Source organism: Acidovorax sp. DMC1, from assembly GCF_056314325.1.
Genome location: NZ_JBQUYO010000004.1, coordinates 225,297 through 420,682, shown reverse-complemented (window position 1 = coordinate 420,682; position 195,386 = coordinate 225,297). Strand labels below are relative to the sequence as shown.

The window sequence follows — 195,386 nt, the reverse complement described above, 5'->3', positions numbered from 1 at the left end:
GTGTGAAAGTAGGTCATCGTCAGGCTCTTACAGCCCAGAAAACCCCAGTCTCATAAAGACTGGGGTTTTTTGCTTTGCAGACATCGAAAATGCGTCAACGGCAACAGGCGCTAATCAGCACCAAGGGGGATACGATCTAGTCGGTCGGCCTCTACCTAATTAGGCCGACTGAAGAGCCCAAACATGTCAAGCTACCCGGGGGGGGAAGCTCTGGATCATTTGGTTTGGGCTACCTCGCGTTGTCCATTGAATTAGGGCAGGTCTTTCAATCAGCGCTGATCCGAATTGAAGGTCCTGCCCCTGCCTCTATCCGACACTCGACGAACGCATGCGACGCGCTTGTAGCGATATTTGTTTCTAACTGGGCGCGCGAAATCTTTGAACACTACCCGGGTCGAGAAAACGCTCCAACTTCCCCTCCATCCACAGATAGTGCAGATGCGCCAAAGCCTCTCCCATGGCAAAAGTCATTTGATGGGTGTCTAACTTGCGCTTAAAGAGAATCGGCAAAGTATCCGCAGCACTCAGGGCGTGGTCACCTGCCGCCTGCAGGATTTCCTCAAGCCGCTCTCGGTGATGGTCTTGGAGTTGTGTGATGCGGGTGGCCAGCCCTGTGAATGGCTTGCCGTGCGATGGCAGTACCAAGGTGCTCTCCGGAAGGTCCAGGTACCGCATTAGGGAATCTAAAAACAACCGCAAAGGGTTGGCTTCGGGCTCGCTGGCATGGACACTGACATTGGTCGATATGCGCGGCAACACCATGTCTCCGCTGATCAGTGTAGTGAGCTCAGCGCAAAACAATGCCATGTGCTCAGGTGCGTGGCCATAGCCGCTGATGCAGCGCCAGGCGCGACCACCGATATTGAGGATGTCTCCATCCATGAGTCGGTAAAAACGGGCCGGCAATGCGGGGACCAAGGTTGGAAAATACGATGCACGACCGCGTACATGGGCCAGAAAAGACGGGTCTTGCGCACCGTGCAACGCATAAAAATCCGCCCCCGCTTCCCCGCCAAACCCCTGTGGGTCATAGACAGCAACGCGTGCCACGTTGTAGTCGGTGGCACTGATCCACAAGCGCACATTCCAGCGCTCGCACAGCCAGTGCGCCAGCCCGATATGGTCTGGATGCATGTGGGTCACGATGACGCGCAGGATGGGTAGCCCCTCCAGGCAGTTCGCAAAGACTTGCTCCCACTGGGCGCGGGTTGCAGCGCTGTCGATGCAGCAATCCACGATGGTCCACCCGTCTACCGGCGTGCCGCCAGCATCTGGCTGACGATCGCGCAACAGCCACAGATTGATGTGATCCAGTGCAAAGGGTAGGCCCATGCGGACCCAGCGCACTCCAGGTGCGACTTCCAGGGTGGCGCCCTCGGCGGGGAGCGCGTCGCCGAGCGGGTAGTGGATCTGGTGTTCGAGTGGATTCATGGAGGCAGTGTGATGGGTTAGCATTGACGTTAACGTAAACGTCATGCACTCGATGCATTGTAGAGAGCAGCCGCCATACGACTGTCTCCTGTGCGAACCCGATACCGCTGCGTGCAGCACCCACCATGGCCAATACATACACCATCAGTGACCTCGCCAAAGAGTTTGATCTCACCACCCGGGCGATCCGTTTTTATGAAGACATGGGCTTGTTGCAGCCGGAGCGCACCGGCGCCGCAGGCCGCAACCGGGTTTACAGCGCACGCGACCGCACGCGGTTGCGCTTGACGTTGCGGGCTAAGCGCCTGGGTCTGTCTCTCACCGAGGCCAAGGAGATCATCGATCTCTATGACAGCCCCCGTGACACCGGCGTACAGCTCCGCAAGTTCCTGGACGTGCTGGTGGTCCATCGCAAACAGCTTGAAGAGCAAATGGCCGATCTGCAGGCCAATCTGGAGGAGGTGCGGGAGCACGAAGAAGAGGCGCGCTCGCTGTTGGCCAAGGTAGAAAAGCAAAATTGATTCATAATTGACGTTTACGTAAACGTAAATCAGGAGACTGCAGTGAGCACGCCCCCCTTTGAGCCGCGTTGCATCGACTTTGCCGACCGCGTGCGCGATAGCTTCGCGCGGCAGGGGGCCATGCATACGCTTGGCGCGTCGCTGGGGTTGGTGGTGCCAGGTGCTGTGGACATTGAGCTTCCCTGGGCTCCCGCGCTGACACAGCAGCATGGTTTTCTCCATGCGGGCATGGTGTCCACTGCGCTGGATTCGGCCTGCGGATATGCCGGGTTCACTCTCATGGCCGCCGATGCCGCTGTGCTCACCATCGAATTCAAGATCAATCTGCTGGCCCCAGCCAAAGGCGAGCGGTTCCGCATGGAAGGGCGGGTGCTGAAGCCCGGCCGCACCATCACCGTCTGTGAGGGCCGCGCCTTTGCCATCGACGGCAACCAAGAAAAGCTGATCGCCACCATGGGCTGCACCCTGATGGCGGTGACCGGACGCGACAACATCCAGGGCTGAGCCCTGCCCATTCCCCAACTTCTACGAGGAGACAAACCCCATGAGCATTCCTGCCAACCTTCCCGGCCTCAACTTCCAGCTGGGCGAAGACATTGACGCCCTGCGCGACGCCGTGCGCGACTTTGCACAGGCCGAAATCGCGCCCCGCGCGGCCGAGATTGACCGCAACGACCAGTTTCCCATGGACCTGTGGCGCAAGATGGGCGACCTGGGTGTACTGGGCATCACGGTGCCCGAGCAATATGGCGGCGCCGCCATGGGCTACCTGGCGCACATGGTGGCCATGGAGGAAATCTCTCGCGCCAGCGCCTCGGTGGGCCTGTCCTATGGTGCACACAGCAACCTGTGTGTGAACCAGATCAACCGCAACGGCAACGAGGCCCAAAAGGTCAAGTACCTGCCCAAGCTCATCAGCGGCGAGCATGTAGGCGCGCTGGCCATGAGCGAGCCCGGCGCAGGCTCCGACGTGATCAGCATGAAGCTCAAGGCCGAGGACAAGGGCGGCTACTACCTGCTCAACGGCAGCAAGATGTGGATTACCAACGGCCCCGACGCAGACACGCTGGTGGTCTACGCCAAGACCGAGCCTGAAATGGGCGCACGCGGCGTCACGGCGTTCCTGATCGAGAAGGGCATGAAGGGCTTCTCCATCGCCCAAAAGCTCGACAAGCTGGGCATGCGCGGCAGCCACACGGGCGAGCTGGTGTTCCAGGACGTAGAAGTGCCCGCAGAGAACGTGCTGGGCGGCGTGAACAACGGTGCCAAAGTGCTGATGAGTGGCCTGGACTACGAACGCGCGGTGCTGACCGGCGGCCCCCTGGGCATCATGCAGTCGGTCATGGACAACGTGATCCCTTACATTCACGACCGCAAGCAGTTCGGCCAAAGCATTGGCGAATTCCAGCTCATCCAGGGCAAGGTGGCCGATATGTACACCGTGCTGCAGGCGGGGCGCTCGTTTGCCTACACTGTGGCCAAAAATCTCGACATGCTCGGCACTGACCACGTGCGCCAGGTCCGCAAGGACTGCGCCAGTGTGATTCTGTGGTGTGCCGAAAAGGCCACCTGGATGGCGGGCGAAGGCGTGCAGATCTATGGTGGCAATGGCTACATCAACGAGTACCCGCTGGGCCGCCTCTGGCGCGATGCCAAGCTGTACGAGATTGGCGCGGGCACCAGCGAGATCCGCCGCATGCTGATCGGCCGCGAGCTGTTTGCCGAAACCTGCTGACCTCTCCGTAACGCCAACCTTTCACTGCAAGGACCCCATGCCCTCCTCCATCGACGACCTGTTTGTTCACAACCGCGCCTGGGCGGCCCAGATGGAGCGGGAGCGGCCAGGCTTCTTCACCAGTCTATTGGCGCAGCAGAAGCCCAAGTACATGTGGATCGGCTGCTCCGACAGCCGCGTGCCCGCCAACCAGATCACCGGGCTGGAGCCGGGCGAAGTGTTCGTGCACCGCAATGTGGCCAACGTGGTGGTGCCCACCGACCTCAACTGCCTGTCCACCATCCAGTACGCGGTGGATCAGTTGCAGGTGGAGCACCTGATGGTGGTGGGCCACTACGGCTGCGGCGGCGTGCTCGCCGCGCTGCAGGGCACGCGCGTGGGCCTGGCAGACAACTGGATTCGCCACGTGACCGATGTGCGCGACCGCCACCGCGATCTGATCGCCGCCACCGCCCCCGAATGGCGCCATGACGTGCTGTGCGAGCTGAACGCCATCGAGCAGGTGGTCAACATCGCGCAGACCACCGTCATGCTGGACGCCTGGGGCCGCGGCCAGAAGGTGACCTTGCATGGCTGGTGCTACGGGCTCAAGGACGGGCTGATCAACAATCTGCACATGTCGGTGGACAGCACCGAAGGCCTGGAATCGCTGTACAAGGCAGCGATTGCCGGCGTGGCTGCTACCCGGCGTCAGTAAGCCGGGCGCCCCCGCCACGCATGCGACAGTTGCGCTGACAAGGATGCCTGCCACCATGTTCCCGCAACGCCTGGATGCCCCCCAGGCCTATGGCATTGCTAAGGCCATGATGGACGGCTTCAACCGCCACTACCGGCTGTTTCGCACCGAGTCCGCGCGGGCCAAGCACCGCTTTGAAACCGCCGACTGGCATGGCCAGCAGCGGGCGCAGCGCGAGCGCATCGAGTTCTACGACCTGCGGGTGAAGGAATGCGTGCGCCGCCTGGAGAAAGAGTTCGAGGCCGGCGCGCAGCCCATGGATGTGTGGCACCAGGTCAAGCTGCATTACATCGGCTTGCTGGTCAACCACCACCAGCCCGAACTGGCCGAGACCTTCTTCAACTCGGTCACCACCAAGATCCTGCACCGCACGCATTTCCACAACGACTTCATCTTTGTGCGGCCTGCGGTCAGCACCGAATACATCGAGAACGACGAGCCCGCCGCGCGGCCCACCTACCGCGCCTACTACCCCACACGCGAGACGCTGGGCGACACCTTCCAGGCTATCGTCGAGAACTTCCAACTCCAGCGCGAGTTTGCCGACCTCCCACGCGACACGGCCTGTGTGGTGGCCGCCATGCGCGGCCGGCTCGACAAGGTGCGGCTGCGCACCAATTTCCAGATCCAGGTGCTCACCAGCCTGTTCTTCCGCAACAAGGGCGCGTATGTGGTGGGTAAGATCATCAACGGCTTCCACGAGGTGCCGTTTGCGCTGCCCATCCTGCATGACGACAGCGGCAGGTTGTACATCGACGCCGCCCTGTTTGGCGAAGACGACATGCAGATGCTGTTCAGCTTTGCACGTGCCTACTTCATGGTGGACATGGAGGTGCCCAGCGCCTACGTGCAGTTTTTGCGCAGCCTCATGCCGCGCAAGCCGCGCGCCGAGATCTACAACGCCCTGGGCCTGGCCAAGCAGGGCAAGACGCTGTTCTACCGCGACTTTCTGTACCACCTCAAGCATTCCAGCGACCAGTTCCGCATTGCGCCGGGCATCAAGGGCATGGTGATGCTGGTGTTCGACCTGCCGAGCTTTCCGTTTGTCTTCAAGCTCATCAAGGACTACTTTCCGCACCAGAAGGAAACCACGCGCGAGCAGATCAAGGCCAAGTACCTGCTGGTCAAGCAGCACGACCGCGTGGGCCGCATGGCCGACACGCTGGAGTACAGCGAGGTGGCCTTTCCGCGCGATCGGTTCGACGACGCGCTGATTGCCGAGATCGAGAAGTTTGCCCCCAGCCAGCTTGAAATCAGCGACCGCGATGGCGACGGCCAGACCGAGGTGATCATCAAGCACCTGTACATCGAGCGGCGCATGATCCCGCTCAACATCTACCTGCAGGAAGCGTTCGACACCGGCCTCTCAGACCCCCGCGCGCGCCAGCAGATGGAGCACAGCGTCATCGAATACGGCAACGCCATCAAAGACCTCGTGGCCGCCAACATCTTCCCCGGCGACATGCTCTGGAAGAACTTTGGCGTCACGCGCAACGGCAAGGTCGTGTTCTACGACTACGACGAGATCGAATACCTCACCGACTGCAACTTCCGCCGCGTGCCCACGCCGCGCAACGAGGAAGAAGAGATGAGCGGCGAGGTCTGGTACAGCGTGGGCCCGCGCGATGTGTTCCCCGAAACCTTTGGCCCCTTCCTGCTCGGCAACGATGCGGTGCGCGAGGTCTTCATGCAGCACCACGCCGACCTGCTCGACGCTGCGTTCTGGCAGTCGCACAAGGAGCGCATCCAGGCGGGTCATATGTTTGATGTTTTCCCCTACGACACGGAGCGGCGCTTTGCGCACGGCGCTGCGGCCCGCTGAGCGCCCGCCAAAACCCCGATTTTCCCCTCCCACTTTTCCTCAGACCCTTACCCAGGAGACCTTCACCATGTCCATCCAAGACCCCATCGTCATCGTTGGCGCTGCACGCACCCCCATGGGCTCGTTGCAGGGCGACTTCTCCAGCCTGGCCGCGCACGACCTGGGTGGCGCCGCCATCAAGGCCGCCATCGAGCGTGCCGGTGTCTCGCCCGACGCCGTGGGCGAAGTGCTGTTTGGCAACTGCCTGATGGCCGGCCAGGGCCAGGCACCCGCGCGCCAGGCGGCGTTCAAAGGCGGCCTGCCCAAGGGCGCGGGCGCCGTCACGCTCAGCAAGATGTGCGGCTCCGGCATGAAGGCCGCGATGATGGCGCACGACATGCTTCTGGCGGGCACGCACGATGTGATGGTGGCGGGCGGCATGGAGAGCATGACCAACGCCCCCTACCTGCTGCAAAAAGGCCGAGGCGGCTACCGCCTGGGCCACGACCGCATCTTCGACCACATGATGCTCGACGGCCTGGAAGACGCCTACGAGGCCGGCCGCAGTATGGGCACCTTTGGCGAAGACTGCGCTGCAAAGTACCAGTTCACCCGCGAGCAGCAAGACGCGTTTGCCACCGCCAGCGTGCAGCGCGCCAAGGCGGCCACTGAGTCGGGCGCCTTCGCGGCCGAGATCGTGCCTGTGACGGTGAAGGACCGCAGTGGCGAGCGCGTGGTGTTGGTGGATGAAGGCCCCGGCAAGGTCAAGCTCGAAAAGATCGCCACGCTCAAGCCCGCGTTCAAGAAAGACGGCACCATCACTGCGGCGTCGAGCTCCAGCATCAACGACGGCGCGGCCGCGCTGGTGATGATGCGCGAGTCCACCGCCAAGAAGCTGGGCGCCAAGCCCCTGGCCCGTATCGTGAGCCACGCCACCCACGCGCAAGAACCCGAGTGGTTTGCTACTGCCCCGCTGGGCGCCACGCAAAAGGCGCTGGCCAAGGCCGGCTGGCAGGTGGGCGACGTGCAGCTGTGGGAGATCAACGAAGCCTTTGCCGTGGTGCCCATGGCGCTGATGAAGGAGCTGGATCTGCCCCACGACAAGGTCAACGTGAACGGCGGCGCCTGCGCGCTGGGCCACCCCATCGGGGCCAGCGGCGCGCGCATCATGGTCACGCTGATCCACGCCCTCAAGGCGCGCGGCCTGACCAAGGGCCTGGCCACGTTGTGCATCGGCGGTGGCGAGGCCACGGCCGTGGCGCTGGAACTCGTCTGAGGCCACAGGCTGGAGATGGGATGATCCCCGACTTTGTACAAGGACCGCGATGACCACTCCCTCTCCCGCCATCGGCGCCTTTTGGCGCGCGTTTTCGGATGCCCAGGCATCGCTCCAGGCCCTGCCGCTGCGCGAGCGCGTGGGGGCGGCCAATGCGCTGATCGATCAGCACCTGGAAGGCCTGGCGCTGGAGATGTCCGGTGACGATGCTGATGCGGTGGTGGACCTCATTGTCACGGCCCACGGCAGCATCGAACGGTTTCCGCTGGTGGCGCAGGTGGTGGCGGCCGCACCCGCGCTGCCGCACTACCGCGTGCGTGCGTTCCGCGAGCGCACCACGCAGCCGGACTTTCCCATCGGCATGGAAGGCTTCGAGCTGTCCACCGCCGAAGTGCTGGTGGCGCTGGAACAGGACGGCGGGCAGGCGGCGCTGGAGATCCGCTTTGGCCGCGAGATTCCCAGCGACTACCAGGACCACGCGCGCAACATGGCGTTCATCATGCTCGACCACGTGCTGGGCGAATATGACTTTGCCGTGAAGGTGGGCGCGGTGGACTTTGTGGGCGAGCCGGACGATGCCCACACCCCCTGGGTGCCGTTGAGCCAGCTGCCCCCGGTGTTCGACCGCTACTGGACCGAGACCCTGGGCCACACCGGCCACTTCCCCACGGGCGAGGCCGAGTGGGACGGGCTGGAGCTGCAGTTTGACTGCCCCATCGACGAGGATGGCAACGAACTGCCACCCGACGACATCGACAGCGAAGGCGCGCCCGAGACCGGCGTGGTCATGGTCAACACCAGCGCCAACGCGGTGGCCATGCGCGCCGACCTGGCCTACGCCCTGACCGTGGACCTGGCGGTGTCCGACAGCGACACCCTGACCGCCGTGCAAGACCTGCAGGACCAGGCCGCTACCGTGCTGCAGGTGCCGCAACTGGGCATTCTGGTGCTGACGCTGATCCGCGCGGGGCGCCGGCAGGCGCTGTACTACGTGAGCGACGAACAGCTGGCCAAGCAGGCGCTGGCACCCCTGCTGCTGCGCGACGAGGCAGCATCGCTGGAGCTGAAGGTGGCGTACGACCCCGCGTGGTCGGGCTATTTCGAGTACGCCGGCTACCTGTCTGCCTGAGCGTGCGATGTTGCCTTGATTACTCCTGAATTGATAGCTGCTAACGAATGATGTACTAGCGCTTGCGGCACATTGGGCTTGAAAATGAACACCATACTCGTGATCGGCGCGTCCCGGGGCATCGGCCTGGAGCTGGTGCGCCAGTACACTGACGCCGGGCGCCGCGTGATCGCCACCGTGCGCGACGATGCCGGCCGTGAACGCGTGCTGGCGCTGGGCGCCGAGGCGCTCACCGTCGATGTGGCCAACCCCGCCAGCGTGAGCGGCCTGGCCTGGCAGCTCGACGGCGAAAAGCTGGACATGGCGCTCTATGTGGCCGGCGTCATCCGCCGCCCCAACGCGCTCACCCCGCCCACGCAGCAAGACTTTGATGCCGTCATGCACACCAACGTGCTGGGCGCCATGCAGGCCATTCCGCAGGTGGCGCCCCTGGTGGCGGATGCGGGCGGCGTGTTTGCTTTTCTGTCGTCCTCCATGTCGCAGATCGGCAGCGTGCCGAACAGCGGCTCGTGGCTGTACCGCACCAGCAAGGCTGCGCTGAACATGGCTGTGGCCGCCGCGCAGCACGACTACCCCGGCGCCACGCTGGTCACCATCGACCCCGGCTGGGTACAGACCGACATGGGCGGTGGCGGTGCCCCGCTGACGGTGGAAGACAGCGTGCGCGGCCTGCGCAGCACCCTGACCAGCGTGACCGCTGCCGACAAGGGCCGCCTGCTGCACCACGATGGCCGCCGCGCTGCCCATTGGTGAGCTTTTTGAATTTCTGAACAACGACTCTGGAGACACTCCCATGCTGCTGACCCAAGACCAGGAAATGATCCGCGACGCAGTGCGCGACTTTGCTCAGACCGAGCTGTGGCCGCACGCCGCGCGCTGGGACAAGGAACACCACTTCCCCAAGGAGGCCCACCAGGGCCTCGCCGCGCTGGGTGCCTACGGCATCTGCGTGCCCGAAGAGTTTGGCGGCGCCAATTTGGACTACGTGACGTTGGCCCTGGTGCTGGAAGAAATCGCGGCCGGTGATGGCGGCACCAGCACCGCCATCAGCGTGACCAACTGCCCGGTCAACGCCATCCTCATGCGCTACGGCAACGCGCAGCAAAAACGCGACTGGCTCACGCCGCTGGCGCGTGGCGAGATGCTGGGCGCGTTCTGCCTGACCGAGCCGCATGTGGGCTCCGACGCCTCTGCCCTGCGCACCACGGCGGTGAAGCAGGGCGACGAATACGTGATCAACGGCGTCAAGCAGTTCATCACCAGCGGTAAGAACGGCCAGGTCGCCATCGTGATCGCCGTCACCGACAAGGGCGCGGGAAAGAAGGGCATGAGTGCCTTCCTGGTGCCGACCAGCAACCCTGGCTATGTGGTGGCGCGGCTGGAAGACAAGCTGGGCCAGCACAGCAGCGATACGGCGCAGATCAACTTTGACAACTGCCGCATCCCAGCCGAGAACCTCATTGGCGCCGAGGGCGAAGGCTACAAGATCGCGCTGGGCGCGCTCGAAGGCGGGCGCATTGGCATCGCCGCCCAAAGTGTGGGCATGGCGCGCAGCGCGTTTGATGCAGCGCTGGCGTATTCCAAGGACCGCGAGAGCTTCGGCACCGCCATCTTTAACCACCAGGCCGTGGGCTTTCGCCTGGCCGACTGCGCCACGCAGATCGAGGCCGCGCGCCAGCTCATCTGGCACGCCGCTGCGTTGCGCGATGCGGGTAAGCCCTGCCTGAAGGAAGCCGCCATGGCCAAGCTGTTTGCCAGCGAGATGGCCGAGCGCGTGTGCAGCGCCGCCATCCAGACGCTGGGCGGCTATGGCGTGGTCAACGACTTTCCGGTGGAGCGCATCTACCGCGACGTGCGCGTGTGCCAGATCTACGAAGGCACGAGCGACGTGCAGAAGATCATCATCCAGCGCGCGCTGGCCTGAGAGGCTGAGAGTCTTTGATCCATGTCCGCCTTGCACGCCAAAACGCCCCGGCTCTTCGTTGCAAATGCTCGCCATAGCCCGAGGTATGGCTGCGCTTTGCGCCTCGATCCGAGGCGTTTTGGCGCGCCTTTCGGGCTTGGCTCAAAAACTCTCAGCCTCTGAGCCTGCGCGCCACGGTGCCCGGCCCGCAGTGTGCTGGCCTTTCGGACGTGCCCCAAGACGCTCAGCCCCTGAGGCGTAGCTCGCGCTCCAGCAGCGCGAGCCGCTCGGGCTCAGCGTGGTGCCGGGCCACCGGCTGCACGCTGGTAAACACAGTGCGCCCCATTTCCACGCGCCCGCTCCAGGCCAGGGCCAGTGCGTAGTCGCAGGTGCACACGGCCAGCGAGGGCCAGGCGCCCGGAGCCTTGCGCACCAGCCCTAGAAACTGCTCACACGCCTTGCCCAGGTGGCTGGCTGCCTCGCCCGCGCGGGCCGGGTCGCGCAGCGCAATCATGCCCCGCACCCAGTCGATGAATGCTTGCCCGTGGGGTGGCAGCATGGCGGGCTGCAGCGTGTCCACGAGGCGCTGCGCCTCGTCGGTGTGGCCCGCGCGGGCCTCGCCCAGGGCCAGGTCCAGCTGCAAAGTGGGCTCTCCCGGCCGCTGCGCCATGAGGTCGCGCAGGCGGGCGGTGAAGCCCGCATGGTCGCCTGTGGCCAGGGGCAGGGTATAGGTGCGGGCCAAGAATTCGTTGTCGTCCGCCGGGCGCATGGGGTGGACACGCAAGCGCAGGATGGCGGCGTCCACCCCTTCGGCGCGCGCCTCGAACCAGGCCATGCGCACGGCGGCGTCCCAGGCGGGCTGCCGCAAGAACGCATGCCGGTCGGCCGCACGGGCCAGCCGCTGGGCCAGCACGTCCAGGCGTGGCAGGTCGCCCGTGGCGTGCGCGTGCAGCATCTGCTGGTACATGCGCTGAAACTGGTGCATGTAGGCAAACACCCCCAGCGGCGCCAGCATGGCCAGTACCAATATCCCCTGCACCCATGGGCTCCACTGGCGCCACACGGCCAGCGCCACCAGGGCTGCGCACACCAGCAGCCAGGTGCGGTTGTTGCGCAGCAGCTGCCGCAGCGTGGTCCAGAGGCCGGGGTTCTCCTGGGCTTCGATCTGGTCGCGCGCCAGCTGGCGCAGCGCCTTTACGTCCAGGGGGCCCAGCGCGTCGTCCGCCATTTCGGTGATCGCACGGGCATACAGCCCGGAGGTGTGCAGCTGCACCTGGGTCAGCGGGGGCTGCTGCAGCGCCGCAATGGCCTGCATGGCTTCTTCGGCCGTCTGGGCATGCACGAAGCCCTCGGTGGGGCGGCCTTGCGCGTCCTGCGCCTGGTACAGCCAGCGGGGCTGGCCGGGCGGTGGGGTGGTCCCGGTGGTGGTCATGGTGTGGCTCCCTCCTCATGTGACTTGCCAGCGTGTCGGTGTCGCCGGTCGATGGCTGCGGATGGTAGGGGGGTTGGGGATTGCTGCGTGCAGCGGGCAGACGGGCGGTGCACCGCTGGCGGACGGCCGGTGCTGTGGAAGGGCTTATTGGAAAGGCACGGGGTGCTGTTCCCGCTGGCTTTTGCCATGAGCCAGCCACTGCATCAGCACCGCATGCAGCTCTGCAGGGTTCACAGGCTTGCGCAGCACCAGGTAGCCTTCGTCCTCGGCATCCCGCAAGGCGGGCGCGTCGAATTCGCCGCTGACCATCGCGCCCCGGGCGGAAGGGCAGCGTGCCAGCAGCGTGCGCAGGATGTCAAAGCCGCTCTCGCCCGAGCGCAGCCGCTGGTCGCAGAAGATGGCATCTGGCACCAGCCCTTCGTCGAGAAGGCCATGGGCTTCGACCCCGGTGGTGGCATAGGCTGCCGCCACGCCCCAGGCTTCGAGCATGGCGCGCCAGGCCTTGAGCACCTGGGGGTCATCGTCCAGCACCAGGCATTGGCCCTGCAGCGGTCGGCTCGCCACAGCCTGGTGGTGCGTTGCGGCAGAGGTGGTGGGCGCGCCTGCATCGGTGGCCACATGGGCTGGCAGCCGCAGCCAGAAGCGCGAACCCCGCCCCGCCAGCGAGTGCACACCGTAGGCCGCCCCCAACTGCTCGGCACAGCGCGCCACCACGGCCAAACCCAGGCCGTGCCCCGCGTCGTCCATCTGGTCGGCCCGCGATCCCCGGTAGTAGGGGCTGAACACCCGGGCCTGATCGGCCGGGGCAATGCCAATGCCCGTGTCCCGCACCTCCACCAGCCAGCCGCCGCCGCGTGCGCGGGCACTCACCAGCACCTTGCCCTGCGGCGTGTAGCGGATGGCGTTCTGCACCAGGTTCGCCAACGCCTGGCGCAGCAGCACCGGCTCGGCCCAGACGGTGGCGCCACGGCGCGGCAGCCGCAGCCGCAGGGTCAGGCCGCCCAGGCTGGCCTGCTCGCGGAACAGCCGCACCACATCTGCCAGCAGCGCGCCGAGGTCCACGGCGGTTTTGTGGCCCAGTGGCTGCCCCGACTCCAGGCGCGACAGGTCCAGCAGCGCATTGAACAGCTGGCTCATGGCCTGCATGCTGGCGCGCAGATCGGCCACCAGCGGACGCAGGACCGGGTCGGTATTGCGCAGGCTGATCGCCTCCACCATGAGGGACATGGCGTGCACGGGCTGGCGCAGGTCATGGCTGGCGGTGGCGAGGAACATGTTTTTCTCAGTCAGGGCGCTTTCTGCCTGGCGCCGTGCTGCGGCCAGGGCCTCGTTGGCCGTGCGCGTGCGCCGGTACAGCCAGAAGCTGGCGCCCGCGGCGAGCAGTGCCAGGGCCACCGCCGCCGCCAGTCCTATCTGCTGCATGCGGCGCACGCGCAGCTCGGCATCCTGCACCCGGTTGGCCTGCGCCAGCTGATCGATCTGGCGCTGGCGCTCAGAGCTGTCAAAGCGCTCCTGCAAGGTCGCCACCGCCTGGTCGCGCTCGGTATGGAACAGCTCCTTGGCCAGCGCCTGCTGCTTGCGGGTGGTGGCCATGGCTTCACGGTACAGGCCCGCTTGTTCATACATGCGCGACAGCTCGCCCAGCAGCTGTTCTTCCATGGGCAGGGAGCCCGCTTCGTGCACAAACCGGATGCCCGCCTCCACCTCGTGTACACCGGCCGCAATGCGGCCCTGCCCCATGAGCGCAAAGCCCAGGTTGGCCTGCGCCAGTGCGGCACCATTCAATTCGTGTGCGTCGCGGTAGGCGGCCAGCGCCTCGCGCATCACAGGCTCCGCCTGCGCATACGCCTTGCGCTGCAGCAGGACGTCGCCCAGGTTGTTCAGCGCCGTGGCCTGGAGCCCGGCCAGCCCTCCCGCGCGCGCAATCTGCAGCGCTTGGCGGTATGCCGCTATGGCCGTGTCGAGGTCGCCCTGCACGTTTTCGACATTACCCCGGTGCAGGTGCAGCCAGCCCAGTGCTTGCCGTGCATCCAGCTTCTCGGCCAGGGGCAGCGCCTCGCGGATGGTTTGCAGCGCCCGTTCCGGGTTCTTCATGTCGAAATGCAGCAGCTCCAGATGCGTGCGCGACCGCAGCTCTGCCGTGGCCGCCTGGCGAGGCAGCGTGCGCGACAGCTCCAGGCTGCGCAGCAGCTGGGCCAGTGCCTCTTCAAACTGCCCGTTGCCGCTGTGCAGCGCGCCCAGTGTCAGGTGGTACAGCCAGCGCACCCAGGGGTCGCCTACGGTCTCGGCCCCGGCCGCGACTTGCGCCAGCGCCTCCAGCCCTGCACGTGTCTTGCCCGCCACGGCCAGTTGCCGGGCCTCAAAGGCGGCGGCCAGCACCTGCGAGGACATGTCGTTCGACGTGGACGCCAGCGCCTTCAGTTGCGCGATGGCCTCCGTCACCACAGGGGCCTGCCCGGTCTCGAAGGCGGCGTCTGCCAGCGCGGCAAAGTAGGTGCGCCGGGTATCGGCATGCGCCGCGCGGGTAAAGCGCGGGGCTGCCGCCTGCAGGGCCTGCACGGTCTCGGCGCTGTTGCGCTGCGACAGGGTCTGCAGGCGGTCCAGCTCGGCCAGGTCCTGGGACGGTGTCTGCGCGCCTGCGGACAGCGTTCCGAGCAGGCCCAGCGCAGCGGCCAGCACCCAGGGCCGCAAAAGGCGCATCAGGACAGCTCCAGCCGCCGCCCACGCAGCAGGGTGATGGCCTCCACCCGTGTGCGCACGCGCAGCCGCTCCAGGATGCCCGTCACGTGCTCCTTCACGGTGCTCTCTGCAATGTCGAGCTGGGACGCAATGCGCTTGTTGGGCAGGCCTTGCAGCACCAGCGCAAGGATCTGTCCCTGGCGTGCAGACAGGCCCAGCTCTGCCGGTGTCACCGGCAGGTCGCGGCTGCGCGGCGGCTGGCTGCCGATCTGGCCGGGCTCAAACCACACCAGGCCGCCCAGCAAGGCTTCCACCGCCAGGCCAAAGGTGTCGGGTGCGGCCTGCTTGTGGATGAAGCCCTGGGCGCCCGCCTGCCGGGCCTGCGCCATCACCGCAGGGTCATCGTCGCCGCTGATCACTGCAATGGGGGTGCCAGGGCAGTGCGCGCGCACCTGCGCGATCAGGCCCAGCGCCGAGCCCTCGGCCAGCCAGAAATCAACCAGCACGATGGCCGGTGTGCCCCGCGTGCCCACCCAGCGAAGCAGGTCGTCCGCGCCGGAGGCCACCACCACGTCCATCTGCGGCATGCGGGCACGCAGGAATTCGGCCATGCCGTGTGCCACCAGCGGATGGTCGTCGAGGATGAGCGCGTAAGGAGAGGGAGGGGACATGCGGGGGGGAGGGAGGCAGCCCGGCGGGCAGCCAATACCGAAAGGTATGCCTGCGGGCAAATTCTGCCAAGTGTTCAGCAGGATGGACGGCGCGCAAACCCTACCAGCGTAGGGTTTCGCATGGGAGGGGGTGCTGCACAGAATCCGCGCTCCACTCACCATCACGAGGTTTCTGTTCATGACACGACAAGCCAGCGCAACGGGTGCCGGGCGCACCTGGCACCCCGCACGACCTATCTTCCGCTGGGCCCCCCTGGGCCTGGCTGCCGCCTTGCTGGCAGGCTGCGGCGGAGGTGATGACAACAACGGCACGTCGCCGCCCAGCGCTGGTGCATTCAGCATCGGTGGCGCGGTCAGTGGTCTGGGCGCTGGCAAGACAGTGACGTTGCAGAACGCCGGCAAGGACGACCTGACGGTGAACGCCAATGGCAACTTCGTGTTCGCCACGCGCCTGGATAACGGCATTGCCTATGCCGTCACCGTCAAGACCCAGCCCAGCGGTCAGCGCTGCACCGTGACGGAAGGCACTGGCACGGCCACCGCCAATGTGAGCATCGTGCAGGTGCGCTGCGAGAACCTGGCGGCGGCCACCTATACCGTGGGCGGCTCGGTCAGCGGCCTGGCGGGCGGCACCGTGGTGCTGCAGAACAACGGGCGCGACGACCTGTCGGTTGCCAGCAACGGCGGCTTCACCTTCGGCACGGCGCTGGCGGGGGGCACGGCCTACGCCATCACGGTGCGCACGCAGCCTTCGGGCCAGAGCTGCACGGTGCGCAACGGTACGGGCACGGTGGGATCGGCCAACGTGAGTACGGTGGACGTGAGCTGCGCGACCGCTGCGCAGGGGCTGCCGGAGGGCGACTGGAAGCAGGGCCAGTGTTCCGTGGTGCGGCCTGGTGTGTGGGGGCGCGTGCTTTGGCGCATTGCCCGACAAAGCGATACCCGGGCAACGGCCGCACAGGGCGTCATGACCTACGCGACGGCCGACTGCTCGGGCCAGGGCACGATAGCGGGGCCGCTCACCGATCTGGGCGTGTTCAACTTCGACCGCAGCGGAAGCACGGCAAGCGCCACAGCTTTCTGGAGCACCTGGGTGACGCCGTCGGGCATCACGTCGCGCTCTGTGTGGACTCGCAAGGGTGCCTATCTGTGCGTTTTCGGTGACAGTACCCCCACGGTGTTTCCCACGGCAGCCAGTGCAGAGGCTTACGCAGACCTCATCATTGCCAACAAGGCCTGCTACACGCAGAACTGAGGGTGCTTGGGCGCTTCCTGGCAAGGGGGCTGCCCTATCGCCCATCGCGTTCGATGTCTCCGCCGTGTGTGGAAACGAGAGGCCGCCATGGATTGCCATGGCGGCCTTTTTCAATACTGAACCGAACGGTTACTTTGACAGCTCCACCATCGTGGCCGCGTCCAGTCTGCCCGACTGCGCGATGCCCCGGTCTTTCTGGAACGCGCGCAGTGCAGATGCGGTCTTGCCGCCCATGGCGCCATCGGGCGTGCCCGCGTTGTAGCCCAGCTCATTCAGGCGAGCCTGCGCGTCGCGCAGCGAAAGCCCGGCGGTGGCTCCATTGCTTTGCGCGGCAGCACGTGCGGCCGATGTCTGCGAGGGCGGTGCGGCGCCGTCCACACTCAGCCGCCCGCCGCCACCCAGGCCCTGGCCTTTCACCGTCTGGGCGCGGTAGTTGCGCAGCGACTGCACCATCTGGTTGAAAGCATCCATGAAGGCGGCCGCAATCACCTTGCCTTCGGCCGTGTTGGAGTAGCCGCCCATGCGCGCGCCGCCCGAGCCGCCCAGCAGCTGCCCCATGGCGCCAAAGTCGGTCTTGGCGGCGCTGCCTTCCGAGGCCGCCACCTGCACGCCCGAGCGGTTGTCGATGAGCGTGAGCAGCGCGCTGGCCTCCTTGGTGTTCATGCTGCCGCCAATGGCTGCCAGCAAGCCGCCTGCGCGGCCGCCGACCAGGCCGCCCAGCGATGCGGAGGCACCACCCGCGTTGTTGTTCTGGAATACGATTTCGGGGGACAGGCCATAGTCCGAGGCCACCATCTGGCCCTGGCCAAACTGGCTGCCCTGCCGCATTTCGCCCGACTGCATCAGCGCGCGCTCGCGCGTCATCGCGTTCATGCCGGCCGCGCCGCGCTCCACCACCACAAAGCAGTTGGACTGCTGCACCAGCAGGCGCAGCAGGTTGGCCGTGGGCGGCAGGCGGTACTGGTCGCGCAGGATGGTGTACCAGCCGGCCTGCTGGTTTTCGATCAGCGAGACGGTGCCCAGCGGGCTTTCGCAGCGCTCGAGCGAGTCGCTGGCACCGGTGGAGGCACCGCCCGCAGCGCTGCCGGTGGCCACGGTCTTGGCATCGGCGCTGCCCATGCGCATGTTGGTGGTTTCGCAGCCGCTCAGCAGGGCAGCAGCGGCCACGGCTGCGCTGACCGCGCACAGGCGCAGCGGGGTGGAGGAACGGGACAGGTTGGCAGCGGCACGCGCGCGCCGCAGCGGGGCAGAAAGGGTGGTGGTCATGGTGACGGATGTGGCCGCATGTGCAGCGAAAGGGAGGAACACAAAGTCCTGATCTTTCGCCGTGCGGCCAGCCACCGGCAACCCGACAGAAGTAGGGTGGCAGCAGCGTCACACCCGGCCCGGGTTGCGCTGCGGCCCGTGGCTGCTGGGTCAGCGGCTGGACAGCGCCGCGCTCTGCAACTGCGCCAGCGTCACGAACTCCAGGGCACGCGCATGGGTGCACTCCAGGATCACCGGCGGTGCCACACCAGCCTCGTAGGCCTCCTTCCAGCGCAGGGCGCACAGGCACCAGCGGTTGTTGGGCTTGAGGCCTGCAAACCGGTACTCGGGGCGGGGGGTGATGAGGTCGTTGCCCCGCGACAGCGAGAAGTCCAGAAACGCCTGCGTCATGCGTGCGCAGATCACGTGGGTGCCGTGGTCGTGCTCGTCGGTGTTGCAGCAGCCGTCACGGTAAAAGCCAGTCAGCGGGTCGTAGGAGCAGGGCATCAGCATGGTGCCCAGTACATTCAGTGCAGTCATATCGGATGGTGTGGTTGGGGCGGTAGCAGATGCTGGGCGCGACGGGTCAGCTCTCATCGCCACGGCGGCGCAGCACCACGGTGATCTGGCCGTTGGTCTCGATGGTCGCACGCTCTACCTCGTGCGCGTGCAGGCAGCCGCCAGCACGCAGCGCGGCCTCCACGTCGTCGCGGGTCAGCAGCTCCTTGCGCATCAGGGACTGGTTCAACTGGCCTTTGTCGATCAGCACCTGCGCCTGGCCGTCCACCCAGCGCCCGATGCGCGGAAAGTGAAACGCCAGCCGGGCCAGGGCCACGTGGCACAGCATCAGCGTGCTGGCGGAGATGAGCCCACCCACCAGCGAGTTGTCGCCCGCGTTCATCGAGTTTTGCACCGCGTTCGACAGGATCAGCAGCAGGATCAGGTCAAACGGCTCGTACTGGCCGGTCTGCCGCTTGCCCGACAGGCGCATGAACACCAGCAAGAACAGATACACCACCACGCCGCGCACGACAAATTCCCACCACGGCACGCTCATTTCCCACATTGCAAGGTTCCTTGTTGGATGCTTGGGTGCTGGCAGTCTACGGCCTGCCGCGCCCCTTCGATGCGGTGAGCGAAAATCCCGCACTCACCGTCTCTGCGCGCTCCCCTGGCTTCCCATCGGGAGCCGCCCGCGCTCCTTCTGAAAGAACCGATCCATGCAACGCCGCCAATTCACCCAGGCCAGCCTCGCCGGGGCTCTGCTGTGCGCCACCGCGCAACAGGCCTGGGCCCTGTCGCTGGGCAATCTGACCAATGCCGATGCCGCCAGCGGGCTCAAGGCTGCGCTGACCCAGGGCGCGCAGGCGGCGGTGTCGCTGCTGGGCCGCAATGACGGTTTTCTGTGCAACCCCAAGGTGCGTATCGGCCTGCCGGGCTACCTGGACGACGCCGCCAAGGTCATGAAGTCCCTGGGCCAGGGCAAGCGCATTGATGAGCTGGTGGTGTCCATCAACCGCGCCGCCGAAGCGGCCGTGCCCATGGGCAAGGACCTGCTGGTGGGCGCGGTGCAGAACATGACGGTGACCGACGCCAAGAACATCCTCGCCGGGGGTGACAACTCGGTGACCGCCTTCTTTGCCGAGAAGACGCGTACACCACTGGGCCAGCGTTTTCTGCCCGTGGTGAACCAGGCCACCGAGAAGGTCGGCCTCACGCAGAAGTACAACGCCTTCGCCGGCAAGGCCGCGAGTTTTGGCCTGCTGAAGGCCGAAGACGCCAACCTGGCGCAGTACGTCACCGGCAAGACGCTGGACGGCCTGTACCTCATGATCGGCGAAGAAGAGCGCAAGATCCGCCAGGACCCGGCCGCCGCCGGCAGCGCCATCGCCCGCAAAGTGTTTGGTGCCTTGCGCTGAGGGGCGTCACGATGTCTTTGCCGCAGCCTAACGACCCCTGCCCTTGCGGCCGCCTGGCGCCCGCGGGCCCGGGTGGCAACAAGGGCAAAGGTGCGACCCCCTTGCCCTTCGCCAGCTGTTGCGGCCGCTACCTGGCCGCCCCCGGGTTGGAGGCCATGGCTGCTCCCGATGCCGAAAGCCTCATGCGGTCGCGCTACATCGCCTTTGTGTGTGAGCGGGCCGACTACCTGCAGGCCACCTGGCACGCCAGCACCCGCCCGGCCACGCTCGACTTTGATGCGGGCGCCAAATGGCTCGGGCTGGACGTGCGCCGATACGCCACCACCGATGCCGACCACGCCGTGGTCGAGTTTGTGGCCCGCTACCGTGTCGCCGGGCGCGCCGTGCGCCTGCACGAGATCAGCCGTTTTGTGCGCGAGGGCGGGCGCTGGTTTTATGTCGATGGAGACCTGCATGGCTGAAGTTCAAGCCAAAACCACCCCAGGCGCTAGTACAACGTGCCTTGATAGCTATGAAATTTGAAGCAATCCTGTTTGACTGCGACGGTGTGCTGGTAGACAGCGAGCCCATCACCAATGGCGTGCTGCGCGACATGCTGGCCGAGGCCGGGTGGGTGCTGACGCCCGAAGAGTGCATGCGCCTCTTCATCGGCAAGATGGTGCGCAGCGAGGCGGCGCGCATTGAGCACCACACCGGCAGCCCGCTGACCGACGAATGGATGTCGGCCTTCTACGCACGCCGCAACGCCGCACTGGAGGCGCAGCTCACCGCCATCGAGCACATCCACGGCACTGTCGAGCGCGTGCACGCCCACCACGACGGGCGCATTGCCTGTGCCTCGGGGGCCGACCGCTTCAAGGTCGAGATGCAGCTGGCCAAGGTGGGCCTGGCGCCGTACTTTGCGGGCCGCATTTTCAGTGGCCACGAGATGCCCGCCACCAAGCCCGCACCCGACGTGTACCTGGCCGCCGCCGCAGCGCTGCAGGCCGTGCCCACGCGCTGCGCGGTGGTCGAGGACACGGTGACAGGGGTGACCGCTGGCGTGGCGGCCGGGGCCACCGTGTTTGCCTACGCCCCGCTGGACGACGGTGCCGCGCTGCGGGCTGCGGGCGCGCAGCACGTGTTTCGCAGCATGGCGGAGTTGCCAGAGCTGCTGGGCTGCTGACCGTCGGCCCGACTTGCGGGCCCCCGCGAGATCGCAAAAAGACTTTGAACAGGTTCTCAGGGCTGCGTATCGGGTGCGGGCGTGGTGGGCACACCTTGCTCTTCAGCGGCACGCACCTGTGCCACCATCGCCCGCTGGTAACCCGGCCGTTGCTGCAGCCGCTGCCAGTAGGCCTGCGTGGCCGGGCCAAATTGCGCACTCAGCCCCAGGTGCTGCGCCAGCAGCAGCGCATAACCCACCGCCACATCCGCCGCCGTGAAGCGGCCTGCACACAGGTAGTCGCTGGCGCCGTGGGTCAGCGCGGTCTCCACGGCGCGCAGCCGTGCCAGAAACCAGCGGCTGTAGTCCTCCACCACCTGCGGTTGCTTGCGCTCTGCCGGTTCAAACCCCCCATAGCGCAGCACCAGCGTCTGCGGAAAGGTCAGCGTGGCATCGCTCATGTGCAGCCAGTTCAGGTACGCGCCATACGCCGGGTGTGTGTGCGCCACATCCAGCCCCGCGTCGGGGTGCGTGGCAGCGAGGTACTGGCACATCGCCGCCGATTCGGTCATGCGCACCTCGTTCGGTGCGGCGCCCTGCACCAGCAGCGGCACCGTGCCCAGCGGGTTCTCGTCCAGAAACCACCGCGCCTTGGCGCGTGGCGGGAAGGGCAGCATGTGGAGCTGGTAGGGCAGTTGCAGCTCTTCGAGCATCCACAGGGGGCGGAAGGAGCGGGCGCTGACGCAGTGGTGGAGGTGGAGCATGGCAAGCAGGTCGAAGTCAAGGGCCAGTGTAGTGAGGCTGCAATGCCGTGGCGTGACGCCACCTGTCACGTTGGGTGCAAATCATGCCGTGTGTGTCTGGCGGCGAAATTCGGCGGGCGACTGCCCGGTCCACCCGCGAAACGCCCGGATAAAACTCTTCTCGTTCTCAAACCCTGCCGCCTCCGCCACCTGCTTGATGGGCCGCTGCGTGCGGTGCAGCAGCTCCACCGCGCGGGTGCGGCGCACCTCGTCTTTCAGGCCCTGAAGCGTGGCATCTTCTTCCTTCAACTGCCGGTGCAGCGTGCGCGGCGATACGTGCAGCAGCGCGGCCAGGGATTCGGCGCTGTGCTGGGGCAGGGCGTGGGCGGGCTGGCCCGGCAGGGGGGCGGCCAGCAGTTGGCGCACGCGTTGCACCAGCAGGCGGTCGCGGCGGTAGTGCAGCACGGTCAGGGGCAGGGCGTGCTGCAGCATCTGGCGCAGGGCCTGCTCGTCGCGGCGCAGGGGCAGGTGCAGGTAGCGGGCGTCGAAGTGGATGGCCGTGCTCGGCGCGTGGAAGGTGACGGGGCCCCGGAACAGCACGGCATACGCATCGGCGTGCGGCGGGGCATCAAACGCAAATTCGGCAGCGATGAGGGGGATGCGCGAGTCCACCATCCAGCAGGCCAGGCCGTGGGCATTGCGCAGCACCGACACCAGGCAGAACTCGCGCAGCGCGCCCAGGTCGCGCGCCTCGGTGATGGCCAGGGTGGCAGTGTCGCCGGTGGTGGTGAGGTGCAGCGCAATGTCGTCCGTCAGCAGGCCGTGGTGGCGGCACCAGCGGGCCAGGGCCACCTGCAGCGTGGGTGAGCTGATGGATGCTCGCGCCAGCATGCCGTAGCTGCCCCAGGGCAGGCGGCGGCTGAACCAGCCCAGGGCCTCGTCGTCCAGCTCCTGCATGGCGGCGTCGGAGATCTGTTCCATCTGCCAGGCGGTGATGCGCGCGCTGTCGTCCTGCAGCAGCTGCGGCGCAATCTGTGCCTGGGCCAGGGCGCGTTCGGGGCTCATGCCGCGCCGTTCGTAGGCCAGAACAATGGCGCGCACGAAGGCGATGGGCGTGGCCGCCGGTGCGATGGGCGTAGCGGCGGGGGCTGTGGCGGAAGCAGGCAGGCGGTGGGCGGGTGGGGCAGGTGGTTTCACGTTACAGAGTGTGCCAGCCGTGGCACGATTTGCAACCATTGTGGCAACCCGGCCGGGCCGTGGGCTTCTATGCTTGCCTATGCTTTCGAATGGCTCGCCCTGCGCGCTCTGCCCGCGCTGGCCGGATGACCGAGGAGACAAACCCGTGACGACTGCAGCCGCAAAACAATCCGCACCGCTGGTAGACAGCTACGCTCGTGGCGCTACCGATGTTCCCCTGATCGAGCAGACCATCGGCGCCTTCTTTGCCGACATGGTGGCCCGCCAGCCCGAGCGCGAGGCGCTGGTCAGCGTGCACCAGGGCCGCCGCTACACTTACGCCCAGTTGCAGACCGAAGCCCACCGCCTGGCCAGCGCGCTGCTGGGCCTGGGGCTCACCCCCGGCGACCGCGTGGGCATCTGGTCGCACAACAACGCCGAATGGGTGCTGATGCAGCTGGCCACCGCGCAGGTGGGCCTGGTGCTGGTCAACATCAACCCGGCCTACCGCACGTCTGAGGTGGAATACGCGCTGAACAAGGTGGGCTGCAAGCTGCTGGTGACCATGGCCCGCTTCAAGACCAGCGACTACCTGGGCATGCTGCGCGAGCTGGCGCCCGAATGGCACCACCAGCAGCCGGGCCAGCTGGGCTCCGTGAAGCTGCCCCACCTGAACACGGTGGTGTGGATCGATGAGGCGGGGCAGAGCGCCGACGAGCCGGGCCTGATGCGCTTTACCGACCTGCTGGCACGCGGCAACGCGGCCGACCCGCGCCTGGCGCAGGTCGCGGCGGGCCTCCAGGCCACCGACCCCATCAACATCCAGTTCACCAGTGGCACCACCGGCTTTCCCAAGGGCGCCACGCTAACGCACCGCAACATCCTGAACAACGGCTTCTTCATTGGCGAGTGCATGAAGCTCGCGCCCGAAGACCGCCTGTGCATCCCCGTGCCGCTGTACCACTGCTTTGGCATGGTGCTGGGCAACCTGGCGTGCTTTACCCACGGCGCCACCATCGTGTACCCCAACGACGGGTTTGACCCGCTCACCGTGCTGCAGACGGTGCAGGACGAGCGCTGCACCGGCCTGCATGGCGTGCCCACCATGTTCATCGCCGAGCTGGACCACCCGCGTTTTGCCGAGTTCAACCTCAGCACCCTGCGCACCGGCATCATGGCGGGATCGCCGTGCCCCACCGAGGTGATGAAGCGCGTGGTGGAGCAGATGAACTTGCGCGAAATTACCATCGCCTACGGCATGACCGAGACCAGCCCCGTGAGCTGCCAGAGCAGCACCGACACGCCGCTGGACAAGCGCGTATCGACCGTGGGCCAGGTGCAGCCGCACCTGGAGGTGAAGATCGTGGACCCGGACACTGGTGCCGTGGTGCCCGTCGGCCAGCGCGGCGAGTTCTGCACCAAGGGCTATTCGGTGATGCACGGCTACTGGGGCGACGAAGCCAAGACCCGCGAGGCGATTGACGAAGGTGGCTGGATGCACACCGGCGACCTGGCCACCATGGACGCCGAGGGCTATGTGAACATCGTGGGCCGCATCAAGGACATGGTGATCCGTGGCGGCGAGAACATCTACCCGCGCGAGATCGAAGAATTTTTGTACCGCCACCCCCAGGTGCAGGACGTGCAGGTGGTGGGCGTGCCCGACCAGAAGTACGGTGAAGAACTCTGCGCCTGGATCATCGCCAAGCCCGGAACGAAGCCGACCGAAGACGACATCCGCGCCTTCTGCAAGGGCCAGATCGCGCACTACAAGGTGCCCCGCTACATCCGCTTTGTCACCAGTTTTCCGATGACGGTGACGGGCAAGATCCAGAAGTTCAAGATCCGCGACGAGATGAAGGATCTACTGAACCTGCAAGAACAAAAGACCGCTTGAAGAGCACCACAGCATGACCATTCTCGACACCCAACTCAACGCCCGCTCGGCGGACTTTCTGGCCAATGCCGCCGCCATGCGTACGCTGGTGGATGACCTGCGCGCCCAGCTCGACAAAGTAGCCCAGGGCGGCGGCGAAGCGGCCCGAGCCAAGCACACGGCACGCGGCAAGCTGCTGCCGCGCGAGCGCGTGCAGATGTTGCTGGACCCCGGCACGCCGTTCCTCGAACTCGCCCCGCTGGCCGCGCTGAACATGTACAACAACGACGCGCCCTGCGCGGGCCTTATCGCGGGCATTGGCCGCGTGAGCGGCGTGGACTGCATGATCGTGTGCAACGACGCCACAGTGAAGGGCGGCACCTACTACCCGCTCACCGTGAAGAAGCACCTGCGTGCGCAAGAAGTGGCGCAGCAGAACCACCTGCCCTGCATCTACCTGGTGGACTCGGGCGGCGCTAACCTGCCGAATCAGGACGAGGTCTTCCCCGACCGCGACCATTTCGGCCGCATCTTCTTCAACCAGGCCAACATGAGTGCCATGGGCATCAGCCAGATCGCCGTGGTCATGGGCTCGTGCACGGCAGGCGGCGCGTATGTGCCCGCGATGAGCGATGAATCCATCATCGTCAAGAACCAGGGCACCATCTTTTTGGGCGGTCCGCCGCTGGTCAAAGCCGCCACGGGCGAGGTGGTGAGCGCCGAAGACCTGGGCGGCGGCGATGTCCACACCCGCCTGTCGGGCGTGGCAGACCACCTGGCGCAGAACGACCTGCACGCGCTGCAGCTGGCACGCAATGCGGTGCGCAATTTGAATAAAAACAAGCCGCAGGCGCCCGCAGATCATGTGCCAACAGCTCCTAAATTTGCAGCAGAAGAGCTGTATGGTGTGATCCCGGTGGACACGCGCAAGCCCTTCGATGTGCGCGAGATCATTGCGCGCATCGTGGACGGCAGCGAGTTCGACGAGTTCAAGGCACGCTACGGCACCACGCTGGTCTGCGGCTTTGCGCGCATTGAAGGGATGGCTGTGGGCATCATCGCCAACAACGGCATCCTGTTCAGCGAGTCGGCTCTGAAAGGCGCGCACTTTATCGAGCTGTGCTGCCAGCGCAAGATCCCGCTGGTGTTCCTGCAGAACATCACCGGCTTCATGGTGGGCCGCAAGTACGAGAACGAAGGCATCGCCCGCAACGGCGCGAAGATGGTCACGGCCGTGGCCACGGCGAGCGTGCCCAAGTTCACCATCATCATTGGCGGCAGCTTTGGCGCGGGCAACTACGGCATGTGCGGCCGCGCGTACAGCCCCCGCTTCTTGTGGATGTGGCCCAACGCGCGTATCAGCGTGATGGGCGGTGAGCAGGCAGCAGGCGTGCTGGCCACGGTGAAGCGCGACGGCATCGAGGCCAAAGGCGGGCAGTGGAGCATGGAGGAAGAAGAAGCCTTCAAAGCCCCCATCCGCCGCCAGTACGAAGACCAGGGCCACCCCTACTACGCCACCGCGCGCCTGTGGGACGACGGCGTGATCGACCCCGCCGACACCCGCCGCGTGCTGGCGCTGGGCCTGGCGGCCACGCGCAATGCGCCGATTGAAGACACCAAGTTCGGCCTGTTCCGGATGTAACCCCGCCAGAGCCAGAACCTGGAGCTGTCATGGACGCTGTTGCCCACTTCACCCAGCTCGCGCGCTACAACGTGTGGGCCACGGCGCGCGTGCTCGATGCCGTGCGGGCGCTGCCGGACGGTGACTACCGGCGCGATGTGGGCCTGTTCTTCAAAAGCATTCACGGCACGCTCAACCACCTGCTGGTGGGTGAGCACCATCTGTGGTTTGTGCGCTTTGCCGAAGGCATCTCGCCCAAGGTGGCCCTGGACGCCGAGCTGGAGAGTGACCGCGCGCAGCTCGATGCCCGGCTGCGCGAAGGTGCGGCCCGCTGGGCGCCGCTGATTGCGTCGTTCTCGCCCGAGCGCTGGACCGGCACGCTCGACTACACCACCATGCGCGGCACGGCGGCATCGCTGCCGTTTGCCGCCACGCTGGCGCATGTGTTCAACCACGGCACACACCACCGGGGTCAGATCACTGCCGCATTGACCGCGCTGGGCCAGCCTTGCCCAGAGCTGGACTTCGTCTACTTCCTTCAAAACCCGACCAAGCCATGAGCAGTCAGAACCTTTCCATCACCCAGGCCGGCGCAGTGGCGCGCATCACGCTCACGCAGCCGGAGATTCGCAACGCCTTCAGCGACGAAGTGATTGCCGAGATAACGGCCGCCTTTGTGGACGTGGGCAGCCGCGCCGATGTGCGCGCGGTGGTGCTGGCGGCCGAAGGCCCCGCATTCTGTGCCGGTGCCAACCTGAACTGGATGCGCCGCATGGCCGACTACACGCGCGATGAAAACATCGCCGACGCTGGCAAGCTGGCCGAGATGCTGCGCGTGATTTACGAATGCCCCAAGCCAACAATAACCCGCGTGCAGGGCGATGTGTACGCCGGCGGCATGGGCCTGGTGGCCGCGTGCGACATGGCCGTGGCGGTGGACACAGCGGGCTTTTGCCTCAGCGAGGTGAAGCTGGGGCTCATCCCCGCCACCATCAGTCCCTATGTGATCCGTGCCATGGGGGCACGCGCTGCGCACCGCTACTTCCTCACGGCCGAGCGTTTTGGCGCGGACGAAGCCTTGCGCATTGGGTTTGTGCACGAGGTGGTAGCGGCTGACCAGCTCGATGCCAAGGTGGACGAACTGCTCAAGGCCCTGACCACCGCCAGCCCCAACGCCGTGCGCGTGTGCAAGAAGCTGGTGATGGATGTGGCCGAGCGCGAGATCAACGCCGGACTGATTGCCGCCACCGTGCAGGGCATCGCCGACATCCGCGCCAGCGAAGAAGGCAAGGAGGGCGTGCAGTCGTTCCTGAACAAGCGCAAGCCCAACTGGTTGATATGAAACACCCCCTGAGTCGCTGCGCGCCTTCCCCCTCTCTCGCTTCGCGGGAGGGGGACGATGCCCTCGCTGCGGGGCGGCCCTTGCTCGGCATCCCTGGCATGGAGTCGTGGCGGGCTCGCACCTCGGGGGCAAGGCCGAACGCGGCGGAGGACTGACATGGACACCCTCTGGTTCAACATCGTGCAGTGGTTCCACACGCTGGGGCTGCATGTGGATGGCGGCACTGCGCGCGCTGTGGGCGACGCGGCAGCCACAGCCACGGCGCAGCTCGACATGCCCAGCCTGCTGGCTTTGGCCGCCGCACTGGGCTGGGCCAGCGGCTTTCGCTTGTATGCCGTCGTGTTTCTGGTGGGAATGATGGGTGTGCTGGGCTGGGTGCCATTGCCCCCCGGCTTGGCCGTGCTGCAGAACCCGCTGGTGCTGATGGTGAGCGGCGTGCTGCTGATGGTGGAGTTTTTTGCCGACAAGGTGCCCTGGGTGGACAGCGCCTGGGATGCCATGCACGCCTTCATCCGCGTGCCCGCGGGTGCGGCCCTGGCCTTTGGTGTGTTCGGCGCCGACAACGCCGCACTGGCCGTGCTGGCGGGGCTTTTGGGCGGATCGCTCTCGGCCACGGCGTTGGCGACCAAGATGACCACGCGTGCAGCGGTGAACACCTCGCCCGAGCCGTTTTCCAACTGGGGCCTGTCGTTCTTTGAAGACGGCCTGGTGGTGGCTGTGGTGTGGCTGGCCACGCAGTACCCGGTGGCGTTTGGTGTGGCGCTGGTGGTGATGGTGGTCGTGTCGGTGCTGTTGCTGGTGGTGTTGTTCAAGTTTCTGCGCGCCGTGGTGCGGCGCTTGTCTTCTTTCTTTTCTGGTTCTGCCAAGGTGGCCTAAATGTTCAAAAAAATTCTGATTGCCAATCGCGGAGAGATCGCTTGCCGGGTGGCGGCCACTGCGCGTCGTCTTGGTGTGAAGACCGTCGCTGTGTATTCCGACGCCGATGCCAACGCCAAACACGTGGCCGTATGCGACGAGGCGGTGCACATTGGCGGCAGCGCGCCCAAGGACAGCTACCTGCGCTGGGAGCGCATCATCGAAGCGGCCAAGGCCACGGGGGCGCAGGCCATTCACCCTGGCTACGGCTTTCTGAGCGAGAACGAAGACTTCGCCAAGGCCTGTGCCGATGCGGGCCTGGTCTTCATTGGCCCCCCCGCCAGCGCCATCAATGCCATGGGGCTCAAGGCCGAGTCCAAGCGGCTGATGGAGCAGGCACAGGTGCCCTTGGTGCCGGGCTACCACGGTGCGGACCAAGACCCTGCCATGTTGCAACGCGAGGCCGACCGCATTGGCTACCCTGTGCTCATCAAGGCCAGCGCGGGTGGCGGCGGCAAGGGCATGCGCGCGGTGGACAAGGCCGAGGACTTTGCGGCGGCGCTCGAATCGTGCAAGCGCGAGGCCATCAACAGCTTTGGCGACGATGCAGTGCTGGTGGAGAAATACGTGCAGCGCCCCCGCCACATCGAGATCCAGGTGTTTGGCGACACACACGGCAACTGCGTGTACCTGTTCGAGCGCGACTGCTCGGTGCAGCGCCGCCACCAGAAGGTGCTGGAAGAAGCCCCTGCCCCCGGCATGACACCCGAGCTGCGCGCCCGCATGGGCGAGGCCGCCATAGCTGCCGCACGCGCCGTGAACTACGTGGGCGCGGGCACGGTGGAGTTCATCGTCGAACAGCCCGGCGGCTATGACGCGCCGGAGCAGATGAAGTTCTACTTCATGGAGATGAACACCCGCCTGCAGGTGGAGCACCCCGTGACAGAAGCCATCACCGGCCTGGACCTGGTGGAGTGGCAGCTGCGCGTGGCGTCGGGCGAACCGCTGCCGCTGAAGCAGGAAGACCTGCGCATCACCGGCCACGCCATCGAGGCGCGCATCTGCGCCGAGAATCCCGACAACAACTTCCTGCCCGCCACCGGCGCGCTCAACGTGTATGCGCTGCCCGAGTGCGTGACCTTCGAACGGGGCGCGGTGCGCGTGGATTCCGGCGTGCGCCAGGGCGATGCGATCAGCCCGTTTTATGACTCCATGGTGGCCAAGCTCATCGTGCATGGCGACACGCGCGAGCAGGCGCTGGCGCGGCTGGACGAAGCCCTGGCGCAAACCCACATCGTGGGCCTGGCGACCAACGTGCAGTTCCTGCGCCGCGTGGCGAAGACGGCGGCATTCGCGCAGGCCAAGCTCGATACCGCGCTGATCCCGCGCGAGCAGGCCGTGCTGTTCCACCAGGAGCCGGTGGGCCTGCCGCTGGCTGCGGCTGCCGCCATTGCCCAGACCTTGTTGCAAGAGCGTGCCAGCGAAGCCGCCGACCCGTTCAGCCGCCGCGATGGCTTCCACACGCATGGTGTGGTGCAGCGCCGGTTCGAGTTCGATTTTGGTGGTGCACATGCCAAGGCCTGGCTGACGTACGAACGCGGCGGTAGCCTGCACCTCGCTGTCGGCGAGGGCGATGCCGCCGTGGCCGGGCCCCTGGTGTTTGCGGCCATTCCCGGCGGCATCGAGCTGCAGTTTGCCGGCCAGCGCATGCGCGCCGCCGTGTATGCGCAGGGCGAGGTGGACCATGTCTTCACCCCGCTGGGCGCCACCCAGATCACCGCCATCGACCTGCTGGCGCACGCGGGCGAGGCGGCTGCCGAAGGCGGGCGCCTGACGGCCCCCATGCCTGGCAAGGTCGTGTCGTTTGCCGTGAAGGCGGGCGATGCCGTGACCAAGGGCCAGCCCCTGGCGGTGATGGAAGCCATGAAGATGGAGCACACGATTGCAGCGCCCGCTGATGGTGTAGTGCAGGAACTGCTGTACGCCCCCGGCGACCAGGTGACCGAAGGGGCAGAGCTGCTCAAGCTCGTGGTGGCTGAGAAGGCGTAAGCCCCATCGGGGCACCCCGTGTGTGACAGCGCGGGGTGCGCAATGCGGCTACGCTCGGGGCCCATGAAAATCACCTTTTGCTGTACCGATGCCAAGCCCGAGCCCTGGCTCCAGGGCTTTTCCGCCGCGCTGCCCGGCGCTGAGATTTCTGTGTGGCAGCCCGGCGCTCCCCAGGCCGACCATGCCGTCGTCTGGGCACCGCCCCAGCAGTTCATGGACGAGCAGCCCGCGCTCAAGGCCCTGTTCAACATCGGTGCGGGGGTGGATGCCCTGCTCAAGCTGCGCCTGCCGCCCCAGGCCCTGGTGGTGCGGCTGGACGATGCGGGCATGGCCGTCCAGATGGCCGAATATGTGTGCCATGCGGTCATCCGCCACTTCCGCGAGTTTGACGGCTACGAGGCCGACACGGCCGCCGGGCGCTGGGGCTACCGCAAGCCGCGCCTGCGCAGCGACTACCCCATCGGCGTGATGGGCCTGGGCGTGCTGGGCGAGCGGGTTGCCAAGGCGCTGGCGTTGTTTGACTTTCCCATCAACGGCTGGAGCCGCAGCCCCAAGGCCATCGAGGGGGTGCGCGCGTTTGCGGGGGCGGACCAGTTCCACGATTTTCTGACTGCGAGCCGTGTGCTAGTCAACCTGCTGCCCCTCACGCCCGACACCTCCGACGTGATCAACAAGGACACGCTGGCCCGGCTGCAGCCCGGCGCCTACGTCATCAACGTGGCGCGCGGAGCGCATCTGGTGGACGAGGATTTGCTGGCTGCCATCGACAGCGGCCAGGTGGCGGGCGCCACGCTCGATGTGTTCCGCACCGAGCCGCTGCCAGCGGGTCACCCGTTCTGGACGCACCCCCGCATCACCGTCACGCCGCACACCTCGGCGCGCACGTTGCGTGACGAAAGCATCGCCCAGATCGCGCGCAAGATGGCGGCGCTGGAACGGGGCGAGGCCGTGGCCGGAGTGGTAAACCCGGGGCGCGGCTACTGAGTCAATGTCCCCGCCGCGCGGGGCTCAATCCACCGTCACGCCCGCATCGCGCACCAGCTTGCCCAGTCGCTGCGCATCGGCCTTGATCAGCGCGCCAAAGTCGGCGGCGTTGCCCGCCACCACCGGCGTGCCGATGGCTTCCCATTTGGTGCGGAAGGCCGGGTCCTTGAAGATCGCGTTGACCGTGGTATTGAGCTTGTCGATGGTGGCCTGCGGGGTGCCCGCGCGCACGGCAATGCCGTGCCAGCCCGTGATCTGGTAGCCCGCAATGCCGGCCTCGGCCATCGTGGGCACGTTGGGCAGGACCTTGGCGCGCTCGCTGGACGTGACCGCCAGCGGGATCAGCTTGCCCGCCTGAATGTGGGGCAGCGAACTACCGACGATGTCGAACATCACGTTTACCTGCCCGCCGATCAGGTCATTGAGCGCAGGGCCTGCGCCCCGGTAGGGGATGTGTCCCATCTTCACACCCGTCATGGTGTTGAACAGCTCGCCCGCCAGGTGTTGCGGCGTGCCGTTGCCTGCTGACGCATAGCTCAGCACCGGCTTGCCAGCCTTGGCCATGGCCAGGAACTCGGCAAAGGTCTTGACGCCCAGCGAGGGGTGCACTTCCAGCACCAGAGGAAACGCCGACAGCTGGATCACTGGCGCCAGATCGGTCAGCGGGTTGAACGGCATGCTCGCGTAGAGCGAGGGGTTCACCGCCATCGGGCCACTGGCCGCCAGCAGCAGCGTGTGGCCGTCAGCAGGTGCCTGCTTGGCGACTTCGGCGCTGCCCGTGTTGCCACCAGCGCCCCCTTTGTTGTCCACCACCACGGGCACGCCCAGGCGGCTTTGCAACTCAGGTTGCAGCATGCGGGCCATCAGGTCGGTGGGGCCGCCGGGAGGGTAGGGCACCACAAAGCGGATGGTCTTGCTGGGGAACGCGGTAGCGGCCGTCTGTGCGGCGGCCTGACCCGCCAGGCCCAGGGCCAGGGGGATGCCCAAGGCTGCGTGTAACACGGCTCGGCGCGTGGTGCGGGGTGTGGACGAAGAAATGGGGCGGCGGTGCATGTCTGTCTCCTGTGGGGATGGATGAAGCCCGTCTGCTGCGGGTTGATGTCGATGGAGGAAGGGAAAGGGGGCTCTCAGGGCGCGCCAAAGCGGTGACGAATGTCGGCGGCGGTGGCCAGCGGGCGGCCCAACGCGGAGGCGGCCTCTACCGCCTGGCGCACCAGTGCGGCGTTGTCTGGGGCCACGCTGCCGTCCTTGCACAGCAGGTTGTTTTCAAACCCCACGCGGGCATGGCCCCCAAACACCGCGGCAGCGGCCACGCAGGCGTTTTCTGCGGCCCCAAAGGCGCACACGGCCCAAGGCTCGTTCCCCTCATGGGCGTTCAGAAACAGCAGCAGGTCGCGCGGGCTGGAGGTCTGGCCCGCGCTGTAGCGGCCCAGCACAAACAGCAGGAACCACGGTGCATCCGGCACCACGCCACTGGCGCGCAATGCCTGCCAGCGCCGCAGGTCGGCCACGTCGTACAGGATGACCTGCACCATGGTGCGCCGCTGGGCCAGACCGGTGAAGAAGCGCTGCAGCCCGGCTTCGCCGACCTCGGGCTTGTCCACCTCGCGCAGGCCGATGGACACGGCCTCGGGTTGCAAAGCCTCCACAACGGCGATCTGCGCCGGGGCCTGGTACACGCCTGCGGCTTCGCTGGTGATCTGGATGACCATGGCGTCGCCCACGGCCTGGCGCACCACGCGCTGCGCCTCGCGGTAGCCCTCTACATCGAGGCTATGGCGGCCCTGCGCATCGCGGATATGCATGTGCAGCATGGCTGCACCGGCATCCAGGCAGGCCTTGGCCGTGGTGGCCAGCGTGGCGGGGGTGATGGGCACAGCGGGGTGGTCGGCGGGCTGTTTGTACGCGCCGTTGGGGGCCACGGTCACGATCAGCGGGTCTGCCCACTGGCTGGGAGTCGTGGGTGATGTGGGCGATGCGGTCATGAACGATCTCCGGTATTTGGGGCTGCGTCGGCAGGGGGCTCGATGGTGGGCAGCTCGCTCGCCAGCAGCGCCAGGCCTTGGCGCAGTAGCGTGTCGTAGCGCTCGCGCTCGGCCCGCTTGCGGTCTTCCGGCCAGTCAAAGAAGCCTTTGCCGGTCTTCATGCCGAACTGGCCCTGGGCCACCTTGTCGCGCAGGGCCTGGGCGGGTCTGTCGGTGTTGGAGAGGGTTGGGTACATGGTGGCCGCGGCGGCGGTGTGCACCTCGATGCCTGCATGGTCGCGCTGCAGCACCGGCCCCGCCGCCAGAAAGCGGAAGCCAAAGCCAAAGCGCACGGCAGCGTCCACGTCCTCGGGCGAGGCAATGCCTTCGTCGATCAGCGCAAACGCCTCACGCGACAGCGCATGCTGCATGCGGTTGGCCAGAAAGCCCGGCTTGTCTTTCTTGACCAGCACCGGCACGCTGCCGCAGCCGCGCATGAAGGCGTGCAGCCAGGTGCCCAGGGCGGGGTCGCTGCGCTCGCCCAGCACCACCTCCACCAACGGCACCAGGTGGGCGGGCATGAAGAAGTGCAGGCCCAGCATGCGCTGCGCTGTGGTCAGCCCCTGGGCAATGGCGCTGATGGGAAAGCCCGAGCTGTTGCTGGCCAACACGGCGTTGGCGGGCGCGATGGCTTCCAGCTCGGCAAACAGTTGCTGCTTGGCGGCCAGTTGCTCGGTGATGCATTCGACCACCAGCACCACGCCGGCCCAGTCCACCTCTTGCAGTGAGGCGCACACCTGCACCGGGCCTGCGTGGGCGGCCTGGCCTGCGGCGGCCAGCTCCTGGGCGATGTGGGGCAGCAGCCGGTTGCGGCGGTCGGTATGCGGGTCCACCACCGTGACGTGGGCGCCCCCGCGCGCCAGGACCACGGCCACATCGGCCCCCATGGTGCCTCCGCCCACCACCACGGTGCGGGCGTTGCGAGGCGAACTTGTTTCCATCTTGTCTCCAGTTTTTGCTTGTCGTGCTGACATGCAATGCAGTCTAGGTTTCCTGAATTGCGCGGTCCAGACGTCTTTTTCGATAGACTGATCGGCTATGAAGATCAATTGGTCCGCCCGCGAGGTGGATGTGTTCCTGTCGCTGGCCGAGACGCTGAGCTTTCGGCGTACGGCCTTGCAGATGCACCTGTCGCAGTCGGCGGTGTCCGGCACAGTGGCGCGGCTGGAGGAGGCGCTGGACGTGCGCCTGTTCGAGCGCACCACGCGCACCGTGCAGCTCACGCTGGCGGGCGAGGTGTTTGCTGAGCAGGCGCGGTTCCTGCGCCACCAGATGGAGGAGACCGTGCGCCGCGTGCAGGAGGTGGCGCAGTTGCAGGTGGGCCGCGTTGCGCTGGCAGCGCTGCCGTCGCTGGCCGCCGGGGCCGTGCCCCGCGCGTTTGCCCGGTTTGCCGCGCAGCACCCGGGCGTGCAGATGGAGCTGATCGACAGCCTGGCAGGCCCGGCGTTTGACATGGTGCGGGCCGGGCGGGTGGACTTTGCCCTCACCGCCGCCAACCCTGCCTATGCGGACCTGGACTACACCCCGCTGGTGTCCGACCGGTTTGTGCTGCTGATGCCGCGCACGCACCCGCTGGCCCGTGGGCGGGGCGCCGTTGCCTGGGCCGACGTGGCCGAGCTGCCTCACATCTCCATGCCCGCAGGCACCAGCGTGCGGCAGTACGCGCAAGAGGCCCTGCTGACGCACCGCATCCGCTTTGAACCGCGCTACGAGGTGGAGCACCTGGCCACCATCGCGGCCATGGTGGCGGCGAGGCTGGGGGTGAGCGCGTTGCCTGAGCTGGCGGCCCAGGTGGTGCGCCGGCCTGAGGTGGTGACGCGCGCGCTCAAGGCACCCGTGCTGCACCGGCCCATCGGGCTGATGACGCTGCGCGGGCGGCCGCTGTCGCTGGCGGCGCAGGCCATGGTGGCGCTGCTGCGGCAAGAGGTTGAGGGCGATGGCTCCCAGGCTGGCTGATGGCGCGTCCGGCGAATGGTCTGGCACGATATGAGGTGGCCCTGTGGCGGCGCTGGCGAGACAATGGTGGCATTCCTTGATCTCCCCCATTTGGTAGCCCCATGAGCATTCCCTCCCGCGTCCGCCTCATCGACGTTGGCCCCCGTGACGGCCTGCAGAACGAAAAGACCCCGGTGCCCGCCGCCGTCAAGATCGAGCTGGTGCACCGCCTGCAGCAGGCGGGCCTCAAAGAGATCGAAGTCACCAGCTACGTCAGCCCCAAGTGGGTGCCGCAGATGGCCGACAACCATGAGGTGATGGCTGGTGTCACGCGCCAGCCAGGCGTGGCGTACTCGGTGCTCACGCCCAACCTCAAGGGCTTTGAGGCGGCCGTGCTGGACCAGCCCGACGAGATCGTCGTCTTCGGCTCCGCCAGCGAGGCCTTCAGCCAGCGCAACATCAACTGCAGCATTGCCGAGAGCATCGAACGCTTTGCGCCCGTGGTGCAGGCGGCTCTGGCCGCAGGCATCCGCGTGCGTGGCGCCATGAGCTGCACCGTGGGCTGCCCGTACGAAGGCGATATTGCGCCCGAACGCGTGGCGTACCTGGCGGGCCTGCTCAAGGGCATTGGCGTGCAGCGCGTGGATGTGGCCGACACCATTGGCGTGGGCACGCCGCGCAAGGTGCAGAAAGCGCTGGAGGCCACATTGCAGCACTTTGGCATCGACGAGGTCTCGGGACACTTCCACGACACCTACGGCCAGGCACTGTCCAACACGCTGGCCGCGCTGGAGCTGGGTGTGTGGAACTTCCAGTCGTCTGTGGCGGGCCTAGGGGGGTGTCCGTATGCCAAGGGTGCGACCGGCAATGTGGCAACCGAAGATGTGGTCTACATGCTGCAGGGCATGGGCATTGAGACCGGCATCGACCTCGACCTGCTCATCGACGCAGGCGCCTACATCAGCGGTTTTCTGGATCGCAAGCCCAACTCACGCGCGGCCAACGCCTTGTTGACCAAGCGCGCGGGCTGACCCCGCTGGTCCCACTCCCCCCGGTCGCCGTCAACCGGCGTCCGGGGTGCCGCCCAGCACCTTCCACAGCGTCACGCGGTTGACCTGCTCGGCCTGGCGCAGGCCGATGAGGGTCTGCTGCGCCGCATACAGACTGCGTTGTGCATCCAGCACCGTGAGGTAGTTGTCCACCCCGGCCTTGAATCGGGCCTCCGACAGGTCGAATGCCTTCTGGGTGGAGGCCACCAGGCGCGTCTGCGCGGCGATGCGCTCGTCCCATTGCGCGCGGTCGGCCAGCACATCGGCGGTCTCGCGGAACGCGGTCTGCACGGCTTTCTCGTACTGGGCCACCGCGATGCGCTGGTTGGCCTCGGCCACCTGCACGTTGGCGCGGTTGCGGCCCGCGTCGAAGATGGGCAGGCGGACCAGCGGCACAAAGCTCCAGGTGCCGCTGCCCGCACCAAACAGGCCGTCCAGCTCGCGGCTACCAGTGCCTACGTTGGCCGTGAGGCTGATGGTGGGGAACAGGGCCGCCCGCGCAGCACCGATGTTCGCCTCGGTGGCGCGCAGGGCGGCTTCGGCAGCCTGTATGTCGGGCCGGGCGAGCAGCACGCTGGAGGCCAGCGGCACCGGCACGGGCTGCAAGGCCGCCGGGGCCGACACGTCCGCGCGCAGCGTGCTGGCGGTGGGCCAGAGGGCCGCAGGCACCGGGCCGCCCACCAGCAGTTGCAGGGCGTTGCGGTCGCGCTCCACCTGGGCCAGGTAGGTCGCCACATCGCCGCGTGCTGCGTCCACCGTGGTCTGTGCCTGGGTCAGCACCAGCCCCGATGTGGAGCCGATGGCGTGGATGCGTTCGGTCAGCGCGTAGGCCTTCTCGCGGCTGGCAAGGGTGTCGCGCGCCAGTTGCAGCCGGGCCTCATCGGCGGCCAGGGTGAGCCAGGCGTTGGCCACATCGGCAATCAGGCCGGTCTGGATGTTGCGCTGGTTCTGCTGGCTCTGCAGAAACTGCTGCAGCGCTGCCTCGTTCAAGTTGCGCACGCGGCCCCAGAAGTCGATCTCGTAGCTGGCAAAGCCCAGCTGCGCGGTGTACTGCGTTGCCACCTGTGCGGGCGCGGTGGCGCTGCTCATGCCGGCGGCGGTGCGTGCGCGGCTGGCTTGCGCCTGCGCGGTGACGCTGGGCAACAGGTCGGCCCGGGTGATGCCGTACTGGGCGCGCGCCCGCTCGATGACCTCAATGGCCACGCGCAGGTCGCGGTTGTTGGACAGTGCCAGGGCAATGACATCACGCAGCGGCTGGGCCTGCACCCAGCCCAGCGCAGCAGCCGCTTGCACGCTGGCGTCGCTGGCCATAGTGGGCTGTCCGCCGGTCGTGCCCACGGTGTCAGGCACGGGCAGGGCAGGGGTCTGGTGAGTAGGGGCCAGGTTGCAGCCTGCGAGCAGTGCGGCGGTGGCCAGGGCCGCAGCGATGGCGGCAGGCTGACGCTGGCGACGTGGCGACAAGGGTGGGCGCGTCATGCTGCGCTCTCCTGTGTGGGGTGCGGTGGGGTGGTGGCTGAGGGCGGTGGTGCGTTGTCCTCGCTGCGCGACCGGCTCTTGAACCAGCGGCGAATCAGCAGGAAGAACACCGGCACCAGGAAGATGCCCAGCACGGTGGACGCCAGCATGCCGCCCAGCACGGCGGTGCCGATGGCCACCCGCCCGCCGGCACCCGCGCCGGTGCCGATGGCCAGCGGGATCACCCCGAAACCAAAGGCCAGCGACGTCATCAGGATGGGGCGCAGGCGCAGGCGCACGGCGGCCACGATGGCGTCAAACAGGTTCTTGCCCTGCTCCTGCAGCTGCACCGCAAACTCGACGATCAGGATCGCGTTTTTGGACGCCAGCCCCACGGTGGTCAGCAGCCCCACCTGAAAGTACACGTCGTTGGTCAGGCCCCGGGTGTAAGTGGCCGCAAGCGCGCCCACCACGCCCAGCGGCACGGCCAGGATCACCGACAGGGGCACGGTCCAGCTCTCGTACAGGGCGGCCAGGCACAGGAGCACGAACAGGATCGAGATTGCGTACAGCATGGGCGCCTGGGCCCCTGACTGCCGCTCTTGCAGCGAAGCGCCCGTCCATTCGTAACCGATGCCTGGGGGCAGCGTGCGCAGGATGTCTTCCACGATCTTCATGGCGGCACCCGAGCTCACGCCCGGTGCCGCGCGGCCTTCCAGCTCGTAGGCCGGGTTGCCGTTGTAGCGCAGCAGCTGCGGCGAGCCGTAGGCCCAGTAGCTGGTGGAGAACGCGCCAAACGGCACCATCTCGCCCTTGCTGTTGCGCACGCTCCAGCGCGTCACGTCCTGCGGCAGCATGCGCGCTGGTGCGTCGCCCTGGATGTACACGCGCTTGACCCGCTCGTTGTTCAGGAAGTCGTTCACGTAGGTGCCGCCAATGGCGCTGGAGAGCACGCTGTTGATGTCGTTGTACGACAGCCCCAGCGCAGCGGCCTTGCGGTCGTCGATCTCCAAGCGCAGCTCGCTGGCGTCCTCCAGATTGGTCATGCGCAGGTTGGTCAGCTCGGGTCGCTTGCGCGCTTCGGTCAGGAAGGTGTTGGTGGCCGCCAGCAGCGCCTGGTGGCCCAGCCCGTTCATGTCCTTGATCACGAAGTTGAAGCCCGAGCTGGAGCCCAGGCCCCGCACGGCCGGCGGCATGACGACCAGCACCCGCGCGTCACGGATGGAGGCCAGGTCGCGCGTGGCCTTGTAGGCGATCTGTGCGGCGGCCTGGTTGGGCAGCGTGCGATCTTCCCAGGGCTTGAGGCGCACAAAGCCGCGTGCCGAGGCCTGGTCGCCGTTGATGCCCGAGACCTGGTAGAAGCTCAGCACATCGGGTTGCTGCGCAAAGTAGTCGCGCACCTGGTCCAGCACGCTCTGTAGCCGCGCATCGGCGGCGCCCGAGGGCAGGTTCACGTTCACATACAGAAAGCCCTGGTCTTCGTCGGGCAGGAAGGAGGTGGGCAGGCGCGCCATGAGCAGCCACACCACGCCACACACCGCCAGAAAGATCAGCGCCATGCGCTTGGTGCGGCGCAGGGTGTAGGCCACGGTGCCCTGGTAGCGCGCCGCAGTGGCGTCGAAATGGTGGTTGAACCAGCGGAAAAACCGGTCATTCAGGCCCAGCAGGCCGCGGCGGATCGGCCGGTCATGCCCAGCCGATGCGGCTGCGGGCTTGAGCAGCGTGGCGCACAGCGCCGGGGTGAGGGTCAGTGCCACAAACACCGACAGCGCCATGGCCGCCACGATGGTGATCGAGAACTGCCGGTAGATCACGCCCGTGGAGCCGCCGAAGAACGCCATGGGCACAAACACCGCCGACAGCGTGACCCCGATGCCCACCAGGGCGGGCGTGATCTCGCGCATGGACTGGCGGGTGGCCTCTTTGGCGGACTGGCCGGTCTCGTGCATCACCCGCTCGACGTTTTCGACCACCACGATGGCATCGTCCACCAGCAGGCCAATCGCCAGCACCATGGCAAACATGGTCAGCGTGTTGATCGAATAGCCCGCGAGCGACAGCACCCCAAAGGTGCCCAGCAGCACCACCGGCACGGCAATCGCCGGGATCAGCGTGGCGCGGAAGTTCTGCAAAAACACGAACATCACGATCACCACCAGGATCATGGCCTCGCCCAGCGCGCTGACCACTTCCTTGATGGAGGCGCGCACGAAGGGCGTGGAGTCCGAGCTGACGAAGTAATCGATCTGGTTGGGGAAGTAGGGCTTGAGCTCGGCCAGCTTGGCAGCAATAGCGTCGGCCACCTGCATGGCATTGGCGCCGTCGGCCAGCACGATGCCCATGCCCGCGCCGGGCATGCCGTTGAGCTTGGCCTTCACGGTCAGGTTCTCGGCACCCAACTCTACACGGGCCACGTCCTTGATGGTGACCACAGAGCCGTCGAGCGCCGACTTGAGCACGATGGCCTCGAACTGCTCCACCGTCTTGAGCTTGGTGCGGGCGGTGATGGTGGCGTTGAGCTGTTGGTCGGACACCGCCGGCAGGGCGCCCAGCTGGCCGGCAGACACCTGGGCGTTCTGGGCGTTGAGCGCGTTGACCAGGTCCGACGGCATCAGCGCGTACTTCTCCATCTTGGCCGGGTCCATCCAGATGCGCATGGCGTAGTTGGTGCCGAACACCGTCACGTCACCCACGCCGTCGATGCGGCCGATCACGTCCACCAGGCTGCTGGTCAGGAAGTCGCCGATGTCCACGGCGCTCATCGAAGGGTCTTTGGAGAAGAAGCTGTAGGTGACCAGGAAGTCCTGCCCGCCCTTGTTCACGAACACGCCCCGGCTCTTGACGGCGTCGGGCAAGCGGTTGGTGGCGGCCTGCAGCTTGTTCTGCACCTGCACCTGCGCCACGTCGATGTTGGTGCCGGGCGCAAAGGTGAGCGTGGTGCGCGAGCGGCCCGAGGCGTCCGAGGTCGAGCTCATGTAGAGCATGTTGTCGATGCCCTTGAGCTGCTGCTCGATGATCTGCGTGACCGAGTTCTCCACCGTCTCGGCCGAGGCCCCGGTGTATTGCGAGCCGATGGTCACGCGCGGCGGAGCGATGTCGGGGTACTGCTCCAGTGGCAGCGTGACGATGGACAGCGCGCCGCCCAGCATGATGATGATGGCGATGACCCACGCAAAGATGGGCCGGTTGATGAAGAACTGAGCCATGTGCTGCGTCCTTCGTGCTCAGCGGGAGGCTGCCGGAGCGGGATTGGAAGCGGGGGCTGACGCGGGCGCGGCACCGGCGGCGGCGGGTGCGTCAGCGCCAGGGGCGCCCTTGCGGCCCTTGGCGGGGGCCTTCGGGTCCACCTCTACCGCGCGCACCTTGTCGCCGGGTTTGACGCGTTGGAAACCCTCGACCACCACGCGCTCGCCCGCAGCCAGCCCGCCCTGCAGCAGCCACTGGTTGCCCACGGCACGGTCGATGCTGATGGGGCGCTTTTCCACCACATCACCGTCCTTGACCACCAGCACGCTGGGCTTGCCGGTGAGGTCGCGGGTCACGGCCTGCTGGGGCACCAGCAGGGCTTCGGGCGCGAGGCCGGTGGGCAGCAGCGCCTGCACATACATGCCGGGCATCAGCGTGCCTTTGGGGTTGGGCACCACGGCGCGCAGCGTGACGGTGCCGGTGGTGGCGTTCACGATCACGCCCGCAAACTGCAGCTGGCCGCGCTGTGCGTATTCGGTGCCGTCGTCCAGGCGGATGCGCACCGGGATCTTGTCGCCCTCCACCTTCTGGAAGCGGCCTGCGTCCCAGTCCCGCTGCAACTGCATCAGCTCGGTGGTGGACTGGGTGAAGTCCACGTACATCGGGTCGAGCTGGACGATGGAGGTCAGCGCGTCGGCCTGGTTGGCTGTGACCAGCGCCCCCGGCGTGACGTTGGACAGGCTGATGCGGCCGCTGATCGGGGCTTCGATGCGGCTGTATTTGAGGTTGATGCGCGCCGTGGCCAGGTTGGCCTGGGCCACGGCCACGTCGGAGCGCGACTGGGCGGCGGCGGCCTGGCTTTCTTCAAACGCCTGCTGGCTGATGGCGTCGATCTTCACCAGCTCGGCATTGCGCTTGGCCGTGGCCTCCTGGGTGCGCGCGGTGGCCTCGGCCTTGGCCAGGGCCGCCTGCGCGCTGGCCTCGGTGGCCCGCAGCGAAGCGTCGTCGATCTGGTACAGCGGCTGACCTTGGCGCACCAGCGCGCCTTCGGTGAACAGACGCTTTTGCAGGATGCCCGACACCTGGGGCCGGACCTCGGCCGTGAGCGAGGCGCGGGTGCGGCCCGGCAGCGCGGCTTCGAGCTGCTGGCTTTGCTGCTTGAGCGTGACCACGCCCACTTCAGGGGCGGCCTTGGCCGGCGCGGGGGCCTCGTTGGGTTTGCTGCAGCCGGCCAGGATGCCTGCGATCAGCAGCAGCCCCAGCAACGCTCCCCGGGACGGCAAGGCCCCCAGGGCGGGGCGGGCGGCGCGGCCTGACACAGGATCGGCAGGGGACGGCGCAGACAGGCTCGGGCACAGCAGGGACAACGCGGCATCGTTCATGGGCGTGGGGCTTGGGGCGTGGGGGTGGAAAGTTCGGCGCATTGTGGGGGGCGCACATTTCCTGTTTGTAAAGTGGCCTGATTTGGCCCGGGTGCCGGAGCGCCGTGCAGGGACATGCGGGGCAGGGCGCCGGGCAGGCCCTGGCGCGCGGCAAAATGGAGGGAGACCCGACCGAATCACGCCCCCATGGGGGCCCGCTGGAGACCGATGCGCATGTGTGGAGCCGAACTGAAAAACCTACCCGAGGGCGTACAGCGTGTGGCTGCCGAGCTGCAGCGGCTCGGCCACCCGCATCTGCCGCAGATGCTGGACGATGCCGCGCGCACTGCGCAGCAGGCCGCTGATGCGCTGGGCATCCTGGTGGGGCAGGTGGCCAAGAGCATCATCTTCCGGCGCAAGAGCGACGATGCAGCGGTGCTGGTGGTCACATCGGGCGACCGCCGCGTGGACGAGAAAAAGGTGGAAGCCCATGTGGGCGGCAAGATCGGCCGCGCCGATGCCGAGTTTGTGAAATCGCGCACCGGCTTTTCGATTGGCGGCGTGTCGCCCGTGGCGCATGCCACACCGCCCGTCACGCTCATCGACCAGGACCTGTTGCGCTTTGACGTGGTGTGGGCCGCAGCGGGCCACCCGCATGGCGTGTTCCCCCTGCACCCCAGCGACCTGCAGCGCCTGACGGGCGCTCCCGTGGTGGACGTGGTGCAAGCGCCTGTGGCGGACACCCCCGCGCCCCAGGTGGACGCATGAATGCTATTGATTTGCTAGCTGCCAAGGCAAAAGACACTAGCGCTACCGGCCATTTTGACTCCAAAAGCACCGAGCCGGTGCCTTCACCCTGTATCTCGGTGTGCCGCATGACGCCCGACCGCAGCCACTGTGAAGGCTGCTTTCGCACGCTGGATGAAATTCGTGCCTGGTCGCGCGCCGACGCCCCGCAGCGGCGCGCCATCTGGGCGCAGCTGTTGCAGCGTGCGGGCATTGCCTGGCCCGTGCCGGAGACCGAAGCATGAAGCGCATCACGTTCTACCTGGACTTCATTTCGCCCTATGCCTGGCTGGCGTTTGAGCGCTTGCCTGAAGTGCTGGAAGGGCTGACCTACAGCGTGACCTACCAGCCCGTGCTGCTGGGTGCCCTGCTGCAGCAGCACGGCAACCCCGGCCCTGCGGGCATTGCCCCTAAGCGCGACTGGACCTACCGCCACGTGACCTGGCTGGGCCATGCGCAGGGCACCCCGCTCCAGATGCCAGCGCGCCACCCGTTCAACCCGCTGCCCCTGCTGCGCCAGGCCCTGTCCTGCAGCGACGACGGCAGCATCAACCGCTATGTGGCGGGCACGGTGCTGCGCCACGTGTGGCAGGGCGGTGGTGACGCGCTCGACCCCGCGCGGCTGGCCGCGCTGGCTGAGGCGCTGGCGGAACAGGTGCGCCCCGGACAGGACGTGAACAGCGACGGCCCGAAGGCCCTGCTGCGCGCCAACACCGAAGCTGCGCAGGCCGCCGGTGTGTTTGGTGTGCCCGCGTTCGGGGTGGACGGCAAGCTGTTCTGGGGGCTCGACGGCCTGCCCATGCTGCGTGCCTACCTCGATGGCGACGCCTGGTTCGACGGACCGGCCTGGGATGCTGTCAGCCAGCTCCCATCGGGTTTACCCGGCAAGCGCTGAGCAATTTCCGGATGCTGAAAGGGGTGCTGCGGGTTTCACCCTAAGTTGTCAGAGAGCGGTCAGTTTGATGAAAGCTCTTGTTGGTTTCGCGTCAGAGGGTGGTCAGTGCCATCTCCAAGAATGCGTGCAGCCCGCCGCAGTGCGGTCTGTAACACCAATAGGAGACACACACCATGGCAACTGTTCATCCCGCACCGCGGCCGATGTCGCCCGAAGAGAGGAAGGTCATCTTCGCCTCGTCGCTCGGCACCGTTTTCGAGTGGTACGACTTTTACCTGTACGGCTCGCTCGCAGCCATCATCGCCAAGCAGTTCTTCAGCGGTCTGGATGCCGGTTCGGCGTTCATCTTCGCGCTGCTGGCGTTTGCGGCGGGCTTCATTGTTCGTCCCTTCGGCGCCATCTTCTTCGGCCGCCTGGGCGACATGATTGGCCGCAAGTACACGTTCCTGGTCACCATCCTGATCATGGGCCTGTCCACCTTCATCGTGGGCATCTTGCCGACCTACGCGTCCATCGGTGTGGCCGCTCCCGTCATCCTGATTGCCCTGCGCCTGCTGCAAGGCCTGGCACTGGGCGGTGAGTACGGCGGTGCTGCCACCTATGTGGCCGAGCACGCTCCACACGGCAAGCGCGGCGCCTACACGGCCTGGATCCAGACCACTGCCACGCTGGGCCTGTTCCTGTCGCTGATGGTGATCCTGGGCACCCGTACCGTGCTGGGTGAAGAAGCGTTTGCCGACTGGGGCTGGCGCATCCCGTTCATCGTGTCGATCCTGCTGCTGGCCATCTCGGTGTGGATCCGCCTGTCGATGAATGAATCGCCTGCCTTCCAGAAGATGAAGGCTGAAGGCAAGACCTCCAAGGCTCCGCTGAAGGAATCCTTCGGTGAGTGGAAGAACCTCAAGATCGTGATCCTGGCACTGGTGGGTCTGACCGCCGGTCAGGCCGTGGTGTGGTACTCGGGCCAGTTCTATGCACTGTTCTTCCTGACGCAAGCACTGAAGGTTGATGGTGCTACCGCCAACATCTTTGTGGCTGTGTCGCTGCTGATCGGTACGCCGTTCTTCATCGTGTTCGGTGCGCTGTCCGACAAGATCGGCCGCAAGCCCATCATCCTGGCAGGCTGCCTGCTGGCCGCGCTGACGTACTTCCCCGTGTTCGGTGCACTGACCAAGGCGGCCAACCCCGCGCTGGCTGAAGCCCAGGCCAAGAACAAGGTGGTGATCACTGCCGACCCTGCCGAGTGCTCGTTCCAGTTCAACCCCACAGGTACCACCAAGTTCACCAGCTCGTGCGACATCGCCAAGCAGGTGCTGGCTGGCGCTTCGGTGAGCTATGAAAACGCTGTGGCACCCGCCGGCACGGTGGCGACCATCAAGATTGGCGAAACCGCGATCCCCTCGTACTCCAGCAAGGGCCTGAGCGCTGACGAAGCCAAGAAGAAGGACGCCGAGTTCAAGAAGCTCGTGGCCGACGACCTGAAGGCCGCTGGCTACCCCACCAAGGCTGACCCAGCCCGCATCGACAAGGTGATGGTCACAATCATCCTGACCTACCTGGTGCTGCTGGTGACCATGGTGTACGGCCCCATCGCCGCCATGCTGGTCGAAATGTTCCCCACCCGCATCCGCTACACGTCCATGTCCCTGCCGTACCACATCGGTAACGGCTGGTTCGGCGGCCTGCTGCCTACCACGGCGTTTGCCATCGTGGCCCAGACCGGCAACATGTACAACGGCCTGTGGTACCCCATCATCATCGCCGGTGCTACGGTGGTGATCGGTGGCCTGTTCATCAAGGAAACCAAGGACGTTGACATCTACGCCAACGACTGATCGTTACTGACCGGTGTACAGGGCCCGCCCCGCAAGGGTCGGGCCCTGTGTTCCATCAAGGGGCTTGTACCGCGCACCAGTACAACCCACAACCTTGCGCGTTCAGCCAGGCCCCTTGATTGAACAAACCCATCCCAGGAGATATTGATATGTGGAAGATTGTTGTTGGCTTCGTCTTGTTTGCTGCTTTGTCGATGTACGTGATCATCACGGCGGGCGACAAGGCCGACATGGGCGGTGAAAAGCACGGCGCCGATGCGGTGCACGCGCCCGAGGCCCCTGCGAGCGCTGCGGCACCTGCCGCCGCACCTGCACCCGCTGCGGCTCCTGCCTCGGCTGCCAGCGCGCAATAAGCACGTTGCCCGGCATGACAAAGGCCCTGCCAGCAATCGCTGGCAGGGCCTTTTTTTGTGGTGACTTGAGGCTCGGAAGCTGGTGCCGTGTCAGCGCTTGAAGCGGCCGTCCGTGCCGATGATGGACAGGTCGGAGAAGTCCAGCCCGCTGTGGTCAGTGGGGCTGTAGCTCAGCTCCATGCCGCCCAGATCCCACTTCTTGATACTTTCCAACCCCATGTGGAGTTTGGCGCTGTCGGGCTTGGCGCCTGCACGTTTGAGGCCTTCCACGAGTACCTTGGCGCTCACAAAACCCTCCAGCATGGCGGGCGTCAGGTCGCCGATGTTCTTGGCCTTGGCCAGGTCCATGGCCTCCTTGACCACGGGGTAGTTGAGCGAGCGCTCCGACGGGAACACCTGCGTCACCACCACGCCCCGGGCCTGGTCGCCCAGGGCCTTCACAAACCCGCCCGACGCGTTGTTGGACAGCGTGACGATCTGGCCGGCAACGCCCGCAGCGCGCAGGGCCTTGATGCCATCGACCACCGCCGCGCCCGTGCCGATGAAGATCACCGCCTGGGGCTGCTTGCCGGCCACGCGGGGTGCGATGGCACTGTAGTCGGGCTTGGCGCGGTCAAACTTCTCGATGAACAGCGCCTCGATGTTGTTGGCCTTGAAGCCGGCCTGCGCACCCGCCAGCCCGTCTGCGCCAAACGTGTCGTCCACATGCACCACGCCAATGCGCTGGATGCCCAGCGTGTGCAGGTGCGAAATGGCCTTGGTCACCTCGCGCTGGTAGGGCGCACGCACGTTGAACACGTATTTGCTCACCGGCTGGTGCAGCGCAATCGCTCCGGTGGACGGGCCCACCAGCGGCACGCCATGCTGCTCCAGCACCGGGATGATGCCTTGCGTGTGGGGCGTGCCACGGGTCATGAACAGGCCGATCACGCTCTTTTGTTCAATCAGTGTGCGGGTGTTGTCCAGGGTCAGCTTGGGGTCAAACTTGTCGTCCAGCGACAGCACCTCCACCTTCTGCCCGCCCACGCCGCCCTTGGCGTTGATGTGGTCGATGTAGAGGGCGGCGCCCTGCATGGATTCGGCCACCGTAGCGGCGGCCGAGCCGGTGATGCCTACCGTCTGGCCGATCAGGATCTGTGCGTGGGCGGAACCGATGCCCAGGGCGGCGGCCAGGGCGCAGAGTGCGCCGGCCAGGCCAGTTTTCTTCATGGGGTTGTCTCCTGCGTGTGGAGCGCCCGAGTGTAGGCACGCTCCCGCGCGGGACAACTGTAAAAACGCGTAGACCTAGTGCCCAGGCGCTCAGCGGCGGAAGCGCCCGTCCGTGCCGATGATGGACAGGTCGGCAAAGTCCAGCCCGGTGTGGTCCTCGGGGCTGAAGTTCACCTCCAGCCCGCCCAGGTCCAGCTTCTTGATGCTTTCCAGCGCGGTCTGGAGCTTGTCGCGGGTGGGCTTGGGACCCGCGCGCTTGAGGCCTTCGACGAGCACCTTGGCGGCGGCAAAGCCCTCCAGCATGGCGGGGCTGATCTCGGTGAGCCCCTTGGTCTTGGCCAGCTCCTGGGCCTCCTTCACCATCGGGTAGGTCACGGCCCGCTCGTTGGGGAACACCTGGGTCACGATCACGCCGCGTGCGTTGGCACCCAGGCTCTTGATGAAGCCGCTGGAGGCGTTGTTGGACAGCGTCACGATCTGTGCGGCCGAGCCCGCCGTGCGCAGCGCGTTGGTGGCGTCCACCACCGCAGAGCCCGAGGCCACCATCAACACCGCCTGCGCATCGGCCTTGGCCACCTTGGCGGCAATGGGGGTGAAGTCGGGCTTGGCGCGGTCAAACTTTTCGGACACCACGGCGGTCAGCTTGGCGGCTGCCAAGCCCTTTTGTGCGCCCTGGATGCCGTCCGCCCCAAAGCTGTCGTCCGCATACACCAGCGCCACGCGGCTGATGCCCATGGAGGCCAGGTGGGTGATCGCCTTTTCGGCCTCGCGCTGGTAGGTGGCGCGCACGTTGAAGATGTATTTGCGCACCGGCTGGTGCAGCACCATGGCCCCAGTGGACGGCGCCACCAGCACCACGCCGTGTTTGTCCAGCAGGGGCAGGATGGCTTCAGTGTGCGGGGTGCCCCGGTTGAGGAACAGGGCCAAGACGTTCTTGTCCTCGATCAGCGTGCGGGCGTTTTCCGCTGCCAGCTTGGGGTCGAACTTGTCGTCTAGGGAGATCAGCTCGATTTTCTGGCCGTTGACACCGCCTTTGGCATTGATGGCATCGATGTACAGCAGTGCACCATCGGTGGTCTCCTTCACCCCGGCGGCGACCTGGCCGCTGAACCCTGCTGTCTGGCCGATCAGGATCTGGGCATGGCTGGCGGCACTGGCCGCGAGCGCCAGGACCAAGCCCGCCGCCCGCAGTTGCCATTGTTTTGTCATGGCGGTCTCCTCTTGTTTTGTGTGGAGGCCGCAGTCTAGCCGGATGTTTCCGGCCAGAACACCCGCTTTTCCCTAGCCGCTGCTCCATTGCGCGTGCTTTGTCCATGGTCAAAAGCACCGCAGTGCGCCTCGGGGGTAATCGGCGGGCGCAGGCGCAAACCCGGAGTGCGTCCCTAGAATGTCCCGCCTCACCCCAGAAAGACCGCCTCCATGACCCAGGGACAGATCCGTATCCGTGGCGCACGCCAGCACAACCTCAAGAACCTGGACCTGGACATCCGCACCGGCGAACTGACGGTGGTGACAGGCCCCAGCGGTTCGGGCAAATCCAGCCTGGTGTTTGACACGCTGTATGCCGAAGGCCAGCGCCGGTATGTGGAGACCTTCAGTGCCTACGCGCGCCAGTTCCTGGACCGCATGGACAAACCGGCCGTGGACAAGGTCGAGGGCGTGCCCCCCGCGATTGCCATCGACCAGACCAACCCCGTGCGCTCCAGCCGCTCCACCGTGGGCACGATGACGGAGCTTAACGACCACCTCAAGCTGCTGTTTGCGCGTGCGGGCCAGCTCTTTGACAAGCAGACCGCGCAGCCGGTGCGGCACGACTCGCCGGAGACCATCTATGCCGAGCTGCAGCAGCGCAGTGCCGAGGCAGGCGATCCGCGCATCGTGCTGACCTTCCCGGTCGAGCTGCCCGCCAACACCAGCGCTGAACAGGTCGAACAATGGCTGTCCGCCAGCGGCTTCACCAAGGTGCAGGCCGAGCGCGAGGAGTTCAGGCCCATCGGGTCGCGCACGAGCGCCGCGCCGGGCCGCCCCAAGCAAGCGAGCGCCCCCTCGGGGGGCAGCGAACCACACGCAGTGGGGAGCGTGGGGGCTGTGAAAGTACTGGACGTGGTGGCCGACCGCTTCCGCCTGGGCAACGCCGAAAAGGCGCGGGTGATCGAGGCCATTGAGGTGGCCCTGAAGCGCGGCACCGGGCGCTTGAATGTGTACCGCTTGGTGGATGAAGGCGAGCCCGAACTGTGGCGCTTCTCGACCGGCCTGCATTGCCCCGACAGCGACCTGCGCTACAGCGACCCCATCCCCTCCATGTTCTCGTTCAACTCGGCCGTGGGCGCGTGCGAGAGCTGCCGGGGCTTTGGCCGCGTGATCGGGGTGGACTACGGCCTTGTCATCCCCAACGACAAGCTCACGCTGCGCGCGGGCGCCATCAAGACCATCCAGACCCCCGCGTGGCAAGAGGCGCAGGACGACCTCATGCGCCACGCCGAGGCCGCAGGCATCCCACGCGACACGCCCTGGTACAAGCTCACCGACGATCAGAAAAAATGGGTCATCAACGGCGCACCCGGCTACAAGGACGGGCAGTGGAGCAAGCAGTGGTACGGCATCAAGCGCTTCTTCGAATACCTGGAGAGCAAGGCCTACAAGATGCACATCCGTGTGCTCTTGTCCAAGTACCGCAGCTACACGCCGTGCCCCACCTGCGCGGGCGCGCGGCTCAAGACCGAAAGCCTGCTCTGGCGCATCGGCCGCAAGGAAGACGCCGACGCGGTGCTGGAACCCGGCAAGCGCTTTCTACCCGAAGGCGTGCAATGGTCGCGGGCACAGCTGGAGGCCTTGCCCGGCCTGTGCTTGCACGACCTGATGCTGCTACCCATTGACCGCCTGCGCCAGTTCTTTGCGCGCATGCAGTTGCCCGTGGGCGACGATGCCAAGGGCGGCGACGCGCAAGCGCTGAAGCTGCTGCACGAAGAAATCACCACCCGCCTGCAGTACCTGTGCGACGTGGGCATTGGCTATCTCACGCTGGACCGGCAAAGCCGCACGCTCAGTGGCGGCGAGGTGCAGCGCATCAACCTCACCACGGCGCTGGGCACCAGCCTGGTCAACACGCTGTTCGTGCTGGACGAGCCCAGCATCGGCCTGCACCCGCGCGACATGCACCGCATCACCGAGGCCATGCTGCGCCTGCGCGATGCGGGCAACACCCTGGTGGTGGTGGAGCACGACCCGGCCGTGATGCTCGCGGCCGACCGCATGATCGACATGGGCCCTGGCCCGGGCCGCCTGGGCGGGCAGATCGTGTTCGACGGCACCACGGCGGATTTGCGCAAGGCCGACACCCTCACCGGTGCCTACCTGGGCGGCCGCAAGCATGTGGGCTTTGGCTTCAAGCGCATGGTGACCGAATCGACCCCGCGCCTCATCCTCGAAGGCGCGCGCGAACACAACCTGAAGGATGTGACGGTCGAATTTCCGCTGCAGCGCCTGGTCACCGTGACCGGTGTGAGCGGCTCAGGCAAGTCCAGCCTGATCCAGGACGTGCTGGCCCCCGCACTGCTGCGCCACTTTGGCAAAGCCACCGACGCACCGGGCGCGCACCACCGCATGCTGGGCGCCGACCACCTGTCGGACGTAGTGTTTGTGGACCAGTCGCCCATCGGCAAGACCGCGCGCTCCAACCCCGTGAGCTACGTGGGCGCATGGGACAGCATCCGCGAGCTGTTTGCCGTGGCACCGCTGTCCAAGCAGCGCAGCTACACCGCCGCCAAGTTCAGCTTCAACAGCGGCGACGGGCGCTGCCCCACCTGCGGCGGCTCGGGCTTCGAGCATGTGGAAATGCAGTTCCTGAGCGACGTGTACCTGCGCTGCCCCGACTGCGACGGCAAGCGCTACCGGCCCGAGATTCTGGAGATCACCATTGAGCGCGGCGGCAAGTCGCTGAATGTGGCGGATGTACTGGCGCTGACCGTGGCCGAAGCTGCGGCCGTCTTTGCGAACGACCGCGACGTGATCCGCGCGCTGCAGCCCATTGTGGACGTGGGGCTCGAATACGTGGCGCTGGGCCAGCCCGTGCCCACCCTGTCGGGCGGCGAGGCGCAGCGCCTCAAGCTCGCAGGCTTTCTGGCCGAGGCTGCACGCGTACAAAGCAAATCGCGCCAGACGGTGGCACGCAAAGGCACCCTGTTCCTGTTCGACGAGCCCACCACCGGCCTGCACTTTGACGACATCGCCAAGCTGATGCGCGCACTGCGCAAGCTCATCGACGCAGGGCACTCGCTCATCGTCATCGAGCACAACCTGGACGTGATCCGCGCGAGCGACTGGCTGATCGACCTGGGGCCGGAAGGCGGCTATGCGGGTGGCCTCATCGTGGCCGAGGGCACGCCCGAAGATGTGCGGGCCCATGCCACCTCTCACACCGGGCAGGCACTGCGCGACTACGAACTGGCGCTGGGCGTGGGCGGCCACTCGGTGCACGAAAAGGCTGCGGCGCTGCGAAAATCAGAGCGCCTTGCGCATATGGATCTAGCGCCTGCGGCCAAAAACGCCATAGAAATCGTCAATGCGAAGGAACACAACCTCAAGAACCTGAGCGTGGACATCCCGCGTGGCAAGTTCAATGTGGTGACTGGCGTGAGCGGCTCGGGCAAGTCCACGCTGGCGTTTGACATCCTGTTCAACGAAGGCCAGCGCCGCTACCTCGAATCCCTCAATGCCTATGCGCGCTCCATCGTGCAGCCTGCAGGCCGGCCCGAGGTGGATGCGGTGTACGGCATTCCGCCTACCGTCGCCATCGAGCAGCGCCTGTCGCGCGGCGGGCGCAAGTCCACCGTGGGCACCACCACCGAGGTGTGGCACTTCCTGCGCCTGCTGTACGTCAAGCTGGGCACGCAGCACTGCACGAAGGACGGCGCCGCCGTGCAGCCGCAGACGCCTGAGAGCATCGCCGCGCAGCTGCTCACGCAGTTCCGCGGCCAGCACATCGGCCTGCTTGCGCCGCTGGTCATGAACCGCAAAGGCGTGTACACCGAACTGGCCGACTGGGCCCGCCCGCGCGGCTACACGCACCTGCGCGTGGATGGCAACTTCTTGCCCACCACCAACTTCCCGCGCATCGACCGCTTCAAGGAGCACACCATCGAGCTGCCCGTGGCCAGCCTGGATGTGTCGCCCGAGAGCGAAGCGCAGTTGCGCACCGCACTGGCCGACGCGCTCACGCACGGCAAGGGCGTGGTGCATGTTCTTTCAGGCATTGCAGGCCTGCGCGAGGCCATGGAGGGCGGCCAGCCCACAGCGGGCATTGGCACGCTGCAGGCGTTCTCCACCAAGCGTGCCTGCCCGGTGTGTGCGACGAGCTATGCCGAGCTGGACCCGCGCCTGTTCAGCTACAACAGCAAGCACGGCTGGTGCCCCGACTGCGTGGGCACGGGCGTCAAGCTCACCAAAGACCAGCGCAAGGTGTTTGACGACTCGGTGCAGGACGACAAGGAGAAAGGCCGCGAGCAGACCTTTGCCGAGCCCGAGGTGGAAGACCTGGCCGACACGGCCTGCCCCACCTGCAGCGGCACCCGCCTGAACGCCACGGCCCGCGCTGTTCAGTTTGCGGGCGTGGGCATCACCGACATCGCTGCGCTGTCCGTCACGGACGTGCGCCGCTGGGTGGAGACCCTGCGCGTGGAAGGTGGCATGACGGCCCGCGAGGCCGACATCGCCCGCGACCTGGTGCCCGAGATCCAGAGCCGCCTCGAATTCCTCGAAGAAGTGGGCCTGGGCTACCTCACGCTCGACCGGGGCGCGCCCACGCTCAGCGGTGGCGAGGCCCAGCGCATCCGCCTGGCCGCGCAGCTGGGCAGCAACCTGCAGGGCGTGTGCTACGTGCTCGACGAGCCCACCATCGGCCTGCATGCGCGCGACAACCAGATTTTGCTCAACGCCCTGCACAAGCTGGGCGACAAGGGCAACACGCTGGTGGTGGTGGAGCACGACGAAGACACCATCCGCCGCGCCGACCACATCATCGACATTGGCCCCAGCGCCGGCAAACGCGGCGGGCGCCTGGTGGCGCAGGGTTCGGTGAGCGACCTCACGGCCGCCGAAGATTCGCAAACCGGCCGCTACCTGCTGCACGCGATGAAGCACCCGCTGCAACTGCGCCGCAGCATGTCGGCCACCGAGGTGAGCGCCGAGGCCACAGCCGCCTTTGCACAGGCCGAGGCGGCAGCGCCCACCGGTCGGCAGAGTGCGGCCGTCAAGAAGCGTGCGGCGCAGGCTGCATCGCTGGCCGCTGACGCCCTCAATGAAGCCAAGGAGCGCGCCGCCATGCGCTGGCTCACCGTGTATGGCGCGCAGCTGCACAACCTGCAGAACGTCACCGCCACCGTGCCGCTGCACCGCCTGGTGGCGGTGACGGGCGTGAGCGGCTCGGGCAAGTCCACCCTGGCGCGGGATGTGCTGCTGGCCAACGTGCAGGCCTGGGTGCAGCAGCGCAGTACCAAGGCCGGGCGTGATGCCATGGACGCGGGCAAGGCGCCGCCGCTGGTCGGATGCACAGGGCTGTCGGGCTTCGAGAGCATCGACCGCGTGCTCGAAGTGGACCAGACACCCATCGGCAAAACACCGCGTTCATGCCCTGCCACCTACATCGGCTTCTGGGACACCATCCGCAAGCTGTTTGCCGAAACGCTGGAGGCCAAGGCCCGTGGCTATGCCGCCGGGCGCTTTTCCTTCAACACCGGCGAAGGCCGCTGCCCCAGCTGCGAGGGCGCAGGCGTGCGCACCATCGAGATGAGCTTTTTGCCCGATGTGAAGGTGCCGTGCGAAACCTGCCACGGCGCGCGCTTCAACCCCGAAACGCTGGCCGTGACCTGGCGCGGCAAGAGCATTGGCGATGTGCTGCAGATGGAGGTGGACGAGGCGGTGGACTTCTTCGCCACCATGCCCAGCATTGCGCACCCGCTGCAGCTGCTCAAGGACGTGGGCCTGGGCTACCTCACGCTGGGGCAGCCCTCGCCCACGCTGAGTGGTGGCGAGGCGCAGCGCATCAAGCTGGTCACCGAGCTGACCAAGGTGCGCGACGAGGTGGGCCGCCGGGGCCAGAAAGCGCCGCACACGCTGTATGTGCTGGACGAGCCCACGGTGGGCCTGCACATGGCCGATGTGGACAAGCTCATCCGCGTGCTGCACCGCCTGGTGGATGGTGGCCACAGCGTGATCGTGATCGAGCACGACCTGGATGTGATCGCCGAAGCCGACTGGATTCTGGACCTGGGGCCGGAGGGCGGCAACGCGGGCGGGCGCATTGTGGCCGCTGCCACGCCCGAAGAGGTGGTGGCGGCAGGCACGCACACGGGCAAGGCGCTGGCGCCGGTGCTAGCGCGCTGATGCGCCGAGGGCAGGGGTCTGTGGGGCTGGGGGCGCACAGCCCCGTCGGCCTCTGTCCTACGCACAGCGCGGAACATGGCGCACGTGGCGCCTGGGGTGGTTTTCCTACGATGGGCTGCAGGGGATCGGTTCCCCATCTTCCATCCACATCCCAGGACACACCGCCATGAAAACGCTCCATTTCCTCAAGACCTGTACCGCGCTTGCGGCCACCTCTGTGCTGCTGGTGGCCTGCGGTGGCGGCAATGACGACGATCCATCCCCCAGCAACGAACCCGGCGTGCTCACGGTGAGCAACGCCACCGTTGACGGCCTGAATGGCGTCTACGGCAACGGCGCCCTCAACCTCACCGATGTGGACAAAAAGAACCCCATCGGCTCGGTGCCCGAGTTGTGCACCTTCCGCTTTGACGGTGCCAACAAGGTGGGCTCGTCCGCCACCGCGTTCGGCGATATCCGTTACCGCCCGGATGCCACCAGCCTGCACCAAGTGTTCTTGACCTTTGACGGCAAGGAATACGGCAGCGGCGAACCCACCGACACCGCTGTGGTGCGCGAGAGCGACCAGGTGCGCTTCACCGGCAAGACGCTGACGGCTTCCGACGGCTCGGGCGCCACGCTGCGCGTGAGCGGCATCGTGCCGATGCGCCCCAACCGCCCTGCGGGCTGCTAAGCCCAGCGCGCACCGCGCGTTCTACCGATCTCATTCGATCTCATTGCTTGTCTCCCTCCCCGGTCCTTCGGCCGGTTCAGCCCCTGCTGCCCTCGCAGCAGGGGCTTTTTTTAGGCATGGGGTGAGGGGCCAGCCGCGCTGGGCGGGCGTTATCGCGGGGCCGGGACATTGAAGCTGGCGGCACAATGGGCCAAAGCGTGTGCGGTGTTGCCGTTGCGCTCTACGCCATTCGCAACTGATGTCCACACAACCCCCTGGCTCACCCACCGTGGTGTGGCTGCACCCTGAAGCACCGCCCAAGCCGGCCGAAGGCGCGCCCTGCAACGGCTGCGGTCTGTGCTGCCTGGCCGAGCCCTGCCCTCTGGGCGTGTTGGTGTCGCGCCGTCGCCGGGGCGCCTGTGCGGCCCTGCGCTGGAGCAATGCCGACCAGCGCTACTGGTGCGGCATGGTGGCCGACCCGGCGGCGGTGACGGGCATGACGCACCCGTGGGCGGTGCGTGCGATGTCGGCGCTGGCCCGGCGTTGGATTGCGTCGGGCATTGGCTGCGATGCGCGGCTGGACGCGCAGGTGTTGCCGCCGGGGCAATGACAGGATGCACTCCTGATTTGATAGCTGTTAGGGCGCTATGTACTAGCGCTACCAGACATTTTTATGCCCAATGGGCCTGTGATGCGCTGGCGCAGACCGGTCGCACGCCGCTGGGTGCAAAGCTTGGCAGGGCACGACGGCGTGCTTCACGGGCATGGGGGACCTGGCACCCAAGCCACCAGAATGCGCAGAAAATTGCCGATCTGCCAGTTGCCCCGCCCACCATGACCAAGCTCGACGACACCGACCGCGAAATCATCAGCATCCTGCGCGCCGACGCCCGCACCCCGGTCGCCACGCTGGCGCAAAAGCTGCGCGTGTCGCGCGGTACGGTGCAAAACCGCCTGCACAAAATGGAAGAGAGCGGCGTCATCACCGGCTACACCGTGCGCCTGCGGCCCGATTCGGAACCCCAGCGCATCCGCGCCTGGATGAGCATTGCGGTGGAGGGCAACGCCGCCCCCGCCGTGATCCGCGCGCTGCGTGGCGAGCCCACCGTGGGCACACTGCACACCACCAACGGTCGCTGGGACATCGTGGCCGAGGTGCGCGCCGAGAGCCTGGAGGCGTTTGACGCCGCGCTTGGCCGCATCCGGCTCACGCCCGGCATTGCCAACACCGAGACCAGCATCCTGCTGTCCACCTACAAGGCGTGATGCAGTCCCGGCGGTGTACCAGCGCAAGGGCTGAGCGCTGGCGCCTTGGCGACATGGGCTAGGGGGTTTCCGCATACCCTCGCGGCGCGGCCTGCAGTCCAATGGCGACGTCCTTGTTTTTGCTTTTCAGGAGCCCCGCCATGCAACGTCGCCAGATCATCCAATGGGGAGCCGCCAGCCTGGCCGCCCCCGCATTCTTGGCACAGGCCCAGAGCTTTCCCAACAAGCCCATCAAGCTGATCATCGCCTTCCCTGCCGGTGGCCCCACCGACATCACCATGCGTTCGCTGGCCGACAACGCCAGCAAGATCCTGGGCCAGCCCGTGATCGTGGAGAACAAGCCCGGTGCCGGCGGCACATTGCCCGCACAGCAGCTGCAAACTTCTCCAGCCGACGGCTACACGGTGGCTCAGATTCCGCTGGGCGTGTTCCGCCTGCCCTACACCACCAAGATCAACTGGGACCCCGTCAAGGACATCAGCTACGTGCTCAACGTCACCGGCTACGCGTTTGGCTTGGTGGTGCCTGCTGACTCGCCACTCAAGACGTGGACCCACTTCGTGGCCTGGGCCAAGGCCAACCCCGGCAAGCTGAGCTACGGCTCCACCGGCACCATGACCAGCCCGCACCTGACCATGGAACTCATCGCGCAGCAGCTGGGCATCGAGCTGCTGCACGTGCCCTACAAGGGCAGCGCCGACCTCATGCAGTCCATCCTCGGCGGGCAGATCATGGCAGCAGCCGACTCCACCGGCTTTGCGCCACAGGTCGAGGCCGGCAAACTGCGCGTGCTCAACACCTGGGGCGCCGAGCGCCTGGCCAAGTTCCCCGATGCGCCCACGCTCAAGGAGCTGGGCCTCAATCTGGTGCAGAACTCGCCGTTTGGCATCGGCGCACCCAAGGGCACGCCCGATGCGGTGGTCAAGCGCCTGCACGATGCCTTCAAGCAGGCCATGGAGCAGGACAGCTACAAGACCGCATTGGCCCGCTACGACATGGTGCCCATGTACATGAGCACGTCGGCGTACAAGAAGTTTGCGCAGGACACCTTCACCCGCGAGAAGGCGCTGGTCGAGAAACTGGGCTTGGCCAAACCCACCTGAGGCCACTCCCTTCGGAGGGGGCAATGCGTTCCGTGTGATGATCCGCAGCATTGAACGGAACTCACACACGATATGGCATCCCCCTCCGACAGCATCAGCATGGCCCTGTTCTGCGACTTTGAAAACGTCGCCCTGGGCGTGCGCGATGCGCAGTACGAAAAGTTCGACATCAAGCCCATCCTGGAGCGCCTGCTGCTCAAGGGCTCCATCGTGGTCAAGAAGGCCTATTGCGACTGGGAGCGCTACAAGGGCTTCAAGGCCACCATGCACGAGGCGAATTTCGAGCTGATCGAAATCCCGCACGTGCGCCAGTCGGGCAAAAACTCGGCCGACATCCGCCTGGTGGTGGACGCGCTGGACCTTTGCTACACCAAGTCGCACGTCAACACCTTCGTCATCATCAGCGGTGACTCGGACTTTTCGCCGCTCGTGTCCAAGCTGCGTGAGAACAACAAGCAGGTGATCGGCGTGGGCGTGAAGCAGTCCACGTCCGACCTGCTGATTGCCAACTGCGACGAGTTCATCTTCTACGACGACCTGGTGCGCGAAAACCAGCGGGCCCAGGCCCGCCGCCAGAGCCCTGGCAGCAACCCGCCACCTGCGCCCCGCCGCAGCCCCGAAGAAGAGCGCAGCCGCAAGGAAAGCCAGGACGCGCGCCGCACCCAGGGCGTGGAGCTGGCGGCCGAAACGTTTGAAGCCCTGCTGTCCGAGCGCGGCGACACCGGCAAGATCTGGGCCTCGGTGCTCAAGGAGGCCATCAAGCGCCGCAAGCCCGACTTCAGCGAAGGCCGCTACGGCTTTCGCACCTTTGGCAATCTGCTGGAGGAAGCGCAGGCGCGTGGGCTGCTGGAGTTTGGGCGCGATGAAAAGTCGGGGGCGTATGTGTTCCGCAGCCACGGTGGGCCGACGGCCGCCGCCGCGCGGCCTGAAGGATCCGGTGAGCGAGCCAGCCAGGGCGGCGCCACACGGCACGACTTTCATGCGGTGGCGACGGCACCCGATCTGCGTTCTGACAGTGGCGAAGGGCAGGGCGCGCCGGGTCGCAGCCGGGGGCGTCGCGGTGAGGGCGCAGACCGCCCAGACACACGCTCCACGCAGCGCAGCGAGCCGCGCAATGACTCGAACCAGGAGCCACTGGCGTCCGAGCAGGCGGATGTGCCGTCAGAGCGCCCGGCCAGCCGCTATTTCAACCAGCCGGTGGTCCACGAGGCCGGGCCATTGGAGCGGGTGATCGACAGCAGCCCTGAGCAGGATGCGCGCGCCGAAGCGTTGGATGGCTCCGAGGCCCCGGCAGCGCAGATACCTGCTGAGAACGATGGTGCCGAGCCTGCAGCCCCTCGCCGCAGTCGCGCCCGCAGTGGAGGAGGTGCCAAGCCAGCTGCCAGCGCCCCCAAGGCTGCTGCCACGCCCCGAGCGCGTGGCGCGCGTGCCGTGGCGGATGCGGGCGGTGCTACAGCTGCCGAGGCATCGGCTTCTGCGGCCGAGGCACCAGCCGCTGAGGCACAAGACGCGGATCCCACCAAGGCGGCCGCTCCCCGTCCACGCAGCCGGGCCCGCAAGCCGGCCGCCAAACCCGCCGAGTAAGTGTTATTGGCCGGCTGCGGTCGCTGAGCGCCGCAACGCCAGCCGCTCTTGCACTTCTTCGTAGCGGGGCGGCGTGCAGCCCGCACGCTCCACGCAGTGGCTGGCGCTGGCCAGCGCATGGTGCAGCATGGCGCGCAGCCGGGCTTCCGCAACGGGCGCCGTCAGGCCACCCGGGCGCAAGGTCAGGGCTTCTTCGCCCCGCTCAGGCCCTGCCAGCCAGGCGGTGATCAAACCCGCCAGAAAACAGTCGCCTGCACCCACGGTGTCCACCACCGTGATCGGAGCCTCCTCGCGCGCATGCACGGCCAAGCCGTCGTGTTGCAGCAGCCAGGCACCTTCCGGCCCCAGGGTCAGGGCGAGCCATTGGGCCTGTGTTTGCTGCTGCAAATAGTGGGCGCGTTCCAATGCGTTGGCGCCCGGAACAGCCAGCGCCTCCAGGTCATCGTCACTCACCTTGATGAGGTGGGCGTGCTGCAGGGCGGCCATCACATTGGCGCGGTAGGCCTCCGCATCGTCCACGGCCGACAGGCGCAGGTTGGCATCCACCACCACCATGCGGCCTGCTGCGCGCTGCGCTGCCAGCCAGGGCTGGTAAACGGCAGCGTCCTGTGCCACCAGCGCCAGGCAGCCCGTGGCCACTACTTGCAGCTCTGGCAATGCGGCGCAAGCAGCCGTCAGCGCGGCGGCCGTCACCTGGCGGTCGGCCACGCCGTCGCGGTAGAAGCTGTAGCTGGCCTTGCCCTCGGCATCCAGTGCGGCCAGCGCCAGCGCGCTGGGCGCACGCACCGGCGTGGGCGCTGCCAGGGCCACGCCCGCATCGTGCAGGCCGCGTGCCAGTTGTCTCCCCAGCATGTCGCCCGACAGCGGGTTGAGGTACAGCGTGCCCACGCCCTGCAGGCCCAGCGCGCGCGTGAGGTTGTAGACCGCGCCGCCCGCGCAGGGCTTGAGGCGGCCATCGGGCTCTTCGATCAGGTCAAACAGGGCCTCGCCCGCCGTGGCCACGCGCAGCGGCGGTGCGGTGTGGGCGGGGCTGGAGTCGGCGGACTGGATAGGGAAAACCATAAGTAAATCCACTTGATTTATTAACTTGTCGGCCACTATAGTTCGATCCCATCCACCCGACAAGAGTGGTTCACCTGCCAGCCGCGCAGCACGGGGCCGACAGGAATCTGCCATCCCAACACCCGGAGACAACGCCATGCAACGCACCCCCGCTTTCGCGCTTTCTGCCCTTGCCCTCACCGGCGCCCTGGCCTGTGGCCTGGCCGAGGCACAAGCATCCGAACCCGTCATCGGCCTCATCACCAAGACCGAGACCAACCCCTTCTTCGTGAAGATGAAAGAGGGCGCCACGGCCGAGGCCAAGAAGCTGGGCGCCAAGCTGGTGTCGGCGGCAGGCAAGACCGATGGCGACAACGCCGGCCAGGTCACGGCCATGGAGAACCTGATCGCCGCTGGCGCCAAGACCATCCTCATCACCCCCAGCGATGCCAAGGCCATCGTGCCCGCGATCAAGAAGGCGCAGGCGCGCGGCGTGATGGTGATTGCGCTCGACAGCCCCACCGAGCCCATGGATGCGACGGACGCGCTGTTTGCCACCGACAACTACAAGGCGGGCGAGCTGATCGGCCAGTACGCCAAGGCCGCCGCTGCGGGCAAGAAGCCCGTGATTGCCACGCTGGACCTGTTCCCCGGCCACCCCGTGGGCGCACAGCGGCACAACGGCTTTCTGAAGGGCTTTGGCCTGCAGGCGAATGACGCCAAGAGCAACGAGCTGTCGCGCCCCGCCGAAGTGGTGTGCATGGCCGACAGCTTTGGTGACCGCGCCAAGGGCCAGACCGGCATGGAAAACTGCCTGCAGAAGAACCCCGACATCAACATCGTCTACACCATCAACGAGCCCGCCGCCGCCGGTGCTTACAACGCGCTCAAGGCCGCAGGCAAAGAGAAGAACGTGCTCATCGTCTCGGTGGACGGCGGCTGCGCAGGCATTGCCGATGTGGGCAAGGGCGTGATCGCCGCCACCAGCCAGCAGTACCCGCTGCGCATGGCCGCGATGGGCGTGGCGGCCGGCGTGGAATACGCCAAGACCGGCAAGAAGGTCAGCGGCTACACCGACACCGGCGTGACGCTGATCGCTGCCAAGCCCATGGCGGGCGTGGACAGCAAGGATGTGAAGACTGGCACCGACCTGTGCTGGGGCGCCAAGTAAGAGCCGTTCGAAAAACTCTTCTGGCGTCGTTGCTGCGTCTTGTCGTACTACCGTACTGCCTGCGACGCAGCGCCTAGCCAGAACCGCTTCGCTGAGTTTTGCGATCGGCTCCCCACCGACAACTGCTTTTTCTGAGCGCCACCTTTGTCCACCCGCACGGAGCCGCCATGTCCTCGACCGCTTCCAAACTACCGCCGCTGGCCACGCTAGGGCCGTTCATTGCGCTGATCCTCGCGTGCGCCTTCTTTGCCACGCAGAGCGAGCGTTTTCTGTCGGCGCAGAACTTCGCGCTCATCCTGCAGCAGGTCATGGTGGTGGCGGTCATTGCCATCGGCCAGACGCTGGTCATCCTCACGGCGGGCATTGATCTGTCGTGCGGCATGGTGATGGCGCTGGGCGGCATCGTGATGACCAAGATGGCGGCGGACTATGGCCTCTCGGCCCCCGTGGCGATTGCGTGCGGCATGGCGGTGACCATGCTGTTCGGCCTGGTCAACGGTCTGCTGGTCACCAAGATCAAGCTGCCGCCCTTCATCGTCACGCTGGGCACGCTCAACATTGCGTTTGCTGCCACGCAGCTGTATTCGGGCGCGCAGACCATCACCGACATTCCTGCGGGCATGACCGCGCTGGGCAACACCTTCCAGCTGGGCCAGACCGCCATCGTCTGGGGCGCGGTGCTGATGCTGGTGCTGTACCTCGTCACCTGGTTTGCGCTGCGCGAGACCGCACCGGGCCGCCATGTGTACGCCGTGGGCAACAGCCCCGAGACCACGCGCCTCACCGGCATTGCGACCGACAAGGTGCTGCTGGGCGTGTATGTGTTGGCCGGTTTGTTCTACGGCATTGCGTCGCTGCTGTCGGTGGCGCGCACCGGCGCGGGCGACCCGAACGCGGGCCAGACCGAAAACCTCGACGCCATCAGCGCCGTGGTGCTGGGCGGCACCAGCCTGTTTGGCGGGCGCGGTGTCATCCTGGGCACGCTGGTGGGGGCGCTCATCGTGGGCGTGTTCCGCAACGGGCTCACGCTGATGGGTGTCTCGTCGGTGTATCAAATCCTGGTCACCGGCATCCTTGTGATCCTGGCCGTGGCCACCGACCAACTTTCGCGCAAGGGAGTGCGTTGATCATGACCCACTTCACCCCCACGGCGGACGCCCCGCTGGTGATGCAGGCCAAGGGCCTGGTCAAGCGCTACGGTCAGGTCACTGCGCTCGACGGCGCCGACTTTGAACTGCGCGCTGGCGAGATCCTGGCCGTGATCGGCGACAACGGCGCGGGCAAGTCCAGCCTGATCAAGGCGCTGTCCGGCGCCACCGTACCGGACGACGGTGAGATCCTGCTCGACGGCCAGCGCATCCAGTTCAAGAGCCCCATCGACGCGCGCCGCGCCGGCATTGAAACCGTCTACCAGGACCTGGCCGTGGCCCCGGCCATGACCATTGCCGAAAACCTGTTCCTGGGCCGCGAACTGCGCCGCCCCGGCCTCTTGGGCAGCGCGCTGCGCATGCTCGACAAGAAGAAGATGCTGGAAGAAAGCGTGGCCCGCATGGCCGAGCTGAAGGTCGGCATCCGCTCCATGACGCAGGCGGTGGAGACCCTCTCGGGCGGCCAGCGCCAGTGCGTGGCTGTGGCGCGCGCCGCAGCGTTTGCACGCCATGTCGTCATCATGGACGAGCCCACCGCCGCCCTGGGCGTGAAGGAGGGCAACATGGTGCTGGAGCTGATCCGCCGCGTGCGCGACAAGGGCCTGCCCGTCATCCTCATCAGCCACAACATGCCCCATGTGTTCGAGATTGCCGACCGCATCCACATCGCCCGCCTGGGCAAGCGCGCTGCCGTCGTCAACCCCAAGAAGATCAGCATGAGCGATACCGTGGCCGTGATGACCGGGGCCATGGCCGCATCTGACCTGCCCGCTGAATGCCTTGCCTGAAACGCCCCCATGCTGAAGAACATTGATCCCCTGCTGACCCCCGACCTGCTCAAGGTGCTGGCCGAGATGGGCCATGACGACGCCATTGTTTTGGCCGACGCCAACTTCACCGCCATGAGCCTGGGCGCGGGCAAGCCCGTGCTGCGCCTGCCAGGCATCGGCATGGCGCGCGCCGTGCAAGCGGTGGCCAGCGTGCTGCCATTGGCGCAGGATGTGGCGCACCCCGTGGCCTACATGCAGGTGGGCGGCACCGAGGTTCCGTACCGCTCGGCCCTGCAGCGCGAAACCATGGACGTGCTGGCACGCGAGGGCGTGGCCAGCGAGCAGGCCGAAGGCGTGGAGCGTTTTGCGTTCTACGAACGCGTCAAAAAGGCCTATGCCATCGTTGTGACGGGCGAACTACAGCCCTGGGGCAACTTCCTGCTGCGCAAGGGCGTCATCGGCGACACTCTGAACGCCTGATCGTTTCATCACCATGCTGGACACCGACGCATCCCTACCCGCCGTTGACAACACTGCCGCCAGCCCCGCGCTGCTGCGCCAGCGCGGCTCCAACCATGTGGGGCTGCGCCAGTTCAACGAGCGCGTGGTGCTGCAGGCGTTGCGCACCCACGGCAGCCTGGCCAAGGCTGAGATGGCGCGGGTCACGGGCCTCACGGCGCAGACCATCGGTTTGATCACCGCCCGGCTCGACGAAGATCAGTTGTTGCGCCGCGAAGCGCCCGTGCGCGGTCGCGTGGGCCAGCCCTCGGTGCCCATTGGCCTGAACCCCGACGGCGCGTTTGCCATCGGCATCAAGATCGGCCGCCGCAGCGCCGACTGGCTGCTGGTGGACTTCACCGGCCATGTGCGCGAGCGCATCGTGCTCGACTACGCCTTCCCCGACATCGACGTGCTGCTGCCCGCCATCCGCACGCACCTCAACCAGTTGCTCGACGGCCTGGGCCCGCTGCGCTCGCGCGTGGTGGGCGTGGGCGTGGCCGCCCCATTCCAGTTGGGTGGCTGGCACCGCATGCTGGGGCTCACCGAAGCGCAGTCCGAAGCCTGGAACAACATCGACCTGGCCGAGCAAGTGCAGCAGATGACCGAGCTGCCCGTGAGCTTTGCCAAGGACACCTCCGCCGCCTGCGTGGCCGAGCTGCTGCAGGGGCGCGGGCGCGACATCCCCAGTTTTTTGTATTTGTTCATGGACACCTTTGTGGGTGGCGGGCTGGTCATCAATTCGCACCTGCATCGCGGTCTGCATGGCAACGCGGGTGCGGTGGCCTCGCTGCCGCTGTCACCCGCCCAGCCGGGCCAGGCTCCCGCACAGCTCATCAGCCAGGCATCGCTGTGGGAGCTGGAGCAGCGCTTTCGCGAACACGGCCTCGACCCCATGGCCGCCTACGACAAGCGCGTGCTGCAGGCCCCGTGGCTGGAACACAGCCGGGGCTGGATTGCGCGCGCTGCGGCCGGCCTGGCGCACTGCATCGTCTCGGCCACGGCGTTTTTGGACCTGGATGCCGTGGTGGTCGATGGCGCTGCCGCCCCCGAGCTGCTGCAGGCCCTGTGCGAAGGCGCCCGCCACGCGCTGGCCGACTACAACTGGGAAGGCCTGCACCAGCCCCCCCGGCTGGAGCTGGGCACCATGGGCTCGGACGCGCGGGCGCTGGGCGGGGCGCTGTTGCCGCTGCATGCGTGTTTTGCGCCGGACACCGATATCTTCCTCAAGGCTTGATGCTGGTGCTATTGAAATGATAGCTATCGCGGCATGTCCCACTAGCGCAAGCGGGCGTTTTCCGTCAAAACTGCTTCCTGGAGGTCTTGCGTGCCCTGTTCCGTCCCGGGGTTGCTGGGCCCGTTGCGTCGATCAGCCAGGGGCTGTGGCGACCGCCCTCTGTTGCCTGCTGCGCTTGCTTCGCTGACAGTCAGCGCCCCGCCAGGATCGCCTGCGCCACTTCGGCAAACCCCGCGCCGCGTTCGCCCTGCGTCACATACCGTGGCAGATGTGTGAGCTGCGGAGCAAACCGCGCGATGTTGGCCACCCCCACGCTGTGGGTGAAGTGCTGGAACATCGCCTGGTCATTGCCCGAGTCGCCCACAAACACCCAGCGATCCAGCTCCTGCGCCAGGTCGCGCCCCATCAACTCGCGCACGATCCAGTTGGCGCCCTGCCATTTGTTGAAGTCCCCAAAGCAGCCGTGGATGTGGATGCTGCTCACCGTGGTCTGCATGCCTTCGCGCTGTAGCAAGTCCAGCACCTGTTGCACGGTCTCGGGCGGGTGCCGGTCGAACTCGGCGTAGTCAAAGGCCAGGTCCGTCTCGCGCCCGGCGCTGTCGCGGCTCAGGGCCACACCTGGCACTTCCGAAGCCACCAGCGCGGCGATCTCACGCATGCGCGCCTGGTTGGCGCTGCGCGTGGCGGCGTCTTGCTGGTAGCGCTTGACCAGCGTGGGTTGAGCGCCAGAGCCCCGGGTAAAAGCCACGGCCCCGTTTTCGGCCACCATGGCATCGACCGGCCAGGTCGAACCCCCCGGCCCGGCCATGAAGGGTTCACACCAGCCAATCGGCCGCCCGGTGATGGGAATGACTACCAGGCCCGCCGCCTTCAGGTCAGCCAGCGCCTGCAGCGCGTCGGGCTTGATGGCGCCTTCGGTGGTCAGGGTGTCGTCGATGTCGGTGAACACGCCCACCAGGTCGCGGCGGGCCACTGTTGGCCAGAGATCCAGAGGTTGCATGCGGGCTCAACCGGCCTTCTGCAGTGCCAACCCCGCATGCTCACGCAGCGGATGGAAGTGGATCTTGGGAAACCGCTCCTGCGCCAACCGCACGTCGTACGGCGAGGTGCACAGGTACGCCAGCGTGTCCGCCGCGTCGTGCGCCAGGCGCAGCGGGTAGGCATCGGTAAAGGCGCGCAGGTCGGCCGCGTTGTCGGCGGTGATCCAGCGGGCGCCCGTGTACTGACAGCCTTCCAGGCGCACGTCGGCGTCGTACTCAGCCTTCAGGCGGTGCTGCACCACTTCAAACTGAAGCTGGCCCACGGCGCCCAGCAGCATGTTGCCACCGGCGTCGGGCTTGAAGACCTGGATCGCGCCTTCTTCGCCCAGCTGGGCCAGGCCTTGCTGGAGCTGCTTGGTGCGCAGCGGGTTCTTGAGGACCACGGTCATGAACATTTCGGGCGCGAAGAAGGGCAGGCCGGTGAACTGCAGGTTGGCGCCGTCGGTGATGGTGTCGCCCAGCTGCACGCCGCCGTGGGTGGTGAAGCCAATGATGTCGCCCGCGTAGGCTTCTTCGACGGCCTCGCGGCGCTGGGACATGAAGGTCACCACCGATGTGGGGCGCAGCTCCTTGCCGGTGCGCTGTACCTTGAGCTTCATGCCCGGCGTGTACTTGCCGCTGGCCACGCGTACGAAGGCGATGCGGTCGCGGTGGTTGGCGTCCATGTTGGCCTGCACCTTGAACACCACGCCGGAGAAACCTTCGTCCTCGGGCTGGATGGTCTTGACGACGGGCTGTTTGTTCACCTCCAGCGTGCTCACGCGCGGGCCGGGCGGCGGGGCCATGTCCACCAGGGCGTCCAGCACTTCCATCACCCCGAAGTTGTTCACGCCGGAGCCGAAGAACACGGGGGTCAGTTTGCCGGCCAGGAAGGCTTCATGGTCCCAGGCGGGCGATGCACCGGTAGCCAGCTCCATGCTGTCCATGGCGGCGTCGAACTCTGCGCCGAAGCGGGCGCGCAGGGTGTCCACATCGGTGAGCGGGATGGATTCGAAGTCCTGCGGGCGACGTTCGCTGCCGGATTCGAACACCGTCATCGTCTTGGTGCGCAAGTTGATGATGCCGCCAAAGCTCTTGCCCTGGCCCACGGGCCAGGTCATGGGGCAGCAGGGCATGCCCAGTTCGCGCTCGACCTCGTCCATGATGTCCAGCGGGTCGCGCACCTCGCGGTCCATCTTGTTGACGAAGGTGATGATGGGCGTGTCGCGCTGGCGGCAGACCTCGATCAGGCGGCGGGTTTGTGCTTCCACACCGTTGGCGGCGTCGATCACCATCAGCGCCGAGTCCACGGCGGTGAGCACGCGGTAGGTGTCTTCCGAGAAGTCCTTGTGGCCGGGCGTGTCGAGCAGGTTGATCACATGCTCGCGGTACAGCATCTGCATGACCGAGCTGGCTACCGAGATGCCGCGCTGCTTTTCGATTTCCATCCAGTCGGAGGTGGCATGGCGGCTGGCCTTTCGGCCCTTGACGGCACCCGCGATCTGGATCGCGCCCGAGAACAGCAGCAGCTTTTCCGTCAGCGTCGTTTTACCGGCGTCGGGGTGGGAAATGATGGCAAAGGTGCGGCGGCGCCGGGTTTCTGGGGCGTAGGACACAGGGGTTCCTGAATGGGATGGGTGCGGGGCAGAGCGCCCTGCGCAAGAAATCTTCGGGCCGGGACCTGCATGGGTCGCAGGGGCGGCAGTCGCGGGATTTTACTGTTCCGTGCAAGGTCCGGGATGAATTCACCCCCGCGGGCATGGCGCCGGGAATGCACTTGCTTTTATAATCCGCCGATCCGAGGAGCGTTGCAGCGTCCCCAGCACAGGCGGGGCGTGAGGCTCGGAGTCATCTAGCAACGACGCTCATCCACTTCGCGTGCGGTGAGGCGTATCGACCTTCCCCTTCGCGCAGTGGCTTTTCAAACATGCTTTGGAGCACACCATCATGAACGCACGCGTCAACGCCCCGGTCAACACCGACTGCATCATTGCCGACATCGGCCTGGCCGAATGGGGCCGCAAAGAAATTCGCATCGCCGAAACCGAAATGCCCGGCCTGATGGCCATCCGCGAAGAATTCGCTGCCAAGCAACCGCTCAAGGGCGCACGCATTACCGGCTCGCTGCACATGACGATCCAGACCGCCGTGCTGATCGAGACCCTGCAGGCCCTTGGTGCTGAGGTGCGCTGGGCTTCTTGCAACATCTTCTCCACGCAAGACCACGCCGCAGCCGCGATTGCTGCCGCTGGCACGCCCGTGTTCGCCATCAAGGGCGAGACCCTGGCCGAATACTGGGACTACACCCACCGCATCTTTGACTTTGGCCCCGCAGGCGCCGAAGGCGAAGGCCCCAACCTGATCCTGGACGACGGTGGCGATGCCACGCTGCTGATGCACCTGGGCAAGCGCGCCGAAAAGGACGTATCGCTGATCGCCAACCCCACCAGCGAAGAAGAAACCTGCCTGTTCGCTTCCATCAAGGCCAAGCTGGCGCAAGACCCGACCTGGTACAGCCGCAAGAGCGCCCAGATCATCGGCGTGACCGAAGAAACCACCACGGGCGTGCACCGCCTGAAGGAAATGTCGGCCAAGGGCTCGCTGATGTTCCGCGCCATCAACGTGAACGACTCGGTGACCAAGAGCAAGTTCGACAACCTGTACGGTTGCCGTGAGTCGCTGGTGGACGGCATCAAGCGCGCCACCGACGTGATGATCGCCGGCAAGGTGGCCGTGGTCGCTGGCTACGGCGACGTGGGCAAGGGCAGCGCCCAGGCCCTGCGCGCGCTGAGCGCCCAGGTGTGGGTGACCGAGATCGACCCCATCAACGCCCTGCAGGCCGCGATGGAAGGCTACAAGGTCGTGACCATGGAATACGCTGCCGACAAGGCCGACATCTTCGTGACCACCACCGGCAACAAGGACGTGATCCGCCACGAGCACATGCTGGCCATGAAGGACCAGGCCATCGTCTGCAACATCGGCCACTTCGACAACGAGATCCAGGTCGCGTCGCTGGAGCAGTACCAGTGGGAAGAGATCAAGCCCCAGGTGGACCACGTGATCTTCCCGGACGGCAAGCGCATCATCCTGCTGGCCAAGGGCCGTCTGGTGAACCTGGGCTGCGGCACGGGCCACCCCAGCTTCGTGATGTCGTCGAGCTTTGCCAACCAGACCATTGCCCAGATCGAGCTGTTCACTCACAGCGACTACTACGAAAACGGCAAGGTCTACGTGCTGCCCAAGCACCTGGACGAAAAGGTGGCGCGCCTGCACCTCAAGAAGGTGGGCGCCATGCTGACCGAGCTGACCGACGAACAGGCCGCCTACATCGGCGTGCCCAAGCAAGGCCCCTACAAGCCTGACACCTACCGCTACTGATCCCGGTGCGCGCGCCCTGGCGACAGGGCGCGCGCACGGTGGTGTGGCGCCGTGATGCTGAGCAATGCTTGATTGCTCATAAATTGATAGCTGCTGGCGCATGATTCACTAGCGCTACCAGCCGATTTGACTCAAAAAGGATGGGCGCGATGCGCGCAGATGTGTTTTTGGTGGAGCGTGGCCATGCCGCCACGCGCTCGCAGGCGCAGCGCCTGATCGCTTCGGGGGTGGAGTGGCGCTTGACGCCCTTGTCGCCCTGGAACAAGGTGGCCAAGAACGGGGATGACGTCCCGTCCGTGGCCGAGGTAAGGCTGCTGGACGATGCCGAGGCCAAATACATCTCCCGTGGCGGGCTCAAGCTCGAAGGCGCCTTGCAGGCCACGGGCCTGGACGTGACGGGCCTGCGCTGCCTGGATGTGGGGCAGAGCACCGGTGGCTTCACGGACTGCCTGTTGCAACATGGCGCGGCCCAGGTGGTGGGTGTGGATGTGGGGCATGGCCAGTTGCATGAGCGCCTGCGTGACGATGTGCGCGTGGTGGGCGTGGAAGGGATCAATGCCCGCGCCATGACAGCCGAGTCGCTGCTCGAAGGCTGTGAAGCGGCCTTGTCCGAAGAGCTGGTGCAAGACCATGAAGACAACGACACCCAGCCGGTCGCTCCTTACAGCTGGATGCGCAACGGCGGTCTGGTCGATGAAGAATACGACGACAGCGACGATGCCAAAGAGCAAGACGTAGAAGCCTTCAAAGCCGAGCGCGCCGCCAAGGCCCGCGCGCGGGCCGAGGGCACTTTACCGGTGGTGCGCCAGCGCCGAGAGGGGCGAGAGGATGTGCAGGTCACGCCCGTGTTTGACCTGGTGACGGGCGACCTGTCGTTCATCTCGCTCACTCTGGTGCTGCCTGCACTGGTGCCGTTGCTCGCGCCGCAGGGCGACCTGGTCATGCTGGTCAAGCCCCAGTTTGAATTGCAGCCGGGGCAGGTGGGCAAAGGCGGCATTGTGCGCGACGAGTCCCTGTATGCGGTGGTGGAACAGCGCATCCGCGATTGCTGCGTAACTCTGGGCCTGGAAGTGCGGGCGTGGATCGACAGCCCGATCCAGGGCGGTGATGGCAATCGAGAATTTTTTGTACACGCAAGGAGAGCCGCATGAATGCAGCCCACGCGCAAGGCACCGGGTTTCCGGTGAGTTTCGAGTTTTTCCCGCCCAAGACGCCTGAAGGCGCCGACAAGCTGCGCGTGGCGCGCCAGCAGCTGTATGCACTGCATCCGGACTTCTGTTCGGTGACCTACGGCGCAGGGGGCTCCACGCAAGAAGGCACATTCGGTACGGTGCGAGAGATCCTGTCCGAAGGCGTGGGCGCTGCGTCGCACTTTTCGTGCATCGGGGCCACGCGCCAGTCGGTGCGCGAGCAGCTGGCCACGCTCAAGGCCATGGGCGTCAAGCGCCTGGTGGCGCTGCGCGGCGACCTGCCCAGCGGCTATGGCGCGGGCGGCGAGTTCCAGTACGCCAGCGACTTGGTGGCCTTCATCCGCGCCGAAACGGGCCGGGACTTCCACATCGAGGTGGCGGCCTACCCCGAGGTGCACCCCCAAGCCAAGTCGCCCGAGGCGGACCTGCAGGCCTACGTGACCAAGGTGCGGGCGGGGGCGGACTCTGCCATCACCCAGTATTTCTACAACAGCGACGCGTATTTCCGCTTTGTGGAAGACGCGCACCGCCTGGGCGCTGACGTGCCGGTGGTGCCGGGCATCATGCCCATTTCCAGCTCCACGCAGCTGATGCGGTTCTCGGACGCCTGCGGTGCGGAGATTCCGCGCTGGATCCGTCTGCGCCTGCAGTCGTTTGGGGACGACACCGCCAGCATCAAGGCGTTTGGCCTGGATGTGGTGACCGACCTGTGCGACCAGCTGCGCACGGCCGGCGTGCCCGCGCTGCACTTCTACACCATGAACCAAAGCGCCGCGACCCTGGAGATCTGTCGCCGGCTGGGGATCTGATGGTGGGGGGCGAGCAGCCACCCGGCTCTTGTCGCAGCGTGGCCCGGTGGGCGCCGCTGCGGCAGCTGGTGGGGCTGTGGTTGCTGTGCAGCGCCTTCGCGGTTGCGCACGCCCAGGGGCTGCAGGCAGAGCCGGACGCGCTGGCCCCCAACCTGCTGTCCGTGCCGGGAGAGGCGATGCTGATCGATCCCCCGGCCAAACCGGAACCCACCACTCCCGGCGGGTCGCCGCTCAGCCTGGAGGCGGACGAGGTGGGGTTGGCATCGTGGTACGGGGCGCAGTTCCACCGGCGGCGTACCGCCAGCGGGGAGCTGTTTGACATGCGTGCGCTCACGGCGGCTCACCCCACGCTGCCCTTTGGCTCCCGCGTGTGTGTGCGCAGCCAGGCCACGGGGCGCACGGTGATCGTGCGCATCAACGACCGCGGGCCCCACACCCGCAACCGGGTGATCGACCTGAGCCGGGGCGCCGCCGAGGCGTTGGGTATGGTGGGCCTGGGGCTCAAGCCGGTGGAGCTGTTCGCCCTGCAGGACGACGACAAGGATTGTCCGGCGGCACCTTGACGCGATGTAAGGAACCGGAAGGGCCGGTCAGCCGCCCGATTCCAGCGTGTGGGTGGCGTGTTTGTCCTGGGCCAGCAGCTCGGCCATCTGGGGCAGGGCGTCTTTGAGCGCGGCCTTGAGGGTGTAAGGCGGGTTGATCAGGAACATGCCGCTGGCCGGCAGGCCGGGGCGTTTGGTATCGCCCGTGACGGTTTCGGTGATCTTGCTCGACTTGACGGTGAGCGTGGCATGCAGCCAGCTCTTGCCCGCCTTGGTGGCCAGTGTCTTCAGGCGGCGGGGCAGGTCGTGGGCTTCGGGGCGCGGGATGATGGGGTACCAGAATGCATAGGTGCCCGTGGCAAAACGCTTGAGCGAATCGGCCGCCATGTCGAGCACCTTGGCGTAGTCGCTCTTGATTTCATAGCTGGGATCGCACAGCACCAGGGCGCGACGGGCCGGTGGAGGCAAAAACTTCTTGATGCCCTCAAAGCCGTCTTCGTGCAGCACCGCCACCTGGCGGCCTGCCTCCAGCTGGGCCACGTTGCCGGCCAGCGCGCGCAGGTCGGTGGGGTGCAGCTCGAACAGCTTGAGCTTGTCGTGGCTACGCAGCAGGCGCTGGGTGATGAAGGGTGAGCCGGGGTACACGCGCAGCGCCTTGCCCTGGTTGAAGTCGCCCACCATGTCCACGTAGGCCTGCAGGGCTGGGGTGAGGGTGGGCGTGGTTGGTGCAAACAGCCGGGCCACGCCGTCGGCGGCTTCGCCACTGGTGCTGGCATAGTCCCCGTCCAGCCGGTACAGGCCTGCGCCTGCATGGGTGTCCAGCACGGTCAGCGCCGCGTCTTTCTCGGTAAGGTGTTGCAAGGCAGCAATCAAAACGGTGTGCTTGAGCACATCGGCATGGTTGCCTGCGTGGAAGGCGTGGCGATAACTGAACATGACCCAATGGTAACGAGTGTGTTGTGCGTCGGGGCAGCGCCCTTGTCCGGGCGCGGCACAATCGGGGGCCTTGTGGTGGCGGGGGACGTGATGTTTTTGGCAGACAGGCCGTCCTCTGTTAGCCATTTGTTGCCAAATCCGGTGCGGCCATGCCTCATGATCGCGCCTGCGGTGGGGTCCGCTTTCCGCCGTTGTGCTTGTTGTTCCATTGATTTGCCTGTGAAATTGCCAGCCCGCCCCGTCTTCCGACCATGACCGAAAGCTCCAGCACAGCCCCCGCCAGCGGTGTCAGCCATATCGATGCGCTGCCCCCTGGCACACGCCTGGCGGAGTTCGAGATCCTGGGTTTGCTGGGTGTGGGCGGTTTTGGCATGGTCTACAAGGCGTTTGACCATTCCCTGCACCGGGCGGTGGCCATCAAGGAATACATGCCCTCGGCGCTGGCCGGTCGCTCGCAGGGGCAATCGCTCTGGGTGCGGTCTTCGTCCGATCAGCAAACCTTCCAGGCAGGCCTGGTGTCTTTTGTGGGCGAGGCGCGGCTGCTGGCGCAGTTTGACCACCCGTCGCTGGTCAAGGTGTTCCGCTTCTGGGAGGCCAACAACACAGCCTATATGGTCATGCCGCTGTATTCGGGCATGACGTTCAAGCAGGCCCGTGCCCAGATGCGCACGCCGCCGCCCGAGGCCTGGCTGCGCAAGCTGCTGTGGTCGGTGCTGGATGCGCTGCGTGTGCTGCACGACGGCAACACGCTGCACCGCGACATCTCGCCAGACAACATCTTCCTGCAGGACAACGGACCGCCGGTATTGCTGGACCTGGGCGCCGCCCGGCATGCCATCAATGACCAGGACCGCAAGCACACGGCCGTGCTCAAGGTGAATTACGCGCCCATCGAGCAGTATTCCGACGGCGACGAGGAGCTGCGCCAGGGGCCTTGGAGCGATCTGTACTCCCTGGCAGCGGTCATGCACGGCTGTCTGGCCAACGACACGCCCCTGCCTGCCACGCTGCGTTCCATCCGCGACCGCATGGTGTCCTTCTCCCGCATCGCCAAGACCGTCAAGCGGCAGTTTGGCGTGGAGTATTCGGCGCCGTTTGTTGCTGCGATTTCGCAGTCCCTGGCCCTGCGGCCCGAGGACCGGCCGCAGAGCATCGACGCTTTTCTCCAGACCATGGAGATGACCTCGGCGCCGGAAGATGTGCAGCACTTCGACTTTCGGGCGGAACTGGGCGACATCTGGGTAGAGCCCGCCGACCAGCCCGGCCCGGGGCTGCCCACGCCCACCGTGGATGTGACCTCTGCCCCCAGCATCGTGGCCGAGATCCAGGCGCAAGCCCAGCGCGCGGAAGCAGTCGCAGCGGCACCGTCGCCCGTGCAGGAGGGCCGCCCCGGCGATGACTTTGGCGCGGATACGGTCATGCTGGCCGGTCCTGACACGGTGGCGGCCGATGCGGGCGACACGGTTTTCATCGACGCTGGCGACACCGTGGTCGCTGAGGACGATTCCCGCTTTGAGGACCTGCCGCACCACCGTTCGCTGGGCGCCAGCGGGTCGCGCGCGGCGGAGCGGCGGTCCGCACCCCTGGAGCGGGATCTGGTGCGAGGTCACGGCAAGCCCGCTCCCTCGTCACGGCGCTCGCCTTTGGTGGCTGGCATTGTGGTGGCGGCGCTGGTAGCCGTGGTCGCTGGAGGCGCTTGGCGCTGGAGCCAGGGCAGCAAACCGCCGCGCGATGACATCATCACCGAGATGGCCGAGCCGCCGGCAGCAACGGCCTCGTCAGCGGCCGCGCTGGTGAACGTCAGTGCCGCTGCGGGCACAGATGCCCAAGCCGTGGCCTTGGAAGGCGTGGCTCAGTCGACCGCCGCTGCGTCCGCTGCCGTACCCGCCTTTGTGGTCGCCTCGGCGCCCAAGCCCTCCGCCCGTGTCACCAAGCGTGTGACTGCCGAGCCGGCCCCCACCCCCATCGTAGTGCACGAAGAGCCTGTGCCTGCGCCACCCCCTGTGGTGGCTGAACCCAAGCCCCGCCCTGCGCCGCCACCCCGTCTGCCTTCGCCGCAGGAGGTGTGCGCTGACGCCAATTTCCTGGCCCGCCCCATGTGTATCCACCAGGAGTGCCAGAAGCCGTCCCAGGCCAATCAAGCCATTTGCGTGGAGAACCGCCGCCGGTACGAAGCCGACGAGCAGCGCCGCCGCCAGACGCCCAACTGACCGCTTTGGGGCCAGGACTGCGGTCCACTTGCGCGGCGACCGGGCTCTTTCGTATAATAGAAGGCTTCGCAGCGCTTTTGTGGTCCCGCGGCGAAGACTGTTTGCCACCTAAGAGGCTTCCTTCAGAGAAGCACCGACCGTGGAAAAGGACCCGCCAAACCCCTCTTTTCAAGAGAAAACTCATGACAACTACTTTCAGCGCAAAGCCCGCTGAGGTCGTGCACGAGTGGTTTGTGATTGACGCGACCAACAAGGTCCTCGGACGAGTAGCCAGCGAAGTTGCTCTCCGTTTGCGCGGCAAACACAAGGCCATTTACACGCCTCACGTCGATACCGGTGACTTCATCGTCGTTATCAACGCAGCCCAACTCAAGGTCACCGGCACCAAGTCCCTGGACAAGGTGTACTACCGTCACTCGGGTTACCCCGGCGGTATCACGGCCACGAACTTCCGCGACATGCAAGCCAAGCACCCCGGCCGCGCGCTGGAGAAGGCTGTCAAGGGCATGCTGCCCAAGGGTCCCCTTGGCTACGCGATGATCAAGAAACTCAAGGTGTACAGTGGTGCTGAGCATCCACACACCGCCCAGCAGCCCAAAGTGCTGGAAATCTAAGGAGCCTTGAGATGATTGGTGAATGGAACAATGGCACCGGCCGTCGCAAGTCCAGCGTCGCCCGCGTGTTTCTGAAAAAAGGCTCCGGCAAGATCACTGTGAATGGCAAAGACATTCAGCAGTACTTCGGCCGCGAAACCTCGATCATGATTGCCAAGCAACCGCTGGCGTTGACCAACCATGTCGAAACCTTCGACATCCAGATCAACGTGCACGGTGGCGGTGAATCCGGCCAGGCTGGCGCTGCCCGCCACGGCATCACCCGCGCACTGATCGATTACGACGCATCCCTGAAGTCTGTCCTGAGCCAAGCCGGCTTCGTGACCCGTGATGCACGTGAAGTCGAACGTAAGAAGGTCGGTCTGCACTCCGCACGCCGCGCCAAGCAGTTCTCCAAGCGTTAAGTCTTGGGCCCTGCCGGATGCTGCCCTGCGCCGCATCCACTGCAAAGTGCTCCCTGCGAGTGTTTTACAGAGAAAAACCGCCTTCGGGCGGTTTTTTCGTTTATGGTGCGCTCTTTTCTTTTTTGGGGGGCGCCTTCCCAGGCCTGCCCGTTGAGCCTATGCGCTTTCGCCTGCTTCGCCGTCGGTTGACCATCAGCGCCCCCCGCGTGGCCATCCGCAGCGCCTTGCCCTGGCCCTTTCGCTGGCTGGCCCTGGCCGTGGTCATGGGTTTTTGCGCCGCCGTAGCGTTGTGGGCCTTCGAGTTCGGCAAGTCCATTGCCGGGATCGATACCGTGTCGCGCGATGAAGTGGTTCAGATGAGGGCAGAGATCAGCCGCCTGCGCGAAGAGGGTCAGGAGCGCCAGACGGTGGCTTTGACTGCCGAAAGTTTGCTGGCTACCGAACGCGCTGCCAAGGAGAGCCTGATGGCCCAGGTGCGCCAGCTCGAAGCCGACAATCGCACGCTGCGCGAGGACCTGGGCTTCTTCGAAAAGCTGATCCCTGCCGCCAAGACCGATGGGCTGGCCATTCGCGCGCTGCAGGCGGAGGTGCTGGGTGGGATGCAGCTGCGCTGGCAAGTGCTGGTCATCCAGGCGGCCCGCAATGCACCCGAGTTCAACGGGCGCCTGGAACTGGTGCTGGCGGGCACGCTGGACGGCAAACCGTGGACACAGACCCAGCCCCCCCAGGGCCAGCCGCTGCAGGTCAAGCAGTACCGCCGCCTCGAGGGGGGGCTCGATCTGCCCCCCCAAGCCGTGGTAAAAACCGTGACCGCGCGCGTGCTGGAGGGCGCTACCGTACGCACCAGCCAGACCGTGGCCGTCGAATAGTGCGGGTGGACTGTGGATGCGCTGATCTGGTTTCGATGCCCTCGCCGAGGCAACCCACGCAGTAGCCGCTGCCCACGACCTGCCGATTTGTTGGCACGTTTTCCATTCGCAAGCGGGCTTTTGTACCGCCTGCTCCTTCAGGAGTCTTCCGACCATGTTCTCGCGCAAAAAGCAGCCACCTATCAAAAGCCTGGTGGCACAGGGCACCAAGATCGAAGGCAATGTGCATTTTGCCGAGGGCATGCGCATTGATGGCGATGTGGTCGGCGATATCCGGGCGGCGGCGGACCAGCCCAGCATCCTGGTGATCTCCGAAACCGCGCGGGTCGAGGGCGCGGTGCATGCCGACCACGTGATCATCAACGGCCAGGTGCTGGGCCCCGTGCATGCGGGCGAACTGCTGGAGCTGCAGCCCAAGGCGCAGATCACCGGCAATGTGCATTACAAGGCGCTGGAGATGCACCAGGGGGCCGTGATCGCGGGGCAACTGATCCCCACGGCGGTGCTGGTGGAGGAAAAGCCCCCACTGAAGTTAGCGTCAAACAGCCAGTGATCTGAATTCCCGAGAGGTTTGCAGTAGTATTCCCTGCAAACCCTGAACCCGGAGTACCCCATGAGCGCAGTTGCCGAAAACATCCAGACCGAAATGCCCGCCCCCATTCTGTTCACCGACAGCGCGGCGGCCAAGGTGGCGGACCTGATTGCCGAAGAAGGCAACCCCGACCTGAAGCTGCGGGTGTTTGTGCAAGGCGGCGGCTGCTCCGGCTTCCAGTACGGTTTCACTTTTGATGAAATCACCAACGAAGACGACACCACCATGACCAAGAACGGTGTGTCGCTGCTCATCGACGCCATGAGCTACCAGTACCTCGTGGGCGCCGAGATCGACTACAAGGAAGACCTGCAAGGCGCGCAGTTCGTGATCAAGAACCCCAACGCCACGACCACCTGCGGCTGCGGCTCCAGCTTCTCGGCCTGAGGATCGTCGTGCCAGGCAAAGACCTGAACCCCCGCCGCTGACTGAATGAACCGCCTTCGGGCGGTTTTTTCATGGGGGCGTTTGTTTCGTTTGGAAAGCTCTGCAACCCATGCATCAGGAACCCTCCCAGAAAGTGCTGCTTTGGCTGGTGGCCGTCGGCTTTTTCATGCAGACGCTGGACGCCACCATCGTCAATACCGCGCTGCCCGCCATGGCGCAGAGCCTGGGCGAGAGTCCGCTGCGCATGCAGTCGGTGGTTGTGGCGTATTCGCTGGCCATGGCGATGCTGATTCCGGCGTCGGGTTGGGTGGCCGACCGGTTTGGTGCGCGCCGGGTGTACTTTCTGGCCATCGTGTTTTTTGTGGCGGGCTCGGTCTTTTGTGCGCTGTCGCACAGCCTGACCCAGTTGGTGGCCGCCCGGGTGCTCCAGGGGCTCGGGGGCGCTCTGCTGCTGCCCGTGGGACGGCTGGTGGTGCTGCGCACGTTCCCGCGCGAGAAGTTTTTGCAGGCCATGAGTTTTGTGGCGATCCCCGGGCTGATCGGTCCGCTGATCGGACCGACCCTGGGAGGCTGGCTGGTCGAGGTGGCTTCCTGGCACTGGATCTTTCTGATCAACGTGCCGGTGGGGCTGGTGGGCTGTGCCGCCACCATGCGCTACATGCCCGGGGTGGCTGCGCCGACGGTGGCACGGTTTGACCTGGCGGGCTATCTGATGCTCGCCTTTGGCATGGTGGCGCTGTCGCTGGCGCTGGACGGTCTGGCCAGCCTGGGGCTGCGGCAGGCGAGTGTGCTGGTGCTCATGATCTTCGGTCTGGCGAGCCTGGTGGCCTATTGGCTGCACGCGGCGCGGCGGCCTGACCCGCTGTTTTCGCCCCGGCTGTTTTCGGTGGACACCTTGCGCATCGGGCTGCTGGGCAATCTGTTTGCGCGGCTGGGCAGCTCGTGCATGCCGTTCCTGATTCCGTTGCTGCTGCAGGTCACCATGGGCTATTCGCCGCTGCAGGCGGGCATGATGATGCTACCCGTGGCGGTGGCGGGCATGTCGATGAAGCGGTTCACCACCACGCTGATCGCCCACTTTGGCTACCGCCAGGTGCTGGTGGGCAACACGCTGCTGGTGGGGGTGACCATGGCCAGCTTCGGGCTGGCGGCACCCTCGCAGCCGCTGTGGGTGCATGTGGTGCAGCTGGCGGTGTTTGGTGCGGTGAACTCGCTGCAGTTCACGGCCATGAACACGGTGACCCTCAAGGACCTGGGGCACGACATGGCCAGCAGCGGCAACAGCCTGCTGTCCATGGTGCAAATGGTGGCCATGGGGATGGGGGTGGCTGCGGCGGGGGCGGTGCTGGCGGCGTTCACCGATTTCTTCCAGCCTCCGGGCACAGCGCAGACACTGCAAGCCTTTCAGGCCACGTTTGCCTGCATGGGGCTGATCACGGTGGCTTCAGCCGGTATCTTCTGGCAACTGTCGCCGCAAGACCGGTCCGGCACCCAGGCGGGGGCATCAGTCGATGCCGGGGACCACGGTTGATCGCCCTGCCCAGGACTGTGTAGACCGGGCGTTTCAGGCCGGGTACACCGCGCCCAGCACGCGAGGGCCCACGGCGCCCGTCACGCTGGGGAGGTTGCCCGGTGCTCCGTTCAGCGCCTGGCGCGCCAGCCAGGCAAACGCGGCGGCCTCCACCTGCAGGGCGGGCAGGCCCAGCGCATCGGTGGCCACCACCCGCAGGGGCGGGCAGGCGGCCTGCAGCCGCTGCATGAGCTGGCCATTGAGCGCGCCACCACCGCATACGGCCAGGGTTTTGCTATTGTTTGGATAGCTATTGGCGCATATGGCACTAGCGCTTGCGGTGAATTCGGTCAATGTCGCCTGTACATCGGCCGCAGTGGCCTGCGCAAAGGGCTGCAGGTGTGCGGCCAGCCAGGCGGGGTTGAACAGGTCGCGCCCTGTGCTCTTGGGGGGCGCCTTGTGCAAATAGGGCTCCTGCAGCAACGCGGCCAGCAGGCCCGGCAGCACCTGTCCGGTGGCGGCCCAGGCGCCGTCCTTGTCAAACGGCTGGCCCGTGTGCTGCTGGCACCAGTGGTCCATCAGGGCGTTGCCCGGGCCGCAGTCGAAGCCCAGCACACTGCCATCTGCCCCCAGCACGCTGAGGTTGGAGATGCCGCCAATGTTCAGCACCAGCACCGTCTCGTCCGGCCGGCCGAACACGCCCTGGTGGAAGGCGGGCACCAGCGGCGCACCTTGGCCGCCTGCGGCCACGTCGCGGCTGCGCAGGTCGGCTACTACGGTGATGCCTGTCAGCTCGGCTAGCAGGGCGGGGCTGCCCAGCTGCAGGGTGTAGCCTGTGCCGTCAAATTCCTGGGGGCGGTGTCGCACCGTCTGCCCGTGGGCGCCTATCGCTCGGATGGCGCTTGCCGGGTGGCCGCTGCGCTGCAGCAGGGTGTGCACCACCTCGGCGTAGGCCCGGGATAGCGCGTTGCCTGCGAGCGCTGCGCGGTGCAGCTCGTTGTCGCCGGGGGTGTTGAGGGCCAGTAGCTCGGCGCGCAGTGCGGGGGCAAAGGCGGCGCTGGCGTGGTGCGTGACCCGCAGGCGCGGGCCCGAGAAATCGGCCAGCACCCCATCGATCCCGTCGAGCGAGGTGCCCGACATCAGGCCAATGTACAGATCGGACATGGCCTGACGGGTGGGGTGCGTCGTTGGTACGCCGGGATCAGTCTGCGCTGGCCTGCTCAATGAGCGCGGCCGCGTTCAGTTGAACGCGCATGTTGGCAGCTAGGCGGTCAAACGCAGGGCGCGCGGCTGCAGACACCGGTGCGGCGGCTTCGCTCTGGGCGACGATGGTCATCGGGTCCTGGTGCACGCCATTGACGCGGAACTCGAAGTGCAGGTGCGGGCCGGTGGCCCAGCCGGTGGCGCCCACGGCGCCCAGCGTCTGGCCTTGCTCGACCGACTGACCCTGGCGCACGTCAATGCGGCTCAGGTGGGCATACACGGTGACGTGCTGGTTGCGGTGCTTGACGAACACCACGTTGCCGTAGCCGTTCTGCACACCCGCAAACTCCACCACGCCATCACCCACGGTGCGCACGGCGGTGCCTGTGGGGGCTGCAAAGTCGGTGCCCAGGTGGGCGCGCCAGGTTTGCAGGATGGGGTGCAGGCGCATCTTGAAGCCGCTGGTCACGCGCGAGAACTCGACGGGCGAGGTCAGGTAGGCGCGGCGCATGCTTTCACCGTCCAGCGTGTAGTAGGCGCCCTTGGCGGCGTTGGGCTCCTGGAACCAGATGGCCTGGTGGGTCTTGCCGTTGTTGACGAACTCGGCGCTCAGCACGCGGCCGCTGGACAGAGGCTCGCCGTCGGCTTCCAGGGTTTCGTACACCACCGAGAAGCGGTCGCCCTTGCGCAGCGAGCGGCGGAAGTCGATGTTGCCCGAGAACAGTTCGGCCACCTGCACGGCCACGGCATCGGGGATGTTCGACGCGTCGGTGGCGGCAAACAGCGAACTGTGGATGATGCCGCCCGCCAGACGGCTGTTGGTCGTCATCTTGGCGGTTTCGATGCGGGTCGCAAACTTGTTGTCGCCCGTGCGTTCGACGATCAGGCGGCGGAAGTTGCCGCTGTCGTCCGGCACCCAGCGCACCGTCAGACGAATCAGGCGGTGGTCGTCGGTGGTTTCTGCCGACACGATGCGGCCGGTGCGGCCCAGCACGTTTTGGCGCACTGGCGTGTCGCTGCGCATGAAGGCGGCGGCGGCCGGGTCGGCCACGCCCATGCGCTGCAGCAGCGACTCGGGGGTGTCACTGCTGCGCACCTGTTCGGAGCGGAACAGCGAAAAGCTGGGAGCATCTAGTTGGCCCAGCACCATGTTCTCAGCCAGCGACTCGACCGGGTAGTTCACCATGCGCACCGGCAGCTCGGCCGGATCGGGTGCAAAGGAGGCCACGGCGAATGCGCCGCCGCCACCCGTCAGCAGGATGGCTGCGACGGCGGCGGTGATGCGTTTGGGATGTTGCTGGATTGTGCGGGACAGCCGGTCAAGCAAAGCGATGCTGGCGGTGCGGACCGTAGTGAGGCCGTGAATCAAAGGTCTATCCCCAGGGTGATTGCGGATCCGTGGCACACCCCCGGTGCGTATGCGGGGCGGGGCCAGGAGCACAGACTGTCAGGCTGCAGCCATTCGACAGGTTGATGAAAAACAGGTCGAAACGGCGGTCCCACTAGAATCCGCCTCTGCAATGTGGGCTGAAGTATAGCGGTGCATGCTGTCTAGACATCCCAAAAAACCCTTATGAATCAATCTGCTGTTACAACAACCCCGGTCTCTGATGGTGTAAGACAAGCCCTCGAAATCTCGCTGCGCGGTGTGCAAGAGCTGCTGCCACAGGACGAATGGGTCAAGAAGCTGACGCGCTCGGAGGCCACCGGCCAGCCGCTGCGCATCAAGCTGGGCCTGGACCCCACGGCCCCCGACATCCACATCGGCCACACGGTGGTGCTGAACAAGATGCGGCAATTGCAAGATCTGGGCCACCAGGTCATCTTCTTGATCGGCGACTTCACCAGCCTGATTGGCGACCCCTCGGGCCGCAACAGCACCCGCCCGCCGCTCACGCCCGAGCAGATCAAGGTGAACGCCGAGACTTACTACAAGCAGGCCAGCATGGTGCTGGACCCGGCCAAGACCGAGATCCGCTACAACAGCGAGTGGAGCGAGCCCCTGGGTGCGAGCGGCATGATCCAGCTGGCCTCCCGCTACACCGTGGCCCGGATGATGGAGCGCGACGACTTCCACAAGCGCTTCACCACCGGCCAGTCCATCGCGGTGCATGAGTTCTTGTACCCGCTGATGCAGGGCTACGACTCGGTGGCTTTGAAGAGCGACCTGGAACTGGGCGGCACGGACCAGAAGTTCAACCTGCTCATGGGCCGCCACCTGCAGCAGGAATACGGCCAGGAGCCGCAGTGTGTGCTCACCATGCCGCTGCTGGTGGGCCTGGACGGCGTGGACAAGATGTCCAAGTCCAAGAACAACTACATCGGCATCGCCGAAGACGCCAACACCATGTTTGCCAAGGTGCTGTCGATCAGCGACACCCTGATGTGGGACTGGTTCACCCTGCTGTCGTTCAAGAGCCTGGCCGAGATCGCCGCGCTCAAGGCCGAGGTGGAGGGCGGGCGCAACCCCAAGGACGCCAAGGTGATGCTGGCCAAGGAGATCACCACGCGCTTCCACAGCGCTGCCGCCGCCGACGCGGCGGAGCAGGACTTCATCAACCGCAGCAAGGGCGGCGTGCCCGATGAGATCCCTGAGGTGAGCCTGTCGGGCGCGCCGCTGGGCATTGGTGCGCTGCTCAAGCAGGCCAACCTGGCCCCCTCGACCAGCGAGGCCAACCGCCTGATCGACGGCGGCGGTGTGCGCGTGGAAGGCAGCGTGGTCAGCGACAAGGGCCTGAAGCTCGCCGCCGGCACCTACGTGGTGCAGGTGGGCAAGCGCAAGTTTGCACGGGTAACGTTGGCCTGATTTGGGGTTAAAACAGCTGCAAGCGCTAGAGGAATATGCGCTGGCGGCTATCAAAATGAAAGCGCTGAGGCTGTACGGCTCAGCGCTTTTTTCATGACCCGTCCAGGTTGTCGTTCAAATCTGGGTCGGGCACATCGCCAATCGCCTGGCGGGTGGCTTCGGCCTGCACCTGCAGCCAGGCGCAGAAGGCCTTGATCTCTGGCCGCTGCGCGCTGCGCGGCCCGACCATAAGCCAGTAGGCCAGGGGCGAGTCGATGCGGTGACCGGGCAGCACCTCTACCAGGTCGCCTGCGGCCAGCGCATCGGCAATCAGCGGCATGCGCGCCAGCGCCAGGCCCTGGCCGGCCAGGGCGGCCTGAACGATCTGGTGGGCGTAGTTGAAGTACAGCCAGCGCTGGGGCTGCAGCTTGGTCAGGTCGCGGGTGTCGAACCAGCGGCGCCAGCTCAGGTATTCCAGGTAGTGGGTGCGGTGGGCGTCGCCCGCCTCGATCAGGGTGAACTGCGCCACATCGGCGGGGGTGCGCAGCGGCTTGCCGCTTTTGAGCAGCCAGGGGCTGGCCACCACGGCCAGTTGCTCGCCAAACAGGCGGATGCCGCCCTGGGTGGCCCCTGCGGGCATGGCATAGCGCAAGGCCAGGTCCACGTCCGACGTTTCGAGGTCCACCTGCACGTCGCTCGCATCAATGCGGATGTCGATGCCCGGGTTGTCGCGTTGGAACTCCTCCATGCGCGGGATCAGCCACATCGATGCAAAACTGGCCCAGGTGGTGATGGCCACGCTGCGTCGCCCGGCCGTCTGGCGCACCAGGCGCACGGCGGCGTCCATGCGCTCCAGTGCCGGGCCCACGGCGCGCTGCAGTTGCGCGCCCGCGCTGGTCAGCTCCACCGCGCGTGTGTGGCGCAGGAACAGGGGCACGCCCACTTCTTCTTCCAGCGCCTGGATCTGGCGGCTCACGGCCGACTGGGTAAGGGCCAGCTCGTCGGCCGCCGCGCGGAAGTTGAGGTGCTTGGCCACGGCCAGGAAGGCGCGCCAGTGCCCTGTGGCCACGGGCCGGGTGCGCAAGACGGCGGGGGAGTATTCGGCAGAGGTCATGGCGGCATTCCTGCAAAGGATGATTCATGCGTCGATGGAATGAATAGCGTACCGCGTTTTCATTGGACTGTGTACGGTGCAAGGCGCACCATTCAGGCTCCTCAACACGTTTTGCTGAAGCCAAGGAGCCTGTCATGTCCGCCCGCAACGTTCTGGAATCGCAACAATCCGTCCACGCCGCCACGGCTGGCCGTCGCGCGGCCGGTTGCTGGAAACTGGCTACAGGCCAAGCCTTGTCCTTGCGGCCCAACTCCCATGGCGTGCTGCAGATCGCCCAGGGGCAGGCGTGGGTCACCTTGCGCGGCGCATTGGCGGACCTGCCGGGCGCCGCGGTGGACCATGTGCTGCAGCCGGGCGAACAGCTGACGGTTGCGCCGGGGCAGCATGTGGTGATGGAGGCGTGGAACCACCAGGGCAGCGCGGAGGCCGTGGCCTTCCGCTGGGATGCGCTGCCAGCCTCTGCGCTGACAAGGCCCGCCAGCCAGGCCGCCCGGGACTGGGAATGTGGCGTGGTACAGCCGCTGCGCGACTTGGGACAGGCGCTGGTGCAGGGTGGGCGTGCGCTGGGCACGGCGCTGGCCGGTGTGGCGGGCGCTGGGGGCCGGTTTGCCGCTGGCCTGGCCCGGTTTGCTCTGCTTCGGATAGCAGCACCGCTACAGCGCAGAACCGTTTGAGCGGCTCATGCAGGAAAAGCATCAATCGGTGCCGTGCTTTTCATTGGACGTTGTTCTGCAACCGGCGCACCATACGGTCATATTAGGGTTAACCCGGAGAAAGCCATGACAACCTCTCACGCTTTGCATCTGTTTGCATCTTCCCGCGCCACGGGCGCTGCCGCCGGTGAGGCGGGGCAGGTGGCCGCAGGCGCCGCCGTCACCCTGGCCCCCAAGGCCGCGATGACCCTGCGCATTGCCGAAGGCCAGGCCTGGGTCACGCTGGGCCAGGGTCTTGGCGACGGCAGCGACATGTTCCTGTGCGCAGGTCAGTCGCTGCCCGTGGCGGCCGGCCAGTCGGTGGTGGTCGAACCCCTGAACGGCCGCCGCCTGCAGTACCGCTGGGTGCGCGGCGATGCCGCCGATGCTCGCCCTGCCGCCTGGTGGCGCCGTGCGTCGGTGGGCAATGGGGCGCCTGCTTGGGGCGACGCCTGCTGCGCCTGATCTGATTCCAGGGGCGCCTTGCCCCCGGTGATGTGACTCTCGAAGGGCTGCCGGTGCTTGTTGAACAGGCGCTGGCAGTCCTTTTTTTATCGGTCCGAAGGGCTGGGGGTGTCGTCTTCCAGCCAGTCCGTCAGCTGCGTCTGCAGCGTCACCATCAGCTCGTTCGACAACGCAGGCTGGGCCGCTGCGGTGGCGCGCGCCAGCACCATCCCGCCGACCATGGTGGCCAGCACATGGATGGCGCGGGCGCGGTCTTGGGGCGATGGGGCGGCGCTGCCGCTCGCATCGGCAGTGCTGTCGGCCAGCAACTGGGTAAACCGCTGGATGTTGCGCTCGATACCCTGGGCAAACACTTCGGACACCCCCCCGCCCGCCCGCGCGGCGTCCACCGCCAGCGCGGCCACGGGGCAGCCCGAGCCCGGCGCGTCGCGGTGTTCGTGTGAGAGGTAGCGCCGGACGCGGTCACTCACCGTGGCGTGGGGCCGCTCGCCGTCCAGCACGGGGATGGACCAGTCGAACGCCTTGGTGCACGCCTCCTGCACCAGCGCTTCTTTGGAGGCGAAATGCCGGTACAGCCCGCCATGCGTGAGCCCGGCATCGCGCGTGATGTCGGCCACGCCCACACCGGTCAGCCCCCGCTCGCGGTACAGACGGGCTGCTGCGTCCAGGATGCCCTGCCGGTTCTCTGCGACCTGTGCTTTGGAAACCTTCATGGAAGCCTCTTATTGATTAGAGTCGTACGCAAAAATGGGTTTGCGGTTTATGATGATGGTTGCAATCATAAAGGGGCAGAACCGCTGCGCCCAACTGTCTGACGAGGTGAATCCATGCAAAGAGCAAGTGGTGTGTGTAGCAACAAGGGAGTGGCCTGATGCGCCGCGTGGTGGTCACGGGCATGGGCCTGGTGTCGCCGCTGGGCTGCGGTGTAGAGCTGGCCTGGCAGCGCCTGCTGGCCGGGCGCTCCGGCCTGTCGCGCCTGCCGGACGCGGTGACCGAGGGCATTGCTGCCAAGGTCGCGGGGCAGGTGCCCGACGTGGCGCAAGACCCCGAGGGCGGCTGGGATGTGGACGCCATCGTCTCGTCCAAGGACCAGCGCAAGATGGACCGCTTCATCCCCTTTGCCCTGGGCGCTGCGCAACAGGCGCTGGCCCAGGCAGGCTGGCCGCCAGCCGACGAGCGGGCACGCGAGCGCACCGCCACGGTCATCGCCTCGGGCATCGGCGGCTTTGGCGCGATTGCCGAGGCCGTGCGCACCACGGACACGCGCGGGCCGCAGCGCCTGTCGCCGTTCACGGTGCCGTCGTTCCTGGTCAACCTGGCGGCGGGGCAGGTGTCCATCCGCCACGGGCTCAAGGGGCCGCTGGGCGCACCGGTCACCGCGTGCGCCGCCAGCGTGCAGGCGATTGGCGACGCCGTGCGCCTGATCCGCAGCGGCGAGGCCGATGTGGCCGTGTGCGGGGGCAGCGAGGCCGCCATCGACCGCGTGAGCCTGGGCGGCTTTGCAGCGGCCAAGGCATTGGGCACAGCGTTCAATGACACACCCGAGCAGGCCTCACGCCCGTTCGATGCGCAGCGCGACGGCTTTGTGATGGGCGAAGGCGCTGGCATGCTGGTGATCGAGGCGCTGGACCACGCGCTGGCGCGCGGCGCCACGCCGCTGGCCGAGCTGGTGGGCTACGGCACGTCGGCCGACGCGTACCACATCACCTCCGGCCCCGAAGACGGTGACGGCGCCGCGCGCAGCATGCAGGCCGCGCTGGCGCAGGCGGGCCTCACGGCTCAGGACGTGCAGCATCTGAACGCGCACGCCACCTCCACCGGCGTGGGCGACCGGGGCGAGCTGGCCGCCATCCGGCGGGTGTTTGGTGCGAACGCGCCGGTGGCCATCAGCTCCACCAAGTCGGCCACCGGGCACCTGCTGGGCGCAGCAGGCGCGGTGGCCGCCATCTTCACGACGCTGGCGCTGCGCGACCAGGTGGTGCCCGGCACGCTGAACCTGCACCAGCCCGATGCGTTGGCCGAGGGGCTGGACCTGGTGGCGCTGCGGCCCCGGCCCATGGCCCTGACGCATGCCATGCTCAACGGCTTTGGGTTTGGCGGCGTCAACGCTACGCTGATCCTGCGGCGCTGGACCTAGGAATGGTTTAGAGCGGCTAACAAAACTCTTCTGGCGTCGTTGCTGTGTCTTGTCGTACTGCTCGTACTGCCTGCGACACAGCGCCTGGCCAGAACCGCTTCGCTGTGTTTTGTTAGCCGCTCTTAGTTGAAAGCGGTGCGAGGCGGCGGGTCAGAGCACCAGCTCGCCCCGCACGGCCTCGAACGCGGCGAGCGCCGCATCCCCATCCAGCAGTTCCATGCGGGCCAGTGCATCTACGTCTTCCACGGTGCTGAATGCCAGGCTGAAGTGCTGGAATCGCCGCCCCGCCAGAGGGCCGTGGTGCAACACCTCGACGTTGATGTGGCGGGGGTCGTTGCGGATGCGCTCGATGAGCTTGAGCACGGCTTTTTGCGGGCCCTCCAGCTGCTGGCAAAAGCGCTGTCCGTCAAAGATCAGCAGGCCCGTGATGTCCAGTTCGGCATTCACAAAGCGCGCGCGCCCCGCAATTTCGGCCACCACGCTCAGCGGTTGATCGGGGGCGATGGTGCTCACGTAGAGCACCTCGTACAGGGCGGGGGATAGATTCATAGATGCAGCCCAATGTAGGGGGCGCAAGGTGCCCGCGCAATGTCAAAAGACATAGAGGCGACAGCGATGGCACATCGCGTGCAGCTTTGTTGCAACGAGCTGTTTCGGCATGATTCCCGTCCCTAGAATCGCTCCTTCATGAACGCCACCTTGCCCGCCCATGTCTGTCCTCCGGCCTGCACCAATTGCCGGCTGCGCAAGACCAGTGCATTCACCGCCGTGAAGCCGGAGGTGCTGGACTTCATCCAGGGCTTTCGCAGCGAGACCATGGCGGTGGAAGCCGGCGGTGCGCTGGTGCGCGAGAACCAGACCAACGCCAAGCTGTTCACGCTGTATTCCGGCTGGGCGTTTCGCTACAAGACGCTGAGCGACGGGCGCCGCCAGATCCTCAACTTCTTGCTGCCCGGCGATCTGGTCGGGTTGCAGCAGGAGTTTGGTGATGTATCGGCGCACGGCATCGAGGCGCTGACCGACTGCTCGCTGTGCGTGTTCCAGAACGACAGCCTGTGGGCGCTGTTCCGCGAGCATCCTCGCCTGGGCTACGACATCACCTGGCTGTCGGCGCACGAGGAGGGCCATGTAGACGACAACCTGCTCACCGCCGGCCGCCGCAACGCCACCGAGCGCGTGGCCATGCTGCTGATGCACCTGTACCGGCGGCTGGACCGCATCGGGCTGGTGGAAGATGGTTCGGTGGGCTTTCCGCTCAACCAGCAGCACATTGCCGATGCGCTCGGGCTGTCGCTGGTGCACACCAACAAGACGCTGCGGCGCCTGGCCCAGTTGGGCCTGCACGAGCTGAAAAACGGGCGGCTGCGCCTGCTCAACACCCGCGCGCTGGCGCGCATTGCCGAGTACTACGACACGCCGCCCCGGCTGATGCCGCTGTTGTAGCGCCAGGTTTTGGTTCAAATAGGCCGCAAGCGATAGTCAATCATGCGCTGGCAGCTATTGTTTATGTAGCATTTTGCGCTCCATGGGCCGCAGCCGATAATCGAGTCAATGCCCGCGCGCCGGGCTTGTGCTGCGCAACCTCCCTTCCATTTTCATGACCCCAATCGACATCCTCATCATGGCGGCCGGCAAAGGCACGCGCATGAAAAGCCGCATCCCCAAAGTGCTGCAGCGCCTGGCCGGGCGCCCGCTGCTGCACCACGTGCTGGACCAGGCCGCGCACCTGCAGGCACGCAGCGCCATCGTCATCACCGGCCATGGTGCTACAGAAGTAGAAGCAGCTACCGCAAGCGCGACTAGCGCTACCAGCACTTTTGACTTGAAATTCGTGCGGCAGGAGCCACAACTGGGCACCGGCCATGCCGTGCAGCAAGCCGTGCCCCACCTGCGGGACGACGGCACGGCCGTGGTGCTGTCGGGGGATGTGCCGCTGACGCAGGCCGACACCCTGCGCGCGCTGGTGGCGGTCAGCGAAGGCGACAAGCTGGCCCTGCTGACGGTGACCCTGCCCGACCCCACGGGCTACGGCCGCATCGTGCGCAACGCCGACGGCGCCGTGCAAGGCATCGTCGAGCACAAGGACGCCACCGAAGACCAGCGCGCCATCACCGAGGTCTACAGCGGCATCATGGCCGTGCCCGCGCGGCGGCTCACGCCCTGGCTGGCGCGGCTGACCAATAACAACGCCCAGGGCGAGTACTACCTCACCGACATCGTCGCCATGGCCGTGGCCGACGGCGTGCCCGTGGTGGCCCACCGCATCACCGACGCGCTGCAGGTGGCGGGCGTCAACAGCCCGCTGCAACTGGCCGAGTTGGAGCGTGCCCACCAACTGCGTCAGGCCCGCGCCTTGATGGAGCAAGGTGTGCGCCTGGCCGACCCGGCCCGTTTTGACCTGCGCGACGACACCCGCACTGGCGTGCGCGGCGAACTGGTCTGTGGCCAGGACGTGGAGATTGACGTGAATTGCGTCTTCACCGGCCGCGTGGAACTGGGCGAGGGCGTGAGCATTGGCGCGAACTGCTGCATCGCCAACGCACGCATTGCGGCAGGCGCAGTCATCCACCCCTATACCCACATCGACGGCGAAAAGGCTGGTGCCACGGTGGGCGAGGGCGCGCTGATTGGCCCCTTTGCCCGCCTGCGCCCCGGCGCGCAACTGGGCCGCGAAGTGCACATCGGCAACTTTGTGGAAGTGAAGAACAGCACGCTGGCCGACGGCGCCAAGGCCAACCACCTGGCCTACCTGGGCGACGCCACCGTGGGCGAACGCGTGAACTACGGCGCGGGCAGCATCACCGCCAACTACGATGGCGCCAACAAGCACCGCACGGTGATCGAGGCCGATGTGCACGTCGGCAGCAACTGCGTGCTGGTGGCGCCCGTGACCATCGGTGCAGGCGGCACGGTGGGGGGCGGCAGCACCATCACCAAGAGCACGGCGCCCGGCGCGCTGAGCGTGGCGCGGGGCAAGCAGGTAAGCATTGCCAACTGGAGTCGCCCCGCCAAACAACCCAAGCCATGAGCGCCCCAGACGCTAGCCCCGATCACGAACTGCAGCAGTTGCAGGGTTTGCGCGCCGAACTGGCCCGCAGCCAGCAGCAGGTGGCCGACATGGCGGCGGCGCAGGAGGAGTTCTTGCGCGCCGTCTCGCACGACCTGCGTGCGCCGCTGCGGCATGTGACGTCGTACGGCACGCTGGTGCGCGAGGTGCTGGGCGACTTGCCGCCCGAGGTGGTGCAGGGTGCCGAGGTGCAAGAAGCGCTGGGCTTCCTCGCCACCATGGACCAGTCTGCCCGCCGCATGGGGCTCATGATCGATGGGCTGCAAGCCCTGGTGCGCGCCAGTAGGGCCCCGCTGCGTCTTCAGCCTGTGCCGCTGGCCGATGCTGTTGCCCAGGCGCGCACCACACTGGCCCCGGCCGAAGCGGGGCGCGCTGTGGAATGGCGCGTGGGCGCCGACCTGCCCACGCTGCAAGCCGACCCCGCGCTGCTGCAGGATCTGCTGGTGCAGTTGCTGGGCAACGCCCTCAAGTTCACCCGCCCCGTGGCCCAGCCGTGCATCACGGTGTTGGCGGATGCCGCATCGGCGGGCCAGCTCGCCTTCACGGTGCAGGACAACGGCGTGGGCTTTGACCCGGCGCGCGCGGGCAGCTTGTTCGGCGTGTTCCAGCGCCTGCACCGCGAGACGGAGTTCGAGGGGGTGGGCGCGGGGCTCGCACTGTGCCGCGCCATTGCGCAGCGCCACGGCGCAGAGGTCAGCGCGACGGCGGTGCCGGGCGCTGGTTGCACGGTGCGGGTGCAGTGGCCGGTGAACCCTGCAGCCGCCAACGAGCCCTGACGCCGGCCGCAGTGCTGGCTGCTACACCGCTGGTACCAGCGCTGGCTCCATGCACCCCGCCACCTGATTGCGTCCGCCGTTCTTGGCGACGTACAGCGCTGCGTCGGCCGCGTCGATCCACGCACGCAGGCTGCTGTGGCGGTGGTCGGCCGGGGCCACGCCGATGCTGCTGGTGATGCGCAGTTCGGGCAGGCTGCGCAGGCGCACACCTTCCGTCTGCTCGCGAATGCGCTGGGCAATGGCCAGGGCGTCGCGCGCATGCATGCCGGGCAGTACGATGGCGAATTCGTCCCCACCGTAGCGCCCCGCGCAGTCGCCGGCGCGCACGTTGCCCCGCACCACATGCGCCAGCGCGCGGATGACCTCATCGCCTACGGTGTGGCCGTAGGCGTCGTTGATCTCCTTGAAATGGTCGATGTCCAGCATCAGCATGCAGGCGGGCTCGTCGGTGGTGTGGTGGCGGCGCAGTGCGGCCTCTGCCTGCTCTTGCCAGTGGCCGCGCCCGAACAGGCCGGTCAGCGCGTCCACGCGGCGCAGTTCGTCCAGCATCTGGTTCTGGCGCGCAGACTGCCGGATGAGCTGGTAACTCACGGCGCTGACCGACAACGTGTGCAGCGACATCACCGGCAGGCAGGCCACCATCACGCGCATGGAGGTCTCGGGCGCCCAGTGCAGCCCCATGACCGCAGTGCTGGCCACACCGGCCGCCAGCATCACCCACAGGGCGCGCACCCACAGCCCCCGGATGCCGGTCGTGATCTTGTCCACCATGGTCAAGGTGAGCAACATCACACTGGGCAGCAAGTTGAAGTGCATCAGCGGCACCAGCGCAGCGACCAGCGCCGAGTCGATGAGCAGGTTGCGCACCTCGGCGGCGTACGGGTCGGCCGCGCGGCGGGTGAGCAGGTAGGCCACATGCGGCCACACCAGTGTTGGCAGCAGCAGCGCCACCCAGGCTGCTGCGGACGCCTGGCGCTCCCACAGCACCACCGCCACCACCATGCCGCCCAGCCCCATGCCCAGGATGCGCAAGGGGTAGATGCGGCGTGGCATCTGGCGGCGGGGCGTCGGCATGGGGGTGCAGGAGAAGGGCGGTGCTGCCACGCGGGCATCCACCGGCCAGGTAGGTTGAAAGTGCGGGGGAGCTTACAACGCCCGGTCAGGCGATACCAGCAAGAAATGACCGTGGTCCATTCCCATCAGTCGCATGGATGACGTTGCTGGGTTGTGGGATGCGCTGCCGGGCCTGTCAGGGGCGGGGCTGCGGGGCGAGGTGGTGAGAGGGCGCCGGTGAGCATTCAGTTGAGTTTGCTAACAAACTGATAGCGGCTAAGGCATATCAATCTAGCGCTACCGGTACTTTTGTCTCAAATTTGGCCCGGCGGGTTGCAAAGAATGCCTTCACATTGCGCACATTGGCGTCGCCCGTGAACAGCCGCTGCGACAGCGCCAGGTATCCCGGCATGTCCCGCGTGTGCACCACCAGCACAAAGTCGGGCCCCGGCGACACGCGCCAGCACTGCTGCACCGCAGCCTCCTGCACGGCTCGGGCTTCGAACGCGTCGAGTTGTTCTGCGCCCTGGCGGTCCAGCGACACCTCCACGATGCACCCCAGCCCATGGCCCTGCAGCGCTGCCAGTCGGTCGGGCTGCAGGATGGCCACCTGCCGCTCGATCAGCCCCGCATCGTGCAGGCGCTTGACGCGGCGCAGGCAGGTGGGGGGCGACACGTGCACCTGTTCGGCCAGGGCCTGGTTGCTCTGCGCGGCATCGGTCTGCAACAGGTTGAGCAGCTGCAGGTCAATTGCATCGAGCGATATGGATTCCATTGGAGGTCAGAAAATGAACAAAAATTTCAACATTGATTATTAGTGAAATTAAAGTTCATGTTGCTGCAAATATCAATCAATAATTTTTTGTGACGCTGCCTACCATCGCCGCATCCCATCACATTCCAACCAAAGGCAACCACCATGTGCGGCATCGTCGGCGCAGTCTCCACGCGCAACATCGTTCCCATCCTCGTGCAGGGCCTGCAGCGGCTTGAATACCGGGGCTATGACTCCTGCGGTGTGGCCGTGCATGCGTCCAGCCTCGACGCCAGGCGCCCTGCCGGCCTGCAGCGCGCCCGCAGCACCGCCCGCGTGGCCGAGCTGCTGGAGCAGGTGAGCACCGAGCACATCGACGGCGCCACCGGCATCGCCCACACCCGCTGGGCCACGCACGGCGCGCCCGCCGTGCACAACGCCCATCCGCATTTCAGCCACGGCACGGGCGCAGACGCGCAGGTCCAAGGCGCAGGCCGCGTGGCGCTGGTGCACAACGGCATCATTGAGAACCACGAAGAACTGCGCAAGGCACTGCAGGCACGCGGCTATGTGTTTGCGAGCCAGACCGACACGGAGGTCATCGCCCATCTGGTGGACAGCCATTACAGCGGCGACCTGTTCGAAGCCGTGCAGGCCACCGTGGCCGAACTGCACGGCGCCTACGCCATCGCCGTCATGCATAAGGACGAACCCCACCGCGTGGTGGGTGCACGCGCCGGGTCTCCGTTGATCCTGGGCGTGGGCAAGGACGCCACCGCTGGCGCATCTGCGTCGCGCGAGCACTTTCTGGCCAGCGACGCCATGGCCCTGGCGGGCGTCACCGACCAGATCGTCTACCTGGAAGAGGGCGACCTGGTGGACCTGCAGCTGGGCCGCTACTGGATCGTGGGCAAGGACGGCAATGCGCTGACCACCGAGCAGCGCCCCGTGCGCACCGTGCAGGCCCACAGCGGCGCGGCCGAGCTGGGGCCGTATCGCCACTACATGCAAAAGGAAATCTTCGAGCAGCCCCGCGCGATTGCCGACACGCTGGAAGGCCTGGCCGGCATCGTGCCCGAGCTGTTTGATGGCGCAGGCCAGCATGGCGAGCCCGGCGCTGCTGCCTGGCGCGTGTTCAAGGAAATCGACAACGTGCTCATCCTGGCCTGCGGCACCAGCTACTACAGCGGCTGCACCGCCAAATACTGGCTCGAAGAAATCGCGGGCATCCCCACCCAGGTGGAAGTGGCCAGCGAATACCGCTACCGCACCAGCGTGCCCAACCCGCGCACACTGGTCGTCACCATCAGCCAGTCGGGCGAGACGGCCGATACCCTGGCCGCGCTGCGCCACGCGCAGTCCCTGGGCATGCAGCACACGCTCACCATCTGCAACGTCGCCACCAGCGCCATGGTGCGCGAATGCAAGTTGGCCTACATCACCCGCGCTGGGGTTGAGATTGGCGTGGCCAGCACCAAGGCCTTCACCACGCAGCTGGCAGGCCTCTTCTTGCTGACGCTGGCCCTGGCGCAAAGCAAGGGCCGCCTGAGTGAAGAGCAGGAGGCCGCCCACCTCAAGGCCATGCGCCACCTGCCCGTGGCCCTGCAGGCCGTGCTGGCGCTTGAACCCCAACTCATCAGCTGGGCCGAAGACTTTGCGCGCATGGAAAACGCGCTCTTCCTGGGCCGGGGCCTGCACTACCCCATCGCGCTGGAAGGCGCACTCAAGCTCAAGGAAATCAGCTACATCCATGCGGAGGCCTACCCGGCCGGTGAACTCAAGCACGGCCCCCTGGCCCTGGTGACCAGCGCCATGCCGGTGGTCACCGTCGCGCCCAATGACGCACTGCTCGAAAAGCTCAAGAGCAACATGCAGGAAGTCCGCGCCCGCGCGGGTGTGCTGTACGTGCTGGCCGACGGCGACACCCACATCGAAAGCAGCGAAGGTATCCACGTGATCCGCATGCCTGAGCACTACGGCGCACTGAGCCCGTTGCTGCACGTGGTGCCGCTGCAGCTGCTGGCGTACCACACGGCGTGTGCGCGGGGGACGGATGTGGACAAGCCCCGAAATTTGGCCAAGAGCGTTACTGTGGAGTGAGCTGTTGAACACCCCGTTTTTTACCTACAACTGACTGATCGATTGGCCAGTTGTTGTTTGCTTTGTGATGCCTCGCCGGTCAGTGTTCAAACCACTGTGCTGAACGCGGGACCGCTGTGATTGCAAGTCAGGGATTGCAATACGCGCAGTGGCGAGGATCTGCCAATGCCCGCGTGGCTTTGTTCACCCTGGATTGGTATTCGCACCGTGGGCACGACCATACCTCAGCGCGGCAGGACGCGGTAGGCCGTCCGCAGGCAGAGCAGGCAAGCCCCGGTATGCGTTCGGTGACCCAGTAACCCGGGGTGTTGCAGGCCGGGCAGCTGGACTGCAATCGCTGCAGCAAGTCCTGCGCAGCTTGCTCGATGAGGCGCATGCGGGTGGGGTTGGCAAAGGCCCTCAGGTCCGTCTCCACAAAGACCTGGCGGTTGCTGGCCTGGGCTTGGCAGGCATCGAAGCAGTGCCGCAGCCGGTCCCAGTCCGCGATGCCTTTGTGCATGCGGGTGTCGTCCTGGCTCTCCGGGCGCAGCACCAGCCGGTGCTGCGGGAAGCCCTCGCGCTGCGCAAATGCCTCCACGGCACTCCAGTCATCGCTCAGCAGGTGCCCGCTGCGCGCAGGCCCTTGTGCCATGCCGACGACTTCGATGCCCATGCGGTCGTCCAGCCAGGCGATCAGCTCCACGTTCCAGGGCACCATTCCTGTGAACGGATCGGGGCCAAAGCTGCCCTCGCTGGCCAGGCCGGCATGGAGGCCGGAGAGCTCCATGCCCTTGCGGGCTTTGCGCCGTGCTGCATCCAGTTGCGAGCCCGCACGTGCCGTTTCGCGGGTGAAGGTGCCCAGCAGGTCGGTATCGAACCCGCTGACATGTTCAATCGTGCAACCCAGACCCGGCTCAAGCGCGGGCGCGATTACCCGCTCCTTGCCATGCTGGGTCAGCAAGGCGATGCGGCGGTCTGCATAGGGGCGTGCACTGGGGTGCATCACCAGTTCTCCGTGTGCAGCGGCTCCCAGACACCATGGTCATAGCGCATCAGGTCGGCGCCTTCCCACCGCCAGAGGTGCAGCCACCCGTGGTCCACCAGTTGCTTGACGACGGCATGCTGATTTATCACTGCGTCGATGGACCGGCGAGGCGCATCAATCACCACGGTCAACCTCAGCGGTTCGTGGGCCCAGCGCTTCCCGTCGTGCACCGACTGCTGCGACAGGCCGATGCGCAGATCGCCGCCGTTGCCTTCAAAGACGCCGATGTTTCCGCCCACCACGTTGTGCAGCACCTTGTTGCCACTCCCCAGGCGTGTGGGGTCGCAGGTGGATGCGTGGTACTGCCAGTTGATCCAGTGGGTGACCAGCATGGGCGCGGTCATGAGCGCCTCCAGCAGGCTGCCGTCGGGGTCTCTTTGGGCGTCATAGTCGTGTAGAAAGCTGCGTCCTTGCAGTGCAGCACCCTGCGTCCTGTGCCTGGGCGCGATGACGAAGGCTGCGTTGCCCGCCAGGCCCCATTCCGGGCGTGTCTGGGCGCCATCGTTGGCGCGCCTGCGCAATTGCTTCAGCAAATCGTCGTGCGGTGTCCGTGGGTCGATGTGCAGGTGCGGTGCTCGTTCTCTGCGGACCTGGTCACTGGCATGGTGCAGCACCGGCTGCAGGCTGTCCCACCGTTGGCGAGCGGCTGGGAGCAGCAGGTCCAGGTCAAAGCCCTCGATCTCATCGGTTGTGGTGTTGTGCAGGGCCGCCACGAAGGCTGTGGACTCCGGAATGGCGATGCCTTGTTCCGCCAAGCCCGTACGCACGGCAGGTTCGTTCAGCAGTTGTGCCAGGCTGCGGGCGCTGACTTCGCCGGTCTGGCCGCAGCATGCGCCGCAATCCAGCGCTGCCGCATGGGCGTTGTTGGCCGACTGGCTGCCATGCCCTACCAGCAGTACCAGGGGCGCCAGATAACCGTCCAGCCCCATGGAGCGCAGCACCCGCGTTGCCAGCGACACCTTGGCGCCGATGTCCAGCCCCGTGAGCTGGGGCCGGCACAGGGGGCGATAGCGCGTAGGCAGGCCTTCCAGTGCATCGTTGGCCCTGGCTTGCCGGGAGGGCCGCAGCCATTGGCCCAGCTTGCCCGCATAGCCCACGCCCGCCGCCTCAACGAACGAGAACGCCGCACCCGGCCAGCGGCTGGCGGACAGCCATTGGTCGGCCAGCGCAAAGCGCCTGGAGCGTGCGTTGGTCGCTGCTGCTTGCAGCGTCGCATCGGTCTTCAACGCGCCCGCAGTGGATGGCACGATGCAGTCAGTGGCTTCTACTGCGGGTGCCAACAGGCCCGGCAGGTGGGGCGTGCGAGCGCTGGTGCCCAGCGGTGTGTAGGCGAGGGGCAGGCCGAAAAATCCCGCGAACCCGATGGTCTGTACGGCGGGCCAAATGGCCTCCAGGGACCTCCGCAGTGGCTCGCTGCGCACATCGATACAAAAAGCGGCTTGCACCTCAATCTCGTGCTGGTTGGGCGGGGCACTGCCGGCACCGAGCAGCCGCTGAGCCAGTTGGCGCTGGTAGCCGACTTCCAGAGCTACTTGCCACACTTCGTCGACCAGCAGAGCCTGCTCTGCCCGTTGCAACAAAGCTGGGGCCTGGCCCCATGCCTGTTGCAGCGCCTGGAAGGCATGGGTGCCTGCGGCATCGTCCTTGCAATGCAGCAGAACCGCACCCCATGCCAGCCGGATCGCCAGCAACTCCCGCAGGTGCGGGTCGGTCGTCTGGTTCAGGTGGGCCTGCCAGCCTAGATAGGCGCACCACGAAGCCCAGCCATTCACCGTCAGCAGCACCGACTCCAGATAGTCTGGCCACACCGCCTTGGGAAGGCGCAGCCTGTGCAGTACCCAGCGTTCGGCGTCTTCCCGGGTGGCGGGCAGAGCCTCCAAGGCCTCGGCGAGGTGTGGCAAGCCCATCAGCAGGCCGATGGAGTGGTCGTGCTGCAGAGTCTCGCGCCAGAACGCATACAGGCCCTCGGACCGCTGGGGCTGCCAGTCCGCCTGTGTCTGGTCGAAATACGCGGCACAAGTCTGGCTCACCTGGTGGGTGATGGCCTGGCGCCAGGACAAGCGGGTGTGGCGGTGGGGGTCGTTGTCCAGCACATCGATCAGCAGCGGCAATTGCTCCACGGGCTGGGTGCTGTGCAGGGCCTGTACACAGTCTTCGGCAGTCAACCCGCAGGCTTGCGCCTGAGGCACCTGGCGGATCGCCTGATCAAGGTCCTGGGCGCTGATGCGTCCTTCCGTCCACGCTTGCAGTTGCCGATCGCGCCCGGGAAAGACCTGAATGCCGCCCAGCGCTGCCATGCGCGCAGCCACCCGGCGCACCGGCATGCCGATGCGCGCCCAGTGCGGGTTGACTGCAATGGCACGGTCCAGGGGCCAGGCCGGTGCGATAGCCTGGCACGCTTGTGCGCAGGCGGTGTCGATGTCGTTGTGCGATGCCGGGTGCTGCGCGGCGTGCGTGGGCGTTGGCGCCGCGAGCCCCTCGGTGGGGCATTCGGTCAGTGATTCCATCATGGGGTTCTCCGGGTGCAGTGCGGTTCAGGGGGCGGCTCTTTGCAACGTGGGGCCTGCTACACGGTGCACAGCGTCACGCCGGGCAGGGGGTGTCCAGGCGGTGGGCCAGATGTAGAGGGCCAGCCGGGTGTACGCCTCGTCGATGTAGAACCCCGCATAGCTCCACCGGCGCCACGTCCGCAGCATGTAGGGCTGCCTTTGCAGCAGCGCCAGAAAGAGGTAAAGGCCTAAAAGTCCGATCAGTGCCAGCCACCCCAGCACGTGCGCCGGAGCATCGCGCAAGCCCAGTGGCACATGGTGGATGGCAACCGCTGCTGCGGTGAGGCCCACCACCATCATCAGCCCGGCCAGGCTGTGCCAGGCCGCAGTCTTGGCGCTGGCCTGGCCTTGAGGCGACCAGAGCAGCGGTGCCCAGGCCAGCCCTAGCACGGCAGACCACCAGGCGGGCCAGGGAGCATCCGTCGCCAAGTTCAGCACCAGCAGCACGGTGGCCGTCGCGGCGACGGGTGCCAGCGCCAGGCTGATGGCTGTGGGCGGGGTTGCGCTGTGCATGGCCTGCAGCCGCGCTTGCCGAACCGCGTTGGACGCCGACAGAAACACATGGGCCTTGTACAACGAGTGGCCCACGAGGTGCAGCGCAGCCAGTGTGTACAGGCCCAGCCCGCATTCGAGCAGCATGAACCCCATCTGCGCCACGGTAGACCAGGCTAGTCGTACCTTGATGCTGATGCGCGTCAGCATCACCATGCCAGCAAGTACGGCCGTGCCCAGCCCAAAAATGACCAGCACGACGCGGGCAGTGGCTGCGTTTTCCAGCAGAGGTGCAAACCGTATCAGCACGAACCCGCCCAGGTTGACCACGCCTGCGTGCAGCAGTGCAGACACCGGCGTGGGCGCCTCCATGACCTGGATCAGCCAGCCATGTACGGGCAACAAGGCCGTTCGCAAAATCACGGCCAGGGTCAGCAACACCGCGCTGGCGTGCAGCAACGGGGACATGCCGCTGCGTGCGATGTGCGCCCACAGGGCCGACAACGATCCGCTGCCGACTTCCAGCCAGGCCAGTGCCGCCGCACCGACCAGCAATACGTCGGCCACCCGGTCCGCCATCTGCTTTTTGTGGGCGGCCAGGCTGGCAAAAGCCCGGTCGGGGTAGAAGCACAGCAGGTGTTGCAGCGCAAAGCCCACCAGAGCCCAGGCGATGGCCAGGACGATCCAGTGGTCTGCCAGCAGCAGCATATGCACGGCAGCCAGCACACCCGCCAGTGCTGCCATGTAGCGCGGCTGGCCGGGCTCTCCCTCCAGGTACCTCGCAGAAAACGCTGCGATGACGGTGCCCAGCAGTTGCACCAGAACACCCATGCACAAGCCCATTGGCGATGCCTTGAGCCAGCCTGCGAGGTCCAGACTGCCGATGCCAGCCATGGCCGCAATCGCCGCCAATACAGAACCCGCCAGCGCGGTACCGGACAGGATCAGCATCCAGCGCCACAACGTGGCAACCGAGCCTTTGTGGCACAGCGCCAGCGCCATGGCGGCCAGCATGACCATGCCCGGTGCCCATGCGCTGGCGTGGGACAAAACGTGAAGAAATGGCATCACTCAACCTCCAGAAACAAGACTGGGGGCGATGATGCTGCGGGGTTATTGTTCTGTAAAATACATTGAAAAGAACAAAAAAATACTAAAAATAGAACAATGAGACTCGATCAACTCAACTTCAACCACCTGTTCTACTTTTGGCGTGTGGCCAAGCTGGGGCACCTCACCCAGGCAGCGCAAGAGCTCCACACGTCCCAGTCTGCGGTGTCCACCCAGATCCGGCAGCTGGAAGAGCGCCTGGGCGAAGAGCTTTTTTTGCGAGAAGGCCGCCGCCTGCTGCTGACCGACACCGGGCAATTGGTGCTGGCATATGCCGAGAACATCTTCGGGCTGGGTCAGGAAATGCTTGGGCGCCTGCAGGGCAGCGCGTCGGGTGTGACCCGGCTGCGTGTGGGCAGTGTGGCAACGTTGTCCCGCAACTACCAGGAGAACTGGATCCGCCCCTTGCTGGCCGACCCGTCCGTGGTTCTGACGCTGGAGTCAGGACTGCTGGAGGGGTTGATTACCCGCCTGGTGCAGCACCAGCTGGACGTGGTGCTGGCCAATGAGTCAGTGCCTTCCGACTCCGAGCGCCCCTTGCACTGCCAATTTCTCGGCAGCCAGTCCATCTCGCTGGTCGGCCCTGCCAGCGTGTGGCAATCGCGCTCGTTGCGCATACCTGAAGACCTAGAGGGCATGGAGGTGGCGCTGCCTGGCCCCCGCCATGCGCTGCGCGCGCAGTTTGAGGCCCTGTGTGCATCGGCCGGGGTGACGCCCCGATTGCGCGCCGAGGTGGATGACATGGCCATGCTGCGCCTGATCGCCCGTGACAGCGGCTGGCTGACCGTGCTGCCCGAGGTGGTGGTTCAGGACGAGTTGCGCACGGGCATCCTGGTCAAGGTGGGCTACTCCGCCGGGCTGCAGGAGCATTTCTACGCCATCACCACCCGGCATCGGCACCGTATCGAGGTGCTGGAAACCCTGCTGGAACGTTCGTCGGGCCGCATGGGGCCGTCCTGACAGACCCAGCTGGGATTCGTCAAAAGATTGCCCCATGAAAAAAGCCCCGCAATGGGGGCTCGTTCAGGGGCGATGCAATGTGATGCGGTGCACCGATGACGCCTTCGCTCAGCCGCAGTGGATGCGCCAAGCGGTGGCGTCCGAAACGCCCGCATCGGCTTGCATCACATGGCGTTGCCGATTTCGCCGTGGGAGATCTGGCCCGTGCGAACGGCTTCTGCGGCCTGGGCACGCACGGCAGCGCGGTCGGCGGTGGATTGGTAGGTGGCAACGCGCGAGCCAGCAGGTTCCATGCTGTGTGTTTTGGCTTCTACCACGGCCTCTGCGCGGACTTCGGCGCGGGTGCGCTGGGTTTCGAATTGGGTAGCGAACTGCGAAGCATCGGCTTCATCAGCGTGGGCGCCCAACGAGGCGAAAGCGGCAACAGCAGCGATGGAGAGGAAGCGTACGGTCTTGTTCATGATGCAAATCCTTGAATAAAAAAAGCGTCTCAAAAAAAGCCGGCGTGAAGTGCACAAAGTGTTGACGAAAAATGACTTCATTCCGGGTTCGGTGAGTCGCCTGACGGGTTCGGCTCATCGATGGGATGAACTGTACGCCGACGGTGTTCAAGAAAAAACTATTCAGTATTTAATTGACTATTCTGGTATTCGAAATAATTGGACTGAGATCTGAATGCACTGAGCGGCGATCTCTGCATGCCTTGCGGCAGCCGCAGCGGGTCAGGGCTTGCTGCGCGCCTTGCGTGCTGGACGGGGGGCGGGGGTGGGAGGCTTGTGGCTCGCCTGATCCAGCCACAGCAACGTGTCCATGTGCGCCATGAAGTGGCGCAGATAGTCTGGAGACAGGGTGCGCATCAGGCTGAGGGAGCGCAGCACCAGCTTGTGCGCGTTGAGGGGGCCCGCATTCTCCGGCCCTCGGTGCAGGGCCTGCACCACTTGCTGCTCCGCGGCGATGTGAGACCAGGCCTTGCTGAACTGGTGCACGCTTTTGAGCGCGGGCAATGGAGCGTTGTCCACCGCAAACGGGTCGCCCACAGCAGCGCTGTGCCGGGGCATTCCCAAGGACTGATTCAGTTGTGCCAGCGCGGAGCCCGCATTGGCATGGCGTTCGTGGCGGGTTGATGCCGTGGTACGGGGCGGCTTCTGGGGGTAGCTCGCCAGTGCGGCTTCCAACTTGTGAGTCAGCAGCCGCTGCACGGCGGGCGGTTGGCCGGGCAGGCGGCGTGCCAGCACCTCCAGATAATGGAAACGCACGGGGTCGTGATGGTGCGCGCCTGCTACGCGCAAGGTCTCCAGGCGGGGATCGGTCATGGGGCTCGGGGGGGCTCGGCCGGCCGTTGAGGCGCGGCCTTGGGGACGGGCGCCATCTCCACGCGGCGGTTTTGTGCACGGCCTCTTTCGTCACTGTTGTCGGCCACGGGTTGTTCGGCACCAAAGGCGGCCGCGAACACCTGGGACGACGGCATGCCTTCGTCAATCAGCGCCCGGGTCACGGTGAGTGCGCGCTGGGCCGACAGCTCCAGGTTGTCCGCAAAACGTTTCTGGCTGCCGCGCAGCAACGCGGTGTTGTCGGTGAAGCCACTGACCATGAGCATTTCATCGCGCTCGCGCAAATACACCCCCAGCGGCTGGACCAGGCTTTTGAGCAACTGCCGTCCCTCGGCACGCAGTTCGTCAGAGCCAGTGGCAAACAGCACACTGCCGCTGATGCCAATGCGTCCGTTGTTCACCGTCACGCGCCCAGCAGCCAGCGGAACGGCTAACGCCTTTTCAAGCGCCATGCGCCGCTGCTCTTCCATCTGGCGCTTTTGCACTTCTTGCTGCAGGCTGGCCACCAGGTCAATCTGCACCACCAGCACGCCGACGAGGATCAACACAAAAGCACCCAGCAGCCCCGCCATCAGATCGCCGAAGACGGCCCACACCGGGGCTGTCTGGTCGGTAGCGTCGTCCAGAGTGTCGTCCACGCCGATCACGCAGGCACCCCTTGTTCTGCCGTGGCACGGCCATGGAGTCGGCGCAGGTCTTCCACGATGCCTTGTTGTGCGCTGATGCTCAGGTCAATCACCTCGCGGGCCTGTGCCACGTAGTAGGCCAGCTGCTCGTCGCTGCGGCCCATTGACTCGCGAAGCGCGCCCTCCATGCCTTGCAGGCTCTCCACCAGCTTGTCGTTGCTGGCGCTGAACAGGCCCACGCCGTGCTGGAAGGATTCACCGAGGCTGGACAATTCGATGGCGCTGGCTGCCACTTGCGCAGCGACCTCGTCCACCTTGTCTGCCTGTGCGCCCAGGGCCTGCGCAAATTGCTGGCCCGCCTGCTCCAGTACCTGGGCGGCCGAGCCCACCAGGGCGTCAATGGCCGCGCGCTGCTGCACAGCAGCATCGTTCACGGATTGCAGCAGTGTGCCCAACTGGTGCGTCATGGCCGTGCGCTCGGCCAGTGCGAGGTTGTCGCGTTCGCCCAAGCGCGTCATTTCCTGCCGCAACTGGGTGATGACTTCGGCTGCCGCCTGTGGCACGTCGGAGGCGGTCTGCAGCAGGCGCGTGAGCGGTGCTTCCAGCGCAGCGCCGAGGGTGGCCAGGTGCTCTGCCACGGCGGCTTGCAGGGTCTCCAGGCGGTCCACGGCCGCCTGGCCGCGCACGGCTTCGGCATCGCGCAGGGCGACCAGCTCATCGCGCCACACCTGGGTCAGTGCCTCCATGCGCTGGCCCTGGGCTTGCACCCACTGGGCTTCGGTGTCGATGCGTGTGCGCAGCAGCGCGTCGGATTGCTCCATCAGCGCAGTGGTGCTGCCCAAGGTGCGTTCCACCTGGGCGTTCAGTTGCTGGCTCACCTGTGTGGCAGTCTCCTCCAGCGTCTGCACCAGGGCGCGTTGTTGTTCCACGGTCTGGGTGGCGGCGCGCTGCCATTCGGCGCTGAGCGTGTGCGCCAGGTTCTCCAGGGACTGGCTCCAGTCTGCCAACCGTTGCATGTCGGCGTCGCGCTGTGCCTGCTGGGCATCGGCGGCTGTGGCTTGCAACACAGCCAGCAGGGCCTCTGAGCGTTGTTCGAAGGCGCTGTTGGCGGTCTGCAGGCGGTGTTCGATCTGCTGAGCTGCCTGGGCGAGTGCCGCGCTGGTGGCCTGGTGTTGTTCCGCAGTCTGTGTCCCGGCGCTCTGCCATTCGCCGCTGATTGTCTGAGCCATCTGTTGCATGGACTGGGTCCAGTCGGCAAGCCGCTGCGCGTCCGCAGACCGTTGTGCAGCGTGGGCTTCGGTCACGGTGGCTTGCAGCGTGGTGACCAGTGCTTCGGCCTGCTGTGCAAAGGCCTGGGTGGTGGCCTGCAATTGCTGGTCCATCTGCTGTGCTGTGCGCTCCAAGGCCTGGCCCACCTCCTGCTGTTGGGTAAGGGTGTGGGTGCCTGCACGCTGCCATTCAGCGGCGAGGTTGCGGGCCATGTCCTGCATGGTGTGCTCCCAGCCTTGCAGTCGCCGTTGGTCCACCTCCGCCTGGGCGGCCTGTTGCTGTGCGGCTGATGCGTGCAGGGAGTCCACCAGGGATTTCGAGCGGTCGTCAAAAGCCTGCGTGAGTGTTTGCAATGCGCCCTCGAACTGGGTTGCCAGTGCGCCCTGCGTGTTCGTCTGCTGGTCGAGCGCCTGGGCCCAGGTGTCGGCCACCTTGCGTGCGGTGCCCTCCCATTGCGCGCTGAGATTTTGCAGCTGCTGACTGGTGTGTTCTCGCAGCCGCTCGTGGGTGCGCTGGGACTCTTGTGCCAGCGTCGCCATGGCCTGTTCCACCACCGGGCGCATGGCGGCAGTGGCCTGCTGGGCACTGGTGCTCAGGCTGTCTTGCAGCGATGCGCCCACGGCCTGCGCCAATTGGGTGTAGGCGGCATAGGCCTCTTTGTGAAACCCCTGCTGTTGCGCCAGCAGCTGGTCGTTGAGCTGGCTGTGGCGGCGCTCCAGCCCCTCCATCATGGCTTGCAGGCGGTCGGCAATCAGCGGTAGGGCCTGGGCCTGCGCTTGCAGGGCCTGCAGTGTGTCCTCTCGCCGTTGAGCGGAAGAGAAGGCACGGAACAGCGTGGGGATGCGTGCATCCAGCTGGCGGACCGCCTGCAGCCGTTCACGGCGGCTCAGGGCGGACAACAGGCCCAGCGCGGCCGACGTAGCCACCCCCGCGACGGACGTCCCAAACGACAGGCCCAGTCCCTTGATGGGCGCAGCCAGTGCGTTGCGGATGGATTCCAGGTTGCCAGAGGCCTCCAGGGCGAACACCGCACCGTGGAACGTCACCACCATGCCCACAAAGGTGCCCAGCATGCCCAGCATCACCAGCAGTCCCACCAGATAGGGCGTGAGCGCTGGGCCCGGCAAGGCCACTCTCTCGCCTTCGATGCGTTGCCGAACCGGGTGGCGTAGTGCCGGGTCCAGGCTTTCCAGCCAGGCCTCCAGCGCAGGAGGCTCTTGTCGGGACTGCAGTGCGCGCGTCAGCGAGGCGGTGGCTGTGCGATACCGCATCAGCTCCCAGGCTCCCAGCAGGTAGGTGGCGGCGATCATCACCGTCATTGCCAGTGCCAGCGGGCTGTGGCCTATAAAACCCCAGCCCACCCAGCCAGCGGCCGCGAGGCCTGTGGCAAAGATGGCTGTCATCACACTCTTGTTCATTCCTGTTGTCCTGTCGTGTCGTTCTGGGCCGCTTCCAGCAGTCCCGTGATCGGTTCCATGCGCGTTTGCAGCTCTGCGGTGAGCAGAGCCTGCATGTCGCGTTCGAAGGCCCACAGCCAGCCTCCTGCCTGCCGCCAGCGCGCAGGCTCATCGGTCAGCCCCTGGCCGGTCAGCCGATGCTGGTGTTGCCGATGGCGGTGCGCCAGTCGGCGCTCCAGATGCGCGGGGAGCAAGGCCCACAGCCGTTGCTCACGCGGTGCCAGCATGTGCTCCATGACGGCGTCCAGCGCCGCTACCTGGCGCAACCTGGGTGTGCCCTGTGCGATCGTCTGGCGCACTTGCGCCCTCAGGGGCTGCAGCCGCAGCTCCATCTGCTTTTGCAGGTCCAGATAGCGTGGCGCATGGGTGGCGAATTCCGTTTCCACCATCGGGTCCGGCAGCTCCACGGGCGTGTTGTCCGCCCGGGCCCGCAGCGGTTTGGGTGCAGCGGGCCTGGTGGTCAGCTGGCCTTCGAGATCGGCCCGAACCTTCGCTACCAGGCCGGCGAGTGCCGTCATGTTCAGCACCATGGGTGGGCGTTGTGCACTGCCTGCCTGCGATGGCAGGGTCTCGATCGCGTGCAGCGCCCGGCTGAGCTGGACGGCGTCCACGGTTCCCAGCCATTGGCTCAGCTGCTCTGCCACATCGGGGGGCTTGACGGCTGGCACCGGACGCGCGGCCCGCTCACTGGCTTCCCGCGTCCATTGCTGGAGCAGGACCACGAGGGGTGAGCTGTTGAGTCGGTGGTGTTGGGTCATCCCGCGAAGGCTGTGCACTGGGTGGGCACGGCCGAGCGGGATGGTCCGGCGGCGCGTGCAGGAGGGAACGGGTCCCCGTAGGCAAAGCCCGCTATTTTCGCAGGAACGAAAGGCCGGTCGGCCGGTCAGCGTCCGGCGTTGCAGCTGTTACACGACGGAAAGAGCGCCATGCAGCGCCCAGAGGCCCAGCCGCTGGGCCTTTTGGAGGCTCCAGGGCTTGAATTAGAGAGAGACCTCAGGCCAAGGCCTTTACGGCCTTAATAGGTTTCCAGGTGCAGTCGGCCTTCGCGCTGCAGCGTCGCGCCCAGGGTCTCCCAGCTCAGCCCTGCCTCTTGCGCTATGTCACGCAGTGCCATCACCACGCCTTCTTCCATGCCCTTGAGGCCGCAGACGTAGAAGTGGCTGTTGTCGTCGCGCAGCAAGGCCAGCAGATCGGCGGCGCGCTCGCGCATCAGGTCTTGCACGTAGCGCTTGGGCTGCCCGGGCGTGCGGGAGAAAGCCAGGTTGATGTCGATGAAGTCTTTGGGCAGGCTTTGCAGGGGGCCGAAGTAGGGCAGTTCCTGCTGCGTGCGTGCACCAAAGAACAGCAGGAGCTTGCCACCTTCGAATTTGCCGCTGTTGCGCAGCCTGCGCCGCCACTCGGTCATGGCGCGCATGGGAGCGCTGCCGGTACCGGTGCAGATCATCACGATGTGCGATCGCGGGTGGTTGGGCATGAGGAAGCTGCTGCCGAACGGCCCCACCACTTGCACCTTGTCGCCCACCTTCAGGTCGCACACATAGTTGGAGGCCACGCCACGCACAGGGTTGCCATCGTGGTCCACGGTCACGCGCTTCACGGTCAGCGCTAGGTTGTTGTATCCGGGGCGTTCACCGTTGCGTGGGCTGGCCACCGAGTATTGGCGCGCGTGGTGCGGCTTGCCAAGCGCATCGGTGCCCGGCGGGATGATGCCAATCGATTGCCCTTCCAGCACAGGGAACGGCATGCTGCCGAAGTCGAGCACCACATGGTGGGTTTCGCTCTCAAAACCCGCCTCGGTGCAGTTGAAGTTGCCGACCACGGTGGCTGTGGTCGGGTTTTTGGGTGGAAACAGATTGGTGTACGGATGTGCTGCGGACCAGGGCGGTACCGTGGCTCCGTACTGGGCAGACCGAAACACCTGCGTGCCCGGCTCTGCCGGGGCCTCAACGGCTGGCTTTGGTGCTGCCGCCGCTGTGGCGGGTTCTGCACCTGCTGCAACCAGTTCGTGGGGCGCGAGCTCGCCGGGCAATTCTTCCCAGCTGAACTGCTCTTCAATGCTGTAGGCCCTGCCCACCGGCACCGCGCGCCAGTTGTCGATGGAACCCGTGGGGCAGGGCGATATGCAGGCCATGCAGCCATTGCACACATCTGCCCGCACCACGTAGTTGTTGTCGTCGTGCGTGATCGCATTGACCGGGCAGGTGGCTTCGCAGGTGTTGCAGCGGATGCAGATCTCCGGGTCGATCAGGTGCTGCTTCAGGATGCCGTTGTCGATCAGCGTGTGGGTTTCCATAGTCGTTCTTCGTGCAATGTCTGTCGACGGGTGCTGTGACCTTGCATGCGTTGGCTGGCTTCAGTCGATACAGAGCAAAACCGTTGTGCCTGGCCGCAGGCGCCGGGACACCCCTGGGAGAGGCGGGCGCTGGCGGCTCAGGCTCAGCAGGGGTCAATTGAAACGCACGTACTCGAAATCCACCGGCTGGCGGTTGATGCCCATGACAGGGGGCGCGATCCAGCCGGCGAACTTGCCCGGCTCGACCACGCGGCCCATCAACGACGCCACAAACGCAAAGTCTTCGGGCGTGGGCAGCCATTCGGCCTTGCGTGCGGTCCATTCCGCCTCGCTCACCACGCGGCCGTCGGGCGACATCTTGATGCCAGCCAGCGCGCCGATCTGGCGGTTGAAGGCCTTGTGAGGAACCACCAGGCGGGTGGGAACGCCCGCTTTCTCCAGCACCTTGTTCCACCGGCCCACGCCCGCCATGGAGTCCTTGATGAAGTCGTCGCGCAGCACTTCGTTCAGCGCGTTGAGCATGGGCACTTCTTTTTCCAGCAACTGGCCGTCCTTGACCTCCAGCACCTTGTACGTCTGACCCTTGAGCACGTGGTCGTCGGTGCGTTTGCCTTCTTCGTAGCGACCCTTGAGGCCCGAGCTGTAGAAGGTAGCGGCGTTGCTCGACTGGTCTGCGCCGAACAGGTCGATGGTCACGCTGTAGTGGAAGTTGAGGTAGCGCTGGATGGTGGGCAGGTCGATGGCGCCCGCTGCACGCACCTGCGCAGGGTCATCGGTCTTGAGGTCGTTCATCACCTGCGCAGTGCGCGACAGCACGCGCGAGATGCCGCTCTCGCCCACAAACATGTGGTGGGCCTCTTCGGTCAGCATGAACTTGGTGGTGCGCGCCAGTGGGTCAAAGGCGCTCTCTGCCAGCGCCGAGAGCTGGAACTTGCCGTCGCGATCAGTGAAATAGGTGAACATGAAAAACGCCAGCCAATCCGGCGTCTTTTCATTGAACGCGCCCAGGATGCGCGGGTTGTTCTCGTCGCCGGACTGGCGTTGCAGCAGCGCTTCAGCTTCTTCGCGGCCGTCGCGGCCAAAGTGCTTGTGCAGCAGGTACACCATGGCCCACAGGTGACGGCCCTCTTCCACATTGATCTGGAACAGGTTGCGCAGGTCGTACATGCTGGGCGCCGTCAGGCCCAGGTGGCGCTGCTGCTCTACCGAGGCTGGCTCCGTGTCACCCTGGGTCACGATGATGCGGCGCAGGTTGGCGCGGTGTTCGCCGGGCACGTCTTGCCAGGCTTTTTCGCCTTTGTGGTCGCCAAAGTGGATTTCGCGGTTGGTATCGCCAGGGTTCAGAAAGATGCCCCAGCGGTAGTCGCGCATCTTCACATGGCCAAACTGTGCCCAGCCATTCGGGTCCACGCTCACGGCGGTACGCAGATAAACCTCATGGTTGGTCGATCCCTCAGGGCCCACGTCGTCCCACCAGTTGATGAAGTTGGGCTGCCAACCTTCAAGCGCGCGCTGCAGCGTGCGGTCTTCGCCGAGGTTGACGTTGTTGGGGATCTTCTCGCTGTAGTTGATGCTGCTCATGGGGTGCTCCTCTGGATGGAAATCGAATGCAGGGCAGGGGGTCAGACGCGCGTCTGGTCAAACCCGGCCTTCTGGCCGGTGCCGTAGACCTTGAGCGCGCCCTTCTCGCCCACGGCGTTGGGGCGGTTGAAGATCCAGTTCTGCCACGCGGTCAGGCGCCCGAAGATGCGGGTGTTCATGTTTTCCTTGCTGGCAAAACGCAGGTTGGCCTCCAGGCCGGTCAGCGCGTCGGGCGACATGGCGGCGCGTTCTTCGATGGCGATGCGGATTTCGTCGGCCCAGTCGATGTCGTCGGGGGCAGCCGTGACCAGGCCCAGCGCCAGTGCACTGTCTGCGTCCAGCGGCCGGCCGGCGGCGGCGCGGACCGCTTCCAGTGGGCCCGCCTCTTCATAGAAGCGGCGCTGCAAGCGGCTTTGGTCATTCACCATGGGAAGCAAGCCAAAGTTGAATGCGTTCAGGGTGAGTGTTGGTGCCTGCTCGGGAGCGTCGGGCAGGGCCAGCATGTAGGTACGGTCCGCCGCCAGCGCCAGCTCTGCCAGGGTGCCGGCAAAAGCAGAGCCTGTCTCGATCAGCGCGAAGAGGGTGCGCGAAGACACATCCAGACGGGCAAAGGTGCGCCGCAGTGCGCCGATGGTCTCGCGCACCAGCCAGTGGTTCTGGTGGGCCAGCAGGACGGCATCGCTGGCCAGCACGGCTTGTGCGTCCCCTTCGGTCTTCAGCAGCCAGGTGCCAATGTCCAGCTCGTTGGTGCGCAAGTTCAGGATGGCGTCGTCCAGCTCGCGGGCCATTGCCAGCGGCCACCAGGCGGCGCCCCCTGCTTCAATGGCGGCCGTGTCTGCGGGTTGCGCCCCTTGAGGTGCCCGGATGCACAACGTGGCCGTGCGCCGTGCGCGGTCGATGTCCACCGTCACCTGCTGGTAGCGCATGCCGTCGGCATGGTCCTGCCGCTCCACGCGGGGCAGGGCAATGCCTTGTGCGTCGCTGGGGCGGGTGCTGGTCTGTGCATGGGTGGCGGCGCGCTCTTGTACCGTGGCGGCAAATTGCGCGGGCTTGGCGATACGGTCCACCAGGCGCCAGTCCACCGCGCGCTGGCCACGCACACCCTCCACGCTGGTACAGAAGATGTCGGCCAAGTCGTGCCGCACGCGGCGCTTGTCCGTGACCCGTGTCAGCCCACCGGTGCCGGGCAGTACGCCCAGCAAAGGCACTTCGGGCAGCGATACGGCAGACGACCGGTCATCGACCAGGATGATTTCATCGCACGCCAGTGCCAGCTCGTAGCCGCCGCCTGCACAGGCGCCATTCACGGCCGCAATGAACTTGAGGCCCGAGTGTTTGGAGGAGTCTTCAATGCCGTTGCGCGTCTCGTTGGTGAACTTGCAGAAGTTGACCTTCCAGGCGTGGCTGGATACCCCCAGCATGAAGATGTTGGCACCCGAGCAAAAGATGCGGTCCTTGCCGCTGGTGACGATGACGCTGCGCACGTTGGGGTGCTCAAAGCGGATGCGGTTGAGCGCGTCATGCAGCTCAATGTCCACCCCCAGGTCGTAGCTGTTGAGCTTGAGCTTGTAGCCAGGACGGATTCCGCCGTCCTCCGCAATGTCGAGGGACAGCCGCGCAATAGCGCCCTCGACCGACAAGGTCCAGTGGCGGTACTGTGTGGGGTCAGTGCGGTAGTCAACGCGTTGAGGAGCGTGGGTGAGGTCTGCCATGAGGTCTCCGTGGAGAATTAATGCAATATAGTGCTTATTGCTTGCTGTTGATGTGCATCATCGTGCATGTTATGCGGTATGTCAATGCATTTTTTTGCCGATGGCAGTCGGGCAGATGTGCAGCGCTACTGAGGGCTGCGCAGGGGTGTGAGGGGGCGAACTGCACAGGCCACCGTGGCGGTGGCGCTGTGCGGTGCCGTGATGGGCGTGGGCGCTGCGGCGTCCGTGTCCGGGCTGCAGCCGCTCAGGGGGAGTGCGGGGTTTTACGCCGCCCGGGCCATGGCCTTGCGCACACTGGCACTCAGGGCTTGCAGGCTTTGCTCGGGCGTCTGGCCGGAGGTGTCCACCGTGATTTCGGCCTTGGAATAAAAAGCAGCGCGCCCGTCCAGGATGCGCTTGAGGTCGTCCATGGCCTCTTTGCTGGCGGCCATCGGGCGCATGTCGCCCTGGGCCACCACGCGCCCCATGTGTTCCTCGGGCTGGGCTTTTAACCACACGGTGGTGCAGTGGGCCAGCAGTTCGTTGAAAGTGGCAGGGTCCGACACGATGCCGCCCGGCGTGGCAATGACCACCTCGCTGTGGATCTGTATCGTTTCTTCCAGCGCCCTGCGCTCGTAGCGGCGGTAGGCGGTGGTGCCGTACAGGTCGTGGATTTCACGCACGCTGCACCCGGCGAGGGCCTCGATGGCGCGGCTCAGTTCAATGAACGGTACGTCCAGCTCGCGCGCCAGCAACGGCCCCAGTGTGGATTTGCCAGCCCCCCGCAGACCCACCAGCGCGATGCGGCGGTGCCTTGCGGCGTCGTTGTGCCCTCCGCTCAGCAGCTCGTGCAACGCCAGGCGGGCGCGGCGCAGTTCGGGCTCGCTGCGGTGTTCCAGCAGTTCGCGGATCAGCAGCCATTCAGGCGATTGCGTCGTGAAGTCGCCCACCAGCTCCGCCAGCGAGCAGTGCAGGGCATGGGCCACCTGCTGCAGCACCAGGATGGAGGCGTTGCCGGTGCCGTACTCCAGGTTGGCCAGGTGGCGCTCCGACACATCGGCGGCCACTGCTACCGCTTTGCGGGTCAGGCCCCGCTGCGCACGCAGGTTGCGAACGCGCTCGCCCAGTGCCACCAGCAGGGGGTTCTTGGGCTCCTCGGCCGATGGCGGCGCACCCTCCTGCGCGGAGGCGGGTGCCAGCAGCCCCGCCGTTTCTGTTTCGTTCATACCCATCCTTTTCATGGAGCACCCTGGCCTTCTCAGGGAAAACGCCATGCATGCACTATAGTGCTTGACATGGATCTTTGAGGTAACTATGGTTCGTCAATTGGCAAAATACTGCATGTTTTGGATGCGCGCAAGGCGGTGAATCAAAAACGGTGCAGATTGGGCCCCGACTCTAGCTGCACCCACTGCCCATGTCCGACAAAACTGCATTTCACCAAGCCCTGGCAGCTCTGACCGCCCAGCTCGCTGGCAAACCCCTGGATGCCGCTCTCGCGCAATGGCTTAACACTGCACACGGCCCCACCAGTACCACCTACCAGCGCTTGCGGGAGGCGTGTATTCAGGGTGCGCGTGAGGGGTGGTTGTGTGAACGCGAGGGCGCTGGCATTCGCTACGGCCGTGTGTTCAAGCCCGAAGATACCTTGCACCGGTTTTCTGTGGACGTGGTGGACATGCAAAACATTGCAGGCCCCCACCACACCCACCCGCAGGGCGAAATCGATTTGATCATGCCGCTGGAGGGCGAGGCGGTGTTTGACGGCCACCCTGCCGGATGGTGCGTTTACCCGCCCGGCAGTGCCCACCACCCCACGGTGGCACACGGCAGAGCGCTGGTGCTGTACCTGCTGCCCGAGGGGCAGATCCAGTTCACCCGCTAGTGCTGGCGCCTGCGCTGCTTCCCCATGGACCTTCTCGCTCTGAAAGACCGACTGCATGACTGAATTGCTCGCCAACCACGTTGCCGGCCGCTGGCAACACGGAACAGGGCCCGGCACCGAACTGCGGGACCCTGTGCTGGGCACCGCCGTGGTGCGGGTGGACGCCACGGGGTTGAACCTGCCCGAGGCCTTTGCATTTGCCCGCGAACAGGGAGGTGCTGCGCTGCGCGCCGCCACCTACCGAGAGCGGGCCGCCATGCTCGGCGCGGTTGCCAAGGTGCTGCAGGCCCACCGCGACAGCTACTACGACATTGCCACTGCCAACTCCGGCACCGTCAAGACGGACTCCGCGGTGGACATCGACGGCGGAATCTTCACCCTCGGCCAATACGCCAGATGGGGTGATGCGCTGGGCGATGTGCGCGTGCTGCGCGACGGGGACGCCATCAGGCTGGGCAAAGAACCGGTCTTTCAGTCGCAACACCTGCAGGTGCCCCGGCCTGGGGTGGCGCTGTGCATCAACGCGTTCAACTTTCCCGCCTGGGGGCTGTGGGAAAAAGCTGCGTCCGCCTTGCTGTCGGGCATGCCGGTCATCGTCAAGCCCGGCACATCCACAGCGTGGCTGACCCAGCGCATGGTGCAGGACGTGGTGAACGCCGGGGTGTTGCCTGCCGGCGCGCTGTCGGTCATCGCGGGAAGCTCGGCGGGCTTGATGGACGCGCTGCAACCGTTTGATGTGGTGTCGTTCACCGGCTCCGCCGAGACGGCGGGCGTTGTGCGGGCGCATCCGGCGGTGGCGCAGCGTTCGGTGCGCGCCAACATCGAGGCCGACAGCCTCAATGCCGCGCTGCTGATGGCTGATGCGGCGCCCGGCAGCGCCGCCTTTGACTTGCTGGTGCGCGAAGTCGTCCGCGAGATGACCGTCAAGTCCGGCCAGAAGTGCACCGCAATCCGCCGCATCCTGGTTCCCGCCGCGTTGTACGCGGCGGTGGCCGAGGCGGTCAGCGCCCAACTGGCCCGCGTGGTGGTGGGCAACCCCCGCAACCCGGAAGTGCGCATGGGCTCGCTGGTGAGCCGCGCGCAGTTCGATGGGGTGCAGGCTGGCATTGCCGCCCTGGCCACCCATACCGACGTCCTGCACGACGGCCGAACCCGCCCTCTAGTAGATGCCGACCCCGCCGTGGCCGCCTGCGTCGGCCCGGTGCTGCTGGGCGCGCGCGATGCCGACCGGGCTACCATCGTCCATGACGTGGAGGTGTTTGGCCCGGTGGCCACCTTGCTGCCCTACAACGACCTGCCCCATGCGCTGGCCCTGGCGCAGCGTGGCCAGGGCTCGCTCGTGACCTCGCTCTACGGCGCCGACGACAAGGCCCTGGCCAAGGCCGCCATTGCGCTGGCGGCGAGCAACGGCCGGGTGCATGTGGTGACGCCGGCCGTGGCCACTGCGCACACCGGCCACGGCAATGTCATGCCCATGTCACTGCATGGCGGGCCCGGCCGGGCTGGCGGTGGTGCCGAGCTGGGCGGCCTGCGGGCGCTGGACTTCTATCACCAGCGCAGTGCCGTGCAGGCCAGCCCCGAAGTGCTCGCGGCGCTGGGCTGCTGACCCCGAACCCACCCACAAAAACAACGCCATCGCGACGGAGACACGCCATGAACAGCCTTCCAGAACAGTTCAATTTTGCAGAGCATCTGTTCGCCCTGAACCGCGCGCGGGGTGACCGCATTGCCTACATCGACGACCAGGGGACCCTGAGCTACAGCGCGCTGGAAGACCGTGCGCGGCGGCTGGCGGCTGTGCTGACCAACGCCGGTGTGCGGCGCGAGGAACGCGTGCTGCTGCTGATGCTGGACACCAGCGACTGGCCGGTGGCGTTTCTGGGTTGTCTTTACGCCGGTGTGGTGCCGGTGGCGGTCAATACTCTGCTCAAGCCGGACGACTATGCCTACATGCTGACGCATTGCCGCGCGCAGGCGGCGCTGGTCTCTGGAGCATTGCTGCCGGTGCTGAACGAGGCGCTGGCCCTGGCGCCCCACCACGAAGTGCGCGCTTGTGTGGTGTCGCAGCCGCAGGGCACGTTGGCTGCGAGGGCGGTGGACATGGAGGCCGCCATGGCCACCACCCCCGTGCTGGCAGCGCCCGCGCGCACGGGGCCTGACGAGCCAGGGTTCTGGCTCTATTCCTCGGGCTCCACGGGCAAACCCAAGGGCACGGTACACACCCAGGGCAGCCTGTGGTGGACGGCCGAGTTGTATGGCAAGGCGGTGTTGGGCCTGACCGACAAGGACGTGTGCTTTTCGGCTGCCAAGCTCTACTTTGCCTATGGGCTGGGCAACAGCCTGACCTTCCCGTTGTCGGTAGGCGCCACAGTGGTGCTGATGGCCGAACGCCCCACGCCAGACGCCACGTTCGAGCGCTGGACGCGCCACCAGCCCACGGTGTTCTTTGGGGCGCCCACCGGTTTTGCCGGCATGCTCGCCTCGCCCCGCCTGCCTTCCCGCAGTGCGGTGGCGCTGCGCATGTGCTCGTCGGCGGGCGAGGCGCTGCCGGCCGAGATTGCACAGCGATTCAAGGACCATTTCGGTTGCGACATCATTGATGGCATTGGCTCGACCGAGATGCTGCACATCTTCCTGTCCAACCGCCCGGGCGATGTGCGCTACGGCACTACTGGCAAACCGGTGCCGGGCTACGAGATATCCCTGCGCGGCGAAGACGGCAGCGAGGTGCCGCAGGGCGAAATCGGTGACCTCTACATCCAGGGGCCCAGTGCTGCGCTGATGTACTGGAACAACCGCGCCAAGACCCGCGAAACCTTCCAGGGCGCGTGGACCAAAAGTGGCGACAAGTACGTGCGCGATGCCGAGGGCTACTACACCTATGCCGGGCGCAGCGACGACATGCTCAAGGTCAGCGGCATTTATGTGTCCCCTTTCGAGGTGGAGGCCACACTGATGCAGCACACCTCCGTGCTGGAGGCGGCCGTGATCGGCACGCAGGATGTCGACGGCCTGACCAAGACCAAGGCGTTTGTGGTGCTCAAGGATGGGCAGGCGGTCACGCCGGATGAACTCAAGGCCTTTGTGAAGGAACGCCTGGCGCCCTACAAGTACCCGCGTCTGATCGAGTTCCTGCCCGAGCTGCCCAAGACGGCCACCGGAAAAATCCAGCGCTTTCGGCTGCGCGAACGGGAGCAGCGGGCGTGAATGCCAACGTCGCTGCACCCGGCCCCGTGGGGGGCGCAGAGCGCATGCCCGTGGTCTGGCGCAACCGCACGGTCCACATCGAGTACCAGTGGATAGCACCCGAGCGCAGCGACGCCCCCTTGGTGGTGTTCCTGCACGAAGGCCTGGGCTCGGTGGCGATGTGGAAGGATTTCCCGCGCCAGCTGTGCGATGCGGGCGGGTTGCGGGGGCTGGTGTTCTCCCGCCCCGCATATGGCCGCTCCACCCCCCGGGACGCGGACGAGGTGTGGGGCCCGGACTTCATGCACCAGCAGGCACATGAGGTGGTGCCTGCATTCCTCGATGCACTGGGAGTGCAGGAGGCCGCCTGGCTCTTTGGCCACAGCGATGGCGCATCGATTGCCCTGCTGATGGCTGCGCGCTGGCCGCAGCGCGTGCAAGGGCTGGTGGTGATGGCGCCACATCTCTTTGTGGAAGACGTGACGGTGCAGAACATCGAACGCGCGCGGGACGCCTACGAACAGACCGACCTGCGCCACAAGCTGGGGCGCTATCACGACGATGTGGATTCCGCCTTCTGGGGCTGGAACCGTATCTGGCTGGACCCTGCCTTTCGCGCATGGAACATCGAGCCCGAGGTTGCCCAGATCGGCGCACCCGTGCTGGCCATCCAGGGCTGTGACGACGAGTACGGCACCCTGGCGCAAATCCGGGGCATTGCCCAACGCGTGCCGGGCACCAGGCTGCTGGAGCTGCCGGACTGCGCGCATTCTCCGCACCGCGACCAGCCTGACGCGGTGGTGGCCGCTGCGGTTGCCTTCATCCAAGCGCACCACACTCCTGCATAGCTGCGGACGGGGCGGTGGCAGGGCAATAGCCCGTGCCCCCAGTGAGTCCAAGCGACAGCGCTATTCCACCTGGCGCCGCAGCCCTTCCAGGTCGGTGACGGTGATGCCGCCGTATTCAATCTCCAGCAGGCCCGCGGCCTGCAGCCGCTTCAGCGCCGCGTTGCAGCGCTGGCGCGACACGCCCGAGAGGTTGGCAATTTCTTCCTGTGACACCTGCAGGTGCGTGTCGCTGCCCGGGTGCAACCAGGGGTGGAACAGGCCGGCGAGCGCGCGGGCCACCTGGCTGTCGGTATCGAGCAAATGGTGGGCCGTGAAGTTGCCCAGAAACCAGTGCATGCGCTCGTTGATCTGGCGCAGCAGAAAGTGGTCAAAGCTGCGCTGCGTGGCGTGCAGCCATTCAAAGGTCTCCATAGGCACTAGCGCCACGCGGCTGGGGCGCAGTGCGATCACGTCGGCTGTACGCGGCGTGCCCCGCAGCAAGGTGCCTTCGCCAAACCAGCTCCCCGCCGACAGCCCGCCCAGCGTGACCGAGCGGCCATCGCCGGAGGTCACCGTCCACTTCAGCAGCCCCTCGATGGCGCCATACCAGTGCACGGGGGTGTGGCCGCGCCGGCACAGCGCGCCGCCCTGGGGCACTTCGGTCTCGCGCACATCGTCCATCACCCGTTGCTGGGCGGCGCTGTCCAGGGCCGGGAACCAGGCGGAGTGCAGCAGCAGATCGGTGAGGGTAGGGGGCGCCAGTTTGACCAACATGGTGAGAGTGTCTCCTGCGCCCCTGGGTGCTGTACAGGCGCGTGCGCGTATTCCCTGAGTCCAAATGTCATCGCGATGACTGAGTGGCGCGGGGCTACAAAAAATAATGACCGCTCCATCCACAGGAGACACATGATGATGCACACGCGCCGCCAGTTCATGCACCACGTCGGTTGCGCCTCTGCGCTGGGGGCTTTGTCGCCACTGGCCGCCTGGGCGCAGACCATCGACCAGGTCAAGATCTTCTACGGCTTTCCTGCTGGCAGCGCGGGCGACAGCGTGGCGCGCAGGGTGGGCGAGAAGCTGGCCGCATCGCCCTACACCCGCAACCCTGCGGTGGTGGAAAACAAGCCCGGCGCGGGCGGCCGCATTGTGCTGGAGTCGCTCAAGGGCGCGCCTGCCGATGGCAGCGTGCTCACGCTGTCGCCGTTTTCGTGCACCTCCATCTACCCGCATATTTACAGCCGCCTGAGCTACGACCCGGCCAAGGACTTTGTGCCGGTGTCCATCGGCGCTGTCATGCACCACGGTCTGGCCGTGGGGCCGCTGGTGCCCGCCTCCGTCAAGACGGTGAAGGACTTTCTGGCCTGGGCCAAGGCCAACCCCGGGCAGGCGAACTACGGCTCGCCTGCAGCAGGCTCCACGCCGCACTTCATCGGTGCGCTGCTGGGCTTGAACAACGGCGTGGACCTCAAGCATGTGCCGTACCGGGGCTCCATCCCGGGCGTCACCGATGTGGTGGGCGGGCAGATCGCGTCGATGGTCACGCCCAGCGGAGACTTCATCCCCAACCACAAGGCGGGCAAGCTGCGGCTGATCGCCACCTCGGGTCAGGCGCGGTCACCGTTTTCGCCCGAGGTCGCCACGTTTGCAGAGCAGGGCTTTCCAGAACTCACGACCGAGGAATGGTTCGGCTTTTACGCCCCGGCGAGAACGCCAGCGGCCGTGGTGGCCGCCGCCAACGCCGCCATCAACGCCGCGATCAAGGACAAGGCCGTCATGGACAGCTTGGCCGTGGTGGGGCTCATCGCCAAAGGCTCTACGCCCGCAGAGATGTTGGCCTCGCAACAGGCCGAATACGAGCGCTGGGGGCCGCTTGTGAAAAAGGTTGGCTTCACGGCCGAGTCCTGAAAGGCCTCGCATGGCACACACCGTGAAGCGCGTGGCCGTAGTGGCCACCGGCACCATTGGCGCAAGCTGGGCCGCCTACTTTCTGGCGCGGGGCCTGGACGTGGAGGCCACCGACCCATCGCCCGGGGCCGAGCAGCGACTGCGGGACGCCGTCGCTGCGCATTGGGTGGCACTGGCGCAGCAGGGGCTGGCGCCCGGCGCCAGCCCGCAGCGCTTGCGCTTTCACGCGCGGCTGGAAGACGCTCTGGCACAGGCCGACTTTGTGCAAGAGAACGGACCCGAGCGGCTCGACTTCAAGGTGGACCTGTTCCGCCGCATGGATGCAGCGACCCCGGCGCATGTGGTGCTGGCGTCCAGTTCCTCGGGGCTGGCGGTGACGGACATGCAGAAGGATTGCGCGCACCCCGGGCGCGTGGTGCTGGGCCACCCGTTCAATCCGCCGCACATGATCCCGCTGGTCGAAGTGGGCGGTGGCGAGCGCACCACGCCCCAGGCGGTGGCTGATGCGATGGCGTTCTATGCCCATATCGGCAAGCGTCCCATCCAGGTGCGGCGCGAGATCAAAGGGCACATTGCCAACCGCTTGCAGGCCGCTCTGTGGCGCGAGGCCTTCCACCTGGTGGACCAGGGCGTGGCCACCGTGGAAGACATCGACACCGCCATCTCGCAGGGCCCTGGCTTGCGGTGGGCGCTGATGGGACCGTTCATGAACCTGCACCTGTCTGGGGGCGACGGTGGCATTGCCCACCTGCTGGCCCACCTGGGTGGCCCCATCGAAAGCTGGTGGCAGGACCTGGGCGCCCCGTCCATGACCGAAGCCTTGCAGCGCCAGGTGACCGAAGGTGTGGCGCAGGCGCTGGGTGACAGGCAGGCCAGCGATCTGGCCCGTGCGCGGGATGGCTTGCTCATCGAGCTGTTGCGCGCCAAGCAGGCGTCTGGGCTGCTCGGTCAACCTGATCCCGATCTCGATGCCTGAGGCATAGCGCCTCAGTGTTTGAACCTCCATCGCTCCCGAGAACCCACCATGTACCCAGCCTTTCTTGATGACGAGCGCCAGATTGCCCCGGCGCGCGCCGTGCGCACCCAGTTTGACGATGGTTCTTTCACGCTGCGCTCTCCCATGGCGCTGCAACCCTATGCCCGCTGTGTGGGGGAATGGCTGGAGCGCTGGGCCAAAGAGACGCCTGATGCCCTGGCACTGGCCGAACGGAGCGACAGCGCAGAGGGCTGGCGCAGCCTGACCTATGCCCAGTTGCGCCGCCAGGTGGGCGCCGTGGCGCAGTCGCTGCTGGACCTGCGCTTGCCCGTCGGGCGGCCGATTGCCATCCTGTCCGACAACGCGGTGGACCACGCGGTGCTCATGCTGGCGGCCATGCATGTGGGTATCACCCCCTGCTCGCTGTCGAGCGCATACGCACGATCTCAGGACCACAGCCGCCTGCACGGCATGCTGTCGGTGCTGGAGCCCAGTCTGGTCTATGCGTCCGATGCCAGCGTCTATGCGCCAGCCCTGCAAGGCTGGGACAGTGGCGCCGTGCGCGTGTTCAGCCGCAACGCCGCTGCGTGTCCGGGGGCGCGGCCTTGGGAGCATCTGCTTGCCGGGCAGGAGACACCCCAGGTGCAGCAGGCCATGCAGGCGCTGCTGCCCGATGACCATGCCAAATACCTTCTCACCTCTGGCTCCACCGGCCGGCCCAAGGTGGTCATCAACACCCACCGTATGCTCTGCGCCAACCAGCAGATGATGGCCCAGGCATGGCGCTTTTTAGCGCATGAAAAGCCGGTGCTGGTGGACTGGCTGCCGTGGAGCCATACCTTTGGCGGCAACCACAACCTCAACATGGTGCTGTGCCACGGGGGCACGCTCTACATCGACGAGGGGCGGCCGATGCCAGGGCTCATCGACAAGACGGTGCGCAACCTGCGCGAGGTGCAGCCCACCATGCTGTTCAACGTGCCCCGGGGCTTTGACATGCTGCTGCCGTTCCTGGAGGCCGACGACCGCCTGGCCGCCGACGTGCTGGCGCGCATGCGGCTCGCCTTTTATGCGGCAGCGGCGCTGGCTCCATCGACCTGGCAGCGCCTGCAGGCCGTTGCCCGGCGCGTGCGCCCTGCGCAGCCGCTGTGGCTCACCACCTCGTGGGGGTCCACAGAGACAGCGCCCGCTGTCACCACCGCGCACTGGCACCTGGAGGGCGCAGGCTGCATTGGTGCACCCTTGCCGGGGTTGGAGCTGAAGCTGGTGCCCAACGGCAGCAAGCTGGAGATGCGCGTGCGGGGCGTGTCGGTGTTTGCGGGCTACCGCAATGCGCCGCGCGAGACGGCCGCCGCGTTCGATCACGAAGGGTTCTACCGCATTGGCGATGCGGGCTATCTGGTGGACGCGGAGCAGCCAGACAAAGGCGTGGTCTTCAACGGACGTGTGGCGGAGGATTTCAAGCTGTCCAGCGGCAGCTGGGTGTCGGTGGGCACCTTGCGGGTGGACTTGGTGTCGCAACTGGCGCCATTGGTGCAGGACATCGTGCTCACTGGGCATGACCGCGACGAGGTGGGCATGCTGGTGTTCCCGTCTGCGGCCGGCGCCGCCGACGCTGCGCGGCTGGAGCAAGCGCTGCAGGCCGTGATGCGCGCGCGCCGCGATGCTGGTGCGGGGTCTTCGCAGTGCCCCACGCGGGCCATGGTGATGGATTCCGCGCCCGATGCAGATGCCGGGGAGATCACCGACAAGGGCTACATCAACCAGGGGGCGGTGCTCTCACGCCGCGCTGCGGCGGTGCAGGCGTTGTATGCCCATCCTGCGGCGCCAGGGGTCATCAGGGCCTGATTGCGCAAGGCCCAGGGCGTGCATGGGGCATCGTCGCGCGGCCGTTGCAAGCTCCACCAAAGAAAAAGGGGCCTTGCGGCCCCTGTTGCTGACGCAAGCGCCTTGTGGCGCCGGGTGCATCAGACGGTTGCGTCCTTCAGCTTCTTCAGGGCGCGGGTCTTGATCTTGACCGAAGCAGGCTTGGCGGGGAACCAGCGCTCTTCACCCGTGAACGGGTCCTTGCCAAAGCGCTTCTTCTTGGCGGGCACTTGCTGCAGGCCGATCTTGAGCACGCCAGGCAGCGTGAATTCGCCAGAGCCCTTCTTGTGCACCGAGCCCAGGATGGCGGCTTCCAGCGCGGCCAGCACGGCCTTGGTGGCCTTGGGTTCCACGCCCGACTGTTCAGCCAGGTGGGCGACCAGCGTGGTCTTGTTGAACGCAGTCTTGATGGGCTTCAGCGCAGCTGCAGCGGCCACGGGCTTGGCGGCGGGCGCAGCAGCCTTCTTGGCGGCTGGCGCAGCCTTTTTGGCTGCAGGGGCTGCCTTCTTGGCGGCGGGTGCTGCGGCCTTGACGGCCACCTTCTTTGCGGGAGCGGGAGTTTTCTTTGCAGTTGCCATGATGTTTTTTCGTTGATTGGAATGACGATGGGCCCTGCCTCTGCGGGCGAGGACCTGCGTGATTTTAGGTGCGATAACGCCAGACGCGATAGGGCCTGCGTGCCGCAGGTGTTTGCAGCCGTCGCATGGGTGCTGTGCCAACTGTTTGCGCAGGGCCCGCGAGGTCGTTGCAGGAGCGCGCTTTGCGCCCCCTTGTTGTCTGCGTGGCTAAGCTGCCGCCTGCAGGCCCAGCACCGCGATCACGTGACAGCCCGTACCTGCGATGACACAGCCATGCCACACGGCGTGGGCGTAGCGCACTACGGCGTCCATCACAAAAAACACCACACCGGCCGTGTACGCGGCCCCGCCGATGACCAGCCAGGCCGCACTCACGGCGGGCACATGGGCCATCAGGGGCAGGGCCGCCAGCAGCGCTACCCAACCCATCGCCACATACAAGACGGTGGAGAGCCAAGGTGCTGCGCGCCGCGCCCGCAGCTGCAGCCAGCAGCCCGCCAGCGCCGCAAGCCACACCAGCACCAGGGCCGTAGTGTGGTGCCTGTGGCTTGGCGCACTCAGCGCAAACGGGGTGAAGCTGCCCGCAATGAACAGGTGAATCGCCGCATGGTCCAGCTGCAGCGCCCATTGCTTGGCCCGCCCCGGCGGCAGTGCGTGGTACAGGGTAGACGCGCCATACAGCAGCGCCATGGTGGCTCCGAACACCAGCACGCCCCAGATCGCGGCAGGATGCGCGGCGGGGGCGGATTGCAGCAGCTGTGGCACGGCCAGGCAGGCGCCCACCAGCGCAGCACCGTGCAGCGCACTGTTGGCCACCTCTTCGTGCAGGTCCTGCGGCCGGTCGTTCACGGCGGTCTCGCTAATGGTGGGCAGGCGTGTGCAGCCGCTCGCGCCACAGCTGCCAGCGCGCACGCTGCAGGGCCAGAAACTCCACCACGCCCCACGCCAGTGCGCAGGCCAGCATCGCCCAGCCCATGGCCCAGCGGTAGACCTCAGTCTTGCGCGATGGCGGGTACATCGTCGTGGTCCCAGCCGGTGGTGCGGGGCAGGTCCAGGCTCAGCCATCCGCGTTCATCGAACAGCTCATTGAGCAGCCGCTGCAGTCCGAACAGTTTCCAGAGCATGGTGCGCCTCTTCCAAAGGGTGGTAACTGCTGGCAAGGTAGCGCTGTTGTGTGACGGTTTCGCGTCGGTTCGCGCAAACCCCACAGGCCCACCGCGACGCTGTTCGTGCCGCCCCCCGGGCGCTATCCTCGCTGCCTGGCACGCGCTCTGGCGTGCCGTACACACCGACTTACCCCCACCTATTGAACATGCTGCCCGAGCTTGCGGCGCTGGAAAAAATCCTCGACCTGGGGGCGCCCCATCTGGAGGTGCAGGTCGTCCAGCAGGTTTCTGTGGCGTCGGGCCCGCAATTTCCCATCTATGCCATCGGGTTGGGCAACCCGGCGCTGGACGTGCCTGCAGTGGGGTTCTTTGGCGGCGTGCATGGGCTGGAGCGCATTGGTGCCGAGGTGGTCATTGCCTACCTGCAGAACGTGGTCATGCGGCTGCAGTGGGACACCACCTTGCACCAGCAGCTCGAGCGGGTGCGCCTAGTCTTCATGCCCATCGTCAACCCCGGCGGCATGTGGTCTGCCACGCGTGCCAACCCGCGCGGGGTGGACCTGATGCGCAACGCGCCCGTCGATGCGGTGGACCCGGTACCCTGGGGTGTTGGTGGGCAGCGCGTGAGCGCGGGCCTGCCCTGGTACCGGGGCAGGCTGGGCGAGCCCATGGAGGCCGAGAGCCAGGCGCTGTGCGATGTGGTGGCGCAGCAGCTGCTGGCGCGGCCGTTCAGCATTGCGCTGGACTGCCACTCGGGCTTTGGGGTGAAGGACCGGCTGTGGTTCCCGTTTGCCCACACCCGCCGGCCCATTCCGCACCTGGCCGAGCTGCATGCGCTGCAGGACATTTTTCTGCAGGCGCACAGCAACCACCAGTACATCATCGAGCCGCAGAGCGCGCAGTACCTCGCCCACGGTGATCTGTGGGACCACCTGTACCTGCAGGCCTGCCGCGATGTGCCCGCGCACACCTTCTTGCCGCTCACGTTGGAGATGGGGTCGTGGCTGTGGATCAAGAAGAACCCGCGCCAGCTGTTCTCGCGCAACGGCATCTTCAACCCGCTCATCAACCACCGCCAGCAGCGGGTGCTACGGCGGCACCTGTCGCTGCTCGACTTTCTGTCGCGCGCCGCCTGCAGCCATGCGCGCTGGGTGCCAGCGCCCGAGCAGCGTGCACAGCGCCGGGCCGATGCCCTGGCGGCGTGGTACTGAGATGCCCGCGCGCCCACCCCGCCAATGGATCCTGCTGCGCGGGCTGACGCGCGAGGCCGCGCACTGGGGCGCGTTTGCCGAGGGCTTTGCGCAATCGGTGCCGAGTGACGCCGTGCTGGCGCTGGACCTGCCGGGCAACGGCGAGTTCCACCATCTGGCGTCGCCCTCGTCGGTACAAGGCATGGTGCAGGCTTGCCGCGCAGAGTTGGCGCGGCGCGCCGTGGCACCCCCCTACCACCTGCTGGCCATGTCGCTGGGGGCGATGGTGGCCACCGAATGGGCATGCGTGGCGCCGTACGAGGTGGCAGGCTGCGTGCTCATCAACACCAGCTTGCGGCCGTTCAGCCCGTTCTGGCACCGCCTGCAGCTGCACAACATCGCGCCGCTGCTGCGGCTGGCGTGGTGGTGGCGATCTGCCGAGGCCGCCGAGCAAGTGGTGTGGCAGATCACCAGCCGCAGCGCACCCTCCGCCGCCGCGGGTGTGGTGGCGCAGTGGGCCGCTGTGCGCAGGCAACGGCGCGTGTCGGCCCGCAATGCCGTGCGCCAGCTGGTGGCTGCAGCGCGGTACTGCGCGCCTACTGCCGCGCCTGTGGATCGTGTATTGCTGCTGGGCTGCCAGAAGGATCGACTGGTGTCCAGCCAATGCTCGCAGGCCATTGCGCAGGCCTGGGGGCTGCCGCTGCAGTTGCATCCGTGGGCGGGGCACGACCTGCCGCTGGATGACCCGCAGTGGGTCATCGATGCCGTGCTGCAGTGGCTGTCCAAGAGCGAGTCAACGGACGATTAACAGGGGCTACTGCGTGAGGCCATTCAACCCGCCTTGTGCCACCAGCTCGCGGTACCACTCGGCATAGCCCGCGCTGCTGGGGTGCAGGCCGTCAGCGGCATTCAGCTCCTGGCTGCGGGTCACGAACGGGTCCTGGTCGCGCGGCTTGAGCAAGCGCACATAGTGCACCTGCTGCGCGCTGGCCACCTCGCGTGCCAGGGCATGCAGCGCCTCGGACCGGCGTGACATGGCCCACGACAGGGGCGGCACAAAAAAGGGCGCGTGGCCCACGTTGCCACAAGGCATCAGCACCACCTGCTGCCCTTTCTGGCGTGCCAGCGCCACGGCCTGCTGTACCTGATCGCGCAGCGTGTCCTCGGGGGTGAAGCGGATAACGTCATTGCCACCCGCCAGCACCAGTACCAGGTCATAGCCGCCGTCTGCGCGCTCCAGCTGCTGCACCACGTCGCCAAACTTGGCGCCGTTGGCCGCCAGATTGTCGATGCGCCATTGGGGATGGTCCTGGCCCATGCGCCCCGGCAGGCTGTCTGCTGCCGTGCTGGCCCCGGTGCCCACAGCGGTGCTGTCGCCCACCACCAGCACGCGCCGCGTCGGCTGCGGGGGCTGCGCGGTATAGGGGCGCGCGTCGCGGGCCAGGTCGGCGGCCGTCCACATGCGCCAGGGGGCACAGCCGGTCAGCAGCAGGGCGCCCGCAGCCACCGCTGCCAAGGTGGCCCATCGGCGGGTGGCGTTGTGGTGTGGGGAGGTCTTTCGCGGCATGGTGCGGGCGCTCAAAGTGGTGGTGCGCCCAGCGTACTGGCAGACCCGGCGACCCTGCGTCGGCGTCGGGCATTCGCGTGCGTAGGACATTGCTACGCGCCGCGTTCAGACGTTGCTATTGCTTGAACACGACGGCGTCCAGCGCCATCGCGCGGATCGCCTCGGCCGCGGCATCGGCCTGGGCGCGGGTGGCGTAAGGCCCCACCCGCACGCGGATGCGGCGGCCCTTGGAATTGTTCAGCTCTTGGCGGAACGCGGGCAGGCCTTCGTTGAGCAGGCGCGCCTGTGTCTTGCGGGCGTTGGCTTCCTCAGCAAACAGGCCCACGTTGATGTAGTAGCCCGGGGCTGTGCCCACCGTGGGCAGCGCGGTGTCGGCGCTGGATGCTGCAGCGGCTGGAGCCTTGGGCTTTGCGGATGCAGCGGGGCGACTGGCGGCCTCACGGCGCGTTGGCGCCGGGGTGCTGGCCGCAGCCGTGGGGGTGCGGGTCGATGCTGCAGGTGGGGCGGGCTTGGGTGTAGAAGCTTTGGTGGCCGGCGTGAAGGCCTTGGCTGCGGCGGGCGGTGCAGAGGCTGGGGGCGCGGTCGGTTTGGGGGCGGCAACGTTGGCGGCGGGTGGGGCGTCTGCCGCAGGCGCGGGTGCCACAGGTGCGGGGGCTGAAGCCGCAGCAGGGGCCGGGGGCGCTACAGGCGTTGCGGTGGCCTCGGCGGCAGGCGTTGTGGGTGTGGCGGGCGTCTGTTCGGCCTCCGGCGCCGGCAAGGCCCCCACGGGGTGGGTTGCAGAAGCGGCCTGGGCCACTGCCGTGGCTTGTGCCACCGTGACGGCGGGCTCCAACGCCAGCGGTTTCACGTCCGACGGAGACAGCGCCAGGTAGGCGATCAGTGCGGCCAGGCCCAGCACCACGTTCGCCAGCACCAGCACCTGCAGCCGTTTGCGCGAGCTGGCCTGCTTTTCGAGCAGCGCACAGGCTTCGGGCACGGTGCGCGATGCGGCCAGCGCGCGCGCAATGCGCTTGCGGATGTCGGCGTACAGGATGGCGTTGCCGTACAGCCCCGGCACGGCAAAGGCCAGCACCGCAAAGGCGCCCAGCACGCCCAGTTCGATGCCCACGGGCCAGTGCAAGAACGAGCGGCCCACGCCAAACACGATCAGTGCCAGACCCTCGGCCGCCGCTACGTAGACCAGCGCAGCTCCCCACAGTTGGCGAAACAGCATCCAGTTCAGGGTGCACAGGCAGGCGGCCCAGTTCCAGGTGGTGGTCGTGCGGCCCGTATCGTCAAAGCGCTCGAACACCTTCAGATAGTAGTCCGTGTTCACGGGCCCCAGGGCCAGGCGCGACATGGCGGCCATGGCGTTGTCGGACGGTGAATCGAGCGACATGGCCGGGATGATGGAGGCGACAGGATCCGTGTGGTCGAGCATGGTCGGATTCTGTCATGCACCGGGTGGTGTGTTACCTGCCGAATCGCAAGGTGCTGCGCGGCGGCAACGGGTGCGCGCAGCGTGGCGGTGCGCTGCGGGGCGTCTGGGCAGGCCCCTGCATGCCTGCGGGGCGGTTTTTAAGTCAAATCGGCCGCAAGCGCTAGTCGAATATGCGCCAGCAGCTATCAATTAAATAGCGTTTACTATTTGCCTCGCACCAGGGCCATGATCTGGCCCGCGTCCAGCGTGGCCGCCTTCTGCTGAATTTGCGGCAGGTACTGCGTCTGCAACTGCTTGGCGGGCGTGAGCAGGCCCTGAAAGGTCTCGCGCAGCATGGCCGTGCTCATGACCCGGCCACCGGCGTAGTAGCGCTTGGCCACCTGCCCCAGCGCGTAGGTGGTGGCAAACGAAAACGCCATGCCGGTGGCGGCACCGCCCAGCCCGCCGAGGGTGTGGCCCGCCACCTTGCCCAGCAGGCCGCCCATCAGCTTGCGGCCAAACTGCTCCAGGTACTGCGACGTCATGCCCACGCCGGCGGCGGCGATGAACTCCTTGATGTGGCCCTGGTCCAGCTCCACCCCGTGCGCCTTGCCAATGCCGTAGACCATCTTCACCTGCAGCGGGATGATGGCCATCGATGCCCACGACTGCGGCAGCAGCTCCAGCGCGCCGTTGAGCAGCGCGTAGTTGAGGATGGATTTGTCCAGCTCCGCATCCGAGGCATTGGAATGGACAGTGGCGGCTGCCGCCAGGGGCGCTGTCGCAGCGCTGACCACGGGCACCGCCATCGGCACGGCCTTTTCGGCCACGTCCATCAGCGCATCGGCTTGCTGGTCAAATGCCGCCGTCTGCGGCTCGCCCAGCTGCAGTGCCGCCTTGAGGCGGGTCAGAAACTCGCGCTCCGCTGCGGTCTGGCGGCCATCCACGTCGCACACGCACACGGCCATCTCGTAGGCCAGCTGGCGGTGCATGGGCTCGCTCAGGCCTTGCACGGCGGCCTGCACGCTGGTGCGCTGCAGCAGCACGTCCTGGTAGATGCGCGGCAGGTCGGCGACGCCCCCATCGCCCGCGAGCGACTGGGCAATGCGGCGGATCTCTTCGCGTTCGGCATCGTCCTTGTTGCCATCGGCAAACGCGGCCAAAAGGGCGATGGTGAGGATGGATTTTTGCTGGTCCAGGGTCATGGTGTTGGTGTGGGCAAAGAAGGCAGCGCACGGCGCGCTGTGGTGTCTGGGCGAGGTGCAGTCTAGGCAATGCGGTTTCAACGCCACAGCGTGTGGGGGATTGATGGCGCGGCCCCCGCATGGCGCCAGCACTTCGGGTTTTCCCTTGGGTAGTTCGGCGACTTTGCGGACAGCCGGGGCTTGCCTACAGTGCATGCCATCGCGCCGTCGTGGCGCACATCAATGGAGGATGAACATGGGTGCAGCGATCGTGGGTTGGGCACATTTGCCGTTTGGCCGGCTGGCCGGCATGGGGTTGGAAGACCTCATCACCCGCGCAGGCCGGGAGGCCCTGCAGCACGCGGGCATTGACGGAACGGTGGTGGACGGCGTGTGGCTGGGCAACCTCAACGGCGGCTTCACGCCCGATGTGTTCGCCTCGTCGCTGGCCCTGCAGTGCGACGACGCCCTGCGCTGGAAGCCCGCCACACGGCTGGAGAACGCCTGCGCGTCGGGTTCGGCCGCCCTGTATGCCGCGTGCGATGCGATCGAAGCCGGCCGCGCCCGGGTCGCCCTTGTCATCGGCGCGGAAAAGATGACCGCTGTTTCTGGCACCGAGACCACGCGCATCCTGGGCGACTGCGGCTATTCCGGCGAGGCGGGCCATCCGCCCGGTGGCTTTCCGGGCATTTTTGCGTCCATCGCGCAGGACTACTTTGCCGCGCATGGCGACCATTCGGCCACCCTGGCGCGCATCGCTGCCAAGAACCACGCCAACGGCGCGCTCAACCCCTGGGCCCACATGCGCAAGGACCTGGGCTTTGAGTTCTGCAACACCGTGTCCGACCGCAACCCGATGATTGCCGCGCCCCTGCGCAAGACGGACTGCTCGCTGGTGTCTGACGGTGCCGCAGCCATCATCCTGGCGGCCGATGAGGCAGTGGCCGACTTCCCCCGCGCCGTGCGCCTGCGGGCGCGGGTGCAGGTCAACGACTACTTGCCCATGGCGCGCCGCCGTGTGGTGAACTTTGAAGGCCCCCGGCGTGCCTGGCAGCAGGCGCTGCAGCAGGCCGGGTGCGTGGTGCACGACCTGTCGCTGGCCGAGGTGCACGACTGCTTCACCATTGCCGAGCTGCTCACGTACGAGGCCATGGGCCTGGCGCCCGCAGGCCAGGGCCACCGTCTGCTGGAGGACGGCACCGTGCTGCGCAGCGGCCGCCTACCCGTCAACGCATCGGGCGGGCTCAAGGCCAAGGGCCACCCCATTGGCGCCACGGGTGTGTCGATGCATGTGGTGTCGGCCATGCAGCTCATGGGCGAGGCCGGCGACCTGCAGGTGCCCGGCGCCACGCTGGCGGGCGTGTTCAACATGGGCGGATCGGCCGTGGCCAACTACGTGAGCATTCTGGAGCGCGCCCGATGAACATGGCCCACCTGCTGCGCCGCAGCGCCTTGCTGCACGCCCACCGGCCCGCGCTGCTGCATGGCGACCAGGTGCTGTGGAGCTACGGCACGCTGGCCGCGCGCACCGCTGCGCTGGCCGCCCATCTGCGCACGTGCTGTGGCGTGGCCCCCGGCGACCGCGTGGCCATCTACGCCGCCAATGCGCCCGAATACCTGGAGGCCCTGCACGCCATCCTGTGGGCGGGCGCCGTATCGGTGCCGGTCAACTACAAGCTGCATGCCAAAGAACTCGCCTACGTGCTGGCCGACTCGGGCGCGCGCGTGGTGCTGACCTCTGAAGCGCTGGCCCCCGCCGTGCACGAGGCCGGGGCGCCGCAGGACGCGGTGCTGGTCTTTGGCTCCGACGCATACCGCGCCGCAGTCGCCCACACGCCCATGGACGTGTGCGACCGCGCGCCGCACGACGTGGCCTCGCTGTTCTACACCTCGGGCACCACCGGCCGCCCCAAGGGCGTGATGCAGACCCACCGCAACCTGCTGGCCATGACGGCCTGTTACTTCACCGATGTGGACGACATCCTGCCCGGCGACGCCATGGTCTACGCCGCACCCATGTCGCACGGTGCGGGGCTCTACAACTACGCCCAGGTGCTGCGTGGCGAACGGCATGTGGTGCCGCTGTCGGGAGGGTTCGAGCCTGCCGAGCTGGTGCAGTTGGCGGCCAGCGTGGGCCAGCTCACCCTGTTTGCCGCACCCACCATGGTGCACCGCCTGGTGGACCATGTGCGCGCCACGGGCGCCGATGTGTCGGGCTTCAAGACCATCGTCTACGGCGGCGGCCCCATGTACGCCGACGACCTGCGCAACGCCCTGGCCGTGATGGGTAACCGCTTTGCACAGATCTACGGCCAGGGCGAAAGCCCAATGACCATCACCGCCCTGTCGCGCGCCCAGCTGGCCGACCGCGACCACCCTCGTTGGGCCGAACGCATGGTGTCGGTGGGCGTGGCGCAGTCGCTGGTGGAGGTGCGCGTGGTCGATGCCGCAGGCCAGCCTGTGCCTACTGGTGAGACCGGCGAGGTGGTGGTGCGCGGCGACACCGTGATGCCCGGCTACTGGAACAACCCCAACGCCACGGCGCAGACCCTGCGCGACGGCTGGCTTTACACCGGCGATATGGGCGCGCTGGATGCCGATGGCTTTCTCACCCTCAAGGACCGGTCCAAGGACGTGATCATCTCCGGCGGCAGCAACATCTATCCGCGCGAGGTGGAAGAGGTGCTGCTGCTCCACCCCCAGGTGCGCGAGGTCGCCGTGGTCGGCCAGCGCGATACGGAATGGGGCGAGGTGGTGGTCGCCTTCCTGGTTGCAGGGGAGGGCGGTGCGGTGGCTGATGCCGTGCTGGATGCGCTGTGCCTGGAGCACATTGCGCGGTTCAAGCGGCCCAAGGAATATCGGTGGGTGGAGGCGCTGCCGAAGAACGCCTATGGGAAAGTGTTGAAGACTGAGTTGCGGGGAGATAGACCGCCTCTGTAGTGTCTTTGTCTAAACAGTCGCTTCTTCGAATGTGAACTGCACTCTGTAAGTGATGAGCCGCAGCCCAGGAATCGCCTTTGCGGCGTAGCGTATTGGTTCGGAGAAGCCACTCGCTACTAAGACTGCACGAGGTGGCGTGCCTTCCTTCTGAGCGTACCACCCCATGTATCGGGCAATCTGCCCAATAGATGAGTCCTTTGCCTCGCCAGCCTTAAGTTCAATAATGACTGTACGGCCATCTTTATCTCGGGCGAGCAGGTCAAGTCGGCCGACGTCACTGGATTCTTGTCGAGACACGAGTGTCAATCCCGACTCCAATATGTCCAAGTGACTAACAATCTGGTCTTCCAAGTCGCGTTCTAGGGTCAAACTGCTCTCGACGTATTCCGTTAAGTCTTGCGGCGTCGATTCATCGACCACTGAGGCTGCCAGTTCGGTGGTATCGATTGACGTGTCCAATGTGAAAACTGTCCGTTTCCCCTTAAAGTCCGGCGATGCCCTTCGTCCGGCATCAAGCCAGAACTTTGCGTGAGGCTGACTTGATGCGTTGTTTGCCCACCAAGCACCGTATTGTTTTGCCGAGTTGGGAAGGCCGCCTTCAACGATTGCATCCAGTTCTTCGAAAGACAGGGCGACTTGTGATTCCTGGCTGGAAAGCAACCGGGGGGTCAATTGAGCGTAGCGGGACATTCGGACCTCAGTGTTCATTGAAATTTCTAAGTCAGCATACCCGGCAACTACGAGGCCATGGAACCACGTCTACCATGCGGTTCTTTGCTTGCAGGAGATCTACATGCCCACCACCCTCAAAATCGATTTCGTCTCTGATGTCTCCTGCCCCTGGTGCATCATCGGCCTCAAGGCGCTGGAGCAGGCTGCGGACCGGCTGCAGGGCGAGGTCGCGTTGGACCTGCACTTTCAGCCCTTCGAGCTGAACCCGCAGATGGGGCCTGAGGGCCAGGACATTGGCGAGCACTTGCAAGAAAAATACGGCGCCACTCCCGAGCAGAGCCAGAAGAACCGCGAGGCCATCGCGGCGCGCGGTGCGGCGCTGGGGTTCACCTTCAGCATGGACAAGCGCAGCCGCATCTACAACACCTTTGATGCGCACCGCCTGCTGCACTGGGCCGAAGAGAAGGGCGTGCAGGTTGCGCTGAAGAAGGCGCTGTTCAAGGCCTATTTCACCGACGGGCAGGACCCGAGCAACCACGAGGTGCTGGTGCGCGTGGCAAGCGAAGTGGGGCTGGATGCGGCCGAGGCGCGTGCGCTGCTGGCCTCAGACCGCTACGCCGACGAGGTGCGCGAACGCGAGCAGTTCTATCTGCAAAACGGCATCCATTCGGTGCCTGCCATCATCATCAACGAGCGCCACCTGATCCAGGGTGGGCAGCCGGTGGAGGTGTTTGAGCAGGCACTGCGGCAGATTGCCACGCAGGGTTGATTGCTATTTATTTGATAGCTGTTGGGATATATTGCACTAGCGCTACCGGCGGTTTTGATCAAAAAAGGGGCCTTGGGCCCCTTTTTTTATGTGTAAGCGGTGCCTGGGCGGCCGCGTGGGCCCGTCACTTGCGCAGCGGGATGGCGGTGGCGCGGTCCACCGGCACTGCGGTCACGCTGTTCTGCGGAGAGCCGTCGATGAGCTTGTCGGAGTAGGTGAGGTACACCAGCGTGTTGCGGGCCGGGTCCACCATGCGCACGATGCGCAGGCGCTTGAACAGGATGGACATGCGTTCGCTGAACACTTCTTCCTGCTTTTTCAGCGGCTCGGGAAAGCTGATGGGCCCCACCTGGCGGCAGGCAATGGAGGCCTCGGCGCGGTCTTCGGCCAGGCCCAGGGTGCCCTTGATGCCGCCGATGCGGGCGCGCGACACGTAGCATGTCACGCCCTGCACGCCGGGGTCGTCGTAGGCTTCGACGATGATGTCGTGGTCGCGGCCGATCCACTGGAAGGCAGTGTCCACGGTGCCGATCTTTTCACCCGACGCCGCCTGCGCTGCGCCGCCCGCAAGGGCGGTGAGGGCAGCCAGTGCCACAGCGGCTGCGGCTGCCAGCGTGCGCGCGGCGGTCATGCCGTGGTCTCGCCTTCGGTGCAGCGCTGGGCCAGGTGGGCCAGGGCTTCTTCTACCTGGTCTACAAGTACCAGGCACAGGTCGCCGGGTTGCAGGCGCGCCAGCGCCGCATCGATGGCGATGAACTCGCCACGGATCTCTTCCACATGCGTGGTGCGGGGAGCGCCCGCCAGGCCTTCGCGCAGCAGGGCCATCACCTCGCCGTCGGCGCGGCCACGCTGGGCGGCGTCCTGGTACAGGATCACGTCATCAAACGCGGCGCCCAAAATCACGGTCTGCTCGCGGATATCTTCATCGCGCCGGTCGCCTGCACCGCTGATGACCACGCTGCGGCGCTTGCCGGGGAGGGCGTCCACGGCCTGCACCAGGGCGCGCATGGCGTCGGGGTTGTGGCCGTAGTCGGCGATCACGGTGGCACCCCGGTAGTCCATGATGTTGAAACGGCCAGGGGCGTTGTCGCTGTCGTTCACAAAGCCCGACAGGCCCCGGCGGATAGTCTGCCAGGGCATGCCCACGCCCCAGGCTGCGGCCACAGAGGCCATGACGTTCTCGACCTGGAAGCCGATCTTGCCGTTGCGCGTGATGGGCACGTCGCGCAGGTGGATGGTCTCGCGCCACGAGCCTTCGGAGGCCACGATGGAGTCGCCATCCACATACACGGTGCGGTGGCCTTGGGCGCGGTGCGTGACCATCACGGGGTGGTGGCGGTCGCTCGCAAAGTAGATGACCTTGCCGGGGCACGAAGACGCCATGGCCGCCACGATGGGGTCGGCCGCGTTGAGCACGGCGTAGCCCGTGGGGGCCACGTTCTGCACGATCACGCGCTTGAGCACGGCCAGGTCTTCCACCGTGGTGATGTAGTTCATGCCCAGGTGGTCGCCCGCGCCGATGTTGGTGACCACGGCCACCTGGCAGCGGTCAAAGCCCAGGCCTTCGCGCAGGATGCCGCCCCGCGCGGTCTCGAACACGGCGGCGTCCACTTCGGGGTGCAGCAGCACGTTGCGGGCGCTCTTGGGGCCGCTGCAGTCGCCGCTGTCGATCTGGCGGCCGTTCACGTACACGCCGTCGGTGTTGGTCATGCCCACGCGCAGGCCCTGGGCGGTGAACAGGTGCGCAATCAGGCGGGCGGTGGTGGTCTTGCCGTTGGTGCCGGTCACGGCCACGGTGGGGATGCGGCCGTCGTCGCCGTAGGCAAACAGTTTGTCCACCATGGCAGCCCCCACGTTGCGGGGCTTGCCGTAGCTGGGCGCCAGGTGCATGCGTAGGCCGGGGGCGGCATTCACTTCGACAAAGCCGCCGCCTTGCTCTTCGAGCGGGCGCAGCACGGTCTCGGCCACCATGTCCACGCCGCAGATGTGCAGGCCCACCATCTGGGCGGCGGCCACAGCGCGGGCTGCGACCTCGGGGTGCACATCGTCGGTCACGTCGGTGGCGGTGCCGCCGGTGGACAGGTTGGCGTTGTTGCGCAGGATGACGCGCTGGCCTTTTTCGGGCACCGAGTCGGGCGTCAGGCCTTGCATGGCCAGGCGGGCCACGGCAATGTCATCGAGGCGGATCTTGGTCAGCGAGGTGGCGTGGCCTTCGCCACGGCGCGGGTCCTGGTTGACCACGTCTACCAGCTGGCGCACGGTGTGTTCGCCATCGCCCAGCACCTGGGGCGGCTCGCGGCGTGCGGCGGCCACCAGCTGGTCTCCCACCACCAGCAGGCGGAAGTCGTGGCCGGGCAAGAAGCGCTCGACCATCACGGTGCCATAGTCGGCGGCGTTCTTGTAGGCCTCTTCGAGCTGGGCGCGGTCGGTGATGTTGACGGTGACGCCCTTGCCCTGGTTGCCGTCTTGCGGCTTGACCACCACGGGCAGGCCGACCTTGAGGGCGACTTCCCAGGCTTCGTCCACAGTCTCCACCGGCTTGCCCAGCGGGACGGGTACGCCAGCGGCGTGCAGCAGGCGCTTGGTCAGGTCCTTGTCCTGGCCGATGGATTCGGCCACGGCGCTGGTCGAATCGACCTCGGCCGCCTGGATGCGGCGCTGCTTGGAACCCCAGCCAAACTGCACCAGGCTGCCGCGTGTGAGGCGGCGGTACGGAATGCCCCGGGCCACGGCGGCTTCGACGATGGAGCCGGTGCTGGGGCCCAGGCGCTCATCCTCGTCGAGTTCGCGCAGGTCGGCGACGGCCTTCTCGGCATCGAAGGTGCCGTTGCCCAGCGCAGCCTGGATGAGTTGCTGTGCGTCTTCAAACGCCTTGCGGCCCACGGCTTCTTCGCTGTATTCGACGACCACCTGGTACACGCCCGCATCGGTGGTGGCGGTGGTGCGCGCAAAGGTCACGGGGCAGCCGGCCTGCGCCTGCAGGGCCAGCGCGGCGGTCTGCAGCACGTGGGCCAGCGATACGTCGCCGCCACCGGTTTCCGGGTGCAGCGCGCCGATGGCGGGGAACAGGGCCCGCAGGCGGGCTTCGAATCCGGCCATCTGGCCCACGGCGCGCTCGTTCTCGGCGCAGGTCACCACGGCCTCGATGGCCATGTGGCGGCTCCAGAGGTTGGGGCCGCGCAGGGCCCGGGTGCGGGTTACATCCATGGAAGTCTCTTTCAGTGGTCCATCAGGGCACTGGGGCCCTGTTCAGGTCGTGGGATGTCAGGTCAAACAACAAACAAAAAGCGACAAATGCGCGGCGGGTCATCAAGACCGCAGGGCGGCAGTGGGGACCAGCTCGGGCTCGAAGGTCTTGATGCCTGCGCCGATCAGGTCGGGGGCAATGTCCAGCGCCCAGGCCGTGCCGATGGCGGCCAGCAGGGCGTCGGTATCGGGCACCACGGCGTTGCGGCCAAAGGTCAGGTCGGACAGGGCGCCCAGCACATGCTCGGCGCTGCCCGTGGCCAGGACCACGCGGCCGTTCTTCACGAAGACCGCGCGGCCGTTGTCCTTGGCGCGGTGCTCGGCAATCACGGGCAGCGTGCCGTCCTGCGCGTACAGCACCACGTCGCCGTCAGACAGGAGGGCCAGGTCGGCCACCTGGGCGATGGCCGCATTGAGCACCGCAGCGCCTTCGGCCAGCACCACGTCCACCTGGGTGCGCATCACCTTGGTCATCTGGTCCTGCTCGTGCACGTCAAATTCGGCCAGCGTTTCCACGCCGTCCATGTCGGTGACCACACCCACCTGGCAGCGGTCGTACGCAAGGCCGTCGCGCAGGATGGTGCGAGCGTCGCTTTCGATCACGGCGGCCTGCACCATCTTGTTCATCAGCAGGCGGTGCGCGGCTTCCCAGTGGGCGCAGTCGGTGGCTTCCACTCGGCGGCGGTCCAGGAACAGGCCATCACGGCAGGCCAGGCCAGTGTGGTGGCCGCTCAGGTGCAGCAGCCAGGCCACCACGCGCGAGATGGTGGCGGTGTTGCGCGTGCCTGCCACGCCCACCAGGGGGATGCGGCCTGCGGGGCCTTCGTCATCGGCGTCAGAGGGGAACAGATGCTCGGCAATCGCCTGGCCCACGGGGCGGGGCGCGCCCACCGCAGGCTTCAAGTGCATGAGCAGGCCGGGGCCTGCGTTCACTTCAACAATCGCGCCGCCCTGCGTGTGCAGGGGCTTGGAGATGTCGCGGGCCACCATGTCGATGCCGGCGATGTCCAGGCCCACCACCTTGGCGGCGAGCTGGGCGATGTAGGCCACCTCGGGGTGTACGTCGTCCGTGCAGTCCACAGCCACGTTGCCGTTGCGCTGCACCACCACTTGGCGGCCAGCGGCGGGCACCGAGTCAGCGTCCAGGTCCTGGCGCTTGAGTTCGAGCTGCACCTTGGTGTCGGTTGCCAGGTCGATGATCTCCAGCGGGTACTCTTCCTCATAGCCACGGCGAGGGTCGGAGTTGAGCTGGCTGTCAATAAGTTCCTTGACCGTGTTGCGGCCGTTGCCGGTGATGCTGACCACCTCGCCGCGTGCGGCGGCAACCACCTTACCGCCGACCACCAGGATGCGGTGTTCGTCGCCGGGGATGAAGCGCTCCACCATCACGTCGCTGCCCTCGGGGTAGGCCACGTGGTAGGCCGCTTCGATGTCTTCCTTCTTGCGCAGGTCCAGTGTCACGCCCCGGCCGTGGTTGCCATCGGAGGGCTTGACCACCACGGGCAGGCCGATGTCTTGCGCGGCTTCCCAGGCTTCTTCCGGGCTGTTGACTACCTGGCCTTCGGGAATGGGCACGCCGCAGGACTTGAGCAGGCTCTTGGTCAGGTCCTTGTCGCTGGCAATGCCTTCGGCAATCGCGCTGGTGTATTCGGTCTCGGCCGTCCAGATGCGGCGCTGGCGGGCGCCGTAGCCCAGCTGCACCAGGTTGCCGTCGTTCAGGCGGATGTGGGGGATGCCCCGGTCGGTGGCGGCGGTGACGATGCAGGCGGTGCTGGGGCCAAGGTACTGGTCGTCCACCTCGGTGCGCACGCGGGCCACGGCGGCTTGCACATCAAAAGGCTGGTCATTGATCGCCGCCATGATCAGCGCATGGCCCTGGGCCAGCGCCACGCGGGCCACGCTTTCGTCGCGGGCGCGGAACACCATGCGGTACACGCCACGCTGGCTGGTGCTGCGCGTCTGGCCAAAGCCGGTGGGCATGCCCGCCAGGTTGAGCAGCTCGATCACGATGTGCTCCAGCACATGGCCGCACCAGGTGCCCTCTTGCAGGCGCTGCAAAAAGCCGCCGCGCTCGCCCACGCCGCAGTGGTGTTCGATCAGCGCGGGCAGCCACGCCGTCAGGCGGTCATTGAAGCCGGGGATGGTGTTGGAGGGATAGTCCTCCAGCTCGCCCAGGTCCAGCCAGACTTCCAGGACCGGCCGGTAGGTCCAGATATTGGGGCCCCGCAGGTAGTTGATGCGAAGCAGTTGGATGTCGTTGAGTTTCGCCATGGATTGCAGCGGTTGTGGTTCCGGCCTTGGTAAGGGCTGTGCGGTAGGGGGACGAAAGGGAATTTTGTGGACGATGATTGTGCGCCAGTCCTGCGCCTGTGCGCAGTGTCAGCCAAAAGGCGTCCACAGACGTTACAGGAGGATGCCGTCGCACCGTGGCGTGCAGTATCGGTGAGAATTCTTGCTTTCGCGAGAGCGGCCACCGCAGGCAGCCGGTGGCGGAAAACCCAACCAAAAATGCAACATCACCATTCTGTGGACGCCTCGGGTGTCTTTTCTGGCCCTGTGGGGGCCGATTTGCGGGCCATGCTCGCTTCCAAAGAGAACGTGTTGGCAGCTTTGCCGGTTGACCTGAGCGCCACGCTGCGCTTTGCGGCAGGGTGGGTGGTGGTGACGTCCGAACGGCTGCTGGCTTGCGACCCAGGCACCACCACATGGCGCAGCTGGCCTCTGGGTGAGGGCCTGGCGCTCAAGCTGCATGACCACGGTGGAGTGGGCTCGCTGGAGTTGCACAACCCGGCCGAGCGCCTGGCGCTGTGGCGTTTTACGCTTGCGAACCATCCGCAGGCGCTGCGCCTGGTGCAGCGTTTCGATCAGCAATTGTCCCTGGGTGCCGGCAACGTCTCCGCCGATGACGACGAGCCCGCCTGCCCCACGTGCCATGCCCCCCTGCCGCCCGACACTGAAGAATGCCCGGCCTGTGCCCGCGCCCAGCCGCCGCAAACCTCTACCTGGGTGCTGCTGCGTCTGTGGCGTTTTGCCCGGCCCTACCGCAAGCAGCTGGCCGCCGGGTTTGCGCTGACGCTGGCGTCCACCGCCGCCACGCTGGTGCCGCCGTACCTCACCATCCCGCTGATGGACGACATCCTGATCCCGTTCCAGAACGGCAAGCAGATTGACCCCCTGCTGGTGCTGATGTACCTGGGTGGGTTGCTGCTGTCGGCCCTGCTGGCCTGGGGCCTCTCCTGGGCGCGTACTTACATATTGGCGCTGGTGTCCGAGCGCATTGGCGCCGACCTGCGCACTACCACGTACGAGCATCTGCTGCGCCTGTCGCTGGACTACTTTGGTGGCAAGCGCACGGGCGATCTCATGGCGCGCATCGGGTCGGAAACCGACCGCATCAACGTGTTCCTGTCGTTGCATGCGCTCGATTTCATCACCGACGTGCTGATGATCGTGATGACGGCGGCGATTCTGTTCTCCATCAACCCGTGGCTGGCGCTCGTTACTCTGGTGCCGCTGCCCTTCATCGGCTGGATGATCCACACCGTGCGCGACCGCCTGCGCACCGGCTTTGAAAAGATCGACCGCGTGTGGTCTGAAGTGACCAACGTGCTGGCCGACACCATCCCCGGCATCCGCGTGGTGAAGGCCTTTGCGCAGGAAAAGCGCGAGGCCCAGCGTTTCCGCGACGCGAACCAGCACAACCTGGAAGTCAACGACAAGCTCAACAAGACCTGGAGCCTGTTCACGCCCACGGTGTCGCTGCTGACCGAGATCGGCCTTCTGGTGGTGTGGGCGTTTGGGATCTGGCTGGTGTCACGTAACCAGATCACGGTGGGTGTGCTTACTGCGTTCATCGCCTACATCGGTCGGTTCTATGGGCGTCTGGATTCGATGAGCCGCATCGTCTCGGTCACGCAAAAGGCCGCCGCCGGCGCCAAGCGCATTTTTGACATCCTGGACCATGTGAGTAACGTCCCCGACCCTGCCCAGCCCGTCAAGGTGGACAAGGTGCAGGGCGCCATCAGCATGCAGGGAGTGGGCTTCCGCTACGGCAGCCGTGCGGTCATCAAGGGGCTGGATCTGGACATCCGCCCCGGCGAGATGATCGGCCTGGTGGGCCACAGCGGCTCGGGCAAGAGCACGCTGGTCAACCTGATCAGCCGCTTTTATGACGTGAGCGACGGCTCCATCCAGGTCGATGGCATCGACATCCGCCGCTTTGCCGTGGCCGACTACCGTCGCCACATCGGCCTGGTGCTGCAAGAACCCTTCCTGTTCTTCGGCACCATTGCCGAGAATATCGCCTACGGCAAGCCCGAGGCGACGCGCGAGGAAATCGTGGCCGCTGCCCGCGCTGCCCATGCGCACGAGTTCATCCTGCGCCTGCCGCACGGCTACGACTCGCTGGTGGGCGAGCGGGGGCAGGGCCTGTCGGGCGGCGAGCGCCAGCGCATCAGCATTGCCCGCGCTCTGCTGATCGACCCGCGCATCCTGATCCTGGACGAGGCCACCTCGGCCGTGGACACCGAGACCGAAAAGGAAATCCAGAAGGCGCTCGACAACCTGGTGCAAGGCCGTACCACGATTGCCATTGCCCACCGCCTGTCCACCTTGCGCAAGGCCGACCGCCTGGTGGTGATGGACCGTGGCGAGGTGGTCGAAGTGGGCCCGCACGACGAGCTGATGGAAAAACAGGGCGCCTACTGGCGGCTGTACGAAGCCCAGGCCCGCCGCGCCGAGGAAGACGCGCAGGCCGCAGGCGTGATCATCGACAGCAGCCTGCTGCACCCGGCCCACCCCGCCGGCAACCCCTGAGACGCTGTGAGCAACCCTGCCATGAATGCTTCCCTGACCCCATCGTCGTCCATCCCCGCCTTCCAGCTCACGCGCAACCCGCACGGCCGCTTGGTCCTGACCCTGGCCGATGGCACCGCCCATGAGGGCGTGACTCCCGTGCGTGCTTTTCCCATCGCCGCGCCGGGCGAGGGGCTCTCGCTGGTGGGTGTCGACGGCCATGAACTGCTCTGGGTTCCCCGGCTGGAGGCCGTGACGGGCGCCGCCCGGCAGCTCATTGAAGAAGAGCTGGAAGTGCGCGAGTTTGTGCCCACTATCCAGAAAATCCTCGCCGTTTCTAGCTTTTCAACGCCCAGCACCTGGGATGTAGAGACCGACCGGGGGCCCGCCCGCCTGGTGCTCAAGGCGGAAGAGGACATTCGCCGCCTGGGCGGCCGCACCCGGCTGCTGATTGCCGGGGGCGACGGTTTGCAGTTCCGTGTGAAGGACACCACGGCGCTGGACAAGTATTCGCGCCGCCTGCTTGAGCGGTTTCTGTGAACTTTTGCGACGGAGCCAGTCCGGCTCCGCCCACGGCCCAGGCCCCTGTCTTGTCGCCGTGAGTTGTCTCCACGCTCCTGCATGACCGTGAGCAGGCGTTGAAGAGTAACTAGAGGATAGAGGAGGGGGCTACGCGCCCCCTGCGCATTTCCGGGGATTTCCACGGGACGACCCGATCGGTGTGTCTCTCTGCCGGCTCTCTTGCGCTGGGTGATTCACGCCCGGCCAGCCCTATCTCCATCCCCGGTCTGCGTGGTGGTGTCGCGACATATGCATGTGCGCGGCGCACTTCGGGGCTCCCTTGGAGCACTTCAGCTCACCATTCCGACCCCTGGAAGGCGCGAAACCGTTCCCAAAGGCTAGATTTTTACTAGGGAAAACCCTAAATTTCGGCCAATCGGTGAAAAAGACCTAAATTCACCCTTCTTTTTGCCGTAATGGATGTACGAAGAGGCCGAAAGACCCTCTCCACACTTTTGTTCAACTACGGGCCAATGTCATGCAAATGCCACCTGTCGATCGATCGCCGTCCTGGCGTCCTCAGGGCGCTGATTTGTATTCCACTGGCGCCTCGGGTGCGCCTCCGGTGCGTCCCATCAACGCTCCCAACCCGGTCGAGTCCATGGACCGGTTGGGTGAGGGGGCGATCGTGCGCGAGCCGGACAAACCCTCGGCGCCCGAGGCGCCGAACCGGGACTGGACGGCGGTAAAAAAGAAGGAAACCGTCGAGGAGCCGCCGGAGCCTCCCAAAGAGCCGATCTACAAGCAACTGCTGGAGTTCATCCAGTCCATGTGGCGCGCCAGCGGCAGCGCGGTAGAGGTAGCTCAGGACGTCAACAAGATGACCTTGCAGGAGCGTCTGGCCCAACAGGCCAAGAACGAGCCGCTGACCTACACCGACCCCAAGGTCAAGCGCACCGGCGGCGTTTGAGCCACCGGCGTTGCCGGGCTGCCGCCGCGAAGGCGCCCCATTGCGTGTCATGGCGCCCGGTGCAGTTTGGCGAAGCCCCTGTGCAGCGGCAATCTGTGGCGTACAGGAGCCGTATCCGGTGGGCGCCACTTACCGTGCACATAGGCTGTGGGGACTGCCACGATGCATTCAGTATTTTTGCTATCAAATAGATAGCTGATGGCGCATATTGCACTAGCGCTCCTAGTCAATTGGATTCATTTTTTGGGTTTGCCGCTCAGCAAAGTGCAACCTGCGTTCCTCAGGGACGGGCCTCCGGTGCTGGGAGCGACGCAGTCGGGGCTGATGGCGTGGCTGCCGCTTGTGCGGCTGCCCGCTGACGATCGCGCTCGGCGCGGTATTTTGCGGCAAAGGCGCGCACTTCGGCATACGACACAAAGCCATCACCATCCGTATCGGCCTCGTCGAAGGCCGCCGCCAAACGCGGGAACAGTTTCACCTCGGAGCGGCTGAGCTTGCCGTCTCCGTTGAAGTCCAGCATCTTGAATTCGCGCTGGGCCTTCAGTTCGCCCGGGCTCACCGCCGCTGCGGGTTCTGTGGCCGCGTGTGTCTCCACTCGATGGGCAGGTGGTGGTGGGGGTGTTTGTGCCAGGGCTGCACAGGCTGCGAACAGGGCCACCGTCGCGAGGATAGGCTTCTGCAGCCACAGGGGCGCCCAGGATTTGCGAATGCGCAAAGTGTTCTCCTTCAAAGTCTCAATGGCCATGGTGGCACATGAGGGGCGAGGGCGGTGGTTTGCAACCAGGGCTTTGCAGGCTTTCACCGGGCGTTGCAAGTCTTTGCAGATCTTTTCGCAAGGGCCGGGCATGGAGCGGCAGAGCCCGCAAGCTTGCAAGGGAGGCTCCGGCGGTCAGTTCCCCACAACCCGCACCGGATTCGAGATGCCACTGTTCACATGGCCCGCAGGCACATGGCGCGCTGCCGACGTGACGTGACCGGTCTGGTCGTCAAAGAAGAAATCGGGTTCGAATTCACGCAGAAACTCGCCCTTAGGCAGGCCGCCCAGAAACATGGCCTCGTCCACCGCAATGTTCCAGTCCATCAGGGTGCGGATGGCGCGCTCGTGCGCGGGGGCGCTGCGGGCGGTGACGAGCGCGGTGCGGATGCGCATGCCGGTGCCACCCGCCTCGCCTGCCGACTGCAGACGGTGCAAGGCGGCGAGCAGGGGTTTGAACGGGCCGTCGGGCAGGGGCTGCGCGGCCTTGTCGGTCTCATGCTGCTGGAAGGCAGCCAGCCCTTCCGCCTGGTACACGCGCTCGGCTTCATCGGAAAACAGCACCGCGTCGCCGTCAAAGGCAATCCGCACTTCGTGGGGGTTGGAGTCGCCGGCCTGCACCGACTCCGTCACCACCCGCGCTGCGGGGTAGCCCAGGTGCAGGGCCTCGCGCACATCGGCTTCGTTGGCGGACAGGAACAGGTGCGCGCCCAGTGGCCGCAGGTAGCGAAACGGGTCGCGCCCTTGCGTGAACACACCGCGCTGGATGGAGGGGAGCCCGTGGGCATGGCATGAGCGGAACACGCGCATGCCGCTTACCGGGTCATTGCGCGACAGCAGCACCACCTCCACGCGCTGGTGCTCGGAGGTGTTGAACGCGAGCAGCTTGCGCACCAGCGAAAACGCCACGCCCGGCGCAGCAGGCACGTCGAGCCGCTGGCGCTGCAGGTCCACGTAGGCGCGGTCATTGTCCTTCTCGAAGACGCGGTTCTCTTCCTCAAAATTGAACAGCGCGCGCGAGGAGATGGCGACCACCAGCTTGTCGTCGAGCGTTACAGCCATAAGGTCACTTCACAAACTGGTTGAGTTGGATGATCGGCAGCAGCACGGCCAGCACGATCAGCATCACGATCAGGCCCATGCCCACGATGAGCAGCGGCTCCAGGATGGTGGCCAGCGCCATGGCGCGGCGCTGCACCTCGGCCGAGAGCTGGCGGGCTGCGCGCTGCAGCATCACCGGCAGTTGCCCGGTCTGCTCGCCCAGGCGTGCAAACATCGACAGCAGGCCCGGAAAGCGCTTTTTCTGCGCCAGGGCCGATGCCAGCGGAGCGCCTTCGCGCACCAGCACCAGCGCGTCGAGCGCGTCGGCACGCAGCGCGCGGTTGTTCAGTGTTTCTGCGGCGGCCTGCAAGGCCTTCAGGATCGGCACACCGGCGCCCGCCAGCATGGCCAGCGTGCCGGCGAACCGCGCTGCGTTATAGCCGCGCGCCAGCTTGCCCACCAGGGGCAGATTGAGCCAGGCGGCATCGAATTTCTCGCGAATATGGCCGATGGTGAGCGCCCATCTTGCCCCAATTGCTATCAAAATAGAAGCAATCAGCATCACCCAGCCATAGCTGCGCACAAAGGCGCTCAGGCCCAGCATGGCCACCGTCAGGAACGGCAGCGCGCGCTTGGTGCCTGCAAACACGCTGGCCACCTGCGGCACCACATAGCCCACCAGGAACAGCACGATCACGATGGCCACCAGGGTCACGATGGCCGGGTACAGCGCGGCGCCCACCAGCTTGGCCTTGAGCGCCTGGCGCTCTTCCAGGTCGTCGGCCAGGCGCTCCAGCACCAGGCCCAGGTTGCCGCTGTGTTCGCCCGCGCCGATCACGGCGCAATAGATGTCAGAGAACTCGCGCGGGTGCTGCGACAGCGCGCGGGCAAAGGTGGCGCCCGCGTTGACCTCGGCGCGCAGCGCGGCGACCAGGTGGCGCTGGCGCTCATCGTCGGCTTCTTCAGACAGCGCGGTCAGCGCGCGCTCCAGCGGCAGCCCCGACGACACCAGCCCGGCGATCTGCCGGGTCCAGATGGCCAGCCCGGTCGCGCTGAACACCGGCCGGGTGAAGAGGCGCTGGCCCAGGCTTGCGGACCGGCCGTCCAGCGACTGGCCGGTCTGCACCATTTCCACCGCCAGCGGCACCAGCGCCTGGGCCCGCAGCAGGCTGCGCGCGGCCTTGGCGGTGTCGGCCTCCAGGAGGCCTTTGCGGGTCTGGCCTTGGGCGTCCAGGGCTTCAAAGGAAAAAGCAGGCATGCAAATGCGGGCGTGGGTGGTGGGGCGTGGGCGTGGAAATCACGCAGTCCTGCAACGGGCAAACATCCGTCGCAGGACCGGCAGCCCCTGATGGTAGCCGCTACCCAAGGCCCAGTGCCTCCACCCAGCTTCCATGCCCGGGGCATGACACAGGTCAAGGCGCTGACGCATTGCGCGCGCAGAATGAAAAGTGATCTGTGGCATCGGGTTGCAGGCGTTTTGAACGAACAAGGGGTCTTTCATGCTGAAGAACAAGGTGGCATTGGTAACGGGCGCATCGTCGGGCATCGGTCGCGCCATTGCGCTGGTGTGGGCGCGCGAAGGTGCCAAGGTGGTGGTGTCGGACGTGAATGTGCAGGCGGGCGAGGAAACCGCCGCGCTGGTGCGCTCCGCCGGGGGCGACGCGATCTTTGTGGCGGCCGACGTGGGCCAGCCCGAGGATTGCGATGCGCTGGTACAGCGCACCGTCGCCCACTACGGCCGCCTGGACGTGGCCTGCAACAACGCGGGCATTGGTGGCCCACAGGCACCGACAGCCGATTACCCGCTGGACGGCTGGGCGCAGGTCATCAACATCAACCTGTCGGGCGTGTTCTACGGCATGAAGTACCAGATCGCCGCGATGCTGAAGAACGGTGGCGGCTCGATCATCAACATGGCGTCCATCCTGGGCTCGGTGGGCTTTGCCACGGCGCCCGCCTACACGGCGGCCAAGCACGGCGTGGTGGGGTTGACCAAGGCGGCGGCCATCGAATACAGCGCGCACGGCGTGCGCATCAATGCGGTGGGCCCAGCGTTTATCCACACGCCCATGATCAGCGGGCTGGAGCAGGACGCCGGCATCAACGCCATGCTGGTCGGAGCCCACCCCATCGGCCGCCTGGGCCAGCCCGAAGAGGTGGCTGAATTGGTGACCTGGCTGGCGTCCAGCAAGGCGTCGTTTGTGACCGGGGCGTATTACCCCGTCGATGGGGGCTATCTGGCGCGCTGAAGCGCGAACAAACGACGGGCGCTCAGGCCGCCACGGCGGCCTGGCCCAGCGTGGCGTGCGCCTGGGCGGCGATGTCCAGCGAGCGCAAACGCAGTGCCGGGTCGTACACGTCGCTCACCAGCATCAGCTCGTCGGCGCCGGTGGCCTCTATCAGGCGCGCCAGCCCCGCACGCACTGTGTCCGGCCCACCGATCACGGCTGCAGCCAGAAAGTCGCCAATTGCTGCCCGCTCCTGCGGTTGCAGGCGCGCAGCGTAGCCCTCGATGGGCGGCAGCAGGCGTCGGCGGTCGCCCGTCAAGATGCCCAGAACCCGCTGGTAGGTGCTACTGGCCAGGTAGTCGGCCTCTTCGTCGGTCGGGGCCGCGATCAGTGGCACGCCAATGGCCACGTGGGGCTTGGGCCAGACAGCGGAGGGGCGGTACAGATTGCGGTACAGGTCAATCGCCTGGTGCAGCATGCGCGGCGCAAAGTGCGAGGCAAAGGCATACGGCAGACCCCGCTCGGCCGCCAGCTGGGCCGAAAACAGGCTGGAGCCCAGCAGCCAGATCGGCACATTGGTGCCCGCGCCGGGCATGGCAATCAGGCGCTGGCCGGGTTCGGCAGGGGCCAGCAGGCGCTGCAGTTCGGCCACGTCGCGCGGAAAGTCTTCTTCGGTCTCCACCCGGTTGCGGCGCAGCGCACGCATGGTGGTGGGGTCGGTGCCGGGCGCGCGGCCCAGGCCCAGGTCGATGCGGCCGGGGTACAGCTCGGCCAGCGTGCCGAAGGCCTCGGCCACCACCAGCGGGGCATGGTTGGGCAGCATCACGCCGCCGGACCCCACGCGGATGCGCGAGGTGCCACCGGCAATGTGGCCCACCAGCACAGCAGTGGCGGAGCTGGCAATGCCCGCCATGTTGTGGTGCTCGGCCAGCCAGTAGCGGGCAAAGCCCAGTTTTTCGGCATGCTGGGCGGTGCGCAGCGCAATCTGCAGCGCATCGGCCACGGTGCCGCCTTCGCGGACGGCCACCAGATCAAGCATGGACAGGGCAGGGCGGCGGGGAGTAGAGGTCATCCCCGGATTGTCCAGCGCGCGCGGCTTTTGCGCAGGCGGTGGGCGTAGAGCTGGCAGTGTCAGCAGGGTTGCCTGCGCCGATTTTTACCAGAGGGTCATTTTTTGGTAGCCAAAACGGCGGAGGCACCACAGAATGTTTCAAGACATTTCCGCGCTGGTTGCCATCCTGCGCTGCGCGGACCAGTCGTGCAAAAGGGATGACGCATGGGTTTTTTCAGCCGCTTGTTCAAGATCCGGGAGCAGGACCCCACCAGCCCCGAGACCACCTGGGCCATGGAAGACAACGGCAGCGAACTGGTGCTGGACGCTGAATACGCGGCCACGCTGATGACCGAGATCGATATCGATGCCGCCATCGCCAGCCACGAGCGCTGGCGCCTGCAGCTGCAGGACATGGTCAACGGCCGCTCCGACGAAGTCATGCGGCCCGAGCGCATCTGTCAGGACGACCGCTGCGACCTGGGTCGCTGGCTCTACGGCACAGGCCGGGTGCGTCTGGGGCACTACCCCGCGTTCGACATGCTGGTGGCGCGGCACAAGTACTTTCACCAGCAGGCGGCCGATGTAGTGACGGCCTTCCAGTCGGGCGACCAGCCCAAGGCGGCACAGCTGCTCAACGGCAGCTGCCGCCACGCGTCCAACCAGGTGCTGCTACTGCTCAAGGAACTCAAGCGCGGTCTGGGGCGCTGAGACGCGTCGCTCCGAAGGGCGGATTCTTCTGCCAAGCCAGTCGGCCGTTTGAGGCCTTCACTTTCTATCGCGGGGCGTCAGGCCTTGTGGTGGCGAGGTGTCGTCAACCCTGTTGTGGGATGGCGGCCCGCACACAGCATCGGCACACAGCTCTTACATCTGCAGACAGGACCCACCCCCGGAAACAGGAGGTGGCGTCGCTATATTCCGGCGCATTTGAGAACCATTGCTTGCACAAGGTTGCTCAATAAAACATCCATACCTAAAGCAACGACCACAAAAAGAGAGGGAATTCGATGGACCGCCGCCAATTACTGACGCTTGTGACCCTGGCATCCGGCGTGAGTGCCGTATCGCCCGTCTGGGCGCAGTTTGACCTGGGCAAGATGCTCGACGCGGGCAAGGACCTGGCCAAATCCGAGTCGCTGACCGATGACGAAGTCAAGGCCGCCTTCGACCAGATGGCCGCCGAAAGCGACCGCCAGAACCGTATCGCCCCCTCAGGCAACCCGTATGCCACGCGCCTGAACAAGCTCACGGCGGGTTTGGGCACCTATGACGGCCTGAAGATGAACTTCAAGGTCTACCTCACCCCCGACATCAACGCCTTTGCCATGGCCAACGGCACCATCCGTGTGTACTCGGGCCTGATGGACAAGTTCACCGATGACGAAGTGCGCTACGTGATCGGCCACGAAATCGGCCACGTCAAAAAGGGCCACAGCAAGGCCCGTATCCAGGCCGCGCTGCGCACCAGCGCCCTGCGCAACGCCGTGTCGTCCAGCAACAGCCGCGCCGGCGCCATCGCCAACTCGCAACTGGGCGATTTGTTTGAAAAAGTGGTGCGCGCCCAGCACTCGCAAAGCAACGAGCGCGAGGCCGACGACTACGCGATGGACTTCATGAAAGCCAAGCGTTACCAGCCCGGCGCCTGCGTGAGCGCACTGGAAAAGCTGGCCGCGATGTCGGGCGGTGATTCGAGCAGCTTTCTGTCCACCCACCCCTCGCCAAAGGAGCGGGCGGAGCGGATGAAGACGCAGTTGGCCTGACGTCTCGTTCTGGTTAAGACCCTGGTGGGGCTGTACCGCGCCTTTGGGCGCGGTATTTTTTTATCTGGTGTGGCGCAGGGGGTTAATAACTCCGCCCATCCTTGTACATCGCATGCTGCCGCCGGTTCAGCGTGGCGGCTTCGCCCAGGCGGCCCATGGCGGACCCGGCATGGGCATGGGTGATGGCCATGCCCAGGCCATCGGCGGCGTCGGTGCCTGGCAGGCCTGGCAGCTGCAGCAGGCGCCGCACCATTTCCTGCACCTGGCTTTTGGCGGCGCGGCCATGGCCGACCACGGCTTTTTTCATCTGCAGTGCGGTGTATTCGGCCACGGGCAGGTTGCTGGCCACCAGGGCGGTGATGGCGGCGCCGCGTGCCTGGCCCAGCAGCAGCGTGGACTGGGGGTTGACGTTGACGAACACGATCTCGACCGAGGCCACATCGGGCTGGTAGCGGGCTGCGACCTCGGTGATGCCGTCGAACAGGATCTTCAGGCGCCCAGGCAGATCGCCCAGTGCGAGGGTGGTGGTGCGGATGGTGCCGCTGGCCACGTAGCTGAGGTGGTGGCCGTCCATGTCCACCACGCCGAAGCCGGTGGTCTGCAGGCCGGGGTCAATACCAAGGATGCGCATTTGCTCTCGTTTTTATAGCTATTGGGGCAATGGGGACTAGCGCTACCGGTCGATTGTTCTACAAACCGAAGTACCAGCGTGCCGAATGGAAGAAAACGGGCGCCGCAAAACACAGGGCATCCACGCGGTCGAGCAGCCCCCCCGCACCCGTGACGGACATGCCCTGCATGCCCCAGCTGGTGATGCCCCGGTCGCGCTTCAATGCCTTCATCACCAGGTGCCCCAGGCTGCCCGCCACGCAGGCCAGCAGCGCCATGCCGAGCGCCTGGCCGGGTTTGAAGGGGGTGATGAAAGTGAGCAGCCCGCCCGCGAGGCCGCCGGCGGCCACGCCGGCCAGCCAGCTGGTCCACTGAAAGCTCTGGCTCACCTGCGGTGCCACCGGCTTGTGCGGAAAGCGCCGTCCCAGCAGGTGCTGCACCAGCATGCACGTCTGCACCACAAACACCAGGAAGAACACCAGAAACGCGCCCTTGTCGCGGTAGCCCGGAAAGTCGAGCAGCAGCAACGCGGGCACATGGCTCATGCCGTACACGCAGACCATGATGCCCCACTGCAGCTTGGCATTGCGCTCCAGAAACCGCTGGGGGTCGTTGGCCAGTGCGCTCACCACCGGCAGCGCCAGGAACACATACACGGGGATGAACACCGTGAACAGGTCGAAGTGCTTGCTGCCCACCAGCCAGAACTGCAGGGGCAGCACCACAAAGAACGCCAGCACCAGGCTGCGGTGGTCGCCCCGGCGTGTGGGCGACAGGGTGATGAACTCGCGCAGCGCAAAAAAGCCGACGATGGCGAACAGCACGGTGGCCACCGTCTCGCCCAGCACCCAGCCCACCCAGAACACCGTGGCCATGACCCAGGAGGTCTTGAGCAGCCCCCAGAACCGCCGGGCCTCCAGGGCCTGGGCTTCGGCTTCGGGGTCGTCGCTCGGGTGCTCGCGCAGATTGCGCACAAAGGCCCACACGGTGACGATGGACAGGATGCCGAACACGACCAGGAACAAGGCCCCGATCTGCTGGGTGGCGGTGAGGTTGCGCAGGAATTGGTTCATGTCAGCGCGCGCTCCAGGGCGCAGCGTTCGGCAAGTTCAGGGGCTTCGCGCGGGTCATGGTCAGACTTCCCGCAGTGCAATGACGGCGCGGCGCGCGCGGTCGAGGAACGGGCGGCGCTCTTCACCCGCTTCGAGCTGGATGGGCGCGCCAAAGGTCACCGAACAGAGGATGGGCACCGGTACCACTTCGCCCTTGGGCATCACGCGCTGCACGTTGTTGATCCAGGCGGGCACCAGCACCACCTGCGGAAACATCTGCGCCAGTTTGAACAGGCCGGATTTGAAGGCCTGGGGCTCGTCGCCATGGCCCCGCGTGCCTTCCGGAAAGATCACGATGGAGTCTCCGCTCTCCAGCGCGCGCACCAGCGGGGCCAGCGGGTCCGATTCGGGCAGTGCGGCGCGCAGTTCTTCGGGTGTGGGTGCGCGGGGGGGCGCTTCGGGCGAGGGGTCTGGGCCCCCGGCAGATGCCGTGTCGGCATCGGCTGCGGCGGCCTGGGTCACGGTGGGATCGGCGGCCACGGGCGCTGCGGGCCGAGCGGGCGTGGCCTGGCGGTCCACATACACGGCGTTGAACACGGCGGTGGTGATCCACTGCCGGAACGGCGTCTTGGTCCAGTAGTCTTTGGCGGCAATCGGCCGCGTGATGCTGCGCAGCTCCTCGGGCAACGCCGCCCAGATCAGCACCATGTCGGCATGGCTCTGGTGGTTGGCAAAGTAGATACGCTGCTCGGCCTTGGGCGGACAGCCATACCAGCGGGCTTGGGAGCCGGTGAGAAACCGCACGATCCCCAGCAGAAGGAAACTCATCAACTTGGCAAGCATGGCGGGGATGATACGGGCAGGCTTCGATGCGCTTTGCCAAACGGTGTGCGCAGGAGCGCTAGGCATCCTCTGCACGAATCGAGCGGCAAGTGGGCACTGCGGATCGGGATGGGCTGCAAGGCGCAAAACGCAGCAATAGCCGTAGCTATTGCGAGTATTTGCAACGCCGCAGACCGCCCGAGCCCGCAGATGTACACGGCGCGCTGACTCGTGCAGAGGGTGCCTAGCAGCGTTTGCCTAGAATCCATCGATTCCTTTCCCCTTCGCACCTTGTTTTGTGCGCCGCGGCGCCTATCTGGCCCGGTGCCTTGGTGTGCTGGTGTCCGGGCCGCTGCCGGTGACTGCGCGGCCGTGATTGCCTTGTGCCAGCTCGCTCCACCCCGCCATACTGGGCGGAGCGCCTTGCGTTTTTACTTCCCTTTTCCTTCCGTGAGCCCATGGTTCTAGACATTGTGTTGTTGCTGCGCCGGTGCCTGCGCCCCTTGGGGCGACGCTCCGTTATGGCGTGGACGGCGGCTTTGCTGCCGTGCCTGTGGGGGATGCATTTCGCCCAGGCGCAGCCCGCCACGGCGGGGGCGCCCTGGGTGGCCGCGCCCGCCTCTCCGGTCGCATCTCCCGCCTTGCCCGGCGCCACCACCGTGCCCACCCCGCCCGCAGCGCCATTGGCAGCGCAGCCCCAGTCGGCACAGGCGGGCTCTGCCAATGCGGCGAGGCTGGCGGCCGTCTTGCGGCTCTTTGTCCGGCCGCAGGGCCACTTGCTGATCGTGGGAGGCGGGGAAACGCCTGTCAGCGTGCAGCAGCGGTTTGTGGCGCTGGCCGGGGCAGAGAACGCCCGCATTGCCGTGTTTCCCATGGCCAGTTCCAAGTCGGACGAGGAGGCCCTGGAAGTGGCCCGCGACTTCAGCCGCCTGGGCGCGTTTGCGCAGGTGGTGGACATCCGCCCCGGCGAGGCCAACAGCGCTGCCGTGGTGCAGATGCTGGAGGGCTTCACGGGATTCTGGTTCTCCGGCGGCGACCAGTCGCGCCTGTCCACGCTGCTGGTGGGCACCCGCGCATTGCAGACCATCGAGTCGCGCTACGTGGCCGGGGCGGTGGTGGGCGGAACGTCGGCCGGGGCCTCGGTCATGAGCCGGCTGATGCTCACCGGCAAATGGCGGGCGCCGCGCAACTCCGACGAAGAAGAGCAGGTCAACATCGCCCGGGGCATGAAGGAGCTGGCACCCGGTTTCGGCCTCTTCCGGGGGGCGATCGTGGACCAGCATTTCATGCACCGCGCCCGCTACAACCGCCTCATCAGCGCGGTGCTGGACCACCCTCAGCTGATCGGTGTGGGCATCGACGAGGAAACTGCCCTGCTGGTGCGCCCGGACGGCCTGTGGGAGGTGCTGGGCAACTACTACGTCAAGCTCTTTGACGCCCGCCGGGCGCAGATCGTGGACGACGACGGCCCCATGGCCAAGGCTGCGGATATCCGCATGCATGTGCTGCCCGAGGGCGGTCTCTTCGACCCGCAGCGGCGCCGGGTGACCTTCCAGGAAACGCACATCCCGTGAGTGGGACCGCACCCCGGGTGGGCTCCGCGTTGTTGCCCTACACCCAGATCCGGTACACCCAGAACGCCTCGTCGCCATAGATGCCGTCGTACAGCGCCTGCGGTGCGTAGCCGGTGATGCGGCGCGTGACGCGGCACAGGTGCGACTGGTCGGAGAACCCGGCGCCCGCTGCCACATCGGCCCACTTGACCGAGCCCTGCGCAGCCTCGGTCGCGATGGTGTCGAAGAACGCCTGCTCGGCCTTGCCAAAGCCGCGCAGCTCGCGCAGGGGCAGTCCGGCCCAGCGCTTGATGCGCCGCTCCAACTGGCGCAGGCTGCGGCCGGGGGCGGACAGGGCAGCGCGCTGTGCGAGGTGTGCAGCCCAGTCGCCGTAGCGCTGTGTGGGCAAGGATTGTGCGGGGCGGCAGGCCTGCCAGCGGGGCTCCAGAAAATCTTCCAGGTGCTGCAGGCGGGCCGCGTTGTCGGGCAGGTTCTGCACCGCTTCGCACAGCGCCAGCCAGTCGGGCGGCAACAGCGATTGCGCGTCCACCATGCGATCGGTCAGGGCCCCAGGGTCCACGCCGGTGAGCTGGTGCAGCGCGTCGGGCATGAACATCACCATCATGGCGTGTGTGGGCCCGGCGCAGTAGCTGGAGGTGGGGCGGGTCTGCGGGCCGGCCAGCACCCAGCGGCCGGGGTAGGCCTCGCGCGGGCTGTGCTCCGTGGGCATGGAGTCGGGGCGCTCGGCCACCAGGGCCTCGCTGCGACCTTCAAACCACCAGCTCAAGCTGCACAAGGGGGACGCCGGAAAGCGGTTGATGCGTTGCGCGTCACTGAGTGTGTGGCCCACCGTGTTGCGCGCGATGGCAGCTCGCACGCAGGCCGTGAGGCTGGGGCGCGGCAGCCACAGCTCGCCCGAGGGGATCAGCCCGGCGGGGTGCCGTGGGGAGAGGGGGGCCAAGCTTGCCATGGGGCGCGAGTGTAGGCGACGGGGGCTGTCGCAATCGTTCAATACCAAGTCGTCGCTGCGCTGCAGCATGTGGGGCATGAACTCGCCCACAGTCACCACCTCGTCTGTTGCTTCTCCCACTCCTCCCACCACGCCTGCAACGCCACGCGGCCCGCGAACCCGCTGGTGGGGCCTGCCCCTGCTGCGCGCCATGCGCGCTGACTACCTGGGCTTTGTCACCCAACTGCAGCGCGAGCATGGCGACCTCACCCGCATGCGTTTAGGGTACGAAGATGCGTGGGACCTGATGCACCCCGATCTGGTGCGCGAGGCGCTCGTCACCCATGCCGACCAGCTCATCCGCTGGGAGCGTGGCATGGAGGTGTTCGAGGAAGTGTTTGGCCAGAGCGTGCTGGTGACCGAAGGCGACACCTGGCAGCGCCAGCGCCGGATGCTGATGCCCGCCTTCACGCCCAAGCGGGTGGCAGGCTACGCGCAGCTGATGACCGATGCTGCCCGCAGCGCGCTCGACGCGGCGGTGCCCCCGGGCCAGCCCGGTGCGCTGGTGGCCGTGGATGCGCTGTGGACGGACGTGGCCATGGACGTGATCCTGCGCACGCTGTTCAGCACCTCGGCGCAGGCCGATGCGCGCGAAGCCGCCTTGGCCACGCAGACGCTGTCAGAAGCCGCCTTCCACGAAATGTTCATGCCCTTCACGCTACCCGACTGGCTGCCCCTGCCGGGCAAGGCTGCCAAGCGGCGCGCCATCCGGTCGCTGAAGGGGCTGGTCTGGCGCCACATCCACGCCCGCCAGGCCGAGGTGGCCGCACCCGGTGCCCCGGACCGCTCAGACCTGCTGCACATGCTGCTGGCTTTGCGTGATGAGTCAACGGGCGAGGCCTTGTCGGCACAAGAGGTGTTTGACCAGTGCATCGTCAGCTTCCAGGCCGGGCACGAAACCAGCGCCACCACGCTGCTGTGGTGGACCCTGCTCATGGCCCAGCACCCCGAGGCCGCACTGCGCCCCCAGGCCGAGGTCGATGCCGTGTTGCAGGGCGGCACCCCCGGCCCCGAGCATCTGGCCCAGTTGCCCTGGCTGGGCGCCACGCTCAAAGAGGCGCTGCGCCTCTATCCCCCGATTGCCGCGCTGATGAGCCGCCGCACCACCGCGCCCATCACGCTGGGCGGCGTGCCGGTGCCCCAGGGCGCCATGCTGCGCATCACCCCCTGGGTGTTGCACCGCGATGCGCGCTGGTTTGCCGAGCCGGACCGCTTTGCGCCCGAGCGGTTTCTGGACGGCGCTCCACCCATCCCCCGGGGCGCGTGGATTCCGTTTGGCCTGGGGCCGCGCGTGTGCATTGGCCAGCACTTTGCGATGCTGGAGATGACGCTGCTGGCGGCGATGCGGTTGCAGCGCTACACGGTGCGGCTACCGGTGGGGGGCGCAGTGGGAGCGCCCCGGTTTCAAGTGACGTTGCGACCGAAGGGGACGTCTGCGTTGTGGCTGCAGCGGCGCGATGCGCCGCAGGGGCGATAAGGCGCGCTGCTTAGCGGTGGGTGACGTTCAGGGCAACTCCGCGCCGCCCATGCGCCCCAGGATCGTGCGCGTGCGCCCGGCCAGGTAGGCCGACCCGGGCGTTTTCTCAAAGCGCTTGGGCGCAGGCAGCATCACGGCCAGGCGTGCAGCTTCGGCGGTGCTCAGGCGGCTGGCGCTTTTGCGGAAGTAGTGCTGCGCGGCCGCCTCGGCGCCGAACACGCCCTCGCCCCATTCCACGTTGTTGAGGTAGATCTCTAGGATGCGCTGCTTGGAGAGCAACTGCTCCAGCGCCAGCGTGAGCACGAACTCCTGCCCCTTGCGCAGCAGCGTGCGTTCGCCCGACAGCAGCAGGTTCTTGGCCAGCTGCTGGGTGATGGTGGAGCCCCCCCGGATCTTGGGGGCACGCACCGGGCGCTCGGGGGCCCGGGCCTGCGCCTTGCTGGCCTGGGCTTCGGCCTTGGCGTTGCGCTCCCAGGCTTTTTCGATGGCGTTCCAGTCCACGCCATCGTGGTTCACAAAACCATCGTCTTCCGAGGCGATCACCGCGCGTTTGAGGTGGTCAGAGATGTCGGCGTACGGAACCCATTGCTGGCGCCAGGGCACATGGCCTTTGCTGGCCAGCAGCGTCCAGGCTTCGGACCGCTGAAAGGTGGTGGACTCGGGGTTGATGGCTGCCATGGCGGCAATGCGCAGCACAAAGAACAGCTGCAGCGCCACGAAGGCGATCACCAGCAGTCCCAGCCAGCGCAGCACGGCTTTCATCGTGGCGTCCCCGGGGGTCAGGCGGTGGCAGATTGCTGCATTTCGCGCATCACCTGGGCCGAGGGCGGGCGCACGCCGCGCCACAGCAAGAAAGCCTCGGCGGCTTGCTCCACCAGCATGCCCAGGCCGTCACGGGGCACGGCGCCGTGCTGCCGGGCCCAGTCGAGGAAGCCCTGTGCTGCGGGGCCGTACATCATGTCGTAGGCCAGGGCACCGGGGCGCAGCACGCTGGCGGGCACCGGGATGCCGCCGCCAGAAAGGCTGCTGGCCGTGGCGTTGATGATTACATCGAAATGGGCCGATAGCGCTAGTGGTTCTTGCGCTGACAGCTCTGCTTTTTGTAGCGCAGCCAAGGCGCTGTGCGACTGCACCAGCGCCTGCGCCTTGGCCAGGGTGCGGTTGGCCACAGTGATGTGGCGGGCCCCCGCCAGCAACAGCGGGCCCAACACACCTGCGGCGGCGCCCCCGGCGCCCACCAGCAGCACATCGCGCCCGGCCAGCGACACGCCCGCGTTGCGCGTGATGTCGGCCACCAGGCCCAGGCCATCGGTGTTGTCAGCGTAGATGCTGCCGTCGGCGCGGAAGGTGAGGGTGTTCGCCGCACCCGCCAGTTGCACGCGCTCGCTGCATTCGGTGGCCAGGCCCGGCGCTTCGGTCTTGAAGGGCACGGTGACGTTGCAGCCGCGCCCGCCCTCAGCGGCAAACGCGCGCACGCCCTGGGCAAAACCGTCCATGGGCACCAGGCGGCGTTCGTAGGCAATGTGTTCGCCGGTCAGCTCGGCAAAACGGGCGTGGATGGCAGGCGAGCGGCTGTGGGCCACGGGGTTGCCCATCACGCAGTACAGGTCGGCAGGGGAGGCGGGGGATGTCATGGAGTGGCTAGGGCTGCGTGGGGCTGGCGGTACGGGCGGCCTTGCGGTGTGTTCTGTGGGGCGGGTGGGTGGGCTCGGAGGCCTGCTTGGCACGCCTCGTTGCTACCCCCCGCCGGGCAGTTACTTCACCACGGTTTCCAGGGTCTGGTCGCGGGTGAACTTGAAGCGCGCCACCATGGCGATCTGGTCGGCCTTCTTGCGCATCTCGGCATCGAAGGCGCCAAACGGGCCTGCGGCGCGGGCAATGGCTTCGGCGCGGCGGTCCAGTGTGCTGTTGCCCGAGCCTTGCACGATCTCGGTGCCCAGCACACGGCCGTCGTGGTTGACGGTGACGATCATCGTCAGCTCGCCATAAAGCTTGCGGCCGCCTTGTTCGGGGAAGTTCTCGGTGCCCTTGTCTTCCACCTTGCGGCGCAGCGCGTCGTAATAAATGGCATAGGCCTCTTCGCGGGTGGCGGGGCTGATGTAGCGCTTCTTGGGGCGCGAGTTTTCTTCGTTGATGCGCTTTTCGATCTCGGCCAGCAGCTTGACGAGCTGGCGGCGCTTTTCCTGCTCGCTGGCCTGTTCGGCGCTCTGGCTGGCCTGGCGCGGATCGGGCACGGGCATGGTGGCTAGCTGTTTGCGCAGCTGGGCCAGCAGCTGGGCTTGCTGCTCCTGCATCGCGTCCATCTTGCGCTGGGCTTCTTCGTAGTCGTCACCCACTGTGGTGAGCGCGGTGTACGGCAGGGGGCTGGTGGCCCGGCCCTTCTCTGCATCGCCACCGCCCGCCAGGTTGGCCTGGGCAATCGCCTGGGCCTTGTCGGGGCGCTCGTTGGACTTGGCATTGACCAGGATGACTTCGAGTGGCGTGTCCTGGAACACGCGGTTGAAGCCCTCGGGGTCGATGAAGCGCACCGAGATGAGCGCAGCATGCACGGCGATGGAGACGCCCAGCGCCAGCTGCAGCGTGCTGAAGGTGCGGAGGAAGGCAGGGAGTTTCATCGCCGGCAATTATCAGGGGGCTGTCCGGGGCTTCAAGCGGTGGGGGCCGCTGCAGCGGCGTCGGCGGGGGCCTCGTTCACATCCACCGCAATCGCAATCGGGCCGGCCACGGTGTCGTCGTCCTCGGCATCATCCACGGGGCCATCGTCGCTGGTGTCTGCGGGGTCGTCCAGGCGCTCGATCACGGTGCCGTGGATATCCAGCGTGATCTCGTCCACCTCGCCCAGCTTGACCTTGAGGCGCGCGCCGCGCGGCAGGTTCTGCGCGCCCAGCACGGGGAAGACCAGCGGAATGTCGTCCGCGCGGACGAGGAAGCTGCCGCCCGGACCTTCCTTGAAGACGGTGGCGTTCAGCTCGGTGATGCCGTTCTGCTCCACATACTTCAGCGTCCAGAAGCGTTCCATGCCCGCCTGGTAGCCGTTGTAGGCGCTGTAGGCCGCGTCAAAACTGCTGATGATGGAGAACAGGTCGGCGTCCTTGGGCTTGAAGGGCGCGGCCAGCGCAGCGGTCTTGCCGTGGCGGGCGCAGGCAATGATCTGCCACTGGTTGACCAGGTCGGTGTAGCGGCGCAGGGGTGACGTGGCCCACGAATACGCTTTGACGCCGATGCCTGCATGCGGCAGCGCCTTGGTGCCCATGCGCACCTTCACGCCCGGCGCCATGCTGGCCTGGCTGCGGTAGATGCCGGGTACGCCCAGCTCGGCCATCCAGCTGCCCCAGGTGCTGTTGGCCACGATCATGGCCTCGGCCACGATCAGATCGAGCGGCGCGCCGCGCTGGCGTACGCTGATCTGCACCTGCTCGTCGCCCGTGGGCTCGGCGCCGTTGTTGCCGACCAGGCGGAAGTTGTAGTCCGGCCGGTTGAAGTTCTCGGGCTTGCCGCGCACGACTTCGCGGCGGGCCTTGAGGTCCTTGGCGAGGCGGTGCAAAAACGATAGCTGCGGGCGCAATTCGGACAAGCGCTTGGGGTCGTTTTGGTGCTCAAACGCCGGGTTGGTGAGCCATTCTTCCGTCACCACGCTGTCGAGCTGGTCGTGGCGCAGGTTGGCGGCCACGTGCACGCGCTCCAGCTTGGTCTCGGAGCCTTTGAACTCCAGCGTGGCTTCGTCGATGGTGACGTACAGCGACACGGCTGGGTTGGCGCGGCCTTCGTCCAGCGTGTAGGTTTGCACCACGTCGTCGGGCAGCATGGTGATCTTGTAGCCCGGCATGTACACGGTGGACAGGCGGGCGCGGCCGAGCTGGTCAATCGCGCTGCCGGGCTGGATGGCCAGGCCCGGTGCGGCGATGTGGATGCCCAGCACCACGGTGCCGGTGCCCAGGCCCTGCACCGACAGCGCGTCGTCGATCTCGGTGGTCTGCGAGTCGTCGATGGAGTAGGCCTGCGCGGGCGACAGCGGCAGCTCGTCCGCAATGACCGGTGCAGTGACTGCCGGAAAGCCTGTGCCCTTGGGGAAGTTCTCGAACAAAAAGCGCTTCCAGTGGAACTGGTAAGCGGAGTCGATGGCGCCCGCCTTTTGCAGCAGGTCCAGCGGCGCGGTGTGCGTGGCACGGCTGGCCTCAACCACGGCCTTGTACTCGGGCGCGTTCTTGTCGGGCTTGAACAGAATCTTGTAGAGCTGGTCGCGGATGGGCTGCGGGCATTCGCCCCGGCCCAGTTGCGCTGCCCACTCGTCGATCTGCGCGAGGATGGCCTTTTTCTTCTCGATGGCGGCCAGGGCTTGTTGCAGGATCTCGGCCGATGCCTTCTTGAAGCGGCCCTTGCCTGCGCGGCGGAAGTAGTGCGGTGCGTCGTACAGACGGAACAGCGCACCGGCCTGCTGGGCCAGGGTGGCGTTCTCAGAGAAATAGTCCCGCGCCAGGTCGGCAAAGCCGAATTCGTCTTCGGGAGCGAATTCCCAGGCCAGGTCCAGTTCAATGGTCTCCGCCACGGCCTGGGCCTGGGCGATGAGTTCTGCCGGGGCGGGTTTTTCGAACTTCAGGAGGATGTGGGCGGCCTTGACCTTGACCCGTTTGCCCGAGTCCAGCTCCACTTGGGCGGAGGTATCGGCTTCGGACAGGATACGGCCGGCGAGAAATTTGCCGGCTTCTTCAAACAATGCGTGCATGGCGGCGATTGTCCCATGGGCGCCAGCGGGCGCCCGGGCGGCGGCGCATATGATCCACGGCGCGCCTTTTTGCCCCTACCTGCCATCCCATGCCCTTTGCCACCATGGCCACGCCGCTGACTCTGCTGGCACTGGCGCTGCCGTTCCTGTTCTGCTTCACGCAGGCCCCCATCAACAACTTCTGGCCCCTGCTGGCGTCCTGGGGCTGCGGCGCGGTGCTGGTGTTGCTGGCCCTGGCTCGCTGCGGCAGTTCGCTGGGGCGGGATCAGGAGGGGGAGACCGGGGGGGGGCCCGCCCTGGTGTCGAGCCGGATGCTGGCCACCGGGGTTCTGGTCGCAGCGCTGGCCAGTGCGGTCATCGGGCTGCTGCAGTATTTTGTGGGGGACCCCGGCCTGCCCGGCGTGCAGCCCTCTACCCTCGGGCAGGCCATCGGCAACCTGCGCCAGCGCAACCAGCAGGCAACGCTGCTGAGCCTGGGCGTCTGGGCGCTGCTGTGGGGCCTGGCCCAGATGCAGGCACGTCTGGACCACCCCGGCATTGCCACCACCGTGCAGGGAGGGAGGGCCTGGCCCGGGTGGTTGACGGGGTTGCTGGTGGCCTGGGGGCTGGCGTTGCTGGCGATGTCGAGCGCGGCCACGGCCTCACGCACCGGGGCCGTGCAGTGGCTGTTGATACTGGGGCTGATGTTCTGCTGGCGCGTGTCGTGGGGGCGCCTGATCCTGGGGCTGGGACTGGTGGGGCTGGTGTTGTACGGCGCAGCGGCCTGGCTGCTGCCTCGCTTGCTGCTGGATTGGACCGGGTTTGCATCGGACGGACTGTTTGTGCGCATCCTCGACGAAGAGCCGGGCTGCACCAGCCGCCGTGTGCTGTGGGCCAATGTGCTGCACCTGATCGCGCAAAAGCCCTGGGCGGGCTGGGGCTGGGGGGAGTTGGATTACGCGCACTACGTCACCGTGTTCCCGGGGGAGCGGTTTTGTGTGCTGCTGGACAACGCCCACAACCTGCCCCTGCACCTGGCGGTGGAACTGGGCGTGCCGGTGGCGCTGATCTTTTGCGCCGCCGTGGTGGTGTGGGTGCTTCGCGAAAAGCCCTGGCGCGAGACCGATCCGGCGCGGCAACTGGCCTGGGGAGTGCTGGCGCTGGTGGGGCTGCACAGCCTGCTGGAGTTTCCGCTGTGGTACGGGCCGTTCCAGCTGGTCACGGTGCTGGCCGTTGCGTTGCTGTGGCGCTGGCAGCTGCCCGGCTGGGCAACTTCGCTGGCAGCGCGCCAGGGTGCGGCCGCCATCATCGTGGGCGCGCTGGCAATCGCGGCCTATGTGGGCTGGGATTTTTACCGCGTCAGCCAGCTGTACCGGCCGCTGGCCGACCGGCCACCCTCCCTGCGCCAGGACACCGTTCGCAAGGTGGGCAACACCCCTTTCTTCACCGATCAGGTCGATTTTGCGCTGCTGACCACCATCGAGCTTTCACCCAGCAATGCGGGCCAAGTCTTTGGCGTGGCCAACAAGCTGCTGCACTTCTCGCCCGAGCCCCGGGTGATCGAGCCGCTGATCGAAAGCGCCACGATGTTGGGGCTGGACGACGAGGCGGCGTTTCACCTCAAGCGATACCGTGCTGCGTACCCGGCGGACTATGAGCGCTGGCGCGAGCAGGGGCGGCGGATTTCGTCCCACCTGAAGCCCTGACCGGAGGCGCAACGGATGGCTGCCGCGCGTTCCGTTCAGGCCAGTTGCAGGAACTGGCTCACCAGCGGCAGGTAGTCCCCATAGTCGCCCAGCGCGTGGTCGCCCCCCTCCAGCACTACTTGCTCGGCCTGCGGGTAGCGCCCCACCATCTCGCGCCAGTCCAGCACTTCGTCGCCCTTGGCAATGAGGGCCAGTTCGCGGGCGGCAGCGGGGCGGGCCCGCATGTCCAGGGCCTGCAACTCTTCAATGTACTCCGGCAAAAAATAAAAGCGCTCGCTCGGGTCGTGCCAGCTGGTCTGCTCGCCGATGTAGCGGGCGAGGTCGCGTGCCGGGTCCACAGCGGGGTTGAGTATCACGCTGGGGCAACCCGCGTGCTGCGCCACCCAGCTGGCATAGAAGCCGCCCAGCGACGAGCCAATCACGGCCATCGAATGCCGGGGCCAGCTGGCAATGCCCTGCGCCACCAGCGCCATGGCGGCACGGGGCGATGGCGGCAGCTGCGGGCACCAGAAGGTCACGGAGGGGTGGTGGGCCGCCACGTGGGCCGCAGTCTGGCGCGCCTTGGCCGACGAGGGGGACGAGCGAAAACCGTGCAGGTACAGCAGGTGGGTGGTGGTCATGAGACAGAAAGTGATCGGGGCAGGGGAATCACTGCTTTAACCGGGCTGGCGCAGGCATAAGATGTGTGCACCAGGGCGCCACACCGTGCGGCGCCTGGTTTTGCTACCCGCACCATGACCGATTTTGCCCCGCTTTCCACTGCCAGACGATGGGCGCTCGGATCAGGCGACAAGCCGCCTGCGTCGCTGGGGCGGTTTGAACTCAAGAAGCAGCTGGGCCGGGGCGCCCAGGCCACCGTGTGGCTGGCGCTGGACCCGCGCCTGCAGCGCGAGGTGGCCATCAAGCTGATGCGCCCCATGCAGGACCAGGACCCTTCCGTGCTGGAGCAGTGGCTGCGCGAGGCCCGCCACGTGGGGCGTCTGGCCCACCCCTACATCGTGCCGGTGTTTGAGGCCGATGTGCAAGGCGCGCAGCCCTACATCGTGTTCGAGTACGTGCCCGGAAGCACGCTGGCCGAGCACCTGGCCCAGCAGGGGCGCTGCACGCCCCACGATGCCGTGGCGCTCATGGTGGATGTGCTTGATGGCTTGCATGCCGCCCACCAGGCGGGCATCGTGCACCGCGATCTCAAGCCGTCCAACATCATGATCGATGCGCACCGGCACGCCCGGGTGATGGACTTTGGCATGGCGGCCCCTGTGCAGGCCGCACCGGATGCGCAACTGGCGAGCGGCACGCCCGCCTACATGGCACCGGAGGCGGCGGCGGGCGCCGCGCCCACCCCCGCGATGGACGTGTATTCCGCTGGCTTGGTGCTCATCGAGATGCTGACCGGGCGCCCCCTCATCCACCAAAAGGACACCTGGCAAGCGCTGTACCGCATTGCCAACGAAAACCTGGCCCTGCCCGCCGACCTGGGCCCCGGCGTGGACGATGGCCTGCGCGCCATTCTGCAAAGGGCCATGGCGCGTGACCCGGCGCAGCGCTACGCCACGGCGGCGGATTTTCGGGATGCGTTGCGCGCCTGGGCGGCACCGGCCAGTGCGCCATCGGCTGCCAGCAACGCCACGCTGGACTTTTTGCTGCGGCGCATGCGCCACAAGAGCGACTTCCCGGCCTTGTCGGACTCGGTGGCGCGCATCCAGCGGGTGGCCAACTCGGAAGACGACAGCATCAGCGACCTGACCCACGAAATCCTGAAAGACGTGGCGCTCACCAACAAGCTGCTGCGTCTGGTCAATAGCGTGCATTACGCCCACGCCAGCCGGGGCACCATCAGCACCGTGTCGCGCGCAGTGAGTCTGGTGGGCTTCAATGCGGTGCGCAACATGGCGCTGAGCCTGGTGCTGCTGGACCACATGCAGGACAAGGCCCATGCCAGCCAGATGCGCGAGGAATTTTTGCGCGCCATGATGGCGGGCTCGGTCGCGGCCGAACTGTGCAGCACCAGCCAGGCGGCCGAAGAGGCCTTCATCGGCGCGATGTTCCAGAACCTGGGGCGCATGCTGTGCGAGTTCTACTTTCCCGAAGAGGCGCGGCAGGTGCGCAGCCTGGTGGCGTCCGGGCGGCTGGAAGGGGGCGAGGAGGCCGCATCCGTCCAGGTGCTGGGGCTGGGGTTTGAAGACCTGGGTGTGGGCGTGGCGCGCGTCTGGGGCCTGCCCGACAGCCTGCAGCGCTGCATGCGCAAGCCCCTGGGCTCGCCCATGCAGCGTGCGCCCGAGCAGGGCGTGGAGCGTTTGCGCTGGGCCGCCATGGCGGCCAATGAGGTCGCCAGTGCCCTGTTGTTCAGCGAGCCCGCCCAGCTAGAGGGACAACTGGGACAGGTGGGCACACGCTACGCCCGCACGCTGGCGCTGTCGGCCGAGGCCATTGCTGACGCGACGCTGCGCGCGCGGCACAAGCTGGTGGCGCTGGCCGAGGCGCTGGACCTGCGCGTGGACCCCGACACGCCGGCGGCCCGCCTGCTCAAGCTGCCCCCGGCCGCCGGGGCGCAAGCCGCACCCGACGATGCCCTCGGCGCCCACGAGTTGCGGGTGACAGAAACGCAGCCCCTGCCCGCCGTGCTCGAATCCCAGGCGGGTGGCGCAGTGTCGGTAGCGCAGGTCAATGAAGTGCTGGCGGCAGGCATCCAAGACATCACCAACGCGATGGTCGAGAGTTTTCAGCTCAACGATGTGCTGCGAATGATCCTGGAGACCATGTTCCGCGCCCTGGGTTTTCGGCGCATGGTGTTTTGCCTGCGCGAGGCCCGCACCGACATGCTGACCGGCCGCTTTGGCCTGGGGGAGGGCAGCGAGGGGGCGGTCCGGGCCCTCAAGGTGCCGCTCAAGGCCCAGGGCGACCTGTTTGCCGCCGTGTGCCTGCGCGGCGCCGACACCCTGATCAACGACGCTACCGAGCCCCGCATGCAGGCGCGCCTGCCCGAGTGGTACCGCAAGGGCGTCAATGCGCCGTCGTTTCTGTTGCTGCCGCTGCAGATCAAGGGGCAGCCCTTTGCCCTCATCTATGCCGACCAGGCCACGCCGGGCGGCATTGTGGTGGACGACAAGGCCTTGGGCCTGCTGCGCACCCTGCGCAACCAGGCGGTGATGGCCTTCCGGCAGGCGGGGTAGGGCTGCGGCTCGCGATGTCCCTGCAGGGGCGTGGGCTGCTCTGGTGTGCGGCATCCGCCCGATAATCGGGGGATGGCCGTCGTTTTTGAAAAGCCCACGCTCGTCCAGCGTCTGGCGCCCCTGTTCCGGGGCTTTGACCTCCCCCTCCTGTTGCTGGTTCTGATGCTGGCCAGCGCCGGGTTGCTGGCCATGTATTCGTCGGGCTATGACCACGGCACGCGGTTTGTGGACCATGGGCGCAACATGCTCATCGCAGGGGCCATCCTGTTCATGGTGGCCCAGGTACCCCCCCAGAAAATCATGGCCTGTGCCGTGCCGCTGTACCTCACCGGCGTGGCCCTGCTGGTGGCGGTGGCGCTGTTTGGCATCACCAAAAAAGGGGCGACGCGCTGGATCAACGTGGGCATCGTCATCCAGCCCAGTGAGATCCTCAAGATCGCCATGCCGCTGATGCTGGCCTGGTGGTTCCAGAAGCGCGAGGGCACGCTGCGCCCGCTGGACTTTGCGGCTGCGGGCCTGCTGCTCGCCGTTCCGGTGGGCCTGGTCATGAAGCAGCCTGACCTGGGCACCTCGCTGCTGGTGCTGGCGGCGGGGCTGTCGGTAATCTTCTTTGCGGGCCTGTCCTGGAAGCTGATCCTGCCCCCGGTGCTGATCGGCGGTGTGGGCATCGCTACCCTGGTGCTGCTGGGCGACCAGCTGTGCGCGGATGGCGTGCGCTGGGTGGTGCTGCACGACTACCAGCAGCAGCGCATCTGCACCTTGCTGGACCCCACCCGCGACCCGCTGGGCAAGGGTTTCCACATCATCCAGGGAATGATCGCCATTGGTTCGGGCGGTCTGTGGGGCAAGGGATTCATGGCGGGTACGCAGACCCACCTGGAGTTCATCCCCGAACGCACCACCGACTTCATCTTTGCCGCCTATTCCGAAGAATTTGGCCTGGCAGGCAACCTGTTCCTGCTGGTGTGCTTTCTGCTGCTGGTCTGGCGCGGGCTGGCCATTGCTGCAGGGGCCAGCACCTTGTTCGGTCGCCTCATGGGGGGCGCGGTGTCGATGATTTTCTTCACCTACGCGTTTGTGAACATGGGCATGGTCAGCGGCATTCTGCCGGTGGTGGGCGTGCCCCTGCCCTTCATCAGCTATGGCGGCACGGCCATGGTCACCCTGGGGCTGGCACTGGGCATCCTGATGTCGGTGGCGCGGTCCCAGAAGCAGGAAACCAAGGACCCTCTCCCTGCCGCGCTGTAGGGCCTTGTGCAGGCGGTTGCCCGCAGCACGCCCTCGGGGTACAAACCGGCTGGCCAACTGTGTTTTGGTCGCTCAGCATCCGGAGGGTTTCCTATGGCGGCGAAGTTTGAGCTCAAGAAGTCGAAAAACGACAAGTTTGTTTTCAACCTGCTGGCCGCCAACGGCCAGGTCATCCTGACCAGCGAGATGTACGAGTCCCGCGCCAGCGCGCTGAACGGCATCGAAGCGGTGCGCAAAAATGCCCCGAACGATGGTCGTTTTGGTCGGCTCAGCGCCAAGAACGGTGCGCCGTATTTCACCTTGAAAGCCGCCAACGGCCAGGTGATTGGCCAAAGCCAGATGTATTCCGGTGCCAAGGCCCGGGACGAGGGCATTGAGTCGGTGCAGGCCCATGCGGCCGAGGCCGTGCTTGACGACCAGACGGCCACCTGACGTGGTGGGCGGTGCTGAAGGTGCGCCGGGTGCACATAGGGGCATGTGGGCTCTACCCGGGCAAGGGCTGGTCAGGCGCCTAAAATGCTTTGATGACTTTCCGCTCCACCACTGCCGCGCCCCAGCGTGCGGCCACCAGCCAGCGCATCGATGTTGCCCGTGAACTGCTGCTGACCCCTTTTGGCCTGGACGAAGGCCACCTTGCCCGCGCATTGGCCGAAATCCGCACCCACCAGGTGGATGATGCGGACCTGTACTTCCAGTACACCCGCAGCGAAGGCTGGAGCCTGGAGGAAGGCATCGTCAAGACCGGCTCCTTCAGCATCGATCAGGGCGTGGGAGTGCGTGCCGTCAGTAGCGAGAAGACTGCCTTTGCGTATTCGGACGACATCTCCGAGGCGTCTTTGCTGGATGCGGCCCGCACCGTGCGGTCTATTTCGGCTGCAGCGCAGGCAGGTAAAGCGCGAGTAGCTCCCAAAAAGGTAGCGGCGAGCCGCAGCCTGTACCCGGGCGTGGACCCCATCGCCTCGCTGGACAGCACGGCCAAGGTGGCGCTGCTGGAGCGGCTGGAGCAGCGCGCCCGCGCCAAGGACCCGCGCGTGGCACAGGTGATGGCCGGGCTGGCCAGTGAATACGACGTGGTGCTGGTAGCGCGCGCCGACGGCACGCTGGCGGCGGATGTGCGCCCCCTGGTGCGGCTGTCCGTCACCGTGATTGCCGAGCAGAACGGTCGCCGCGAGATGGGCTCTGCAGGCGGCGGCGGTCGTTTTGGCCTGGCCTATTTCGACGACGAGCAGATGGGTAAATACGTGGACGAGGCCGTGAATGCGGCCCTGGTCAACCTGGAGTCCCGCCCCGCCCCGGCGGGCGAGATGACCGTGGTGCTGGGCTCGGGCTGGCCCGGCATCCTGCTGCACGAGGCCATTGGCCACGGGCTGGAAGGCGACTTCAACCGCAAGGGCTCCAGCGCGTTCAGCGGCCGCATTGGCCAGCGTGTGGCGGCCAAGGGCGTCACGGTGCTGGACGACGGCACGATTGCCGACCGCCGAGGTTCGCTGAATGTGGACGACGAAGGCCACGCCAGCCAGCGCAACGTACTGATCGAGGACGGCATCCTGAAGGGCTACATCCAGGACTCTCTGAACGCTCGCCTGATGGGCGTGGCGCCCACGGGTAATGGCCGGCGCGAAAGCTATGCCCACATCCCCATGCCCCGCATGACCAACACCTACATGCTGGGCGGTGACAAGGACCCGCAAGAAATCATCGCCAGCATCAAGAAGGGCCTGTACGCCAGCAACTTCGGGGGCGGGCAGGTGGACATTACCTCGGGCAAGTTCGTGTTCTCGGCCAGCGAGGCGTACTGGGTGGAAAACGGCAAGATCCAGTACCCCGTCAAGGGCGCCACCATCATCGGCAGTGGCCCTGAATCGCTCAAGAAAGTGACCATGATCGGCAACGACATGCGCCTGGACAGCGGCGTGGGCACCTGCGGCAAGGAAGGCCAGAGCGTGCCCGTGGGCGTGGGGCAACCCACGCTGCGCATCGAAGGTCTGACGGTGGGCGGTACGGCCTGACGCCCTCGTCAGCACACAGCGCAAGCTACAGCATGAAGTTCACACGGCCGTTTTGCTGGTCAGGATTGGCGCAAGCCGTGTTGTTTCTCTTGATTGGGGCTGTGAGTGAAGCTGTGCTGGCTGAGCAGTGTTTGGTGCGCGAAACCAGCCCCACCTTGCCCGTACGCCAGCTCTTCGTGGTGGCAGGACAATCCAATGCCGCAGGTTTGGCGTCGGTGAGGGACGTCGTTGGTGGGCCGGACGACTACGCGCGACAGGACACGGTCTTCCCGAATGTAAAAATTTACGGTATCTATGGTGCCCCCCCGGGTGTGGCAGGAAGGGACGACGGAAGATTCTCGCGGGGCGTGCGTTGGAGCGGGTTTGCATCCTGGCAGCAGGCGCGGCCTGGTTTTGGCTTCAAGAACGTGACGCCAAATGCCAAGGAGTTTCCGGCCGGTGTGACTGCAATGGAGTTATTTGGCCCCGAGCTGTATTTAGCGCGGTACTTGAATAATGTCCCGCCTCATGACCACTATATTGTCAAATTAGCAGTGGCTAATACATCGCTTCGTGGCGGTGACATTCTTGATAATTGGGCGCCGGGCGGCAGCCTTAACAATGAGCTGTTGAAGATGATTGCCGACGCCTATAATACCCAGAGATCAAAAGTCAGGCTGCAGGTAGCTGGCATTTTCTGGATGCAGGGTGAAACGGATGCGCTCAATGAAGCGTCGGCCCTTCAATATAAAAACAATTTGAGTGGGTTTATCAAAAATTTCCGCCGATCGCTGGTTCGCATGAAATGCACGGACGACGCGGAGGTACCTGTGGTTTTGGGCCGGATACAGGACAATCCGGTGTGGACGCACCGGAGTCATGTCCGGCTGGCGCAGGCCAGTGTAGCCGAAGCGCTGCCACGCGTGAGCCTTATCGACACTGACGATCTGTCAGCCCACCTCGTTGTGGGGGGGGTGCATTTCAATGAAATTGCGCAGGCATGGCTGGGTGAGAGGGCTTTCAAGGCCCTCGCTGGGGATGGCGGCCATGCCAAGAAAGAGTAAATCTGTGCCCGGCTGTGCTTTGCCAGGTTGCGAGCGCTTCGGTGCTCTTTTTGGGTTTTGCTTGTAGAGCGTGTGGTTGAGCCTTTATGAATATATTGGGAATTTCTTCGTATTATCACGACAGCGCGGCGGCTATCCTGCGTTCGGGTCGGATAGTCGCCGCTGCACAGGAAGAGCGATTCACGAGAAAGAAGCACGATGCGCAGTTTCCGAAAAATGCGGTCAGATATTGCCTGCAGGAAGCTAACGTTTGTGTGAATGACCTGGATTCCATCGTCTTCTACGACAAGCCAATTTTGAAATTCGAGCGCCTGCTCGATACCTATCTGAGCTATGCGCCGAGTGGTTTTCGCTCCTTCGTCGCGGCAGTCCCCGTGTGGCTGAAGGAGAAGCTCTATCTCAAGAGAACCCTCAAGCAAGAGCTCGCGGCCCTGCTGGCGTGCAAGGAGTCGGAACTGCCTCCCATCCTGTTCGCCGAGCACCACGAGTCCCACGCCGCGTCTGCGTTCTACCCGAGCCCTTTCGACAAGGCGGCTGTCTTGTGCCTGGACGGTGTCGGCGAATGGGCCACCACTTCGGCCTGGCTGGGGGACGGGGCAGATCTCAAGCCCCTGTGGCAAATAGAGTTCCCGCATTCCCTGGGATTGCTCTATTCGGCTTTCACTTATTACCTGGGCTTCAAGGTCAATTCGGGTGAATACAAGCTCATGGGGCTGGCGCCTTATGGCAACCCCATTTACACCCAGCTGATCTGGGATAACTTGATCGACATGAAACCGGACGGATCATTCCGGTTGAATCTCGATTATTTTGATTACTGCACCGGCCTTCGGATGACGAACCAGAAGTTCGCGGACTTGTTTGGTGCACCGCCCCGAGATTCCGATGCCACCCCGACGCAGCGAGACATGGACCTGGCGGCGTCCATCCAGGCGGTGACGGAAGAGGTCGTGATCAAGCTGGCCCGCCAACTGCAGAGCGAGACGGGCGCGGACTACCTGTGCATGGCGGGCGGTGTAGCACTCAACTGTGTGGCCAACGGCCGATTGTTGAGGGAAGGCATCTTCAAGGACATATGGATCCAACCGGCGGCCGGGGATGCGGGCGGAGCGCTCGGTGCAGCCTACGCCTCGTACCACACGTACCGTGGGCAGCCCCGCGTTCAGGGTGAGGCAGGCGCAGACCAGATGCAGGGTTCGCTGCTCGGCCCGCAATATGCCCAGGCCACCGTCATCCAGGCGTTGAGCGAGCTGGGTGCGAGCTACACCGTTCTGGATGACGAGTGCCTGTACAGCACGGTTGCCGGACTGCTGGCGAGCGAAAATGTGGTGGGCTGGTTCCAGAACCGTATGGAGTTCGGTCCGCGTGCCCTGGGCGCCCGCTCGATCATCGCGGACCCCCGTTCGAGCGCCATGCAGTCCCAGTTGAATCTGAAGATCAAGTTCCGGGAGTCCTTCCGTCCCTTCGCTCCTGCCGTCAAGGAGGAGGCCGTGGAGAAGTACTTCCATCTTGATCGCCCGAGTCCCTACATGCTGCTGGTGGCGCAAGTGCACGACAGCATCCAGCTCCATCCGGACCATTCGCTGCAGGGCCTGGCGCAACTGCATCAGGTGCGCTCCAGCATTCCGGCAGTGACCCACGTGGACTATTCTGCGCGGGTGCAGACGGTGAACGCCCAGAGCAATCCGCAGTTCTACAAGTTGCTGTCGGCCTTCGAGGCGCAAACGGGTTGCCCGGTTCTGGTGAACACGTCCTTCAACGTGCGCGGCGAGCCCATCGTATGTACGCCGGAGGATGCATACCGCTGCTTCATGGGAACGGACATGGATTACCTCGTCGTGGGGAATGTTCTGCTGGCCAAGGAGGCTCAGACGAATGCCAAGGTCGAGTTCCGCAAAGGCGCCCTGGCATTGGATTGACAATCTTATGAGCGAAAAAACTGATACCGCCCCTGTGGTGAGCGATACCGAGCTGCGCAAGTTCGGTTATGTGATGGCGGGCTTCTTTGCCCTGTTCTTCGGCCTGCTGCTGCCTTGGTGGTGGTCCATGAAATCGGCTAATTGGCCCTGGGTGGTCGCGGCCGTCTTCCTCGCCCTGGCGCTCATCGCGCCCGGGCTGCTGCGCGGGCCTTACAGGTTCTGGATGCGCCTGGGCAGGGTGCTGGAGTGGGTCAACACAAGACTGGTGCTGGGCGTCGTGTTTGTTCTGGTCTTTGCGCCACTCGGGTGCGTGTTGCGCTTGCTGGGCAAGGACACCCTGCAAAAGAAATGGGATGGTCGTTTGACGACCTACAGGGTCAACAAGGTGCCTAGGAAGGCCGATCACATGGAGCGTCAATTCTGATGTTGGAATTACTGAAAGAGCTCGTACTGTTCTTCAAGGAACACAAGCGGTATTCGTTGATCCCCGTGCTGGTGGTGCTGCTGCTGCTAGGAGCCTTGATTGTTTTTGGACACGGATCGGTGTTGGCGCCCTTCATCTATACGCTGTTCTGATCCATGAAAAAATTCTTGTATCTCCTGCTGCCCTCATTGGCACTGTGCATGCTGGTGGGGCTGGGATATGGCGTCGGGGTCTACACGGTTGCAGGACGGTTCGAGAAGACAATTCACTGGGTCGAGCAGGGGGAGACCCTGGCGGGTGTGCTGGCGATCACGCCGCTCAACGACGAGCAGCGAAACGGCATCAAGAATGCCTACAGCAACCCGTATATTGACGCTCGCAACATCAGCTGGTCGGTTCCCAATCAGCCGACCCCCTTTGTGGGCACCGCCCCTGCTCCGGGGCAGCACCACAATGCGCAGATCAACTCCTGGCAAATGCGCAGCAGCGAAGAAGTTCAGATGCCAAAGCCTGCGGGCGTCTACCGGATTTTCCTGACCGGGGGATCCACCGCCTTCGGCTCTGGAGCGCCCAGCCAGGACAAGACGATCGGCAGCCTGCTGAACGGCATGCTGACCGACCGGCTGTCGCAGAAAACAGGACGGCGCTATGAGGTTTTCACCTTCGCCAACCCTTCCTGGGCATCAACGCAAGAGCGCATCGCCATCGAGAACTACCTGTCGGAGCTTCAGCCGGACCTGGTCGTTTCCCTATCTGGCAACAACGATGTCTTCTGGGGTGATGCTGGCCGTAATGTGCTGTGGTTTGCGGCCGGGGCGGATGAGTACTTCCAGACCCTGGTCAATACCGGCTTGAGAACGGCGGGCAGGAAAGAGCTGCCTGCTCTGCCGCAGGCGCGCCCCGCATCGCAGCCCGTGGCGGCGCATTTGGTCTCTTACCGGCTACAGAAGAATGTCCGCTTGGGCGCGCATGCATTGCGACAAGTGAATGCCGACTGGATCTTCTTCCTGCAGCCTACGTTGTCCGTGACACGCAAGGCGCTGAGCACCCGCGAAAAGGCGTTCATCCCGGCATCCCAGAGCTATTTCGTGCAGTGTTATGAGCTGATGTCTTCTGAACTGGCCGGATTGCGCCAGGACAACTTCAGGTTTGTCGACCTGTCCAAGGCATTCGACGGCTATCAAGCAACGGACGAAGTGTTCTTGGACCAATTTCATTTTGGCGACAAGGGAAATGCCGTCATCGCCAACGCGATGTTCTTGGCAATAGCCACTCACCTGGCGGCGCGGCCGGGTCTGCCGAAGCCATGACGCTGTGCGGCCGGGCCGACGAGCTGGCGCGGGTTGTGTCGCCCAGCCCCTTCCGGGTTGCTGCTTTGCCGTCGGGCCGGGTGCCCGCGCAAGGGGCCGGACGTCGTTTCTTCTGACGGGGAGCGCAAAATACCGCCATGCCCGCTACCATCCCGAGCCAGCAGCTGACGCTCCAGTCGTTTGGAGACATCAGCCGCTTCTTGCGCGAGGGCGTGGCGGACGAGGATTCGCGCCAGTTGCGTGACAGCCTGGGCGTGCTGTCCACGCAGATCGACGAGGTGGTGCGCACCCGCCGCACCAGCACCGACACCACCGAAATCACCCGCCGCGTGGTGGCCTTGTCCCACAGTGCGCGTGAACACCAGCTATTTTTGACCGGCCTGGGCTCAGCATGGCACGCGCTGTACGAGTTTGGCGCCTACCAGCGCGCACTGAGAGAGCTGCGCAACGCCATTGCCGACTGGCAGTCGATGCTGGAGCAGCGCAGCACCAAAGAAAGCGCCAGTTTCGACCAGTTCGAACTACTGGCCTGGCGCACGCTGGGCGAGGCGTTGCTGCTCATCGACATGTACGAGCACCAGAGCAATCCGGCAAGCGATTTGCAGGACATGCCGCCGCCGCGCAAGCCCTCGGCACTGCAGCGCTTGCGGGCATGGTTTCGGGGCGGCCGGCGGTGAATGGCCGGAGCGCCACGTGTTGGAAGCGGGCGCGTGTCGTGCATTCGCAACAGGCCGAGGGGGCCGAACCGGCGCACTCCTGTGCTACATTGGCTGCCATGCAAGTTCGCAGCGCGTTTTATTTTTGGTTTTTTATCTCGGTCCCCGGCGGATGAGAGGAAAACGCGCAAGCACACACAACCTCCCCATACCAACCGCCGACGCTGCAAAGCCCGGCGGTTTTTGTTTTTCAGCCCTCCCGTTTTTCCATCCACTCCAACCGACTCCACGAGGAAGCAACCATGACGGCCACTACCAACCCCACCAGCGATGCCTGGTACCGCAGCGTCGAGAAAACCAGCCAGACCGACGACGAACGTATCAAGGACATCACCGTGTTGCCTCCTCCCGAGCATCTGATCCGCTTCTTCCCGATCGGCGGCACGCCGGTCGAATCGCTGATCACCCAGACCCGCAAGAACATCCACAACATCATGGCTGGCAAAGATGACCGCCTGCTGGTGGTCATTGGCCCTTGCTCCATCCACGACCCTGCCGCTGCTGTCGAGTACGCCCGCCGCCTGATGGCCGTGCGCACCCAGTACGCCGACACACTCGAAATCGTGATGCGCGTGTACTTCGAAAAGCCACGCACTACCGTGGGCTGGAAGGGGCTGATCAACGACCCCTACCTTGACGAAAGCTACCGCATCGATGAAGGCCTGCGCATTGCGCGCCAGCTGCTCATCGAGATCAACCGACTGGGCATGCCTGCCGGCAGCGAGTTCCTGGACGTGATTTCGCCCCAGTACATCGGCGACCTCATCAGCTGGGGCGCGATTGGCGCGCGCACCACCGAGAGCCAGGTGCACCGCGAGCTGGCCTCCGGCATCTCGGCCCCCATCGGCTTCAAGAACGGCACGGACGGCAACATCCGCATCGCCACCGACGCCATCCAGTCGGCCAGCCGAGGCCACCACTTCCTGTCGGTGCACAAGAACGGCCAGGTCGCCATCGTGAACACCAAGGGCAACAAGGACTGCCATGTGATTTTGCGCGGCGGCAAGACGCCCAACTACGACGCTGCCAGTGTGGCCGCGGCTTGCAAAGACCTCGAAGCTGCCAAGTTGCCCGCCACATTGATGGTGGACTGCAGCCATGCCAACAGCAGCAAGCAGCACGAAAAGCAGCTGGACGTGGCCCGCGATGTGGCGGCCCAGGTGGCGGGCGGTTCGCGCAGCGTCTTCGGCCTGATGATCGAAAGCCACCTGACGGCAGGCGCCCAGAAGTTCACGCCTGGCAAGGACGACCCTTCGGCACTCGAATACGGCAAGAGCATCACCGACGCCTGCCTGGGCTGGGACGCTTCGCTGCAGGCGCTGGCCGAGCTGTCGGACTCCGTCAAGGCACGCCGCGCCCGCTGATCGCTGGCTCCATTGCAAGGTCTAAACTGGGGCCTCTTGCTGCACGCACTCTGCGTGCAGCAGCGGTCACTAGTCACCGCAACAACACAGAAAGGCGATCCATCATGCACAGCGAAGTGTCGGTCAAGCTGGCCGCAAACCAGGAATACCGTTTTGATCTGGAGGGCGCCGAGCCCATGGCCCACGAGGCGGGGCGGCGCTGGCTCGACGATCAGTTCATCGCGCTGGACTGCGAGCCTCTGCGCGCCAGCGGCAAGGTGCTGCTGGCCGACAAGGTGCTGACCGTGGCCCGCGCGGCCGGTGTGGCGCTGATGCAAGACCCCACCTGGTCCCGCGACTTTGCGCGTGCCGCCAGCGCCGCACTCGCCAAGCCCATCGTGCGGGTGGACGTGCCGGGCATGGCGGTCACGTTTTGAACGCCATTTGATAAAAATTGGCTGCTAGCGCTGGTGGAGTATGCGCCAGTAGCTATTATTTTTGTAGTGCTTGCAGCAGCTTGGCGTGGATGCCGCCAAAGCCACCATTGCTCATGCACACCACGTGGTCGCCTGGGCGTGCGGCCTGGGTGACCTGGGCCACCAGCGTATCGATGTCCGGGACCGTCTGGGCGCGCTGGCCGGGCCCGACGCCCAGCGGTGCCAGCGCCTGTGCAGCATCCCAGTCCAGCCCTGCCGTGTGGCAAAAGGCCAGATCGGCGGGCTCCAGCGCCCAGGGCAGCTGGCTTTTCATCGCGCCCAGCTTCATGGTGTTGCTGCGGGGCTCGAACACCGCCAAGATGCGTGCGCCAGCGCCTAAGGTACGGCGCAGGCCGTCAAGCGTGGTGCGCAAGGCGGTAGGGTGGTGGGCAAAGTCGTCGTAGACGGCCACACCGCCCACCGTGCCACGCAATTCCATGCGCCGCTTGACGTTCTGAAAACTGCCCAGAGCGGCCGCGGCCTGTGCGGGCGCCACGCCCACATGGTGGGCCGCCGCGATGGCCGCCAGCGCATTGAGCTGGTTGTGCACGCCGGTCAGCGACCATTCCACGCGCGCCACGGTTTGCCCTTGGTGCACCACGTCAAAAGCCTGCGGGTCACCCACGGCGTGAAAGTCGCTGACGGCGGCGCCAAAGCTGGTCACCTCGCTCCAGCAGCCGGTGTGCAGCACGCGGGCCAGGCTTTCTTCCAGTCCATTGACCACCACGCGCCCCGACGGCGGCACGGTGCGCACCAGATGGTGGAACTGGCGCTCGATGGCCGCCAAGTCGTCAAAGATGTCTGCGTGGTCGAACTCCAGGTTGTTCAGCACGGCGGTGCGGGGCCGGTAGTGCACGAACTTGCTGCGCTTGTCGAAAAAGGCGGTGTCGTATTCGTCGGCCTCGATCACGAACAGGGGCTTTGCCCCGAGCGGCGTGGCGGCTGGCGTGGGACGCTGCGCAGCGCCCAGGCGCGCGGACACGCCAAAGTTCAGCGGCACCCCGCCGATCAGAAAGCCCGGCTGCTGCCCGGCCGATTCCAGAATCCACGCCAGCATCGAGGTGGTGGTGGTCTTGCCGTGCGTTCCAGCCACGGCCAGCACATGGCGACCCTGCAGCACATGCTCGGCCAGCCATTGGGGGCCGCTGGTGTAAGGCAGGCCCGCGTCCAGAATGGCTTCCATTAACGGAAACTTGGGGGAGCCGTCGGCCAGCCGGGCGCGGCTGACAACATTGCCCACCACAAACATGTCGGGCTGGAGCGCGAGCTGGTCGGCGCTGAAGCCTTCGATCAGGTCGATGCCCAGCGCGCGGAGCTGGTCGCTCATGGGTGGGTAGACCCCGGCGTCGCAGCCCGTCACCTTGTGCCCTGCCTCGCGCGCCAAGGCCGCGAGGCCTCCCATGAACGTGCCGCAGATGCCCAGTATGTGTATATGCATGGGCGCAGATTCTAAGGCCGGGGGGTGGGTGTCTCCTTCAAGGCAAAAAGGACTGCTGGCGCCGACTCTGTCTGCCTGAGGTGCTCTCAAAATAGTAGTTCCGCTGCGCGCCGGTTGTCTGGGTCGCCAGTGCCGCCTGGGGTCATCGGCCGCCGTGTCACGGCTTCGCGCCACAATGCAGGGTCTTTAGTTCTCCACCGCTGCCATGCACACACCCCTGAGCGAAGAAATCGCCCAAACGACCGCCCGCCTGGTGGTGGAGGAGGGGCTGGAATGGGGCCCCGCCAAGCGCCGGGCGCTGCGGCAGATGGGCCTGCCAGCCCGCACCCCGCTGCCTGACAACGATCAGGTGGAAGAGGCGGTGCGGGAGTATATCCAGCTCTTCTGTGCCGACACCCAGCCGCGCGAGCTGCGGGCGTTACGCCAACTGGCCCTGGTGTGGATGGACCGCATGGCGGCTTTTCGGCCGCATCTGGCGGGGGCGGTGTGGCATGGCACGGCCACGCGCCTGTCAGACATTTACCTGCAATTGTTCTGTGATGACCCCAAATCGGCAGAGATCGCGCTGATCGATCATCATGTGGACTACGAACCGCGAACGGTCACTGGCTTTCATGGCGAATCGGTGGAGGCGCTGAGCCTGGGTAGCAAATCGCCCGAGCTCAATGAAATGATCGGTGTGCACCTGCTCATCTATGACCTGGATGACCTGCGGGGTGCGCTCAAACCCGACGCCAAGGGCCGGACACCGCGCGGTGACATCACGGCTGTGCGCCGCTTGCTTCAGGAAACCACGACCCCATGACACAGCCTGCTGAATCTCTCTCCCCGGTGACTCCCGATGCCTCCGCTCCCTCGGCAGCGCGCAGGCGCCTGTTGTATGCGGGGGTGGCCGGGGCTGCGGCGCTGGGCGGGGCGGGCTTCGCATGGTGGAAGTTTCAGCCCCATGCCGTGGAGTCGGGGGCTGAGCAGGCGCTTTGGGGGCTGGAGTTTGAAACGCCCGCCGGTAGCACCGTGGCCATGAAGTCCCTGGCTGGCAAGCCGCTGCTGCTTAATTTCTGGGCCACGTGGTGCCCACCTTGCGTGGAAGAGCTGCCCATGCTCAACGCCTTCTATCGCGAACAATCTGCTAAAGGCTGGCAAGTATTGGGTTTGGCGATTGATCAGCCTTCGGCGGTGCGCAAGTTCCTGGCCCGTATCCCGCTCGATTTTCCCGTGGGGCTCGCCGGTTTGGGCGGCACGGATCTGGGACGGTCGCTGGGCAACCTGACAGGAGGCTTGCCTTTCACGGTGGTCCTGGGCGGGGAGGGGAAAGTGCTGCATCGTAAAATGGGGCAAGTGACCGCCCAGGATTTGCAGCTTTGGGCAGGTCTGCGTTGAGGATGCGCGCCCATATACACGGGCTGTATAGGGGTTCTCGACGTGTCGTCTCTCGATGAAACGGCACTTTTCCATGTCGAAGTTCATGAAAAATGCGGGTGGAAGACTGCGATAGGGTGAAATTGGAGTAAATTCGCGCCCTATTCAGTTTTATAGCCGTTGGAGCTTCCATGGATCTGCGAAAACTCAAAACCCTCATCGATCTCGTGTCCGAGTCGAACGTCTCTGAACTCGAAATCACGGAAGCCGAGGGCAAAGTCCGCATCGTCAAGAGCGGCGGTGCTGTGGTCCAGCAGTATGTGGCGGCCCCGGTGGCAGCCCCTGCCGCGGCGCCAGCAGCCGCGCCTGTGGCTGAACTGCCTGCCCCACCGGCCGCAGCAGCCCCTACCGGTCACATCGTGAAGTCCCCCATGGTGGGCACTTTCTACCGCTCGTCCAGCCCCGGCGCCAAGCCTTTTGTCGAAGTGGGCAGTCAGGTCAAGGAAGGCGAGACCATCTGCATCATCGAGGCCATGAAGATCCTCAACGAGATCGAGGCCGACAAGTCGGGCACTGTGACCCGCATCCTGGGCGAAAACGGCCAGGCCGTGGAATACGGACAACCTTTGTTCGTCATCGAATAAGGCGCGCATGTTCAAGAAAATCCTGGTCGCAAACCGAGGGGAGATTGCCCTTCGTATCCAGCGCGCCTGCAGTGAACTCGGGATCAAGGCCGTGATGGTCTATTCCGAGGCCGACCGCGACGCTAAATACGTCAAGCTGGCCGAAGAGGCCGTCTGCATTGGCCCCGCGCCCTCGCCTCTGTCGTACCTCAACATGCCGGCCATCATCTCGGCGGCCGAGGTGACTGATGCCGAAGCCATCCACCCTGGCTACGGTTTCCTGTCCGAGAACGCCGACTTTGCCGAGCGCGTCGAAAAGAGCGGCTTCCAGTTCATCGGCCCTACGCCCGAGTCGATCCGCATCATGGGGGACAAGGTGTCGGCCAAGCAGGCCATGATCCGCGCGGGCGTGCCCTGCGTGCCGGGTTCCGAGGGTGAGTTGCCCGATGACCCAGTGCAGATCCGCCGCATCGCCAAGGCCATCGGCTACCCGGTCATCATCAAGGCTGCCGGCGGCGGCGGTGGTCGCGGCATGCGCGTGGTGCACACCGAGGCGGCCCTGGTCAATGCCGTGCAGATGACCAAGGCCGAGGCGGGCGCAGCATTCGGCAATCCGGCGGTGTACATGGAGAAGTTCCTCCAGAACCCGCGCCACATCGAAATCCAGATCCTGGCCGACAAGCACCGCAACGCGGTGTACCTGGGCGAGCGTGACTGCTCCATGCAGCGCCGCCACCAGAAGGTGATCGAAGAGGCACCAGCCCCTGGCATCCCCCGCAAGCTGATCGAGAAGATTGGTGAGCGCTGCGTGGCCGCCTGCAAGAAGATCGGCTACCGCGGTGCGGGCACGTTCGAGTTCCTGTACGAAAACGGCGAGTTCTACTTCATCGAGATGAACACCCGCGTGCAGGTGGAGCACCCTGTGACCGAATGGATCACGGGCGTGGACATCGTGAAGACGCAGATCATGGTGGCGGCTGGCGAAAAGCTGCCCTTCACCCAGCGCCAGATCGAAATCCGCGGCCACGCCATCGAGTGCCGGGTCAATGCGGAAGATCCGTACAAATTCATCCCGTCGCCGGGGCGCATCACCACGTGGCATCCACCGGGGGGGCCTGGCGTGCGTGTGGACTCGCATGCCTACAGCAACTACTTTGTGCCGCCGAACTATGACTCGATGATCGGCAAGATCATCGTGCACGGCGACACGCGTGAGCAGGCCCTGGCCCGCATGCGCACGGCGCTGTCCGAGACGGTGATCGAAGGCATCAACACCAACGTGCCGCTGCACCGCGAGCTGATGGTGGACGCCAAGTTCATGGCGGGTGGCACCAACATTCACTACCTGGAAGAGTGGCTGTCGCAGCACAAGCGCTGAGCAGGCAGACTTGCAGGTCGTTCACATGCTGGCTCCTGGCAACGGGTGCCAGCATTTCACTTTTTTCGAGAGACGCCTATGTTTGAGCTGAGTCTGATGTGCCCCGAGGACCGGATTGAAGCGGTCAGCGATGCGCTGGACGCGCTGGATGCGCTTTCCGTGTCGGTGGAAGACGCCGATGCGCAGACCGACGCCGAACAGGCGCTGTTTGGCGAGCCTGGCATGCCTCCGCCCAAGGATGGCTGGCAGCGCAGCCGTGTGGTCGCCTTGTTCCCCTCCGAGGTGGCCGCCCGCGAAGCGCAGCAGTTGCTGGTGGTGCAGGACTTTTTTGTGGGCTGCCAGGTGCTGGGCGTAGCCCAGGTGCCTGAGCAGGACTGGGTCCGGCTGACCCAGTCGCAGTTTGCACCGGTGGACATCACACCCGATTTCTGGATCGTACCTACCTGGCATGAACTGCCTGCCCAGGCGGTACGCAGCATCCGGCTCGACCCTGGTCTGGCCTTTGGCACGGGCACACACCCCACCACACGCATGTGCCTGCGCTGGATTGCGCGCAACGGCGCTACGCAGCCCGGTCAGGGCAACCCCCTGGGGCGGGTGCTGGACTATGGATGCGGGTCGGGCATTCTGGCCATTGGTGCGGCCAAGTTCGGCGCCACGGACATAGACGCAGTCGATATCGACCCTGCGGCTGTGGAGTCCACCGTACAAAACGCCGAGGCCAATCAGGTCACACTCAAATCAGGTCTGCCGGACAAGGCGCAAGGCGAATACCAGACGGTGCTGGCCAACATCCTGGCGACGCCGTTGCGGGTGTTGGCCCCGCTGCTGTGCAGCTATGTGGCTGCGGGCGGCCATCTGGTGTTGGCGGGCATTCTGGAGCGCCAGGCGGATGAGCTCAAGGAGGCCTACGCGCCCTGGCTGCCGCTGGAAGTGGCGGACACCGAGGATGGCTGGATTCTGATGACCGCACGCCGTTGAACGTGCGCGAGCGCTGTTCTGGCGGCCGCGGCATGGCCTCTACAATCCACCGCTGATGAGCCAGATCACCCGCTGCCCGTCCTGCGCCACCACCTTCAAGGTCGTGGCGGACCAATTGCGCATCTCGGAGGGATGGGTGCGTTGCGGCCAATGCAAAGAGGTATTCGATGCCTCTGCCCATTTGCTGCCGGTGGCGCCTGAAGCGCTGCTGCCCGATGTGTCGCTCACGGACCTGCGGGCGCCCACAGCCCCGGTCGTCCGAAAGCCCGATGCGCTGGGTGCGTGGGGCGGCGGCAAATCAACTGGCGCCGCTCTGCCCGCTGCTGCGAATGCAGCCAAGGCGACCACGCCTGTCACGGGAAGCGTTTCGGAGTCCGTTACCCGGGCAGCGGCGACCAACACGGTTGACGCCCCGCTTTTCTGCGTGGTGGATGATGTACCTGCAGCCCCTGTGCTGGATATCCCCAGCCCGGCGGTGCCCGCGTTTCTCACGGCAGGCGCTCGCAAGGAAACCTCTCCTGAAGTTCTGGGGGATGACCTCCTCGCCCCCTTTGCATGGAGGGCCCACAGCGCGCCACGGGCTCCGACTGCGGTGGATGCCGGGGCAACGCTATCGGCCCCAGTGCCTGCGGAGATTCCGGGGCCGATAGTGGAACCCACCACGGCTCCACGCGCCGGTGATTCCGTATTGGATGCGAACGGGTCTGTACATGGACGCGGGGATGCTGCGGCGGCGCCCTCGGGCTCGGTGACACCCGTTGTCAGCGAGGATGCCAGCAGCTTGGTCGGTGGGGCTTTGCCGCCGGTGACCGAGCCCCCCAGCCCTGCTGGCTACGAACTGCCTTTTGCAGAACTTCGCGATTCCGAAATGACACTGGATGCGTCCTTGGATGCGGATGCCGCTGGCCTCGTCGACCTGTCGGGCGATCCTATCCATTCAACGGGGGCATCGGAGGCTTTGGCGCCGCAGCCGTCCGACCCCAGTGCCGCGCTTCTGGACGAAGTGCGGAAGCTCGCGCCAGTGCCGGTCGCGGAGTCCGTTGCTCTGGCACCTCCGCTGCCTTCCGTCGACTTTGTGCCCAAGGCGGATACCCCGGAGACGCCGGCCATGGAGCTGGTGAAGGACGATTCGCACGCTGCCATCCTGCGGGCACGACCTCGGCGGGCTGCGGACGACGACGATGATGCCGAGGATCAGGAGTCCGACCCCGAGGTCAGTTTTGTGCTTGCTGCGCGCCGTAAGGCGTTCTGGCGCAAACCTGTCGTGCGGATGGCGTTGGGGCTGGTGTTCTTTATTTCCCTGCTGGGCCTGGCATTGCAGATTGCCGTGCAGGAACGCGACCGCATTGCCGCGCTGGACGCTCGCACTCGCCCCTGGCTGGTGAAACTGTGCGAGCCCTTGCGCTGCGAGCTTGCTCCCGTGCGCCAGATTGCCGATGTGGTCATCGACAGCTCTTCCTTCAACAAGGCGCGCGGCGACAGCTACCAGCTGGCGCTGACGATGAAGAGCACCGCCACCATCCCCTTGGCCATGCCTGCGGTGGAATTGACCTTGACCGATGCCCAGGACCAGCCCGTGTTGCGGCGGGTCTTGTTGCCCACCGACATGGCCGCGCCGGCGGAGTTGCCCGCGAAGGGGGAGTGGGGCACCTCGGTGTCGGTGCTCGTGACCACGGGCGGTGCACGTGTGGCGGGCTACCGGCTGCTGGCGTTCTATCCCTGATTTCTCCCAACAACTTACCGAGTTTCACTATCTATGGCTGCCCTCATTTGTGGTTCCCTGGCGTTCGACACCATCATGACTTTCGAGGGGCGTTTTGCTGAGCAGATCCTGCCGGATCAGCTGCACATTCTGAATGTGTCCTTCCTGGTTCCGTCGCTGCGCCGCGACTTCGGGGGGTGTGCGGGCAATATCGCTTACAGCCTCAAGCTGCTGGGTGGTGAGCCGCTGCCCATGGCCATGCTGGGCAGCGACGGTGCCGACTACTTGGAGCGGCTGGAGTCGCTGGGTATCAGTGCTGGCCACGTTGGGCAGGTGCAGGACACCTACACCGCACAGGCGATGATCATGACGGACCGTGACAACAACCAGATCACGGCCTTCCACCCCGGTGCCATGATGCAAGCCCATGCCAACCGCATTGGTGCCGACAGCCGTGTCGGCGTAGGAATCATCGCGCCGGATGGGCGCGATGCCATGCTGGAGCATGCAGCCCAGTTCGTCGCGGCAGGCATCCCGTTTGTGTTCGATCCGGGCCAGGGCCTGCCCATGTTCAACGGGCAGGAATTGACCCAGTTCATTGAACAAGCCACCTGGGTCACCGTCAATGACTACGAGGGGAAGATGCTGTGCGACCGCACCGGCTGGTCGCTGGCCGATATCTCCCGCAAGGTGCAGGGGCTGGTGGTGACATTGGGCGCTGAGGGCTGCGAGGTCTGGGTGAATGGTGACAAGACCCATGTCCCCCCCGTGAAACCTGCCGCCGTGGTGGACCCTACGGGCTGTGGCGACGCCTGGCGCGGCGCGCTGCTGTTTGGTCTGGAAAAGGGCTGGCCACTCGTACGTTGTGCCGAATTGGGCAACCGGGTGGGCGCCCTCAAGATCGCGCAGCGTGGCCCACAGAACTACACGCTGGATTTCGATCCGCTGGCATAAGCCACTCAGGCCACTCAGCCAATGTCGCCCGCGTTGCGGTACGTCGGGCGATACAGCGCTATTTGCTCACCGGGCGACCCTCGGGAGAACCCATACCAAGATGCAGACGAAAAAAAACCCGGTGCGTTTGCACCGGGTTGAGCGCGTGGCGCGCCAGGATCAGGGCTTGTTGCCCGTAGGGAAAGGCCAGGCTGCCTGAGGGTTCAGCGTGGTTTGTGCTGCGGGGGCAGCAGCCGCAGGGGCAGGCGCCTTGGGGGCCTTCTTGGCCGGTGCAGCTTTCTTTGCGGGGGCAGCCTTGGCAGGTGCAGCAGCCTTCTTTGCCGCTACGGCCTTCTTGGCGGGAGCGGCTTTCTTTGCTGGTGCTGCTGCCTTCTTGGCAGGTGCAGCCTTCTTCGCAGCTACGGCCTTCTTGGCGGGAGCGGCTTTCTTTGCCGGTGCTGCTGCCTTCTTGGCAGGTGCAGCCTTCTTCGCAGCTACGGCCTTCTTGGCGGGAGCGGCTTTCTTTGCCGGTGCTGCTGCCTTCTTGGCGGGTGCAGCCTTCTTCGCAGCTACGGCCTTCTTGGCAGGAGCGGCTTTCTTTGCTGGTGCTGCTGCCTTCTTGGCAGGTGCAGCCTTCTTTGCGGCTACGGGTTTGGCCGTTGCAGCCTTCTTCGCGGGAGCAGCCTTTTTAGCGGCCGGTTTTTTCGCAGTTGCCATCATGTTCTCCTTGGGTCAATTTGCAAAGAGCACTTCCTGTCTGCAGTGGACAGAAAGCGATCCATGGAGATGGATCAAAACTCCATCTCCATGAACACGGGAACGCCTCGCAGGGCAGCACTCTGCGGCGCTGTCGGTGCTGGGCGTGGTGTAAAAATCCATGTGGTGTGGCCTGCAAAAAAAAGCGCTAGTCCCAGGACAGCGCACCACCGGACTGGTATTCAATAACCCGGGTCTCGAAGAAGTTGCGTTCCTTCTTGAGGTCGATCATCTCGCTCATCCACGGGAACGGGTTTTCTTCGTTGGGGAACAGTGTCTCCAGCCCGATCTGCGTGGCGCGGCGGTTGGCGATGTAGCGCAGGTAGCCCTTGAACATGGAGGCGTTCATGCCCAGCACGCCACGGGGCATGGTGTCTTCGGCGTAGCGGTACTCCAACTCGACGGCCTTGAGGAACAGCGCCTTGATCTCGGCCTTGAATTCCGCCGTCCACAGGTGCGGGTTTTCCAGCTTGAGCTGGTTGATCAGATCGATGCCGAAGTTGCAGTGCATCGACTCGTCGCGCAGGATGTACTGGTACTGCTCCGCAGCGCCCGTCATCTTGTTCTGCCGACCCAGCGCCAGAATTTGCGTGAAGCCCACGTAGAAGAACAGGCCTTCCATCAGGCAGGCAAAAACGATCAGCGACTTGAGCAGGGTCTGGTCGGTTTCGGGGGTGCCGGTTTTGAAGGATGGGTCCATGATCGCTTCGATGAAGGGGATCAGGAACTCGTCCTTGTCGCGGATCGACTGGACTTCGTTGTAGGCGTTGAAGATCTCGCTCTCATCCAGGCCCAGCGACTCGACGATGTACTGGTAGGCGTGGGTGTGGATCGCTTCTTCGAAGGCCTGGCGCAGCAGGAACTGGCGGCACTCAGGGGCCGTGATGTGGCGGTACGTGCCCAGCACGATGTTGTTGGCGGCCAGCGAGTCTGCGGTGACGAAGAAGCCGAGGTTGCGCTTGATGATGCGGCGCTCGTCGTCGGTCAGGCCGTTGGGGTCCTTCCACAACGCGATGTCGCGCGTCATGTTCACCTCTTGGGGCATCCAGTGGTTGGCGCAGGTGGCCAAGTATTTTTCCCACGCCCACTTGTACTTGAAGGGCACCAACTGGTTGACGTCGGTCTGGCCGTTGATGATGCGCTTGTCGGCTGCATTGACGCGGCGATGCGCTGCAGCGGTGACGGGTGTCGTGGAGGTATGTGCTGCGGGGGATGTGGCGCCCACGGGTTGCAGCGAAGGTGTCTGGAAAGCGAGAGGCGGTTGTCCCACCTGGCGGTTGTTGGGCAGACCGCCGTCCAGTTGATTTTGCGATGAGGGCTTGACTTCTTCGTCCCAGGTCAACATAGATTTTCCAGTGTTCGGATTATGAAAGCAGTGCTGCGAAAAGAAAAGCACTGAAGCGTTGTGCAGCAAGGTTTTGTTGCTTCACAGCACCGAAGCAACGCCCCGGGCGATTCCGAAGCGTTGCTCGCAAAGTGCTTACTGGCAGGCCTCGCAGCCAGGATCGTCGATGGCGCAGAACTTCACGTCCGTCGCTGGCACCGCCGCGGCCTGTTGAGCAGCAGCTGTTGCAGCAGCTTCCAGCGGGCTGGGCTGCGCTTGCGCCGTGGCAGAAGCTGCCGATGCGCCGCTGTCTCCACCCGACGACACGGCATTGAGCTGGCGTGTGTTCACGGTGCTCATCTCGACGTGTGTGGCGCTCTGCGTACGCAGGTAGTAGGTGGTCTTGAGGCCACGGACCCATGCCAGCTTGTAGGTGTCGTCGAGCTTCTTGCCCGATGCGCCAGCCATGTAGATGTTCAGGCTCTGTGCCTGATCGATCCACTTCTGGCGGCGCGATGCGGCCTCCACCAGCCACTGAGGCTCGACTTCAAAAGCTGTGGAGTACAGCGCCTTGATGTCCTGCGGCACGCGGTCAATGGGATGCAGCGAACCCTTGAAGTGCTTGAGGTCCATGATCATCACGTCGTCCCACAGGCCCAGGCGTTTGAGATCGCGCACCAGCCCGCTGTTGATCACGGTGAACTCGCCCGACAGGTTGGACTTGACCGACAGGTTGCCAAACGAGGGCTCGATCGAGGCATCCACGCCGATGATGTTGGAGATGGTGGCGGTGGGCGCAATGGCCACGCAGTTGGAGTTGCGCATGCCGTCCTGCGCAATCTTCTTGCGCAGCGCGTCCCAGTCCATCGTGGACGAGCGGTCCACTTCCACATAACCGCCACGGGCCTTGGCAAGCATGTCCAGCGTATCAAACGGCAGGATGCCGCGATCCCACAGCGAACCCTTGTAGCTGGAGTACTGGCCGCGTTCCTTGGCGAGCTCGGTGGACGCCCAATAAGCGTAGTAGCAGATGGCTTCCATCGACTTGTCGGCGAATTCCACTGCTTCTTGCGAGGCATAAGGAATGCGCAGCGCATACAGGCTGTCCTGGAAGGCCATCACGCCCAGGCCCACGGGGCGGTGGCGCAGGTTGGAGTCACGGGCCTTGTTCACGGCGTAGTAGTTGATGTCGATCACGTTGTCCAGCATGCGCATGGCCACGGTGATGGTCTTCTTGAGCTTCTCGTGATCGATCTGGCCGTCTTTGATGTGCTGCAGCAGGTTGACCGAGCCAAGGTTGCAAACGGCGGTTTCGGTGTCGCTGGTGTTCAGCGTGATCTCGGTGCACAGGTTGGACGAGTGCACCACGCCAGCGTGCTGCTGGGGCGAACGCACGTTGCAGGCATCCTTGAACGTGATCCAGGGATGGCCGGTTTCAAACAGCATGGTCAGAATCTTGCGCCAGAGGTCGGTGGCCTGCACAGTCTTGGCGGGCTTGATCTCGCCGCGTGCGGCTTTTTCTTCGTAGGCCACATAGGCCTTTTCAAAGTCGGCGCCGAACAGATCGTGCAGATCCGGCACGTTGGAGGGCGAGAACAGTGTCCAGGTGCCCTTTTCCATCACGCGGCGCATGAACAGGTCGGGAATCCAGTTCGCCGTGTTCATGTCGTGCGTGCGGCGGCGGTCGTCGCCGGTGTTCTTGCGCAGTTCCAGGAACTCTTCGATGTCCAGGTGCCAGGTTTCCAGGTACGTACAGACGGCGCCCTTGCGCTTGCCGCCCTGGTTCACCGCCACGGCGGTGTCGTTGACCACCTTGAGGAACGGCACCACGCCTTGCGACTCGCCGTTGGTGCCTTTGATGTGGCTGCCCAGTGCACGCACGCGCGTCCAGTCGTTGCCCAAGCCGCCCGCGAACTTGGACAGCAGGGCGTTTTCCTTGATGGACTCGTAGATGCCGTCCAGGTCGTCCGGCACCGTGGTCAGGTAGCAGCTCGACAGCTGCGAGCGCAGCGTACCGCTGTTGAACAGCGTGGGCGTGCTGGACATGAAGTCGAAGCTGGACAGCACTTCGTAGAACTCGATGGCCCGTGCCTCGCGGTCGGTTTCGTTCAGTGCCAGGCCCATGGCGACGCGCATGAAGAAGGCCTGGGGCAGTTCGATGCGGGTCTTCTTGACGTGCAGGAAGTAGCGGTCGTACAGTGTCTGCAGGCCCAGGTAGTCGAACTGCAGGTCGCGCTCGGCCTTGAGCGCGGCACCCAGGCGGGTCAGGTCGTATTGCTTGAGCAGGCGCTCATCCAGCAGCTCGTTGTCCACCCCCTTCTGGATGAAGGTGGGGAAATAGTCCTTGTAGGCCTGGCCCATGTCGCTTTGGGTCACGTCACGCCCCAGCACCTCACGCACGATGGTGTGCAGCAGCAGGCGGGCCGTGGCGTAGGTGTAGTCGGGATCTTTTTCGATCAGGGTGCGGGCGGCCAGAATGGATGCCTTGTAGACCTCGTCCATCGGAACGCCGTCATACAGGTTGCGCATGGTCTCGGCGACGATGGGAGCAGCCTTGATGTCGGCGCCCAGGTTGGCGCAGGCCGACTCGATCAATGCGTGCAGGCGCAGGATGTCCAGTTGCACACGTTGGCCGTTGTCGATCACGTGCATCACCGGGGTGGCGGGAGCGAGCTGTTCCTGGTGGTGGGCGCGCTCCTGCGTGCGGCGTTCGCGGTACAGCACGTAGGCGCGGGCGACTTCGTGGTGCTCGCCGCGCATCAGGCCCAGCTCGACCTGGTCCTGCACATCTTCAATATGGAAGGTGCCGCCGCCAGGACGCGAGCGCATCAGGGCACGAACGACGTTCTGGGTGAGCGTGTCCACCACCTCGCGCACGCTGGCAGAGGCGGCGCCCTGCGTGCCGTGCACTGCCAGAAACGCCTTCATCATCGCCACTGCAATTTTCTGGGGCTCGAACGGCACCACCGCGCCGTTACGGCGAATGATCTGGTAGTGCGTGAGCGGGTGCCCGGAAGCTGCGGCCGCTGCAGCGTGTGTGGTGGTATCCGCAGAGGCGGTGGGCGATGGGGAAGGCGTGTTCAAAGCAGCTTGCATGGGTGTCCTCTTCTGTGGGCTGTCTGGGGTGGCGTGCGGCCTGGAGCGCCGCCGCAGTGTGTGGGTGCTGCACCGGACTTCAGTCTGGCGCACACTATATATGGTGTGTCGAGGCGGTTCAAGACACTACCGGTAGTGTACCGCCTGAATGAGTCCCCAAAACCGAAACAGCATGTTCCCAACCCCGTTGCCTTGGCAATCGGCACCTGCGGCGAACCCTTGTAAACGCGATGTGGGCGATGCAAAACCTTGCAGTGGCGTACCTTGGCGGCGGATTTCCTGCGCCAGGCCGCGCAGTGCTTGGCTGCAAAAATATGTGCGAACGCACAAAGAAAAAATTGCCTTGATGCGCCCGTGCGACAGTGAAAGCGCGGCGTCAGCGAAGCTGCTGCGGGCCCGTCTGTGTGCCTTGCGGGAATCGCTGCACTGGCCAGCCCAGGGTCTGTTGCAGCCTGGACCAGTCAAACCCCGGGCCGGGGTCAAGCTTACGCCCCGGGGCGATGTGTTCATGCCCCGCGATGTGCTCGATGGGGTAACGCAGCGCAATGTCCTGGCAGACCCGGGCCAGTGTCTCGTACTGGGCGGACTCGAAGGTGAGGCCCTCCAGGCCTTCCAGTTCAATGCCGATGGAATCGTCGTTGCACTGGCTTCTGCCTCGGTAGAACGATTGCCCCGCATGCCAGGCTCGCTGGTCGCAATCCACAAACTGCCACAGCGCACCGGTGCGCTCGATGAAAAAATGGGCGGACACCTGCAGTCCGCGAATGCCCTGGTAGTAAGGGTGCGCGTTCCAGTCCAAAGTGTTGGTGAACAGCTGTTGCACAGCGCCGCCGCCGTATTCACCCGGGGGCAGGCTGATGGAATGCACCACGATCAGGTCCACCCCCGAGGCCTGTACGGGGCGTGGTCCGAAGTTCGGCGATGCCAGACGCTGGGCTGTCAGGTGCCAACCGCCGTCCCAATGCGTGGGGGCTGCTGCCGGGGCGCTGTCAGCCCTGGTCGTCATGCGGATCCTGGTCGTTGGGTACCGCGATGTTCAGCCGGGCAATGCGGTAGCGAATCTGGCGCAGGCTGATGCCCAGGCGTGCCGCCGTGGCCGTGCGGTTGAACCCGGACTCTTTGAGCGCACGGATCAGGATCTCGCGCTCCTGCTGATCCAGCCAGGCCTGCAGGTCGCTGGGGAGGGGCACGGTGCATCCGCTGGCCAAGGGCTGCTGGGTTGGAGCGGCATCGGACGGGACGGAGGTGCCGCCGACCGAACCCTCTGCCGCAGTGGCCAACGCGGGTGTCGCGGGCCGCGCCATCTGCACCTCTGCCGCGCCGCTGGGTGCATCCACCTGCAACTCGTCCCCATCGCTCAACGCCACTGCACGGTGCAGCAGGTTTTCCAGCTCGCGGACGTTTCCGGTCAGCGGGTGGGCGGCGATAGCGTTCAGTGCGCGGTCGGTGAGCTGGGGTACCGGCATGCCGGACTCGTTGGCAATGCGGGTGAGCAGTGCTGCACACAGTGCGGGCAAATCCTCCCGACGTTCGCGCAGCGGCGGGATGACGATCTCGATCACATTGAGCCGGTAGTACAGATCCTGGCGGAACCGGCCGGCCTGGACATCGGCCGCCAGGTCGCGGTGGGTGGCGCTGACGATGCGCACGTCCACGGTTTCTTCCTGGGTGGAGCCCAGCGGCCGCACGCTGCGCTCCTGGATGGCGCGCAGCAACTTGGATTGCATCGCCAGCGGCAGGTCACCGATTTCGTCGAGGAACAGGGTGCCCCCGCGTGCGGCCTGGAAGTAGCCGTCACGGTCTTGCGAAGCCCCGGTGTAGGAGCCCTTTCGGGCACCAAAGAATTCGGCTTCCAGCAGGTTTTCAGGGATGGCTCCGCAGTTCACGGCGACCAGGGGGCCATCCGCGCGCTGGCTGCTGGCGTGCAAGGCCTGGGCCACCAACTCCTTGCCGGTGCCCGACTCGCCATGGATCAGCACGGGCGCCATGCCACGCGACACCTTGGCCACGCGCTGTTTGACGTTGCGGATGGCGTCGGACTCGCCCACCAGGCGATCCAGGGCGGCGTTGGCACTGCCGAATTCGCTGGCCGCCGCCGCATTGGCAGACCGGCTGGAGCCGTTGCTGCGTGCCGCACGCGGAGGGGGGACTCCGCCGGTGCCCTGGATGGCCGAGGCCACCACCGAGCGGAACTGCTTGAGGTCCACGGGCTTGGTGAGGTAATCGAAGGCCCCGGCGCGCAGCGCCTCGACCGCGTTTTCTGCCGATCCGTAGGCGGTCATGACCACGCAGCGCTCCCGGCGCTGCTGGTCGCGCAGGTCCTGCAGCAGCTCCATGCCAAACCCGTCGGGCAGCCGCATGTCGGTGATCACCGCGTCAAAACGCTGGGCCTTGAGCTGCTCGCGGGCCTCCTGCACGTTGGACGCAGTCTCGACCCGGTAGCCCTCACGCAGCAAGGTGAGCTCGTACAGGGTGCGCAGATCGGGTTCGTCGTCAACGACAAGGATGGAGGCGGCAGGGGCGTTCATGGAGGCTGCAGTCAGACCACGATAGTGTCAAACAAGGTAGCATTGTCGGCAGGGCGGGTCGTGCGGCGGAAGCCCACGGTGAAGGCGTTGCCTCCGATGTCTCCGCGTGCGGTGGTGCGGTTCAGGCGCTGGTAGCTGATGGAGGCGCCATGGCGCTGGCACAGCTCCCGGCAAATATAGAGGCCCAGGCCGCTGGAGCGGCTCTCGGACGAGAAGAAGGGCTCGAACAGATGCCGCTCCACGGATTTGTCCATGGGCGCTCCGTCGCTCCACACCTGCAGGCTGACTTGGCCAGCGGGCGTGTTGCGCGTGGTCACCGATAGCGAGTCGGGCTCCGGGCCCATGTAGCGCAGGGCGTTGTCCAGTAGGTTGACCAGAACGCGGCGCAGGTGCTCGGCGTCAAACTCCACCTGGGTGGCACCGGTATCCAGCGACACCATGGCGCGCCGCCGCGCGGGGTCCTGGGCCTGCCAGTCGTTCCAGATCTGGGCGACGGTTTCGTCCAGCACCACGGTGGAGGCGGGGGCGTGGCTGATCTGGTGCTGCACGCGGGCAATGTCCAGCACCTCTTCGGCAATGCGTGCCAAGCGGTCGGCGTTCTGCTGCACCATGTGCGCCAGGCGCTTTTGTGCTGGCTCGTGCAGGTCTTCTTCCAGCAGGGCATTGGCCTGCACGATGGCGGCCAGTGGGTTGCGGATTTCGTGGGCCACAGCGGCAGACATGCGGCCCATGGCCGCGAGTTTTTCGGTGCGCAGCCGCGCTTCCATTTCCCGCAGATCGTGCAGGAACATCACGCACAGCCGCTCGGAGTGCGTCTGCAAGGCCGCATTGCGGGTGGACGTGAGCCAGGTGCGCACATGCAGGCCGGTGGGGCTCTGGCCTTCGTGCAGCAGATCAACATCGGCCGTCTGGGGCTGTTCGTGACGGAAGGTGCGCCGCGCCAAAATCACCAGGGGGTGCCACGGCGCGGTGGAGGTCAGGGCAAACGGCAACTCGGTCAGTGCCACGCCACCCAACAGCTGCAGCCCTGCGGGGTTGGCAATGCGCACCACATCGGTCTCGTCCACCACCAGCACCCCGTCGGTCAGGTTCTGGATGACCAGTGCACTGACCTGCGTTTGCACGCGCGCCGCGATCTGGCTTTGTTGCGCCACTTCCTGTTCGCGCGCCAGGCGGGTGGCCAGCTGGTGCACCAGATAGCTCACGATGAAGTAGCCTGTGCCGGTCAGCGCACTTTGCAGGTAGCGCTGGCCCTCGTCGCCCGTGCTGTACTGGCCCACCCACCAGGCCCAGCCCAGCAGCAGCAGCGTGACTGCGGCGGTGGTGCCCAGGGCCAGGGTCAGCGTGCCCATGACCGCTGCGATCAGGATGGGCAGGCCAAACAGGGGCGTGTAGTTCATGGTGCCCGCATGCAGCAACTGCAGCGCAGTGATCGCCGCCAGGTCCACACCAATGGAGGGCAGCCACTGCGGGCCGGCGCTGGGCGACGGCGGGGCGTTGCGCGACAGCACCCGCAGCACCACGGTCGCCACGAGATAGGCCACGCAGACTGCGAGCACGGAGGGCGCCGCCGCTTGATTGATCAGCTGCCCGGCCCCCTGCAGCACCAAAAGTGCCAGGGCCACCATGACGCGGCCCGTCAGAAAACCGAGCCACAGCCTTGCGAAGGGGGCGTCTGCGGAAGGCGGCAGTGGGCCTGCGGGCGCTGCTTGCATGGTCACAACGGCAAGGCGTCGCTCAGGCCTGGCCCATGCGCCGGTGCTCGGCGCTGCAATAGGCCTGACTGCCCAGCATCAGGGCTTCTGCCTGCGGGATGTGCACACCGCAGT

General features: G+C 65.9%; 171 protein-coding genes and 1 riboswitch (1 of these 172 only partly in view). Of the genes, 98 read left to right on the top strand and 73 right to left on the bottom strand.

What is annotated here, in order from left to right:
* Positions 1-357: 357 nt before the first annotated feature.
* On the bottom strand, positions 358-1,431 hold the full coding sequence (locus ACT531_RS11965; RefSeq protein WP_476017568.1) for an MBL fold metallo-hydrolase: 1,074 nt from the start codon (positions 1,429-1,431) through the stop codon (positions 358-360).
* A 125-nt stretch (positions 1,432-1,556) separates the two neighbouring features.
* Here ACT531_RS11965 and ACT531_RS11960 point away from each other — a divergent pair, with 125 nt between their 5' ends.
* The 9 genes from ACT531_RS11960 to ACT531_RS11920 all read left to right on the top strand — a co-directional run bounded on the left by ACT531_RS11960 (position 1,557) and on the right by ACT531_RS11920 (position 10,553).
* A complete protein-coding gene (locus ACT531_RS11960) occupies positions 1,557-1,952 on the top strand; it encodes a MerR family transcriptional regulator (protein ID WP_015015787.1) in 396 nt (131 codons plus the stop codon).
* A 42-nt stretch (positions 1,953-1,994) separates the two neighbouring features.
* On the top strand, positions 1,995-2,456 hold the full coding sequence (locus ACT531_RS11955; protein WP_476017567.1) for a PaaI family thioesterase: 462 nt from the start codon (positions 1,995-1,997) through the stop codon (positions 2,454-2,456).
* A gap of 40 nt (positions 2,457-2,496) precedes the next feature.
* On the top strand, positions 2,497-3,687 hold the full coding sequence (locus ACT531_RS11950) for an isovaleryl-CoA dehydrogenase (RefSeq protein ID WP_291441372.1): 1,191 nt from the start codon (positions 2,497-2,499) through the stop codon (positions 3,685-3,687).
* A gap of 37 nt (positions 3,688-3,724) precedes the next feature.
* A complete protein-coding gene (can, locus tag ACT531_RS11945) occupies positions 3,725-4,384 on the top strand; it encodes a carbonate dehydratase (RefSeq protein WP_110960356.1) in 660 nt (219 codons plus the stop codon).
* Between the two features lie 55 nt (positions 4,385-4,439).
* Positions 4,440-6,245, top strand: a complete 1,806-nt coding sequence (gene aceK, locus ACT531_RS11940) for a bifunctional isocitrate dehydrogenase kinase/phosphatase (RefSeq protein ID WP_476017566.1) — start codon at positions 4,440-4,442, stop codon at positions 6,243-6,245.
* Between the two features lie 67 nt (positions 6,246-6,312).
* A complete protein-coding gene (locus ACT531_RS11935; RefSeq protein ID WP_060985491.1) occupies positions 6,313-7,500 on the top strand; it encodes an acetyl-CoA C-acyltransferase in 1,188 nt (395 codons plus the stop codon).
* Positions 7,501-7,549: 49 nt separating this feature from the next.
* Positions 7,550-8,629, top strand: coding sequence for a DUF695 domain-containing protein (locus ACT531_RS11930; RefSeq protein ID WP_476017565.1), 1,080 nt, complete (start codon positions 7,550-7,552; stop codon positions 8,627-8,629).
* A gap of 84 nt (positions 8,630-8,713) precedes the next feature.
* Positions 8,714-9,382 (top strand): SDR family oxidoreductase, encoded by a 669-nt coding sequence (locus tag ACT531_RS11925; RefSeq protein WP_476017564.1) that lies wholly within the window; start codon positions 8,714-8,716, stop codon positions 9,380-9,382.
* Between the two features lie 40 nt (positions 9,383-9,422).
* A complete protein-coding gene (locus ACT531_RS11920) occupies positions 9,423-10,553 on the top strand; it encodes an acyl-CoA dehydrogenase family protein (protein ID WP_476017563.1) in 1,131 nt (376 codons plus the stop codon).
* 223 nt (positions 10,554-10,776) lie between these two features.
* On the opposite strand, the gene ACT531_RS11915 is transcribed toward ACT531_RS11920, so the two are convergent.
* The 3 genes from ACT531_RS11915 to ACT531_RS11905 all read right to left on the bottom strand — a co-directional run bounded on the left by ACT531_RS11915 (position 10,777) and on the right by ACT531_RS11905 (position 15,314).
* Positions 10,777-11,964, bottom strand: coding sequence for a hypothetical protein (locus ACT531_RS11915; protein ID WP_476017562.1), 1,188 nt, complete (start codon positions 11,962-11,964; stop codon positions 10,777-10,779).
* 144 nt (positions 11,965-12,108) lie between these two features.
* Entirely contained in the window at positions 12,109-14,664 is a 2,556-nt protein-coding gene (locus ACT531_RS11910) for an ATP-binding protein (protein WP_476017561.1), read from the bottom strand.
* Complete coding sequence (locus ACT531_RS11905; protein ID WP_476017560.1) at positions 14,664-15,314, bottom strand: LuxR C-terminal-related transcriptional regulator; 651 nt, start codon at positions 15,312-15,314, stop codon at positions 14,664-14,666. The genes ACT531_RS11910 and ACT531_RS11905 overlap by 1 nt, the downstream gene beginning before the upstream one ends.
* 178 nt (positions 15,315-15,492) lie before the next feature.
* Here ACT531_RS11905 and ACT531_RS11900 point away from each other — a divergent pair, with 178 nt between their 5' ends.
* The gene (locus ACT531_RS11900; RefSeq protein WP_476017559.1) at positions 15,493-16,569 is read left to right on the top strand and encodes a hypothetical protein; all 1,077 of its coding nucleotides are present in this window, start codon (positions 15,493-15,495) and stop codon (positions 16,567-16,569) included.
* Between the two features lie 129 nt (positions 16,570-16,698).
* On the opposite strand, the gene ACT531_RS11895 is transcribed toward ACT531_RS11900, so the two are convergent.
* From ACT531_RS11895 to ACT531_RS11885, 3 genes are all read right to left on the bottom strand, one after another.
* Positions 16,699-17,835 (bottom strand): peptidoglycan-binding domain-containing protein, encoded by a 1,137-nt coding sequence (locus ACT531_RS11895; RefSeq protein WP_291441352.1) that lies wholly within the window; start codon positions 17,833-17,835, stop codon positions 16,699-16,701.
* Between the two features lie 150 nt (positions 17,836-17,985).
* A complete protein-coding gene (locus ACT531_RS11890; RefSeq protein ID WP_015015773.1) occupies positions 17,986-18,354 on the bottom strand; it encodes a DUF2237 family protein in 369 nt (122 codons plus the stop codon).
* A gap of 46 nt (positions 18,355-18,400) precedes the next feature.
* Positions 18,401-18,880: a DUF421 domain-containing protein gene (locus tag ACT531_RS11885; RefSeq protein WP_476017558.1), complete on the bottom strand. Its 480-nt coding sequence runs from the start codon at positions 18,878-18,880 to the stop codon at positions 18,401-18,403.
* A gap of 154 nt (positions 18,881-19,034) precedes the next feature.
* On the opposite strand from ACT531_RS11885, the gene ACT531_RS11880 reads away from it, so the two are divergent.
* From ACT531_RS11880 to ACT531_RS11870, 3 genes are read left to right on the top strand one after another with little or no spacing between them, the layout of a single operon-like run.
* Positions 19,035-19,733 (top strand): DUF4197 domain-containing protein, encoded by a 699-nt coding sequence (locus tag ACT531_RS11880; protein WP_476017557.1) that lies wholly within the window; start codon positions 19,035-19,037, stop codon positions 19,731-19,733.
* An 11-nt stretch (positions 19,734-19,744) separates the two neighbouring features.
* A complete protein-coding gene (locus tag ACT531_RS11875) occupies positions 19,745-20,194 on the top strand; it encodes a YchJ family protein (RefSeq protein ID WP_476017556.1) in 450 nt (149 codons plus the stop codon).
* Positions 20,195-20,244: 50 nt separating this feature from the next.
* On the top strand, positions 20,245-20,898 hold the full coding sequence (locus ACT531_RS11870) for an HAD family hydrolase (protein WP_476017555.1): 654 nt from the start codon (positions 20,245-20,247) through the stop codon (positions 20,896-20,898).
* A gap of 56 nt (positions 20,899-20,954) precedes the next feature.
* Here the strand turns inward: ACT531_RS11870 and ACT531_RS11865 are convergent, their stop codons facing one another.
* Positions 20,955-21,641 carry a glutathione S-transferase family protein gene (locus tag ACT531_RS11865; protein ID WP_476017554.1) on the bottom strand — a complete coding sequence of 229 codons (687 nt, stop codon included), beginning with the start codon at positions 21,639-21,641 and terminating at the stop codon, positions 20,955-20,957.
* Positions 21,642-21,722: 81 nt separating this feature from the next.
* On the bottom strand, positions 21,723-22,856 hold the full coding sequence (locus ACT531_RS11860) for an AraC family transcriptional regulator (RefSeq protein ID WP_476017553.1): 1,134 nt from the start codon (positions 22,854-22,856) through the stop codon (positions 21,723-21,725).
* A gap of 106 nt (positions 22,857-22,962) precedes the next feature.
* Here ACT531_RS11860 and ACT531_RS11855 point away from each other — a divergent pair, with 106 nt between their 5' ends.
* From ACT531_RS11855 to ACT531_RS11825, 7 genes are all read left to right on the top strand, one after another.
* On the top strand, positions 22,963-24,693 hold the full coding sequence (locus ACT531_RS11855) for an AMP-binding protein (RefSeq protein WP_476017552.1): 1,731 nt from the start codon (positions 22,963-22,965) through the stop codon (positions 24,691-24,693).
* 13 nt (positions 24,694-24,706) lie between these two features.
* On the top strand, positions 24,707-26,314 hold the full coding sequence (locus ACT531_RS11850) for a carboxyl transferase domain-containing protein (RefSeq protein ID WP_476017551.1): 1,608 nt from the start codon (positions 24,707-24,709) through the stop codon (positions 26,312-26,314).
* Between the two features lie 29 nt (positions 26,315-26,343).
* A complete protein-coding gene (locus ACT531_RS11845; protein WP_476017550.1) occupies positions 26,344-26,853 on the top strand; it encodes a DinB family protein in 510 nt (169 codons plus the stop codon).
* A complete protein-coding gene (locus ACT531_RS11840; RefSeq protein WP_476017549.1) occupies positions 26,850-27,635 on the top strand; it encodes an enoyl-CoA hydratase/isomerase family protein in 786 nt (261 codons plus the stop codon). Before ACT531_RS11845 ends, ACT531_RS11840 begins: the two co-directional genes overlap by 4 nt.
* A gap of 156 nt (positions 27,636-27,791) precedes the next feature.
* On the top strand, positions 27,792-28,511 hold the full coding sequence (locus ACT531_RS11835) for a DUF4126 domain-containing protein (protein ID WP_476017548.1): 720 nt from the start codon (positions 27,792-27,794) through the stop codon (positions 28,509-28,511).
* The gene (locus ACT531_RS11830; RefSeq protein ID WP_476017547.1) at positions 28,512-30,539 is read left to right on the top strand and encodes an acetyl/propionyl/methylcrotonyl-CoA carboxylase subunit alpha; all 2,028 of its coding nucleotides are present in this window, start codon (positions 28,512-28,514) and stop codon (positions 30,537-30,539) included.
* A 63-nt stretch (positions 30,540-30,602) separates the two neighbouring features.
* Positions 30,603-31,523, top strand: coding sequence for a 2-hydroxyacid dehydrogenase (locus tag ACT531_RS11825; protein WP_476017546.1), 921 nt, complete (start codon positions 30,603-30,605; stop codon positions 31,521-31,523).
* 24 nt (positions 31,524-31,547) lie between these two features.
* Here ACT531_RS11825 and ACT531_RS11820 read toward each other — a convergent pair whose 3' ends face one another.
* The 3 genes from ACT531_RS11820 to ACT531_RS11810 all read right to left on the bottom strand — a co-directional run bounded on the left by ACT531_RS11820 (position 31,548) and on the right by ACT531_RS11810 (position 34,488).
* Positions 31,548-32,576: a Bug family tripartite tricarboxylate transporter substrate binding protein gene (locus ACT531_RS11820; protein WP_476017545.1), complete on the bottom strand. Its 1,029-nt coding sequence runs from the start codon at positions 32,574-32,576 to the stop codon at positions 31,548-31,550.
* A 74-nt stretch (positions 32,577-32,650) separates the two neighbouring features.
* Positions 32,651-33,508: a beta-keto acid cleavage family enzyme gene (locus tag ACT531_RS11815; RefSeq protein ID WP_476017544.1), complete on the bottom strand. Its 858-nt coding sequence runs from the start codon at positions 33,506-33,508 to the stop codon at positions 32,651-32,653.
* Positions 33,505-34,488, bottom strand: coding sequence for a 3-hydroxyacyl-CoA dehydrogenase family protein (locus ACT531_RS11810; RefSeq protein WP_476017543.1), 984 nt, complete (start codon positions 34,486-34,488; stop codon positions 33,505-33,507). The genes ACT531_RS11815 and ACT531_RS11810 overlap by 4 nt, the downstream gene beginning before the upstream one ends.
* Positions 34,489-34,585: 97 nt before the next feature.
* Between ACT531_RS11810 and ACT531_RS11805 the strand changes: the two genes are divergently transcribed.
* Positions 34,586-35,503: a LysR substrate-binding domain-containing protein gene (locus tag ACT531_RS11805; protein ID WP_476017542.1), complete on the top strand. Its 918-nt coding sequence runs from the start codon at positions 34,586-34,588 to the stop codon at positions 35,501-35,503.
* Between the two features lie 101 nt (positions 35,504-35,604).
* Positions 35,605-36,513 (top strand): hydroxymethylglutaryl-CoA lyase, encoded by a 909-nt coding sequence (locus ACT531_RS11800; protein ID WP_476017541.1) that lies wholly within the window; start codon positions 35,605-35,607, stop codon positions 36,511-36,513.
* 30 nt (positions 36,514-36,543) lie between these two features.
* Here the strand turns inward: ACT531_RS11800 and ACT531_RS11795 are convergent, their stop codons facing one another.
* The 3 genes from ACT531_RS11795 to ACT531_RS11785 are packed head-to-tail and all read right to left on the bottom strand — an operon-like array spanning position 36,544 to position 42,554.
* On the bottom strand, positions 36,544-38,007 hold the full coding sequence (locus tag ACT531_RS11795) for an efflux transporter outer membrane subunit (RefSeq protein WP_476017540.1): 1,464 nt from the start codon (positions 38,005-38,007) through the stop codon (positions 36,544-36,546).
* Positions 38,004-41,192 (bottom strand): efflux RND transporter permease subunit, encoded by a 3,189-nt coding sequence (locus ACT531_RS11790; RefSeq protein WP_476017539.1) that lies wholly within the window; start codon positions 41,190-41,192, stop codon positions 38,004-38,006. Before ACT531_RS11790 ends, ACT531_RS11795 begins: the two co-directional genes overlap by 4 nt.
* A gap of 18 nt (positions 41,193-41,210) precedes the next feature.
* Positions 41,211-42,554 (bottom strand): efflux RND transporter periplasmic adaptor subunit, encoded by a 1,344-nt coding sequence (locus tag ACT531_RS11785; RefSeq protein ID WP_110960333.1) that lies wholly within the window; start codon positions 42,552-42,554, stop codon positions 41,211-41,213.
* 213 nt (positions 42,555-42,767) lie between these two features.
* On the opposite strand from ACT531_RS11785, the gene ACT531_RS11780 reads away from it, so the two are divergent.
* The 5 genes from ACT531_RS11780 to ACT531_RS11760 all read left to right on the top strand — a co-directional run bounded on the left by ACT531_RS11780 (position 42,768) and on the right by ACT531_RS11760 (position 46,402).
* On the top strand, positions 42,768-43,301 hold the full coding sequence (locus ACT531_RS11780; protein ID WP_291446976.1) for a YbaK/EbsC family protein: 534 nt from the start codon (positions 42,768-42,770) through the stop codon (positions 43,299-43,301).
* Positions 43,298-43,564, top strand: coding sequence for a DUF1289 domain-containing protein (locus tag ACT531_RS11775; protein WP_476017538.1), 267 nt, complete (start codon positions 43,298-43,300; stop codon positions 43,562-43,564). The genes ACT531_RS11780 and ACT531_RS11775 overlap by 4 nt, the downstream gene beginning before the upstream one ends.
* Positions 43,561-44,214, top strand: coding sequence for a 2-hydroxychromene-2-carboxylate isomerase (locus ACT531_RS11770; protein WP_476017537.1), 654 nt, complete (start codon positions 43,561-43,563; stop codon positions 44,212-44,214). Before ACT531_RS11775 ends, ACT531_RS11770 begins: the two co-directional genes overlap by 4 nt.
* Before the next feature lie 173 nt (positions 44,215-44,387).
* Positions 44,388-46,049, top strand: a complete 1,662-nt coding sequence (locus ACT531_RS11765) for an MFS transporter (protein WP_110960330.1) — start codon at positions 44,388-44,390, stop codon at positions 46,047-46,049.
* Between the two features lie 149 nt (positions 46,050-46,198).
* Positions 46,199-46,402, top strand: coding sequence for a hypothetical protein (locus ACT531_RS11760; RefSeq protein ID WP_015015743.1), 204 nt, complete (start codon positions 46,199-46,201; stop codon positions 46,400-46,402).
* A gap of 90 nt (positions 46,403-46,492) precedes the next feature.
* Here the strand turns inward: ACT531_RS11760 and ACT531_RS11755 are convergent, their stop codons facing one another.
* Together ACT531_RS11755 and ACT531_RS11750 are read right to left on the bottom strand one after the other, a co-directional pair.
* Positions 46,493-47,611, bottom strand: coding sequence for an ABC transporter substrate-binding protein (locus tag ACT531_RS11755; RefSeq protein WP_476017536.1), 1,119 nt, complete (start codon positions 47,609-47,611; stop codon positions 46,493-46,495).
* A gap of 90 nt (positions 47,612-47,701) precedes the next feature.
* On the bottom strand, positions 47,702-48,820 hold the full coding sequence (locus ACT531_RS11750; RefSeq protein WP_476017535.1) for an ABC transporter substrate-binding protein: 1,119 nt from the start codon (positions 48,818-48,820) through the stop codon (positions 47,702-47,704).
* A 210-nt stretch (positions 48,821-49,030) separates the two neighbouring features.
* On the opposite strand from ACT531_RS11750, the gene uvrA reads away from it, so the two are divergent.
* The 6 genes from uvrA to ACT531_RS11720 all read left to right on the top strand — a co-directional run bounded on the left by uvrA (position 49,031) and on the right by ACT531_RS11720 (position 59,596).
* Complete coding sequence (gene uvrA / locus ACT531_RS11745; protein ID WP_476017534.1) at positions 49,031-54,991, top strand: excinuclease ABC subunit UvrA; 5,961 nt, start codon at positions 49,031-49,033, stop codon at positions 54,989-54,991.
* 166 nt (positions 54,992-55,157) lie between these two features.
* A complete protein-coding gene (locus ACT531_RS11740; protein WP_295939928.1) occupies positions 55,158-55,664 on the top strand; it encodes a hypothetical protein in 507 nt (168 codons plus the stop codon).
* A 238-nt stretch (positions 55,665-55,902) separates the two neighbouring features.
* Positions 55,903-56,253 (top strand): hypothetical protein, encoded by a 351-nt coding sequence (locus ACT531_RS11735; protein WP_295939927.1) that lies wholly within the window; start codon positions 55,903-55,905, stop codon positions 56,251-56,253.
* A gap of 224 nt (positions 56,254-56,477) precedes the next feature.
* Positions 56,478-56,909, top strand: coding sequence for an Lrp/AsnC family transcriptional regulator (locus ACT531_RS11730; protein ID WP_015015737.1), 432 nt, complete (start codon positions 56,478-56,480; stop codon positions 56,907-56,909).
* A gap of 140 nt (positions 56,910-57,049) precedes the next feature.
* The gene (locus ACT531_RS11725) at positions 57,050-58,012 is read left to right on the top strand and encodes a Bug family tripartite tricarboxylate transporter substrate binding protein (RefSeq protein ID WP_015015736.1); all 963 of its coding nucleotides are present in this window, start codon (positions 57,050-57,052) and stop codon (positions 58,010-58,012) included.
* Positions 58,013-58,084: 72 nt separating this feature from the next.
* Positions 58,085-59,596: an NYN domain-containing protein gene (locus ACT531_RS11720; RefSeq protein ID WP_476017533.1), complete on the top strand. Its 1,512-nt coding sequence runs from the start codon at positions 58,085-58,087 to the stop codon at positions 59,594-59,596.
* A 3-nt stretch (positions 59,597-59,599) separates the two neighbouring features.
* Here the strand turns inward: ACT531_RS11720 and ACT531_RS11715 are convergent, their stop codons facing one another.
* The gene (locus tag ACT531_RS11715) at positions 59,600-60,658 is read right to left on the bottom strand and encodes a PfkB family carbohydrate kinase (RefSeq protein ID WP_476017532.1); all 1,059 of its coding nucleotides are present in this window, start codon (positions 60,656-60,658) and stop codon (positions 59,600-59,602) included.
* A 136-nt stretch (positions 60,659-60,794) separates the two neighbouring features.
* Between ACT531_RS11715 and ACT531_RS11710 the strand changes: the two genes are divergently transcribed.
* From ACT531_RS11710 to ACT531_RS11690, 5 genes are all read left to right on the top strand, one after another.
* Positions 60,795-61,808 carry a substrate-binding domain-containing protein gene (locus tag ACT531_RS11710; RefSeq protein ID WP_476017531.1) on the top strand — a complete coding sequence of 338 codons (1,014 nt, stop codon included), beginning with the start codon at positions 60,795-60,797 and terminating at the stop codon, positions 61,806-61,808.
* A 167-nt stretch (positions 61,809-61,975) separates the two neighbouring features.
* Positions 61,976-62,935: an ABC transporter permease gene (locus tag ACT531_RS11705; protein WP_476017530.1), complete on the top strand. Its 960-nt coding sequence runs from the start codon at positions 61,976-61,978 to the stop codon at positions 62,933-62,935.
* Positions 62,936-62,937: 2 nt separating this feature from the next.
* Positions 62,938-63,744 carry an ATP-binding cassette domain-containing protein gene (locus tag ACT531_RS11700; RefSeq protein ID WP_476017529.1) on the top strand — a complete coding sequence of 269 codons (807 nt, stop codon included), beginning with the start codon at positions 62,938-62,940 and terminating at the stop codon, positions 63,742-63,744.
* Between the two features lie 9 nt (positions 63,745-63,753).
* Positions 63,754-64,206, top strand: coding sequence for an RbsD/FucU family protein (locus ACT531_RS11695; RefSeq protein ID WP_094291657.1), 453 nt, complete (start codon positions 63,754-63,756; stop codon positions 64,204-64,206).
* Positions 64,207-64,219: 13 nt separating this feature from the next.
* A complete protein-coding gene (locus ACT531_RS11690; RefSeq protein ID WP_099729240.1) occupies positions 64,220-65,461 on the top strand; it encodes an ROK family transcriptional regulator in 1,242 nt (413 codons plus the stop codon).
* 190 nt (positions 65,462-65,651) lie between these two features.
* On the opposite strand, the gene ACT531_RS11685 is transcribed toward ACT531_RS11690, so the two are convergent.
* Both ACT531_RS11685 and ACT531_RS11680 read right to left on the bottom strand, forming a co-directional pair.
* Entirely contained in the window at positions 65,652-66,461 is an 810-nt protein-coding gene (locus ACT531_RS11685) for an HAD-IIB family hydrolase (RefSeq protein ID WP_476017528.1), read from the bottom strand.
* A 6-nt stretch (positions 66,462-66,467) separates the two neighbouring features.
* The gene (locus ACT531_RS11680) at positions 66,468-68,096 is read right to left on the bottom strand and encodes a peptide chain release factor 3 (RefSeq protein WP_015015727.1); all 1,629 of its coding nucleotides are present in this window, start codon (positions 68,094-68,096) and stop codon (positions 66,468-66,470) included.
* Between the two features lie 178 nt (positions 68,097-68,274).
* Positions 68,275-68,354: riboswitch (S-adenosyl-L-homocysteine riboswitch) on the top strand.
* Positions 68,355-68,427: 73 nt separating this feature from the next.
* On the opposite strand from ACT531_RS11680, the gene ahcY reads away from it, so the two are divergent.
* From ahcY to ACT531_RS11660, 4 genes are all read left to right on the top strand, one after another.
* Positions 68,428-69,861, top strand: coding sequence for an adenosylhomocysteinase (ahcY, locus tag ACT531_RS11675; protein ID WP_476017527.1), 1,434 nt, complete (start codon positions 68,428-68,430; stop codon positions 69,859-69,861).
* A gap of 149 nt (positions 69,862-70,010) precedes the next feature.
* Positions 70,011-71,012: a TlyA family RNA methyltransferase gene (locus ACT531_RS11670; RefSeq protein WP_110960403.1), complete on the top strand. Its 1,002-nt coding sequence runs from the start codon at positions 70,011-70,013 to the stop codon at positions 71,010-71,012.
* A complete protein-coding gene (gene metF / locus ACT531_RS11665; protein WP_015015724.1) occupies positions 71,009-71,860 on the top strand; it encodes a methylenetetrahydrofolate reductase [NAD(P)H] in 852 nt (283 codons plus the stop codon). Before ACT531_RS11670 ends, metF begins: the two co-directional genes overlap by 4 nt.
* A 38-nt stretch (positions 71,861-71,898) precedes the next feature.
* Entirely contained in the window at positions 71,899-72,423 is a 525-nt protein-coding gene (locus ACT531_RS11660) for a septal ring lytic transglycosylase RlpA family protein (protein WP_476017526.1), read from the top strand.
* A gap of 27 nt (positions 72,424-72,450) precedes the next feature.
* Here the strand turns inward: ACT531_RS11660 and ACT531_RS11655 are convergent, their stop codons facing one another.
* Positions 72,451-73,338 (bottom strand): 23S rRNA (adenine(2030)-N(6))-methyltransferase RlmJ, encoded by an 888-nt coding sequence (locus ACT531_RS11655; protein WP_343733655.1) that lies wholly within the window; start codon positions 73,336-73,338, stop codon positions 72,451-72,453.
* Positions 73,339-73,589: 251 nt separating this feature from the next.
* Here ACT531_RS11655 and ACT531_RS11650 point away from each other — a divergent pair, with 251 nt between their 5' ends.
* The 7 genes from ACT531_RS11650 (at position 73,590) to mdtD (ending at position 79,945) form a co-directional block, all read left to right on the top strand.
* Positions 73,590-75,548, top strand: coding sequence for a serine/threonine protein kinase (locus tag ACT531_RS11650; protein ID WP_476017525.1), 1,959 nt, complete (start codon positions 73,590-73,592; stop codon positions 75,546-75,548).
* Between the two features lie 182 nt (positions 75,549-75,730).
* On the top strand, positions 75,731-76,162 hold the full coding sequence (gene rplM / locus ACT531_RS11645) for a 50S ribosomal protein L13 (RefSeq protein WP_476017524.1): 432 nt from the start codon (positions 75,731-75,733) through the stop codon (positions 76,160-76,162).
* 11 nt (positions 76,163-76,173) lie between these two features.
* Positions 76,174-76,566, top strand: a complete 393-nt coding sequence (gene rpsI / locus ACT531_RS11640; RefSeq protein ID WP_110960312.1) for a 30S ribosomal protein S9 — start codon at positions 76,174-76,176, stop codon at positions 76,564-76,566.
* 158 nt (positions 76,567-76,724) lie between these two features.
* Complete coding sequence (locus tag ACT531_RS11635; protein WP_476017523.1) at positions 76,725-77,435, top strand: DUF6776 family protein; 711 nt, start codon at positions 76,725-76,727, stop codon at positions 77,433-77,435.
* A gap of 154 nt (positions 77,436-77,589) precedes the next feature.
* Positions 77,590-77,988 (top strand): bactofilin family protein, encoded by a 399-nt coding sequence (locus ACT531_RS11630; protein WP_060986949.1) that lies wholly within the window; start codon positions 77,590-77,592, stop codon positions 77,986-77,988.
* A 60-nt stretch (positions 77,989-78,048) separates the two neighbouring features.
* A complete protein-coding gene (gene erpA / locus ACT531_RS11625; RefSeq protein ID WP_008907234.1) occupies positions 78,049-78,414 on the top strand; it encodes an iron-sulfur cluster insertion protein ErpA in 366 nt (121 codons plus the stop codon).
* A 109-nt stretch (positions 78,415-78,523) separates the two neighbouring features.
* Positions 78,524-79,945, top strand: coding sequence for a multidrug transporter subunit MdtD (gene mdtD / locus ACT531_RS11620; protein WP_476017522.1), 1,422 nt, complete (start codon positions 78,524-78,526; stop codon positions 79,943-79,945).
* A gap of 33 nt (positions 79,946-79,978) precedes the next feature.
* Here mdtD and ACT531_RS11615 read toward each other — a convergent pair whose 3' ends face one another.
* Both ACT531_RS11615 and ACT531_RS11610 read right to left on the bottom strand, forming a co-directional pair.
* On the bottom strand, positions 79,979-81,088 hold the full coding sequence (locus ACT531_RS11615; protein WP_476017521.1) for an anhydro-N-acetylmuramic acid kinase: 1,110 nt from the start codon (positions 81,086-81,088) through the stop codon (positions 79,979-79,981).
* A gap of 37 nt (positions 81,089-81,125) precedes the next feature.
* A complete protein-coding gene (locus ACT531_RS11610; RefSeq protein ID WP_015015714.1) occupies positions 81,126-82,496 on the bottom strand; it encodes a M23 family metallopeptidase in 1,371 nt (456 codons plus the stop codon).
* 204 nt (positions 82,497-82,700) lie between these two features.
* On the opposite strand from ACT531_RS11610, the gene tyrS reads away from it, so the two are divergent.
* Entirely contained in the window at positions 82,701-83,933 is a 1,233-nt protein-coding gene (gene tyrS / locus ACT531_RS11605) for a tyrosine--tRNA ligase (protein WP_110960309.1), read from the top strand.
* Positions 83,934-84,024: 91 nt separating this feature from the next.
* Here the strand turns inward: tyrS and ACT531_RS11600 are convergent, their stop codons facing one another.
* Entirely contained in the window at positions 84,025-85,026 is a 1,002-nt protein-coding gene (locus tag ACT531_RS11600) for a LysR substrate-binding domain-containing protein (protein WP_060985387.1), read from the bottom strand.
* A gap of 134 nt (positions 85,027-85,160) precedes the next feature.
* Here ACT531_RS11600 and ACT531_RS11595 point away from each other — a divergent pair, with 134 nt between their 5' ends.
* Together ACT531_RS11595 and ACT531_RS11590 are read left to right on the top strand one after the other, a co-directional pair.
* A complete protein-coding gene (locus ACT531_RS11595) occupies positions 85,161-85,700 on the top strand; it encodes a DUF2917 domain-containing protein (RefSeq protein WP_476017520.1) in 540 nt (179 codons plus the stop codon).
* Positions 85,701-85,805: 105 nt separating this feature from the next.
* Positions 85,806-86,183 carry a DUF2917 domain-containing protein gene (locus ACT531_RS11590; protein WP_060985389.1) on the top strand — a complete coding sequence of 126 codons (378 nt, stop codon included), beginning with the start codon at positions 85,806-85,808 and terminating at the stop codon, positions 86,181-86,183.
* Between the two features lie 86 nt (positions 86,184-86,269).
* Here the strand turns inward: ACT531_RS11590 and ACT531_RS11585 are convergent, their stop codons facing one another.
* Positions 86,270-86,896 (bottom strand): TetR/AcrR family transcriptional regulator, encoded by a 627-nt coding sequence (locus tag ACT531_RS11585; protein ID WP_476017519.1) that lies wholly within the window; start codon positions 86,894-86,896, stop codon positions 86,270-86,272.
* A gap of 158 nt (positions 86,897-87,054) precedes the next feature.
* Between ACT531_RS11585 and fabF the strand changes: the two genes are divergently transcribed.
* Positions 87,055-88,320 carry a beta-ketoacyl-ACP synthase II gene (gene fabF / locus ACT531_RS11580; protein ID WP_476017518.1) on the top strand — a complete coding sequence of 422 codons (1,266 nt, stop codon included), beginning with the start codon at positions 87,055-87,057 and terminating at the stop codon, positions 88,318-88,320.
* A gap of 150 nt (positions 88,321-88,470) precedes the next feature.
* Here fabF and ACT531_RS11575 read toward each other — a convergent pair whose 3' ends face one another.
* A complete protein-coding gene (locus tag ACT531_RS11575; RefSeq protein ID WP_015015707.1) occupies positions 88,471-88,869 on the bottom strand; it encodes a BLUF domain-containing protein in 399 nt (132 codons plus the stop codon).
* A 138-nt stretch (positions 88,870-89,007) separates the two neighbouring features.
* Between ACT531_RS11575 and ACT531_RS11570 the strand changes: the two genes are divergently transcribed.
* The 3 genes from ACT531_RS11570 to ACT531_RS11560 all read left to right on the top strand — a co-directional run bounded on the left by ACT531_RS11570 (position 89,008) and on the right by ACT531_RS11560 (position 92,163).
* Entirely contained in the window at positions 89,008-89,763 is a 756-nt protein-coding gene (locus ACT531_RS11570) for a Crp/Fnr family transcriptional regulator (RefSeq protein WP_476017517.1), read from the top strand.
* A 154-nt stretch (positions 89,764-89,917) separates the two neighbouring features.
* Positions 89,918-91,348 (top strand): bifunctional UDP-N-acetylglucosamine diphosphorylase/glucosamine-1-phosphate N-acetyltransferase GlmU, encoded by a 1,431-nt coding sequence (gene glmU / locus ACT531_RS11565; protein ID WP_476017516.1) that lies wholly within the window; start codon positions 89,918-89,920, stop codon positions 91,346-91,348.
* Positions 91,345-92,163, top strand: coding sequence for a sensor histidine kinase (locus tag ACT531_RS11560; RefSeq protein ID WP_476017515.1), 819 nt, complete (start codon positions 91,345-91,347; stop codon positions 92,161-92,163). The genes glmU and ACT531_RS11560 overlap by 4 nt, the downstream gene beginning before the upstream one ends.
* Before the next feature lie 21 nt (positions 92,164-92,184).
* On the opposite strand, the gene ACT531_RS11555 is transcribed toward ACT531_RS11560, so the two are convergent.
* Positions 92,185-93,237 carry a diguanylate cyclase gene (locus tag ACT531_RS11555; protein ID WP_476017514.1) on the bottom strand — a complete coding sequence of 351 codons (1,053 nt, stop codon included), beginning with the start codon at positions 93,235-93,237 and terminating at the stop codon, positions 92,185-92,187.
* A gap of 265 nt (positions 93,238-93,502) precedes the next feature.
* Complete coding sequence (locus ACT531_RS11550; RefSeq protein ID WP_476017513.1) at positions 93,503-93,991, bottom strand: Lrp/AsnC family transcriptional regulator; 489 nt, start codon at positions 93,989-93,991, stop codon at positions 93,503-93,505.
* A gap of 144 nt (positions 93,992-94,135) precedes the next feature.
* Between ACT531_RS11550 and glmS the strand changes: the two genes are divergently transcribed.
* Entirely contained in the window at positions 94,136-96,070 is a 1,935-nt protein-coding gene (gene glmS / locus ACT531_RS11545; RefSeq protein WP_476017512.1) for a glutamine--fructose-6-phosphate transaminase (isomerizing), read from the top strand.
* A 127-nt stretch (positions 96,071-96,197) separates the two neighbouring features.
* Here glmS and ACT531_RS11540 read toward each other — a convergent pair whose 3' ends face one another.
* The 3 genes from ACT531_RS11540 to ACT531_RS11530 are packed head-to-tail and all read right to left on the bottom strand — an operon-like array spanning position 96,198 to position 101,203.
* Entirely contained in the window at positions 96,198-97,052 is an 855-nt protein-coding gene (locus ACT531_RS11540) for a DUF6671 family protein (protein WP_476017511.1), read from the bottom strand.
* Complete coding sequence (locus tag ACT531_RS11535) at positions 97,052-99,604, bottom strand: YbcC family protein (protein WP_476017510.1); 2,553 nt, start codon at positions 99,602-99,604, stop codon at positions 97,052-97,054. The genes ACT531_RS11540 and ACT531_RS11535 overlap by 1 nt, the downstream gene beginning before the upstream one ends.
* A 24-nt stretch (positions 99,605-99,628) precedes the next feature.
* On the bottom strand, positions 99,629-101,203 hold the full coding sequence (locus ACT531_RS11530; RefSeq protein ID WP_476017509.1) for an NADH-quinone oxidoreductase subunit L: 1,575 nt from the start codon (positions 101,201-101,203) through the stop codon (positions 99,629-99,631).
* A gap of 99 nt (positions 101,204-101,302) precedes the next feature.
* Here ACT531_RS11530 and ACT531_RS11525 point away from each other — a divergent pair, with 99 nt between their 5' ends.
* Complete coding sequence (locus ACT531_RS11525) at positions 101,303-102,205, top strand: LysR family transcriptional regulator (protein WP_015015695.1); 903 nt, start codon at positions 101,303-101,305, stop codon at positions 102,203-102,205.
* Between the two features lie 164 nt (positions 102,206-102,369).
* Here ACT531_RS11525 and ACT531_RS11520 read toward each other — a convergent pair whose 3' ends face one another.
* From ACT531_RS11520 to ACT531_RS11480, 9 genes are all read right to left on the bottom strand, one after another.
* On the bottom strand, positions 102,370-102,666 hold the full coding sequence (locus ACT531_RS11520; RefSeq protein WP_015015694.1) for a DUF4148 domain-containing protein: 297 nt from the start codon (positions 102,664-102,666) through the stop codon (positions 102,370-102,372).
* Positions 102,667-102,927: 261 nt separating this feature from the next.
* Positions 102,928-103,518 (bottom strand): DUF2894 domain-containing protein, encoded by a 591-nt coding sequence (locus ACT531_RS11515; RefSeq protein WP_476017508.1) that lies wholly within the window; start codon positions 103,516-103,518, stop codon positions 102,928-102,930.
* Positions 103,515-104,183, bottom strand: coding sequence for an OmpA family protein (locus ACT531_RS11510; RefSeq protein WP_110960273.1), 669 nt, complete (start codon positions 104,181-104,183; stop codon positions 103,515-103,517). The genes ACT531_RS11515 and ACT531_RS11510 overlap by 4 nt, the downstream gene beginning before the upstream one ends.
* Positions 104,180-106,849, bottom strand: a complete 2,670-nt coding sequence (locus ACT531_RS11505; RefSeq protein WP_476017507.1) for a DUF802 domain-containing protein — start codon at positions 106,847-106,849, stop codon at positions 104,180-104,182. The genes ACT531_RS11510 and ACT531_RS11505 overlap by 4 nt, the downstream gene beginning before the upstream one ends.
* Positions 106,846-107,646: a DUF3348 family protein gene (locus ACT531_RS11500; RefSeq protein ID WP_476017506.1), complete on the bottom strand. Its 801-nt coding sequence runs from the start codon at positions 107,644-107,646 to the stop codon at positions 106,846-106,848. Before ACT531_RS11500 ends, ACT531_RS11505 begins: the two co-directional genes overlap by 4 nt.
* Positions 107,647-107,903: 257 nt before the next feature.
* Positions 107,904-109,181: a benzoyl-CoA 2,3-epoxidase subunit BoxA gene (boxA, locus tag ACT531_RS11495; RefSeq protein ID WP_476017505.1), complete on the bottom strand. Its 1,278-nt coding sequence runs from the start codon at positions 109,179-109,181 to the stop codon at positions 107,904-107,906.
* A 153-nt stretch (positions 109,182-109,334) separates the two neighbouring features.
* Positions 109,335-110,762, bottom strand: a complete 1,428-nt coding sequence (boxB, locus tag ACT531_RS11490; RefSeq protein ID WP_060985649.1) for a benzoyl-CoA 2,3-epoxidase subunit BoxB — start codon at positions 110,760-110,762, stop codon at positions 109,335-109,337.
* 41 nt (positions 110,763-110,803) lie between these two features.
* The gene (gene boxC, locus ACT531_RS11485; RefSeq protein ID WP_476017504.1) at positions 110,804-112,474 is read right to left on the bottom strand and encodes a 2,3-epoxybenzoyl-CoA dihydrolase; all 1,671 of its coding nucleotides are present in this window, start codon (positions 112,472-112,474) and stop codon (positions 110,804-110,806) included.
* 263 nt (positions 112,475-112,737) lie between these two features.
* On the bottom strand, positions 112,738-113,679 hold the full coding sequence (locus ACT531_RS11480; RefSeq protein ID WP_476017503.1) for a helix-turn-helix transcriptional regulator: 942 nt from the start codon (positions 113,677-113,679) through the stop codon (positions 112,738-112,740).
* 191 nt (positions 113,680-113,870) lie between these two features.
* Between ACT531_RS11480 and ACT531_RS11475 the strand changes: the two genes are divergently transcribed.
* From ACT531_RS11475 to ACT531_RS11460, 4 genes are read left to right on the top strand one after another with little or no spacing between them, the layout of a single operon-like run.
* Positions 113,871-114,338, top strand: a complete 468-nt coding sequence (locus ACT531_RS11475; protein ID WP_476017502.1) for a 4-hydroxylaminobenzoate lyase — start codon at positions 113,871-113,873, stop codon at positions 114,336-114,338.
* A gap of 55 nt (positions 114,339-114,393) precedes the next feature.
* Complete coding sequence (locus tag ACT531_RS11470) at positions 114,394-115,944, top strand: 3,4-dehydroadipyl-CoA semialdehyde dehydrogenase (RefSeq protein ID WP_476017501.1); 1,551 nt, start codon at positions 114,394-114,396, stop codon at positions 115,942-115,944.
* A 47-nt stretch (positions 115,945-115,991) separates the two neighbouring features.
* Positions 115,992-117,545 carry a benzoate-CoA ligase family protein gene (locus ACT531_RS11465; protein WP_476017500.1) on the top strand — a complete coding sequence of 518 codons (1,554 nt, stop codon included), beginning with the start codon at positions 115,992-115,994 and terminating at the stop codon, positions 117,543-117,545.
* A 44-nt stretch (positions 117,546-117,589) separates the two neighbouring features.
* Positions 117,590-118,372: an alpha/beta fold hydrolase gene (locus ACT531_RS11460; protein ID WP_476017573.1), complete on the top strand. Its 783-nt coding sequence runs from the start codon at positions 117,590-117,592 to the stop codon at positions 118,370-118,372.
* A 60-nt stretch (positions 118,373-118,432) separates the two neighbouring features.
* Here ACT531_RS11460 and ACT531_RS11455 read toward each other — a convergent pair whose 3' ends face one another.
* Complete coding sequence (locus ACT531_RS11455; RefSeq protein WP_476017499.1) at positions 118,433-119,125, bottom strand: Crp/Fnr family transcriptional regulator; 693 nt, start codon at positions 119,123-119,125, stop codon at positions 118,433-118,435.
* 138 nt (positions 119,126-119,263) lie between these two features.
* Between ACT531_RS11455 and ACT531_RS11450 the strand changes: the two genes are divergently transcribed.
* Genes ACT531_RS11450 through ACT531_RS11440 form a run of 3 tightly spaced genes read left to right on the top strand, consistent with a single transcriptional unit; the run spans position 119,264 to position 123,080 of the window.
* Positions 119,264-120,256, top strand: a complete 993-nt coding sequence (locus tag ACT531_RS11450; RefSeq protein ID WP_476017572.1) for a Bug family tripartite tricarboxylate transporter substrate binding protein — start codon at positions 119,264-119,266, stop codon at positions 120,254-120,256.
* 10 nt (positions 120,257-120,266) lie between these two features.
* Positions 120,267-121,232: a 3-hydroxyacyl-CoA dehydrogenase NAD-binding domain-containing protein gene (locus ACT531_RS11445; protein ID WP_476017498.1), complete on the top strand. Its 966-nt coding sequence runs from the start codon at positions 120,267-120,269 to the stop codon at positions 121,230-121,232.
* Between the two features lie 48 nt (positions 121,233-121,280).
* Entirely contained in the window at positions 121,281-123,080 is a 1,800-nt protein-coding gene (locus ACT531_RS11440; protein ID WP_476017497.1) for a feruloyl-CoA synthase, read from the top strand.
* A 119-nt stretch (positions 123,081-123,199) separates the two neighbouring features.
* Here ACT531_RS11440 and ACT531_RS11435 read toward each other — a convergent pair whose 3' ends face one another.
* The 4 genes from ACT531_RS11435 to ACT531_RS11420 form a co-directional block, all read right to left on the bottom strand.
* Positions 123,200-123,676: an HU family DNA-binding protein gene (locus ACT531_RS11435; RefSeq protein ID WP_056637466.1), complete on the bottom strand. Its 477-nt coding sequence runs from the start codon at positions 123,674-123,676 to the stop codon at positions 123,200-123,202.
* 207 nt (positions 123,677-123,883) lie between these two features.
* On the bottom strand, positions 123,884-124,525 hold the full coding sequence (gene trhA / locus ACT531_RS11430) for a PAQR family membrane homeostasis protein TrhA (RefSeq protein WP_476017496.1): 642 nt from the start codon (positions 124,523-124,525) through the stop codon (positions 123,884-123,886).
* A 10-nt stretch (positions 124,526-124,535) separates the two neighbouring features.
* Positions 124,536-124,694: a hypothetical protein gene (locus ACT531_RS11425; RefSeq protein WP_203422251.1), complete on the bottom strand. Its 159-nt coding sequence runs from the start codon at positions 124,692-124,694 to the stop codon at positions 124,536-124,538.
* Positions 124,669-124,800: a hypothetical protein gene (locus ACT531_RS11420; RefSeq protein WP_476017495.1), complete on the bottom strand. Its 132-nt coding sequence runs from the start codon at positions 124,798-124,800 to the stop codon at positions 124,669-124,671. The genes ACT531_RS11425 and ACT531_RS11420 overlap by 26 nt, the downstream gene beginning before the upstream one ends.
* Positions 124,801-124,988: 188 nt before the next feature.
* Here ACT531_RS11420 and ACT531_RS11415 point away from each other — a divergent pair, with 188 nt between their 5' ends.
* On the top strand, positions 124,989-125,993 hold the full coding sequence (locus ACT531_RS11415; protein ID WP_476017494.1) for a M14 family zinc carboxypeptidase: 1,005 nt from the start codon (positions 124,989-124,991) through the stop codon (positions 125,991-125,993).
* Between the two features lies 1 nt (position 125,994).
* A complete protein-coding gene (locus ACT531_RS11410; RefSeq protein ID WP_476017493.1) occupies positions 125,995-126,780 on the top strand; it encodes an alpha/beta fold hydrolase in 786 nt (261 codons plus the stop codon).
* A 6-nt stretch (positions 126,781-126,786) separates the two neighbouring features.
* On the opposite strand, the gene ACT531_RS11405 is transcribed toward ACT531_RS11410, so the two are convergent.
* From ACT531_RS11405 to ACT531_RS11395, 3 genes are all read right to left on the bottom strand, one after another.
* Positions 126,787-127,539: an SGNH/GDSL hydrolase family protein gene (locus ACT531_RS11405; RefSeq protein WP_476017492.1), complete on the bottom strand. Its 753-nt coding sequence runs from the start codon at positions 127,537-127,539 to the stop codon at positions 126,787-126,789.
* Between the two features lie 115 nt (positions 127,540-127,654).
* Entirely contained in the window at positions 127,655-128,959 is a 1,305-nt protein-coding gene (locus ACT531_RS11400; RefSeq protein WP_476017491.1) for an SPOR domain-containing protein, read from the bottom strand.
* Between the two features lie 203 nt (positions 128,960-129,162).
* Positions 129,163-130,143, bottom strand: coding sequence for a YcjF family protein (locus ACT531_RS11395; RefSeq protein ID WP_476017490.1), 981 nt, complete (start codon positions 130,141-130,143; stop codon positions 129,163-129,165).
* 235 nt (positions 130,144-130,378) lie between these two features.
* On the opposite strand from ACT531_RS11395, the gene ACT531_RS11390 reads away from it, so the two are divergent.
* Both ACT531_RS11390 and ACT531_RS11385 read left to right on the top strand, forming a co-directional pair.
* Entirely contained in the window at positions 130,379-131,545 is a 1,167-nt protein-coding gene (locus tag ACT531_RS11390) for an acetyl-CoA acetyltransferase (RefSeq protein ID WP_476017489.1), read from the top strand.
* A complete protein-coding gene (locus tag ACT531_RS11385) occupies positions 131,542-133,062 on the top strand; it encodes an AMP-binding protein (RefSeq protein ID WP_476017488.1) in 1,521 nt (506 codons plus the stop codon). Before ACT531_RS11390 ends, ACT531_RS11385 begins: the two co-directional genes overlap by 4 nt.
* A gap of 9 nt (positions 133,063-133,071) precedes the next feature.
* On the opposite strand, the gene ACT531_RS11380 is transcribed toward ACT531_RS11385, so the two are convergent.
* A complete protein-coding gene (locus ACT531_RS11380; RefSeq protein WP_476017487.1) occupies positions 133,072-133,752 on the bottom strand; it encodes an endonuclease NucS domain-containing protein in 681 nt (226 codons plus the stop codon).
* Between the two features lie 103 nt (positions 133,753-133,855).
* Here ACT531_RS11380 and ACT531_RS11375 point away from each other — a divergent pair, with 103 nt between their 5' ends.
* Positions 133,856-134,503, top strand: coding sequence for a DsbA family oxidoreductase (locus ACT531_RS11375; protein ID WP_476017486.1), 648 nt, complete (start codon positions 133,856-133,858; stop codon positions 134,501-134,503).
* A 124-nt stretch (positions 134,504-134,627) separates the two neighbouring features.
* Here the strand turns inward: ACT531_RS11375 and ACT531_RS11370 are convergent, their stop codons facing one another.
* The 3 genes from ACT531_RS11370 to ACT531_RS11360 form a co-directional block, all read right to left on the bottom strand.
* On the bottom strand, positions 134,628-135,134 hold the full coding sequence (locus ACT531_RS11370; RefSeq protein WP_476017485.1) for a CreA family protein: 507 nt from the start codon (positions 135,132-135,134) through the stop codon (positions 134,628-134,630).
* On the bottom strand, positions 135,131-137,710 hold the full coding sequence (cphA, locus tag ACT531_RS11365; protein WP_476017484.1) for a cyanophycin synthetase: 2,580 nt from the start codon (positions 137,708-137,710) through the stop codon (positions 135,131-135,133). Before cphA ends, ACT531_RS11370 begins: the two co-directional genes overlap by 4 nt.
* A gap of 102 nt (positions 137,711-137,812) precedes the next feature.
* Positions 137,813-140,020 carry a cyanophycin synthetase gene (locus ACT531_RS11360; RefSeq protein WP_476017483.1) on the bottom strand — a complete coding sequence of 736 codons (2,208 nt, stop codon included), beginning with the start codon at positions 140,018-140,020 and terminating at the stop codon, positions 137,813-137,815.
* A 237-nt stretch (positions 140,021-140,257) separates the two neighbouring features.
* Between ACT531_RS11360 and ACT531_RS11355 the strand changes: the two genes are divergently transcribed.
* The 3 genes from ACT531_RS11355 to ACT531_RS11345 all read left to right on the top strand — a co-directional run bounded on the left by ACT531_RS11355 (position 140,258) and on the right by ACT531_RS11345 (position 144,014).
* The gene (locus ACT531_RS11355) at positions 140,258-142,564 is read left to right on the top strand and encodes a cyanophycin metabolism-associated ABC transporter (protein WP_476017482.1); all 2,307 of its coding nucleotides are present in this window, start codon (positions 140,258-140,260) and stop codon (positions 142,562-142,564) included.
* A gap of 21 nt (positions 142,565-142,585) precedes the next feature.
* Positions 142,586-143,083, top strand: coding sequence for a cyanophycin metabolism-associated DUF1854 family protein (locus ACT531_RS11350; protein WP_476017481.1), 498 nt, complete (start codon positions 142,586-142,588; stop codon positions 143,081-143,083).
* Positions 143,084-143,582: 499 nt separating this feature from the next.
* Positions 143,583-144,014 carry a hypothetical protein gene (locus ACT531_RS11345; RefSeq protein ID WP_060984310.1) on the top strand — a complete coding sequence of 144 codons (432 nt, stop codon included), beginning with the start codon at positions 143,583-143,585 and terminating at the stop codon, positions 144,012-144,014.
* A gap of 280 nt (positions 144,015-144,294) precedes the next feature.
* Here ACT531_RS11345 and ACT531_RS11340 read toward each other — a convergent pair whose 3' ends face one another.
* The 3 genes from ACT531_RS11340 to gspF form a co-directional block, all read right to left on the bottom strand.
* Positions 144,295-144,729, bottom strand: coding sequence for an EF-hand domain-containing protein (locus ACT531_RS11340; RefSeq protein WP_476017480.1), 435 nt, complete (start codon positions 144,727-144,729; stop codon positions 144,295-144,297).
* 174 nt (positions 144,730-144,903) lie between these two features.
* Positions 144,904-145,830 (bottom strand): 5'-nucleotidase, encoded by a 927-nt coding sequence (locus ACT531_RS11335; RefSeq protein WP_060984309.1) that lies wholly within the window; start codon positions 145,828-145,830, stop codon positions 144,904-144,906.
* A 4-nt stretch (positions 145,831-145,834) separates the two neighbouring features.
* Complete coding sequence (gene gspF, locus ACT531_RS11330; protein WP_476017479.1) at positions 145,835-147,067, bottom strand: type II secretion system inner membrane protein GspF; 1,233 nt, start codon at positions 147,065-147,067, stop codon at positions 145,835-145,837.
* A gap of 241 nt (positions 147,068-147,308) precedes the next feature.
* Here gspF and ACT531_RS11325 point away from each other — a divergent pair, with 241 nt between their 5' ends.
* Positions 147,309-148,058 (top strand): SDR family NAD(P)-dependent oxidoreductase, encoded by a 750-nt coding sequence (locus ACT531_RS11325; protein WP_476017478.1) that lies wholly within the window; start codon positions 147,309-147,311, stop codon positions 148,056-148,058.
* A 22-nt stretch (positions 148,059-148,080) separates the two neighbouring features.
* Here ACT531_RS11325 and ACT531_RS11320 read toward each other — a convergent pair whose 3' ends face one another.
* Complete coding sequence (locus tag ACT531_RS11320; protein ID WP_110960242.1) at positions 148,081-149,109, bottom strand: LLM class flavin-dependent oxidoreductase; 1,029 nt, start codon at positions 149,107-149,109, stop codon at positions 148,081-148,083.
* 204 nt (positions 149,110-149,313) lie between these two features.
* On the opposite strand from ACT531_RS11320, the gene ACT531_RS11315 reads away from it, so the two are divergent.
* Together ACT531_RS11315 and ACT531_RS11310 are read left to right on the top strand one after the other, a co-directional pair.
* Positions 149,314-149,799 (top strand): CZB domain-containing protein, encoded by a 486-nt coding sequence (locus tag ACT531_RS11315; RefSeq protein ID WP_015015652.1) that lies wholly within the window; start codon positions 149,314-149,316, stop codon positions 149,797-149,799.
* Positions 149,800-150,122: 323 nt separating this feature from the next.
* The gene (locus ACT531_RS11310) at positions 150,123-150,848 is read left to right on the top strand and encodes a M48 family metallopeptidase (RefSeq protein WP_476017477.1); all 726 of its coding nucleotides are present in this window, start codon (positions 150,123-150,125) and stop codon (positions 150,846-150,848) included.
* Positions 150,849-150,930: 82 nt separating this feature from the next.
* Here ACT531_RS11310 and ruvC read toward each other — a convergent pair whose 3' ends face one another.
* Genes ruvC through ACT531_RS11295 form a run of 3 tightly spaced genes read right to left on the bottom strand, consistent with a single transcriptional unit; the run spans position 150,931 to position 153,352 of the window.
* Positions 150,931-151,479 carry a crossover junction endodeoxyribonuclease RuvC gene (ruvC, locus tag ACT531_RS11305; protein WP_015015650.1) on the bottom strand — a complete coding sequence of 183 codons (549 nt, stop codon included), beginning with the start codon at positions 151,477-151,479 and terminating at the stop codon, positions 150,931-150,933.
* Positions 151,480-151,537: 58 nt separating this feature from the next.
* Complete coding sequence (locus ACT531_RS11300) at positions 151,538-152,530, bottom strand: phosphatidate cytidylyltransferase (protein ID WP_110960240.1); 993 nt, start codon at positions 152,528-152,530, stop codon at positions 151,538-151,540.
* A 60-nt stretch (positions 152,531-152,590) separates the two neighbouring features.
* Positions 152,591-153,352 (bottom strand): lysophospholipid acyltransferase family protein, encoded by a 762-nt coding sequence (locus tag ACT531_RS11295; protein ID WP_476017476.1) that lies wholly within the window; start codon positions 153,350-153,352, stop codon positions 152,591-152,593.
* Positions 153,353-153,891: 539 nt separating this feature from the next.
* Here ACT531_RS11295 and ACT531_RS11290 point away from each other — a divergent pair.
* Positions 153,892-154,905, top strand: coding sequence for a cyanophycinase (locus ACT531_RS11290; RefSeq protein ID WP_476017475.1), 1,014 nt, complete (start codon positions 153,892-153,894; stop codon positions 154,903-154,905).
* 37 nt (positions 154,906-154,942) lie between these two features.
* On the opposite strand, the gene ACT531_RS11285 is transcribed toward ACT531_RS11290, so the two are convergent.
* Positions 154,943-155,854, bottom strand: coding sequence for a helix-turn-helix domain-containing protein (locus ACT531_RS11285; RefSeq protein WP_476017474.1), 912 nt, complete (start codon positions 155,852-155,854; stop codon positions 154,943-154,945).
* A 76-nt stretch (positions 155,855-155,930) separates the two neighbouring features.
* Between ACT531_RS11285 and ACT531_RS11280 the strand changes: the two genes are divergently transcribed.
* The gene (locus tag ACT531_RS11280) at positions 155,931-157,370 is read left to right on the top strand and encodes a cytochrome P450 (protein WP_476017473.1); all 1,440 of its coding nucleotides are present in this window, start codon (positions 155,931-155,933) and stop codon (positions 157,368-157,370) included.
* A 27-nt stretch (positions 157,371-157,397) separates the two neighbouring features.
* Here the strand turns inward: ACT531_RS11280 and mtgA are convergent, their stop codons facing one another.
* From mtgA to ACT531_RS11260, 4 genes are all read right to left on the bottom strand, one after another.
* Positions 157,398-158,132 carry a monofunctional biosynthetic peptidoglycan transglycosylase gene (gene mtgA / locus ACT531_RS11275; RefSeq protein WP_060986032.1) on the bottom strand — a complete coding sequence of 245 codons (735 nt, stop codon included), beginning with the start codon at positions 158,130-158,132 and terminating at the stop codon, positions 157,398-157,400.
* Between the two features lie 17 nt (positions 158,133-158,149).
* Entirely contained in the window at positions 158,150-159,004 is an 855-nt protein-coding gene (aroE, locus tag ACT531_RS11270; protein WP_476017472.1) for a shikimate dehydrogenase, read from the bottom strand.
* A gap of 120 nt (positions 159,005-159,124) precedes the next feature.
* Complete coding sequence (locus ACT531_RS11265) at positions 159,125-159,985, bottom strand: TonB family protein (RefSeq protein WP_116747920.1); 861 nt, start codon at positions 159,983-159,985, stop codon at positions 159,125-159,127.
* 32 nt (positions 159,986-160,017) lie between these two features.
* Positions 160,018-162,093 carry a ribonuclease catalytic domain-containing protein gene (locus ACT531_RS11260; RefSeq protein WP_476017471.1) on the bottom strand — a complete coding sequence of 692 codons (2,076 nt, stop codon included), beginning with the start codon at positions 162,091-162,093 and terminating at the stop codon, positions 160,018-160,020.
* 89 nt (positions 162,094-162,182) lie between these two features.
* On the opposite strand from ACT531_RS11260, the gene ACT531_RS11255 reads away from it, so the two are divergent.
* On the top strand, positions 162,183-163,778 hold the full coding sequence (locus ACT531_RS11255) for a Wzy polymerase domain-containing protein (protein ID WP_476017470.1): 1,596 nt from the start codon (positions 162,183-162,185) through the stop codon (positions 163,776-163,778).
* 35 nt (positions 163,779-163,813) lie between these two features.
* On the opposite strand, the gene ACT531_RS11250 is transcribed toward ACT531_RS11255, so the two are convergent.
* Positions 163,814-164,398, bottom strand: coding sequence for a YqiA/YcfP family alpha/beta fold hydrolase (locus ACT531_RS11250; protein WP_291443741.1), 585 nt, complete (start codon positions 164,396-164,398; stop codon positions 163,814-163,816).
* A 114-nt stretch (positions 164,399-164,512) separates the two neighbouring features.
* On the opposite strand from ACT531_RS11250, the gene ACT531_RS11245 reads away from it, so the two are divergent.
* From ACT531_RS11245 to ACT531_RS11190, 12 genes are all read left to right on the top strand, one after another.
* Positions 164,513-166,951, top strand: a complete 2,439-nt coding sequence (locus tag ACT531_RS11245) for a protein kinase domain-containing protein (RefSeq protein ID WP_476017469.1) — start codon at positions 164,513-164,515, stop codon at positions 166,949-166,951.
* A gap of 72 nt (positions 166,952-167,023) precedes the next feature.
* The gene (gene rodA, locus ACT531_RS11240) at positions 167,024-168,199 is read left to right on the top strand and encodes a rod shape-determining protein RodA (protein WP_209818162.1); all 1,176 of its coding nucleotides are present in this window, start codon (positions 167,024-167,026) and stop codon (positions 168,197-168,199) included.
* A gap of 93 nt (positions 168,200-168,292) precedes the next feature.
* Entirely contained in the window at positions 168,293-168,631 is a 339-nt protein-coding gene (locus ACT531_RS11235) for a YegP family protein (RefSeq protein ID WP_110960228.1), read from the top strand.
* A 92-nt stretch (positions 168,632-168,723) separates the two neighbouring features.
* Positions 168,724-170,208 (top strand): metalloprotease TldD, encoded by a 1,485-nt coding sequence (tldD, locus tag ACT531_RS11230; protein WP_476017468.1) that lies wholly within the window; start codon positions 168,724-168,726, stop codon positions 170,206-170,208.
* A 32-nt stretch (positions 170,209-170,240) separates the two neighbouring features.
* A complete protein-coding gene (locus ACT531_RS11225) occupies positions 170,241-171,251 on the top strand; it encodes a sialate O-acetylesterase (protein WP_476017467.1) in 1,011 nt (336 codons plus the stop codon).
* An 86-nt stretch (positions 171,252-171,337) separates the two neighbouring features.
* A complete protein-coding gene (locus ACT531_RS11220; protein ID WP_476017466.1) occupies positions 171,338-173,170 on the top strand; it encodes a carbamoyltransferase family protein in 1,833 nt (610 codons plus the stop codon).
* A 37-nt stretch (positions 173,171-173,207) separates the two neighbouring features.
* A complete protein-coding gene (locus ACT531_RS11215; RefSeq protein WP_476017465.1) occupies positions 173,208-173,594 on the top strand; it encodes an SxtJ family membrane protein in 387 nt (128 codons plus the stop codon).
* On the top strand, positions 173,594-173,746 hold the full coding sequence (locus ACT531_RS11210; protein WP_274110306.1) for a DUF5989 family protein: 153 nt from the start codon (positions 173,594-173,596) through the stop codon (positions 173,744-173,746). The genes ACT531_RS11215 and ACT531_RS11210 overlap by 1 nt, the downstream gene beginning before the upstream one ends.
* A 3-nt stretch (positions 173,747-173,749) precedes the next feature.
* A complete protein-coding gene (locus tag ACT531_RS11205; RefSeq protein ID WP_476017464.1) occupies positions 173,750-174,904 on the top strand; it encodes a hypothetical protein in 1,155 nt (384 codons plus the stop codon).
* Positions 174,905-175,041: 137 nt separating this feature from the next.
* Entirely contained in the window at positions 175,042-175,581 is a 540-nt protein-coding gene (locus ACT531_RS11200) for a hypothetical protein (RefSeq protein WP_476017463.1), read from the top strand.
* A gap of 281 nt (positions 175,582-175,862) precedes the next feature.
* A complete protein-coding gene (locus tag ACT531_RS11195) occupies positions 175,863-176,984 on the top strand; it encodes a 3-deoxy-7-phosphoheptulonate synthase (RefSeq protein WP_146871654.1) in 1,122 nt (373 codons plus the stop codon).
* A 104-nt stretch (positions 176,985-177,088) separates the two neighbouring features.
* Entirely contained in the window at positions 177,089-177,400 is a 312-nt protein-coding gene (locus tag ACT531_RS11190) for a hypothetical protein (RefSeq protein ID WP_015015633.1), read from the top strand.
* Between the two features lie 55 nt (positions 177,401-177,455).
* Here ACT531_RS11190 and mpl read toward each other — a convergent pair whose 3' ends face one another.
* Positions 177,456-178,877: a UDP-N-acetylmuramate:L-alanyl-gamma-D-glutamyl-meso-diaminopimelate ligase gene (mpl, locus tag ACT531_RS11185; protein WP_476017462.1), complete on the bottom strand. Its 1,422-nt coding sequence runs from the start codon at positions 178,875-178,877 to the stop codon at positions 177,456-177,458.
* A gap of 205 nt (positions 178,878-179,082) precedes the next feature.
* Here mpl and ACT531_RS11180 point away from each other — a divergent pair, with 205 nt between their 5' ends.
* From ACT531_RS11180 to ACT531_RS11150, 7 genes are all read left to right on the top strand, one after another.
* Positions 179,083-179,682, top strand: a complete 600-nt coding sequence (locus tag ACT531_RS11180) for a hypothetical protein (RefSeq protein ID WP_209818172.1) — start codon at positions 179,083-179,085, stop codon at positions 179,680-179,682.
* A complete protein-coding gene (locus ACT531_RS11175; protein ID WP_295943083.1) occupies positions 179,679-180,257 on the top strand; it encodes a TlpA family protein disulfide reductase in 579 nt (192 codons plus the stop codon). The genes ACT531_RS11180 and ACT531_RS11175 overlap by 4 nt, the downstream gene beginning before the upstream one ends.
* 170 nt (positions 180,258-180,427) lie before the next feature.
* Positions 180,428-180,880, top strand: a complete 453-nt coding sequence (gene accB / locus ACT531_RS11170; protein ID WP_060985129.1) for an acetyl-CoA carboxylase biotin carboxyl carrier protein — start codon at positions 180,428-180,430, stop codon at positions 180,878-180,880.
* Positions 180,881-180,887: 7 nt separating this feature from the next.
* A complete protein-coding gene (accC, locus tag ACT531_RS11165) occupies positions 180,888-182,237 on the top strand; it encodes an acetyl-CoA carboxylase biotin carboxylase subunit (RefSeq protein ID WP_209818176.1) in 1,350 nt (449 codons plus the stop codon).
* Between the two features lie 78 nt (positions 182,238-182,315).
* Entirely contained in the window at positions 182,316-183,218 is a 903-nt protein-coding gene (gene prmA, locus ACT531_RS11160) for a 50S ribosomal protein L11 methyltransferase (RefSeq protein ID WP_476017461.1), read from the top strand.
* Between the two features lie 55 nt (positions 183,219-183,273).
* Positions 183,274-184,941, top strand: coding sequence for a DUF3426 domain-containing protein (locus ACT531_RS11155; protein WP_476017460.1), 1,668 nt, complete (start codon positions 183,274-183,276; stop codon positions 184,939-184,941).
* Between the two features lie 33 nt (positions 184,942-184,974).
* Positions 184,975-185,874, top strand: a complete 900-nt coding sequence (locus tag ACT531_RS11150; RefSeq protein ID WP_476017459.1) for a carbohydrate kinase family protein — start codon at positions 184,975-184,977, stop codon at positions 185,872-185,874.
* A 159-nt stretch (positions 185,875-186,033) separates the two neighbouring features.
* On the opposite strand, the gene ACT531_RS11145 is transcribed toward ACT531_RS11150, so the two are convergent.
* The 7 genes from ACT531_RS11145 to ACT531_RS11115 all read right to left on the bottom strand — a co-directional run.
* Positions 186,034-186,570 (bottom strand): histone, encoded by a 537-nt coding sequence (locus ACT531_RS11145; protein WP_476017458.1) that lies wholly within the window; start codon positions 186,568-186,570, stop codon positions 186,034-186,036.
* Between the two features lie 187 nt (positions 186,571-186,757).
* Complete coding sequence (locus tag ACT531_RS11140) at positions 186,758-187,954, bottom strand: ribonucleotide-diphosphate reductase subunit beta (RefSeq protein ID WP_060985124.1); 1,197 nt, start codon at positions 187,952-187,954, stop codon at positions 186,758-186,760.
* Positions 187,955-188,089: 135 nt separating this feature from the next.
* Complete coding sequence (locus ACT531_RS11135; RefSeq protein WP_476017457.1) at positions 188,090-191,029, bottom strand: ribonucleoside-diphosphate reductase subunit alpha; 2,940 nt, start codon at positions 191,027-191,029, stop codon at positions 188,090-188,092.
* A 376-nt stretch (positions 191,030-191,405) separates the two neighbouring features.
* Positions 191,406-192,035, bottom strand: a complete 630-nt coding sequence (ampD, locus tag ACT531_RS11130) for a 1,6-anhydro-N-acetylmuramyl-L-alanine amidase AmpD (RefSeq protein WP_476017456.1) — start codon at positions 192,033-192,035, stop codon at positions 191,406-191,408.
* Complete coding sequence (locus ACT531_RS11125) at positions 192,019-193,557, bottom strand: sigma-54-dependent transcriptional regulator (RefSeq protein WP_476017455.1); 1,539 nt, start codon at positions 193,555-193,557, stop codon at positions 192,019-192,021. The genes ampD and ACT531_RS11125 overlap by 17 nt, the downstream gene beginning before the upstream one ends.
* An 11-nt stretch (positions 193,558-193,568) precedes the next feature.
* Positions 193,569-195,272 carry a two-component system sensor histidine kinase NtrB gene (locus ACT531_RS11120; RefSeq protein WP_476017454.1) on the bottom strand — a complete coding sequence of 568 codons (1,704 nt, stop codon included), beginning with the start codon at positions 195,270-195,272 and terminating at the stop codon, positions 193,569-193,571.
* A 22-nt stretch (positions 195,273-195,294) separates the two neighbouring features.
* On the bottom strand, positions 195,295-195,386 hold the 3' portion of the coding sequence (locus ACT531_RS11115) for a PP0621 family protein (RefSeq protein ID WP_476017453.1). It continues 136 nt past the right edge of the window; only the last 92 of its 228 coding nucleotides appear in the window; the start codon falls outside the window, past its right edge; its stop codon occupies positions 195,295-195,297.

Bases quoted from the DNA above. Each gene is read 5' to 3' on its own strand.
- ACT531_RS11965 (WP_476017568.1), bottom strand. From the start codon at position 1,431: ATGAATCCACTCGAACACCAGATCCACTACCCGCTCGGCGACGCGCTC.
- ACT531_RS11960 (WP_015015787.1), top strand. From the start codon at position 1,557: ATGGCCAATACATACACCATCAGTGACCTCGCCAAAGAGTTTGATCTC.
- ACT531_RS11950 (WP_291441372.1), top strand. From the start codon at position 2,497: ATGAGCATTCCTGCCAACCTTCCCGGCCTCAACTTCCAGCTGGGCGAA.
- can (WP_110960356.1), top strand. From the start codon at position 3,725: ATGCCCTCCTCCATCGACGACCTGTTTGTTCACAACCGCGCCTGGGCG.
- aceK (WP_476017566.1), top strand. From the start codon at position 4,440: ATGTTCCCGCAACGCCTGGATGCCCCCCAGGCCTATGGCATTGCTAAG.
- ACT531_RS11935 (WP_060985491.1), top strand. From the start codon at position 6,313: ATGTCCATCCAAGACCCCATCGTCATCGTTGGCGCTGCACGCACCCCC.
- ACT531_RS11930 (WP_476017565.1), top strand. From the start codon at position 7,550: ATGACCACTCCCTCTCCCGCCATCGGCGCCTTTTGGCGCGCGTTTTCG.
- ACT531_RS11925 (WP_476017564.1), top strand. From the start codon at position 8,714: ATGAACACCATACTCGTGATCGGCGCGTCCCGGGGCATCGGCCTGGAG.
- ACT531_RS11920 (WP_476017563.1), top strand. From the start codon at position 9,423: ATGCTGCTGACCCAAGACCAGGAAATGATCCGCGACGCAGTGCGCGAC.
- ACT531_RS11915 (WP_476017562.1), bottom strand. From the start codon at position 11,964: ATGACCACCACCGGGACCACCCCACCGCCCGGCCAGCCCCGCTGGCTG.
- ACT531_RS11910 (WP_476017561.1), bottom strand. From the start codon at position 14,664: ATGCGCCTTTTGCGGCCCTGGGTGCTGGCCGCTGCGCTGGGCCTGCTC.
- ACT531_RS11905 (WP_476017560.1), bottom strand. From the start codon at position 15,314: ATGTCCCCTCCCTCTCCTTACGCGCTCATCCTCGACGACCATCCGCTG.
- ACT531_RS11900 (WP_476017559.1), top strand. From the start codon at position 15,493: ATGACACGACAAGCCAGCGCAACGGGTGCCGGGCGCACCTGGCACCCC.
- ACT531_RS11895 (WP_291441352.1), bottom strand. From the start codon at position 17,835: ATGACCACCACCCTTTCTGCCCCGCTGCGGCGCGCGCGTGCCGCTGCC.
- ACT531_RS11890 (WP_015015773.1), bottom strand. From the start codon at position 18,354: ATGACTGCACTGAATGTACTGGGCACCATGCTGATGCCCTGCTCCTAC.
- ACT531_RS11885 (WP_476017558.1), bottom strand. From the start codon at position 18,880: ATGTGGGAAATGAGCGTGCCGTGGTGGGAATTTGTCGTGCGCGGCGTG.
- ACT531_RS11880 (WP_476017557.1), top strand. From the start codon at position 19,035: ATGCAACGCCGCCAATTCACCCAGGCCAGCCTCGCCGGGGCTCTGCTG.
- ACT531_RS11875 (WP_476017556.1), top strand. From the start codon at position 19,745: ATGTCTTTGCCGCAGCCTAACGACCCCTGCCCTTGCGGCCGCCTGGCG.
- ACT531_RS11870 (WP_476017555.1), top strand. From the start codon at position 20,245: ATGAAATTTGAAGCAATCCTGTTTGACTGCGACGGTGTGCTGGTAGAC.
- ACT531_RS11865 (WP_476017554.1), bottom strand. From the start codon at position 21,641: ATGCTCCACCTCCACCACTGCGTCAGCGCCCGCTCCTTCCGCCCCCTG.
- ACT531_RS11860 (WP_476017553.1), bottom strand. From the start codon at position 22,856: ATGGTTGCAAATCGTGCCACGGCTGGCACACTCTGTAACGTGAAACCA.
- ACT531_RS11850 (WP_476017551.1), top strand. From the start codon at position 24,707: ATGACCATTCTCGACACCCAACTCAACGCCCGCTCGGCGGACTTTCTG.
- ACT531_RS11845 (WP_476017550.1), top strand. From the start codon at position 26,344: ATGGACGCTGTTGCCCACTTCACCCAGCTCGCGCGCTACAACGTGTGG.
- ACT531_RS11840 (WP_476017549.1), top strand. From the start codon at position 26,850: ATGAGCAGTCAGAACCTTTCCATCACCCAGGCCGGCGCAGTGGCGCGC.
- ACT531_RS11835 (WP_476017548.1), top strand. From the start codon at position 27,792: ATGGACACCCTCTGGTTCAACATCGTGCAGTGGTTCCACACGCTGGGG.
- ACT531_RS11830 (WP_476017547.1), top strand. From the start codon at position 28,512: ATGTTCAAAAAAATTCTGATTGCCAATCGCGGAGAGATCGCTTGCCGG.
- ACT531_RS11825 (WP_476017546.1), top strand. From the start codon at position 30,603: ATGAAAATCACCTTTTGCTGTACCGATGCCAAGCCCGAGCCCTGGCTC.
- ACT531_RS11820 (WP_476017545.1), bottom strand. From the start codon at position 32,576: ATGCACCGCCGCCCCATTTCTTCGTCCACACCCCGCACCACGCGCCGA.
- ACT531_RS11815 (WP_476017544.1), bottom strand. From the start codon at position 33,508: ATGACCGCATCGCCCACATCACCCACGACTCCCAGCCAGTGGGCAGAC.
- ACT531_RS11810 (WP_476017543.1), bottom strand. From the start codon at position 34,488: ATGGAAACAAGTTCGCCTCGCAACGCCCGCACCGTGGTGGTGGGCGGA.
- ACT531_RS11805 (WP_476017542.1), top strand. From the start codon at position 34,586: ATGAAGATCAATTGGTCCGCCCGCGAGGTGGATGTGTTCCTGTCGCTG.
- ACT531_RS11800 (WP_476017541.1), top strand. From the start codon at position 35,605: ATGAGCATTCCCTCCCGCGTCCGCCTCATCGACGTTGGCCCCCGTGAC.
- ACT531_RS11795 (WP_476017540.1), bottom strand. From the start codon at position 38,007: ATGACGCGCCCACCCTTGTCGCCACGTCGCCAGCGTCAGCCTGCCGCC.
- ACT531_RS11790 (WP_476017539.1), bottom strand. From the start codon at position 41,192: ATGGCTCAGTTCTTCATCAACCGGCCCATCTTTGCGTGGGTCATCGCC.
- ACT531_RS11785 (WP_110960333.1), bottom strand. From the start codon at position 42,554: ATGAACGATGCCGCGTTGTCCCTGCTGTGCCCGAGCCTGTCTGCGCCG.
- ACT531_RS11780 (WP_291446976.1), top strand. From the start codon at position 42,768: ATGTGTGGAGCCGAACTGAAAAACCTACCCGAGGGCGTACAGCGTGTG.
- ACT531_RS11775 (WP_476017538.1), top strand. From the start codon at position 43,298: ATGAATGCTATTGATTTGCTAGCTGCCAAGGCAAAAGACACTAGCGCT.
- ACT531_RS11770 (WP_476017537.1), top strand. From the start codon at position 43,561: ATGAAGCGCATCACGTTCTACCTGGACTTCATTTCGCCCTATGCCTGG.
- ACT531_RS11765 (WP_110960330.1), top strand. From the start codon at position 44,388: ATGGCAACTGTTCATCCCGCACCGCGGCCGATGTCGCCCGAAGAGAGG.
- ACT531_RS11760 (WP_015015743.1), top strand. From the start codon at position 46,199: ATGTGGAAGATTGTTGTTGGCTTCGTCTTGTTTGCTGCTTTGTCGATG.
- ACT531_RS11755 (WP_476017536.1), bottom strand. From the start codon at position 47,611: ATGAAGAAAACTGGCCTGGCCGGCGCACTCTGCGCCCTGGCCGCCGCC.
- ACT531_RS11750 (WP_476017535.1), bottom strand. From the start codon at position 48,820: ATGACAAAACAATGGCAACTGCGGGCGGCGGGCTTGGTCCTGGCGCTC.
- uvrA (WP_476017534.1), top strand. From the start codon at position 49,031: ATGACCCAGGGACAGATCCGTATCCGTGGCGCACGCCAGCACAACCTC.
- ACT531_RS11740 (WP_295939928.1), top strand. From the start codon at position 55,158: ATGAAAACGCTCCATTTCCTCAAGACCTGTACCGCGCTTGCGGCCACC.
- ACT531_RS11735 (WP_295939927.1), top strand. From the start codon at position 55,903: ATGTCCACACAACCCCCTGGCTCACCCACCGTGGTGTGGCTGCACCCT.
- ACT531_RS11730 (WP_015015737.1), top strand. From the start codon at position 56,478: ATGACCAAGCTCGACGACACCGACCGCGAAATCATCAGCATCCTGCGC.
- ACT531_RS11725 (WP_015015736.1), top strand. From the start codon at position 57,050: ATGCAACGTCGCCAGATCATCCAATGGGGAGCCGCCAGCCTGGCCGCC.
- ACT531_RS11720 (WP_476017533.1), top strand. From the start codon at position 58,085: ATGGCATCCCCCTCCGACAGCATCAGCATGGCCCTGTTCTGCGACTTT.
- ACT531_RS11715 (WP_476017532.1), bottom strand. From the start codon at position 60,658: ATGGTTTTCCCTATCCAGTCCGCCGACTCCAGCCCCGCCCACACCGCA.
- ACT531_RS11710 (WP_476017531.1), top strand. From the start codon at position 60,795: ATGCAACGCACCCCCGCTTTCGCGCTTTCTGCCCTTGCCCTCACCGGC.
- ACT531_RS11705 (WP_476017530.1), top strand. From the start codon at position 61,976: ATGTCCTCGACCGCTTCCAAACTACCGCCGCTGGCCACGCTAGGGCCG.
- ACT531_RS11700 (WP_476017529.1), top strand. From the start codon at position 62,938: ATGACCCACTTCACCCCCACGGCGGACGCCCCGCTGGTGATGCAGGCC.
- ACT531_RS11695 (WP_094291657.1), top strand. From the start codon at position 63,754: ATGCTGAAGAACATTGATCCCCTGCTGACCCCCGACCTGCTCAAGGTG.
- ACT531_RS11690 (WP_099729240.1), top strand. From the start codon at position 64,220: ATGCTGGACACCGACGCATCCCTACCCGCCGTTGACAACACTGCCGCC.
- ACT531_RS11685 (WP_476017528.1), bottom strand. From the start codon at position 66,461: ATGCAACCTCTGGATCTCTGGCCAACAGTGGCCCGCCGCGACCTGGTG.
- ahcY (WP_476017527.1), top strand. From the start codon at position 68,428: ATGAACGCACGCGTCAACGCCCCGGTCAACACCGACTGCATCATTGCC.
- ACT531_RS11670 (WP_110960403.1), top strand. From the start codon at position 70,011: ATGCGCGCAGATGTGTTTTTGGTGGAGCGTGGCCATGCCGCCACGCGC.
- metF (WP_015015724.1), top strand. From the start codon at position 71,009: ATGAATGCAGCCCACGCGCAAGGCACCGGGTTTCCGGTGAGTTTCGAG.
- ACT531_RS11655 (WP_343733655.1), bottom strand. From the start codon at position 73,338: ATGTTCAGTTATCGCCACGCCTTCCACGCAGGCAACCATGCCGATGTG.
- ACT531_RS11650 (WP_476017525.1), top strand. From the start codon at position 73,590: ATGACCGAAAGCTCCAGCACAGCCCCCGCCAGCGGTGTCAGCCATATC.
- rplM (WP_476017524.1), top strand. From the start codon at position 75,731: ATGACAACTACTTTCAGCGCAAAGCCCGCTGAGGTCGTGCACGAGTGG.
- rpsI (WP_110960312.1), top strand. From the start codon at position 76,174: ATGATTGGTGAATGGAACAATGGCACCGGCCGTCGCAAGTCCAGCGTC.
- ACT531_RS11635 (WP_476017523.1), top strand. From the start codon at position 76,725: ATGCGCTTTCGCCTGCTTCGCCGTCGGTTGACCATCAGCGCCCCCCGC.
- ACT531_RS11630 (WP_060986949.1), top strand. From the start codon at position 77,590: ATGTTCTCGCGCAAAAAGCAGCCACCTATCAAAAGCCTGGTGGCACAG.
- erpA (WP_008907234.1), top strand. From the start codon at position 78,049: ATGAGCGCAGTTGCCGAAAACATCCAGACCGAAATGCCCGCCCCCATT.
- mdtD (WP_476017522.1), top strand. From the start codon at position 78,524: ATGCATCAGGAACCCTCCCAGAAAGTGCTGCTTTGGCTGGTGGCCGTC.
- ACT531_RS11615 (WP_476017521.1), bottom strand. From the start codon at position 81,088: ATGTCCGATCTGTACATTGGCCTGATGTCGGGCACCTCGCTCGACGGG.
- tyrS (WP_110960309.1), top strand. From the start codon at position 82,701: ATGAATCAATCTGCTGTTACAACAACCCCGGTCTCTGATGGTGTAAGA.
- ACT531_RS11600 (WP_060985387.1), bottom strand. From the start codon at position 85,026: ATGACCTCTGCCGAATACTCCCCCGCCGTCTTGCGCACCCGGCCCGTG.
- ACT531_RS11595 (WP_476017520.1), top strand. From the start codon at position 85,161: ATGTCCGCCCGCAACGTTCTGGAATCGCAACAATCCGTCCACGCCGCC.
- ACT531_RS11590 (WP_060985389.1), top strand. From the start codon at position 85,806: ATGACAACCTCTCACGCTTTGCATCTGTTTGCATCTTCCCGCGCCACG.
- ACT531_RS11585 (WP_476017519.1), bottom strand. From the start codon at position 86,896: ATGAAGGTTTCCAAAGCACAGGTCGCAGAGAACCGGCAGGGCATCCTG.
- fabF (WP_476017518.1), top strand. From the start codon at position 87,055: ATGCGCCGCGTGGTGGTCACGGGCATGGGCCTGGTGTCGCCGCTGGGC.
- ACT531_RS11575 (WP_015015707.1), bottom strand. From the start codon at position 88,869: ATGAATCTATCCCCCGCCCTGTACGAGGTGCTCTACGTGAGCACCATC.
- ACT531_RS11570 (WP_476017517.1), top strand. From the start codon at position 89,008: ATGAACGCCACCTTGCCCGCCCATGTCTGTCCTCCGGCCTGCACCAAT.
- glmU (WP_476017516.1), top strand. From the start codon at position 89,918: ATGACCCCAATCGACATCCTCATCATGGCGGCCGGCAAAGGCACGCGC.
- ACT531_RS11560 (WP_476017515.1), top strand. From the start codon at position 91,345: ATGAGCGCCCCAGACGCTAGCCCCGATCACGAACTGCAGCAGTTGCAG.
- ACT531_RS11555 (WP_476017514.1), bottom strand. From the start codon at position 93,237: ATGCCGACGCCCCGCCGCCAGATGCCACGCCGCATCTACCCCTTGCGC.
- ACT531_RS11550 (WP_476017513.1), bottom strand. From the start codon at position 93,991: ATGGAATCCATATCGCTCGATGCAATTGACCTGCAGCTGCTCAACCTG.
- glmS (WP_476017512.1), top strand. From the start codon at position 94,136: ATGTGCGGCATCGTCGGCGCAGTCTCCACGCGCAACATCGTTCCCATC.
- ACT531_RS11540 (WP_476017511.1), bottom strand. From the start codon at position 97,052: ATGCACCCCAGTGCACGCCCCTATGCAGACCGCCGCATCGCCTTGCTG.
- ACT531_RS11535 (WP_476017510.1), bottom strand. From the start codon at position 99,604: ATGATGGAATCACTGACCGAATGCCCCACCGAGGGGCTCGCGGCGCCA.
- ACT531_RS11530 (WP_476017509.1), bottom strand. From the start codon at position 101,203: ATGCCATTTCTTCACGTTTTGTCCCACGCCAGCGCATGGGCACCGGGC.
- ACT531_RS11525 (WP_015015695.1), top strand. From the start codon at position 101,303: ATGAGACTCGATCAACTCAACTTCAACCACCTGTTCTACTTTTGGCGT.
- ACT531_RS11520 (WP_015015694.1), bottom strand. From the start codon at position 102,666: ATGAACAAGACCGTACGCTTCCTCTCCATCGCTGCTGTTGCCGCTTTC.
- ACT531_RS11515 (WP_476017508.1), bottom strand. From the start codon at position 103,518: ATGACCGATCCCCGCCTGGAGACCTTGCGCGTAGCAGGCGCGCACCAT.
- ACT531_RS11505 (WP_476017507.1), bottom strand. From the start codon at position 106,849: ATGAACAAGAGTGTGATGACAGCCATCTTTGCCACAGGCCTCGCGGCC.
- ACT531_RS11500 (WP_476017506.1), bottom strand. From the start codon at position 107,646: ATGACCCAACACCACCGACTCAACAGCTCACCCCTCGTGGTCCTGCTC.
- boxA (WP_476017505.1), bottom strand. From the start codon at position 109,181: ATGGAAACCCACACGCTGATCGACAACGGCATCCTGAAGCAGCACCTG.
- boxB (WP_060985649.1), bottom strand. From the start codon at position 110,762: ATGAGCAGCATCAACTACAGCGAGAAGATCCCCAACAACGTCAACCTC.
- boxC (WP_476017504.1), bottom strand. From the start codon at position 112,474: ATGGCAGACCTCACCCACGCTCCTCAACGCGTTGACTACCGCACTGAC.
- ACT531_RS11480 (WP_476017503.1), bottom strand. From the start codon at position 113,679: ATGAACGAAACAGAAACGGCGGGGCTGCTGGCACCCGCCTCCGCGCAG.
- ACT531_RS11475 (WP_476017502.1), top strand. From the start codon at position 113,871: ATGTCCGACAAAACTGCATTTCACCAAGCCCTGGCAGCTCTGACCGCC.
- ACT531_RS11470 (WP_476017501.1), top strand. From the start codon at position 114,394: ATGACTGAATTGCTCGCCAACCACGTTGCCGGCCGCTGGCAACACGGA.
- ACT531_RS11465 (WP_476017500.1), top strand. From the start codon at position 115,992: ATGAACAGCCTTCCAGAACAGTTCAATTTTGCAGAGCATCTGTTCGCC.
- ACT531_RS11460 (WP_476017573.1), top strand. From the start codon at position 117,590: ATGCCCGTGGTCTGGCGCAACCGCACGGTCCACATCGAGTACCAGTGG.
- ACT531_RS11455 (WP_476017499.1), bottom strand. From the start codon at position 119,125: ATGTTGGTCAAACTGGCGCCCCCTACCCTCACCGATCTGCTGCTGCAC.
- ACT531_RS11450 (WP_476017572.1), top strand. From the start codon at position 119,264: ATGCACACGCGCCGCCAGTTCATGCACCACGTCGGTTGCGCCTCTGCG.
- ACT531_RS11445 (WP_476017498.1), top strand. From the start codon at position 120,267: ATGGCACACACCGTGAAGCGCGTGGCCGTAGTGGCCACCGGCACCATT.
- ACT531_RS11440 (WP_476017497.1), top strand. From the start codon at position 121,281: ATGTACCCAGCCTTTCTTGATGACGAGCGCCAGATTGCCCCGGCGCGC.
- ACT531_RS11435 (WP_056637466.1), bottom strand. From the start codon at position 123,676: ATGGCAACTGCAAAGAAAACTCCCGCTCCCGCAAAGAAGGTGGCCGTC.
- ACT531_RS11425 (WP_203422251.1), bottom strand. From the start codon at position 124,694: ATGTACCCGCCATCGCGCAAGACTGAGGTCTACCGCTGGGCCATGGGC.
- ACT531_RS11420 (WP_476017495.1), bottom strand. From the start codon at position 124,800: ATGCTCTGGAAACTGTTCGGACTGCAGCGGCTGCTCAATGAGCTGTTC.
- ACT531_RS11415 (WP_476017494.1), top strand. From the start codon at position 124,989: ATGCTGCCCGAGCTTGCGGCGCTGGAAAAAATCCTCGACCTGGGGGCG.
- ACT531_RS11410 (WP_476017493.1), top strand. From the start codon at position 125,995: ATGCCCGCGCGCCCACCCCGCCAATGGATCCTGCTGCGCGGGCTGACG.
- ACT531_RS11405 (WP_476017492.1), bottom strand. From the start codon at position 127,539: ATGCCGCGAAAGACCTCCCCACACCACAACGCCACCCGCCGATGGGCC.
- ACT531_RS11400 (WP_476017491.1), bottom strand. From the start codon at position 128,959: ATGCTCGACCACACGGATCCTGTCGCCTCCATCATCCCGGCCATGTCG.
- ACT531_RS11395 (WP_476017490.1), bottom strand. From the start codon at position 130,143: ATGACCCTGGACCAGCAAAAATCCATCCTCACCATCGCCCTTTTGGCC.
- ACT531_RS11390 (WP_476017489.1), top strand. From the start codon at position 130,379: ATGGGTGCAGCGATCGTGGGTTGGGCACATTTGCCGTTTGGCCGGCTG.
- ACT531_RS11385 (WP_476017488.1), top strand. From the start codon at position 131,542: ATGAACATGGCCCACCTGCTGCGCCGCAGCGCCTTGCTGCACGCCCAC.
- ACT531_RS11380 (WP_476017487.1), bottom strand. From the start codon at position 133,752: ATGTCCCGCTACGCTCAATTGACCCCCCGGTTGCTTTCCAGCCAGGAA.
- ACT531_RS11375 (WP_476017486.1), top strand. From the start codon at position 133,856: ATGCCCACCACCCTCAAAATCGATTTCGTCTCTGATGTCTCCTGCCCC.
- ACT531_RS11370 (WP_476017485.1), bottom strand. From the start codon at position 135,134: ATGACCGCCGCGCGCACGCTGGCAGCCGCAGCCGCTGTGGCACTGGCT.
- cphA (WP_476017484.1), bottom strand. From the start codon at position 137,710: ATGGATGTAACCCGCACCCGGGCCCTGCGCGGCCCCAACCTCTGGAGC.
- ACT531_RS11360 (WP_476017483.1), bottom strand. From the start codon at position 140,020: ATGGCGAAACTCAACGACATCCAACTGCTTCGCATCAACTACCTGCGG.
- ACT531_RS11355 (WP_476017482.1), top strand. From the start codon at position 140,258: ATGCAACATCACCATTCTGTGGACGCCTCGGGTGTCTTTTCTGGCCCT.
- ACT531_RS11350 (WP_476017481.1), top strand. From the start codon at position 142,586: ATGAATGCTTCCCTGACCCCATCGTCGTCCATCCCCGCCTTCCAGCTC.
- ACT531_RS11345 (WP_060984310.1), top strand. From the start codon at position 143,583: ATGCAAATGCCACCTGTCGATCGATCGCCGTCCTGGCGTCCTCAGGGC.
- ACT531_RS11335 (WP_060984309.1), bottom strand. From the start codon at position 145,830: ATGGCTGTAACGCTCGACGACAAGCTGGTGGTCGCCATCTCCTCGCGC.
- gspF (WP_476017479.1), bottom strand. From the start codon at position 147,067: ATGCCTGCTTTTTCCTTTGAAGCCCTGGACGCCCAAGGCCAGACCCGC.
- ACT531_RS11325 (WP_476017478.1), top strand. From the start codon at position 147,309: ATGCTGAAGAACAAGGTGGCATTGGTAACGGGCGCATCGTCGGGCATC.
- ACT531_RS11320 (WP_110960242.1), bottom strand. From the start codon at position 149,109: ATGACCTCTACTCCCCGCCGCCCTGCCCTGTCCATGCTTGATCTGGTG.
- ACT531_RS11315 (WP_015015652.1), top strand. From the start codon at position 149,314: ATGGGTTTTTTCAGCCGCTTGTTCAAGATCCGGGAGCAGGACCCCACC.
- ruvC (WP_015015650.1), bottom strand. From the start codon at position 151,479: ATGCGCATCCTTGGTATTGACCCCGGCCTGCAGACCACCGGCTTCGGC.
- ACT531_RS11300 (WP_110960240.1), bottom strand. From the start codon at position 152,530: ATGAACCAATTCCTGCGCAACCTCACCGCCACCCAGCAGATCGGGGCC.
- ACT531_RS11295 (WP_476017476.1), bottom strand. From the start codon at position 153,352: ATGCTTGCCAAGTTGATGAGTTTCCTTCTGCTGGGGATCGTGCGGTTT.
- ACT531_RS11290 (WP_476017475.1), top strand. From the start codon at position 153,892: ATGCATTTCGCCCAGGCGCAGCCCGCCACGGCGGGGGCGCCCTGGGTG.
- ACT531_RS11285 (WP_476017474.1), bottom strand. From the start codon at position 155,854: ATGGCAAGCTTGGCCCCCCTCTCCCCACGGCACCCCGCCGGGCTGATC.
- ACT531_RS11280 (WP_476017473.1), top strand. From the start codon at position 155,931: ATGAACTCGCCCACAGTCACCACCTCGTCTGTTGCTTCTCCCACTCCT.
- mtgA (WP_060986032.1), bottom strand. From the start codon at position 158,132: ATGAAAGCCGTGCTGCGCTGGCTGGGACTGCTGGTGATCGCCTTCGTG.
- aroE (WP_476017472.1), bottom strand. From the start codon at position 159,004: ATGACATCCCCCGCCTCCCCTGCCGACCTGTACTGCGTGATGGGCAAC.
- ACT531_RS11265 (WP_116747920.1), bottom strand. From the start codon at position 159,985: ATGAAACTCCCTGCCTTCCTCCGCACCTTCAGCACGCTGCAGCTGGCG.
- ACT531_RS11260 (WP_476017471.1), bottom strand. From the start codon at position 162,093: ATGCACGCATTGTTTGAAGAAGCCGGCAAATTTCTCGCCGGCCGTATC.
- ACT531_RS11255 (WP_476017470.1), top strand. From the start codon at position 162,183: ATGCCCTTTGCCACCATGGCCACGCCGCTGACTCTGCTGGCACTGGCG.
- ACT531_RS11250 (WP_291443741.1), bottom strand. From the start codon at position 164,398: ATGACCACCACCCACCTGCTGTACCTGCACGGTTTTCGCTCGTCCCCC.
- ACT531_RS11245 (WP_476017469.1), top strand. From the start codon at position 164,513: ATGACCGATTTTGCCCCGCTTTCCACTGCCAGACGATGGGCGCTCGGA.
- rodA (WP_209818162.1), top strand. From the start codon at position 167,024: ATGGCCGTCGTTTTTGAAAAGCCCACGCTCGTCCAGCGTCTGGCGCCC.
- ACT531_RS11235 (WP_110960228.1), top strand. From the start codon at position 168,293: ATGGCGGCGAAGTTTGAGCTCAAGAAGTCGAAAAACGACAAGTTTGTT.
- tldD (WP_476017468.1), top strand. From the start codon at position 168,724: ATGACTTTCCGCTCCACCACTGCCGCGCCCCAGCGTGCGGCCACCAGC.
- ACT531_RS11225 (WP_476017467.1), top strand. From the start codon at position 170,241: ATGAAGTTCACACGGCCGTTTTGCTGGTCAGGATTGGCGCAAGCCGTG.
- ACT531_RS11220 (WP_476017466.1), top strand. From the start codon at position 171,338: ATGAATATATTGGGAATTTCTTCGTATTATCACGACAGCGCGGCGGCT.
- ACT531_RS11210 (WP_274110306.1), top strand. From the start codon at position 173,594: ATGTTGGAATTACTGAAAGAGCTCGTACTGTTCTTCAAGGAACACAAG.
- ACT531_RS11205 (WP_476017464.1), top strand. From the start codon at position 173,750: ATGAAAAAATTCTTGTATCTCCTGCTGCCCTCATTGGCACTGTGCATG.
- ACT531_RS11200 (WP_476017463.1), top strand. From the start codon at position 175,042: ATGCCCGCTACCATCCCGAGCCAGCAGCTGACGCTCCAGTCGTTTGGA.
- ACT531_RS11195 (WP_146871654.1), top strand. From the start codon at position 175,863: ATGACGGCCACTACCAACCCCACCAGCGATGCCTGGTACCGCAGCGTC.
- ACT531_RS11190 (WP_015015633.1), top strand. From the start codon at position 177,089: ATGCACAGCGAAGTGTCGGTCAAGCTGGCCGCAAACCAGGAATACCGT.
- mpl (WP_476017462.1), bottom strand. From the start codon at position 178,877: ATGCATATACACATACTGGGCATCTGCGGCACGTTCATGGGAGGCCTC.
- ACT531_RS11180 (WP_209818172.1), top strand. From the start codon at position 179,083: ATGCACACACCCCTGAGCGAAGAAATCGCCCAAACGACCGCCCGCCTG.
- ACT531_RS11175 (WP_295943083.1), top strand. From the start codon at position 179,679: ATGACACAGCCTGCTGAATCTCTCTCCCCGGTGACTCCCGATGCCTCC.
- accB (WP_060985129.1), top strand. From the start codon at position 180,428: ATGGATCTGCGAAAACTCAAAACCCTCATCGATCTCGTGTCCGAGTCG.
- accC (WP_209818176.1), top strand. From the start codon at position 180,888: ATGTTCAAGAAAATCCTGGTCGCAAACCGAGGGGAGATTGCCCTTCGT.
- prmA (WP_476017461.1), top strand. From the start codon at position 182,316: ATGTTTGAGCTGAGTCTGATGTGCCCCGAGGACCGGATTGAAGCGGTC.
- ACT531_RS11155 (WP_476017460.1), top strand. From the start codon at position 183,274: ATGAGCCAGATCACCCGCTGCCCGTCCTGCGCCACCACCTTCAAGGTC.
- ACT531_RS11150 (WP_476017459.1), top strand. From the start codon at position 184,975: ATGGCTGCCCTCATTTGTGGTTCCCTGGCGTTCGACACCATCATGACT.
- ACT531_RS11145 (WP_476017458.1), bottom strand. From the start codon at position 186,570: ATGGCAACTGCGAAAAAACCGGCCGCTAAAAAGGCTGCTCCCGCGAAG.
- ACT531_RS11140 (WP_060985124.1), bottom strand. From the start codon at position 187,954: ATGTTGACCTGGGACGAAGAAGTCAAGCCCTCATCGCAAAATCAACTG.
- ACT531_RS11135 (WP_476017457.1), bottom strand. From the start codon at position 191,029: ATGCAAGCTGCTTTGAACACGCCTTCCCCATCGCCCACCGCCTCTGCG.
- ampD (WP_476017456.1), bottom strand. From the start codon at position 192,035: ATGACGACCAGGGCTGACAGCGCCCCGGCAGCAGCCCCCACGCATTGG.
- ACT531_RS11125 (WP_476017455.1), bottom strand. From the start codon at position 193,557: ATGAACGCCCCTGCCGCCTCCATCCTTGTCGTTGACGACGAACCCGAT.
- ACT531_RS11120 (WP_476017454.1), bottom strand. From the start codon at position 195,272: ATGCAAGCAGCGCCCGCAGGCCCACTGCCGCCTTCCGCAGACGCCCCC.